Raw genomic sequence first — 222,458 nt, forward strand, 5'->3', positions numbered from 1 at the left:
CAGCAGCGGGATCGTCTCCTTGACGCCGGGCAGCGCGCTGCCCGCATAATAGGCCCAGCCCTTGGTCTCTCGCAGGTCCATGATCAGGCGGGAGGTCGAGCTGCCGCCCAGCACCTCATTGGCGGTCAGCAGCGTCACCGGATTGTCCGTGCCCGCCTTGTTGGTGAGCAGCCCGGCGAGGATCATCGACTGCGGGCTTTGCGGCTTGTCGACCAGGATGATGCGCGAAGGGCGCATCATGCGATCCATGCGGAACAGCTTGGCGCCCTTGGCCGCCTTGGGCGCCTTCCAGTCCCCGAAGCGCTTTTCCAGCAGCGGCATCACGTCGGCCAGCGTCGTGTCGCCGGTGACGAAGATCGTCGCATTGTCGGGCCGCATCCATTTGTCGTGGAAGGCGACGAGATCGGCCCGCGTCACCGCCTTGACGCCGCTTTCCGTGCCCGATCCGGTGAAGGGAATGCCATAGGGATGCGCCTGCCCATAGAGAAGCGGCGGCAGCAGGCGTTGCGCGATCGGCATGGGTTCGGTCTTTTCCGCCGCGATCCGGGTCAGCACCTGGCCGCGCAGGCGTTCGACCTCCGCCGGCGCGAAGGCCGGGTTGCGGATCACGTCCGCCAGCAGGCCCAGCGAGGCGTCCAGATTGGGCTTGAGCGCATAGAGACCGACATTGGTCGCGTCCATGCCATTGCCCGCGCTGATCGAGGCGCCCAGCCGTTCCTGCTCCTCCGCGATCTGCACGGAGCTGCGCGTCGTCGTGCCTTCGTCCAGCAGCGCCGTGGTCAGGCCCGCCGTGCCCAGCTTCGCCTTGTCGTCGGCCGCGTTGCCCGCATCGAAGGACACCGACACCCGCACCACCGGCACCGTTGCTCGGCGCGCGAAGACGATGGGAATGCCGTTCTTGAGCGTCGCATGCTCGACCGCCGGGAATTCCAGGTCCTTGACCGGCTCGATCCCCGGCTCAGCGATTTTTGTGGGCGGCGGCGGGGTCGCCGCGACCGGCGCGGGCTTCTTGGGATCGCGGAAATAGGCCGGATGATGGGTCGCGTTGCCCGCCAACGCATTGTCCTCGGCCGACCGCTCGCCCGGGGCGACGGTCAGGCGGAACACCGGCCGGGACAACCATTTGCGCGCCGCCTCGCTCACCGATTGGGGCGTCGCGGCGGCGGCAGCGGCCAGATCCTTCTTATATTTGGCCGGATCGCCCGAATAGACGGCGCCCTCGGCCAGCGTCACCGCCTTGCCGCTGAAGCCGCCGACCTTCTCCAGCCCGCCGATGGTGCCCGAAAGCTGCTGCGTCGCGGCGCGCTGCACCTCGTCCGCCGTCGGCCCCTTGGCGAGATAGTCGGCCAGAAGCTGGTCGAGCCGCTTGCCCACCGCCGCCGGGTCCTGTCCCGGCTTCACGTCCACGGTGATCTCCGCGATGGAGAGCTTCTCGAAGGGCTGGATGCTGGCCTTCACGCCCACGGCGATCTTCTCGTCCCGCACGAGGATATTGTCGAGCCGCGAGGATTTGAGGCCGCCGAACACAGCCATCGCCAGGTTGAGCGGCGTCAGATCGTCCGAATTCACCCCCGGCACGATCCAGTTGCGATAGAGCCGGGTGGCGGCGACATTGTCGTGCATCACCTTCTCGACGTCCCTGTCGAGCGTCGGGACGGCCGCATCCACATCCTTGGGCGCGGGACCGGCGGGGATATTGCCGAACCACTTCTCGACCTTGGCCTTCGCCGTCGGCACGTCGATGTCGCCCGCCAGCACCAGCACGGCGTTGTTCGGACCATAATGGGTCTTGAACCATGTCTGCACATCGGCAAGGCTGGCGGCGTTCAGGTCCGCCATCGAACCGATGGTGGAGTGGCGGTAGGGATGCCCCTCCGGCAGCATGGCGGCGAGCTGCGCATATTCGACCAGCCCATAGGGCTCATTCTCGCCCATGCGCTTTTCATTCTGCACGACGCCGCGCTGGGTATCGAGCTTGGTCTGGGTGACGGCGCCCAGCAGATGGCCCATGCGGTCGGATTCCAGGAACAGCGCCCGGTCCAGCGCGCCGGTCGGCACCGTCTCGAAATAATTGGTGCGGTCGAACCAGGTCGTGCCGTTCCAGTCGGTGGCGCCGATGTCCTCCAGCCGCCCGAAGAAAGGTCCGTCGGCATTTTCGGAACCGTAGAACATCAGATGTTCGAACAGATGGGCGAAGCCGGTCTTGCCCGCCGGTTCGAAGCGCGAGCCGACATGATACCAGATGGACACGCCCACGACCGGCGCCTTGCGGTCGGTGTGGACGATGACGCGCAGCCCGTTCTTCAGCGTGAACTGCTCATAGGGAATGTTCACCGCCGCGACCAGGCTGGAAAGCGGCGCGGGCGCGCTCGCCGCCTGGGACGCCGGAGCAGCCGCCGCCTGCATCATGGGCACGAACGCGAGCGAGGACAGGCCGAGCATCAGGGCCATCCGGCGGGAAATGGGGGAGAAGGTCATCGGCGCCTCATGATGGTCAGTGGATCGGCGGGCAGCATAGCGGGGCGTTTTAGCTGTGCAATACGCATGTGGGAGAGGCGCCTCATCCTCCGGCAAGGGCGAGAGGCCGCTGGACAGACGAAACCAGCGCGCTAGGCTTCCCTTCCAACCATAAACAGAGGTTTTCGCACCCGATGCGCCTTCGGTCCTTCGCCTTCGCTTCCACCTTCGCCCTTGCCCTCGCCACCCCCGGCCCAGCGCCCGCCGAAACCGCGCCCGCCATCAGTGCGGAGGGCATTCGGGCCGACATCGGCTTCCTGGCCGACGACCTGCTGGAGGGGCGCGACGCGGGCACGCGCGGCTATGACATCGCCGCCCGCTATGTCGCCGCGCGGTTCGAGACACTGGGCCTGCGGCAGGCGGTTGCCGACAGCTGGTATCAGCCCGTGACGCTTGCCGTGGCGCGGCTCGACAAGGGGGCCGCCCCGTCGATGGACATTGGCGGCAGGCGCTTCGCCAATGGCGACGATGTCGCTGTCGGCGCCTTCGGCCGGGAGCCGCGGCAAAGCATCGAGGCGCAGGCGGTGTTCGTCGGCTATGGCCTGAAATCCGGGCGCGAGAAGATCGACGATTATGCCGGTCTCGACCTGCGCGGCAAGTTCGCGGTGGCGCTGTCCGGCTCGCCCGTCGGCATGCCGAGCGAGATCGGCGCGCACCTGGCCGCCGAAAAGGCGCTGGCGGCGCAGCAGGCCGGGGCCATCGGCCTCATCACCATTCCCACCACCGGCTATCTGCGCCGCACCCCCTGGGAGAAGCTGCGCGACCGGGCGCAGCATCCGACGGTGAGCTGGCTGGAAAAAGACGGCCAGCCCTATGTCCGCACTCCCGGGATCCGCGGCACCGGCACAGTGACCGGCGCCGCCGCCGACGCGCTGCTCGCCGGATCGGGCAGGAGCCTGTCCGCGATCCGCGCCGAGGCGGAGAAGAAGGGCGTCCGGCCCAAGGGCTTCGCGCTGAAGCCCGGCATCCGCATCGACCGCGCCAGCACCGTCGAGACCGTGCCCAGCCGCAATGTGCTGGCGGTGCTGCCCGGTTCCGACCCGGCGCTGGCCCGGGAATATGTGCTGCTGATGGCGCATCTCGACCATCTGGGGGTCAAGGAAGACGGCAAGGGGCCGGACAGGGTCTATAATGGCGCGATGGACAATGCGTCGGGCGTGGCGACCCTGCTGGCGGTGGCCAAGGCCTTTGCGGAGAGCGGGGAGCGGCCGAAACGCTCCATCCTGTTCGCGGCGGTGACGGCGGAGGAAGACGGGCTGCTGGGGTCGCAATATCTGGCGCGGAACCCCGTCCTGCCGGCGGGGGGCAAGCTGGTCGGCGTGGTCAATCTCGACATGCCGATCCTGACCTATGATTTTCAGGACGTGATCGCCTTCGGCGCCGATCATTCGACCCTGGGACCGATTGTCGAGAAAGCGGCGAAGGCCGAGGGCGTTTCGCTCTCGCCCGATCCCCTGCCGGCCGAAGGGCTGTTCACCCGGTCCGACCATTATCGCTTCGTGCAGGAGGGGGTGCCGGCGGTGTTCCTGATGACCGGTTTCGCCGGGCCGGGGAAAGAGGCGTTCGAACATTTCCTCAAGACCGACTATCACCAGCTTTCCGACCAGATGAGCCTGCCCTTCAACTGGGGCGCGGCGGCCAAGTTCGCCAAGGTGAACTATGCCATCGCGCGGGAGATCGCGGACGAGCCGCAGACGCCGCTCTGGTACAAGGGGGATTTCTTCGGGGACGCCTTTGCGCCGGATGCGCCAAAAGCGGTGAAGCGATAGGGAACATGTGTTCCCCGCCCGAGGTTTAACGCAGCGTGCTCCCGCGACCCGAAGGTCGGCCTGAGCCAATGCAGGCGTCCAGTTTTGACGGTGGGACCGGCTTCCCGCCTTCATAAGGAACATGGTGCGCCAGGACGTAAGGATATTTGCGTAGAGCCTCTTGTGTTGCTTTTATGCAACATTACATCGTGACGAGCTTCACGAAGGGGAACATGATGAACCTCGAAAAATTCACTGACCGCGCCAAGGGCTTCCTCCAGTCGGCGCAGACCGTCGCGATCCGGATGAGCCATCAGCGCATCGGCCCGGAGCATCTGCTGAAGGCGTTGCTGGAGGACCAGCAGGGCATGGCGTCCGGCCTGATCAAGGCAGCGGGCGGCGACGCCGGCGTGGCGCTGCGCGAAACCGACGCAGCGCTGGCTAAGGTGCCTGCCGTATCCGGCAGCGGCGCGCAGCAGACCCCCGGCCTGGACAATGATGCCGTGCGCGTGCTGGACAGTGCCGAACAGATCGCGACCAAGGCGGGGGACAGCTTCGTCACCGTCGAGCGGCTGTTGCTGGCCCTCACCCTCGCCACCACCACGGCGGCCGGCAAGGCTTTGGCCGCGGCTGGCGTGAAGGCGGAGGCGCTGAATGCCGCGATCAACAATCTGCGCGGGGGGCGCACCGCCGACACGGCGGGCGCGGAGGATCGCTACGACGCGCTCAAGAAATTCGCCCGCGACCTGACCGAAGCGGCGCGCGAGGGCAAGTTGGACCCCGTGATCGGCCGCGACGAGGAAATCCGGCGGACGATCCAGATCCTGGCCCGCCGCACCAAGAACAATCCCGTCCTCATCGGTGATCCCGGCGTCGGCAAGACCGCGATTGCCGAGGGGCTGGCGCTGCGCATCGCCAATGGCGACGTGCCCGATACGCTGAAGGACCGCACGCTGATGGCGCTCGACATGGGCAGCCTGATCGCGGGCGCCAAATATCGCGGCGAGTTCGAGGAGCGGCTGAAAGGCGTGCTGGACGAGGTGAAGGGCGCGGAAGGCCAGATCGTCCTCTTCATCGACGAGATGCACACGCTGATCGGCGCGGGCAAGTCCGAGGGCGCGATGGACGCGGGCAATTTGTTGAAGCCTGCCCTGGCGCGCGGCGAACTGCACTGCATCGGCGCGACCACGCTCGACGAATATCGCAAATATGTCGAGAAGGACCCGGCGTTGCAGCGGCGGTTCCAGCCTGTCTTCGTGGGCGAGCCGACGGTGGAGGACACCATCTCCATCCTGCGCGGACTCAAGGAGAAATATGAGTTGCACCATGGCGTGCGGATCACCGACGGCGCGATCGTGTCGGCGGCGACTCTCTCCAACCGATACATCACCGACCGTTTCCTGCCGGACAAGGCCATCGACCTGATGGACGAGGCGGCGTCGCGCCTGCGCATGGAGGTGGAGAGCAAGCCGGAGGAGATCGAGACGCTCGACCGGCGGATCATCCAGCTCAAGATCGAGCGGGAGGCGCTGAAGAAGGAGACGGACAAGGCTTCGCAGGATCGCTTGGCGGCGCTGGAAGAAGACCTAGCCAATCTGGAGCAGCAGTCGGCCGAACTCACCCAGCGCTGGCAGGCGGAGAAGGACAAGATCGCGGGCGAAAGCAAGCTGAAGGAGCAGTTGGACGCTGCCCGCGTCGAACTGGACCAGGCGCAGCGCGCGGGCGACCTCGCCAAGGCGGGCGAGCTGGCCTATGGCCGCATTCCGGAGCTGGAGCGCAAGCTGGCCGAGGCCCAGAACGTCACCCAGGGCGCGATGCTGCGCGAGGAAGTGACGAGCGAGGACATCGCTTCGGTCGTCAGCCGCTGGACCGGCATCCCCGTCGACAGGATGATGGAGGGCGAGCGCGAGAAGCTGCTCGCCATGGAAGAAGAACTGGGCAAGCGCGTCATCGGCCAGGCCGATGCGGTCAAGGCCGTGTCAACCGCGGTGCGCCGTTCGCGGGCGGGTTTGCAGGACCCGAACCGGCCGCTGGGATCGTTCCTGTTCCTGGGGCCAACGGGCGTGGGCAAGACGGAGCTGACCAAGGCGCTCGCCGGATTCCTGTTCGACGACGACAGCGCGATGGTGCGCATCGACATGAGCGAGTTCATGGAGAAGCACTCGGTCGCCCGGCTGATCGGCGCGCCGCCGGGTTATGTCGGCTATGAGGAAGGCGGCGTGCTGACCGAAGCCGTGCGTCGCCGGCCCTATCAGGTCGTGCTGTTCGATGAGGTGGAGAAGGCGCATGGCGATGTGTTCAACGTGCTTCTCCAGGTGCTGGACGATGGCCGCCTGACCGATGGGCAGGGCCGGACGGTGGACTTCACCAATACGATCATCGTGCTGACGTCGAACCTTGGCAGCCAGTTCATCGCCAGCCTGGCCGATGACGAGCCGGTCGAAAAGGTCGAGGATCAGGTGATGGACATCGTCCGCGCGCATTTCCGGCCGGAATTCCTGAACCGGCTGGACGAGGTGATCCTGTTCCACCGCCTGGGCGCCGCCCATATGGCGCCGATCGTGGACATCCAGGTGGCGCGGATCGGCAAGCTGCTGAAGGACCGGAAGGTGAAACTCGACCTGACCGACGGCGCACGGGCATGGCTGGGCCGGGTGGGTTATGATCCGGTCTATGGCGCAAGGCCGCTGAAGCGCGCGGTGCAGCGCTATCTGCAGGACCCGCTGGCCGACCTGATCCTGCGCGGCGAAGTGCCGGACGGCGCGACCGTGAGGGTGGATGAAGGGGATGGGGCATTGAGGTTGAGTGTGGGCTGACGCGGGAGCCAAAGAGGGGCGTTTCCCGGACGGGAAAATCGTTATAGTCCGTCCATATGGAACGCCCTTCATTCCCCATGTTCAAGTTGAATCCGGACTTGGACGAAGCGATTTTGCGAGAGCATTTTGCATGCGAGGGCCGCGTGCAGATCGCCGATTTCCTTGAAGCCCCTCAGGCTCTGGCGTTGCGCGCCAGTCTGAGCGAACGCTCCGATTGGCGCCATGTCATCAACGGCGAAAGCCAGGTCTTCGAAATCGCTGCCGATCGGTTCGATGCTTTGCCGGACGAGACGCGCAAGACCTTGGAACAGGCCATGTTCGCCAAGGCCAGTCATGGTTTTCAGTTCCAGTTCGACACCATCCGCGTGCCGGATGAAAAATCGAAGAGGCAAGCGACCAGCGAGCATCTCGCGGCTTTTGCAACCTTCATGAGTTCTCAGGAGGTCCTGGAATTCATCGCGGCGATCACAGGAGAAAAGGGGATCGGCTTTGCCGATGCGCAGGCCACCCGCTATCGGCCGGGAGACTTCCTGACGCGGCATGATGATGCCGTCGCCGGCAAGAATAGGCGGCTGGCCTATATATTGGGTTTGACGCCGGGATGGCGACCGGATTGGGGCGGGCTATTGCTGTTCCATGGCGCGGGCGAGAATGTCACCGACATATTCGTTCCTCACTTCAACAGACTGAGCCTATTCGCCATCGGGCAACCGCACAGTGTGAGCCATGTGGCGCCCTTTGCCGGCGCCGAACGCCTTTCGGTGACAGGCTGGCTTCGGACAGGCCAGCAACCCGATTGATCCCGCATTCAGTTACCCAAAGCTTCGTTCGCCCATTGCAAGGCTGCCTCCATCCGGTCCCCGATGGCTGTTGCGGCCCGGCCGTCCGCATCCCTTTCGTCCTGCACTGAATAAGCTTGATCCGGCGCCTTGGCGTTCCGTCCGGACCAATGCGCAACGGTATCCGCCAGCATCGGCTGCGGCACCGCCAGCGTTTGCATCGCCTGACGAGCAAGATGCCGTGGGTCCGTCCGCAAACCCTCCCCATAGAGAAGGCGCATCTCCTTTTGACCAGACTGCTTCATCGCTTTTTCAAAGGCGCGCTGCTGGATCGCATGCAGCACCAGCGTTAGCGCGAGCAAGCGATCCAGATCGTCGCCTTTGCGAGCCAGAGCGCCCGACACCTGACTGGCGTCGCGCGTGCCCCTGCTGGACAGATGGACTGCCGCCCGAGCCGCAAAGGCCAGCCGATCGCTGCCGCCCCGGCACACCGCCTGAAGAAAGGCCAGGCGCGTCATGGTGAGGAAAATCGCTTTCAGCGGACCGACGGACATTATCGAGGGCAACAGATTATTGGCCCAGTTGGATGGCTTCACCACCATGATCTCGCCAGGGGACCAGGGGCGATGGAGCAGCAAACAGATATGCTGCACCAACCGGTCGCTCATTTCCGCATTGCTTTCCCTTCGGTCGAGCGCGGCGCGATAATTCGCCAGATCGGCAAATATGTTCGGCTCCCGCAGCACCCGCACATGACCAGGCGCCTCGATCAGCCGCGACAATAAAGTCGAGCCGCAAAAACCGATATGGAAGAGAAAACGGCAGGTGGGGCGGGATGGCAAAGGCTGTCGCAGCAGATCGGCAATAGGCAGGGCAAGGTAGGAGCCGACGCCGATGTCCGTACGCCCGTCAATGAAGGAGGCGGCGGCGATCCTATCGGGATCACAGCGCAGGAACAGTATCTCGCCACGATCCGGATCGATCCTGTGCGGGAGCCAGGTGGGATCGTAAAGAACCGATTCGCGGTGAGTCATTCCCCCGTCATAGCGGCAATAAACCGGGCCGGGACCGCCTTAATGATCGGCCCCGGCCCTTCAGCATCAGAACTTGATCGACGCGCCGGCGAAGAACTGCCGCCCAATCACATCATAGGTATTGGGGAAGGTGCTGCCGCCGTTGGCTGACGCGCCGACCGTGTCGCCCACGATCGGAGGCTTCTTGTCGAACAAGTTCAGCACGCCCAGGCGGAACGTCACTCCATCTTCGACATTGACGCTGAGCGTCTCATCGAAATAGGAGTATCCGCCGATCTTGGACCTCAGGATGTCGGTCGCGGCATCTTGCTTGACCGAACCCAGATAGCGCCAGCGGCTGTTCAACGTGAAGCCCTTGAAGCCGAGGTTCAGGTCCAGAACATGCTTCCATTCCGGCAGCGGCTCCATGTCGCATGCACCGCCGAAAGTACCCGCGCATTCATAAACGGGGGAAGTCGGATCGCTCTGCTTCTTGAACGAAAAGACGTAGGTGCCAGCGAAGTTGATGCTGTAATTGAAGCCTTCCGACGAACCGCCGCGATAGCTGGCGGTGATGTCCAGCCCCTCCGTCTTGATGCCGGCGACGTTGCCCAGCTGCGATGGCACGCCAATGGTCGTGTCGCCGCTGAGTCCGCCTGTTACCGGGTTGCGCACGATGCCGGCACAAGCGGCGCTGTTGGGGTCCTTATCGATATTATAGCATTGGTTCATCGTCACGAAGACGGGCGTGTCATCGACCGCATCCTTTATCTTGATGCGGTAATAATCGAGCGAGAAAGTGAAATTCCGCAGAGACGGCGGGTTTACCACCAGGCCGAGCGTGACCGTATCGGCCTTTTCCTCATGCAGATTCTGATTTCCGCCAGTGAAGATGTTGACCTGACCCGAAATCGGCTGCGCAATCGCGCCCACGGTCGGAGCCCCCTGCGCGATACAGATGGCAGCGATGTCGGCAGGCACATTGCTGCCCGCACAAGGATCGACCTGAAGACTGCCGGTGGCTGCCACGACGGGAGAGTATAGTTCATAGAGATTAGGGGCGCGAACGGCGCGCTGATAGATGCCGCGCAAACGCACGCCATTGATCGGCGCATAGTCGCCGCCGAACTTGTAGGTATGAACCGACCCGACGGTCGAGTAATCGGAATAACGGTACCCGCCCTCCACATTCAGCGCGTAGATGCCCGGCCGTTCCTGAACCAGCGGCATTTTCAGTTCCGCATAAAGTTCCTTGACGTCATATTTGCCGGAAATGTTCTGACCCTGACCATAATAGATGAGATCGCCCGACGCATAGAGCGGATCGACCTTGGTCGTGCCCTTTTCCCGGCGATATTCCGCACCGATCGAGAAAGCCGCCGGGCCGTCGGCCCAGGGGCTCTTCAGAAAACCGATGTCACCCGCCAGGCTGCCGCCCGCGATGAACTGGGTTGTCTTGGTATTTTCCGTCGCGTTACGCAGAACGAAGGCGAGCTGCTGCTGTGTCACCGGCGTCGTGGTGAAGATGTTGAGCGGCACGCAGCCATTGGACGGATCGAAGCATTGCGGGCCGTTGGGCCCCTGGACCACGTCCAGCGCTTGCTGCAGAGCCGTATAGGACAGGTCGTTACGCAGCACGGTGTCGCGCTTCGATTGCCCGTATTGCGCGAAGAGATCATAGTTCAGCCCATCGCCGATCTGCCCCCGCAGACCACCCACAAACTGAAAATTGTTCGTGGTGTAGGTGCTCAAACGGCCGCCGGTTTCGACCATGCGGCGGCGGATGCCGATGTTGGACGTTCCCGCACGCGCCGTGGGATCTTCAGCGACATCCGATCCATCGTTGATCTGCAGGAAGGGATTGGCCACCTGGTCGAAGAAGGCGGCGCGCATCGCATCCGACAGGAAGGGGTTGCTGGGATCGAGATTGAAGCCGAAACCTGCGGTCGCCGTCGGCGCCAGGTTCGTCTCGACCTTCACATGACTGTAGCTGAAACGGCCATAAGCCTCTACGCCGTCGGTCACTTCATACCGGCCGAGCGCCATCACATTATAGCGTTCGAAGGGCAACTGGGCATAGTTGACGGGATTGAAGTTGTAGAGCTCGACATCGCTGGACAGCGAGCCATCAGGTTGGACCTGTTGCAGCCCCCCAACGGTGCCGTCCTCGTCCCCGGGAATGTCGAACAGCGTTGGGACGCCATTGCTGGAGCCGCCGGAGCTGACCAGGTCACTCGAATCCAGCGCGGTTGCGTTCCGGCGGCGAGCGCCGAAATAGACGCCGTTACGCTTTGAATAGCCGCCCGACACGACCAGATTGCCCCGATCACCCAATTTGATGCCGCCAGTCAGGCTGATATTATAGAGCGCGCCGTCGCCCCGGCTGGAAATCTGGCTGCTGCCATCGGCTGCGAGCCCTTCGAACCGATCGTCCAGAACGAAGTTGACCACGCCCGCCACGGCATCCGAGCCATAAACGGCGGATGCGCCACCGGTCAGCACATCGATCCGCTTGATCAGTGCCGTGGGGATGCTGTTGACGTCGACAGCGCCCGACGTATCGTAGAAAGGCGCACGCTTGCCATCGATCAGCACCAGCGTGCGGTTTTCCCCCAGGCCGCGAAGGTCGACCGTGGCCGAACCATCGCCCGGGTTGTTGGAAGATCCGCCGAAGCCCGCCATGAATTGGGGGTTGGACGACAGGATCTGTTCGACCGTCACGGTATTGACCTGTTTGATCTGCTCAGCGGAGAGCACAGCCACAGGACTGCTCGCTTCGAGATCCGGCCGCTGGATGCGCGATCCGGTGACAATGATCGTATCTTCTGCTTCGGGAGCCGCCGCCTGGGGTTCGCTCTGAGAGAAGGCAGGCCCTGCGACCAGTGCCATGGACAGGATCATCGGTGCCGCGCCGGAACGCAACATGCTCTTCTTAATATGGATCAAAGCTCTACCCCTTGCTTCGAGTGTCTCTGCCTCTCTCCGCCCTGTCTGGCCACTTGCGTGGCGTCGAAACGGCGCGGACGAACAAAGCCTGCTCAGCCATTTAACAAAAGTAAAGCTACGGAACTAATCTGCGATAATTTTGCTCGCCGCCATGTCGCTGAAATGCAACAGCCGCGAGCCCGTCCTGGGGGGACTGTAAAGGAGGAGAAGAAGCCGCTAGGCTCAGGAGGGCTTTGTCCATTGGAAGATGCTGTTGATCCCGATCAACACAGCCGTGGATATAAGGTGAATGGTGAATATCCCAGTCACGCAGCTTTTTCGTGCCGCGTTTAGTTCGGACGCCAATTCCCCGACAATGAGCGTGTACCTGCTCGGTCCTTTTCCGCATTCGCATTCTGTTCGATCGCTTCCCACTCCGCTCGCGTATGGCAAGTGCGCTTGGGCATGAACGACCCTGTTACCGTTTCCCGGCGGCAGATTTTCTTTTCCGCGACGCTCTCCGCTGACATCGCCTGACCGGACGGTGCATCGGCTGCGAAAGTCGGCGGAGCCAGCACAGACCCGCAGATCAGAATGATGGGAAACAGCTTCATCGAAAATTCCTCCTTTACGAAAAAGGCGGCCTCGATAAGAGACCGCCTCTTCTGTTTGCATTTCGTCCGATCAGAACTTGAAGCGCGCGCCGGCCCGGAAAATCCGGCCATACACGCCTTCGCCCGCCTGAACCGAGTTGTACAGGAACGCACCATAGGTGACCGGGTCGATGTCCGGCAGGTTGTCGAACAGATTGATGACGTTCACATAGAAGTTCACCTTATCCGTGACCTTGAAGTTCGTGTTCAGGTCGAAGGTGATGTACTTGGACACATGACAGTCGCCGTAGCCAGGCGACAGACCGCAATCCTTATACTCATTCCCCTGATCCATCGCCGACAGGTCATAGCCCGACGTGTAGTTGACGGTGCCAGTCAAAGCCAGCTTGCCGAAGTCCAGCGTATTCGACCAATAGCCATGCCACTTGAACGTGCCCGAACCAGCCGTCAGGTTGAAGTTACCCAGGGTACCGACATATTTTTCGGTCGTGCCGTCGGGGAAGGTCGTGCTGAGATTGATCAGCATGGAAGCTTCCAGATTGCTCGACCACTTCACACCGCCAAAATCGTGAGTGAAGTTCGCGCCGAAGTCGATACCTTCCGACTTGATGGTGTCGGAGTTGATCAGCGTCGATTCAACGAAGGCGATACGCGGAGTCGCCGTCGGATTGTTAACGTCGGGCGCGTCGGCGATGACATTGAAGCCGGCCGGGATCGGCTGGCCGGCGTAATAAGCTGCGATAGCAGGCGCCGTCGACGGCGAGGTGATCGCCCCAGTCTTCTTGATGTTGTAATAGTCAACGGTGAATGACAGGTTGCGGATCGGCTCGAACACCGCGCCGGCCGTGAAGCTGCGCGACTTCTCTGGGTTGAGATTGGGCGAAGCCAGCGTCGTCTGGCCGATAGAGTAGTTGGTCAGATAGGTCGGGCAGGATGCCGGTGTAGTGGCACAAGCCGCACCATATTGAGCGCGGAAAGCCGCCGGGATGTTGGCGGCAACCTGCGACACATAACCGGTGGTCGGCAAAGCATTGGCTTCACCGAAGGACGGGATACGGAAGCCCTTCGAATAGGTGCCGCGCAGCAGCAACTGACGAACCGGCTTCACCTTGATGCCAAATTTGGGCGAGAAGGCGCTTTGACCCGAGCTATAGTGGTCATAACGACCCGACGCTTCCAGTTCGACTTGGTCGATGACAGGAGCGACGATTTCACCGAAGGCCGACGAAACGGTGCGGCTACCCTTGGTACCAAATGCGTTGAGAGTGAAATAACGCATGGTGGGACCATTGATGTCCGAGTTGGCGCTGGGAGCGTCGACGGCTTCATGATAGATCGATCCGCCGATCGCGACCTGCAGCGGACCGCCCGGCAAATCTGCGATCGCCTTCGACATGGTGAACTGGCCCTGGTACAGGTCCGACGAGGCATTCGAGATGTTCGTTGGCGTCAGATAATCCTGAACGTCTTGGCTGTTCGCGGCCGGATTGACGAAGTTATATGACCCGTCCTTGATCACATCCAGCAGGTGCTGGATATAGACATAGCCATCCATCTTGCGGCGCAGATCGGTGTGCATCGCCGTAAAATCGACCTTGTAGTCGACATCGTCGAATATCGTGCCCTGAATGCCAGCAGCAGCGCGATAGACGCGGCTGCGGGTTTCGTTGGACGTGATCGTCGTGGGAAGGCCGCCGATGATCAGCGCATTCTGGCCGGCCGTAGCAAACGGATTGTTTGGATTCAGCGTGCCGTTGGTCGCGGTGCACGGGCCAACGGTAGAACGAGCGCAGACATAGACGGGCAGCGACAGCACGAACGAGCCAGGCGCGCGCACGGCGGCATTGCTCGACGTCGAGAACTGCGGATAAAAAATGCCGGTCGGCGCATTTCCGCGGATCGTCGGCGGACCACCGGTATAGCTGACGGTGGACTGCTGGAAATTGACAGACAGATATGCTTCCGACGTATCGCCAACGCGAGCTGTGATGCGTGCGGAACCGCCGAAACGCTGAATTTCGGGAGCGACGACACCATATTTGTTCACGCCGTCCTCGTTGCAGACGAGGTTTGGAATATTGGCGTTGTTGCTGGGTGCGCGGTCTGCAGCCGTCGGGGTATAGGGCGTACCGTTGAGGCAACGGCCGGCCAGCAACTGATAGCGGCTGCCCGCAATTGCGGTGTTGGTGAGAGCGTCTGCTGGGCGAACATACAGGTTGCCCAGATTGTAATTACCATCGCCCTGCGCTGTCAGCGTGCCATTATTTTCCAGAACGCCGTTCGCGTCCAGACCATAGGCCTGGCCGTTATGGCCGCCGATGCCGCGCTGGTCGGAAGAATTAAAGGGTGCATCAAGCTGACGATTATAAACCGCTTCCGAATGATAGTAGAAGCCGCTGATATAAGCGTTGAAACCATTGTCATCCAGATCGCCGGTGCCGGCCATCAGCGACAGGCGTTGACTGCCCCCAGCGCCATTTTCGGCAACACCTGCCTCGACCCGACCGGCAATGCCCTTGAATTCACGCTTGGTGATAATGTTAACCACGCCGGCAATGGCATCCGCGCCGTAGCTGGAGGAAGCGCCGTCCTTCAGGACTTCGACATTTTCAACGATGTCGTCCTGAATGGTGTTGAGGTCGACGAAATTACGCGAACCGTCGTCCGCCAGCGGGTAATAAGCAGCGCGCAGGCCGTCGAACAGCACGAGCGTCGAGTTGGTCGACAGACCACGCAGCGAGACAGCGGATGCACCGCCAGCGAAAGCGCCGTTGGCAGTGAAGCCGTTGGTAAGGGCGGGGCCGTTATTGGAGGCCAGTTTCTGAATGCCGTCCTGCACGGTGTTGATGCCACGGCGGTCCAGTTCCTCAGTTGTGACCCGGGTCACTGGCGAGGGTGTTTCGGCGTCAGTGCGGCGAATAATGGAACCGGTAACGACGATCGTGTCACTAGACGGTTCGTCCGAGGAAGCTTGCGACGCTTGCGCGAATGCGGGTGCGGAGAAAGTCGTAAGGCCGGCGCTGACAAGAGTCAGCACCTGGAGAGCCGCGCCACCGCGCAGCCCAATCTTGGTTATGGTCTTCACTATCCAGTCCCTTGCTCTGGAGGTTCGCGGATTGCCCCGCGCGCTTTTTTGACGCGTGAAGAGAGCGAAAGGAGCCCGACAGCAAGCCCTCTTCACACGCACTGCGGGGCACTCTGCTCAGTCGTTTTATGAGTGTAAAGCAGGGCGGAAGCCCGGGCATCGCATTTGACCGAAACTGTAGCAAATATGCCACAAATCGAGAAAATCGGTATTGAACACCTGTTTAACAACAATGTTACAGGTCTGAGTTCCTAGAAGGAATTTTTACATTTCGACATATCATGACGAAGAATAAAATTATAGTTCCGTGAAATAATAGATCAGTTCTGCGGCATGGGTCCGGTGAGCAGAATCGGATCGATCCGGGCTTCATTCCACTTCATCCCCCAATGAAGATGCGGACCCGTGGCCCGTCCGGTGGCCCCGATTGCGCCTATGCGCTGCCCCTGAATCACATGCTGCCCGGGAATCACGTCGATCCGCGAAAGGTGAAGGAAGGCGCTGTTCAATCCATGACCATGGTCGATCATCAGCAGATTGCCCTCCAGCGTGAACGGGCGATCCGCGGCCAGGATCACCACCCCGTCGGCCGGGGCCACCACCGGCTCGCCCGTCGCGCCCGCTATATCCACGCCGCCATGATAGGCGCCCGGCTGCCCCTGATAGATGCGCTGCGCGCCGAACAAGCCGGAGACGCGACCGATGCGCGGCCAGATGAACCGCTGGCGCCAACCCTGCGCGTCAGTCACGGTTTCGCGCGCGGCGGCGATCCGTTCAAGCTCCGGCTTGCGCAGGGCAAGGAAGGCTTCCGTGCTTTTCGTCGGACGCAGCGGCGCATCGACCCGCTCGATCCGCCAGTCGCGCGGCGCGACGGTGAGGGCGCGGTCGAGAAGCGTTCCATCGGCAAGACGTCCGGTAAGCCGGGCCTGCGGCGCCGCATCGCGGTCGAAGGCGATCAGGAAACGGCCATCGGCATCGACCGGCACCAATTGCCCGTTGAAGCGCAGTTCGACCGTCCCCTTGGGCGCCGTGCCCAGCAAGGCGCCGCCCTGGACGGGCGTACCAGCCAGCACCAGTTCCACGGCAGGCGGCGCTGCCGGGGAGGTGGCCGCCACACCGGCCATCGCCAGCGCAGCGGCGGCGATCCAGCCCTTCATCTAAACCCCGGCACCTTACAGACCCCGCGCCTTCAGTTCGGCCTGGGCGGAGATTTCGGCGCTGGCATAGGGTTCCTGCCGGGCGATGCTCCAGTAGCGCAGATCCTCCAGCGGGATTTTCTGTCCGCTGACGGAGCACACCACATGGTCGCCCGCCTGCAGCACGCGGAAGCTGTAGGCCATATAGTGCAGCCGGGCCGGGCGGTCGCGGTTGGACATCAGCATGGGATCACTCGGCCTTTCCTGTGCAACGGCGTCATTGGGAAAACAGGTCCTGCTGGCCCGTCTCCTGGCCCTCGCGCGCTTTGCGCGGGGTGCGTGACGGAGTCGATATAGCCTCGGCGGCGGGCTTCTCAAGGGGCGTGCCGCCATCGATGCTCGCACCCACCGCGCCGTCGCGGAAATGCAGGCTGACCGCGCCCGCCGCCCGCGCCTCCGTCACGGATTTCACCAGCCGGTCGCCCGCCATCACCCGCGCAAAGCCGCGCTGCAAGGGCAGGTCGGGATTGACCGACGTGAAGTGACGCGAGACGCGATCGAAAGCGGTCGCCCGGTCCTTGTAAACGCGCTCCAGATAATCCGGGCGCAGCCGCAACCGGCCGACGCGCTCGGCGGCGCGGTTGACATATTGGCGCAGCAGGGCGGGCCGCAACGCCCCGCCCGCCTGCCCCAGATGCGCCCGCGCATCGGCAACGCGATGCCGCAATCCGCTGACCAGACCATCGGACAGTTGGTCCAGCCGCTGGCGCTGGGGTGCGAGCAGTATATCGGGCGTCGGCATCAGCCGCGCCTGCATCTCCAGCCGCTCGCGCGCCTGCGCCGCACCCCGCCGCACGGCCCGGCCCATGCGCAAGCCCTGCTCCGTCAGCATCGCCAGCAGCTCCGCCCGCACCGGCACCGCCATTTCCGCCGCCGCCGTGGGCGTCGGCGCGCGCATGTCGGCGGCATAGTCGCAGAGCGTCGTATCCGTTTCATGCCCCACGGCGGAGATGATCGGGATCGAACATTCCGCCACGGCGCGGACGACGATCTCCTCGTTGAAGCTCCACAAATCCTCGATCGAGCCGCCGCCACGCGCCACGATCACCAGATCGGGCCGGGGCACAGGGCCGCCCGGCTGCATCTCGCTGAACCCGCACACCGCCCGCGCCACCTGCTCGGCGGCGCCCTGCCCCTGCACCAGCACCGGCCAGAGCAGCACCTGCGTCGGGCAGCGGTCCTCCAGACGGTGGAGAATGTCCCGGATCACCGCCCCGGTGGGCGACGTCACGACGCCGATGACGCGCGGCATGAAGGGCAAACGCCGCTTGCGCTCCCGGTCGAACAGCCCCTCCGCCGCCAGCTTCTGCTTCAATTTCTCCAGCAGCGCCATCAGCGCGCCTTCGCCCGCCAGCTCCATCCGCTCGATCACGATCTGATATTTCGAGCGCCCCGGATAGGTGGTGAGCTTGCCGGTGGCGATCACCTCCACCCCGTCCTGCGGCGCGAAGGGCAGGCGCGCCGCCCCGCCCTTCCACATCACGCCGTCGATCACGGCATTGTCGTCCTTCAGGCACAGATAGATGTGCCCAGACCCCGCCCGCTTGAAGCCGGAAATCTCTCCGCGCAGGCGGACATGACCGAAACGGTCCTCGACCGCGCGCTTCAGCAGGGCCGACAATTCGCTCACCGACAGCGGCGGCGCGTTGTCCCCTGAGCGTTCCTCGGCTAACAGGCGCCCCGAGACATCGAAACCAGCTTCATATTCCGGGGACATGGGCGAAATGAACATCCTTCTGTTGGGCGGCGGCGGCCGCGAACATGCTCTGGCCTGGAAGCTGGCGCAATCGCCCGCTCTCAGCACCCTTTATGCCGCGCCGGGCAACCCCGGCATAGCCCAGCATGCGACATTGGTCGACCTTGATGCCACGGATCATCGCGCCGTCGTGGATTTCTGCCTGCGCCACAGCATCGGCCTGGTGGTGATCGGCCCGGAAGCGCCGCTGGTCGACGGGCTGGCCGACAATCTGCGGGTCAAGGGCTATCCGGTCTTCGGTCCGGGCAAGAAGGCGGCCCAGCTTGAGGGGTCCAAGGGGTTCACCAAGGACCTGTGCAAGCGCGCCAACATCCCCACCGCCGCCTATGAGCGCGTCCACAGCAAGGATGGCGCCATTGCCGCGCTCGACGATTTCGCGCTGCCGGTCGTGATCAAGGCGGACGGTCTGGCGGCGGGCAAGGGCGTGATCATCGCGGAAACGCGGGAAGAGGCGCTGGAGGCGCTCGATTCCATGTTCTCCGGCGCGTTCGGCGCGGCGGGCGAGGAAGTGGTGCTGGAGGAGTTCATGGTGGGAGAGGAAGCCAGCTTCTTCGCCCTCACCGACGGGAGCGCCATCCTGCCCTTCGGATCGGCGCAGGATCACAAGCGCGTGGGCGACGGCGACACCGGCCCCAATACCGGCGGCATGGGCGCCTACAGCCCGGCCCGCGTGCTGACCCCGGAACTGGAAGCGGAAGTGATCGAGAAGATCGTCCGTCCCACCGTCGACACGCTCGCCGCCGAAGGGATGCCCTATAGCGGCGTGCTCTATGCCGGGCTGATGCTGACCGCCGAAGGGCCGAAGCTGATCGAATATAATGCCCGCTTCGGTGATCCCGAATGCCAGGTGCTGATGATGCGCTTCGACGGCGATCTGGTGGCGCTGCTGCTCGCGGTGGCGGAGGGCAGGCTGGCCGAGCAGGGGCCGGTGCAACTGGCGGACCGCGCCGCGCTCACCATCGTCATGGCCGCGAACGGCTATCCCGGCACCCCGGAAAAGGGCGGCGCGATCACCGGAATCGACGCGGCGGAAGCCACGGGAGCGCGGGTTTTCCATGCGGGCACGGCGGACAGGGACGGCACGATCGTCGCCCATGGCGGCCGCGTGCTGAACGTCACCGCGACCGGCGACACGGTGAAGGCGGCGCAGCAGGCGGCCTATAAGGCGGTCGACGCCATCGGCTTCCCGACCGGCTTCTGCCGCCGCGATATTGGGTGGCGGGAGGTCGCGAGGGAGGGAAGCGCACGCTGATCCCCTTGCGGCGTGCCCTCAACCATCCTTAAATAGGCCAAATTCGGACAGGGAGGGACGAGCGATGCAAGAATTTTTCATGGACTATGGCCTGTGGCTGCTGATCGCGCTGTTGGTCATCATCGGCATCGTCTTCCTGCTGTCAGGGCGCAACCGGCCGAGCGAACCTTCCGTCCCGGTGGAGGTCAAGAAGTCCACCACCCCCGTTTCCGCGCCGCCCGCTTCCGCCCCGCCCCTTTCCATGCCGGCGGAGCCGGTCGTGCCGGAACCCGTCGCCGCTGCCCCGGCTCCGGTCGACGCTGCGGCGCCCATCGCGGTCCCGGCGTCGCCGGCGGTCACCGCAGCGTCCGGCGATGCCGACGACCTGCTGAGGTTGAAGGGTGTCGGCCCCAAGCTCAACACGCTGCTGATCGAACTGGGCGTAACGCGCTATGCCCAGATCGCCGGCTGGAGCGATACCGACATTGCCGCCATCGATGCGAAGCTGGGCAATTTCAAGGGCCGCCCGGTGCGCGATCAGTGGATCGACCAGGCGAAATATCTCGCCGCCGGAGACGTTGCCGGTTTCGAAGCCAAATATGGCAAGATCTGAACGGTCAGGCCGGTAGGGGCGCTTTCGCCAGGGGCGGGACCGTCCCGCTCCCTTGCGGCAGGCTGCCGAACAGCAGCGGCAACAGCGTGCCGCGCGCCGTCAGGCGACATGCCAGCGCAAGCAGCAGGAGCGACAACGCCAGCGTCGCTGCCGGGCCCACATCCGTCATGACGAGCACGCCCATGACCAGCGGGTGCCACAGGTAGAAGAACAGGCTGTCGCGCCCGATCGCATTGACCGGCGCGAAATCCAGCCGCAGGGCGGACAGCATCGGCAGCAGCGCGATCAGGCCAAGGCACATCAAAAGCCGCGCAGGCACGAAGGCCAGGACATTGTCGGCATCATAGAGGCCGGACCACCAGAGAAGGCCCAGCAGCGCGACCGCCCCGGCGATCGGCAGATAGCGTCGCGAAACCCGCCGCTCCGCCATCAGCATGCCGAAGAAGAAATAGACCAGATAGCGCAGGAAGCGGCTGTCGGGCGAAAACAGACTGTCCCCCACCGGTCCATGATGGAGGCCGAAGCCATACATGATCGCCAGGCTGACCGGCGTGCCGACCGCCAGCAGCGCCAGCGGGGAGAAGGGCAGCAGCCGCGTCAGCATGATCAGGAAGAACAATGTCGGCACATACCAGAGGTGAAAGGGCGGCCGGAACAACAGGTCGAACGGCAGGGTCCAGCGGAGCGCGGCGCCGCTCGCGATCAGGTACACCATGCCGGCAAAAAGCCAGGGCAGCAGCATCCGCCGGCCATAGCGGGACATCAGACGCTGGATACTGTCGGTGCGGATGCGGGTGACGTTGAGCAGATAGCCGGAGATGCCGACCATCAACGGCATGCGAAAACCCGACCCGACCCACAGCGCCAGATCGTGGCCGCCGGTCAGTTCCATCACGTGCCCGCCCATGACGAGCAGGATCAGCACGCCTTTCAGCAGGTCGATCGACGGATTCTTGCCCACAAAAATTGCCCCGGTGCAGGAATCGGAACGATATCGTTACATTCTTGCCGGATCGTTAAGGCGCAGTAGGGAATTTCGGCTTTGCGCCGTAGAAAAAGACGCTACTTATATCCTTCGATGAAGACGCCGCTGCTGCAACGCCTCGACGCCTCGCCTTTCGCCAAATGGGGACTGGCGGCCCTCATCTTCTGCCTGATCGTCGGTAGCTGGCTGGCGGTGGGCCGATACCGTGCGGCGCATGTGACGCTGCCGGACGACGGACCCGGGCAAAGCGCCTGTTCGCTCTGGTTCGTAGGCAGTTCTTCCATGCGCCGCTGGACCAGCCTCAACCACGACATGGCGCCGTGGAAAGCGCATAACCGCGGTATCGATGATGCCACCTTTGCCGAGATCCTGCCGCGCTTCGCCAATGCGGCGCAGGACAGCAAACCCGTGGCGATCATCCTCTACGCCGGGGAGAACGACATCGCCAACGGCATTGAGGTTCGCGCCGTCCTCCGCAACCTTGGGCGATTTGTGGACCTGCGCAACCGGATGATGGGTGACGTGCCGGTCGTGATATTGTCGATGAAGCCCAGTCCGGCGCGGCGGTCGATCTTCAAGAGCCAGATGCTGTTCAACGCGGCGGCGCAAGGGCTGATCGAGCGCATGCCCCTGACCTATTATGCCGACATCACGACGCCGCTGCTGAAGGATGGAAAGCTGGGCGACAATTATCGAACGGACGGCGTCCATATGAATCCCGCCGGATATGGCATCTGGGCCGGGGTGGTGCGCCAGCGACTGAACGATGTCCTGCCGGCCGAGACTGTCCGTCGCTGCGTGGCTTGATATGTGGAAGAGGGGCTGCCTCTCTGTTTTCCCCAAGCCGCCCATGCCAATGGCGGCGATTGGCCACCATCATGGTATCTCAAGCCCGGCGACGCCTTACCCGCGTCCCAATATTTCCCGTGCGCGCGGCGCCAGCCGCTCCGCTGCGGCGGCATGGATTCCTGGCGCGGCGCACAGCAAGCCGAAGGCGGTCGGCTGCGGCCGGTTGAAGGAAAAGGGATTGCTGAGCGCATCGGTGACGATCGCCCCCGCCTCCTCCGCGATCAGCGCGGCGGCGGCGACGTCCCATTCATTGCCCCATCGCACCGTGGCGACCAGATCGGCCTCGTCCGCCGCCACCATCGCCATGCGCAGCGCGATGCTGTTGGGCTTGTCGACGGTGACGAGATCGCGGTCATGGCGGGGCAACTGATCCGCCGGCACTCGTGAACCCGGCAGGACAGCCCGCGATCCGGCCTGCAAGGTCCGGCCGTTGCGGGTCGCCCCCGCGCCTGCCTGCGCTATCCACAATTCGTTGCGCGCAGGCGCCGCCAATATGCCGAAGCGTACCGCGCCATGCTCCACCAGCGCCACCGACACCGCCCAGCCGGGCCGCCCGCGCAGATAATCCCGCGTCCCGTCGATCGGATCGACCACCCAGACCCGCGGCAGGTTCAGACGGTGCACGGTGTCCGCCGTCTCCTCCGACAGCCAGCCGGCCGACGGATCGATGGCGTAGAGCCGCTCGCGCAGCATCGCGTCCAGTTCCAGATCGGCCTCGCACACCGGATGGCCGGGAACCTTCTCCCACTGGCGCACGCGCGTCTCCCCGCCCGCCCAGAGCGTCAGGGCCCGGTCAGCCGCGTCCGACACGACCGCCACCACCTCGCGCAAGGAGATGTCAGCCGCCTGCAACGGTCATCCCGTCGATACGGAGGGTCGGCACGTTCATGCCATAGCGGAAGGCGAGGTCGTTGGCCGGCACCAGCGCCCGGAACATGTCCTTCAAATTGCTGGCGATGGTGATTTCCGACACGGCCTGTCCCACGGCGCCATTTTCGATCAGGAAACCCGCAGCACCCCGGCTGTAATCCCCGGTCACGCCGTTGACGCCCATGCCGATCAGTTCGGTGACATAGAGGCCGCGCTTCACGTCCGCCATCAGTTCGCCCGGCGACAGCGTGCCCGGCTCCATATGGACATTGGTGACGCCCGCACCCGGCGCGCCGCTGCCGCCCCGGCTGGCATGGCCGGTCGGCTCCAGCCCCAATTGCCGCGCCGAAGCGCTGTCCATCAGCCAGCCGGTCAGCACGCCCCTGTCGATCAATGCGCGGCGTTCGACCGGAAGCCCCTCGCCGTCGAAGGGCCGCGAACGCAGGCCGCGCAACCGCAGCGGATCGTCGATGATCGTGATGGCCGCATCGAACAGCGCCTCGCCCAATGACTCCAGCAGGAAACTCGACCGCCGCGCGATCGCAGGGCCTACCATGCCGCCGATCAGATGCCCGACCAGGCTGGAACCGATGCGCGGGTCGAAGATCACCGGCATCACGCCGCTGCCCACCTTCACCGGATTGAGCCGCGCCACCGCCCGATGCCCGGCGCGGGTGCCGACCGTTTCGGCATCGTCCAGATCCTCGATATGTCGGACGCTGTGGCTGGCATGGTCGCGCTGCATGTCGGCGCCGGCCCCGGCCAGCACGCTCGCCCAGGTCGAATGGCTCGTCCCCGCATAGGCCCCGGCAAAGCCATGGCTGGTCGCCAGCGCCATCTGGCTCCGCCCGGTCGCCGCGCCGCCGCCTTCGCTGTTGGTGACGCCCGGCACGGCCCGCGCCGCTTCCTCGGCTATCATGGCGCGCTCTCTGAGCTGCGCCGGTTCCGGCTCAAACGGATCGGTCAGGTCCAGCGCGGGCAGCTTCTTCCTGAGCAGCCGGTCTTCAGGCGCAAGGCCCGCATAGGGGTCTTCCGGCGCCTGCCCCGCCATGGCGATGCAGCGGTCGACCAAGGTCGCCAAGGTCGCCGGATTCATGTCCGACGCCGAAATGCTGGCGGACCGGCGGCCGATGAACACGCGCAGGCCGATTTCCTCGCCTTCCGACCGCTCCACATCCTCCAACGCGCCCAGCCGCACGGATACATTGGTCGAGGCGTTGCAGGCATAGATGGCGTCGGCCGCATCCGCCCCCGCCCGGCGCGCCGCCGTCACCAGATCCTGCGCGCGGGACTGGGCTTCTTCTAGGCTGAGCATGGACTGTGTCGATTCCTGAAAGGGGATATGCAGGGCGAAGGGGCGGCCTTACGCGCTTGGGTCATGGTCGGCAACCTGCCCTTCCGGTCGCTCATCCAGCCAGTGCCGCAGCAGATGCCAGGCGACCGCCATCGGCGGCGGCGCGATGAAGGGCGCGTCCTCTTCGCCAGCCATCGCGGCGCGAACGCCAGCCTCGTCGCACCAGAAGGCATGTTCGATCTCATTTTCATCGATCTTCAGCGCGTCGTCATCGGCCTGCGCCGTGCAGGCGATCATGAGCGAGGAGGGGAAGGGCCAGGGCTGGCTCGTCACATAGCGGACTGAGTGAGTGGCGACGCCCGCTTCCTCCTTGATCTCGCGGATGACGGCTTCCTCCAGCGTTTCGCCCGGCTCGACGAAGCCGGCCAGCGCCGAATAGCGCCCCGCCGGCCAGCTATGCTGCCGCCCCAGCAACACCCGCCCGCGATGTTCGGCCAGCATGATCACCACCGGATCGACGCGGGGGAAATGCTCGGCCCGGCATGACCCGCATTGCCGCGACCAGCCCGCCTTGACCAGCGCCGTGCGCTGCCCGCACACCGAACAGAAGCGATGCCGCGCATGCCAGGCCAGCAGGCTGCGCGCCACGCCGTAGAGGGCAACCTCATGCCCCGGCACCTCGTCCGCCAGCGCACGGCTGCGCGGCGTGGCCAAGACGCTGTCCGGCGCATCCGCCAGCAGTTCCGCGAAGATCGGCCGCTGCTGCTCATCCACGCCCAGCAGCGCATGATGCTCGACCCAGGCATCGTCCGGCAGCGGCTCCATGACCAGATGCCCGCCCTCGACCACCGGCTCCAGCCCTTCCAGCACGACGCGGCGCGCCAGCGGCGAGGCAAAGGCCTCCGCCAGCAAAGCGGGATTGGTGCGGACATGGTCGACCCGGTCCAGCCGTCCCCCGCCAAAGGCCACGAGCCGCGAATAGGGGGCGCTAGAGCCGTGCATCGTCCATTCTCTCCTTCATCGCTGCCTCGGCGGCGCGAGCGAACAGGGTCGGCAGGCCCGCCTTCCCGATGTCCGCCACGGGCCACCATTCGCCCTCGCCGGGCGGCGTCACGTCCGGCCCCACATGGGCATGGTGCACCGTCAATGCGAGGGAGAAATGGGTAAAAACATGCGCGACCGGCTCGGCCACCCGCCGCCATGGCGCGGCAACCGGCGGCGTCGCGTCGGGCGCGTCGTTCCAATCCGACGAAGGCAGCGCCCGCATGCCCCCCAGCATGCCCTTGTCGGGCCGCCGCACCAGCCAAACATGTCCGTCGGGCCGCTCGATCCACCAGCCATGGCCCAGCCGGTGCGGCTTGGCCTTCTTCGCCGTCTTGACAGGAAAGGCGGCGGGATCGGCGGTGCGGAAAGCCGCGCAATCCTCCCGCAAGGGGCAAATGCCGCAGGCGGGGTTGCGCGCCGTGCAGATGGTCGCGCCCAGGTCCATCATCGCCTGCGCGAAATCCCCGGCGCGGGCATCGGGCGTGATCGCGTCGGTCGCGGCGCGAATCTCCGGGCGCGCCGCAGGCAAGGGCGTGGCGATGGCGAAAAGCCGCGCCACCACCCGCTCGACATTGGCGTCGACCACCACGGCGCGCCGCCCGAAGGCGATCGCCGCCACCGCCGCCGCCGTATAGGCGCCGACCCCGGGCAGGGCGCGCAGGCCCTCTTCGGTATCGGGAAACACCCCGCCATGGTCGTTCGCCACCGCCCGGGCGCTGGCCAGCAGATTGCGGGCGCGGGCATAATAGCCCAGCCCTGCCCAGGCGGCCATGACCTCGGCATCCTGTTCCGCCGCCAAAGCCGCCACATCGGGCCAGCGCTGCGTGAATTTCGCGAAATAGGGCCCGACCGCCGCCACCGTGGTCTGCTGGAGCATCACCTCCGACAGCCAGACGCGATAGGGATCGGCAGCATTGGCCCCCGGCGGGGCGCGCCAGGGCAGTCTGCGCGCATGCACATCGTAATGAGCGAGCAGATCGGATGCTATTTTCTGGATGTTACCCTCGACGCGCATGCCGCCCCTATGCCATTAAGCGAGGCATGACGGAACGCCCCCCGACTCCCAAAATGAAAAGCCGCAAGTCGGATGCGGAAGACCGCCCGCGCATCGGCGCGCCGCGCCGGATCGCGGACCTGATGCCCGCCATCGGCGCGGCCGCCTTCCGCAAGTTCGGCTTCGTCCAGTCCAGCATCGTCACCCGCTGGGCGGAGATCGTCGGCCCGCATTATGCGGCGATCAGCGAACCCGAATCGATCCGCTTCCCGGCCGGCAAGAAGGCGGGCGGCACATTGCAGCTCACCGTCATGAGCGGCCATGCGCCGATGATCCAGCATGTGCTGCCCGATATTGTCGAACGGGTGAACCGCTTCTTCGGCTATGCCGCCGTCGCCCGGGTGGCGATGAAGCAGGGGATGGTCCAGGCAAGGGAACCGGAACGCCGCCCCCCGCCGGTCAACCTCAAACCCATTCCGGTCGAGCTGGGCGATTCCCTGCGCGACATTGGCGATCCGGAACTGCGCGCGGTGCTGGAATCCCTGGCGCAAGGGCTGGCCAACAGCAGCGGTTTGCCCAAGATCAGCTAGTATCGCAGTTGAGCAGTTCAAACATGACAACCTCAGCCGTGACAGGGGCGGCGCATCACTGGACCACCGCATGACGAAAATCCGTTTGGCTTTCCTCGCCCTGCTCGCCATTTCCGCAAGCGCATCCCTGTCCGCTTGGGCCGCCCCGGCCGCCGACTGGCTGGGCCGGATCGCCCTCTCTCCCATGGGCGGCCATGTGCTGGGCAATCCCGCCGCGCCGACGAAGCTGGTCGAATATGTCAGCTACACCTGCTCGCACTGCGCCCATTTCGTGGGAGAGGCCAGCGAGCCGCTTCGCGCCCGTTATGTGAAGGGCGGCACGCTGAGCGTCGAAGTGCGCAACGCGGTGCGCGACCGATATGACCTGACCGCCGCGCTGCTTGCCCGCTGCGGCGGGCCACGGCGCTTCTTCGGCAATCATGAAGCGCTGTTCGCCAATCAGGATGCCTGGATGGAGAAGCTCCAGGCCTATGAGAAAGACGCCGCCAAGCCCGCCGACCAGAAGGCCGCCCTGCGCGACATCGGGCAGAAGACCGGCCTCTACGCCCTGATGGCGAAGCGCGGCTACAAGCCCGCCCAGCTCGACGCCTGCATCAACGATCCCGCATCGATGAAGCAGATCCTCGCCATGACGGACGAAGCCTGGAACAAGCTGCGGATCGGCGGCACGCCTGCCTTCACGCTGAACGGCACGCTGGTTCATGGATCGGACTGGACGCGGTTGCAGGCTGCATTGCCCTGATCTAAACCCTTCGACGACAACGCCCGACGATACGGAGCCTAGAACAACGTGAAAGCCCTTTCCGGACTTGCCCTGATCGCCCTCAGCCTGACCGTCGCCGCCTGCGGCAAGAAGGAAGGAGGCAGCGCCACCTCCGCCGAACCGGTCGCCGCCGTCGCCGCGCCGGCCGGCACCAAATGGTCGGAGACGATCGCCACGACGCCCGACGGCCATTTCGTCATGGGCAATCCCAATGCGAAGGTGAAGCTGGTCGAATATGGCTCCTACACCTGTTCGCACTGCCGCGACTTCGCCGCCGAATCGGCCGAGGAGATCAGGCAGATCGTCGATTCCGGCAAGATGAGCTTCGAATTCCGCAACTATGTGCGCGATCCGATCGACATTTCGACGGCGCTGCTGGCCCGTTGCGGCGGCAAGGACATCTTCTATCCGCTGTCCGACCAGTTCTTCGCCAACCAGAACGCCATGTTCGAAAAGGCGCAGGCGCTGGGCGACGAAAGGTACAAGGCGCTGATGAGCGCGCCCCCGGCCCAGCGCTTCGGCCAACTGGCGGCCGCCGTCGGCCTGGTCGACTTCGCCAAGCAGCGCGGCATATCGGAAGATCAGGCGAAGCAATGCCTGGCCGACACCGCCGCCGCCGAAAAGCTGGCCAAGGGCGTAGAGGACGCCAATCAGCAATATAAGATCGAGGGCACGCCGACCTTCATCCTGAACGGCGTGACGGTGGAGAACACCGCCGCCTGGCCCGCGCTGCGCACGAAGCTCAAGGAAGCGGGGATCTGATTGGACAAGGGGGGGCTGACATCGTCGGTCCGGCTTCCTGCTGATGGCGGGGCGGCTCCGCGCTGCCCCGATCTTGCACGATGCAGATAAAGCGCCTCAAGCTATCCGGCTTCAAGAGCTTCGTCGACCCGACGGAGCTGCGCATCGAACCCGGCCTGACCGGCATTGTCGGGCCCAATGGCTGCGGCAAGTCGAACCTGCTGGAGGCGATCCGCTGGGTCATGGGCGAATCCAGCGCCAAGTCGATGCGCGGCGGCGGCATGGAGGATGTGATCTTCGCGGGCACCTCCACCCGCCCGCAGCGCGATTTCGCGGAAGTCTCGCTGCTCACCATCCAGGAACAGGGCGAGCTGTTCAATGCGGTGGAAGTCGGTACGGACGGGGAACTGGAAGTCACCCGCCGGATCGAGCGCGGGGCGGGCAGCGCCTATCGCGCCAATGGCCGCGACGTCCGGGCGAAGGACGTGTCGCTGATCTTCGCGGACGCCGCCACCGGCCCGCATAGCCCCGCTCTGGTCAGCCAGGGGCGCATCGCCGCCGTGATCGCCGCCCGCCCGCAGGAACGCCGCGCCATGCTGGAGGAAGCGGCGGGCATTTCCGGCCTGCACGTCCGGCGCAAGGACGCCGAACAGAAGCTGCGCGCCGCCGAAGCGAATCTGATGCGGCTGGACGAAATCCTGTCCGACATGGACGCCCGCGCCAACAGCCTGCGGCGTCAGGCCAAGGCGGCGGAGCGCTATATCCGCCTGTCGGAGCAGATCCGCATTGCCGAGGCGCGGGTGATCTTCGCCCGCTGGCGCGAGGCCGCCGCCAGCGCGGATGCCGCCCGTGCCGAAGCCAAGCAGGCCGAAAGCGCCGTCGCCGCCGCGCAGGAGGCGCAGCAGGCCGCAGCCGTCCATGCCAATGCCGCCGTCGAAACGCTTGCGCAAAGACGCGCCGCCGCCCAGGCCGCCCGCGACGCCTCGAGCGAAGCAGGCCACAAGCTCGCCGCGCTGCGCACCGAGCGCGACGGCGTGGTCCGCCGCCTCCACGACCTCGCCCAGCAGGCCGCACGGCTGGAAGAGGACAGGGAGCGGGAAGGCACGCTCGCCAACGACGCGGCGGAGGCCATTGCCCGCCTTGCTGGCGAGATCGCCGCGCTCAAGGCGCGCATCGCCGAAACCGAAGCGATGCGTCCGGATTTCGCCGGGCGCATCGCCCGCGCGGAGGATACCGCCCGCGACGCCGAACTCGATCTTGCCAAGGCGATGGCGAAGCAGGCGGGCGAGCAGGCGGAACTGCGCGTGGCAGAGGCTGCGCTGGCCGCTGCGCGCACCCGCCTCGACCGCGCCTCCCGCGAGGCGCAGCGGCTGGAAGCCGAAGCCGCCGCGCTGCCCGACCCAGCGCCGCTGGAAGGCAAAAGGGCCGAAGCGATCGCGGCCCAGCAGCAGGCCGGCACGGACCGCGACGCCGCCGACGCCGCGATCCGCTCCGCCGAGACCAGCCGTGCCGAAGCGGCCGAGGCACGTGCCGCCGCCGAAGCCGCCCTGTCCTCCGCCCGCGCCACCCTTGCCGCGCTCGACAGCGAAGCCGCTGCGCTCCAGCGCGCCGTCGACAGCGGCACAGGCAACCGCAGCCGCGCGCTCGACCGGCTGAAGGCGGCGCCCGGCTATGAACGCGCGCTCGCGGCGGCGCTGGGGGACGATCTGGAAGCGCCCATCGCGACCGAAGGCAAGCGGCGCTGGGCCGGCGCCGCCGCGCTCGCCGGCGACCCGCCCTTGCCCGAAGGCTGCGCCGCCCTCTCCGCCCATGTCACCGCCCCGCCCGAACTCGCCCGCCGTCTGGCGCAGGTCGCGGTCGCGGACGGCGACGAAGGCCAGGTCCTTGCGGTCGGCCAGCGTCTCGTCACCAGGGACGGACAGCTTCGCCGCTGGGACGGCTATGTCGCCATCGAGGGTGGCGCCGCCGCCGCCGAACGGCTGATCCGGCTCAACCGCCTCGAAGCCATTGCCGCCGCCCGGCCTGCCGCCGAAGCCGAGGTCGAGACGGCCCGCGCCGCGCAGGACGCCGCCTCGATGCGCGAGCGGGATGCGGCCCAGACGCTGGCCGCCGGCCGCACCCAGCTTGCGGATGCGGACCAGCGGCTGCGCACCGCCCTGCGGGCCGCCGATGAAGCCGCCACCGCGCTCGAACGGCTGATCGGGCGCCGCGAGGCGATAGAGGAGCGGTTGAGCGAAGCCCGCAGCGACCTAGCCGCAGCGCAGGCCGAGCATGACAAGGCGCAGGCCGGCCGCGCCGCCATGCCCGATGGGGAGGAGACCCGCGCCCAGGTCGCCACGCTGCAACAGGCGAGCGAGAAGGCACGGCTCGCCGTCAGCCAGCTGCAGGCCGATCAGGCGCTGGCCGATCGCGCGCTCGCCAGCGACCGCGAACGCATGGCCGCCGCCGATGCGGAGGCCAGGGGGTGGCGCGCCCGTGCCGGCGAAGCGGCCAAGCGCATCGCCGCCATGGTCGAGCGGGGCGAGGGCATAGCGAAGGAACGGGCCGAGATCGCGGACCAGCCGGACGGTCTGGCCGCCGCCATCGCCATGTTGAGCGAGCAGGGCGACACATTGACGCAGGCCGCGGACGCCGCCCGCCGCGAGGAAAGCGAAGCCGAAGCCGCGCTCCGCGCCGCCGAACAGCGCGCGGCGCAGGCGGGCGAAGCGCTCGCCAACGCCCGCGAAGCCCGCGCCACCGCCGCCGCGCGTGCCGAGGCGGCGGATGAGAAGCGGGTCGAAACCAACCGCCTCTCCGGTGAACGCTTCGAGTGCCCGCCGCCGGTCCTGCCGGAGAAACTGGGTTTCGCCAGCGCCGACATCCGCATCGCCCAGAGCGAGCAGGCTGAGCATGACCGGCTCGTCACCGAACGCGAGCGCATCGGCCCGGTCAACCTCGTCGCCGCGCAGGAACTGGAGGAGCTGGAGGCCACGCAGGCCAACAGCCGCGCCGAAAGCGAGGAACTGACCCAGGCGATCAACCGCCTGCGCGGCTCCATCGGCAGTTTGAACAGGGAGGGGCGGCAGCGCCTGCTCGCCGCGTTCGAGGCGGTGGACGGCCATTTCCGCCGCCTGTTCACCACCCTGTTCAACGGCGGCCAGGCGCATCTGGAACTGATCGACAGCGACGATCCGCTGGAAGCGGGGCTGGAGATCATGGCCCAGCCGCCGGGCAAGAAGCTCGCCGCCTTGACGCTCCTTTCCGGCGGCGAGCAGGCGCTGACCGCCGTCGCCCTGATCTTCGGGCTGTTCCTGACGAACCCCGCGCCGATCTGCGTCCTGGATGAAGTCGACGCGCCGCTGGACGACGCCAATGTCGAGCGTTTCTGCGACCTGCTCGACGCCATGGTGGGGCAGACCGACACGCGATACCTGATCGTCAGCCATAATGCGGTGACGATGGCGCGCATGCACCGGCTGTTCGGCGTAACGATGGTGGAACGGGGCGTCAGTCGGCTGGTTTCGGTCAATCTGGGCGGCGCGGAGGCGCTTCTGGCGGCGGAATAGCTGATCCTATTTTCGTAACCGTCATTCCCGCGGAATCGGAAATGACGGAAAAGAGAGCTACCCCCCCTCCATCCATCCCCGCATCCGGCGGAAAAGTCCGCGCTCCGTGATCGGCTCCAGCATCTCGCCCGGTCCTTCCGGATCGAGCACCTCATGATCCGCCAGCCAGGCCTGCACGTCGTTCAGGTCAGGCGTCACATAGGGCCGCAAGGTCCGTCCCGGCCTGTCGCGCAGCTGTTCGATGGCCGCGATCAGCCCACGCTCGGCAATCACCGCCGCCACGCGCTCGACCGGCAGGTCGAGATGCTCCGCGACCAGATCGTCGCGAATGCCCCGGATCGCATCCTCGCGCCCCGCATTGGCGGGCAGCGCGGAATCGATCGTCACGTCGCATTCGGTGTCCAGCCGCATCGACCGGTTGTTCATGTTGGACGACCCGACGCGCAGCACCCGGTCGTCGACGATCAGTATCTTGGCATGGACATAGATCGGCTCCCCCCGCGCGGTGAAGGGATGATAGAGCCGGAACCGGCCATGGACATCCCGAGCCTTCAGCGCCTCGAATAGCCGCGCGCGGGCCGTGTCCATCGCCTGCTGCTCCAGCCAGCCATCGGCCTGTTCCGGGTTGACGATGACGATTTCCGGCCCGTTATCCTCCGCCAGCCGCGCCGCAATCGCCTCGGCAATGCGGCGGGAGGCGAAATATTGACTCTCCGCGTAGATATACCGCCGCGCCGACGCGATCTGGTTCACATAGAGCCGCTCGATCTCGATCAGCGGCTCCTGATCCTCCATCTCCGGCGCAGAGCGGGATATGGCGATGTCGACATCCTCGAACTGCACCGGCAACGCATCGGGCCAGCAATCCTGCTCGCCCTCGACCGGCGCCAGTTCCCCGCCGCCCGCACCCGTCCACCGCGCCCGCGCATGCTGGCCCAGCGCCGCGGCCACGGGTCCCTGCAAGGCGGTCGTCGCGTCATGCCAGGGGCCATAGGGCGAGCCGTCCGGGTGCCGCCGCCATGGCTCCTCATCACGGTGATGCCGCGTGTCCCAGCGGTCGGCCGTCATGTCGATCCCGCCGCAAAAGGCGAAGCAATCGTCGATCACCACGATCTTCTGATGGTGGGAGGCGGCGGTCGGATGATGGCTGTCCAGCTTCACGGTGATGCGCGAATTGGCCATCCAGCGGACCGTGGTGAACAGGTTGGACGGACGCACCATGGACTTCATCGCCCCGACATCCCAGCGCAGCAGGAATATCTCCAGTTCCGGGGTCCGCTCCACCAGCCAGCTTATGAAATCCCCGATCACCGTGGGCGCGCCGTCGCTCGCCTCATCCTCCCGGATCAGCGTGATCGCGGCATCGAAGTCCCAGCCGATCAGCATGATCCGCTGCTTCGCCTTCATCATCGCGGCGCGGGCATGGCGGAAATAGGCATCCGCATCGATGATCACGCTGGCCTTCAGCGCCCGCGCGATCCGCCAGCAATCCTCTCCCTCGCGCGGACCGTTCATGCGCTTCCCACCACCAGACAGCCCAGGAACATCAACAGCCCCGCAAAGCGATTGGAGCGGAATTTGGCCAAGGGATCGATGCCGTCCTCCTTCAACGTCGCGACCTGCCATCCCAGATGCGCCGCCATCGGCAGCAACGCCGCCAAAGCCAGACCCTGCGGCCGGACCTGCCAGATCGCGCCGCCCCACAGCGCCAGCGCGAGCGCATAGCACAGCGCCACGCCCGCCCGCACATGCCTGCCCATGGACAGGGCGCTCGACCCGATGCCGATCAGCGCGTCGTCCTCCCGATCCTGCAAGGCGTAGATGGTGTCATAGCCCACCACCCAGACGATGCAGCCGCCATAGAGCAACAATCCCGGCAGGGCGAGGGTTCCCGCCACCTCGCTCCACCCGACCAGCGCGGCCCAGGAAAAGACCAGCCCCAGCCAGATTTGCGGCCAGCCGGTGATCCGCTTCATGAAGGGATAGGCCGCCACCAGCGCCAGCGAGCCCAAGGCGACGATCTGCGCATATGGATGCAGTTGGAGCAGCACCGCCAGCCCGACCAGGCAGAGGGACAGCAGCCATATCCACGCCGTCCCCAGCGACACCGCTCCACTCGCGAGCGGGCGCGACGCGGTGCGCGCCACCTGCCGGTCGAGGTCGCGGTCGACGATGTCGTTGAACACGCATCCCGCGCCCCGCATGGCGATGCTGCCCAGCAACAGCCAGAGGATCAGCGGCCAGTGCGCCCACGCGCCCCCCGCCAGCGCCACCGCCCAGGCCCCCGGCCAGAACAGCAGCCACCAGCCGATCGGCCTGTCGAACCGCGCCAGCAAGGCAAGCGCGCGGGGAATGTCCGGCAATCGCGCCACCAATCCGCGCGCTTCGCTGTCGGGAACGATGCTACTTGCCACACTCACTCCGTTCGCCCTGTTTGACCGAGTCCCTTGCCTCGTTCAAATGTCGAAGGGCTCACTTGCTCTTTAGAGAAGAAAAGGGCTTCGACAAGCTCAGCCCGAACGGAGTTCGAACCGAATGACCGCAACCCCCGCCTGGCCGCCGCAAAGCGCCCCGCGCCTCCATGTCGAAACCCCGCTTGGCGAGGGCGTTTCCGTGCCCGTCGACGGCAACCCGGCCCATTACCTCATCAGCGTCATGCGGGTGAAGCCGGACGACATCGTCCTGCTGTTCGACGGCCGCTCGGGCGAATGGGCGGCCCGGGCCCGCGACATCCGCCGGCGCGCCCTGGTGCTGGAGGTCGTCAGCCAGACCAGGCCGCCGGAGGACGTCCCCGATTTCTGGCTCTGCTGCGCGCCGATCAGGAAGGGCCGCATCGACCTGATCGCGGAAAAGGCCTGCGAACTGGGGGTGGCGCGGCTGCAACCCGTGCTTACCCGCCGCGCCGTGGTGGACCGGCTCAATCTGGATCGCCTGCACGCCCATCTGGTGGAGGCGGCCGAACAATGCGGCCGCACCGCGCTTCCCGACCTTGGGGAGATGGTGAAGCTCGACGCGCTGCTTCGGGATTGGCGCGACGATCGCTGGCTTTTCTTCGCGGACGAGACCGGCGGCGAACCGCTGGCCGATACGCTCAAGGCCCATCCCGGCCCCGCGGCCTTCCTGATCGGCCCCGAGGGCGGCTTCGACCCCGCCGAACGCGAAGCGATCCGCGCGCACCGCCAATCCGTGGCCGTCTCGCTCGGCCCCCGCATCCTGCGCGCCGAAACCGCCGCCATCGCCGCGACGACTGCATGGATGACGATCAACGGGGACTGGCGATAAGGGTGTCCCAACATCGTTTTCTTCCGCAACCGGATTGAAGCCGTCATCAACGCAGCTTATTTGAGCGCCGAACGTTGCGGCTTTGACGCAACCGGGGGAAAGATTAAGGCGGGGCATGAGCACCAGAACCGACTCAGGGGGGACCGATCCCATCATCGAGAGCCGCGACCAGTTGATCGCGGCCTTCGCCAAGGGCGCCAAGCCCAAGGATCGCTGGCGCATCGGCACGGAGCATGAGAAATTCGTCTATGCCAAGGCGGATTTCCATGCGCCCAGCTATGATGAGCGCGGCGGCATCCACACGTTGCTGATCGGCCTTACCCGCTATGGCTGGAACCCGGTGTTCGAGGGGGAGAATATCATCGCCCTCTCCGGCACCGACGGCACCATCAGCCTGGAACCGGCGGGGCAGCTCGAACTGTCGGGCGCGCCGCTGGAAAATCTGCACCAGACCTGCGCGGAGACCAGCCGGCACCTGGAACAGGTCAAATATGTCGGCGACATGCTGGGCCTGGGTTTCCTGGGCCTGGGCATGTGGCCGGACAAGACGCGCGAAGAACTACCCATCATGCCCAAGGGCCGCTACGACATCATGCTGCGCCACATGCCGCGCGTCGGCACGATGGGCCTGGACATGATGCTGCGCACCTGCACCATCCAGACCAACCTCGACTATGGCAGCGAGGCGGACATGGTGAAGAAGTTCCGCGTCTCGCTGGCCCTGCAACCTCTGGCGACCGCCTTGTTCGCCAATTCGCCCTTCACCGAAGGCAAGCCCAACGGCTTCCTCTCCTATCGCAGCCATATCTGGTCGGACACCGACCCCGGCCGCACCGGCATGCTGCCCTTCGTGTTCGAGGACGGCTTCGGCTATGAACGCTATGCCGACTATGCGCTCGATGTGCCGATGTATTTCGTCTATCGCGACGGCCGCTATATCGACGCGGCGGGCCAGAGCTTCCGCGACTTCCTGAACGGCGAACTGCCCGCCCTGCCCGGCGAGAAGCCGACCGAGAAGGACTGGGAGGATCATCTTTCCACCGCCTTCCCGGAGGTGCGAATGAAGAGCTTCCTCGAAATGCGCGGCGCGGACGGCGGGCCGTGGAACCGCATCTGCGCGCTGCCGGCGCTGTGGGTCGGGCTGCTCTATGACGAGGGCGCGCTGGACGCCGCCTGGGATCTGGTCAAGGACTGGAGCATGGAGGAACGGCAGGTTCTGCGCGATTCCGTGCCGAAACTGGCGCTGGATGCACCCATCGGCGGCAAGCGCAAGCTGCGCGACATAGCGGGCGAAGTGCTCGACATCGCCCGCAGCGGCCTTTCCGCCCGCGCCCGGCTCAATGCGTCGGGCGACAATGAAAGCGGCTTCCTCGCCCCGCTGGACGAGATCGTGGCGTCGGGCCGGACCCATGCCGAACGCCTCCTCGCCCGCTATCATGAGGAATGGAAGGGCGACCTCAGCCAAATCTACGCTGAAGAAAGCTTCTAGGTGGGATCGACGGGATGCTGGAGGGCGACGGCATCCCCCATTCGTCATGCTGAATTCGTTCAGCATGACGGGCCTTCGAATGCAGGAAACGAACAGCTATTCGGCAGGCTGAACCGCGCTCAAAGGCTTCCGCCCCGCTGCCCACGCAAAAAAGCGCGGCACTACACCATTGCGCGCCATCCACTCGCTATAGGCCCGATATTCCGGATCGGCGCCCAAATGCGCTTCCTCGGTCTTCGCGCGCCAATAATAGACCGCGTTGGTCACGCCCAGCAGCGCGCAGTTCCGCACCGCATCGGTCAAACTCCCTGACAGGCTCAAAAAAGGCAGGGCTGAAAACCACCAGAACAGATTCTTCGACAGATAGGCCGGATGCCGCGTCCAGCGATAGGGGCCATGCGTCAGAATGCCCCGATGCGTCAGGTTGGAAAAGCGCAGCCCGAATGCCACCGTCGCCCAGGCGTAGATGGCCGTCAGCAATACCAGCCATCCGCCCAGCAGCCATTGCAGGACGCCATGCCCCCGCGTCCAGACATCCCATTCCGCCCCGCCCGCATGATAATCGAGCGGGCCGCCATTGCCCATCAGCACGAAGGGTGGATAGCAGATCAGCGCCGCCACCCACCCGGCCAGCAGCGGATTGGCGGTGCGGATATGCGAATCCAGCGGCTTGCAGGTCAGCATATAGCCGACCGTCGCCATGCAGACGTCGATCATGAACATGACCGCGATCAGGAAGCTTGCCAGAGCCACCGGATGGCTGACCGCATCCTCGATCCGCCATTCGACCACGCTGGCGAAATTGCCGGGCACGATCGACAGCATGAAGGCAAGGAAGAAGCCCTTCACCGCCCAGGCCCGGGCATGATGGGCGACTTCGGCCCTGTCCGCAGCGCCGGCGGCCCCGCCGATCACCCATTGACCGAAGGCATAGCCTGCGTCCCTGGGCTCGACCAGCCGCCGGTCCAGCCAGATCACATAGGGCACCGATGCCGCCAGCAGCCAGGGCGCCGCGCCCATCAGCACATTCATGGAAAGGCGATAATCCCCGCTCCAGTACCAGCGGGCGATGCAATAGAAGACCGCTATGGCAAGCCATGTCGCCCACAGGCCGGCGATCTTGACGATGCTGACATCCAGCACCGCCCGCCACGGCCGCGCAGGCGCGGTCCAGTCGATCCCCGTCGATGCGCGGCGATGCACCTTGTCGACCAGCAGCGACCACGACACCATCGGCAGGCCGCAGGCGACGACCGCGGCAAAACCCGCGTTCGGCCCGTTCATCCCATAATGGCGCGCGACCAGCGTCCAAAGCCCCAGCCCGACCAGCCCGGCCACGCCAACACCGTGGCTGACGGCGGACTTCGGACAGGGATCGGCTTTGTCGCTCATGCCGCGGACCTAGCGGAAATTGGTAAACAACCCCCGAAGGTCGGAAGGGGGGAATGTCCGCATCTGGCCACATCCCGAACGCCCGCTTTAAAACCCGTCGGTTCAGATGCCGCCCAGCACATTGATGGTGAACGCCAATATGCCCAGGTTGAACAGGAATGCCGCGAGGCAATGGAACAGCGCCGCCTGCCGCATGCCCCGGCTGGTCACCGACACGTCGGATGTCTGGAAAGTCATCCCCAAGGTGAAGGCGAAATAGAGGAAATCCCAATAGCCCGGCTCCTGCATGTCGGGAAAATCAAGCCCGCCGCTGTCGCCGCCCCTGCCATCGCCCAGATAGAAGATATGCGCATAGTGCATCGCATAGACGAGATTGGAAAACAGCCAGGCCAGCGCCAATGTCGCCAGCAGCAGCGCGACCGCCGCCTTGCTCGGCCCGCCATGCTGGCTGACCGCCACGCCGACGGCGACCAGGATCACCACCGACACGATCCCGGTCAGCAGCAGCATCAACTGCCGGTTCGCGTCATTATCCGCCGCCTTGCGCCGCATCGCGTCCGCATCGGAATCCAGCAGCGGCCAGACCGACAGGATGAACGCCAGCGCCGCCAGGTCGAACCCTGCCATCACCGCCTCATGCCAGCGCAGCACCAGGCCGAACGGCGCCATGCTGGCCAGCAGGGCCAGGAACATGCCATAACGCCAGGGAAATATCCGGGATCGGTTCATGGGCGCATCAAAGGCATAATCCGCGCCCTGCACAAGACGCTTTATATCACCGCCGCGATCAGCCCCAGCGCCTGCGCTTCGTTCGCCTCCAGATACCAGTTTTCCGGCGCGCGGTTCAGCAGTTCCTCCATGGAAACCTGCGATCCCAGGATCAGGTTCGCAAAGCCCTCATTCTGGATCGCGATCGACGCCTCTATCTCATGCAGCGTCGCCTTGAGCGAGGCGATGCAGGTCGACAGCGGCCCTTCCAGATGGATGTCCCGGGTAATGATCCGCTCATGGATCATCAGCCGCGTGCCCCGCGCCAGATAGCGGTTTTCCGCCGCGAAGAAGCTCATGAAGGTCACGCCCGCCGAATAGACCGCCGTCTTGCCCAGGAAAACCAGCCGCCGGTCAGGATAGAGATCGGAATGGAAGCGTATATCCTCCCCCATCATCCGGGCGATTTCCGGGTCGCCGCCCAGGGTGGCGATCTCCACCACCACCAGCCCCTGCTGCGGCGCGGACGAAAGGCAATTGCGGAAATGCAGATACATGCCATGGTCGACATAGCCCGACAGCATGATCGCGGGAAATTCGAAATCCTTGGGGCCCAGCAATGGCGCCTGAATCGACATGAAAAACGGCTCCTTCCTTCGCCCCTCGCCGGCTGCTCTACGCGCGGGCCGGCAAATGGTGCCTTTGCTCCGTCGGTTTTTAGCTGGCGCCCTGCCGGAGACGCCCCTAAAGAACAGACCATGACCAAAGGGCGGGGCGCATGATCGCGAAACTGAAAGGGCGGCTGGACAGCACGGGCCTGGACCATGCCATCATCGATGTGGGCGGCGTCGGCTATCTGGTCGGCGCCTCCTCCCGCACCCTGTCGGCGCTGGGGCCGGTGGGGGAAGCGGTGACGGTCCATACCGAAATGCTGGTGTCGGACGATGCGATCCGCCTGGTCGGCTTCGCCCGGGCGGAGGAGCGCGACTGGTTCCGCCTGCTGACCGGTGTGCAGGGCGTGGGTTCCCGCGTGGCGCTGGCCATACTTTCAGCGCTGGAACCGGCGGAACTGCACCGCGCCGTCGCGACCGGCGACAAGGCGATGATCGCCCGCGCCAACGGCGTCGGCCCCAAGCTGGCCCAGCGCATCGCCAATGAGCTGAAGGACAAGATCGGCGCCGTGCCCACGCCGGCCGGCGGGATCGGCGGCGGGTTCGCCCCGCTGCCGACCGGCGGCCACAGCGCCGATGCGATCTCCGCGCTGCAGAATCTGGGCTTCAAGCCCGCCGAAGCCAGCACCGCCGTCGCTGCGGCGGAAGAGGAACTGGGCGAGGGCGCGTCGCTGGACGCGCTGGTCCGCCTGGCGCTCAGGAAAGCGGCGAAATGATGCGCCTCCCCCTCCCCACCCGTCATGCTGAACTCGTTTGGCTTGCGCCGACCTTCGGTTCAGCATCCATCAGGCCTCTCGCACCGAAGGGAGGAGACGATGAAAGAACCGTGCGTCTATATCCTGGCCCGTCAGCCTTATGGCACGCTGTATATCGGGGTGACGTCGAATCTGCCTGGGCGGCTGCATCAACACCGCACGAACGGCATCCCGGGTTTCACCGGGAGATATGCCGTCCACAGTCTCGTCCGTTTCGAAATGTGCGAAACGATGGAACAAGCTATCAACCGGGAAAAGCAGCTCAAGCGCTGGCATCGGCAGTGGAAGATCAATCTGATCGAGTCCGAAAATCCGCGGTGGATCGACCTGGCTCCGGGCCTTGGTTTATCGCCTCTCCATCCGAACCAGCGGCACGATGGATGCTGAACCGAAGGTCGGCGCAAGTCAAACAAGTTCAGCATGACGGTTGGGGTGAGTGTCGCGCATGAGCGAGGATCGCCTGATCTCCTCCACCCGCCGGGTCGAGGATGCCGACGCCGCGCTGCGGCCCAAATCGCTTGCCGAATTCATCGGCCAGCAGGGGGCGCGGGAAAATCTGCGTATCTTCATCGAGGCCGCCCGGGGCCGCGGCGAGGCGCTGGATCATGTGCTGTTCTTCGGCCCGCCCGGCCTTGGCAAGACGACGCTGGCGCAGATCGTCGCCCGCGAAATGGGCGTGGGGTTCCGCGCCACATCCGGCCCTGTGATCGCCAAGTCGGGCGATCTGGCCGCGCTGCTCACCAATCTGGATGAGGGCGACGTCCTCTTCGTGGACGAGATCCATCGGCTCAACCCCGCGGTCGAGGAAGTGCTCTACCCCGCCATGGAGGACCGGGCGCTCGACCTGATGATCGGGGAAGGCCCCTCCGCCCGGTCTGTGCGGATCGACCTGCCGCCCTTCACCCTGGTGGGCGCAACCACGCGGCAGGGCTTGCTGACGACGCCCCTGCGCGACCGCTTCGGCATTCCGGTGCGGCTGCAATTCTATACCGTCGATGAGCTGGAACTGGTGGTGCGCCGCGCGGCCCGGCTGCTGGACCTTGCCATCACTTCCGACGGCGCGGTGGAGATCGCCCGGCGTTCCCGGGGCACGCCGCGCATCGCCGGACGGCTGCTGCGGCGGGTGCGCGACTTCGCCAATGTGGCGGGCGCCCCGGCCGTGGATGCGAAGGTGGCCGATGCCGCGCTGACCCGGCTGGATGTCGACCATCTCGGCCTCGACCTGATGGACCGCCGTTACCTGACCATGATCGCTGACATCTATCGCGGCGGGCCGGTGGGAGTGGAAACGCTCGCGGCAGGCCTCTCCGAAGCGCGCGATACGATCGAGGAAGTGATCGAGCCTTATCTGATCCAGCTCGGCCTGATCGCCCGCACTGCGCGGGGACGCTGCCTCAACGGGCCGGGCTGGAAGCATCTGGGACTCAATCCGCCCTCCAATGTCCAGGATGGCTTGTTCGATTAGGATCGGCAGGTTCCTTCGACTGCCTGCAAGACAGGCGCTCAGGACAGGCTCAGGGTGAACGGGAAGAAAAAAGCGCGCGGGCTGCGTCCGATTTAACGCAGCGCGCTCTAGAAGAAACTGCTCGAATCCACCCCGGCCAGGCTGTTGACCCCGACAAGCTGGACGCTCTGTTCGAATGCGCCGTCGCCATTGGCGTCGTAGAATATCCAGCCGTCCGTCGACCCGGCGACGAAAGCCACATGATTGACCCCGGCGGTCATATTGGCGGCAGCCAGCGCGTCGGAGAAGCTGTTGGTGGCAATGGTCCGTTCGGCATAGTCGACGGCGGGCAGGGAGCCGTTCAGGAAGTCCAGGTCGATGCGGTCGCCCTCGCCCGCCTTGAAGTCGGTGATCCGGTCATAGCTCGCCGTGTTGAGCGTCGTGTCGCCGCGGTTGAACAGGAAGACATCCGCCTCCGTCCCGCCGGTCAGCGTGTCCTTGCCTGCGCCGCCGATCAGCGTGTCGCTGCCCGCGCCGCCCTTCAGCGTATCGCCGGCCGCCCCGCCGTCCAGCAGGTCGTTGCCCGCGCCGCCGTCCAGGCTGTCCTGCCCGTCCTCGCCATAGAGCCGGTCGTCGCCGCCATTGCCCAGCAGGGTGTCGTTGCCCAGGCCGCCCCAGAGGCCATTATTGCCGCCATTGCCCGTCATGCTGTTGGCGATGTCGTTGCCGATGCCGTCGATCGGGTCCGTGCCGGTCAGAATCAGCTTCTCGATCTCGGCCGCCATTTTGTAGCTGACGGAGGCGCTCACCTGATCGGTCCCCTCGCCCGCCAGTTCGACAATCAGGTCGTCATTGGCGCTGTTGCCGTCGTCGGACCAGCTGTCGACGATATAGCTGTCATTGCCCAGCCCACCGGCCATGTTGTCGGCGGCCGTGCCGCCGTCCAGATAGTCGTCGCCCAGCCCGCCGATCAGCATGTCGCTGCCGTCGCCGCCGAAGAGGGTGTCGTTATCGTCACCGCCATCCAGCGTGTCGCCGCCGCCCATGCCATAGAGAATGTCCGCGCCCGTCCCGCCCGACAGAATGTTGGCCGCGTCATTGCCGGTGATCGTGTTGGCCAGATCATTGCCCATGCCGTTGATCGCCGCCGCGCCGGTCAGCGTCAGCTTTTCGACATTGGCGGCAAGGCGATAGCTGACGGAGGCATAGACAAGATCGCTGCCGCCCCCCGCCAGTTCGATCACCTGATCGTCATTGCCGGCAAAGCCGTCGTCCGACCAGGTGTCGACATAGAAGATGTCGTTGCCTGCGCCGCCATCCATATAGTCGGCGCCCGCCCCGCCATCGATGACGTCATTGCCGGCAAGGGCGTAGATGGTGTCGTTGAGGGCAGTCGTCTGATAGGCGAGCACGGTGGTCGTCGGGCCGATCATGTTGTTGCCCGATGATCCGGTGATCGTCCTCCCGTTTTCCGCGACATCGGTGATGGCGATGGACAAAAGCTGATCATCGACGTTGCTGCCGTCGGTTGCGCGCACCGTCACCTGATAGACGCCGTCGCCATCGGCATCGAGCCGGTTCTCATAATCGGGCGGGTTGATGAAGGACAGTGCGCCGGTCACCGGATCGATGGTGAAAAGCGCGGCGTCCGCTCCCCCTGAAATGGCGAAACCGGGGACGGAGCCGTCCGCATCGGTGGCCGTCACCACGGTCACGGCGCTGGCATTTTCCGCCATGCTGATCGACGCCGAGGCGCCGCCGCCATTGGAGGTTATGACCGGCGCATTGTCGTTCAGATTGGTAATGCCGATGGCCAGGGTCTGCGAGACGCTGTTGCTGCCGTCGCTCGCGCTGACGATCACATGGTAGAGGCGGTCGCCATTGCTGTCGTCCGGCGCTTCATAGTCCGGAGCCGTCCTGAAACTCAGCGCGCCGGTCTGCGGGTCGATGGTGAACAACGCCGCGTCAGCGCCGCCGCTGATGCTGTAGCTGAGCGCAGCGCCATCCGCGTCGCTGGCCTGCACGATGGCGGCAAGCAGGCTGTTTTCCGCGACGGAGAAGGCGACCGAAGCCGCCCCGCCATAAGAGGTCAGCACCGGCGCATTGTCGTTGAGATTGGCGACCGCGACTGCCAGCGCCTGGCTGTCGCTGTTGGTGCCGTCGCTGGCCTGCACCACGACATTGTAGATATTGTCGTGATCGGCGTCGGCGGCGGCTTCATAATCGGGTGCGGTCTTGAAGCGGAGGACGCCGGTTGCCGCATCGATTTCGAAGAGCGCGGCGTCCGCTCCGCCTATGATGGCGAAGCTGATCGACGGGCTGTCGGCATCGGTGGCGGTCACGCCGGTCACCGCCGTCGCATTCTCGTTGACGGTGATCGCCGCGCTTGCGCCGCCGCCATTGGAGGTGATGACCGGCGCAAAACCGTCCGGCACATCGTTCACGGTCACGGAGAGCGTCTGCGTGTCAACGCCGCCATTGCCGTCATTGGCGGCAACGATCAGTTGATAGACATTATCGCGGTCCGCATCGGCCGGGCTTTCGAAATTGGGCGCTGTGAGGAAACGCAATTCGCCCGTCATCGCGTCGATCGCGAACAGCGCCGCGTCCGCGCCTCCCACGATGGAGAAGGAGACCGTCTGTCCCATGTCGGGGTCCGTCGCGGTGACGGTGGTCACGGCGGTGCCGTTCTCATCGACCGCCAGCGCCGCGCTGGAGCCGCCGCCGTTCGAGGTGATGACCGGCGGGGCGTTCAGCGCGGTGGAAGGCGTCGTCATGTCCGCGAACTGGAAAAATTCCACGTTGCGGACTGTCTTGCTGCCCTCCGGAGAGCCTGCACGCTGGTCGACCGCGACATAGCTGCCGTCGGTCTGGAGCGTGAAGACATAATCCATCCGGTTGCCCGAGAAGACGAGCGTGTCGACGTCCGCGCTGCCGTCGATCACGTCATTGCCCGCGCCGGCGAGGATCGTGTCGTTGCCTGCGCCGCCATGCATATAATCGTTGCCGCTGCCGCCATCCAACATGTCGTCGCCGGTGCCGCCATACAGCTCGTCGCTGCCCGCGCCGCCATAGAGCTGGTCGTTCCCGGCATCGCCGTTCAGCGTGTCGTTGCTGTTGGTGTCGGCATCGTCGCCATGGAGAATGTCATTGCCCGAGCCGCCCGACATATTGTCGCCGCCGGCCTGGCCATAGAGGATGTCGTCATCGTCGCCGCCGGTCATCCTGTCGCTGCCGCGCCCGCCATAGAGGATGTCGTTGCCCGTGCCGCCGTCGATGGTGTCGTCGCCCGAAATGTTGTTGAAGCCCAGATCGTCGCCATAGAGCAGGTCGTCGCCCGCTCCGCCGGAAATGGTGTCGCTGCCGCGCCAGCCGAAGATGATGTCGTTGCCGCCGTCGCCCTGAAGATTATCCTTGCCCGCGCCGCCGATGATGACATCATTGCCGAGGCCCGCCTGGACCAGCACGTCCTTGGCATAGTCGATCCCGCCCGCCCCATGCGCCGTCAGGTCGATGATGTCGTCGCCGTCGCCCAGCCAGAACTGCTCGATATTGTCGAAGCTGCCGAAGCCGCCTGCGATCACGCCATTATTGTAGAAGATCGCGTCGGACAGGTTGGACCCGTAGATGACGTCCGTGCCGGTGCCCCCCATCAGCAGGTCCATGGAAATCTGGATGTTGCTCGCCGTCAGTTGATAGGCGGCGCCGCTGCCGGTGAGAATCGCGGAGTTCCAGACGAGTTGCGCCAGCACCGCATCGGGGCGCACCGTATCGAGATTGGCGAGCCGGGTGAAGGCGAAGAACTGGTCCTTCTCACTCCCTGCCGTGATGGTCTGGCTTCCCACCACGTTGAAGAAATTCGCCATGCTCGCCCCCTGTCCAGCGTCCTTGTGAAAGGTCCGGAATCCTTAGCGGCAAATCGGGCGGAAGCGGTGGGGTCTTAGGGATAGCGCCTACACCTTCGGGAGTGCGCCTATGGGTGTAGGAACAACGTCTACTGCTCGCGGAAGGAGCGCCACATCGTATCGGCAAGGGGATCGATCATATATTGCAGCGCCGTCCGCCGCCGCAGCGGCACGACCACCTCCACCGGCATGCCCGGCTTCATCGCGAAATCGCCTTCCCGATATTGCCGGATCAGCGCGATCTGATCGGGGGCGATGGTCACTTCTCCCGCGAAATAGGCGATGCCCGTCTTCTCCTCGACGAAGCTGTCCGCCGATATGCGCGTCACCTTGCCCTCTATGATCGGCAGGCTGCGTCCCGGAAAGCCGGCGAAGCGTATCTCCGCCTTCTGCCCCACCGCCAGATCGTCCACATCGGCGGGGGAGAAGCGCGCCTCGATCACGACGGCGGAATCGCGCGGCACGATGTCCATCAGCGTCTGTCCCGCCGCGATCACCCCGCCCACCGTATGCACGCTGAGGCCCACCACCGTCCCGCTCACCGGCGCGCGCACCTGCGTCCGGGCGAGTTCGTCCCGCGCCGCGCTCCATTTGGGCAGCACGTCGCCCAGCAGCGCTTCGGCATCGCGCAGGTCGGAGGTCACCTTTTCCTGCAGATTCTGCTTCGCCTCCAGCGCCTTCAGCCGCGCTTCGCCCACCATATTGGCCGCACTGTCGCGCGCCGCGCTCAGGCGACCGCGCTGGCCGATCAGGTCCGCCCTGGCCCGCTCCAGCGCGCGGATGCGCGTCTTGCTGACGAAGCCCTTCTCCGCCACGGTGCGCAGGCTCTCCAGTTCGTCGGTGATGAGCCGCTCCTGCTCGATCACGGAGGCGACCTGCTCGCGATAGCCCACGGCCTGAGACCCGGCCTGGCTCCCCTCATGCATCGCCACGCCCTGTTGCGTGCCGAGCAGCGCCGACCGCGCCGCCATCTGCGCCTGCTGCGCGCGCGTCGCCGCCTGCGCATCGGCGCGGTCGTCCCCGGTCAGCGTGCGGAACTCCACCGGCGCCTCCATCCCCGTCCCGGCCTGTTCGGCGCGCAAACGGGCGCGCTGGGCGATCAGCCAGATCGCCTGAGACGCCAGCACCCGTTCCTGCGCGGCCACGGCAGGCGCGGCGAGCCGGATCAGAACTTCGCCCTGCCGGACGCGCTGCCCCTCCTTCACCAGGATCGCCGCGACGATGCCGCCGTCGCGATGCTGCACGCTCTGCCTTTGCCCGGCCACGGTCGTCCGGCCCGGCGCCAGCGCCGCCGCGTCCAGCCGGGCAAAGGCCGCCCAGCCGAGGAACAGCAGGAAAAACGCCGCCGCCACCAGCAGCCCGCCGCGCACCTCCGGCCTGGGGTCAACCGCCACCGGCGGCGGCGGGCCGGGCGGCGGCAACAGCAGGGGCCGCGTGGTCCGCATCAGCATCAGGCCGCTCCCGCCACGGGCGCGGGACGGGGACGGGTCAGCGCGCCCAGCACCTGATCGCGCGGCCCGCTCATCCGCATGCGGCCATTGTCCAGCGCGAGTATGCGGTCCGCCGGTCCCAGCAGGCCGGTCCGGTGCGCCGTCACCATGATCGCTGCGCCGCGCGCCTTGGCCCTGGCCAATGCCGCGATCAGTTGCGCCTCCCCATCGGAATCGAGATGCGCATTGGGTTCGTCCAGGATCAGCACCGCCGGGTCGCGGAACAGGGCGCGGGCCAGCGCGATCCGCTGCGTCTGGCCCATGGACAGCCCCATGCCGCCCCAGCCCAGCACGGTGTCATAGCCCTGCGGCAGGCGCAGGATCATCTCATGCACGCCGCACGCCTGTGCCGCCGCAATGACGTCGGCGTCTATCCGCGCGTCGGCGTCCGGATCGGCAAAGCGGGCGATATTGTCGCGGATCGACCCGGCGAAGAGGGAAAGTTGCTGCGGCATATAGCCGACATGCACCGCCAGCGCATCGCCGTCCCATTGCGACCGTTCCGCCCCGTCGATGCGGATTTCGCCCCGGTCGCAGGCGATGGCGCCCGCCACCAGCCGCGCCAGCGTGGACTTGCCCGCGCCGCTCGCGCCGATCACCGCCACCATCTCCCCCGGTCCGACCGTGAAGGAGAGGTTGTTGAGGATCAGCCGTTGGGAATGCGGGTCCTCGATGGTCACGCGCTCCACATCCACCTGGCCTTTCGGGCGAGGCAGGCTGGTCTGGGGCATGTCGTCCGCCGCGCCGTGGAGCCAGGCCATGACCTCCCCATGGGAGGCCCTCGCCGCGACGAAGCTGCGCCAGCTTCCCACAAGCTGGTCGACCGGCGCCACCGCCCGCCCCAGCAGGAAGGAGGAGGCGAAGATCGCGCCGCCGGAAATCTGCCCGTCTATCGCCAGCAACGCCCCCAGTCCCAGCGCGCCGGATTGCAGCATGTTGCGCAGGAAGCGGCTCACCGCCATGCGGCTGCCAGCGGCGAAGCTGGCCTCCGCCTGCCAGCCGAGCATGTCCTCCCGCTCCGCAAGGTGCCGTCGGACCATCGCGCCCTGCATGCCCAGCGCCCGCACCGCTTCGGCCCCCTGCATCGTCTGTTCCTGGCTGCTGTAGGACAGGTTCGCGGCGGCATTGGCCTGCAAAAGGGGCCGGCGCGTCGCCCGGTCGCTGGCCCAGGCGATGGCGACCAGCGTCAGGCTGCCTGCCAGCGCCATCAGCCCGATCAGCGGGTGAATCAGCGCGCAGACGAGGATGTAGATCGGCGTCCACGGCGCGTCGAACAGCGCGAACATGGCCGGACCGGTCAGCGTCTGGCGGAGTTGGTCGCATTCGCGGATCGGCTGGCGGCTCCTGCGCACGATCCCCTCCCCCGCCTGCTGGCGCAGCGTGGCGGCGATCAGCGTCCGCGCCAGCCGCCGGTCCAGCCCGATGCTCGCCCGCACCAATATGCGCGAGCGGATATATTCCAGCAGGGAGAGGGTGGCATAGGCCAGCAGCAGCGCCACCGTCAGGAAGGCGAGCGTGGTCCCGCCCCGCGTCGGCACGACCCGGTCATAGATTTGCAGCATGTAGAGCGTCGGCGCGAGGAACAGCAGATTGGCGAGCGCACTGAACAGCGCCGCCCAGAGGAAATGCCGCTTCACCACGCCCATCATGGCCGCAACGCTTCGTAGATGGCGCAGACCTTGGCGCAATGCGCGGCCTCGCTGAAGCGGGCGCGGGCATCGGCACGGGCGCGCAGGGCCATGGCGCGGACGTCGCCCGGATCGGCGCAGGCCCGGGCCAGCGCCCCGGCGTCGTCCGGCTCGACCAGCAGGCCGATGCCGCCCTCCAGCGCCTCGACATTGCCGCCGGACCGGGCGGCGACGATGGGCGTGCCGACCAGCATCGCCTCCACCAGTGTCCGCCCGAACGGCTCGCCCACGGCGGGCACGACCAGCCGGTCGCAGGCGGCGATCCAGAAGGGGCCGGGCGTGCGATAGCCCATCACCCTCACCCGATCCTCCACGCCCTTTTCCGCGATCCGCCTGCGCAGGGCGATGTCCATGGCGGGCACGCGCGCCTCCCCGAACATCAGGCCCATGACCGGCCCTCCCGTCGCGTCCGTCAGCCGGGCGATCATGTCGACGAACAGCAGGGGCCGCTTCCTCGGCACGAAAGCGCCGAAATAGCCCAGCAGCAACGTATCGGGCGATACGCCCAGCTCGCGGATCAGCGCGTCCCGCGCTCTGGTCCGGTCCACTTCCAGCGTCGTGTCGAAGGGACTGTGGATCACCGAGGCCCGGTTTCGCGCCGACCAGATGCCGGCGGGCGGCAAAGCGAAGGACGAAACCGCCAGCACCCGATGCGCCAGCGCGGGCGCGAGCAGGCGCAGGCCCAGCGCGCCGGGATCGCCGCGATGGTGCCAGATCAGCTTCGCCCCGGCCAGCCGCGCCGGCAACGCCCAGTTGGCGCTGCTCCGTCCGTCATTGACATGGACGATGTCGACCCGGTTGCGCCGCAGGAACCGGGCACGCGGCAGAACGCCGCCCAGCGTCCGTCCGAATTTCCGCAGGGTGAAGGCCTCGCCCGGCACGAAGAGCCCGTGGGCGGCAGGGTCGTCCATCTGCTCATGCCCGGCGAAGAAATTGGCGATCATGCCGCCGGGCACCTCCGTCACCACCAGCGGACGGTAGAGCGCCGGGTCGAGATGCCCGATCAGCCCCCGCACCGAAATATGGCTGCCGCCGATGCTGTCTCCGGAAAAGGGGAAGCAGATGCGCAGGCGCTCGTCCGGCGCGGCATCCGCAGGCGTCAGGCGGGGCAAGGGCGCATTCATGGCGTCACCCCGTCCATCAGGTCGCGCGCCCGCTGGTCCAGAAACTGGTCGAGATTGGCCAGCCCGTCTCCGTCGGCATCGGCCCATGGATCGGCCTTGCGCGGATCGGCGCCATGCTCCGCCTCCCACCGGTCGTCCATGCCGTCTCCGTCCGCGTCGGCATAGGGCTTCCCCGGTTCCGGATCGTCGATCAGGCCGGGCTGCTTCACGATATGCCCCTTGCGCTCGCGCACCTGCTTGACGATCCGCCGGTCGAACGGGTCGCGGGGGAAGGCGCCGGCGTCGCTCAGCACCGCCTTGTAGGCCGCGTCGGCCGGTTCGGCGGCGATGGTCGGCGGGCAGGGCGGCCGGTCCACCTCCGCCGCCTTCAGCAGGGGAGAGAGATGGACGAAATCGCCGTCGAAACGATTGTCGGCCAGATAGACCTTCGCCGTCCCCTTCGACCCCATGACGTTGCGCGCCACGCCGATCGTGTCGGGCCGGGTGTTCCGCCCCGCGACGAAGCTGTTGCCGATCAGCGAGACGGGCACGCCGCCGAAGCTTTCCCATATCTCCGCAAATTCCGACTGGCCGTTATAGAGGATGTTGTTGATCACCTCCGCGCAGGAGCCGGGGGGGAAATTGAGGTCCGGATTGCGGTCGCCATTATGGGCGCAGATATTGCCGATGAAGCTTAAATGCTGCGGCCCCCTGGGATCGCTCGCCAGCAGCGCGCATTTGTCGTGCCGCGGTATCCCCTCCGCGAAGATCGAGTTGCTGATCGTGATCCAGTCATTGTCGCCATAGCCGTTGATCAGCTCGTCCCGCGCCCAGCTTGCGCTCACATGGTCGATGATGACCTGATGGCTGTTCTCTATGGTGAAACTGTCTTCCGACCCGCGATGGGCGCCGGTGCGGTCGTTGCGGACGCGGATATGGCGGATGACGATGTCGTGCGTGTTCTTGATCAGGATCGGCGTGCGCCCTTCCGCGCCGCCCGCATGGGCGATGACGATGCCGCCGCCCGGCGCCGTTTGCCCCGCTATGGAGAGATAGGGGTTGGTTATCACCGGCGGGCGCGTGGTGAAGCGGATCGTGCCGCTCACCCGGAATATGCAGACGCGCGGGCCCGTGGCTTCGATGCAGGCGCGCAGGGAGCCCGGACCGCCGTCGGCCAGCGTATCGACGGCGATGACCTGCCCGCCGCGCCCGCCCCTGGCCGCCGCGCCATAGCCGACTGCGCCGGGAAAGGCGGGTTCGCCCCTCACCGGCTGCGCCCGCGATTCGCTGCCCGCGCCCGAACAGCCCGCCATCACAATGGGCAGCAGCATGCCGATCAGCCGCCGCCTCATGATTCGTCCCCGCTGCGCAGCGCATAGCCGTAACGTCGCAGCAAGGGCGCGCACAACAGGGTGAAAAGCCGCTGCTTCCACCCCGGCATTTCGCGCTTCCACTTGTCGTCGCCCTTGATGCTGAGCGATTTCTGCATGCGGTGGCGGCTGCCCGCGACCTGGTGCTGCGGCGCGAAGGGGGTAAGGCCGGTGGCGGGCAGATGTGGCATTTCCCCCACCAGCGCGACGATCTGGCCGATAATGCCGCGTGGATCGTCGACAAAATCCTCATATCGCACCCGGATGCAGCGCCCCGGCCCGACCCGGCGGCACAGCATCTCCGCGGCGATGTTCACCATCGACCAGCGCAGGGCGGTGTAAAGCAGGGGCTTGGGCCGCAATTCGCGCTGCACCCCCTTCTCGACGCTGCGGCCATGCCCCTTCATCAGCGACCAGGCGACGCCGCGCCCGTCGCGCACCACGTGCACGACATGCAGGTCGATGCCCGGCATGGCGGCCAGCGCAAAGGCCCGGCCGGGCAGCTTCGAGGAATCGACCAGTATCGGCCGCCCCGACACCAGCGCCATGCCGCGCAGCAATTTCACGGTCCGGCGAGCATGGCCCCGCCATCCCGGCAGCCGCAGCAGCCGCGCCGGGGCCAGCAGCGCCTCCGTCCGCTCCTGTGCGCGGCGGTAACGGGCCAGAAACCCATCCGGCTCGCCCTGCGTCCAACCCGTGACGATGGCGCGCCATTGCGGACAGTGCCGCACCCGCGCTCCGCAGGCGCAATATTCACCCCGGTCCCAGACATGCCGCGCCAGCGTCGTCACCTCACCCGCGCCCATGATCGCCGGATGCTCGCCCAGCGCGATGTCGAGCAGGGTCGTCCCGCTCCGCCCATAGCCGGCCACATAGATCAGCTTGACCGGTCCCTGCCGCGCGGCACGAGTCGAAGGATCGACGGTCCGCTCCACCGTCGCCGGCGGTTCGCTGTCGCGCAGGGGCAGGATCGCATCCGTCACCAGGCTTATCCTCGTCGCACGAGACGCCTGCCGGTCCGGCGGCGCTCGGGCTGCCGTTATCCCGTCAGTCCCAAGGCCATTTCAACGGATCACAAGGCTGATCCTCCGGCAAATTCGGATAAGGCGGGCTGGCTGGAATCGCCCGATGCCCTGCCCCGAAGGGCGTTTGCGCGGAGCGGTCGCCAGGCCCAGCCTATGCCACCGTGACGACTCTCGCCAGCCCCGCCTCCCATGGTCCAGCATCCGCCGCCGCGACGGATATTTTCGCGGCGCATGAGGAAATCTGGGACAGGATCGCGCGCTGGTGCCTGATGACGGCGATCTTCCTCAGCGGTTGGGGCCTGCTGCGCGTCGGCCAGATCAATCTCACCTTTTCCGACCTCTTCTTCCTCATCAGCTTCTCCATCTCCGCGTTGCGCGGGCGGCTGAGCGTCACGCCCTTCCGCTCGCTTACGCCCTTCTGGCTTGCGGGGCTGGTGATGATGCTGGGCGGGCTGTTCATCGGATCGATCATCAACGGCGATCCGCTGCGCTGGGTGAACATCGCCCTGCAATATACAGTCGCCTTCCTCTGCATCCCGATCCTGCTGATGCAGCAGGAGGAAGGCACGATCCGCAAGGCGCCGCTGATCTTCATGCTGGGCATCGCCTGTTCCGAAGCGGTCGGCATCGCCGCCAGCGCCTTCCTGACCTATCACGACACGCTGCACTGGCTGGGCGACGGCTTCATCACCGGCAATGGGCGCCTGGGGTCCATGGCGGGCCAGCCCAATCCCAACGGCGCGGTGGTCGCCTTCTCGCTGCCGATGCTGCTCTATTCGATGCGCCATCGGCTGATCGGTGGCCTTGCCGGAGTCGCCTGCCTGATCCTGCTGCTCTGGGGCCTTATGCTGAGCGCGTCCTTCACCGGATTTTCTGCCTCGCTGCTGGCGATCTTCACCACATTGCTGCTGATGGGCGTGCGCTACATCTTCCGCCTGGGGCTGGCGGTGGCGGTGGCGGCCGGGCTGTTCTTCGCCAGCGGCGCCCCGCTGCCCAAGGCTTTCCAGGAGCGCGTCGGCAATGCCGTGGAAAGCGGCGACATCAACCAGGCGGGGACATTCCTCAACAGGTCGCAGCTCATGGAGGAAGCCTGGGGCTTTGCCGAGGACTATACCGTCATCGGCATGGGCGTGGACCGCTATCGCGAACTCAGCGCCTATGACAATCCGGTGCATAACCTGTTCCTGCTGATCTGGAACGAGGGCGGGGCGATCGCCTTTTGCGGGCTGATCGTCCTGCTGGGGCTGATCGCCCTGCTGGCGGCGAACGGACTGCGCACCAGCCGCGACAAGGGCGCAATGGCGGTGGCGGTGGTGCTGGTGTTCCTGATCTACACCCTGTCCTACCCGCACATGTATTCGCGCATGTGGGTGATGCCGGTGATGGTGGCGCTGGCGACGATCTATGTCCCCCGCAAGGCAAGGCCGGAAGCGGCGCGGCTGATCTATGCGCGGCCTGTCGGGCCGCAGCCCCTGCCTGAATTATAGGCAAGGACGGGATTCAATCGGTTTTGCCCATTGAAACGCGACATGCTCCCGCGAAGGCACTCACCCAATGGTGAAAATCCCTGTCCCCTTCATTACTGTCTCCGCTTAAGCCGACCCGATCAGCAGCGTCACATTGTCCGTCCGCGGATCGCCGCCGGTCTGGCCGGGTTTCTCCACATGCAGCACGCGGTGCAGCACGTGCCGCATGCCATAGGCCTGCGTCGCCATGCTGCCGGGGAAGACGGCCAGCGTCGCGCGGTCGATCGGCAGGTCTATCCATCGCCCGCCGGCAAAGACCTGCGTCAGCATCTGCGTCCGTTCGCCGCACAGGGCGGAAAAATAGCGATAGTCGAAATGCGCGCCCTCGATCAGCTTCTGGCCCGGCGCGATGTCCCTGCTACGGTCGCGGCGCAGCAACAGGCGGTTGATGCCCTGCAACAACCGCCCAAGGACCGGCACATCGGCCAACAGGCCATAGAGGTCGGACAGGCCGCGCGGGCTGAGCACCCCAGCCGCCTGCCACCGCCTTTCATCCAGCGCGCAGCCCGCACGGCCCCAGCGCCCCAGGGAATTGCGCGCCAGCGCGCCCAGCCGCTCGAAATCGCCCGCGCTTTCCTGATATTTCAGCCTTTGCACCACGACATGGAAATCCCCAGGCGGCGTCCCCTCCGGCGCGAGCGCCGCCATCAACCGCCAGCCGATGGCCCAGCACCGGTCCAGCAGCGCCTGACCGGGCGCATAATGCTCCCCACCCTGCACGAAATAGGCAGGACGCACGGTGGCATGATCCTCCCCCGCCTCGCGTGACAGGGCCATTTTCCGGGCGATATAGCCATGGCGTCCGGGCTGGAAGTAGAAGAGGTCGCCCAGGCTGGCGGTGATGTCGCCGCTGCCATGATAGTTGCGGGCGATGTCGACCAGCGGCGCTTCCCAGGGCATCTGCTCCGCCCTGTCCTCCAGCAGGCCGTGCCACAGCTCGGCCACGATTTCCGGACAACGCACCAGCACCGCGGCATGGCCAGCCCCGAACAGCCGGGCGAGCGATCCCGGTTCCAGTTCCTGATATGCCAGCTCCGCGATCATGGCCGGTCCCCTCGTGCGGAGCGTTCTTATCCTCGATCAACTTTCGCACAATGGCGCGGAATGGGGCGATCCGGAATAGTCAGACACGCATCAGAAATGTGAAGGCTCAGGACCCATTGCTGACGGGTTCGAGACGCCATCGATGGGTTTTCGGTCAGGACAGGACATGGGCCCCCGCCTTGATCCGAAGGGTTTAGCACCTATGCGCATCGCCGGTCCCCGATGCGCTTTTGCGCTCTTCCGCCGCAACCCGCACTATCGCTGCATTGGGACGGCCCTGACGGCGGGCGCGTCCGCGCGCCGATGCGACCGGGAGATTATCATGGCGTCTGCACAGCTCACTCTGATCGATGGCGCCGCGCCGGGCGGCGGCGCGGAAAAGCCGCGCGACCTGTCCTTCGAGTTGCAGCAGATGTCCGCGCGGCAGATCTGGTTCCTGCTCCACCGCCACATGAAGCTGGTGGCCAGCATCGTCATCGCCTGCGTCGTGGTGGTGCTGATCGTCCAGTTGCAACTGCCCAATCGCTATGAAGCGACGGCGACCGTGCAGGTGGAGCTCAACGATTCCACCGGTTCCAACCAGGCCGACGCGACCCGCAACCAGCAGCGCGTCGCCAATGAGGCGCGCATGTACCGGTCGCAGGCGCTGGCGGAGCAGGTGGTGCGCGACCTCAACCTCAATCGCAACCAGGCCTTCACCCATGGCGTGCAGATGACGGTGCAGCAGGCGGCCGTGCAGCTTACCAAGACCACCCGCGTAGTCAGTTCGACCGATTCCGACTTCATCGACATCACGGTCCAGTCGCGCAAGGCGGAACTGGCCGCGCGCATCGCCAACCGCTTCGTCGACAGCCTGCAGAAGATGCGCTCCCAGCGCCGCCAGACATGGCGCAACGGTCTCAGCACCGCGCTCGACAAGGAAACCAGGCGCCTCGCCCATGAAGTGGAGCTGGCCGAGCGCGCCGTTGCCGATTTCCGCCGCCAGCACCTGATGCCGATGGGCGCTGGCAGTGCGGAGGACTATCAGCAGATGAACCGCATCGCCGTGGAGGCGGCGTCCACCGCCGCGATGAGCAGCGCGATGCAGGCGCAGGCCGCCGGCGTCAGCCGCGCCGCCAGCATGCGGACGGTGGCGGGCGCGACCTCCCCCGCGCTCGACAATCTGCAGAAGCAATATGACGACCTGATCCGCCAGCGCTCCGAAATCTCCGTCCAGATGGGCGCCAACCATCCGCAGATGCAGGCGCTGTCGGCCCAGATCGCACAGGTGAGCAGGGCACTGGTGCAGGAGCGCGCCTCCGTCGTCGCGACCCAGCAGACCCGGAACGACACCGATGCCGGGCGCGAACGGGCGATGGCGCTTGCGGAGGCGAACGCTGCCTCTGCCCGGGCCGGCCAGTTGCAGGCTAAGCTCAACGCCATGACCGGCGCCGCCTTCCGCAACAACGCCAATCTGGTCGATCTCTCCATCCTCGACCGCCGGGCGGAGGTGGCGCGGCAGGCCTATCTCACCACGGCGCAGCGCGCCCAGACGGTGCAGTCGGAATTGCAGACCACCGGCGTCAACTCGACCATGGTCTCGGCGGCGGCGGTGCCGCTCCAGCCCGTCGCGCCCGCGCCCAAGAAGATGGCGCTGGCCGCGTTCGTCGGCTCGTCCGTCCTCGCCTTCCTGATCGTGCTGGGGATCGAGATGTTCGACAACCGGCTGCGCAGCGGGGACCAGCTCCGCCGCCTCTTCGGCCTTCGCACGCTGGCGATGCTGCCGAAGCTGGAGGAATCGATCGGCACCACGATCGAGGACAATCCGGTGACCACCCAGCCGCAGTCCCTGTTCACGGAGGTGGCCCGCAACCTGGCCAGCGAGATCGGCGAACTGCCCCATCAGGGAACCAGCCAGCGGGTGCTGGTGACATCGCCGCTGCCGGGCGACGGCAAGTCCAGCGTCGCGCTGACGCTGGCGGCCGCCGCCGCGTCCATGGGCCGCCGCGCCATCGTGGTCGACCTCGACCTGCGCCGCCCCGGCCCCAGCATCCTGCGTTCGATCCAGGACGGTTCCGACACGCCGGACCTGATCGAGGTGCTGACCCATGCAGAGGAAAGCCGCCGGCTGATCCCGCAGGCCGAACGCCATGTGGACCATGACGCCGCCGAAGGCGCGGCGCCCGTCGCGCTGATGCCGGTGGTGCTCAGCACCCGCGAACAGATCCGCAATCCGGCCGCCGTGGTGCAGGGCTGGCAGGTCGGCCGCCTGCTGGACGATCTGCGCGAGCGCTTCGACCTGGTGGTCATCAACGCGCCGGCCATCCTGGCGGTGCGCGACGCGCGGACTCTCTCCTCGCTGGCGGATTCGACGCTGATGGTCGTGCGCTGGGGGCATACGACGGTCGAACAGTTGCGCGCCTCGCTCCAGATGGTGAACAACCAGGTGGTCGGGGCCGTGTTCAACCAGGTCGATTATGAGGACCATGCCCGTCGCGGCTATGGCGACGCGGTTCAGTTCTACATGGGATCGGCCGCCTATTATTCCGACAGCTTCCCCATCCGCCAGAGCTGGACGGACCGCGTCCGGCACGTCTTCACGCGCAAGGCGGCATGAGCCGCCTGCCGCCTTTGCAGGAGGCGCCTTCGCCTTCTGTTCGTTTCGAAAGCGTAATAGTGGAAGAGGATGCCCTTCGTCTCAATCTGCTGATCCTCGACGGAAGCCCGCTTCGCCGGGCCTGCATTGCCGTGGCGCTGGAGACCGCGGGCGTTCGGATATTGCAGCAATCCAGCCTGGACCAGCCGGAAGCCGGCGAGCCGCCCGACATCATCCTGTTCCAGACCGGGGAATCCGAACTGGAAGGCGCCGCCCTGCCGCTGCAGATCGCTCAGGCGAAGCAGCTATGGCCCGCCGCTGCCATCCTGGTGATCGCGGACCATGGCAATGAAGCGCTGATGCAGGCGGCTATCGCGGCGGGGGCGCAGGCCTTGCTGCGCTCCAGCACCGGCATCGTCAGCATGCAGCGCGTGCTGTTCCTGCTGAAGGAGGGGCTGGCGGTCTATCCGGCCGCGCTTGCCGCCACCTTGCACAGGCGCCAGCCGGACGCGGTCGACGGCCTGGCCGAGCGGATCGCCCAGGCGGTGGACAGGTTCAAGCTGCTGACGAAGCGGCAGCGCGACGTGCTGCGCCTGCTCGCGCAGGGCGCATCCAACAAGGACATCGCCCAGCGGCTGAACATCAGCGAAAGCACGGTGAAGGTCCATGTGCGGGCGATCATGGCGGTGAACGGCGCATCCAACCGCACCCAGATCGTCGCGCATCTGTTGAAGGGCGGGGGCGAGGATTAGCGGAACGGGTGGGAAGCGGACACCCGCTTTGTCCCTATCCATTGAGGGAGAGGGCTGCGCAGACTTGGCAGCTTGCTGCCTAGTCGTAGCTGGGTGAGGGGGTTGCGATCCAACGGATCACGCGAGCCGCAGACCCGCTTCCTCCCTCCAAATCAACCCAGGCTCCTTCGTCGCGAAGGCTTCCTATTCTTCTCCTTCAAGGGAGAAGGAAGGTCTTGAAATAGCCACCTCCCGCCCGGCTCATCCCATGCTCGCCACGACCGGCCGGGGCTTCGCCCGCCGCAGCCAGCTCACGTCCAGCAACACGGCCGTCACCACGCCCAGCACGACATGGGCGATATTCCCGCCGATCGGTCCATAGCGGGGTACGGCATAGGCCGCGACCGCCACGAACAGCGCCGTTCCGAAGCCCGAGATCGCAAGGACCGTCCAGCTTCGGTTCATCGCCAGCATCGCTGACCGGGAAGGCGCGGCATGCAGCATCAGCATCACCGCGACCAACTGCGTCAGCAGCAGGATATAGGTTTCCGAATAGGCCACGCCCGGCCCGACCCGGATGAGCAACGGTCCCAGCAGCCAGGCCCCAGCCAACATGACGAAGCCGACCGCCGCCAACGCCATCTGCACCTGCAGCGTGGCCGCCCGGAAATTGCGGATATTGCCGTTCACCCACATCCGCGCGACATCGGGATAGACGACCGCCTGCACCTGAGCGCCGACCTGGGTCGCGACCTTGGCGATGCGCTTGGCGAGATAATAGACCGCCGCGGCCGAACTGCCCGCCACCGCGCCCACGAACAGCGAGTCCGCTTCCGTGGTGATGACGCGCAGGGTGAGCGACAGGTTGGTCGAACAGGCGAAGCCGAAGAAGCCGGGAAAATCCTTCACCAGCCCCTTCAGCCGGGCGTGCAGCGGATTGGGTATCCCCATCTGTCTCAAGGCGCGGAAGCCGACCCAGAAGACCAGCACCGAACCCAGGGCCTGCGACACCGTCCACGCGACCATGAAGCCGATCACGCCGGCATGCGTCACCATGCAGAGGAAGGCGAGCAGGATGCGCAGCACATTGCCCGCGACCTGCGCATAGGCCAGCATCTTGAACTGGCCGGAAAGGCGCAGCGCCGCGGTCGGCACGCCTGCGATGTTGAACAGGGTCGCGACCGAATAGATCGCCACCAGCTCCACATGCAGGGGTTTGAGGCCGAACAGCGGCCCGAACAGCCACGCCAGGCCAATCGCGCTGACAGCCGCCACCGCCGCTGCGCCCATGTCCAGCATCAGGCCATAGCAGTAAAGCCGCTGCATCCGGCGCGGCGAGCCCCTGGATTCTTCCTCCACGGCAAAGCGGATCAGCGGCTGCCAGGATTCGAAGCGCAATATCCGTTCGACCACGCGATTATAGGACAGCACCAGCACCATGACGCCGTAGGTGGCCGGTCCCAGCGACCGGGCCGCCATCGCCACGCTGACCAGCATGATCAGCGCGTTCAGGAAATTGCCCGACAGCAAATGCCCCACCGCGACCAGCCGGCCCCGGGTTCCCTTGACCAGGAAGCCCGAAAACCGGCCGCGCAGCATCGGCAAGGCGCGTGCGGTCAGCACGCCCTTCACATCATAGGCCATGACGATCCCCCTGGAACGCGCGGCGTCGCATCGGACGCCTGTCGCACGCTCCAGATTCTTCGTTGCATCATCGCGCCGGCGCGCGATGCCTCAGGAATGCGCGGATCACGCGCGGCTTGCGACGCCCGCCATCTCCAGCACCGGCAGTTGCGCCGGATGGGGAATGGCGACGGGCAGTTCGGGTTCGACTTCCGTCACGCGCCCGCGCATGCCGTGATTGGCCGCCCAGATCGCCGCCTGGGTCCGGTTCTTGACGCGCAGCTTGCGCAGCACGGCCTTCACATGGACCTTCACCGTCGCCTCGCTGATGTCCATCCGCTTGGAGATGACCTTGTTCGGGCATCCCATGATGAGCCAGCGCAGGATTTCCAGTTCCCTGTCGGACAGGCAGGCCGCATCCACCGGGCGTTCGACTTCCAGGGCATCGGTCAGGCTGGGCCGGGATTGCAGTTCGTCCGCCAGTTGCGGTGGAAGGACGCGCTCACCCATGGCCACCAGCCGCAGCGTCGCCACCAGCCGGTCGCAGGAGATTTCCTTGACGATATAGGCCAGAGCCCCCAGCCGGAACGCCTTCAGCATGATCTGGAAATCGAATCGGTCGGATAGAAGGACAAGGTAGGAACAGGGAAAACGTTTCTGCAGAACCGACAGCGTCTCGACATCCATCGCGTCGGTTCCGTCGTCGATCAGCAACAGGGATGGTTCGGTATCTTCTTCCGGCACCTCGACTTGCTGAAGCACCGTAGCCACGTTGGGATATTGGGTTACACGGAAATCCCGTTCCATCAGGATGCGGCTAAGCCCCTCCCGAACGATCGCATTACCGCACAACAGACGCACATTAACTGGGTAAGACATTGGGTGGTCCCCTCATGATCTCTTCTACGTCCGTAAGCAGGCCCCAAACGGAATGTAGAAGACCAGTAATCAAATGCCTGTAGTGCGACCCTTTCTTTTCGTTTCAACAACTTATCAGTAACATATTTGTGCCGTGAGAGTCCCCGAATGTACAATGGAAATTTCGGGTGCGCGCGACAAGGCGTTAACACATTGTTAAGTTGCTGAATTTTTCTGACCACTTGTGCAATATGCTGCGCCAGCGGCAGTCAAACTTACCACTTTGGTGGTATCGCAAATGGTCTAGGGGCCCGTTGCGACATCGTTTCGCAAATGAAGCGATTCGCCCGCGAAGTAACACATGTTAATTAATTTGTCGAACCAGAACAAAAGCTTCAGCGGCGGAACGATAGACGGTTGCGCCACGTAGCGTCGCGAGGGCTCGAATGGCCTCTATGGACCGCTCGTCGGGGCTGGCTTTCACCTGCGTCCGGAACGCCTGGAAGGCGGCGATCTTTCGTTCGATCGTCTCGCTGATGTCCACGAAAATGTTCGGAATGAAGGCGGGCGTGACGCCGGGGGCGAGCCAGTTGGTTTCCGATAGCGTCTCATAGGCCATAACGCAGCTCGGCCCGCCGGGCCCACGCGGCCGGGCATGGACCAGCGCTGCGTTGAAGACGATCTGATGATCGAGGTGGATGTCCCCGATGAAGGGGATCAGCAGCAGGTCGGGCTCGATCCGCGACAGCGCCTCCGACAGCGCCGCATTGAGTTCGCTTCGCCTGATCTGATCCAGCCCGGCCGCCGGGAAATCCAGGAACCGTGTGTCTGCCACGCCGATCATCCCGTGGGCGCGCAGGGTTTCGGAGCGTATCTGCCGCACCAGCTCTTCGTCGAACAGCGGCGGCTGGCCGCGGGTGACGACGACGACATGCACCTCCGCCCCAGCGGATGCCGCCCGCGCCATGGTGCCGCCGCATCCCAATATCTCATCGTCGGGATGGGGCGCGACGACCGCGATCCGGCGGGCGTTGAACGGCAGCGACATCGGCTAATCCCCCAAAATGGCGTGAAGCTTGGGCGGCTTGTCCGGGCCGCTCCATTGCGTGACGATAAGGGCGGTGGCCTGACCGCAGAGCACGGTGAAACCGTCCGCCGTCCGCGCCACGACCTGTCCGGGCAGGGCCGCGTGACGCCCGCCCATGTCCGACGGCGCCGCCGCCCAGATCCGGAGGTCCGCGCCGCCCAGCCGGGTGAAGGCGCCGGGATAGGGGCGGCCCGTTGCGCGGATCAGGCGCAATATGTCGCCGGCCGGCCGCCGCCAGTCGATCAGCCCGTCCGCCGGAGTCCGGCGCGCGGCCCAGGTGGCGCAGCTTTCGTCCTGGACCATGCGCGGCATCTCCCCAGCCGCGATCCGTTCCAGCGCACGGTCGAGCATGACGGCCAGCGCCCGCATATGCTTGGCGTAGAGGGTCGCCGCCGTTTCGTCCGGCGCGACATGGAAATATTGCTGGTCGACTATGTCGCCCGTGTCCGTCCCCGCATCGATCCAGAACAGCGTTCCCGCCGTGATCGGTTCCTGCTGCAATATCGTCCAGGGAATGGCCGCGCGGCCGCGCAACCGGGGCAGGGCGGCAGGATGATAGCCGATCACCCGGTCGCGAAAGAGCGCGCGAAAGGCGGTCCCGCAAATCTGCGACCAGCCCATGACGAAGGCGATGTCCGCGCCCGCGTCCCGGATGGCGGACAGCGATTCCTCCCGGTTGATATTGTCGACATGGATGACCGGGCAGCCCCGTTCCCGCGCCGCCGGCCGCAGGTCGACATGATCCGAATGGCGCCCGGCCAGAGCGGGATCGAGCGTGACGATGGCGGCCATGTCCCATGCCGGGTGGCGGGCGATCGCTTCGAAGGCGATCCGGGTGGTTTCAACTGCCCCGATGAGGAGGGCGCGCTTCGTCGGCATGCCAGTCGATCCTTTTTTCACCCCCGACCACCACCAGCAGCGTGCGGGCGATGATCTGCGCGTCGAGGCGGGCGCTGCGGTGGCGCACATAGCGCAGGTCGAAGCGCAGCTTTTCCTCGATGGTCAGCAATGTGTTGCCGCTGACCTGCGCCAGACCCGTCAGGCCGGGCCGCACCCTGCCGCGCTCCACGCCGTCGCGGCCCATGGCGGCGATGCTGTGGGGCAGCAGCGGCCGGGGGCCTATGAAATCCATGTCCCCCCGCGCGATGTTGATCAGTTCGGGCAGTTCGTCCAGCCGGAAGCGGCGCAGGAACTGCCCAAAGGCCGTGACCCGCCGGGCGTCGGGCAGCAAGGCCCCGTCGCTGTCGCGCAGGTCGCGCATGCTGCGGAACTTGATCATGGCGAAGGGCCGGCCGCCTAGGCCGCTTCGGACCTGACGGAACAGCACCGGCCGCCCCAGGCAGAGCAGCACCAGCAGGGACAGCAGCAGCAGAAGGGGGGCAAGCAGCGCGAAAAGGCCGATCGCCAGCAATCCTGCCGGGCGCAGACAGGCGGTCATGCGCGCTCCGGCACCAGCAGCGCGGGCGGAGGCGCTGGCATGGGCATCGCACTGGCCGCACCGCGCAATTGCATGATGTCCAGCAGCATGGCGTTCACCTTGTCCACATCATAGATGTCCACCGCCGTCCGCCGGGCTGCGGCGGCCATGGCCGCGACACGCCGTGGATGGGCGATCATCGTTTCCATGGCGGCGGCCAGCGCGGCCCCGTCGCGGGGCGGCACGAGCAGGCCGTTGACGCCATGCCGGATCGGCTCGCGGCAGCCGGGCATGTCTGTGGTGATGACGGGCCGCCCGGTCGCCAGCGCCTCCAATATCGTGCGCGGCAGGCCCTCCCGGTAGAAGGACGGCAGCACGAACGCGTGGGCGGACGCGATGAAGGGCCGCACGTCACGCGTCTCCGGCAGGAATTCGATCAGCCCCGCCGCGCGCCATTGGTCGAGATCGGCGGCGGTGTAGCCGGTCGGATTTTCCGTCTCCGGCCGGGTCAGCAGCAGGAAACGCACGTCGGGGCGCCGGGCCCGGACGATCCGTGCGGCATGGACATATTCGCCCACGCCCTTGTCGCGCATCAGGCGACCCATCATCAGGAAGGTGAAGGGCCCTTCCGGCAGCGCCTGCTCGGCAAAATGGCGCACGTCGATGCCCGAACCGGGAACCTGCATCACCCGCTGCGACGGCGAAACGATCCCGCTTTCGCGCATCAGCCGATGATCGTCGCCGTTGAAGACGAAGATGCAGCGCGCCCGGGCGACGCCGATCCGGTAGAGCCGGGACACGACGGCGCGCAGCCAGCGGCGCTCATCCGCCTCCTCGCTGAACACATAGCCAAGGCCGCTCATGATCGCGAAATAGCGCGCCCGGCTCCACAGCCGTGCCGCCAGACCGCCATAGATGATCGGCTTCTGCGTATAGGCGACCACCACATCGGGCCGCTCGGCCCGCATCAGCCGCCGGTAATGCAGCAAAGTGCGCGCATCGTGCAGCGGGTTGGTGCCCGCCCGCGCCATCGGCGTCCGGCGGAAGCGTACGCCCATCTGCGCCAGCCTTTCCAGCACCTCCGGCTCCTCGTCCGGGGCGGAGGCGACGACCTCATGCCCCTCCCCGATCATCCGGGCGATCAGCGCCCCGCGGAAATTGATCAGCGACCAGGACAGGCTGGAGAGGATCACGACTTTCACGGCGCTTATGCCCTCCGGTTTTCCATATGTTGCTGCGCACGACCCCACCGCCGCTTCAGGCGGGCGGACAGATCCAACTCTTGAAGACAGCTATCACAGCCCGCCCCGCAGCCCGGCGGTGCATCGGTAGATTACCCCTTTGAGGCAATCCGCCTCCCCTCCGCGCCCGCCCGCCCCTGCCGTCCGGCGCCATCGAGCCTGTGGCATAGCCCCAATGGGCGGAAGAGCGCGCCGGTCGGGTTGCGCATGGGATAAAGGATAGTGTCCGCTCGACCGATTACCGCGATGCACCCGTTCCGATAGCCTTGGCGCCACCGTCGGTTGCGGACGGCATGCAGGGTGGCGCCTCCAGGCAGCCCTCCGCCCCCGCAACCGGCGGACCATGGACTCGGAGACATCGGAATGCCGAACATCGCATCAGCCAGGCCGGACGGGCAGGACAGCGTTGCGCAAACGCCGCCCGCCGCCATGCTCCTGCGACTGGACGCAGCCGCGCGCGCCTTCGCCGCGCGGGGCGCCACGCGCTTCTGGGCGATCAGGCTGGCCGTCATCCTGGCGCTGGACGCGCTGATCATGCTGGGCAGCTTCGTGCTTTCCCGGCTGATCCTGTCCGACCTGCCCATGCCCCGGACACTCCTGGAACCCTGGTTCATGGCCCTGTTCGTCGGCGTGAACCTCAGCGTCCTGTTCGTCGTCGGCACCTATCGGCAAAGCTGGCGCTTCCTGTCCATCGGCGACGCGCTGTCGCTGGCGGCCAGCCTGCTCGCCAGCAGTTGGCTCATATGGATGATCACCGCGGGATTGCTGGTGCCGCAGAAAATGATGCGCGGGCCCATGACCGTCTTCCTGACCGTCGACGTGCCGCTGACCGTCGCGGCGCTGCTGGCCGTGCGCGTGCTGCGGCGGCAGTTCTTCAAGCATGTCCGCTCCGCGCGGCTCCGCCGGACAGTGCAGGCGCGCCGCCGCATCCTCCTGCTCGGCGAACTGGACTGGGCGCGGGTCATGGCGGACCTTGTCCCCACCGACGCCCATTCGGGCCTGGAGATCGTCGGCGTCATCTCCTTCGACGGGCATGAGCGGCGGCTGCATGTCGGCGGACTGCCGATATTGGGCTCGCCCGAGATGCTCCCCCGGATCGTCGCGGACCTCGACCGCGCAGGCCGGCGGCCGGTCAGCCTGGTGGTGCAGGAAAGCAGCGAGCGGCTCGACCGGCAGCAGATATTGCGCATCGCGGCGCTGGCGGAGCAGGAAAATCTGGTGGTCTCCCGCTTCCGCAATCCCTGGACCAGCGCCCAGCCGCTGAGCGGCGACCGAATGGCGATAGAGAAGATGCCGCTCGCGGAATTGCTGGGGCGGCCGGAAATCACGGTGCAGCACAGCTATCTGGAACGGGTGGTCACCGGCGCGCGGATCATGGTGACGGGCGCGGGCGGCACCATCGGCGGCGAACTGGTGCGCCAGCTTGCCTATTACGCCCCGGCGGAGATCGTGCTGCTCGATCACAGCGAATATAATCTCTACGCCATAGAGATGGAGGCGCGGGAGAAATTTCCCCATGTCCGCTTCCACGCAGAACTCTGCTCGATCCGCCAGCGCCCCGCGCTCTGGCAGGTGTTCGAGCGGCGGCGGCCGGAGATCGTCTTCCACGCCGCCGCGCTGAAGCATGTGCCGATGGTGGAGGCCAATCCCTGCGCCGGGGTGCACACCAATGTGCTGGGCACCCGCAACGTCGCGGACGCGGTCTGCGAGTTCGAGGCTCGCGCCATGATCCAGGTGTCGACCGACAAGGCTGTGAACCCGGTGGGCCTGATGGGCGCGACCAAGCGGCTGGGCGAGCTATACTGCCAGGCGCTCGACCTGATCGGCAGTTGCGATCCGGACAGTCCGCGTTTCCTGACGGTGCGTTTCGGCAATGTGCTGGGGTCCAGCGGCTCGCTGATCCCGCTGTTCCAGCAGCAGCTCGCCAGCGGCAAGCCGCTGACCGTCACCCATCCCGACATCGAACGCTTCTTCATGACGGTGCAGGAGGCGGTGCTGCTGATCCTGCAAAGCAGCGCCCGCGCATTGGAGACGGATTCGGAACGCGGCACCATCTTCGTCCTCGACATGGGCGAGCCGGTGAAGATCGTGGAGATCGCCCGCCGCGTCATCCGCATGGCCGGGCTGCGGCCGGAAATCGACGTGCCGATCAAGTTCATCGGGCTTCGTCCCGGCGAAAAGCTGTTCGAGGAGCTGTTCGACAGCAGCGAGGACAAGATCGAAAGCGCCATTCCCGGCATTTTCGAGGCCATGCCCTCCCCCATCCCGCTGGAGATGCTGGTGGAGGGCTTCGCCCAGCTTGCCCGGTTGATCGCGGCGGGCGACGCGGATGAGCTGGTGCGGCTGACGCATGAGATGGTCGCGGCCTCCGCCAGTTCGCGCTGGGCGGAGATATTGCGGCGGCTGGCGGCGGAAAGTTCCGACACGCTGCTGATGATGCCGCCGCGCCCCGCGGACATTCCAGCCGTCCTGTCCTCGCCGCTGCCGCGCGATGTCGCCTGACTTTTTGGGGGAACAATGATGCAAGCCGCGCCTGCCCAAGCCCAGATTCCGCCCCAGCTTCCGCTCCGCCTCAGTCCGCTCGATCATGCCGCGCTGCGTTGGCCGCAGCATGAGCCCGACGAGATCGCGGCGGTGACGCGGGTTCTGGAGACCGGGCGGGTCAATGCCATGGTCCATGGCGAGCAAAACCGCGCCTTCGAGGCCGAGTTCGCGGCATTTTGCGGCATGCCCCACGGCATCGCGGTCAGCAACGGCACGGTCGCGCTGGAACTGGCGCTGCGGGCCTTGGGCGTCGGCGCTGGAGACGAGGTGATCCTGCCCTCGCGCAGCTTCTTTGCCAGCGCGGCCTGCATCGTCGCGGTCGGCGCGACGCCGGTCTTTGCCGACATCGATCCGGTCAGCAACAATATCGACCCGGAATCCGCCCGCCGCATGCTGTCGCCGCGCAGCCGGGCGATAATGTGCGTGCATCTGGCGGGCTGGCCCTGCGACATGACGGCGCTGCGCGCGCTGGCCGATGAACACGGCCTGTGGCTGGTCGAGGATTGCGCGCAGGCGCATGGCGCGACCCTTCACGACCGGGCCGTGGGCAGCTTTGGGGATGCCGCCGCTTTTTCCTTCTGCACCGACAAGATCATGTCCACCGGCGGGGAAGGCGGCATGCTCCTGCTGCGGCAGGAAACGCACTGGAAACGGGCCTGGGCCTATAAGGACCATGGCAAGAATCCGGACAAATTCTTCGCGCCGGCCACGACGAACGGCTTTCGCTACCTGCACGACAGCTTCGGCAGCAACTGGCGGATGACGGAGATGCAAGCCGCCATCGGGCGGGCGCAGCTTGCCAAGCTACCCAGTTGGCTGGCCGCCCGCCGCCGCAACGCCGCGACCCTGATGCGGCTGCTGCGCGCCAATCGGGCGGTGGAGGTGCCCGAAATTCCTGCCGAGGTCGGTCACGCCTTCTACCGGCTCTATGTGACCATCGCCGCCGACCGGCTAGGGGAGACGGGAACCACGCCGATCATAGGCCGCATGGCGCAGATGGGCATGCCCGTGGGCAGCGGTTCCTGCGCCGACATGACGGGCGAAGCCGCCTTTGCGGACCGGCAGGTGCGCCGCGACGGCGCCCTGCCGGTGGCGCAGGATCTTGGCCGCCGCAGCATCGCCTTTCCGGTCGACCATCTGCTGGACGAAGGCGACATGCATCGCCTCGCCAACTGCCTGGAGATCGCCATGGCGGAATTGCCATCCGGACGAAGAGGGGAAAGAGGATGACCAACGACCGCCTGCCGCATTTCGTCATCATCGGCGCCGTCAAGGGCGCGACGACCTGGATCCACAACCAGCTTCAGGACAACCCGGCCATCTACCTGCCCGCGCCGGAGCCGCATTTCTTCAGCCAGGACCATGCGCGCGGCCTGGACCATTACCGCCGTTTCTTCGATGGCGCCCGGCCCGACCAGATGCTGGGGGAAAAGTCCGCCGATTATCTCGCCCATCAGGACGCGCCCGCCCGTCTTGCCGCCGTCCTGCCCAAGGCGCGGCTGGTGGTGCAACTCCGCAATCCGGTCGACCGCGCCTATTCGGATTACAAGATGCTGTTCCGGCGCGGCACGGTGACGAAGGGGCCGGAACATTATCTGGACGGGCGGCCAAGCGACCAGCCGCGTTTTCTGGAGGACGGGCTTTACGCCAGGCATCTGCGCCGCTGGCTCACGCATTTCGATGCCGAGCAGATCAAGGTGCTGCTGTTCGAGGACGTGAAGGCCGCGCCCGAAGCGAGCGTCGCCATCGTCAGCGACCATATCGGCGCGCCCTGCCATTATTCGACGCAGGTGGGTGCCGACCCGCGCAACGACAGCAGCGAAAGATTCCTGCCCCTGCCCGTGCGCACCGCATTGGCGCCATTGAAGGAAGCGGTGCGGCCCCTGCGCGGCAATGCGATGTTCGAAAAGGTGCGCGGCATGTTCGCGCGGCAGATCGCCTATCCGCCCCTGCCGGCGTCGCTCCGCCAGCGGATGGTCGATTATTATGCGCGGGACATCGCCGATCTGGAGGAGCTGATCGGACGGGACCTCAGCCATTGGAGGCAGGATAGGAAACTGGCTGCCTGACGGTAGCTGCTCCTGCCTTCAGGAGCACGATATGGCAGGCACGCCTCCTTCGTATCACCCCCAAAGCGCCCCGGCTCTCGCCCCTTTTTGCCCGACCGCCAGCCGTTATTGCCCGCCCCTGAATCAGCCAAAGGGCTTAAACTCCCGCCCTATCCATCCAGAGGGGACACAGATGCGCAACCGGCTTCATCATGGCCTTTTCCTTGGCCTTTTCGCCCTGACGACGGCTTGTTCGAGCGGGCTGTCGGGCCTGGCCAGCCTTCCGCCCGCGCCGACCGTGGCCTATCGCCTGGGCGCGGGGGATGAGGTGCGGGTGGCGATTCCGGGCCTCAGCGGGACCGATTCCGGCGACAGCAGCTACACGATCAACGATCGGGGACAGATTTCCCTGCCGGTGCTGGGCGATGTCGACGCGGGCGGCAAGACGGTGCCGGAATTGCAGGCCAGCATTGCCCAGCAATTGACCCAGCGCCAGTTGCTCAATGCGCCCACCGTCAGCGTGCAGCCGGTGAAGCTGCGCCCCTTCTATGTGCTGGGCGAGGTGAAGAGTCCCGGCGAATATCAGTATCGCGCGGGCATGTCGGTGCTGGCGGCGGTATCGGTTGCGGGCGGATACACCTTTCGCGCCGAACAGGGCAGCGTCGCCATCACCCGCATGGTCGACGGGCGGCAGGTGGTCGGCCGCGCGGGCGAGCGGGACATGATCCAGCCGGGCGACACGCTGCGCATCTATGAGAAGTGGTTTTGATGCGCCGCCCGGCATTTGGTCCGGCCTCGGGGGGCGCGGCCGCCTTCTTGCTGATGGCTGCCCTGCCTGACGCCCAGGCGCAGGACATGGACGCTTCCGACCCCTTGCAGGGCGAACCCGCCGCGCTGTTCGAACCGACGCCGCTGGCGCTGGGCAGCGCGACCGTCAGGATCGGCGGCAGCGCCCGGCTGGAATATGACAGCAATATCTATGCCCAGGCCTTTGGCGAGAAGGACGATTTCCGCCTTCAGGTCCGCCCCTATGTCGACCTGCTGCGCAAGGGCGGCGCACTGGAGCTGACCGCGCGGGCCGAGGGGGATTTCCGCAAATATTTCCAGTATGACAAGGAAGATGCGGTGGGCGGGCGCCTGTCGGCCGGGCTGAACTGGAACCCGTCGGCCGCCGACCGGTTGAACGTCGCCGCCGGTTGGCAGCATATCATAGAGGATCGAGGCGAGCCGGAGGGCAACACCCTGCCCGGCATCGGCCCGCGCGAACTCAATCTGGTGGAGGGCGACCTGTCCTATCTGCATCAGGGTTCGCGTATCGGATTTCTGTTCAAGGCGACCGGCGCGCGGATGCGCTACACCCGCGCCATAGACGAGGAGCGCGACCTGGATGCCGTCGGCGGCCTTGCGCGGGTGATGCTGCGCGTGTCGCCGCTGACGAGCCTCTTCGTGGAGGGCGTCGCGGCGCATCGCGATTTCCGGCTGGCCCCCGTGCCAGGCCAGTTCAACCGCGATGCGTCGACCTATGGCGGCCGGGTCGGCATCGCAATCGATCCGGGCGGCACGCTGCGCGGCGATGCCGCGGTGGGCGTCTATCGCCTCGACGCGAAGGACAGGCGGATCGAATCGCAAACCCGCATGTCGGTGCAGATCGGGCTGACCTATGCCCCTCGCCCGCGCACCACCATCACGCTGGACGGCTTCGTCGGCAATGTCGCCACCTACAGGACCGGGGTGCAATCGCGTGAGGACATGCGCTTCCGGCTCGGCATAAACCAGGAAATCCGCCACAATCTGAGGGGGCGGCTGGGGATTCTCTATCGCCGCAGCAAATATTTCGGCGTCGACGACACCGACAATCTCTATGGCGTCACCGGCGAACTGGAATATGCCGTCAACCGCCGGGTCGCCATCGCGGCGACAGCGCGCTTTTCCAAACGCGACAGCAGCGTCGCGCTGGACGAATTCGACCGCACCCGCGCCGGGCTTGAACTGCGCATCCATTATTGACGCGCAGCCGTGCCGGGGTGGGACAGGACTGATCCAAAGCGCCACCCCCTAACCCCTTCGCGCAATGGACTTGGGATCGCCCGCCAAAGACACTGGCCCCGCATAACAGCGTGATTATACAGGACCCCGCCGCCATGCTGGTAAGAGCATCCAGGCCACCCATGCTCGCCTTCGTCCTTCCGGGGCTGGGCGCCGGCGGGTCGGAACATATCGTCAGCCTGCTGTGCAACCATTTCGCGGCGCAGGGCTGGAGCATCACCCTGATCGTGTTCGAGGAGCCGTCCGCCCCCTCCTATTACGCCTATCATCCGGAGGTGCGGATCGTCAGGCTGGGCATGAAGTCCCGCCGGCGCGCCGCCGCGACCGGTGCATTGGCGATGCTGCGGCGGCAGAGGCTGCTGAGGCGGGCGTTGAAGGCGGTGCGGCCGGAACTGGTCGTGAGCTTCCTGACGCGCACCAACATCCTTTCCGTGCTGGCTGCGCGGTCGCTGCATATCCCCGTGATCGTGTCGGAACGCAACAATCCCGCGCTCCAGACCGTAGGGCCGGTCTGGAGCCGGCTGCGGCAGATGACCTATCCGCATGCCGTGGGCCTCATCACCATGACGCAAGGGGCGATGGACTGGTTCAGGGGCGCCATGGACGTGAAGGGATGGGTGATCCCCAATCCGGTGCCGCCTGCCGGCGCCGCGCCGGATCGCCGGTCGGACGGCCGCACTATCGGAGCCGTGGGGCGGCTGGTGCCGCAAAAGGGCTTCGACCTGCTGCTGGACGCCTTTGCCCATGTGGCGCAACGCATTCCCGACTGGAAGCTGGTGATCTGGGGCGAGGGGCCGGAGCGCGCGGCGCTGGAGCGGCAGCGCGACCGGCTGGGCCTGGCCGGTCGGGTCAGCCTGCCCGGCGTGACGGAAAGGCCGGGCGACTGGATTCCCCGGACCGACCTGTTCGTCCTCTCCTCCCGCTTCGAAGGCTGGGGCATCGTCGTGGGCGAGGCCATGGGCGCGGGCCTGCCGGTCGTCTCCTTCGATTGCCAATGGGGTCCGGCCGAAATGATCGGGCATGGCCGAAGCGGCCTGCTGGTGCCCAATGGCGACGGCGCGGCGCTGGGCGACGCCATCGTGGCATTGTGCGCCGACCCGGCGCGGCGCGCGGCGCTGGGACAGGCGGCGCGGGAGCGGATGGCCGATTTCGGCCATGATCGGGTGCTTGCCCGCTGGCAGTCGGTCATCACCAGCATTCTCGACCATCATCGCGTGAGGGCAGGATCATGAACATGATGTCGCTGAAGGGCTTTGCGCGGGCGATGCGTCGGCGGCTGCGGGACGAACCGCCATTGCGGCTGGCGGCGGCGCGGGCCGACGCCTTTCTCGTGTCCTACCCCAAGAGCGGGCGGACATGGCTGCGCTACCTGCTCTCCTGCTATTTCGCGGAAAGCGCGAAGCTGGGCTTCGAGCCCGATCTGACCAGCACCTTCCGCATCCTGCCCAATTTCGACCGCGATCCGGTGCGCGGCATCGACGCCTTCATCGGGCGGGCGGGAGAGGCCGAGCTGCCGCTGATCCTGGTCAGCCACCTGCCCTATCGCAAGCGGCTGTTCCTCGACCGGCCGGTCCTGTTCCTGGTCCGCGATCCGCGCGACGTGATCGTGTCCGCCTATTTCCACGCGACCCGGCACAAGCATAGCTTTTCCGGCGACATGGCGGCTTTCCTCGATGAGCCCAAATATGGGATGGCGGCGCTCACCGGCTATCTGAACGGCTGGGCGGCGGGGCTGGCGGGGCGACCGCATCACCTGATCAGCTATGAGCATATGCTGGCCGAACCGATGCCGACCGCCGCAGCCATCCTCGCCTTTCTGGGTGTCGAGCCGCAGCCCGACATGCTCGCCCGCGCCGTGGCCGCCGCGCAGTTCGACCGGATGCGCGACAAGGAGCGGGAAAGCGGCATTCCGGGCCATGATTATGACCGCAAGGACGACCAGAGCCTGCGCATGCGCAGCGGCAAGGCGGGCGCCTTCGGCGAGTGGCTGAGGCCCGACCAGGCGGATCTGGTGCTGGAACGCTGCCGCGCCGACCTGTCGCCCCGCGCCCTGGCGCTGCTGGCGGCCACCGGCGTCGATCTGGCGCGCTGATATGCGCATCTGTTCGATCATCACCAGCTTTACGTCCGGTGGGGCAGAGATGCTGGTCTGCAATCTGGCGGAGGCCTTTGCGGGGGCCGGGCATCAGCCAGCGGTCCTTTCGCTGAGCGACGCCGCGCAGGTCGGCAACGCGCCCGATACCGAGGCGGCGATGATGGCGCGGGTGCGGGCTGGCGGCGCCACCGCCCTTTCGCTGGGACTCGCCAATCGCAACAATCTGCCCGGCGGGGCGCTGGCGCTGCGCCGCGCCTTGCGGACGATCCGGCCCGATGTGATCCACGCCCATAGCGCCCGCGCGCTCCTCCCCCTCGCCCTGGCCATGCCCGGCGTGCCGGTGGTGCTGACCCATCATAACAGCCGCCTCTCCTTTCCTCCGTCGGCCTTCGCCCTCTTCAACTGCATCGTCGACGGCTATGTCGCGATCAGCGACCAGTGCGAGACGCTGCTGCGCGGCCATGCCCGCAAGCCGATCCGCATGATCCTGAACGCCGCCGGCGCCCGCTTCCGGACCGGGCAGCCGCGCGCCGCCGCCGGTCGCGATCCGATGATCCTCGCCGTAGGCACGGTGTCGGCGCAGAAGGATTATCCCACCCTGCTCCGCGCCGCCCGGCCGCTGGTGGATGCGCTGGCGGCACGGGGCCGTTCCGCCCGCATCCGCATCGCCGGGGCGGGGCCGGAGTTCGGCCGGCTTGCGGTGCAGGCGGCTGGAGAACCGGTGGAACTGCTCGGCGCCCGAAGCGACGTCGACGCGCTGATGCGGCAGGCGGACCTGTTCGTGAACTGCTCGCTGTGGGAAGGCTTTCCCATCGCGATGATAGAGGCCGCGATGAGCGGCCTGCCCATCGTCGCGACTGCGGTGGCGGGCAACCGGGAAATGGTCTCGCCCGGCGTCAACGGTCAGCTCGTCCCGCCCTCCGATCCCGCCGCGCTGGCGCTGGCCATGGCGGATGTGCTGGGCGACGACGCCCGCTACGCCGCGCTGTCGCAGGGCGCTCTGCGGGTCGCCCGGCGCTTCTCCATCGAAAACTGCGCGGCGGCGCATCTCGACCTGTACCGGGAACTGATCCAAGCCCGCCGTCTCCGCTTCGCCCCGCCCCCTTTGGCCCGGCCGGTGTCGCCATGCGAATAGCCGCGCTGACCGACATCCATGCGGCCAGCGACCCGCTGCAACTGGCCCTTACCGCCGCGCGGCGGGAGGGGTTCGACCGGATGCTGATCCTGGGCGACCTGCTGACCTATGGCGTGCAGCCGCTGGAAACGCTGGAACTGGTGCAGGGCGCGGCGGCGCGGGACGGCGCGATCCTGATCAGCGGCAATCACGACATGCTCTACAGGGGATCGCCCGCCGCAGAGAGCTATCGCGCTGCCCTGCCCGACTGGCTGCGCGAAAGCGTCGACTGGACCGCCGCCCATATCCCGCCGGGCGGCATGGCGGCCTTCGACTGGAGGGAAAGCTGGTCGCTGGGGCCACTGTTCGCCGCCCATGCCAATCCCTTCGACTATGGGGACTGGCGCTATATCCGCTCGGCGCAGGAGGCGGAGGAAGCCGCCGCCGCGCTCGCGGCGCGAGGGTTCCTTTATGGCCTGTTCGGCCATGTTCACCGGCATCGCCGCTATGATTGCGCCGCCGCCACCATCTTCACCCTCGCCTCGCTCGGCCAGCCGCGCGACGATGGGGACCGGACGCCCAAATGGGCGATGATCGAAGTCAGGGGAGATTTTGTGACCGTCGAAAGCCGCGACATCGATTTCGATCCGGAGGACCAGATGCACGCCATCCGCGCCACCACCCTGTCCCCCGCCACGCAGGAGCGGCTCTGCCGGTTCTTCGCATGAAGGTCCTCGTCACCGGAGCCGGCGCGGTGCTGGGACAGGGCATCATCAAGTCGCTGCGGCAATCGGCGCTGGGCTGCCATGTGATCGCGGCCGATCCCAATCCGCTTTCCGCGGGCCTCTACTGGGCCGAGGCCGCCTATCGCCTGCCCTTTGCCGACGATCCGGCCTTTGGCGACCGCATCCACCAGTTGCTGGACCGGGAGCGGCCGGACGTGGTGCTGGTCGGCACCGATGTGGAACTGTCCTGGTTCGCGGCGGAGCGGCGCCGGCTGGAGGCGCTGTTCGGCACGCATGTGCTGGTCAGCGATCCCCGCGTCATCGCCATAGCGGACGACAAGCTGGAAACGGCGCGCTTCTTCGAAAGCGTCGGCCTGCCCCACCCCGCGTCCGCCGCGGCGGAGGATGGGGAAGCGGTGGAGGCGCTGATCGACAAGGCGGGCTTTCCGCTGGTGGTGAAGCCCCGGATCGGTGCGCGCTCGGTCGGCGTGTCGGTTGTGCATGACCGCACCGCACTGGCGTCGGCGCTGGAGGGACGCGGCGGGCTCGTCGTGCAGCAATGCGTGGGCAGCGCCGATTGCGAATATACCGCCAGCACGCTCGTCTTCGACGGCGAGGTGCAGGCATCCATCGTGATGCGCCGCGACCTGCGCGACGGAAACACCTATCGCGCCTATATTGCCGATTATCCGGAACTGAACGCGCAGGTGCGGACGCTGGGGCGGGCGCTGCAACCCCATGGCCCCGCCAATTTCCAGTTCCGCACCGATGCCGACGGCACGCCCCGCGTGTTCGAGATCAACGCCCGATTTTCCGGCACGACGCCGCTGCGCGCCATGGCGGGCTTCAACGAGGTGGAGATGTGCGTGCGGAAACTGCTCCACGCCACCCCCATCGTGCAGCCGCCGGTGCGGCCGGGGGTGATCCTGCGCTATTGGGACGAGATGTTCGTGCCGCAGGAGCGCATCGACAGGGTGCGATGAGCGACCGTGCCCCCCTGCTGGCGCTAACCGGCGGATCGGGCTTTGTCGGCCGTGCTTTCCTGCCCGCCGCGCGCCGCGCCGGCTGGCGCGTCCGTCATCTCGGCCGCCGACCGCCGCCGGAAGCCGATCCGGCGGATGAATGGGCGTTTCTCGACCTGATGGCGGTCGAGGGGGTGGATTTCTCCGGCTGCACGGCGCTGGTCCATCTCGCCGCACATATCCCGTCCGATCATGGCGACCCGGCGGAAGCGGAGCGTTGCTGGCGGATCAACGCGCTCGGCACGCTGAAACTGGCCGACGGGGCGATCCGGGCAGGTGTGCGGCGGATCATGCAGGCGAGCAGCGCCAATGCCTATGCGCCGGCTCCCCAGCCTCCGGACGAACATGCGCCCCTCTTTCCCGGCAGCAGGGGCTATTATCTCGGTTCGAAGGTCGCGCAGGAAATCTATGCGGCGGAACGCTGCCGGGGGGAGGATGTGCTGCTCCAGACGCTGCGGCTGGCATCGGTCTATGGGCCGGGCCAGCGAAGCGGCGCGCTGGCCGCGATGGCCGGGGCAGCCGCCAGCGGTGGGCCGATCCGCGTGCATGGCGGCGGCGGGTTCGGAGCCGACCTTGTCCATGTCGACGATGTGGTGCGGGCCATGTTGCTGCTGCTCGGCAATGAGGAGGCAGGGCCTTTCAATGTCGGCAGCGGGGTCCGCACGACCATGGCGGAACTGGCGCAACTGCTGTCCAGGCAAACCGGTGCGCCGGTCGTTCATGAGGTTGAGGGAAGAGAGCAGGATTGGGGGTTTCCCGCCCTCAACATCGATCGGTTGCGGGCATTGGGCTACCGGCCGATGCGCTTGGCCGATGGTCTGCTCATGAAGGTGTAGGGTTGGAGAATGCCGCCCGCGACGGCCAGTTGCCGACCCAAGAGGACCGTTCGGGCTCAGCCAAGCCCGGCCGGAACCGGTCGTTTCCAGAGCGCGCTGCGCTAAATCGTATGCAGGCCGGGCGCCCTAAGCTTTTGTTGTCGCATCCTTTTAAGCGCAAAAACCGGTTCCCACTTTTGCGCACGATGCTTTAGCTTCCGTTCGGACCGCCGCCGGTGTTGCTGCCGCCGCCTGCACCGCCCATGCCGCCGGCGCCCACCGCGCCGATATTGCCGAAAATCTCGTCGAACAGGCTGCGATGGCGGCCCAATGTCGGCGTCTTGTCGCCGGAAGGCGAGATTTTCGCGACCTGCTCCAGTCCCATGCGATCCACCGCCACGACATTGCCCGCCGCGTCGAAACGCACATGCAGCACGGTCTGCGACACCGGCTTGGGATTGGAAAAGGCGAGCGAGCGCATGTCGCGCGACACATAATACCAGTCCTGGTCGCCGAACTGCGCGACGAAGCTCGGCCGGCCCAGCGTCCCCTCCACCGATGCGCGGTTGTCGATGCCGGGCTGGACCGAATCCACCAGCAGCTTGTCGACCTGATAGCCCTGATGGGTGCGGATGCGCGAACAGCCCGACGCGCCCAGCAGCAGCGCGCAAAGGCCTGCGCCAAGCAAAATCCGCCCGCTGCGGGATTGGCGGCTGAACTGGCGCATGAACTTCTCCTGCGGGGGCTTGCCCCGGACCTTGCCGAAAAACAAAGCCGCCATTGCATCGGGCGGCCGGGCGATCAATATGGAAATGCGCGAGCCTCGGCAAGGGGCCGCCGATCGGTCCAGCCAGGAAACAGTCAAACTCATGCCCAGCATCTTCCAGCGTCTGTTCGCGCCGAGCGATCCCAGGGACGCGATGCGCACCCTCTACAACGCCATCGTCGCGGAGGGACGCCAGCCCCATTGGTATGTCGAAGGGCAGGTTCCCGACACGATGGACGGCCGCTTCGACATGATCGTCGCCATCCTCGCCCAGGCGCTGATGCGGCTGGAGGCGCTGGGCGCCGCGCAGGAGAGCGTCTGGCTGACCGAGTTGTTCGTGGACGACATGGACGGCCAGTTGCGGCAGGAGGGGATTGGCGACGTCGTCGTCGGCAAGCATATCGGCCGCATGGTGAGCGCGCTGGGCGGGCGTCTGGCGGCCTATCGCGCGGCGCTGTCGGGCGAGGCCGACCTGAGCGAAGCGATTGCGCGCAACCTCTATCGCGGCGATGCGCCGTCGGCAGACGCGCTGGCGCATGTCGAATCGCATCTGCGCGCGCGCTGGGTGAGGCTGGGCTGCCTCAGCCGCGACGCGCTGATGGCGGGAGACCTTGGATGAGCGCTGCCCCCGAATTTTCCCGGCCCGTCCGAATCGACCAGCTGGCCCGTCATGCCCAGCCGGTGACCATCACCGCCGACGCCGCGGAGCGGGAGGCACTGGCGAAGCGCTTCAACCTGCTCGCGCTCGATAAGCTGGAGGCGGATTATGCGCTGAACGAGGACAATGGCGCGATCTATGCCAGGGGGCGGGTGCGCGCGGACCTAGCCCAGCCCTGTGTCGCGACAGGGGTCGCGGTGCCCGAAAAGCTGGACACCGATTTCCTGCTCCGCTTCGTCAGGGAGGGGGAAGAGACGCCCGAAGGCGACGAACTGGAGCTGGACGCCGAGGATTGCGACACCATCGGTTTCGACGGCCTCACCATCGACATGGGCGAGGCGGTGGCCGAAACGGTGGCGCTCGCGATGACGCCCTATCCGCGCTCTCCGGAAGCCGACGGAGTCCTGCGTGAAGCGGGCGTGCTGAGCGAGGAGCAGGCCAGCCCCTTCGCCGCGCTGCTGTCGCTCAAGGACAGGAAATGAGGCTGGCGCTGGCGGCGGCCCTGCTGTCCGGCGCCATGCCGGCTTTTGCAGCGGAAACCGCCACGCTGGTCGGGGAACGGCGAGCCCGCGCCGAATGGGCCAAGGCGGAGAACCGCCAGTCCTGCGCGCCGCTTGCGCTCGCCGCGCCCGGCGATCCGGAGGGGACGCCGCGCGCGGCCAGCTTCGGCGGCGGCTGGGGCGTTGCCTTCGACCTTCCCGGGCTGCGCAGCGCCTATGGCTTTGCCGGAACCGGCCTGCTGCCGGACGACCGGGCCGATGCGCGGATACAGCGGCGCAGGCTGACCGAACAATGGCCCTATATGCGCGAACTGGCGCGCCTGCCCGCCCCATCCTTTGCCGGCTATGGGCAGGAGGGCGCGCAGCGCTATCCCGCCGCCAATCCGGGCGGCAAAGGCCTGCATTCCCTTGCTTATCTGCGCGTCGGCGGCCAGCGCTGCACCTATAATGTATGGAGCCGGATCAGCCGCGCGCATCTGGAATGGCTGCTCGACAATCTGCGCCTGTTGCGGCGCTGAAGCGCGCCCTCCCCTTTTCCTTCCCTTCCGCCCTGTGGCATAAGCGCGGGCCATGGAGACCCCGCCGCGCAAGATCATCCATATCGACATGGATGCCTTTTACGCGTCGGTCGAGCAGCGCGACGATCCCTCGTTGCGGGGCAAGGCGCTGGCCGTTGGCGGCGGCGGTCCGCGCGGCGTGGTCGCCACGGCCAGCTATGAAGCGCGGAAATATGGCGTCCGCTCCGCCATGCCGGGCGCGCGGGCGCGGCGGCTCTGCCCCGACCTGCTGTTCGTCCGTCCCCGTTTCGAGGTCTATCGCAGCGTGTCGGCGCAGGTGCGGGAGATATTCTCGCGCTTCACCGACATCATCCAGCCGCTGTCGCTGGACGAAGCCTATCTCGACGTCACGTCGAACAAGCCGGGCATCGCCTCCGCCACGCGCATAGCGGAGGAAATCCGCCGCCTGATCCGGGAGGAAACCGGGCTCACCGCGTCGGCTGGGGTGTCGTACAACAAGCTGATCGCCAAGCTGGCGTCGGACCAGAACAAGCCCGATGGCATCTGCGTCGTACGGCCGGAGGACGGCGCGGCCTTCATCGCAAAGATGCCGGTGCGGCGCATCCATGGCGTGGGGCCGGTCACGGCGAAGCGGATGCAGGCCTTGGGCATTGAGACGGGCGCCGATCTGCGCGCCCGCGACCTTGCCTTTCTCCAGCATCATTTCGGCAGCGCGGCGCTATTCTACTATCGCGCATCGCGGGGCGAGGACGACCGCCCGGTACATGAGCGGCAGGAACGCAAATCCGTAAGCGTCGAGGATACCTTCTTCGACGATCTGGTGACGGAGGAAGCGCTGATCACGGAACTGGACCGGATCGCGGAAAATCTCTGGGGCCGCATCGAAAAGAGCGGCGCCTATGGCCGGACGGTGGTGCTCAAGGTCAAGTTCGCGGATTTCAGGATCATCACCCGGTCGAAAAGCTTCGGCGGACCGGTGCGCTCGCCCGACCTGTTGGCGCAGACGGGCCGGGCGCTGCTGCGGGCCCAGTTGCCGCTGCGCATGGGGGCCAGGCTGCTCGGGCTGGGCGTGCACAATCTGGATCATGAGGAGCCGGAAGAGGCCGGCGAGCAGCTCAACCTCTCCCTTTAGAGGGCGGCAGGAGCGAATCCCCCAAATCCTCCTTATCGAAAGATGGAGGATGGGACCGCCACCCAAGGCGGTGGTGGAGGAGAAAGGGGAGAAGGTCGCGGCTGGCTTCGTAAAAACCAGCACTTGTCCCCGGGCCGTCAGAAGGGCAGCCAGTTCCGCTTCTCGGTGAACTTCATGTAACCGGCATTGACCCCCAGCCGATAGCCCACGCCTAACCGGATCGGGATCAGCACCACGCTGCCCCAACGCAGGTAGCTGGCGGTGAAGCCGCCCACCAGATAGGCGGTGCCCTCCGCCGCCGGGAAGCGATGGTAAAGGTCCTGCGTGTCATAGAGATTATAGACGAGCACGAAGGTGTTCGCCGCGTTGCCGCCCACGTCGAAGCCGATGGACGGGCCGGTCCAATATACCTCCCGCTTGCCCTCTACCTTGTGATTGAGGGTGCCGGACCCATAGCGCAGGCCGACGACGAACGCGCCCGACGCTTCGCGCCCGGCGATATAGGCATTGGGGCGGCCCTGGTCCTTCAGGATCTTCTCGATGATCCCGGCCAGCCCTTCCGCCCCCTTGCCGAACACCCCTTCGGCCGCGCCGATCAGATCGTCTTCCTGGTAGGAATCGCTGGGGGAGATCGCCGCCGGCGGAGAATTGGCCGTCACCGGCGCGCCAGTTGCGGTCGCGCCCGAATTGACCGGCGGCGGATTATAGGGTGCGCCGCTGTCGGCGGGCGCGCTGCTCCCCGGCTGCGCATTGGGGTCCACACCGGGATCGGCGGGCGTGCTGCCGCCCTGCTGCGGCACGGGGGCCAGATCGGAATCGATGGCGCTATTGGGGTCGACGGTGCGCACCTGCGCCTGTGCGACCGGCGCCAGCGTGATGCCGCCCAGCGCGGCCGCCAAAGCGCCCGCCCGTGCAGCGCGGCCCGAAAACCGCCGCAAAATCCCGATCATGCCCGCTACTCCCCAAAGAACCCGCTCTTCAACCATATTTCAGATTATCGGGGAACAAGCTGAAACGACAATGAACGAACGGCGACCCGAGTCGATTCCGCGCCAGTCCGAATCCGCTTTTTCGGAATTCGGGTGATTTTTCTCCGCTGCGGACCGTTGCCATGCATGAAACCCGCCGCTATAGGCCGACATCTAGCCACTGCTCACCTCATCCGGTGGGCAAATTCGTGCGGAGACGTGGGTGAGTGGCTGAAACCAGCGGTTTGCTAAACCGTCGTAGCCTTAAGGGGCTACCGAGGGTTCGAATCCCTCCGTCTCCGCCACCTTTCTCTCTTGAACAGTCCAGACGACGCAAGAAACCCCGCAAATCTGGGCGTTTTCTCCGCGTAATTAGTCCACAGCGATCCCGATTTGTTCTCATGTAGCTGATCTGCCATATGGCGTGATTCATGGTATGTGAGTCGAGGAATATGGTATGGGGGCACTGACGGACGCGAAGGTGCGCAATGCGCGGGCGGCCGAGAAATCCTACAAGCTGACCGATGGCGAGCAGCTATATCTGCACGTCTCCACCGCCGGTGGTCGCACTTGGCGCATGAATTATCAATATGGCCGCAACGCTCAGGGCAAGCCGATCCAAAAGACTCTGACGATCGGCAGCTATCCGGCGATATCGCTGAAGGACGCGCGCGAGGCGCGGGACGTCGCGAAGACGCTGCTTGCCAAGGGCAATGAGCCGAAGCCCGTCGATCTGTTCCAGCGCGCCGCGCCGGTGGCCGACACCAGGCCGACCTTCGGCGCCATCGGCCGCGAATGGCATGAGTTGCAGAAGGGGCGCTGGTCCAAGGTCCACACCAAGGATGTCCTCGACAATCTGGAAACGGAGGTCTTCGCCCAGATCGGTCATTTGCCGATCGAAGACATCACCGCCCCGATGGTGCTGAAGCTGTTGCAGGGCATCGCGGGGCGCGGCGCAGTGGAGACGGCGCACAGGACGCGCCAGCGGATCAGCGCGATATTCGTTTATGCCCTGGCGACGGGGCGCGGGATCGCTGATCCGGCGGCAAGCCTGTCGATCGCGTTGCCTAAGAAGCCCAAGGCGAAACCGCAGCCAGCCATCACGAAGCTGGATGACCTGCGCCAGCTGCTAATAAATTGCGAGGCAGAGCGATGCCGCGCGCCAACAAAGCTGGCATTGCGGCTGATCGCGTTGACGGCGGTGCGGCCGAACGAACTGCATGGCGCGCGCTGGGCGGAATTCGAAGGGCTGGACGGTAAGGAGCCGCTATGGCGCATCCCCGCGCGCCGCATGAAGGGCGACAAGGATCGCAAGGCGGAAATCGAAGGGGATCATCTGGTGCCACTGTCACCGCAGGCGGTGGCGGTGATCCAGGCCATGATGCCGCTGACCGGCGATTTGGACCTAGTCTTTCCGACCGACAGACATCCGCACAAGCCGATGAGCGAAAACACCCTGCGCGCCCTGCTGATCCGCGCGGGGTATTTCCAGCGGCACGTCCCGCACGGCTTCCGTTCGGCCTTCTCGACCATCATGAATGAACGGGTGGAGCGGCAATGGCGAGAAAGCGGCCATACCGGGGCATCGCCCGATCGCGCGATCATTGACCTGATGCTGGCGCATATCCCGCAGGGAACGTCCGAGTCGGAAGGGGCATATAATCGGGCCGCCTATATGGCGAGGCGGCGGGAACTGGCCTGCGAATGGGCCAACATTCTGCTGGCAGATATGTGGCCGCCCCAGGTCCACATCGGTCAGCCGATCCGATGGGCAGCGACCGGGCCTGGTCGGCCCGGTCGATAGGGTCAGGATGCCTTGCTGATCCAGGCATCCACCTCGCTTTCGATCCATCGGGAACATTTCGCGCCCAGCTTGCGCGGGGCAGGAAACTGGTCGCGGCCGACAAGCGCATAGATATGCGATCGGGATAGGGCCGTGCGGGCGACGACATCACTGATCCGTAGGAAGCGTTCGGGTGCTTGGTCAGTCAACGGCTTTCTCCCTGCGCGCTGGCGAGGGCGCGTGCGATGATGAAGGGGATCGCCAGCAACCCGGCGACGATGAAGAGGACGCGGATCAGGCCTTTGATCATCATTCGATGCCCAAGGCGGATTTGTAGGTGTCGACGATCGACTCATGCTCCATGCGGGCATTGCGCTCGATCTTGCGGATGCGGACGATATCACGCATCGCCTTGACGTCGTAGCCATTGGCTTTGGCCTCCAGGTAGACGTCCTTGATGTCGTCCCCTATGCCCTTCTTCTCATCTTCCAGGCGCTCGATGCGCTCAATGAAGAGGCGGAGTTGTTCAGCAGCTGCATTGCCTTCGGACATGGAAATTCCCTTCAGTTGGAGATGGCGGCCGCGATCAGCGGGCCGAAGATGGAGAGGATGATGCCGACGACGATCGCGCCGGCGGCGAAGAGGGCGCGGGTACGCAGGGAGGCTTCAGCAAAGCGTTCGGCCAGCGATCGGCAGCTGTCGCAGCGACACGTCGCGGCATGGATGATGTCGCGGCGCCGCATCAGGCGATGACCTTTTTGCGTTCCAGCTGCTCGCAGCGGGTGCAAAGATCGGGATCGGTTTCCGACCAGGTGGCGTCATTGCCGTTGGTGTCGTATTGCGTCGTCCACTGGTCCCACCCGCAGGCCAGGCACAGGCGGGGGTGCTGTTCGGGCGGGGTGTCGCAAAGCTGGCGATAGACGTCGAGGTTGAAGCTATAGGCCCGCGACATATCGGCGCCGAAGAAATGCCGCTGCATCCGAAAGCCCACGGTTTCGAGTTCGCGGACATTCCGTTCAACATCGGCCTGGTGCTCGGGGCGATGCCAATAAGGGCGGGCCGCCTGTTCGATCGTCATGCCGGCGGCGGCGCGGCGCATTTTGACATATTCCCAGGGCATGACGACGGGGCGGGCCGCCGGTTCGGTTTCGCCCAGCATGGCGAGCAGAGAGGGAGCATTACGCATGGATCGTCCTTTCGCTGTCAGGAGTGCTTGGCGACCGCACGCGACGGGTCATGGAAGACCCAACAGCGGACGGCGCCGACATTATCGTTGATGGAATTGACCGTCGCCTGTTCGATGAAGCGGCGGGATTTCGAGGTTTTGAGGGCGCGGATCAGTTCGGAATGGGTGGGTAGCTGAAGCCGCTTTTCGGCGCAGCGGGCCTCCATTTCGTTCAGCCGAACCGCGATCAGCCCTTCTTCCCACCGGCGATGATGATTGATCTTGCCGGTCGCAGCGCCCTTCGTTTCGTTCTCTTCGAGGTAGTCGAACCGCTCCCAGAAAAGGCTGACGATCGGGTCTTCGCTGTTGACGGCCAACTGGCGGTCGGTCGCCATCTGGACGATGAAGCGGGCTGTTTCCGCCTGCTGATTGTCGTTGATGGGGACCAAGGCGCGGATCGCGTCGAGGAAGGCGAGCAGCTGGCCGTGGGTCTTGGCGAGGCGGTTGGTGCGGATCGCCGGCAGCGCGAGCAGTTCGCTTTCATATTGGGCGAAGGCCTGGCGGAACCGCGCCATGATGTCCTGTTCGCGGCGCGCGGCGTGGACAATAAAGCCGGAAATCTTCTCCACCGGCCATTGCTCAAGCCGTTCGGCCGCTGCCTTGGTCTCGTTAGTGAAGTTCGACATATCGAAGCCCAGCGACATGATGCGTTCCAGCACCGCGCGGCTCGCGTTGACGGGTTCGTTCTGCTCGATCACGACGGCGCCCCGGAAAGGCGGTTCGAACGTCTCCATGCCGCCGTTCTTCACGCCACGTGCGCGGACTGTGCGGCCGTTATAGGCGGTCTTCAGTTCCTCCCATTCGAACTTGCGGGCGTGGCTGGCTTCCTCGCGGCGGTCGCCCTCGATCAGCACGACGGGCAGGTTGCCGACTTTGCCCAGGTTGCGCGCCATGGCCGCCGGCGTCGCCTTGGCGGGGTCAAAGCCTTCGTAATTCTCGCGGCCCATCAGCTTCCAAAGGAATTCGATCAGGGTCGTCTTGCCGGTGCCAGGCAGGCCGTGCATTTCGAGGAAGGGAAAGGATTTCATTTCGCCGCGGACTTGCTCTGCAAAGAGCGAGGCGAAGTAGAAGGTCAGACAGGTGATGCCCTTGGCGCCATAGGCGGTCCACAGATCATCAAGCCAGCTGGTGTCCAGCTGGTCAGGATCATAGTCGATTTCCAGCAACCGTTCGGACGTGCCCAGCTTCAGTGCCTGCTTGCCGATCTGGAAAAATTCATTGTCGTTCGGCTTGTAAACCCGCCCGCCAGAGACAGCGAACTGGCCGAAGACATAGGCCTTCGCATCGCGGCAGTAGCCGGTGAAGCCCAGCGGGCGCACGTCGGGCAGGTCGGGCGTTTGCTGTTGCAGGATGCGGGTCAGCTGGTGGGCGCTGCCCGTCCAGACGCCACCGAAGGCGAACAGGCGATCTTCGAAATTCGAGGCTTTGCGTAGCTGGGCGGCGGTGAAATCGCCCTTCACGGACGGGCGTTTGCCGCTGGGGAAGGATATGTTGAGGAAGAACTTGGTTTCGTCGGTGGCGTCGTCGCGCTGGCGGTATAGGACGCGGAACGCGCAATTGGCGATTTCCTCGACCATCAGCGCCTCGCGCGAGGCCTGCATGCGAATTTCCGCCTCTACACTGGCGTCGATGTCCTTCAGTTCGCGGGTGCGGCTCTTGCGATATTCGTCAATCTTTTCCTGCACCACGGCGACGTCGATCGCGCACCAATAGGTCCGGTTGCCGAACGTGAAATGGAAGCTGGTCCAGCGGTGCTTCTCCCAGATCAGGAAAGCCTTTTCCTGGGCGTCCTTCGCCAGCAGCACCTTGCCGAACCATAGATATTCGGAGCGATGATCGGCGGTCAGCCGGTCAAGACCCAGCAGGTCGTTCCAATCCAGCACTTTGCCGGTTTCGTCTTCGCCGCAGGGCTGGGCGGCGCTCGCCTGCCATCCCTGCTCTTTCGCCAGCTTCACATGCTGGCGGCTCGCGCTGGTGCCAGCGCCGCCGGCGTCATAGGCAAAAACCAGCCTGGGCGAGCGGAGCGGCTTGTCAGACGTCGCGATATGCGCCCGAAGCTGTTTCAGGAACTCTTCGGGATAATTGTTGCACGACATGGCGGAGACGGCGCGCTGGCCGGCCTGCTCAAGCGCCCAGGCATTGAATATGCCTTCGGCAATCCAGATGCTGTCCGCATCGGCCATGTCCTCGATCGAGACGTCAGGCCGCTGCCATGCCTGCCCCTTGTAGGACTTGCCGTAGGCGAAATTGGCCTTCTTTTCGAAACGACCAGGCTGGTCGATCAGCCGTTCCCACCAACTGCCACCAGGCAGCGGAAAGCGCACGGTCGCAGAGCCGATGCCGCGCTTCTGATCCTGAAACCATTCCTGGGTATAGGCCTCGCGCATCCCCATCAGGTTCAGCTTGCGGGCGTCGGTGAGATAGGCGTCGGCCGCCGCGTGCGGGTTCTCGCGGGTCTTCTGATAGCGGTTCGACCAGGTGTCGAAGATTTCGGGATAGCGGTCGCGAACCGTTTCTTCCCACCCGCATTTTTCCTGCCGGTTGCACTTCAGCACCCAAGGGCTGTCGGCGTTCGTATAGACCTCAAAGGCGCCGCAGTCGGGGCATTTGCCACGGCGCAGCCATGATCCCTTGTCGGTCTTCCACTGGAAATCGGCTTTGAGCCTGGGCAGCAATTCGCGGCGGATATCGTCACGCATGGACATGGCGAGAATGGGGCTTTCGAAGGCAAAGGAAGGGCGTTCCCGGCGGCGGGGTCCGCCGGGTGGCTTGGGTAGCGATCAGGGCGGTGCGACCCGCTAGATCAGATGGTTATGGCGTCGGCGGCGGGTTCGCTGGGCGGCCCGCCATCATCATTGGCGGCGCGGTCGTTGTCCGCGTGGCGCCATGTCGTCATGGGCAGCACGGCCAGCGGTTGCGGCATCCGGCTAGGCACGGTCGCCCGCAGCGTCGCCATGCTGACGACGAACTGGCATCCGCAGCGCTCGACGTCCCGGCAATGATAATAGACCTCGCGGTATAGCAGCGTGGCCTTGCCAGTCGTCGACCGGGCAAAAGCCCGTTCGCCGCAGCCGGGGCATTGCACCGACGGCATGCGGGGCGCGCCCCCGCCATTGTTGAGTTTCGGCCCCCGGCCATTGGTCATCATACTTCCCCCGCTGTTCGTTGAGCGGCCCCATTGCCGTTCACGAATGACTTCAGCCGACCAAGAAGGCGGGTCGCGGCGCTGGCGACGTCCTCTGTTTCGGCAATAGCGCGATGAATGGCCGTGTCTGACACACCCGGCTGCACCACAGGGATGCTGCTGCCGATGGCGTCGGCCGTCTCTTTCGATAGATCTGTGATCGCCTGGGCGAGCGCCGCGCGACAGGCCAGCGACTGGCCCAGCGTGACGTCCAGCTGGCGGGCATAGCTTTGCAGGATCGGCGGGAAATCGCCGCCAGCCTCCATATAGGCGCGATCGAGGGCGATGGCCTGGTCGAGCGTCGGCGTCCCCTTGCGGTCGCTTTCGCTCCAGTGGCGGACGGTGCGCTTGGCGCGCCGCGTGAGCGTAGCGGCCTTGTCCCAGCCAATGAGGGCGACAGCCGTCGTGATGGCGAGGGAGAAGGACAGAGGCGCGCGGACCTTGGTCATGCTGCCATCCTCTGGCGGGTGAAGTTGGCGACCAATTTGCGCGAGAGCGCTTCGACCTCGTTCCTGCATTCCGTCTGTGTGCAGCCGTTGGCCAGATGCATCGGACCATCACGATCCGGGTTGAGGACAAAGATGCGCCAAGCGCTGCGGCGGATTTCATACTGCCCGCTTTCGCGTTCGGGCGTCAGGGTAGCCCAGACGCAATAATCCGGCGTCGTGCTGATATCGATCCAGTCGGACAGTTCAGCGCTGATCGTGAAGCCGTCGATGTCCATGTTGATCATCGGCGGAAATTGCGGCTTTGCCGATTTGGCAATCCGCCGCGCCCTGGCTTCAGCTTGCTTTGACGCGAGATCATGAACGCCGATATCGAGCATCGCGGCCAGTCCATCGGCCTGATCCGGTGCGTTGAAGTTCAGTGCATAGCGGCCTGCGAGCGCAAGCTGCTGGAGTGCGCGAGCCTCGCGCAGCGTCAACGTCACACGCAATGCGCTTGCCATGGCTTGCACCTTCATGCTCCCGGCCTCCCCATGGCAGATGCCTCTGCGGTGCAATCGCATGGCCCCGGCGAGGCCGCGAAGAAGGAAAGGCAATCGGCCCGATGGACGACGCCCGATCCGGTGGGAAATAGATCTGCAATTGCCGCTTGGTGGCCGGGATGCAGAACGGACTGGATGAAGTCGTGCAGCGTTTCGGCGGGGCTGAACCATGCCACGTCGTCGCATACCTTGCCGTCCACCACAGCGGCGTTGATACGTTCGAGCGCATCGCGGTAGCGCCGGGCAGCAGTTGCCTCGCCATCGAGCCGGTTACGAACGATCGCTTGAAGCTGAGGTTGATGGTCATCCTTGCCCTTGCGGACCATCGCCATCACCCAGGTATCGCCCGGCTCCTTGCCCGTCACACCCGATACGATGAGATAGGTCTCGCGGTCAGCCGGTGTGACCTCCAGTAGCTGTGTCATGCTCCGGGCCTTCCCACGGCGCACATGGCGAAGATCGTCGCGCCGCTGATGAGAAGAAAGACGGTGAGGCTGTACCAGCGCGGAAGCTGGGGAGACGGGGTCGGCTCGGCGCGCTGGAGCGAGGCCAATTCTTCCGGCATTGTGTAGGTGTGACGGGCGACGAACTTGCCCCGCAGGCGATATTCAGGGCGGCTCATGCTGCCACCGCCAGCGCGCCTGCATAGCGCCCCGCTGCCACGGCGAAATGGCCGGATTTGGTGAGTTCGACAGGCTGGCCCTTGCGGACGTTGCCGTGTCGATATTGGGCGGTGATGGCCCGGAAAAGATCGCGGCGGGTGCAGCGCAGCTTCGTTTCCAGGTCGCTGACGCTCAAAGGATGGCGGGCGTCAAAGAGCGCATTGAGCAGACCGATTTCCAGATGTTCGGCATGCGAGAAAGACTTGCCGCACTGACGCGCGGGCATGGTGATGGCGGGCATCATTGGATGTCCTTTCGTTGCGTTATCGGCGTCCGATCGCAAGCGACGGCAATCGGCTGAGCCGTTATTTCAACAGGGGCGGCGGCATTCGGCCGACCCAGAGGGAACACGACATGCTCAGCGGTGATGGGAAGGCCGAGCGCTTGACCAACCTCCAGCACATGAGGCTGCTTTTCGGCGGGGATGCGACCCACCCGCTTCCAAGCGGCCACTGTCGAGGGGTTTTCGCCGATGGCGCGTGCCATGGGCCGAATGCCGCCGAACAGTGTGAAAACTGAGATGTCCCGTTCCATGAGTCAGCTTGTGCAAAATATTTGTACAAGCTGCAAGCCATAATTTGAACAGACGCGTGCAAAAATTTCACACACAGTCCGACATGCCTTCTGTCGGTCCCAAACTGAAAGCGCTCCGGTCGCGCGCCCAGCCCACGCTCACCATTCGGAAAATGGCGGAAGAACTGGGCATTGGGTATTCCCGGTACGCCTATTTCGAGGATGAAAAGCGCTATAAAAAGGCGACCTTGCCCCTCGACATGACGCGCGCGATCGCGGACGTGCTCGCCCGCTATGGCGTTGATCCAGCAGAGGTTATGGCATTAGCCGGGCTGACAGACGCGGAAGTGGAACCCGAAGCCCGCGATATTGAGGCGCATCGCCCTACGCTGGTGTCCATCAATTTGCCGGTTGTGCTACCTAGTGAAGCCGCGCTCCGCGATATGTTCCGCAGCTTGCTTGTGCTGGTGCCAGAGGGGGCGACGAAGGACGAAGCCGCAGCAATTCTCGCTCGACGGCTTCCATCTGGTCTTGCAGCGATCGGACCGCTCTCGCTCGATCAAGCGTCGGTTGCATCGCTTGTAAGCGGTGAAGTTGCTCGATCTCCCGCCACAGATCGTCCCGCATCGCGGCCATCGTCGCGCACCTGACCGAGCAGGTCGGGCAGGCAAACTCGCACCCCGGCGTCAATCTGATCGTTCGCGCGCTCAACTTCACGCTCCTCTACGTGTTCCCGATTCGTTCTCATTTGAGCCAAAGGCGATGCTGTAGGAAAGGGGGAAGTGCCGTGCTGGATCAATATCTTGTGGACAGTGGGTTACCCTGCGAATTAGCCTGTTCGGAATTTCCGAACGGGGCGACAGTGGAGGGGAAATGAAATTCAGTGTTAGGCACAGGGCTCCCAACGAATCCCTGAAGGCGGTTTACGTGTCTTCCTACATGTCTTTTCCGTCCGTCACCGTGATCGAAAAACTGCTGAAGTAAGCGGGATGGCGATTCACCGTCTGGTGGGTCGCCAAATCGGCGGAAAGAGCCGTCAACAATGGGAAATCATTAACAGGGGGAAGAATGGCGATCAGGAACAGCCTTGACAGGCAGATCGTGCATTTCGTCATGACGATCGACAGTTCGCCGCCCGGTCGGCTACCGCCTATGGCAGAGCTAGGCGATTACCTAATTGAACGGGTTGACGCCGATCTTGCCCGAAAATTCGTTGAGCGTGAAAAGTTCGAGATTGCTATTGTCCGGAGCAGAAAGATCGCGTTGTCCAACGGTGATCCCGCGTTGGCACTGCTTTTCACTTTCGCCGACCCCGACGCGCCCGATCCTGCGAACATCCATCTTCCGACCAGGCGCGTTCGGCGCTTCGACAAGGAAGAAGGTGAAGCACGCGGCTATTCTGCGCATGCAATCCTGTGCCTCACCCCCACTGAGTATGGCGGCCGCAGATTCAGAGTCCTGTTGGAAAGTGCGGAGCGCCTTGGGAAAAGCCGCGTCAGTCAGATGCTCGACTATCAATTCAGGGCCATCTTCCAGTCGAAGGAAATCGTTCTTGAGAATGACAAGGGCGATGAAGTCGCTGCGAAGCCGAAGGTTCGTCTGGACACCGTGACAAATGATCGTCTTCGCGATTCTGTCAGCGGCGGCGTGATTAAAAGCCTGAAGCTCATCGACCCGATACTGGAACAATCCGGTTTTGATCCGCCAGAAGGCGTGCGGATCAGGCGTCGGGAGATGTTCCTCAAGGTTGATGTGCCACCGGGGCAGCAAGTGCAAAGTATGCTGAAGCATCTACAGCCTTGGGCACGGAGCCAGGGGTTCCGGGAAATCTACGTTGAGTGGCTACCGGAACATGAAGCTGCGGCGTCGGCGGGAAAGCTGAACGCGAGAAACGTCGAGCGAGCCAAGATCGACCTTGCCCAACGGGACATAGGCGAAACGCTTTTCGCAAAGAAGGCGTTTGTCTCAGTCACTCGTCCATTAACCGATCTTTCCACTGAATTCAGTGATGAATTGCTTGATGCGATGGCAGCGCTCATGGAGTAGAAGGGTTTACGATGTTACGATGCTGACTCTGCTCACGCCTTTCCGCTATCTGACACTCCAGCACCGATCCAAGGTGTTGTATGACGTCGTTTTGCCCGTTGCGGGGAGTGCAATCCTGACGGCCTTACTGGTGGCGCTGCCCAAGCCGGTTACGATCATCGGTGAGAAAGGCTATTTGGCCCAGCTTCAGACGCTGCTCACCATTTTGGCGGGCTTTTTCATCGCCGCCCTGACGATGATAACGACCGACAAAAGCGGACTGCTTGCGCAACCGGTTGGCGGCTTAGAGCCGCCGCGCCTGCCGGGGCATAAAGAACCATTAAGCAGACGCAGATTTTTAGCGTATCTCTTTGGCTATTTGTCATCCGCATCGATCGTTCTTGTAGTCTTTGCAGTCCTTGGAAACCTCGTCGGGGTGCAAATTTCTCAACTGCTTCGCGGCGATTTTCACGCGATAGCCAAGATTGTTTTTCTAGTCGTGTTCAACTTTTGGCTTTGCCACTTGGGCATCGCAACGCTGTTAGGCCTGTTTTATTTTACGGAGCGGCTACAAATTGGCGATCCAGAATTCCGCGTTCGGAAGCCAGGTGTCGCTCCGAGTCGAGATAAGCTAGAGCGGCTTTAAGGAGCTGTTTCCATTTTCACATCGGTGGTGAAGCCGCCCACCTTGTCGATCCGATGCGTCACTTCCGAAATCAACCATGTGGCCGCGTCGATCTCGTCCTTATAGCCGCTGACCTTCACGCGGGCTTCGGGGACGGCGTCGGCGCGGCCCAGCGCTAGCTTCATGTCAAACGTGGCCGGTGCCCGCTTGAGCCGATCCCGTTCCGCTATCGCCGCACGCTTCGCCGACGCCTCATCAGGATAGACCTTCCGCAGCTTCTTCGCCCCATCGGCCTTGCCCACGGTGAAGGTCTGCCGCTTCGCGCCCTTCTTGTCGTGCCAGCTGGCCGTCACGCCCTCCTGCCCGTCCCGCTTCTGCCGCGACCAGGTGTGGCCGTCGCCATCGCGGCGAGTGATGGTCAGGGTTGGCAAGGCCTTGCCGCTGGCCGTCGTCCCGGCGCCCTTGCGCGCGAAGATCAGATGCTTGTCCTTGATGGTGGCGACCGCATCATTTTCGCGGCCGAGGCGCTTCAGGAAGGCGATATCGCTTTCCCGGTTCTGGGTGATGGACGGCAGCGCGATCGAGGACAGGTCGGCCGCGACCTTCAGGGTCAGCCCGTTCCGGCCAGCAATGTCCTTCAGCACGGCGCCCAGCGTCGTGTTTTTCCAGCTCTGTTCGCGGCGGTTGCGGATCGCGGTGGTGAAGTCGGCGGCGCGCGCGCGTATCCTGATCTGATCGGGCGGGCCGGTGTGGCTGACATCGTCCACCTTGAAACTGCCCCTGTCGACCAGGCCCGTGGTGACGTCGCGGCCCTGTCTCCAGCCCAGCTGGATTTGCAGGGCGGCCCCTTCCTTCGGGATCGCCAGCATGCCGTCGCTGTCGTCCAGCACGATATCCAGCTGATCGGCCTCGTCTCCGCGTTTTTCAGAGAGGGTGAGTGACACAAGGCGCGGGCGCATCCTGTCGGTCAAATCCTTGCCGTCGAGCGTCACGCGCCAATCGGGAATGTTGATGATCCGGTCGGTCATGCCGAAGCCTGCGCCGTTGCCGGATCATCCACCCGCCACAGGTCAATGCCGAAATCGATCCGCAGGGCGCGGCCATCGGCCATCAGCACGGTATGGCGTTCGTCCAGCGACCGGATGATGAAATTGCCGAAGACGGTCCCGTCGCCGCCGACCAGCGGCAAGGCTTCGCCGGCGTTGCCCATCTCGCGCAGAGTGTCGAGCGAGACGCGGCCGTCGCTGATTTCGGCATAGACCGATCCCGACAGGCTGACCGTCTCGTCGCCCACGCCAAGGAACTGCGCCGCGTCGCGGGTGCCGACGCGGCTCGCCATGGCGAAGCGCCAATCCGTCTTCCGCTGAAGTTCGTCATAGGCCAGCGTCGGGATCTGAAAAAGGAACATGCCAAGGGCCATCAGGTGCATATTTCAGTCCTCAATCGTCCTCGAAGCCGCGTCCGCGCCGCTCGCGCTCGATCGCTTCGAGTACCTTGCGGACCTCCTCCGCTATATCGGTGGCCGATGCGCCGGGGCCGGCAGTGATGTTGATGTTGTAGGTCGCCGGCGCGGGCGCGGCGGCAGTCGGCGGCACGCCGGCGGCGGATTGGGCCGTGGCGGGCGAAGCCGCAGCCATGACAGGTGCGACGGCGCCAGCGGCAAGCGCGCTGGTGATCCGTCCCGCGATGTCAGTCATGCGCGCCAGCAGCCCATCGCCGCTGGCGGTCATGTTGCCGGTCATTGCATCCGACAAGCCGGAAATCCGGGCCAGCGGTCCATCTGTGTTCGCGGCAAGCCCCTGATCCAGGCCGGCCATGACGAAGCCGCCCAGCCCTTCAAAGACGCGCGAGGGTGAGTGGATGCCCAGCTTCGCCTTAAACCAATTGGCGACCGAACTGGCGGCGCCGATGATGGTCGATTTGAGCGTGCCAAGCATCCCGAGGACGCCGTTAATCAGGCCCTGGATCAGATTGCGGCCAATTTCCGTGAAGTTCAACGACCGCAAGAAAGCGAGCGCCGGCGCGAAGGCGCTGACCAGCAGGCCCAGCGGCGTGAATTTCAGGAAGGCGGCGATCAGAAAGTTGATTGCGCCGCCGACCATGGCCTTGATGTTTTCCCACAGTGCAGAGAACCAGGCCGTTATCGCCCCCCAATTGTCGTAGATCAGATAGGCCGCAGCCGCGACGGCGGCCACGGCGGCGACGATCAGCAGCAGCGGCCCCAGGGCGATGCCCAGCGGCGCGGCGGCGGCGGTCAAAGCCGCGAAGCCCAGCGCCAGGCCGCCGAGCAGGATCAACAACGCGGCGCCTGCGCCCATGAAGATCATGATGCCTTTGGCGAGCACGGGATGTTCCTGCGCCCACACACGCATCGCACTGGCCGCGCTTTTCACATAGTCGGCGACCTTGACGACGGTGGGCAGCAGGGCCTTGCCCATGGTGATATTGAGGCCGGACAGGGCATTGGTGGCGAGGCCGGTCGCGCCTTCCGTCGTCGCGATGCGGTTCAAGAATTCCGCGTGCATCGATCCCGCGACTTTGTCGGCATCGCCCACCAATTCAAGCCGGCGCTTCAGGCCGTCGAGGTTGGTCAGCATGGGCGCGATAGCCGCAACGCTTTCCGAACCGAACAGCTGGGTCAGGATGCCCGATTGCTTGTCCGCGTCCAGCTTGCCGATCCGCTCCATGACGTCGATGATCGTGCCGGCGGCGTCCGTCTGCATCCGCTTGCCGACGTCGGTCGCCTCAAGCCCCAGCTGCTTATAGGCGGCAATCTGCGATTTGGTGGCCGCGTCGCCCTTGGTGAGCGCCAGCATCGTGTTCTTGATGCCGGTGGCTGCGACCTCGCTGGGGACGCCGATGCTGTCCAGCGTGGAGCCGAGGGCGGCGATCTGCGGCGCGGCCAGGCCGGCGACCTTGCCCAAGGGGCCGATGCGCGTGATGATGTCGGTGACGTTCGCGGCCTTGCCGCCGAAGGTATTGGTCAGGGCGTTGACGCGGTCGCCGAGGGCGACGACGCCGGCCTGGGGCAGTTCGAACGCGGTGCGCCACTTCGCCATCGTCTCACCCGCGATATCGGCGGTCATGTCGAAGGCCACGCCCATTTCGGCCGCGTCATTGGTGAACTGCAACAGCTGCGCGCGCTGGTCGCGCATGGGCTTGCCGAATTTGTCCATGCCGACGCCGGCGGCGCCCGCAGCGGCGGCGATGGTGGCGAGTTCGTTCGCCGCCATGGGAATGCGCTCGCTCATGTCGAGAAAGTCGGTGGACATGCGCTCGATCGCCGGCGCTGCCATGTTCGTGACCTTGGAGACGTCCGCCATCGCGCCTTCGAGAGACATCGCCTGTTTGGTGGCCGCGACGACCGGCACGGCGGCGGCGGTGCCGGCGGCGATCATGCCGAGGCCGACGCCCGTTGCCTTGCCGCTGATGTCGTTCAGCTTGTCCGAATTGCGTTTCGCCTGCTCGACCTTTTCCAGCTGGGCGGTCTGCTGGCGCAACGCCTGGTTGGTATCATGGACGCGATTTGCCAGCCTCCCTTCATGTCCAGCCAAATCCGCAACATCGATGCCCGCGGCCGATAGTTTGGCGGACAACTCCTGAAGTTCGGCGCCGCCGGCATCGAGGTGGGCGGCCAGCTGGGCGGTGTGGCGTTCGGCTTTTTGGAATTCGGCGCGCAGCTTCTTCGTGGGGCCTTCGGTCGCGGCGATCTGGTCACGCAGGGCGGCCACGCGCTGTTGCGCCGCCTCATAGTTGCGCGTGTCTTCCGCGAACCGGCTTTCCTTCACCTTGTAGCTGCTGACCTGCTTTTGCAGAGCGTCGAGGGACTTCAGCTGCTTTTGCGTTTCGGCCAGGTCGCGGCGCGCCGCAGCGGACGCGCCGGTGATCTGCTTCAGCGGTGCCGTGACGCGGTCCAGCCCTTCAAGGATGACCTGCAATCGAAGGTTTTTATCTGCCATCAGCGCTTCTTCGTTTTCGGCGTTTCGGGGGGCTTGGAGCGTTTGGCGGCCTGGTCGCGCCAGGACATGAGTTCCGACAGGTGCATGTCGTCCATGGATTGCGGCGGCCAATGGAAGATGACCGCCACATCCGCCATCGCGTCATCTACTGATCGAGGGCATCCATGCGCTGCGACTTCTGCAACAAAAAACCCCCGATCTCCGCGCCACATGCGAGCAGGTCCGCCGGATCGAGATTGGCGGCTTCGGCTTCGGAAATGGGCGGGGTCGAAATGCGGGGCAGCAGCTTGGTCAGGGCGTCGACCTTCAGCTGGCCTAGATCGACCAAGGAGAGGCCGCGCAGTTCGCCAGACTTGGGCTTGCGCAGTTGAAGGGTGGCGATCTGCTGTTCGCCGCGCTCGATGGGCGTGTCGAGGCTGACGGTGCGAAACAAGGGGGTGGCGACGTCGCTCATGATGGATTTCCAGTGATGAAGGGGAAAGGGGTTGCCCGACGCGCCGCGTCGGGCAGGATGGATCAGAACATGCCGAGGGCGCTGCGCTGTTCCGCCAGCAGGTCGGTGCCGTTGACGATGAAGACGGCGTTCAGCGGATCATATTCGATCTCGGTGCGGCCATTCCAAACCAGCTTGAAATAGGCGAGCGTGGTCGTGACGCTGAATTCCCCGACCTCGCCCACTTCCTGGTCGCCCATGTCGATTTCGGTATGGCGGCCGCGCGCGACGACCTCGACACTATCGGTCGCGCCGGTGTCGTCCTTCTGATGGAAGCCCACCCAGCGCAAATAGACGCCGTTGACCTGAAGGACGCCGAACTGGCGCAGGATGTCGCGCATCGGGCCGGGAAAGCTGGAACCCATTTCCAGCAGCCCGTCCATTCCCATGTCGATGCCGACAGCGCCAGGCATGCCGCCGCCGCGCCATTCCTCGATCTTGCGGGTCAGCGGGGGCAGGGTCACGGTTTTGACCTCGCCCATATAGTTCTGGCCTTCGTTGAAAAGCATCATGTTCTTGAGGATGCTGGGGAGTCCCATGGCTTGCTCCTATGCGAATGTGGGGGAGAGGCGGGCCGGTCAGCTGTTGCCGGTCAGCAGGCTCGCGAAGTCCGCGAAATAGCTGTCGGTGATGCGCTGGTTGAAGCCGAGGTCTTCGAGCGGAGGCGGGACCGTATAGTCATAGTCGATCCGCAGCTTGCCGGCCTTCAGGCTGGCGGTGCTGTTGTTCGCTTCGTCATACCAGGCGTTGGCGCCCAGGACGACGCCGGCGGCCTTCAGCTGGAGGAAGAAGCCGTTGATCGTCTCAACAATGTCGCGGACCAGCGCCGGCGTGATGGGCTTGTCGATCGCCCAGAGCATGCCATTAACGACCGTGTCCGCGATCAGCTGGGCGACGCGCACGGTGCTTTCGAAAGCGAACAGGCTTCCCGCCTCCGCCGTGGTGCGGTTGCCCCAGAAACGATAACCGCTGTCGGTGCGGATCAGGGCCGTAATTTCCTTCGCGTTCAGCTGGCCCGCTTCGCTGCTCGCATCCTCGATATCCCAATAGATATCCTTGGTCAGACCGACGACGCCCTGGACCTCATAATTGGACAGCGTCTTGTGCGGCCCCACTTCCTCATCAATCCGCGCGCGGAGGCCCATGGCACGGGCGGCCGCAAAGCTGGCGATATTGGCGGCCGACGCGGTGTCGAAGGCGAGGAAATCGGGATAGAGCAGCATCAGTTCGCGGCCACTTAAATTAGCGCGGAACAGGATCGCGTCGGCCGTCGTCTCACCGACCAGACGAGCATACGCGAAGCCGCGCAGCTTCTGAGCGACGACAACCAGGGCGGCAATGACCGCCTGGGTTTCGAGGCCGGGGGCGCCGATGATCTTCGGCTTAAGGCCCAGCTGCGCCTGCGCCGCCAGCAGCGCCTGCATGCCCGTCTTCTGCCCATTGGCGTCGGTCGTGCCAATGACGTTGGCGTCGGTTTCGGCTGCGTCCGCGCCCTCCTCAACGCGGATGACCACGACGACGGGGCGTGCCTGGTCCGCAATGGCGCGCAGAGCAATGGCAAGGGTGCCATCGACGCCGGCCTTGCCGATCGCCGCTTCGATATCGGTGATGCGGACGGGACGATCCAGGGGGAAAGCGGCGGCATCGGCGTCGGCCGAAGTCGCGACCAGGCCGATGATAGCCGTCGAAACGGCGGTGAGGGTGCGCGCGCCCTCGCTGATTTCAGTAAGCGTGATCCCATGTTTGAAGGCCATGATCGGCTCCTTGGCTAGACAGAGAGGGGGATGGAGAGGCGGACGAGGGCATTGGAAGCGGCGACATCGGTGCGGGTCGCATCGATCGTGATGGTGGCAGAACCGGGGCGGTCGCCGGCGACCAGGCCGACGCGGCGCAGGCGGATACGGTTTTCCCAGCGGGACAGGGCAACAGCCGTCGCGGCGTAGAGGCGCAGGATGTTCGCTGGCGTCATGGGCTGGTCGATCAGTTCGAGCAGCAGGGAGCCATATTCGCGGCGGCCGACGCGCGATCCCATGGGCGTGCCGAGAATGTCGGCCACCGATTGCCTGATATGATCGAGGCCATCGAGAACCGCCCCGCTGATCCGCGCCATACCGGCCATCAGACGGGCGCCCCCGTCTGCGCGCCGCCAGCCTGCACTCCGCTATGCTTGTGGTTCTTAAGGCTCTTGCCGCCGCCCAGGACGTCTTCTGAAGCGGTCACGGTGCCGGTGACATTGACGTTGCCATTGATCGTCACATCGGCATTGATGGTTGCGCCGCCAGGTGCATCGATCGTCGCGACGCCCCCGGCGGGCAGCGTGACAGCAAGGCTGTGCGCGGCCTGGTCATAGGCGATGACCGCGCCATCAGCGAATTCCAGATGGACGATGTCGGGATTGGTGGAGGGCGGCGGGCAGGCGTCGGAATAGAGGCCCAGCACGACAAAGGCGCTTTCCATATCGCCTTCGGGGGAAAGGATGACGCACTGTTCCCCGACAGTTGGGGGCGACCAGGTGCGGACGCCGCCGGCGCGTTGGGCGATCCATGGCAGGTCACCGGTGGTGATGTCGCCGCTTTCGACGGTGCAGGTGGCGTTGGCGTGATCGACCGACGCGATGGTGCCTAGCTGGATGACCTGCCCGGTCAGTTGTTCGTGATCTTGGGATTGCGCCATGGGCGGACCATGGCGCGCACCTTCATGCGTTTCGCGGGCGCGCATTTGTAGAGGCCGCCTCTACAAATGCAGAGCGTTGGCCCTCCATTTTCGTGGAACGCCTGTTGTCGCGCAGCATTATGGTTTTTAACCTAGGTATGTCTAAAACGGAGAAGGCGATGACCAGCACCGATAGTCCGGTTACCTCGCTCGTGGGCAAGCTCCGGCGCCTAGCTCCACTCGACATGGAGGACGAACAAGCCCTTTCATCATTGTCCTTTAGGATAGGTCATGTGAGGGCGCGTACTTGTCTGGTGCGAGAAGGAACCATGCCATACGACTGCTGCCTTTTAGTCGAAGGGTTTGCATCTCGGAGCAAAGTAGCATCGGATGGCGGACGGCAGATCGTCTCATTTCATGTTCCGGGTGATGTCCTAGATATCCAGCATCTCTTTCTCGAGCGTGCAGATCACGATGTCCATGCGATCTCTGATGCGACAATCGCCTGGACTCCAATGTCACAGCTTCGCGCGTTGATCATGGAGCGTCCAGCGATCGGGATGGCATTCTGGCGCGACGCGTTGATCGATGCATCGATTTCTCGTGAATGGGTGTTAAACGTCGGACGCCGGAATGCGAAAAGTCGCGTCGCTCATATGCTTTGTGAGTTCGTTGCCCGGTGCAACGCTGCGGGTGTTGGCACGCCCGAACGGATGAAATTGCCCTTCACCCAAGAAGAGATAGGTGATGCGACAGGCATCACGACCGTGCACGTTAACCGTATGTTGAGAGCGCTGACGGAAGATGGTCTAATTAGGCGAGATGGCCGATTCCTTGAAATCGAGGATTGGGACGGCTTTCAGAAGCTCGCTGGATTCGACAAAGGGTATCTCCATGCAGCAGCTTGATATCGGATGTCGACGTCAAGAAAGTCAGTGATGTGGCGCATTACTATCTACATCTTCATGAGAATGGCTCCGTGTTGGAGGATCCTGATGGCAGAGACTTCGTTTCACTAGACGCTGCGATCAATTTAGCCGTTTTAAGCGCGAGAGATGTGATGGCGGGAGACTTGCTCACCGGTAAGTTGTGCCTAAGCCATTCTATATCCATCGTAAACATAGCCCACACGGAGGTCGCGCGGGTGAAATTTCGAGATGCCGTAGTGCTGACCGAGTAAATAGCCGTTTGCAGCGATCTGATCGTCCCGGCGAGCGTAACCTGCGGGTGCAACGGTGGCAATATGAAGCCTTCAGCCGAAGCGGGGCAGCGGCGTTCATAGCCGCCGCCCGTCTTTAGTCGGCTGTCGGTTCGACAGCGGGCATTTCCGGTTCCGGCGGCGGCACGGTGATGACGCCAAGGCCAATCTTATGAGCGACGCCGCGCGCCACTTCCTCGACGCGGGCCTTGGTGCCGGCGCGATCATAGCTGCCGTCAGCCTTGAGCACCGCGTTGACGGTTCGTTCATGGGTGATGTCGCCGCTGGTGAAGGTGACGGGCACAGTCCGGTTTTCGCTGTTGAACGCGCCGATCTTGTATTTCAGGTCAGTCATGGATGGTCCTTTCAGGCGGGAGGCACCGGCCATTCGATGGCCGTAAGGTCACTGGTCGTTTCGGGCAGATCGCGAAGAGCCTGCCGGTACTCGCGCCAAGCTTCGCGCTGAGCTTCCGACAGAGTCATGTCGGGCATCTGCGTATGGTCACATTCGGCCAAGAGGCGATTGCGCCGCCTGCGCATCCACGCCAGCACCTGGGCATCCGATGGAGCGGGCGGATCGAGCGTGATCGGAAAGCCGTCGGCTCCGGCGGCGATGACGCGGCCTGTGCCCTGCTCTTCCATCAATTCGGCATGGCGCGCTTGGCTGATCTCCAGAGCGTCAGCCGGAATGATCGAATGAAAACCATCGTCGTAGAAGGCGGCATTGGCTGGGCTGAAATAGAGCGGCATGATGTCTTCCTTATCGACCAAGCGCAAAGATGCGGCAGTAGGAGGGGCGGTCTGCGTCGTTGTCCGATCGCGCGCGCATGACGGTGCAGCCGCTCAATGAAGGGTCGCCCACCAGCTGATACCAAGTGTCTGCTTCGACGCTGGCGATATCGACGCGGGTAGTCAGCTGGACGTCCAGCACGGCGTTGGGGAACTGGATCGGGAAAGTCGCGGTCGTCGTCGTTTCGACATTCTGCTGCGTTGCGGTGGTACACCATTGCAGGATCAGCCCGCTCGGGAGCCTCTGATAACCAGCAGCGGACAGGTTGTTGGCAAAGTCGCTATATTTGGCCAAGTCGCTGGCCTGATAGCCGTCCAGCAGGTCAGCATCGAGGCCAGAGCCGGAACCGTCATTGCCGATGTTCCAGATCAGTTTATTGTTGATGAAAACAGAACCCGTGGACGCGTAGAGGTCGAGGTTGCCATCCAGCGGAGAAACGATGCGCTCCGCCCCCCCGATGTATAGACGAAATATATTGTTAGCTCGATCATAATTAATGTAATCGAAACTATCGAAATTCAGAATTGGGGTATTGCCGGGGAGGTCAAGATAAAAACCATAATCCCTTTTGATCGCACCATTACTTATAAGTTCGCCGGAGAACTCCTGCCCGTTATCGGAAAATATCTTTCCTGTAGCAAGGTCAATGCGGAGCGGACGGAAGGCGTTCCATGTGGAGTTCAACCCCGCTGCCGCATTGCTGAGCAGGAACCAGTAATTGGTGGCATCGACGCGATGGATGACAGTCGGAGTTACGCCCGATGTGGCTTTGAAGAGCGCCTGATTGTCAGCCGTTACATTGATTGATCCGGTGTAGGTTGTCGAACCATCCGAACGACCGAACGCACTGGCGTGCAAGCCATCCAGCATGTCGGAATCGCAGCCTGAACCCGCGCCATCATTGCCAGCGTGCCAGATGATGTTGCCGTTATAGATCAGGTGCCCGGTGCCGATCCGGCCAAGCGATGCGGTGTCGCTATTGCCGAAGTTGATGAAACCTCGCGTCGGGTCTTGAATGCCCGTCACGCGAAAACCGTTGGGAATATTTACATCGCCGATGAATGCGTCATCGCCAATCTTAACCGCCTGCCCGTCGCCGTTCGCTCTGCAAAGAACACGCGTGGTATCAACCTGTCCGTTCAGAAACAGATTGCCAGCCTCGTCTATCGATCCAACATCATTGTTGGACGAATTTTGCCAGCGAAAAGAGTTCTTTACCCGCGCGTAGGTGTCGGCGTTGGCGCTGAAGAAAAACCGTGCGGCACCCTCTTCAGAGGCGACCCATGTTCCATTGGCATTGCGCATGAACTGCGAGGCTTGCAGGCCGTCGAGCAGGTCCGCGTCAAGGCCCGACCCCGCGCCATCGTTGCCGGGATGCCACGGCGTATAACCGAGGCGCTGCGTGATGTTCGCATAGTAGCTGCCGTCCTGCCCGTCCAGCAGATCGGCGTCGAGGCCCGAACCCGCGCCATCGTTGTTCGGTCCCCAGAAGACGCCCTGCCCCTGAGACGACGCCATGCCAGCAGTGGTCAGCATCAATCCGCTGACGAACGAAGAGCCGAAATTGTCAGTCGTGTATTGGAGGTGGAAATTGCCGCCACTTCCAGCGAGATTGGTCCCGATGGCGCGCCACTTATAGTTGCCGGTACCCGAAAAATGCAGTTCCTGACTGCCGGTTTTGGAGATCGCCAAGTTGCCGGTGAAGGTGTCGCCCGCCCGATTTGCGGGCGCGTAGCCGAGGCGCTGCGGGATGTTCGCGTAGTAGCTGCCGTCCTGCCCGTCGAGCAGATCGGCGTCGAGGCCGCTGCCGGAACCATCCTGCGCCAGCAGCCAGCCAAGAATAGCAGCCTTGGCAGCAGCAGGAGTAAGCGCACGTAGCGCGTCAATGCCTGCCTGTGCTTCCCCAACAGTTGCCAGTTCCACGACGCCCTGCATTTCTGTGGTCGCGGGCGGATTGAGAAAATTGGCGTCACCGAACGTCAGCATCGCGGCGGCCACGTCGGCAAACTGCACGTCGATCGCCAGCAGCATCATGGCCTGCGCCGACTTTTCCAAGATGACACCAGCTTGCCCGTAAATGGCAAACAGGGTGCCGTCGGCCAGATAGAGCGCGAAGCTGCGAACCGTAAAAACGTCCGTGCTTTCGTCGCGGACGATCAGGTGGATGGTGTCGTCGGCCACAACATCACCGGAGATCGTGGCGACGCGCTTATATTCACCGGGCAGGGCCGTGATGCCTACGCCGGGAACAACGGCGGTGGCGGTAAGGCCGACCTGCGCGATGGTGACGGGCGCCGTGCCAGTGTTGCTGGCATTTACAAGCGCGGCGCGGCCCGCATTGGTGACGATTGCGGTAAGGGCCATGGTTCCTCCGGTCAGGCCGCCGGCGCCGTGCAGGACAGGCGGGCATAGATGGTCGGGCGCACCGCTGCGATCAGGCCGACGCTGGCCTGGGCGGTAATGCCCTGGGTGAAAGTGAAATGGCTGCGCACCGGCTTGGCGCGGCCGACTTCGGCAATGACCTGGTCGACGAAGGCGGCCGATGCCGGCGCGCCGTTCTGATCGAGGTTCAGGACCAGGTTGAAGGTGTGCGGATCGCCCTTCGGCTCCATCTGCCACCACTCGCGGATTGCGACCGATCCGCCGAAACTCTGCACGACGGCGCGGACAGACGCGGCGGTGCCCTTCTGTCGCGCGATCGGGATCGCCTTGCGCACGCGCTCGCGCTTGATGCCTTCGGGCCAGTCGGACGACCAGTTATCGAGCGACAGCCCCCAGGCAAGCCAGGGCAGCAGGCCGGTGGGGCAGTTGTCGGGCGACCAGACAGAGCGGATGGGCGTCGGAATATCGAGCAGACCAGCTGCGACTTGTTCCAGCGCCTTTTCCAGCGCGGTCGAGCCGGGAGGCAGCAGCGACGGATAGGTCATTCGCCCGTCCCCGCATAGTTGACGGTCGTGCCGGTGCAGTAGGGCGCCTGGGTGCGCGAAATAACGATGTCGGCCGCCGGCGAGGTCAGGACGACATTCTGGACGCCCTCGACATGAAGAGCCGCGAACAGGGCCGAGCGGGTGATGTCACGGCCGAGGCGGTGGCTGGACTCGACATAGGCATCAAGGCTTGCTTGGGCGGCGGCCAGCACCACGCCGCCATCGGGGCCGCTGAAGGTGGTCAGCGTGGCGATGACCGCATAGTTCACGATTTCAGCGGATTGGACGGTGACGAAGTCGGTCAGGGGGCGCCGCGTTTCGTCCGACACATAGGCCGAAATCGTCGCGATCAGTTCCGGCGAGGCGGCGCCTGAGCCGGTGCGGGAGAGGATCGAAATCAGCACTTCGCCGGGGTCGGGGCTGGTGGCGCTGGCGTCCAGCACATCAGCATCGGCCGACAGGGCATGGAAGATATAGGCGCCCTCCGGTCCCGCGACCGAATAGCCTTCGGGGGCAAGCACCATGCGCCGGCGGAAATCGGTGTCGCTTTCCATCACTGCTGGGATGCCCAGCACGGTATCCGCCGGCGTGATCGTCAGGCGGGTGATGCCGAACAGCGCCGCGATATTGTCGAGGTCGGCGCCCACAGCATAGGCCGGCATGACGGCGCGACAGGCATCGTTTACGCGCTGGCGGACCAGCTGGACGATGTAGGAAACGACCTGCAACAGCTTCGTCGCCGGATCACTGTCGCGGGTCTCGAACTCAGGCATGAGCGCGACCATGCGCGCGACTGCATCGGCCTGGATCGTTTCGAAATCCAATGCCTCGATAATGTCCGGCGCGGGAAGGCGCGACAGATCAACGGCGGTATAGGTTGCATCGGCCATGGCGCCCATGTCGGGCGGGGGTCATAGGGCACGCTACCGCCTGCATTTGTAGAGGCCGCCTCTACAAATGGATGCCGGTCTGTTCAGTTATATTAGACGGCGGTAATGCGTGAGACGATCGGCAAGTGGATGGGCAGGTGGCGAGTGACGAAAGGCAGCTGGGAAGACTTCATCATTTTGATGAGCGAGAAAAATGCAGGGTTTGAGATTATCAGCAAGTGCGTCCTCGCAACTGCCGGTTGCTACACTCCAAATGTCATTTTTCGCGGGCAAGCGAATGTTAATTGGGATATCCGGCCTACCGTATACCGGGGCAATGCTTCCGGCATCAGCGATCGTGACAGGCTGCGTCGATGGATATCAGAAGCACGGCGGCTAGGCTCCCCTCCCGCTCGTAACTATGTCGAATGGCTTGTGTTGGCGAGGCATTATGGGATCGCAACCCCACTCCTGGACTGGACGTCCAATCCATTGGTCGCCCTATTCTTCGCATGCACTAGCACCGGTCGCGCCGAGGACGATAAAGCGGACGCGGTCATATATTATTGCTTCCGTTCACGCTTCGACGAATTCTGGAATAACGATACGATCGAGGTCTTCAAGAACAGAGAAAAGCCAGCACTTTTCGACGCCACAGGAATGAACGCCCGGTCAACCGCTCAAGATAGTCTGATGACCCTGCACTCTGAAGCGTGCCAAGCAATCGAAGGATGTCAGGAGTTAATTAGGATACCAGCCGAAATAAAGGGCGCGGTTCTATATGCACTGCCTGCGTTTGGTATAATCGACAGCAAGATTTTTTCAGATATGAACCTTGCGGCACGTCGCTTCAATGCGACGGCTATGATGGATGACCTAATAGCGCTAGGCGGTCAGCAGAATTTTAACGACATTGCGGATGAACCCGCTCCGGATGAGACTTAGACCTACTGCTAGCGCAAAATGCAGCTATTTTTGCTCAAGTGTCGACCATATGTCTGTATAGCAAATCTAGCAGTCGTTCCCGATCCGCCGGAGTGGCGCCCAGCAATTCGCGCTGGGGATAGGGAACGGCCTTCGTTCGCAGCGATGGCTTGTCGCGCAAGCCGTATTGGTGGACGCCGGCGATCTGAGAGACCTTACCGGAAAAGCCGACCCAGAAGCCCTGGTCGTCCGTGCCCGTCTTCATGAACCGCGAACTGGCTAGGCGGCGGAACATGGCCTTGCGCCTCAGGCCGCCACGCCGGCGCAGCTTGCCGCCGCCGACGTTCCGATATTCTTCCGGCACCGGGAGCCACTTGACGACCTTGGCGAATTCGAAGGAGCGGATCGCACCGGCCTCGATATCGAAGCCCGTCATCATCTGGCCATTGCCCCACGTGAAACTTTTCATGATGACGCGGCGCGGCGCACCGCCGCCGCCTGCGGGATAGAGGAAACAGGCCGCGCCCCGGCCCGACACCGGCGGTTCCTTCTTCTTGCGTGCTTCAAAGGGCGAGCCGTCGGGTTGCCGCTGGGCGGTGATGCGCTCGCGCTGGCTGATCGCCAGTTCGCGGGCCATGCGGCGCATGAGGGTGCGGCGCTGGCCCGACGATAGGCCCCGCAACAGGCTTCCCGCGATCCGTTCGATTTCGGCCAGGTCGTCGCTCATGCCGCCGGCGGCAGCGCCGGGGTCAGCACGGCGTCGGGATCATCCGTCTGCACGAGCAGTTCGACATTTCCGAAGCCCTGAAGGAAGGACGACGTCACGCCGGCGAACTGGTCGTAATTCGGTTCTTCCGGGTGCGTGATGTCATAGCCGCTGCCATCCGCGCGCGGGATGACCAGGACGGTTTCGGTCAGGTCGATCGACAATTCGACGTCGGACAGATCGCCGTCGAGCAATTCGGCTTCGAAGGAAAAGGGCTGGCTGTCGCTGCTCATGAGCAAGCTGGGCTGTTCCTTTTCGATCCAGGCCAGCAGCGGCACCATCAGGCGGTCGCTGTCGCCGGCGAAATCGGTGAAGAGGGCCTTCAGCGTGTAGCCATAGACGAATGACAGCGTCGCGGACTTGCGCGTCATGATCTGTCCGCCCTCGATATAGATCTGAAGGCGGTCAGCATGAGTTGCCAATTCGGGCAGGAAAGCGGTCAGCCAGCGCCGCAGGCTATCGGCCTTGCGCATCAGCCAGCATCCTCGCATGCGCCGGGGCTATGCCAGCGCACCAGGCGCACCAGCTGGTCGCGCGTCGAGGCAAGCGCCTTGGCGATGTCGATGATGACGGCGCGGACAGCGGGCGGGATTTCGGCCTGGGCGTCCTTGGGGAAGCCCGCCGGCGCGACTGGGCAGGTCAGCAGGTCCGCCGGCGGCGTGTCCTTGACCTCGATCGCGACGACGGGCGGCGCGGGGCGCTCAACGGCCTGGTGGGCGCAGCCCTGCAACGCGATTGAGGCTATCGAACCAATCAGGCCCAACGCGATCATCCGGGGCAATCTGGGCATCGGCTTTCTCCATCTGCGCGGCGGCATCGGTGCGGCGCGCGGCTTGGGTTCGGGAAAGGGCGGTGTCGGCGGTCGATTTCGTGGCCTGGCGTTCGACGGCGCCCGCAAGAATGGTGTTGGTCGCGGCTTGCGTCTGTCGTTCGAAGGCGACCAGGTCGGCAATGCGCTGGACGCAGGGATCGACCTTCTTGCCGGCGCCGGGGAAGGTGGCACCGGCGGAGAGGCAGGCCTTTTTCGCCCAGGCCTGAAGCTGATCGCGATCCTTCCGCGCGGTGGCGCCCCAGGCATAGAGCGCCGCCGCCGCGCCCGCGATGGCGATCAGCAGGACGGTTTCGCGGGAGCCGGTCAGCAGCCCCCACGCGGTTTTCAGGATCGCGGTCAGCTTGCCCATGGGATCAGCCCCCGTTCAGCCAGCCCGCGACTTCGGGCTGGACGTCGAAGCATGGGCATTGCTTGGTCCATTCGAACGGATCGACCCTGCCATTGCCGTTCTTGTCGGGCGACAGGTCGCGGTGGCCCAGGATGCGCGAGGGCGGCACCTTATAGCGACCAGCGACATCGCGGACCAGCGCGGCCAGAGCGGCCTTCTGCGCCGGGGTGCGGGTGTCCAGCGGCTTGCCGGCGGCGTCCAGGCCGCCGACATAGACGATGCCGATCGAGTTGCTGTTATAGCCGGCGGCATTGGCGCCGATTTCGTCTTCGCGGCGGCCCTTATGCACGCTGCCATCGGCATAGATGACATAGTGGTAGCCGCAGGGGCGCGACGCGCCGGCGCCGAAGCCCCGCGCCTTATGGTCGCGGTCGATATCCTCGACGGTATAGGCACGGCCCGCGCGGCTCGCGGTGCAATGGATGTTGATGCGGTTGATGATGCGCATGGGTCTTAGGGCCTCTTTTTGGTGAAGCGGTCAGCCAGGTCGGCGGGGATGCGGGCAAGGGCGTCGGACGTCGCGGCGATCAGGCGGGGCGTGGCGTCGAACGCGATCAGGGCGATGCCGAAGCCGATCGACTGCGCGATGAATTCATTCCAGCCGGTGAATTCGATGATGGCCTGGGTCGCGTAGAAGCTGACCGTTGACCCGACGATCCACTGGACGAAGCGCTGGCGCCAGGACAGGCCCGGTTTCCAGACCTGGGCGACGCCCGATCCGATCAGCGAGGGCGCCAGCGATCCAATGAAATCAGGGGCCGATTGAAGAAGGGTGCGCAGGTCCATGGATCAGTCCCAGAGTTGAACGAGGGGCCGCACGCGGGTCGCGCTGGCTTCGGTGGTGGCGGTGGCCGGCACGATGACGACGGTGCCGAGCGGGAGGATGGAGCCGAGGTCGGCAAGGCCCGGATTGGCGTCGAGGACGCGGGTGAGTTCGTTCGGGCCAAGGCCCGCGTCGCGGAACAGCAGCTGGTCCAGCTTGTCGCCCTGACGAGCAACGAGGCGCAGCGCAGCGGCCATCAGATCAGCCAAACGCCGGTGCGCAGCTGACCCAGCATGTCGCGGATCGCGTGGATGGCATCGCGGCGCAGTTCATCGATCGACGGGGTGAGTTCGTCGGCCTGGTTGCCGCCGGCGGACGTCGTGTCGAAATCGCGGTGGCGCTCGATCAGTTCGGCCTTGGCGAACAGGGCGACGGCGCGCTGATAGCGGATCAGCTGCACGCTCTGCCCGTCCAGCTGGGGCGCGGGAACATCGGCCAGCTTGGCATAGCCGGCGGCGCGACAATCCGCGGCGAATTGGCGCAGGTCGATTTCCGCCGACATGATGCCGCCCAGGATCGCGGCGCGCAGACGGGCGGGCGTGATGCTGGTCGGGATGCGCGCGACGTCCCGCACCGACGCCGGATCGACGTCGGGAAAGAAGCCGTCATTCACGACGACCGTTTCCGGCGCCGGCGGCTGCTCAATTTGCGAAGCGGGAGGACGCGCGACGAAGCTCATGCGAAGACGACCAGCTTCGCGAGGCCGCCCATGGAGACGATACAGGCGCCCGTCATCAGCAGCGCGACGGTCAGGAGGATCGGGCAGAGCCAGCGAGGCGCATCGTCATCGGAGGCGAGAACCCCGCCGATGCAGCTGCCCAGCGCCATCGCGGCAAAGAACAGCGCGGCGACGACAAGAAGGATCGATTTGAAAATGAGCCAAAGGGCTACGGCGATGGTCATGGTGCCTCCGATTTCCGGCCCGCCGGCATACGGGGGTGGGGATCGGGACAGAGAGCGGCCCTATGGTTCGAAAACCTCCCGCCTCGCGCGATCCGCCCCCGAGCGCCGGGGGCGAGCCTGTCAGGCGGCCTGCTGGCCGCCCTGTTCGTTGTTCTGATCGGTGCTGGGCGGCAGCGCCTTCAGCAGCTTTTCCGCGCGCTTGACGCGATCGAGGACGCCCACGCGGTTCCAGAGGCGATGGGCTTCCTTCAGCGTCGCCAGCGCGGTTTCGAGCGGGGCGCGGCTTTCGTTCGCATCCATGTCCTCCGCTGCGCGCAGCTGCTCGATGCCGATGGCCTTCAGCAGCTTGGCGCGGACCTCATTGTGCATGTCGACGCCGTCGACCAGGTCCGCGACGCGGGCGAGGATGTCCGCCGGGAAGGCTTCGCCCAGCGCCTGGACAGTCTGCGCGGCGGCGGTGATTTCATCGACAACGACTGTCGCCACGTCGCGCTTGTAGCGCGCCGGCATGGCGACCTTGTGTTTGAGCAGGAACGGCACCAGGTCGAGCGCGGCGGCAAAGTCGCCGGTGTCAATCAGCCAGACCATGCAGGTCGGTACGACCTCACCGATGAGGCCGTCGCCCGCGCCGGCATCCGCCGCCACTATGGCATCGATCCATGCCTGATATTCGGGCAGCATCCGGCGCTTGGCGGCCACCTTGGCATCGACGCCCTTGATTTCCTTCAGATCGCGAAGGTCATGGGTCAGTCGCAGCACGATCTGGGCCGCGATGCGGTCTTCGGCCGACGTGGCGGTTTCGGGAGCGGTGACGATCGCCGTCGCGGCGATCTGCTCGCGGTGGATCATGGCCGGGGTGCGGTCCACGATCAACGGGGCAGGTTGCCCGCCCCCATCGGAGGAGACAACCTGTTTCGGGTCAACGGCGGCGGCAGCGAGGGCGGCCATGCGTTCCCGATGGGCACGTGCTGGTGTCATGATGTCGTTCCTGCTCGATGGTGGCGGGCGGGAGCCGAAGGATTAAACCTTCGGCCCAAGCTGGATGTTTTCGAGCAGGGCGGCCTTGCCATAATCTTCGACCATGAAAGCGTCGTTGATGCTTTCGAAGTTATCGATCTGGTCCAGCGACGGATTGTCCTGGATGGCGCGACGGGCGGTGCCGATCTGCCAGTAATAGGACAGGTTCTTGAAGCTGGTGATGAGGATGCTGCCCGCCGGGAAGAAGGGCACCTGGACGGTCGGCTTTCCGCCCAGCTGGCGGCTCGACAGGATCACGTCGCGCGCGACCTGTTCGGTCGCCTTGTCGCCGGCTTCCGAGACGATCTTGAAATATTTCTCATGGACCAGGTCGCTGCCCACCATGACGACCAGGTCGGTCGCGGTGCGATAGCGTTCGTGAATGAGGTTCTGGATCGCGTCGAAGACCAGGGCGTCGAGGTTCACATAGTCCGCCGTGCCGGTGTCGGAGACATAGATTTTCAGGGCATCCTTGGTGCCGTGCGCCATGACGCGCCCCGGCGCATAGGTGCGGATTTTGTGCAGCCAGCCGAAGTTGACGTCCTGCAACAGCGGGAATTCCTCGCGGTCGGTTTCGACCGCCGCCGCCACGCCGTTGAAGCCGATGCACATGACGTCTTCGGCCTTCTGCGCCAGTACCGCGTCGCGGCACAGCTGCTGGAATTCCGGCTGATGTGACCAGGCATCGAGCAGTTCATACGACCAGGCATAGTCATAGTCGGTCTTCTTGCAGAGATACTGGTCGATCTGATCCGACCCGGTGATATCCTGCGGGCTGCGTTTGTTGCCGGCGGCGCGGTTGGTACGGCTCGCCAGCGACCGATTGACGCCCACGCCGACGCGGCTGCCCTGCTGGTTGACGACAGGCATGACGTTGATGCGCGACATGAAGTCGCTGATTTCGCGCAGCTTGGCCTGAAGCTTCTGCTCGATCGCGGGCGCGACGTTGAATTCGGCCAGCTGGCCGGGGGTCGCGGTGAGGCCGGCGGGAAGCCCGTTCAGCTTCGCCACCTGGGCGACGAACGCATGAACGAGCAGGCGAGTAGAGGTGAGCATGTCCGGTGTCTCCGAAAAGGGGAGGGATCAGGAGGGAGGGCGCGGGAGGGAGGATCAGCAGTCGGTCAGGAAGGAGGCGTTGCCGCCGCCGCCGCTCGCCGGCTGACGGGAAAAGCCCTGCTGCTGGGTGTTTTCCAGCTTGGCGGTAAGGTCCGCGACGGCGGCGTTGGCAGCGTTCGCCGCGTCCAGGGCGGGCTTGACGGCGGCGGCCACCTGTTCGCCCAAGGCGGTGCTGAAGGCGGCGACATCGAAGCCGTTGTCATTCGCGGGCTTGGGCTTGGGTTCTTCCTTCGGCTTTTCGGTTTCCGAGCGGCTGAACATGGTGGCAATGCTGGCGAAGCCGGCCTTGATGGCATCGGCCACGCTGCCATTGTCCGCGCCTTCCGACTCCATGACGATCGTCGTTTCGATCGAGGCGGAGAACAGATTGTCGGGATGCACCTTGCGGGCGTCGAACATGGGCTTGAGGCCAGAGAAGGACAGGGCTTCGGTGCCGAGCGAAGCGGGATTGTCCGTTACGGCCAGGCCGACCAGGCCGACCTTGCCGGTGCCGGCGAAATCGGGGCTAATCTCGACCGACGTGAAGATTTTCTGGCCGGCCTTGTTGATCTTCAGCAGCTGGTCGTTCGGCTCGACCTGCGCATAAAGGGCGCGGCAGCGGACCTTCTCCCCGTCGATTTCCAGTTCGTCGGTCTGGGCCTTGACCGCCGTCACGCTGCCATAGGCGTTGAAGGGCGGTTCCGGGCTGAAGCCCTTGATATGCTCGCAATTGATGCGCGGCGTATAGGTGGCGGCGTTGAAGGTGGCGACGATATCGTCAATCCACGCGGCCTCGATCTTGCGGCCATCGCTGGCGGTGAAGCCCTCGACGAAGACGCGGAAAAATTTGCTCTTTGCCATGTTCGGTTCCGGTTCCTTGCTTGCGTGGCGGCGCGCTGGTGCGTTTGCTGGCAGCAGAAAGGGCGTTCCGGGGCCTGATCCTCAAGACTGAGCATTTGTAGAGGCCGCCTCTACAAATGGACGGGCATGATCAGTGGCTTAGCGGCGCGGCATGGTCCGCCGCGATGAGCGATCAGAAACCTTCTGGGCAATCCCCCCATCCCGGCGCACCGTCTGCCTTTTGGCAGTTCGATCCGCGTCGGCATGCGCGCAGCCTGTATTGGAAGGGCTGGGGCGTGACGCAGATCGCGGATGAATTCGCGCTGCATGGCATCGTCAACGACCAGGGCAAGGCGATCCCGCGCGCGACAATCGAGGCGTGGAAGCAACGCGATCGCTGGGATGATGCGCCGTCGATCCGCAAGATAGAGGACTGCCTCGAACTTCGGCTGATGACGCTGATTTCGAAGGAGAAGAAGACCCCCGGCGACCTGGTCGAAATGGACGCGCTGACCAGGCAGGTTGAAGCGCTCGCCCGCGTCCGCCGCTATGAGGCCCCCGGCGGCCATGCCGGCGATCTGAACGACAAGGTCGGCAATCGGAACGCGGGACCGCGCAAGAAGCCGAAGAAGAACCATTTCACCGCCGATCAGGCGGCTGAACTGAAGCGCATCTTTCTCGACGGCCTTTATGATTATCAGCATCGCTGGTGGCAGGCGAAGGATCAGCGCACCCGCATGATCCTGAAGTCGCGCCAGATCGGCGCGACCTATTATTTCGCGTTCGAAGCCCTGATCGACGCGATCGAGACGGGACGGAACCAGGTTTTCCTATCCGCGTCGAAGGCGCAGGCGCACCAGTTCCGGTCCTATATCGTCAGCTTCGCGAAACTGGTCGGCGTCGTGCTAACCGGCGACCCGATGCTGATCACGTCGGACCTGCGCCCAGCGGAGGAAGCGGCGGCCGAACTGCACTTCCTGGGCACCAATTTCCGCACCGCCCAGGGCCGCCACGGCAATTTCTATTTTGACGAATTCTTTTGGGTCCATTCATTCGAAGAATTGAACAAGGTCGCTTCGGGCATGGCGACCCATAAGAAGTGGCGGAAGACTTACTTTTCGACGCCATCGACCGTCGCGCATCCGGCCTATCCCTATTGGACCGGCGACCGCCGCAACCGGCGGCGCAAGAAGTCCGAGCAGATCAAGATTGACGTCAGCCATGCCGCGCTGGCGCTGGGCAGCGTCGGGCCGGATCGCATCTGGCGGCACATCGTCAACATCCGCGATGCCGAGGCGGGCGGGTGCGACCTGTTCGATATCGAGGAACTGGAAGATGAATATGCGCCCGACGAATTCGCCAACCTGTTCCTTTGCGACTTCGTGGATGATAGCCAGTCCGCCTTCAAATTCAACGATCTGATCCGCTGCGGCTGCGATAGCCTGGTCGACTGGACCGACTTCAACCCGGAAAGCGCCCGCCCATTCGGCAATCGGCCTGTGTGGGCAGGCTATGACCCGCAAGAGAGCGAGGACGGCGACAACGCCGCCCTGGTCATTGCGGCGCCGCCGGCGGTCGAGGGCGGGTCATTCCGCATCCTTGAGCGCCACCAGCTGCGCGGCCTCGATTTCGAGCAGCAGGCCGATTTCATCAAGGCGATGCTGAAGCGCTACAACTGCACCTATCTGGGCATCGACGCGCGGGGCGTGGGCGCCGGCGTCTATCAGATCATGGCGAAGCCGGATGCGCTGCCTGGCGGCGTCGTCGCGAAGATCGAATATTCGCTGGAACTGAAACAGCACATGATCATGAAGGCGCAGAATGTCGTGCGCCGTGGCCGCATCGCGTTCGATGCCGGCATGCTCGACATCGTGTCGGCCTTCGTCTCGATCAAGAAGACCCTGACGACCAGCGGGCGCAACATCACCTTCAAGGCAGGGCGCGGCGGCGATGACGGCCATGCCGATCTGGCCTGGGCGACCATGCACATCCTCATGAACGAACCGCTGGACGGCAAGGAAATGCCGACAGCCAGATTGGAGCTATTCGAATGAGCAAGCGCGCGCGCCGCATGAACCGCAGGGAAGTGGCCGAGGCGTCGAAGGGCGCGATCGTCGCGACCAATGGCAACAGCCCGACGATCGAGGCCTTCACCTTCGGGGAGCCGGAGCCGGTCAACCGGGCGACCCTGCTCGATCTGCTGGAATGCTGGCACAATGGCCGCTGGTATGAGCCGCCGATTTCCATGGACGGGCTGTCGCGAACGTTGCGCGCGTCGCCGCATCATAGCAGCGCGATCATGCTGAAAAAGAACATGCTGGCGGCCAGCTTCATCCCCACGCCGTTTCTGTCACGCCGCGATTTCCGCGCCCTGGCGCAAGACTATCTGGTGCTGGGCAACGGCTATGTGCAGGAAATCCCGAACCGGCTTGGGCGCACGATGCGCCTCGACCATTGCCTGGCGAAATATACCCGGCGCGGTGTCGAGCAAGGCCGCTTCTATTGGGTGCCGGGGCATCAGCCGGAAAGCGAGTTCGCGCCGGGGACCGTGCATCAGCTGATGGCCGAAGACGTCAACCAGGAACTCTATGGGGTGCCGGAATATGTGCCGGCGATCCAATCGGCTTTGCTGAACGAAAACGCCACCCTGTTCCGGCGCCGCTATTACGAGAATGGGAGCCACGCGGGCTATATCCTCTATCTGATGGGGCAGTTTGCCGACGGCGACGTGGGCGCCATGCGCAAGGCGTTGGAGCGGTCGAAGGGACCGGGCAATTTCCGCAATCTGTTGCTGCATGCGCCCGCCGGCAAGGAAAACGGCGTCAAGTTGTTGCCGATAGCGGAGGCCGGCGCGAAGGACGAATTTCTGGGGATCAAGAACACGACGCGCGACGACATCCTGGCCGCGCATCGGGTGCCGCCCCAGCTGCTGGGCATCGTGCCCGCGAACGCAGGGGGCTTCGGGGACGTGTCGAAGGCGACCGACGCCTTCTTTGAACTGGAAATCCAGCCGTTGCAGTCGGTCTTCCTCGAATTGAACGAGATGATCGGTGTCGAGGCCGTGCGGTTCGCGGAGCGGGCGCAGGTGGCTTGAGTTAGATGTCTGTTAGGGGTGGAAAGGAGATGGTCCGCTGTTGAGCGAGGCATGGTGGTAAGCTGACGCAATTCTCTGTAGGCCGGACCTATGACGAAGCCATGGATCATCGCGCTTTGGGTTTTCATGCTCGCATTGGCAGGTTGGTTGTTGTTTGATGGCCAACGCCTTGCGGCAGCGGGAGTAATGGGCACGGCGTTATTCTGGGAAGCGATCCACCGCGTATTCGGCAGCAAGGACACCGAATAAACCCGTCAAGGGCGTTCAGGGTGGATTGCGGCACGTCCGCTCTTGCAGGAGGTTGGCAAACCGTGCTTCAGGCTACCCAAAATTGCGCTGGACTTCCTGACGATGGAATTTGTTTTCGAGCTTCTTTTTCAGTTCTTGGGAGAGTTGCTGCTTCAGGCGATCTTCGAAGCGCTGTTTGAGCTTGGACTTCATAGCCTTGCGGACACTCTGAAGAGGCCCAAAAACCCCGTGCTTTCGACCTTCGGATTCATTTTGTGGGGAGGAATCGCCGGAGGCATTTCTCTTCTGATTTTCCCAACCTCGCCGATCGTCAATCCGTTGCTTCGTAAGATTAACCTTATCGCCACGCCAATCTGCGCGGGCGCGCTGATGGCAATGGTCGGTCGAACGCGTTCAAAGAGAGGGCAGAGTTTAGTTCGGGTCGATCGGTTCGGATACGCTTTCATCTTCGCATTCGCCATGGCGCTCGTTAGGTTCATCTGGGCAGCTTGAACGACTGCAATTGGTCGACTGCCGCTAGGCGGCCATCTGCCGCGCCATTCTGCAAGAAAGAGATCCATTTTTGGTATGGATCGGGTGGGTGGCGGAATGGCAGGTAGCGGTCAAAATCTGTATCTAGGTGCCATTCGCACCAAAGCTCATCTGACCTATTGCGCCTTCAGCTTCCTCAATGATCTGCTCAACTAATTCTTCGGTATTCGTACCGATATACGCATCCATACGCCAGCGTCCTTCTAGGAAATGCTGGCCGACTGGCGCTTCAAGGAAGGCAACGACCTGCTCCAGTTCGCTTTCTGTAAACTCCCAATTGACGTGATTCTCATACTCTTCTTGCCAGATGTGACGGTGCTTTTCATATGCTGACCTAAGCACTACAAGACTTGTATCCACAGCGCCGCCGAATGTGGCACCTCGCTCTGCCGCGCACTTATATATGTGGCCGCCGGGGATACCGAACCGTTCTACGAATTTCCCTCTGTCGATCTGCTGCTGAATGCCAGATGCAACTAGGAAGCGGCGGATTAGGTCAAGTTTATGGCTGCTGGGTGGTTCTTCAATCTGAGCGGAAGTCATCTCAATTCTCCGGCGAATAATTTCTGCTTATCATATCAAAGGGATGCCTGCGAACTTGCGCTTGATGCCAGCGGCAGGAGATGTCCGCTATGGAGAAAGCCCGGGCCCGCCGACAATGGCAAGCTCTGGTCGTCAGCGGACTTTCGTCCGCAATGGCTACGGTCGGTATTCACTACTGTGCACCGACAAGCGCGTTATAGGAGTGAAGGCCAAATACGGTAGCCGTGAGAATGACCGGCTGCTACTTGCTGCAAGGTTGTTTGCCCTCCGCGAAGTTTTGACACAGCTCTTATCCTGATCTATCGGCCGTGGGCGAATGACTGGACCCTGCGAGCCGCGCTAGGGCATCGACCCTGCCTCAAGTCTTATGGCCAGTCATTCGTTGCTCTACTTCAACAAATCTGTCGTTCAGGGATGCCGTTTGACTTCATGGAAGTTTGCGAACGACTGGACAAATTTGAAGAGCCTGCAGATGGCTTATACCAACCTGCATTGATCACGACCCACTTGCCCATTTGCGGCGTCCGATCGTCATGATACGCCAGGGCTGATCGATGAGCCTGTTCCAAGCTTCGCAGCAAAGGTCGATGATGTTGTCGTGGGAGGTGAAGATCCGGTTGGACAGCCAGTTGTCGCGTAGGAACTGCCAGATATTTTCCACCGGGTTAAGCTCGGGGCATTTCGGCGGCAGCGGAACGATGCTGATATTCTCGGGCACTTCCAGCTTTCCGGTCACGTGCCATCCCGCTTGATCCATCAGCAGCACACCGTGGGCACCTGGTTCAATGGCCAGCGATATCTCCGCCAAGTGCAGCGACATGGTCTGGATATTGCAGAAGGGCAGGACCAGGCCAGCGCCCTTGCCAAGCTCAGGGCAGATGGCGCCAAAGATGTAGGCCGATTTGGTCCTCTGGTCCTTGGGCGCTGAAGGCCGGGTGCCTCGCTTGGCCCAGCGGCGGGTAATCTTGTTTTTCTGCCCGATGCGGGCCTCATCCTGGAACCACACCTCTATAGGCGTGTCGCGCGGGAGAGAGGCTTTGATCTTTGCCAGCTCGGCTGCGAAGCCCCTTTTTTGAAGTCCTCCATCGCATATTCGTTCTGAGCATGGTGACGTGGGCGCGCGGTCAGTTTGACATAGCCCAGCTTCTTCAGCTCCCGTCCCACTGTCGTTTCCGTCAGGGACACGCCGAACTCGTCATGGAGCCAACGCGCCAGGTCAATCAGCCGCCAGCGCACAACCCCATGAATGGCCGGGATCGGGCCGCTCTCAACAACCTCCGCGAGAGCCTGGCGCTGGGCATCATTCAACAAGGAGGGCTTGCCCGGTGCCTTACCGTCGAGGAGCCCGTCTGGACCTCGAGCATTGAACCGCACGACCCAGTCCCGCACGATCTGCAGTGTCACTCCGCCGATCCGCGCCGCATCGCTGCGGCTCCTGCCATCATATATTTCCGCTAAGGCTAGGAGCCGACGCCCCTGATTTGCGCTTTTCGTCGTCCGTGCCAGTCTCCTCAGACCCGCCGCGTCAAAGTCATCCCGCAATCCAATCGCTGCACCCATGGCCATGCCCTCCAACCAGCAGCCATAGAGTCAGAGTTTCGTCGCTTTGGGAATCCCCCTCGTGAGTCAGCATCATGGGAGGTTGGTATTAGTGGGCGATTTGCAACGCTTGTTTTTTGCCAAAACAATTGATCACGCAGCGGTATGAGCGTCCTATGCGGGAGAACAGTCGAATATTGACCCCCCCCCCGTTTAAAGCCCTGTGGTGATATTTTTATCTCGGTACGGTTTCGAAACGATTTTTTAATTTAGACAGGCGATGGAGCGCGGCCGTTGGGCACGGGGAACGAACACCGTCCATTTTACTAAGGCGCTCAGCGACCTTGCTTCAGGTCTTGGTGTCGTTCCTTCGATGAGAATGAATTAGGGAAACCGCGTTTTGAAGCAGTGGGTGGGATTGGACATAGGCGCGGATACTGTATCCGCCTGCATCAAAGATGATGCAGGCTGCGTTCTTGCAAAAGCGGAATTGATGGCTTCCGACGAAGATATCACGAAATTCTTGCTTCGCTATGGCTCATCTGAGTCGATGGTTGTCGGACTTGAGGCTGGTTCAACAGGCATTCATCTCACGAGAAAACTTCGTCATCGGGGATACCAGGTTCACGTATTTGAAACGCGCCAGACGAGTAAGTTCCTTTCGATTCGACAGAATAAGACCGATGGCAATGATGCCGAAGGACTGGCTGATCTAGTCAGACTAGGGCGAGGAGTGGTGGCAGAGGTCTCTGTAAAAAGCGTCGAATGTCAGCTTCTACGTTCCAAGCTTGTAGTGCGGCAGAAACTGGTCAGCCACCGGATGGCAGGCGAAGGAGCGATCAGGTCTGCATTCCGCCTAAACGGCGTTAGCGTCCGCGCTCGTGGTGTAATTTCTGGTGTAGATTGAGATGATCGCATGGGGTGGGGCATGCCCCACCCCATGCGATTTCGATCTCGGTGGCCACCGGGCTCATCGGTAAGGTGGAGTTACCACACTTCACACGCCCACCGAGGAGTTGATCCCGATGACCGACGACAGACTACCGCTTGCCGAGCTGATGGCGAAGACTGGAGATGGAGATTTCCTGCGCACGATCGCCGAGAGCGTATTACAGATCATCATGGAGGCCGACGTCGATGGCCTGGTCGGCGCTAGCCGACACGAGCGCTCCGGCGACCGGACGACCTGGCGGAACGGCTACCGCGACCGCAGCCTCGATACCCGGCTCGGCACGCTCAACCTGAGGATTCCCAAGCTACGGACCGGCGCCTACTTCCCTGGCTTCCTGGAACCCAGGAAGACCGTCGAGAAGGCGCTGGTCGCGGTGATCCAGGAGGCGTGGATCGCCGGCGTCAGCACCCGGCGTGTCGACGAGCTGGTGCAGGCCATGGGCATGACCGGCATCTCCAAATCCTCGGTGTCCAAGCTGTGCAAGGATATCGACGAACGTGTCCATGCCTTCCTTAAGCGGCCGCTCACCGGCGACTGGCCCTACCTCTGGCTCGATGCTACCTACCTCAAGGTGCGCGAGGGCGGGCGGATCGTCAGTGTCGCCGCGATAATAGCCGTTGCCGTCAACACCGAGGGCAAGCGCGAAATCGTTGGCCTTCACATTGGACCCTCCGAAGCCGAGCCATTCTGGTCGAGCTTCCTCAAGGACCTCGCACGCCGCGGACTGACCGGCGTGAAGCTGGTCATCTCCGATGCCCACGAGGGCCTCAAGGCAGCGATCACTCGCGTGCTCAGCGCCACCTGGCAGCGGTGCCGCGTCCACTTCATGCGCAATGCCCTGGCCTACGTGCCCAAGGGCCAGAACACCGTCGTCGCCGCTGCCATCCGCCAGGTCTTCCTCCAGCCCGACCATGCCGCCGCGACACAGGTCTGGCGCCAGGTCGCCGACCAGTTGCGTACCCGCTGGCCAAAGCTCGGCGCCTGCATGGACGATGCCGAGCACGACGTGCTGGCCTACATGACCTTCCCCGAGCAGCACCGCGTCAAATTACATTCCACCAATCCACTGGAACGCCTGAACAAGGAAGTGAAGCGCCGCGCCGATGTCGTCGGCATCTTCCCGAACGAGGATAGCATCATCCGCCTCGTCGGCGCCGTCCTGCTGGAGCAGAATGACGAATACCAGCTCCAGCACCGCTACATGCAGATCGAGGGCATGGCCGCCCTTGCTACACCAATGATCGAGGAGGCACAGCCGCTACAGATTACACCCAAGGCCGCCTGAAAATGCAGCCCGCTGGCCACACCCAATTCTACACCACATTGACGGACGCGACCTAAACGGCGGGAAATTGGAGCGATCATATTCAGCGGTTGGTCTGCGTCGAAACGTGTTGTCCGAGGTGAAGAAGATCAAGGACCGGGAAGGAGTTGATCTCACTGAAGATGTTTTGCCTGTCTTAGAAATCTGTGAGGCAACTCGACGGCACTTGGAAAGAGTAGATCGTAACCTCATGAAGCTGGCAGAAAATCATCCGATCTGCTCGCGCTTCCTCGCCATTCCCGGCGTTGGCCCAATTACGGCATTATCCTTTTATAGCGCGATTGGCGATCCAGCCCGCTTCAAACGATCCGCTGATGTTGGCGCATATTTTGGCCTTGTTCCACGGCTCAAGCAATCGGGGGGCACCTCCGTACGCTGCGGCATTAGCAAAATGGGAAATGCGATGACCCGCACGCACCTAGTAGGTGCGGCAGCTGCAATAATGCGTCAGAAATCCGAGGTGGGCGTGCTCCGTGTTTGGGCTGACAATCTCCGCGAGCGCAGCAACTATAGACGGGTCACCACGGCTTTGGCGCGGAAGTTGGCAGTAGTGATGCTGTCCATTTGGAAAAGCGGGCAGACCTTCGATCCCAATCCGCGAGATTTGGATACCATCGGGAAAGAGCTGCGGTCGTAGCCGGTGGTCCGGTGGTGTTGCAGGGGACTTCACCGGCTTTCATCGGGACTAAGCGGCAGCCTCGATTCGCATGCGTAGGCCGAGCGCGGGCAGCACCTTGAGCATGGTTTCCAGCGTAGGGTTTCCGTCCGGGCCGAGGGCACGGTAAAGCTGCTGACGCTTGATGCCGGTCTCCTTCGACAGTTCCGTCATGCCATGAGCGCGGGCCACGATACCGATGGCTTTTGCGATGACATGGACATCGCCGGTTGTGAGGGCGTCTGCCAGCAGTTCGGCCTGATCCTCCGGTTCGGTCAGATATTCCGCCGCGTCAAAGCGGGTGAGTTTGATGGCCATCGTTTCGTTTCCTTTCGGGCCTGCGAAGCGGGTCAGGATATCTGAGCCGCCATTTCCTTTGCCTTTGCGATGTCCCGCTGCTGGCTTGACTTGTCGCCGCCCACCAGCAGGATAATCAACTGCTCGCCCCGGCGGGTGAAATAGAGGCGGTATCCGGGGCCGAAGTCGATACGCGCCTCCGAAACGCCGTCGCCAACCGACTTCACATCGCCCATCAGGCCGAGTTCGATGCGGGCGATCCTGCCCGCGATCTTCGACTTCGCCTTGCGATCGCGAAGGCTTTCGAACCAATCAGCGAAGGCCGGGGTCTGTTGCGTTTCCATGCTGTCTCTTATATGTGACAAGGAGGGTTTGTCAACATATAAGAGACATGGCGGCCCGGCATGGGCCATCGGCGCGCAACAGTCTTACGCACCTCGTCATATCGGATCAGCCCTCCACCGGCGTCAGCGGAGGGCGAGGTGCCGCCGGACCGGCGCGCGGGCGACTCGGCGGGGTCGAGGGGGGTGGCGCCCATGAAAACGCGCTTTTCCCCCCACCTCGCCCGCGCACTTTTCATGTCCCTATTGATGCAGTCACCATCTTCCCTTTCCGGCGGCCCAGATGCTGGGCGGGATTGGTGCCGAACGGGGCCGTCGAAAGATGCGATTTGATGCAGCTAGACGACCATTTGGCGGCGGCGATGGGATCGGGAAATTTTCGCGTCCGGGGCGTGCGCCACAGAGGGAGGGGGCGGGAAAGCGCAACATCCATAACCCGCGCCCCTCCGTTCAAATTAAGGCACTGAAAACACGTAATTTTATTGGTTGCCTCAAAGGTGCAATCGAACGTCACCTTGGCGAGTGAAAAACGCAACGCCCGCAGAAAACCTAGCTTTTTCAGATACTAAATGTTGCAGTTTCAAAATGTAATCTGGTTGCACAGAGGTTGCGTCAAAGGTTGCGCCAAAAATGGCGAATTTCCGTCGATGTTGCGGATGTTGCGTTTTTTCCGATACCCGCCACATAATAGGGGAAAGCGCGGCCTATATCCCTAGCCCTTGCCTCCGCCGTATCGATACCGAATCGAGAGAAGAAAAATCTTCTATGGTAGATGATATGGTATCAACTGGCCCCGACCGCTCATGACCTATGAGAAATCAATCGCTTAGGGTGAATGTGTGACGTCCTCCGTCTCCGCCACCTTTTCCTCACATTGACGGTATCAAGACGAGGTGCGTCACCGGGCAGCCTGGTCATTCCCGGCGACATTCGTCCCAGCGGAGTGCAAATCGGTGTTTCCAAAAGATAAAATCCTGACTGCAAGATTTAGCCTTTGAACTCAGTCCAGATTTCGGTTTGGCCGAACGTCTATTGATGAAGAACTGAACTCAGCACTCTATTCCCTATATCTACTTCAGCAATGCTCTCCCGCGCGGCATCCATTGATTTCGGTTCGTCGCAGGATGCGCTCCAATTGCCTCTTCAACTGGCTGACCGATCCAGCCTGTTCATGTACCAGAAAGGTCATTCTCAACAGGCAGAAGCTGCGCGGCGTCATGCCGCACATCTTAGGAAGGACAATGGAGGGGGTTCTGACAGCCGAATACGCCATCACGCAGACGGCAGTCGGACGAAAAGCTGCGGCATTGCAGGCCCGACTATCGAAGCTTGGAGGAGTAGCGTGATGAGTGTGATTTCCAGAAGCCCCAAATGTCTCTTGTTGCTTGCCCTGCTGTCCGGGGCATCGGCCAGCCTGGCTGCGCAGACGCAGGACCCACCGTCGGCCGATGTCTCTGCGACCGCCTATCTGCCCGCCGAAAAGTCGGAAGGCCCGGAGATAAAGGGCATCATTTCCGCGCGCAGCGGCGACAAGATGCAGGTCACGGCGGCGGACGGCACCAAATCCGTCATCGCCATCGACGATGCCACCCGGATTACCGCCAGCAAGGGCTTTTTCGGCCTTAACCGCAGCAAGCTTGCCGCAACCTCGCTGCTGAACGGCCTGCCGGTCACCGTCAAGACGTTGCAGTCGGGCGGCGGGCTCGTGGCCAGCCATATCAATCTCCAGAACAAGGATCTGAAGACCGCGTCCATGATCCACAATGGCACGGCCCAGCGCTTCGACGAACAGACTGCCGCGACCGAGGCGCTGCGCGGCCGCATGGGTGAGATCGACCAATATAATGTGAAAAGCACGACCAACGTGAATTTCGATACCGGCAAGGCGGTGCTGTCGTCTCAGGCGAAGAACGATCTCTGTGCCACGGCGGCGACTGCCGAGGGAATGAGCAACGCCCTGCTGCTCGTGGTCGGTTACACCGATTCCACGGGAGACGAGGATTTCAACCAGGAGCTTAGCGAGAAGCGGGCCGGCCGCGTCGTCAATTATCTTCAGCAGGCGTGCGGGTGGAAGCCCTATCGCATGCTGACGCCCACTGGCATGTCCGAAGCGGACCCTGTGGCGAGCAACGACACCATCGAAGGCAAGGCGCAGAACCGCCGGGTCGCGGTGAATATCCTGGTCAGCAAGGGCCTTGACGGACTGTGAGATGCGCGGGGTGGGTTCCGCCCACCCCGGATTTTCGAATGTGGCCATGTCTCTCGCGAAGCGAAGATTTAAATCCGGACGATCAGCGTTCCGGCGTTGCGCCCGTTGAAAATGTCGACAAAGGCGTCGGGTATGCGCTCGAACCCGTCGCGCACATCATAGCGATTGCGCAGCCGCCCTTCAGCTTCCCACTGTCGTATCGATGCGATCGCGGACGCATAATCGTCGGCATAGTCCCCGACGACAAAGCCCTGCATCCGGATCCGTCCATAGACCAGCTTCATCATATCCCGCGGGCCGGCGGCCGGGCTATTCGAATCATAGGCTGCCAACTGTCCGCAAAGCACGATGCGGCCATGGGGCGCCATCCGGTCGACGGCCGCCTGCAATATGTCCCCGCCCACATTGTCGAAAAAGATGTTGATGCCGTCGGGACTGGCCTCCTTCAAAGCCGCAGGAAGGTCGGCCGAGCGATAGTCGATCGCCACATCCGCACCGCCTTCTTCCTTCAGCCAACGACATTTGTCGGGACCGCCCGCCACCGCAATGACCCGGCAGCCAGCGATGCGGGCCATCTGGCACACCATCGCACCGACCGATCCCGCCGCACCGGACACGAGTACGGTCATGCCGGGTTTCGGCTCCCCCACCGCGAAGAGGCCGAAATAGGCGGTCAGGCTGTTGGGCGAGTACAGCGTCATGGCGTCGACCGGATCGATGCCGGTCTCTAGGGTGGTGACGGGCACGGCCGCCTTATCCGGCTGCAGAACAGCATAGTCCTGCCAGGGCGCCACAGCCGTAGCCCATTGCCCGGGTTCAAACCGTGCATGACGAGACGCCAATATTTCGACCGCCGCCATGCCCCGGACAGGGTCGCCGATGCCGATCGCGCCGCGATAGCTGCGTTCGGGCGGGTTCAGCCAATTGCGGATCGTCGGCGCGCAGGAGATGATCCGGGTGCGGACGAGAATGTCGCCCTCCTGCAGCGCGGGCGTATCGAACGTCTCCTCCCGATAGGCGAAGTCGCTGGCGCGCACCGCGCCTTCGGGCCTGTGCGCAAGCACCCAGGAGCGGTTGAGGGTCACGACCCGTCGCCGAACCGCCGCCCCGTCTCTGCCAGCCGCACGAGCAGCGGCGCGGGGCGGAAGGTTTCGCCATGCACCGCCGCCAGCCGGCGCATGTCCGCGACGATCCTGTCCAATCCGACCTGATCGGCCCAGAACAGCGGTCCGCCGCGATAGACTGGCCAGTTATAGCCCAGCACGGCGGCTATATCGATGTCGGAGGCGCGCAGCGCGATGCCTTCCTCCAGGATCTTCGCCCCTTCGTTGACGACCGGATAGAGCAGCCGCGCAAGCAGCGCCTCGTCGCCCGATTTGGGCGCATGGGCGACGCCTCGCGCCGCGGCCACCTCGCTTATCAGGTTGCCGGTCACGTCCGACGGACGCGAGCGCCGCTTCTCATCATAGTCATAATAGCCCGCGCCGCGCTTCTGGCCCAGCCGTCCGGCGGCGACAAGATCGCCCATCACGGTGCGTTCCGTCGCGTTCCGGCCGATGACGTCCAGGCCGACCAGATCCATCATCTGGAAATGGCCCATAGCAAAGCCGTAGTCGACAAGCACGCGGTCGATCTCCGCGATCGGCGTGCCTTCCAGCATCATCGCTTCGGCCTGCGCGCCACGCGGAGCCAGCAGCCTGTTGGCGATGAAGCCGTCGCACACGCCGCTCAGCACCGCCACCTTGCCGATCCGCTTGGCCAGCCGCATCGCCGTGGCGACCACCGGTTTCGCCGTCTCCGCCCCTCGCACCACCTCCAGCAGGCGCATGACGTTGGCCGGCGAGAAGAAGTGGAGGCCGATGACCCATTCGGGCCGGCTGGTCGCCGCCGCGATGCGATCAAGGTCGAGGAAAGAGGTATTGGACGCCAGGATCGCCCCCTGTCTGGCGATCCGGTCAAGCCGGGCGAAAATGTCCGTCTTGACGTCCATGCTCTCATAGACGGCTTCGATGATGAGATCGGCGTCGGCGAGCGCGGCGAGGTCGAGGCTGGGCGAAATCAGGCCCATGCGCTGCTCCACCTGCGCCGCCGTCATCCTTCCCTTGGCGCACGTAGCCTCATAGTTGCGGCGGATGGTGGCGATGCCGCGATCCAACGCCTCCTGGTTCGTCTCCACCAGCGTAACGGAGATACCGGCATTCAGGAAGTTCATCGTGATGCCGCCGCCCATCGTGCCCGCGCCGATGACGCCCACCGACCGGATGTCGATCGCGGATATGTCGGGGCCGATGTCGGGAACGCGGGCCGCCTCCCGCTCCGCGAAGAAGACATGGCGCTGGGCGGCGGACTCCGGGCTGGCGACCAGCCGCTCGAACAGGGCGGTTTCCTTTGCCAGCCCCTCATCGAATGGAAGGTTCACTGCTGCCTCGACAGCCTCGATGATGGCGGCGGGCGCGACGAACCCCTTGAACCGGCGTGCGTTTGCGGCGGCAAAGGCGGTGAACAGCTCCGGGCGATCCCGGTCGCGCTGGAGCGCGTCGGCCCGATCGCATATTCGCGGCTTCGCACCGCCATCGGCCACGATGCGGCGCGCGAAGGCCAGCGCCTCGTCCTGCAAGGCCGCATCATCGACCACGGCGTCGACCAGCCCGAGCGAAAGGGCTTCGGCAGCCTTGATCTGCCGCCCGGACGTGATGATTTCGAGCGCCGCCTCCGCACCGACGATCCGGGGCAGGCGCTGGGTGCCGCCCGCGCCGGGAAGCAGGCCCAGATGCACCTCCGGCAGGCCGACCTTCGCGCTCCGCGCCGCCACCCGATAGTGGCAGGAGAGCGCCAGTTCGAACCCGCCCCCAAGCGCCGTGCCATGAATAGCGGCGATGACGGGCTTGGGCGCGTCGTCCAGCATGGCGCAAAGGTCGGGCAAGGACGGCGGCTGCCAGGGCTGGCCGAATTCGGTGATGTCCGCGCCGGCGATGAAGGTCCGTCCGGCGCAGAGCAACAGGATGGCGCCAACCGCCCCATCGCTGAACGCCTGCTCCAGTTTGGCCTGCAATCCCTGACGGAGGGACGCCGAGAGCGCGTTAACCGGCGGATTGTCGAGCGTGATCAGGGCGACGCCGTCGGTGACGACGCTGGTTGCGGTCTGCTTCATGTCATGCGTCCTGTCTGGTGGGCGGCGCCGCGCGCCTGCGGGCGACCTCCTCCACGGCGATGGCGGCCATCGCCTTCTTGTCGAGCTTGCCGGTGGCGGTGACGGCCATCGCCTCGACCAGCACCAGATGCTCTGGCCATTTCTTGCGGGACAGGCCCTGCTGGGAGAGGTGGTCGAGCAGGGCGGACAGGTCGATGCTCCCATCGTCCGTGCGCAGCCGGCAGACGGCGCAGGCCTGTTCGCCCAGCTTGCGTTCGGGCACGGCCACCACCGCCACCTCCGCAACGGCGGGATGACGCAGCAGGGCTGCCTCCACCTCGGCCGGGTCGATGTTGAATCCGCCGCGAATGATCTGGTCCTTGATGCGGCCGACCACGCGCACGAAGCCGTCCTGATCGCGGACGATCTCGTCGCCAGTCAGGTAGAAGCCGTCGGGCGTCATGCGCTCCTGCCCCGCCCCCATGCCCTGCGCATAGCCCAGGAACAGCGACGGGCCGCGCACGCCTGCCTGCCCCCGGCTGCCGCGCGGCAGGGGACGCAGATCAGCGTCGAACGCCTCCTCCTGCGTGCCGGGAAAGGGGATGCCGTCGAACAGCTGGCGGCGTTCCAGCGAATGGGCGGGATGGGTGGAGGCATGGCCCATGCATTCGGACATGCCGAACATGCGCAGCGCCTTGAGACCGAGCAGCCGGTCGGCGTCCTCGATCAGTTCCGGCGTCATCGCGCTGCCGCCCACCGCCATGGCGCGGAGCGGCAGGCGGCCGCTCCATTCGCCGAGCCGGGCGGCCTCGACCATCGTGAACAGGTGCGTGGGCACCGCGATCGCCCAGCCGCATCCATAGCGTTCGGCCCGCCGCAGCGCTTCGGCCGGCACCCAAGGGTCGACCAGCACCAGCGGATGCCCCAATGACAGCGCGAAATGCGCCGTGAAGGTGAAGCCGGGCGCACTGTCGAGCGGGACGATGCCCAGGATCGCGTCATCCGGTTGCAGACCCGCAATGGCCGCGCAGGCGCGGGTCGCGTAGTTCAGGGCTTCGGGGCCATGCATCACCCCCTTGGGCACGCCGGTGCTGCCGGAGGTGAAGCCGATGAGCGCGGTATCGCGATCGCGCGGATCGACCGACCGTTCGCCGGCGGCTGCGGCCACCTCGGGCAGGGCGCTGCCGGCGCCGCTCACCTTGGCGGCATGGCCGAGCAAGGATTCGAGCGAGGCAAGGTCGCCCGCTCCGAGCTTTGGCGATACGGGGCAGAAGGTCGCCTGCAGCGATGATATGGCAAGCGCCGTCGCGATCGTCGCGGGGCTTTTATGCGCGGTGACGAGGACGCGGTCGCCCGGCTCGACCCCTACCGCCTTCAGCAGAGCCGCGATCTCCACCGCCTGCCCTCGCAGCTCTTCCCGGCTCCACAGGCGATCATCGCAATCCGCCAGGGCAAGCGCATCCGGTTCAGCGTCGGCAAGGCGGACGAATTGCGGCCAGAGCCGCTCGGCGTCCCATTCGAACGCCGGATGGCTTTGCTCTTCAGGCAAGGGATTGCCCTCCATCGACCAGGAAGGTCTGACCGGTGATGAAACTGCCTGCGTCCGACGCCAGCAGGGCCAGCGTGCCTGCCACTTCGTCCGGGCGGCCGAAGCGGCGCATCAATATGCCCGCCCGCGTCTTTTCCTGAATGGCGGGATCGAGCGTTTCGGTCATCCCCGTCTCGATCGATCCGGGCGCGATGGCGTTGACGCGGATATTATGCCCGGCCCATTGGGCGGCGAGATCGCTGGTCAGGTGAACGATTGCCGCCTTGCTGGTGGTATAGGGAACGACCTGCCCGGCGTCCGGCTGATAGGACAGGAATGCGCCCACCGACGCGATATTGACGATGGCGCCGCCGCCCGCCGGGATCATGTGGCGCGCGGCGTGGCGGCAGGCGAGGAAGGTGCCGGTCACATTGACGTCCATCACCTTCTGCCAGCCCTTGAGCGGGATGTCCTGCGGCAGACCCCACCAGGAGGCGCCTGCATTGTTGATGAGGATGTCGAGCCCGCCCAGCCGGTCGACCGTGCCCGCGACCGCCGCCTCCACCGACGCCTCGTCGGCGATGTTGCAGGAAAGGCCGACAGCCGGAACCCGGAACCGCTCGGCTATGCCCGCCGCCAGATCGGCGCAGTCGGCCTCCGTGCGGGACGCAAGGGCGACGGCGCAACCAAGGTCCGCCAGCGTTGCGGCCATGGCTTCGGCCAAGGCGCCGCGTCCGCCGGTTATGAGCGCGCGCCTGCCATCCAGACGGAATTGCGCGGCGGTGAAACCGGGGTTCCAGTCAGCCATGATCGTCTCCGGCAAGCAGATCGACCTCATCGGTGATGAGGATGATGCGCCGACCGCCCATGCCCTTCGTCTGGGCGGTCGCCGCCTTCCATTCGGGCGAGGCGAAGGCGGCGTCGAGCGCCGCCTGGTCGGCGAAGGTCAGCACGGCGTGGCCGTCCCAGCCCGGCGCTTCCGGATTGTCATAATCCTTCGTCACCGCGCCGTGCCGATAGGCCAGAAGGCCCGGCAGCACCCTGGCGGCGTCGGCATGCGGCCCGCGCCACCAACTGGTGAACTGCTCATGCGTCCAGTCCTGCGGCCGGCTGGCCAGGACGACCATGCTGACCGCCATGGCTTACTTGCCCGTCCAGACCGGCTGGCGCTTTTCGAGGAAGGCCGCGACGCCTTCCTTCGCATCGGCGGAGTGATGCACCACGTTGCAGGTCATCGTTTCCAGCGTGATGAGCGAGTTGGTGTCGGCGTCCATGCCGCGATTGACCGCCATCTTGGTCATCCACATGCAGAAGGGGCTCTTGTCGATCAGCGGCGCGCAGAAATCCTGGATCAACTGCTCGAGCTGATCGCTGGGCGCCGAGGCGTTGCACAGGCCCCATTCGACGCATTCCTTGCCGGACAAGAGCTTGCCGGTCAGCATCAGCTCCTTCGACTTGCGCATGCCGATATAGCGCGGCAGGCGATAGATCGGACCAGCGCCGCCGAACAAGGCGCGGCGGATGTGGAAGTCGCCGATCTTGGCGTCGTCGGCGGCAATGCCGAAATCGCAGGAGATGAAAAGCTCGAACCCGCCGGCGACGGCATAGCCCTCGACGCAGGCGATGGTCGGCTTTTTCATGTTGTAGATCTTGTCATAGGTGCGCGCGGAGTCGATCGCGAGCTGAAGCGAGGTGCTGGTCTCGTGCAGCACCGGACCCACCAGTTGCCCGAGATCCGCACCGGCGCAGAAGGTGTGGCCGCGACCGCGGAACACGACGGCCAGCACCGAATCGTCCTCGGCCGCCTTGTCCACCGCCACCTCAAGGTCGCGCAGGAGCTGGGGGCTCACGCAATTCTTCACATGGGGACGGTTGAGCCAGATCGTGCAGATGCCGTTATCGGCCACTTCATATTGGATGACGTCCTTTTCCGGTTCCATGTAACTCTCTCCTTGGCAAAGATGTGAAAAGATCGGTCGTTTCAGCGGGCGATGCCGCCTTCTTCAGGCGGGGCGAGCATGCCGCCCACCGCCATCCAGGCGGCGATCCCCGCCGATGGAACGGCGCAGAGCACCGCTTCGGCAATTTCCTCGTCGCTCGCGCCGGCATTGCGCGCGCCGCGCACATGGGTCGCCGCCATGGGGCTGTATCCCGCCGCCAATATGGCGAGCAGAAGCAGTTCGCCATATTTGGCGGATAGCGGATTGGCGTCGATGCTGCCCCGCCGCATGAGGTAGTAGGCGTCCGCCGCCTGGGGCACGAGGCGCATCAACGCGCCGAGCGGCGCGGGGATGCTCCCCGCCCAATAGGCCCGGAAATTGGCCTCCGCCTCTCCCTCCGCGGCCATGGGCAGGGGTTGCGGCTCCGGCGCCTGGGCGTCGCCAAAACTGCCCTCGATGAGCTGCGCGAAATCGAGCGCCGCCGCCTCGCCGCGAAGGCTGGACAGCACGATAAGGCCTGCGGTCGCCTCTTTCGAGGTCAGGCCAAGCTTCACGCCGCGTTCCAGTTCCCGGTGCGCAAGGGGCAGATGGCGGCGATCGACGGCAGCCACCGCCGCGAACAGCGCTTTCAGGCGAGCCGGCACCGCGCCGTCCGACTCGATCACGGATCGGAAAATGTCATATCCTGCAAGCGTGTACGGCGCATAGCCCCGCAACAGGGCGACATCCATGATTGGGCTATTCGTCATCGCTTGCTCTCCTGCGATCCAGATGATCGACCGACTGGTCGGGCGTCAACCAAAAATTTCTTCCCTGACCAGTTTGACAGCCGACCAGTCGGTCGACTAGTTATCGCTCGACCGATCGGTCGGGTGAGTATTAGAACGGAAGCAGGCCGGCTCGAATCCGGCGGCGTAATTGGAGCGGATGCGTGGATTTCGAACAGTCGGCCAAATCCAGGGAATGGATGGAGCGCGTAAGGGCGTTCATGGAGGAGCACATCGTTCCTGCCGTTCCGGTCTATCACCAACAGTCCGCCGCGATCGATCGCTGGACCGAAATCCCGCCCGTGTTCGACGAACTCAAGGACAAGGCGCGGGAGGCGGGGCTGTGGAACATCTTCATGCCGCCATCTGAGCATGACGATGAATTTTTCACCAGCGTGGGCCTCACCAATGTCGAATATGCGCCGATCGCCGAACTGATGGGCCGGATTTCCTTCGCCAGCGAGGTGTTCAACTGCATGGCGCCGGACACCGGCAATTTCGAGGTGCTGCATCGCTATGGCACGGCCGAGCAGAAGCAGCGCTTCATGGTGCCGCTGCGCGACGGCCAGACCCGGTCCGCCTTCCTGATGACCGAACCGGCCGTCGCTTCCTCCGACGCGCGGAACATCCAGACCGACATTCGCCGCGACGGAAGCGACTATGTCATCAACGGCCGGAAATGGTGGTCGTCGGGCGCTGGTCATCCGCGCTGCGACTTCTTCATCGTCATGGGCAAGACCGACCCGGACGCCGCGCCCTACCGGCAGCAATCGATGATCCTGGTGCCGCGCGACACGCCGGGCGTGACGCTTGTGCGGCACCTCCCCGTCTTCGGTTACGATCATGCGCCGCACGGCCATTTCGAGGTGGCGCTGGAGAATGTGCGCGTGCCGGCGGAGAATATGCTGCTGGGCGAAGGGTGCGGCTTCGAGATCGCGCAGGGCCGCCTTGGTCCCGGGCGCATCCACCACACGATGCGCAACATCGCGACGATGGAAGTCGCGCTGGAAAAGATGTGCCGGCGCCTCCTTTCGCGACGGGCCTTCGGCAAGGTCATCGCCGAACATTCGGTCTGGGAGGAACGGATCGCCCGCGCCCGTTGCGAGATCGAGATGGCGCGCCTGCTGTGCCTGAAGGCGGCACATATGATGGACACGGTCGGCAACAAGGCCGCCCGTGCCGAAATCGCGATGATCAAGATCGCCGCGCCGAAAATGGCGCAGCAGATCGTCGACGACGCGATACAGGCGCATGGCGGCGGCGGCGTCAGCGACGATTTCGGCCTGGCGGAGCTTTGGGCGAACACCCGCATCGTGCGGCTGACCGATGGGCCCGACGAGGTTCATGAACGCCAGCTCGCCCGGATGGAACTCGCCAAATATGCGGAAGGCGCAGCGTCGTGAGCGCCGCGCAGCCTGCCGCGACGATCGGCTCGACGGTCGATGTCGCCGTCAACAGTGCGTTCGACGAAGCCCGACTTGCCGCTTATCTGGCGGGCCGGATCGCGGATTTTTCCGGACCCATGCGCGTCCAGCGGTTCGAGGGCGGACAGTCCAACCCGACCTTCCTTCTGTCGACGCAGGACCAAAGCTATGTCCTGCGGCGCAAGCCGGCGGGCGTTTTGCTGAAATCCGCCCATGCGGTGGATCGCGAATATCGCATCACCATGGCCCTGCACGAAGCCGGCCTGCCCGTCGCCGAACCGCTGCTGCTTTGCGAGGACGAGGATGTCATCGGCAGCATCTTCTATGTGATGCGCTACGTTCCGGGACGCAGCTTCTGGGACCCGCTTATGCCGGGCCTAGACCGTGCGGAGCGCGCCGCGATCTATGACTCCGCCAATGAAACGCTTGCCCGCCTGCATCTGGTCGACTTCGCGGCGCTAGGGCTCTCCGACTATGGCAAGCCGGGCAATTATTTCGCGCGGCAGATTTCCCGCTGGTCGCGGCAATATGATGCGTCGCGCACCGGTGACATCCCGGAGATGGACCGGCTGATAGACTGGCTGCCCGGCGCGATCCCGCCCACGGAAGAGCGCACCACGATCATCCATGGCGACTATTCCTTCCACAACCTGCTGGTCCATCCGACCGAGCCGCGCGTATCCGCCGTCATAGACTGGGAGTTGTCGACCCTGGGCGATCCGCTCGGCGACCTCACCTACCATATGATGGAGTGGTTCAGGCCGGAGGGCGTGGACGTGCGCGGAACCCTGCGCGGCGCCGATCTTGCCGCGCTCGGCATTCCCACGGCCGAAGACTACGCCCGCCGCTATTGCGAGCGGACCGGCCTTCGCGGCGATCCGACGCATCCCTTCTACCGCGCCTTCAACCTGTTCCGGGTGGCCGCCATTCTGCAGGGCATCGCCGGCCGGGCGCGCGACGGCGTGCAGACCGCAAGCAATGCCGCCGACATCGTCACACGGATCGAACCACTCGCCAAGGCCGCCTGGCTGGCGGCGCGGGAGGCCGGCGCAGTCTGATCTTCTGACAGGATGAAACGAGATTTCAGGGCGAAAGACAAAATGGCCCTAATCAGAGGGAGAGAGATGATGACAAGGTTCAAGATTGGCCGATTGGCGCTCCTTTCGGGATGCGCGTTTGCCGGGATCATCGTGCCGGCCCATGCGCAAACGGCGGCGACGGCGACGACCGAACCGCAGTCGGCGGAGGATGCCGCCGCGCCTTCCACGCGAGACATCATCGTTACCGGAACGCGCGTCGTGCGCGACGGCTACAACCAGCCGACGCCCGTCACCGTCGCGCCCACCACGGAGCTGGAGAAGGCGACCCCCACCAACCTTGCCGATGCGATCAACAAGCTGCCGCAATTCGCCAACTCGGTCAGCCCGCAGTCGAACAGCCAGTTGCAGGGCAATAGCGGCGAGCATGGCAATCTGCTCAACCTGCGCGGCGTCGGACCGACGCGGGCGCTGATCCTGCTCGACGGCATCCGCGTGCCGCCCACGACATTCCGCGGCGCGGTGGACGTCAACACGATTCCGCAACTGCTGATCCAGCGCGTCGACGTCGTGACCGGCGGCGCATCGGCGGTCTACGGCTCCGACGCTGTCAGCGGCGCGGTCAACTTCGTCCTCGACAAGAAGTTCGAGGGGGTGAAGGGCGTCGCGCAGCGCGGCGTATCGACCCGCGGCGACCTCGGCAACTATCGCATCGGCATTGCGGGGGGCCTCAGCTTTGCGGGCGATCGCGGCCATATCCTCGCCTCGGTCGAGCGTTTTCACAGCGATGGCATCAAGCGCAGAGCGCGCATCTATGGTGACGACGCCTATGCGGCCGTGGGTTCGGTCCCCGGGTCGACCGCCGCACCGGGCCGCGAGGCAAACCCGTTCATCTTCCTGCCGAACCTGCGTTTCACGACCAACGACTATAATAACGGCATCATCCTGACGAGCACCGTGCCCTCGCTCACCAATAATATCTTCCTGCCGGGCGGCGCGGTGCGGCCCATCCAGCGCGGCACAGCCACTGGTACGCCGGGCACCAATGTGGGCGGCGACGGCCTTTATATTCCCGGCTTCAACCAGTTGATCGCGCCGCTGACGACGACACAGGGCTTTGGCCGCCTGGCCTACGACCTGACGGACGGGCTGACGGCGCATGTCCAGGGCAGCTACTCGCGCAGCGTCACCAGCTACGATACGCAGGCCCAGTCCGTACTCGGCTTCCGCTTCTTCAGCGGCAACGCCTTCCTGAACCCGGCGGTCCAGGCGCAAATGGGGCCGAATGACAGCTTCACCGTCTTCCGCTTCATCGGCGAGCAGGGGCCGATCCCGACGCGGGAGGCGACCAATGCCTATCTCATCAACGGCGGCCTTGAATGGAACCTTGGCGGATGGAACGTCACCGCCGACTACACCCATGGCAAGTCCGTCACCAAATTCGCCCAGACGCAGGTCGAGATTCCCAAGCTGGCAGCGGCGCTGGACGCGGTTCGCGGTCCGAACAATTCGATCGTCTGCCGCGTCACGCTGACCAATCCCGGCCTCTATCCGGGGTGCACGCCGCTCAATGTCTTCGGCGCGGGAACGCCCACGACCGCCGATCTGCAAACCGTCCTTGGCGTATCCCGTTACCGCGCCATGAACACGACCGACGACTTCGTCCTGTCGGCGCGCGGGGATCTTTTCGAGCTTCCGGCAGGCCCGGTCACGGTCGCCATCGGCGGGCAATATCGCAAGCAGAAGCTGGACCTGACGTCCAATTCCGATCCCGCCGTGCCGGTGGACTTCACCGGGCTGCGGGGCATTCCGGCCAATCGCATGACCCGCTTCAACAACACCAATGTCGGCTCGGCCTTCGGCAAGCTGAACGTGAAGGAAGTGTTTGCCGAAGCGCAGGTTCCGGTATTCAAGGGCCAACCCTTCGCCGAGGAGCTGAGCCTCAACGGCGCTTTCCGCCTGACCGACTACAGCACCAGCGGAAGCGTCAAGACCTGGAAGGTCGGCGCGGTCTACAAGCCGATCCAGGACGTGATGTTCCGCGTCACGCGCTCGCGCGATATTCGCGCGCCCTCGCTGTTCGAACTGTTCGCGGGCGTTCAGACTGCGCCGGTGAACTTCAACGACCCTCACACCGGCCAGCCGGGTTCGATCCGTCAATTCAGCGGCGGCAACCCCGACCTCGATCCCGAAACCGGCGACACGTTCGCGGCGGGCGTGGTCCTCAGCCCCAGTTTCCTGCCCGGCTTCGACGTTTCGGTCGATTATTACGACCTCAAGATCAAGGGCGCCATCGCCACGCAAGGGCTGAACGATGTCGTTAACGAGTGCGAAACGTCGAACGGCACGTCGCCGACCTGCGCCCTTATCGAAAGGCCGCTGCCGTTCAGCGACCGGTCGGCCGCCAACTATCCGATTTCGGTGAGCCTCATCACGCAGAATATCAGCTTCCTGCGCACCAGCGGCCTCGACATCACCATGTCGTACCGGACCAAGCTGGGCGATGGCGAACTCACCCTGCGCGCCTTCGCCAACTATCTGGACCGGTACAAGACGCAGACCAATTCCATCGCGCCGGTGATCGATTATGCCGGCCATGGCGTCAACAGCCAGACCGGCTATGCCTATCCCAAGTTCAGGGGCACGCTCAGCGCCAATTACACCAATGGGGGCCTCACCCTGTTCGTGCAGGAATCTATGATCGGCAAGGTGACCATCGGCAACCTCAAGAACGATCCGACGTCCTTTTATGCGGTCCCGGCGATCAAGCCGGTCTTCTACACCGACGCCACGGCATCCTATAAGTTCGACGTGCGCGGGGAGCCGGAACTGTTCGTGACGGCCACGAACCTGTTCGACCGCAAGCCGCCGCTGGTCGCCGCAGCCGCCGCGCCGGGCCTTCTCTATCCGACCCTGTTCACGCTCTACAACGTCGCCGGGCGCACGCTCACGGCGGGGGTCCGTTTCAAGTTCTGATGGATTGCCGAACGGACTGCCCGCAAGGGAAGTTCGATAGTCCGGGGAGGCTCGCCCAAAGCGGGCCTCCCTTCAATCCCGGAGCCATTCAAGAGGTAAACGCATGAACAGCCCTCCCATCGGACTCACCGCTCCGCCGACGACCTCCGCCGCCGGGTTGCGCCGTACGATGCTGGTCATGCTGGGCCTGGTTTCGATGTTCAACTATATCGATCGCACGGTCCTGTCGGTGCTTCAGGAACCGATCAAGCGCGAACTGGGGCTAAGCGACGGCCAGCTCGGACTGCTGACCGGCCTTGCCTTCGCGCTGTTCTACGCGACGCTGTCCCTTCCGATCGCGCGTCTGGCGGATCGCTTCAATCGTCGCAACATCATCGCCGCCTCGCTCGCCACCTGGAGCGGCATGACGGCGCTTTCGGGCCTCGCGACCGGCTTTGGTTCCCTGGTAGCCTTCCGCATCGGCGTCGCGCTGGGAGAAGCGGGTTCCGTGCCGGCTTCCCATTCCATCATCGCCGATTACTATCCGCCCGAAAAGCGGGTGACGGCGCTTGCCCTGTGGGGACTGGCGCTCCCGGCCGGGATCATGCTCGGCTATGCGTCGGGCGGCTGGATCGCCTCGGCGCTGGGATGGCGTCTTGCCTTCGGGGTGATCGGCGTCGCGGGGCTGGCGCTGGCGCCGCTCGTCCTGCTGCTCGTGCGGGAGCCTGCGCGGACGGGATCAGGCCCTTCGATCCCAACGGAAAAAGCGCCGCCCCTCGGTGAAGCCATGCGCTTCCTGTGGCGGTTGCGGACCTATCGTTACATGCTGATCGGCACGACCCTTCACGCCTTCGCCCAATATGCGATGATGAGCTGGTCCGCGCCCTTCTACATGCGCGTCCACCACATGCCGCTTGCCGACGTCGCCTCCTGGCTGGCGCTGATGAACGGGCTGGGCGGCGGCATCGGCATCTATCTGGGCGGCCGCCTGTCGGACGCGGCGGGATCGCGCGATCCGGCGGGCCGCGTCTGGGTGAGCGCCGCCGCGATGCTTCTGATGGTGCCCGCCGCGCTGGTCCAGTTCCTGATTCCTTCGCTGACCGCGTCGCTGGCGTTCGGCTTCCTGGCGACCATGCTGATGTTCTTCTATTACGGTCCGATCATAGGCGTCCCACAGTCCGTCGTTCCGCCGCGCATCCGGGCACTTACGTCGGCCGTGACCCTGCTGGTCTTCAACCTGTTCGGGCTCGGTCTGGGGCCGGCGGTGACGGGGTTCCTCAGCGATTATCTGGCGGCGGCGGATGGGATGCACGACACATCGCTGCGTTACGCGCTTTCGGCTGTGGTGCTGTTCTCGCTCGCGGGCGCCGGCAGCATCGCCTGGGCATCCCGCTTCTACGCGGACGATCTCAAACGGCAGTGAGTCTCACGCCACCGTCCGGCCATTGTCGATCACGATTTCCGTCCCGTTCAGCCGGACGGACTCGTCCGACACCAGGAACAGGACCAGGTCGGCGACATGCTCCGGCTGCCCCTCATGCCTTTGGGCGGCTTCGCGCAATTCGGGCGCGGCGAAGCGATAGGCTTCGCGCACCATCTGCGTATCGTGCGAGCCGGGGAGAACCACATTGGCGCGAACGGGATAGCCCTGCTGCTGGCAATGCACGATCAGGCTGCGCGTCATGGAGAGTACGGCGCCCTTGGCCGCGCTATAGGCGAACACCGCCGGATTGCCCCGGATCGCGGCCACGGACGCGATGTTGACGATCGATCCCGCCCCGCTGGCCGCCAGCGCCGGCAGGCAGGTCTTGCATCCCAGAAACGTCCCTTCCGCCGAAACGGCCATCACGCGGCGGAATGCCTCCAGCGACGACTGCTCGACCGTTTCGAAGGCGGCAATGCCCGCATTGTTGACCAGCGCATCGAGCCGGCCATGCGCCCGCATGATCTTTGTCAACGCGGCCTGCCATTGCGCTTCGCTGGTCACGTCCAGGCGAAGCGCCATCGCTGCCGGAAGCGTCTCGACGACCCGTTGCGCCTCCTCCTCGTCGACATCGGCGACGACCACCCGCGCGCCCTCGCGCGCCAGCGCTTCGGCGTCGGCCTTGCCCAGCCCTTGCGCCGCGCCGGTCACGAGGACGACCTTCCCCTCAACCCTGCCCTTCTTCGCCATGGCCGATCCTTTCAGGCCGCCAGGGCGGCACGGGCGGCGGTTCCACCGCCATGGAGGCGCGACAGCAGCAGCACGCGCCGCAGCCCGCGCCCGACCACAAGTTCATCGGTCACACCCATGCCGCCATGCAACTGCACCGCCTCCTCCGCGAGCTTCAAGGCAGCGTCGCCAATATAGGCCCTTGCTGCCGTCACGGCCCGGACCCGTTCTTCCTCCTCGACCAGGGCCGATTTCAAAAGCAAAGATCGGGATTGCTCCAGCCAGGTGTACATCCGGGCGCAGCGATGCTGCACGACCTGAAAGCTCGCGATCGGCTTGCCGAACTGGTGGCGCTGCCCGACATAATCGACGGTCAGGTCAAGCAAGGTCGCCATCGCGCCGACCAGTTCGGCGACGATCGACAGGCCGGCCAGGGCTTGAGCCTCTGCCCACGCGCTCCCCGGAATCGTGAGCGGCACGGCATGCACCGCATCGAATCGCACATGGGCTGCCATGCTGCCGTCGACCAGACGAACCGGCATCCTGCGGAGGCCGCTGTCCTGCCCATCGACCAACAGAAGCGCGCCCGCTTCCGTCTCCACGACAAAGGCGTCGGCATCCATGCCGTCCCGGACGATGCCCGCCGATCCGCAGAGCCTTCCGTCCGCCATCGTACCTCCCGGCGCAAATGCGAGCAGAGCCTCCCCTTGCATCAGCCTGTCGCCCCAGCGCCGGGCCACAGTATCACCAGCGATTGCCCGGCCGCAGAGCAGAACGGCTTCGGTCAGTGGCGTGATCGCAAGGGCGCGCCCCATCTCTTCGGAGACGATCATCACCTCCACCGCGCCGCCACCCAGGCCGCCTGCCTGCTCCGGCGTCAGCAGGGCGAAAAGACCGAGTTCCCCCAATGCGCGCCAGTCGTCGGGAGACATCGGCCCTTTCGCCATGGTCGCCGCGTCATAGCGGTCCGCCAGAAAGCGGCGGACCATGTCGCGGACCATCACCTGCTCATCGCTGAGCGCGAGGTTCATGGCTCAGAGCACCTCAATGATCGAGGCGTTGGCGATGCCGCCGCCCTCGCACATGGTCTGAAGGCCGTAGCGCTGGCCCCGCGCCTTGAGCGCATGGATGAGCGTCGCCATCAGCTTCGTGCCGGTCGCGCCGAGCGGATGGCCAAGCGCAATCGCGCCCCCGTTGACGTTCAACCTCGCCGGGTCCGCGTCGAGCGCCTTCATCCATGCCATGGCGATCGACGCGAAGGCTTCGTTCACTTCGAACAGGTCGATGTCCTTCATCGACATGCCGGCCCGATCGAGAACCCGCCGCGTCGCCGGGATCGGCTCTTCCAGCATGATGACCGGATCGCCCGCCGTGACCGCCAGGTTGACGATGCGGGCGATGGGCGTCAGGCCATGCGCCCTGACGGCCGCTTCGGAAGCAACGAGTACGCCGCTCGCGCCGTCGCAGATCTGGCTTGCGGTCGCCGCGGACAGCGTGCCGCCCTCGCTCAGCAGCTTGACCGAACCGATCGACTCCATCGACGCATCGGCGCGGACCCCTTCGTCGCGGTCGTGGATGGCCTGCTCCCCTTCCGCCGTGACGATGGGCACCGGCACGATCTCCCTGTCAAAGGCGCCCGCATCCATGGCCGCCGCCGCCTTCCGGTGGCTGGCGAGCGCGAACCGGTCATGATCGTCGCGGGTGAAGCCATATTTGTCGGCGATCATCTGCGCGCCCTGAAACTGGCTGAACATCTCCACGCCGTAGCGCTTCTGGATCGCCTCGGAGAAAGGATTGGCGCCGATGCCGCCCGCTTTCGCCAATGTGATGGGGGAGCCCATCGGCACGCGCGTCATGCTTTCGACGCCCCCGGCGATCACGATGTCCTGAAGGCCCGACATGACCGCCTGCGCGGCGAAATGCACCGCCTGCTGGGAAGAACCGCACTGCCGGTCGATCGTCACCGCCGGTACGCTGTCGGGCAGGCTGGACGCGAGCACGATGTTGCGGCCGAAGGCGAAGGTCTGCTCGCCCACCTGGCTGACGCAACCGATGATCACATCGTCGATCGCGGCCGGATCGACACCTGCGTCGGCGACCAGCGCGTCCAGCACCAGAGCACCGAGATCGGCGGGGTGCCACCCGGCAAGCCGGCCATTGCGGCGGCCACCGGCGGTGCGGCGTGCGGAAACGATATAGGCTTCAGGCATGATGCATCCTTCTTGTGTCTAAAGGCCGAGCGCGGCCTTCGCGATCAGGGTGAGCTGGATTTCGCTGGTGCCGCCGAAGATCGACCAGGCGCGGGCGTTGAGGTAGCGGGCAGCCGCGACCTGCGCTTGCGCCGAACCGACCGGAGCGGGCATGTCGTCGCCGTAGAAGGGACGCTCGACCGGCAGTTGAAGACCGGCGAGGCCGAAGACGTCCACCGCCAGCGCCTCAACGCCCTGCCGGATTTCGGACGCCAGCAGCTTGGTGGTCAGGCTGCGCGGGTCGGGCGCGGCGCCATGCTCGATCTCGATCAGCGTCCGAAGCTCTGTCATCTCCAGCGCTTCCGCCTCCAGTTGGAGCCGGATAGCGCGATCCGCCAGTTCGCCGGTCAGCGGACCCGCCGATGTCCGCAACCGGGCAAGATCAGCCAGGATCGCCGGGGCGAAGCTGGACCCGCCCCGCTCATTCTCCAGCAGGAACTTGGCGATCGACCAGCCTTGCCCTTCGTCGCCGACGCGCTCCGAGACCGGCACCCGTACTTCATCGAGGAAGACCTCGTTCAGTTCGTGATCGCCCGATGCGCTGAGGATCGGCTTCACCGTCACGCCGGGCAGCGTCATGTCGATCAGCAGGAAGCTGATGCCCTGCTGCGGCTTCACATGCGGGTCGGTCCGGACCAGGGCGAAGAGCCGGTTCGCATATTGCGCCTGCGTGGTCCAGATCTTGTGGCCCGACACGACATAATGATCGCCATCGCGCACAGCGCGGGTGCGCAGGCTTGCAAGGTCGGAGCCGGAGCCGGGTTCCGAAAACCCCTGCGCCCATATATGCTCGCCCGTGCGCAGGCGGGGGAGATAATGATCCTTCTGCGCAGGTGTGCCATAGGTGTACAATACCGGGCCCACCAGCTTCAGGCCCATGCCGGGAAGGACCGGAGCGCCTGCCTCCGCACATTCCTTCTCGAAAATCCAGCGCTGGACCGGCGTCCATCCCGGCCCGCCCGCATGGTCCGGCCAGTGATAGACGAGCCATCCCTTCGCTTCCAATATCGCCTGCCATGCGCGCGCGATGTCGGGTTCGGCGAAGACGCCGGATGTCAGCGCGGCACCGCGCCGCAATTCGGGCGAAAGCGACGCGGCGAGGAAAGCGCGCACCTCCTCGCGGAACGCATGCTGTTCTGGGCCAAGCGCCAGGTCCATGGCGTCAGCGCTCCACGATGGCGACGGCGGAGACGCCCGGTGCGCCATAAACGTGGCTGTAACCGAGGCGCAGCCTGCCCGGCGCCTGTCGTGCGCCCGCCTGCCCGATCAACTGCACATAATTCTCATAGACCTGACGAAGCCCCGATGCGCCGATCGGCTCCCCGCAGGCAAGGCACCCGCCATCTGTGTTGACCGGCAGGCTGCCGTCGATCCGCGTGCGGCCCTCAGCGATCCATGCGGTCTGCTCACCATCGGCGCAAAAGCCATTCTCCGCCATGTGCATGATCTCGGCTCCCGCCTCCGTGTCCTGAAGCTGTGCTATGTCGATGTCCTCGGGGCCGACGCCCGCCATGTCGTAGGCCGCCTGAGACGCGACGCTGGTGGGCGAGCCGCCACGCTCCAGATCAAGCGCTGGCGAAAAGACCTCGAACGAACCGGGGGGCCGGGTGCGGACGGCCGCGGCACGCAATCTTACCGCAGGCAGTCCAAGTTCGCGCGCCTTCCTGCCGCTCGCCAGCAACAGTGCGACCGCGCCTTCGCCCGGCGAGCAGAACATGAATTTGGTGAGCGGGTCGCTGACCATCTGCGAATGGAGGATGGTGTCCATATCGACCGCCTCGCGCCGCCAGGCATGATCGGCCAGAACGCCGTTGGCAAAGGCCTTTTCGGCGACAGCGCCCAGCGTGTGCGGGGTGATGCCGTATAGGCTCATATAGCGCTGAATCTTCATGGCGAAGAACTGGGTGGTCAGCATCAGCCCCGTCTCGCCATACCAGTCCGGCAACCCCCAATCCGCTGGAAGAGGCGAGAAAGAGCCGCGCGGGTGCTTGTCGAAACCTACCGCGAGGCCCAGATCGAACTCGCCGGACTTGATCGTGCTGTAGGCGCCGAACATGGCCGAACCGCCAGTCGCGCATCCGTTGGCGACGTTGATGAAGGGAATGCTGGTAAGCCCCAGCTCCGACACCATCGTGTCCGCATTGCCGGCGGCGTCCGACCCGCCGAAGGCGAACTGGACATCGCGCCATGCCAACCCCGCCCGTTCGAGCGCCTGGCGGACGGCGAAGACGCCCTGCTGCAGGCCCGAAAGGCCAGGGGTGCGGCCGAAGGGATGAATGCCCGCGCCGATGATGAAGACGTCTTCGCTCATGCCCCAACCCCCTTGTCCGGCGCGAAGCCGAAGCTGGTGCGCAGCGTTCCGTCCGTCATCTCGAAAGGCAGCGGCACGACGCGCATCGCCATGCCAATTGCCAGATCATCGAACGCCACATCGACCAGACGCCCCTCGACGATCAGCGCTCCATCCAGATCGACATAGCCCACGGCATAGGGCTCGAACGCTTCCGGGCCGGCATAGGGCGGCGACTTGGGGCGGAAGCGCTGGATAGTCCACGACCAGAGCCGGCCCGTGCGCGGCAGCAGGACGCGCTCGTAGCGCGGGTCGTCTTCCGGTCGCGCCGGAAAGCACAGGCGATTGGTTGCCCGCTCTCTGGAGGCAAACAGCGCATTGCCCTCTGTCTCGGGGCAGATGAGGCCGTCGGCTATCGGAACAGGCAGGGTGTCGGGCATCTCTTGTCTCCTTCCGAAGACATAGCGCCCGACCGTTCGGTCGGCTTCTGACCAATGCGACAGGGGTTAGTTTATCATGCCCAGAAAGCCGAGCTGCGCCGCCTTGAACATCGTCTGGTCGCGGTTGACCGCGTCCAGCTTCACGGATGCCGATCGGATGTGGAATCGCACCGTGGTGCGTTGCAGGCCCAGGATGATGCCGATTTCCTCGTTCGTCTTTCCGGCAGCCGCCCAGCGCAGGCATTCCACTTCGCGCTTGGTCAAGGATATGCTCCCCAGCCCGGGCCGCGCCCGCGCCGTAACCTTGACATAGCTTTGCACGAAGGCCCGCGCGAGCACAGCCAGAGCGTCCGCGGCACAGGCATAGGCATCGGACAGGTCGTTGGCCTCGGGCTCGGGCGAGAGGAAACTGGCCGCGCCGATCTGCCCGAACGGCAGGTGGATCGGAACCACGATCGCGGCCGCCGTCATCGCCCGGATGCGGAAATCATGGAGGTCGATCACGTCGAGCAGCGGGTTGGGCAGGCGGGTGAAAAAGCCATGCGCGTTGCACCAGAACGGCTCCGCCTCCACCCGGCAGGCGTGAACGATGGGCGAGGAAAGGGCAAGCTGAGGCACCTCCCACCAGCGCGACTCCTCGCCGCGAAAACCAAAAACCTCGCTTGCCAGCACGGCGCCATTCCCGTCGCGCATCGGTTCGCGGGAGGCCACATTATGCGTGACCGCCGTGCGCAACCCGCAAAGGTCCATCACCGCATCGCGCAGCCGCTCCGCCGCCGGTCCTATCCCCCCCGGCTCCGAAAAGCGGACCGCGTCGATCAGGGCGGCGGACGGCATCGTGCAGGAGGGGCCGGCAGCGGACATGATCAGCGGCCTTTCAGGCTCAGCCCCTCGAAAAAGGGCTGGCAGATCGCGTCGGCGACGTCCTCGGGCGGTCTGCGCTTGGCCAGGGGAGGATACCATTTATAGGCCCAGTTGCACATGCCGAGGAAGCCAAGGGTGGTGAGCCCCGGGTCGCACGGGCGGAAATGGCCGTTCGCGATCCCCTGTTCGATGATGCCGCGCACCCGCTGCAGATAGGCGTTGCGCTGCGCCCGGATATGGTCGCGCATCTTGCCTTCCAGATCTTCATAATGGTCCATGAACGCCCGGACATAACCCGGATGCTCCGCAATCTGCCGCAGGATGTCGATGCATGCCGCGCGCAGGCGGCCGAGCGGATCGTCCGATCCGCCTTCCTCGTCGAGGCCTGCCAGCAGCGCGCTCATATGGGCGTCGTGCATCGCGAAGAGGATGGCGTTCTTGCTGGGGAAATAATGGTAGAGCGTCGGCTTGCCGAGGCCCACCTCATCGGCCAGCATCTGCATCGACGCCTTGTGATATCCCACCCGGTCGAACAGCGTCGCGCAATGCCTCAATATCTCGTTGCGCTTCTCGTCATGCGCCTCGGTCGTCTGCCGTTTCTTTGTTGCTTCTCGCGCCATCGCCGGCTCTGTTCCCTGTTCTGCGTCCTACCTCTCACAAAGGTAAGTCGACCGTCTGGTCGGTTCCTCCTAGGGATGGCGGCTGGATGAAAAGAATGCAAGCGCGAGGGAGCGGACAATGCAAGTTGAGGGCAAGACAGCGCTGATCACCGGAGCGAGTTCGGGTTTGGGCCGGCATTTCGCTCGCCTGCTGGCGCGGGAAGGGGCGACGGTCGTGATAGCGGCGCGCCGAGTCGACGCGCTCTCGGCGCTCTCCGATGAGATTGGGCGACAAGGCGGCACATGCATTCCCGTCGCCATGGATGTGACCGATCCGGACGCGGTCGCGGCGGCCTTCCGGCAAATCGAGCGCGACCTTGCGGCGCCTCTCTCCATCCTCGTCAACAATGCAGGCGTAGCCCACATGCGTGCGGCGCTCGATCTCAGCGCAACCGAGTGGTCGCAGGTGCTCCAGCCCAATCTGACCGGCGCCTTCCTCGTGGCCCAGCAGGCGGCGCGCATGATGCGGGGCGAAGGCGGGACGATCGTCAACGTCGCCTCGATCCTGGGGGAACGCGTGTCCAAGGGGCTGGCCGCCTATGCCGCCAGCAAGGCCGGCCTCATCCAGTTGACGAAGGCGCTTGCGCTGGAATGGGCGGCGTTCGACATCCGGGTCAACGCGCTCGCGCCCGGCTATATCGAGACGGACCTCAACCGCGACTTCTTCGCATCCGACGCAGGTCAGCGGCTCATCTCGCGCATCCCGCAGAAGCGACTGGGCCAGATGCAGGATCTGGACGGGCCGCTCCTGCTGCTATGTTCCGATCAGTCGCGCTACATGACGGGCGCGGTCATCGCGGTGGATGGCGGGCACCTCGTCAGCGGTCTTTAAGGACGGACGACCCTCACGCATCCATCGCGGTCGCGCCGATGACCCAGGCGGACAGGCCGGCGGTCGGCACGGCGCAGATCACCGCTTCGGCCACTGCTTCCTCGCTGGCGCCGGCGGTGCGCGCGCCCTTCATGTGAACGGACGCCCATGAACTATAATCGGCGACGAGGACGGTGACGAGCAGCAGTTCCGCATGGACAGGCCCCAGCGCCGTCCCCGACAAAGTCCCCTCGCGCATGAGATAATAGGCGTCGGCGCCAAGGGGCTTGACCTCGAACAGCTTGCCCAGCGAAGGGGGCATGGTGCCGAAATATTGAAGGAAATTGGCCTGCGCCGCGCCATCTTCCACCACCATGTCGTCGTCGGGCCAATCGGGATCGACGGCTTCGGGGTAGATTTCCCGGAAAAGATCATGGAAGCGCAGCGACGCCCCCTCGCCGCGCACGCTTGCCAGGATTGCGATCGCCGCGCCGGCCTCCGCCTCGGTGAGACCGGCCGCCCGGGCTTCGGCCAGTTCCCGCGTCGCAAGTTCCCGATAGCCCTTCATCGTGGCGGCGCAGGCGACGAACAATCGCTTCATCCGGGCGGGGACAGCGCCATCGGTATCGATGATCGCGCGCCAGCGGCGAAATCCCGCGACGGTCTTCGGGGCGTCGCGACGCAGGCGGCCAAGGCTGGCGAGCGGGGGCAGAAGATCAGTCATCGTCTCTCCGATAATGCATGGACCGTCCGGTCGGTTGAACATGGCTATGCCGCTTCGCGATCGCGGTCAACTTCTGATAAGGAGTTGACGTCCGACCGGACGGTCGACTACATCGCACGCTTATACAGGGCCGATCCCGGTTCGGCCGATGCGAGAGGAGCACGCCCGGATGAGGGACTTCAAGGGCAGGACGGCAGTCATTACGGGGGCCGGCAGCGGCATCGGCGCGGCGCTCGCGCATCTTGCCGCGCGGGAGGGGATGAAGCTGGTCCTCGCCGACATCAATCTTGCCGACCTTGAAGCAGTGGCCGGCACCATCGACAGCGCGGCCATCGCGCTCCACAGAACCGACGTGGCCGATCCGGAGGCGGTACAGGCTCTGGCCGACCTCGCATGGTCGCGCTTCGGCGAGGTATCCCTGCTGTGCAACAATGCCGGCGTCGTCCCCGGCGGCCGCCACCGGCTCGTCTGGGAATATGGGCTGGAGGACTGGCGCTGGGCCTTCGGGGTCAACATGGAGGGCGTGGTCAACGGCATCCGCAGCTTCGTGCCCCGGATGCTGGCCGAGGGACGGCCGGGACATATTCTCAACACCGCGTCCGTGGCCGGCTTCGTGAGCGGCGAAGGCTCCGCCGTCTATGGCGCGTCCAAACATGCCGTCGTCCGCATCACCGAAGCGCTCTATGCCGGCCTGCGTGAGCGGAACGCCCCGATTGGCGTCACGATGCTGTGTCCCGGCCTGGTCGCAACCCGCATTTACGAGGCCGAACGATCCCGCCCTGCCCATCTGCGATCCAGTGATGGGCAGCCGGCGGAAGCCGCCGAGTTCCAGTCGATTTCGGACAATCTGTTCCAGAATGCCCCATCGCCTGAGGAAGTCGCCGCGCAGGCGTTCGACGGCATCCGGAATGACCGGTTCTACGTCTTTACCACGACCCGTTACGATCCGGTGATCGCGCAGCGGACGCAATCGATCCTTGCGCGGGAAAATCCGCTATTCGACAGCCTGATTTCGCTCAGCAAGGGCAAGGCTGACGCAGAAGAGGAAAGATCGTGAGCAGGCTTCAGGCGCGGATCGCGCTCATCACCGGCGCCGCTTCGGGCATCGGGCTCGCCACCGCACGGCGCTTCGCGACGGAGAGCGCGACACTCATCCTGGCGGACCGCAATGGAGATGCCCTGTCGGATGCGGCCAAGTCCCTGCCGGGCGACGGCCATGAGGTCGCCGTCATGGACGTCACCGATGAACAGGCATGGGTCGCGCTGGCGGATCGGATACGAACACGGTTCGGCACGCTCGACATCCTCGTGAACAATGCCGGGTTCGGCAAGTTCGCGTCGATTGCGGACACGACATTGGCGCAATGGCGCTCGATCATCGCCGTCAATCTCGACAGTGTTTTCCTGGGCACCAAATATATGATGCCGCTGCTCGCCGCCTCGGGCCGGGGCGCGATCGTCAACATGTCCTCCATTCGGGGCATCGTGGCCGGGGCGGGCACCGGCTCCTACAGCGCGGCTAAGGGGGGTGTCCGGATGTTCACCAAGGCGACCGCCCTCGAATGCGCTGCCGCCGGCAATGGCGTGCGGGCGAACTCCATTCACCCCGGTCACATCGCGACGCCGCTGACCGCGCCTGCCTATGCCGATGCGGAAACAGCCAGGAGCCTGCTGGCGGATGTCCCGCTCGGCCGGATCGGGGAAGCGGAGGAGATAGCGGATGGAATCCTGTTCCTGGCAAGCGACGAGTCCCGCTACATGACGGGCGCCGAACTTGTGATCGATGGGGGGAGCACTGCGCAATGACCGAGCGAGCGAACGCCATCGCGTCGAAAGTGGAAGCCTTCGTCCGGACCGTGATCATTCCCTATGAAAAGGACAGTCGCCTCGGCTTCCATGGCCCGGAAGACGCGCTCGTCGCGGAGCTGCGCGCAAAAGCACGCGAAGCAGGCGTGCTTACCCCGCATATCCTGCCTGACGGATCGCATCTGACGCAGCGGGAAACGGCCATCGTCCTCATCAAGACCGGCCTGTCGCCGCTCGGCCCCCTCGCCTGCAACACCGCCGCGCCTGACGAAGGCAATATGTATCTGCTCGGAAAGGTCGGCAGCGCCGAACAGAAGACGCGATTTCTCGACCCGCTGGTGAGGGGCGAAGCGCGCTCCGCCTTCTTCATGACCGAGCCTGCCGAAACCGGCGGCGCGGGGTCCGATCCGTCGATGATGCAGACGACCTGCCGGCTCGACGGCAATCATTGGGTCATCAACGGCCGCAAGAAGTTCATCACCGGGGCGGAAGGGGCGCGCGTGGGCATCGTCATGGCCCGGTCGGACGAGGGCGCCTGCATGTTCCTTGTCGACCTGCCCGACCCGGCGATCCGGACGGTGCGCGTGATCGACACGATCGACAGTTCGATGCCCGGCGGGCATGCGGAGGTCGACATCGTCGATCTGCGCGTTCCGGCGGACCAGATGCTGGGCGCGAGCGGAGAAGGCTTCGCCTATGCGCAGATACGCCTCAGCCCTGCCCGCCTGTCCCACTGCATGCGCTGGCTCGGCCTTGCGACGCGCGCGCAGGAAATCGCCACCGACTATGCCTGCCGCCGCCACGCCTTCGGCAAGCCGCTGGTCGATCATGAAGGCGTCGGCTTCATGCTGGCGGACAACCTCATCGACCTGAAGCAGGCCGAACGCATGATCGACTGGTGCGCGGGCGTTCTCGACACGGGTTCGCTCGGCACGGCGGAAAGCTCCATGGCGAAGGTCGCGGTGTCGGACGCGCTGTTCCGCGTCGCCGACCGCTGCGTTCAGGTGATGGGCGGGACGGGCGTGTCCGGCGACACCATCGTCGAGCAGGCGTTCCGGGAAATCCGCGCCTTCCGCATCTACGACGGCCCGACCGAGGTTCATAAGTGGAGCCTGGCCAAGAAGATCAAGCGCGACTGGAAGGCGGCGCAGGGATGAACGCTGGACGATGGATGCCGGCCATGCGGCCGATGCTGGTCCTCCTGCCGATCCTTATGTCGACCGCTGGGCATGCCGAGCCAGCGAACTTCGCCGCGCCGGAAGCGCCCACTTCGCAAGCCGGATATGGCGAGGACCTGCTGCCCAGGGACGAGAAGGACCGCGCCACCCTGCTCCGGACCGTCGCATTCGATGCGACCGTCTATGGCATGGCTGCCTATCTGCATTATGAGCAACTCTATCGGCAGGTGTTCGATCGAAGTTCGAGCAATTATACCGGATTCAACCGCTTCGCGCATGAGAGGAACCTGGCGGGGCCGGACTATGCCACCTTCAAGGTGCCCAATACGGACACGCTTTACTCCACCGCCTGGATCGACCTGAGCAAGGGGCCGGTCGAAATCGACATCCCGGCCACGCAGCTCAAATATTTCACGCTCAACATCTTCGACATTTTCGGCAATCCCAGCAATCTCAGCAATCGCACGATAGGCGTCAAAGGCAGCCGCTTCCTGCTGGTGCCGCGCGGCTGGCGCGGCATCCCGCCCGCCGGGGTCACGGTCTATCCAGCCGCCACCACCCAGCTATGGATCCTGATGCGCGCCTTCGCCCAGTCCGACGCCGAAGTCCGGACTGCGCGTGCTTTTCAGGATGCGGTCCGGATCATCGTTCCGGAAGGCGAAGGGACGGCGGACTCTGATGGCGAAACATCGCCACCACCACCCGCCTCTGGCGCTATCGGCTATTTCCGGGCGCTCGACTATCTGCTTCGGGCCAATGGCTGGCAGCCGGGCGAGGAGGCGCTTGTGTCGCGATTCCGGCTGCTCAGCATAGGCGGCGACCGCCCGTTCAACACTGACAGGCTGACCCCGGCCACGCGAGCCGCCATCGAAAGCGGTTACGCGGAGGCGCTGGACATGCTCACACGCGCCAAGTCGCAATTGGGCGAACCCACCGGCACGGGCTGGATGAAGGTCAACAAGGGCGTTTACGGTTTCAATTATCTGCGCCGGTCCGTCATCAACATGGCCGGCCTCGGCGCGAATGTGCGGGAGGAAAATGCGTCCTACACCACGTTCGCAGACGGCGATGGATCGGCGCTGGACGGCGCGTCGTCGCGCTACATGCTGCGGCTGCAAAGGCCTCCGCCCGTCAACAGCTTCTGGTCCGTCACCCTCTACGACGCGAAGACCTTCGCCCTTCATCCCAATCCGCTGCGCCGCTATCTGGTAAGCGACCGGACAAAGGGCCTGAAGGTGCAGAAGGATGGGTCGATCGAAATCCGCATCCAACACGCCGCATCCTCCGATGGAAACTGGCTTCCCGCACCGGCTGGCCCATTTTTCGTGGTGATCCGCGCCTACGGACCGAAGCCCGACATGCTGAACGGCCAATGGCTGCCCCCGCCCATTTCAAGGGAAGGCGACGCACGATGAATGCCCTGGTCGAAGACAATAGCGGCACCGCCGCCGTCCGCCCCGGCTATGAGCTGGATCTGGGAGCGCTGGACGCCTGGATGCGCGCCAATGTCGTCGATTATGGCGGGCCGCTCAGGGTCGAGCAGTTCAAGGGCGGGCAGTCCAATCCGACCTACAAGCTGATCACGCCGGGCAAGAGCTACGTCCTGCGCAAGCAACCGCCCGGCCCCCTGCTCAAAGGGGCCCATGCGCTCGACCGGGAGGCGAGAGTGCTCGCCGGCCTCTCCCGGGCAGGATTCCCGGTCGCCGCCGTCCATGGCCTGTGCACCGATCCCGCGGTCATCGGCACGATCTTCTACGTCATGGACATGGTGGAGGGCCGCATCTTCTGGGATGCCGCGATCCCCGACCTGTCCCCTGCAGAAAGAGCCGCGCTCTTCGATGCGATGAACGCCACGATCGCCGACCTCCACAGCATCGATCATGTGGCCGCCGGCCTTGCGGACTATGGCCGACCCGGAAACTATTTTGAACGGCAGATCGCGCGCTGGTCCCGCCAATATCTTGAGGACGCGGAGGCAGGGCGCGATCCCTATATGGACAGGCTGGTGGAATGGCTCCCCGCCCACATCCCGCCGGGCGAGGAAACGAGCATCGTCCATGGCGATTTCCGCATCGACAATCTGATCTTCCACCCGACGCAGCCGCGCGTGTTGGCCGTGCTCGACTGGGAGCTTTCGACGCTCGGCCATCCGGGCGCCGACTTCGCCTATCACGCGATGATGTATCGGATGCCGCCGCATATCGTCGCCGGCCTGGGCGGGAGCGACCCCGCCGCGCTCGGCATAGCCGATGAAGAGGCCTATCTCGCCGCCTATTGTCGGCGCAGGGGGCTGGCGGACATGCCGGGTTACGACTTCTATATCGCCTTCAACTTCTTTCGCCTCGCCGCCATCTTCCATGGCATCAAGGGCCGGGTCATTCGCGGCAATGCGTCCTCCGCGCAGGCGCGCGAGCGCGTCGCGGTGCTGCCGGAACTCATGCGTCTGGCGTGGCGGCAGGCGGAAAGGGCTGGCGCCCGATGAACAGCCCGGCCATCACGCTCGACATCGAGGACGGCGTCGCCTGGCTGACGCTGGCGCGCCCCGAAAAGCGCAACGCCGTCGATCCTGAATTCGCACTCCGCCTGCATGAACTGGCGGAGCACTGCGCGGCGGACCAGCAAATACGCTGCGTCGTCCTGACCGGAAGCGGCAAATTCTTCTGCGTCGGCGGCGACATCGATGCCTTCTCCGCGGCCGGGGAAGATGCCGAAGCGGCGGTCGGTGCCCTCGCGCACAGTTTCCATGCCGGCATTCATCGGCTTGCCACGATGGAAAAGCCTCTGGTCACCGCAATCAACGGCCCCGCGGCCGGCGCGGGGCTCAGCCTTGCGATATTGGGAGATATTGCGCTCGCAGCCGCCTCCGCGCATTTCACCTCGGCCTACAGCGCCGTCGGGCTGACGCCGGATGGCGGCGCATCATGGTGGTTGCCGCGCCTGATCGGGATGCGCCGGGCGCTGGAGATGCTGTTCACCAATCGACGGATCGGGGCGGATGAAGCGGCGCAATTCGGCCTTGTGACGCGCGTGGTCACCGACGATGCGCTCCGCGCCGAGGCGTCGACCGTCGCGTCGGCGCTCGCGAAGGGGCCGATCCGCGCACTCGCCAGATGTCGCGCCTTGTTGATGGAATCGGCAACCGCCGACCTTTCCGCCCAGCTGGAGCGCGAAGCCGCCTCGATTGCCGAATCGGCCGGTGCGGCGGAGGGGCGGGAAGGAGTCGCCGCCTTCCTGGCGAAGCGACCGCCGCGTTTCATGTAACCCAGGGCGATGGACAAAGCGCGCTGCAAGCCGCATGAACGTCGCAACCATGTCGGCAGGTTCGCGCCCTTGTCATGAGACCTAAGCAACTCAACTTTCCACTCAATCCCGATTACGGGACCGGCGCCACCATTCGCCGCGTATCCCTGCGCGCGCAATCCAATCGGGTCAACGCCCATCTCCTCGACAATTTTCACGAGATGCGCTGTTCCATCGTGCACGACTGCTCGATCGTGACCGCCATTACCGGCGAAAGCGTCCGCATTCCCACCACGGCATGCCCTGCCGCAGTCCACCAGCTTCAGTCCTTGGTGGGCCTGCCGATCAGCACGCGAACCCGCGACTTTTACGCCGGGGGGATTGCACGCCATCATTGCACCCACCTTCTGGACCTGGCTGTCATGGCCATTGGCCATGCTCAAAGACCATCGACGGAGATACTCTATGAAGCGGAGGTCCCGGACGAAGTCGAATTGCCTGTCCCCATGACGATCTGGCGAAATGGTCGGCTGGTCTGTCGCTGGCTGGTCCGGCAGGGCGCGATCCTGGAGCCGCTGGAGCTTCGGGGAAGGCCATTGGGAACAGGCTTTGCCGCATGGGCCAGTCTGGTTTTCGAGCAGGATCAACTTGAAGCCGCCACCATCTTGGCGCGTACTTGGCTCATAGCCATCGGTCGGCGCTACCGCCCCTCACAAGCTGCCGGTCGCCCTGCCCGCGACAATCCGGAGATGCTTGGACGATGTTACGCCTACAGCACCGGACCAGTGGAAACCGCGGTCATGACCGGAGAGAAGGAGGCTCATCTGCACCGTCTCCAGCGTGAAGCATAGGCACTTTTGACATTCAGCAACCATGGTCGCGACGGCGTAGCGGAAGATGCGCCCAAGGAGGGTCCGCATAGGACGTGCCTTCGTAGCGGCCTGTCTCATCGATGAAGCGCAGGACGGCCACAATCTCCTGCGCCGTGATTTTGGAGACGGGTCTGTTGCCGATCTTGGGATAGGTCTTGTCCAGCAGCCAAGGAATCTTGCTCGATGCGATCTCGGCCATGCCCCGAAAGCGAGCGACCGACCCTTTGCGAGATAGCGATAATTGAGGCGCCAAAGCTCCGCGCCGTTGGTCCGCACGAGAAGATAGAGACCACCGCCGCCCGACAGCTTTAAGTCCTTGGCTTGCGGTTTGGCGTTGGCTAGTTGGTCGCGAACAGGGTGCTCATCGGGGGTATCGTCCTTGCAAAGGACGGAAAACGATACCCTCGGATATACCACCCCTCGTGCCCAATTGGTGCCGTATCTGCCCGGATTTCACCGGACGGTTATAGCTCAAGGAACAACATATTTCAGCCGTTTCCGGGACGTCTTCGGACGGGAAAATGGTGCCAGAAGAGCTTTATCGCGGGGCACCTAAACGATTGATTTCGCAGTCAAATCATAGACTTGCGAAGTCGCCAGAGGGATCATTAGCACGATCTGAATTCGTGGAAAAGGCTGGACGTGAACGGACGGAGCGGTTCGAGCCCCGCTGGCAGCGGCTGGGGTCTGTCCGAAATACGCCTACAATTTTCGGACAGACCGTGGTTGCGACAAAGCTGAGCGATAAAAAGCGTTTATATAAATCAGATTGCGCGATATGGTGATCGATATAAAGGAGTGCTATCGATCATGCGTTGGAATTGGCAACAACCCGACTGGTCTAACTTCGCCTATGACGCGACGCGTCTGAGAGGCCGTGAGGACCAGTTTCTGAAGGGTGCCGGTATTCTGGTCGGTGTCATGGCCCACCTCCATGCCGACGATCGTCAGAACCTTTCCATCGAACTCATGGCACAAGAAGCTGTCGATAGCTCTGCAATTGAGGGAGAGATCCTCGATCGCGCGAGCGTGCAGTCGTCGGTCGCGAAGCATTTGGGGATCAAGGCCGACCACCGCCGAGCCAATGCCGCCGAGGCGGGCGCTGCAGAACTCATGGCGAATCTCTTCCGCAGCTATGGCGAGCCGGTCAGCGATGCCATGCTGTTCCATTGGCACGCCTTGCTCATGAACGGTAGGCGGGACCTCGCCGACATAGGCCGATATCGATCACATGCCGATCCCATGCAGATCGTATCGGGAGCCGTGCACGCGCCGAAGGTGCATTTCGAGGCGCCGCCATCGCAAGCGGTGCCAGGCGAGATGGACGCATTCATTGCCTGGTTCAACGATACCGGGCCGACGGGCCCTTCACCGGTGAGCGCGCTGACGCGAGCGGGTATTGCTCATCTATGGTTCGAGTCCATCCATCCCTTCGAAGATGGCAACGGGCGCCTCGGCCGCGCGATTGCGGAAAAGGCCCTGGCCCAAGGGCTTGACGCGCCCGCAATCACGGCTCTTGCAGAGATGGTCCAGCGCCATCGCAAGGACTATTACGCCCAGCTTCAGCGTGCGAGTATATCCAACCGGATCGACGATTGGCTCGAATGGTTCTCGGATATCGTGCTCGCCGCCCAACAGCGCACGCTTGATCGGGTTCATTTCCTCTTGGCTAAGGCAAAGCTGCTCGACCGTCTCCGCAGTCGGATCAACGCACGGCAGGAGAAGGCCCTGATCCGGATGTTCGCCGAAGGACCGGACGGCTTCAGGGGTGGCCTGAGCGCGGCAAACTACCGGACCATCACCGACGCAGCCCCCGCGACAGCCACTCGCGATCTCGCAGAACTGGTGGAGTTAGGAGCCCTTCGCAAGGAAGGAGAACTGAAGCACACAAGATACTATTTAAACCTCAGCGAATGACCAACCGCCCCGCACGTCAGATATTCTCTGTGCCGTGCGCGGTCAGGCTCGTTCGAGAACAGGCGGGAGCAAGCGTCCGAAAGCGTGATCAGCGGAGGGAAGGCTAACGTCGAGCTGGCGCCGCTAGTTCGCCGATCACTTGCCCGACAAGTCCACGCAACCAGCGGTGCGCCGGGTCGTGACGGTAGCGGACATGCCATGCCATCTCGACGGGGAAGGTGCCGAGATCGACCGGCGCGGGCAGAATATGCAAGCGAGGATCATGCGCTAACCGCCGGCAGATCAACCGTGGTAGGGTCGCAACGTAGTCGGTCACCCCGATCATCTCCGCCACAGCAAAGAAATTGGTGACCGACAGCGCGACCTCTCGCTTCAGGTTCTGCTGTGCCAGCGCCTGGAACAGCCCGGCGCGCATGCGGCCGGGCGGCACCACGTTGACGTGGCGCATGCCCTCGAACTGCTCGCGCGTGATCGCGTCGCCGATGTCCGGATGCCCGGCACGCACGACGCAGTCCAGCGCCTCGTCCATCAGATGCTGAACCACGAGATTGTCGGGCGGATCGATGATGCGGCCGAGCACCATCGCCGTGGTGCCGGAGACGACGCCGGTCTCGGTCAGGTCGTTGCCGTAAGGCGTGAGCCGCAGCTTGATGCGGGGCGCGACTTCAGCAAGCTTCGCTACCAGGACTGGCACGATCACGAACTCGACATAACCATTGGGCGCGATGGTGAAGAGTTGCTCGGCACTGGCGGGGTCGAAGTCCTGCTGCCCGAGCACGGCGTCATCCAGGCTGGCGAGTGCGTCCGCAATTTGCGGCGCCAGCTCCAAGGCGATCGGGGTCGGCTGGATGCCGTAGCGCTCACGGATGAACAGCTGGTCCTTCAGCATCAACCGCAGCCGGGCCAGCGCATTGGACAGCGCTGGTTGCGTCATGCCCAGACGCTCAGCGGCACGGGTGACGCTGCGCTCCTCCATCAGCGCGATGAAGATCGGCAGCAGATTGAGGTCGTAGCGCATGAGTTATGCTCTCACACATATATCTAAAATCCAAGAAATAAACTTCTGCAATGAGTGCGAAAGGCGCATCTCCTGGTCGTCCGGAATGCGGACGAGATCGAAGACAGGAGGTTTCCATGAGCAAGGGTAAGGTTCTGCTGATCGGCTCCAACGCCACCCGCATCGAGGTGCAGGGCAACAAATGGGGCGCTACGGGTCAGTATCTCAACGAGACGGTCGTCCCGGCGATGGCGCTCGAAGCTGCCGGTTATAAGGTCGTGCTCGCCACCCCGAACGGCAGCAAGCCGATCATCGATGCCGCGTCGGACGCGCCGGCGCATTTCGAGAATGACGAAGTGGCCTACCGCGCCGCTCGCGATTATTACGACAACAGCCCCGCCATGAACGCGCCGGTGACGCTACGCTCAGTCATCGATGGCGGGCTCGACCAGTATGCCGGTGTCTTCTTCCCCGGCGGCCAGGCCCCGGTGGTCGACCTGATGCAGGACGCCGAAGTGGGCGAGATCCTGCGTCACTTCCACGAAACGGCCAAGCCGACGGCGCTGCTTTGCCACGGCCCGATCGCGCTCGCCGCGGCGATGGATGATCCGCGTGCGTTCCGCGCCGCGCTGATCGCCGGCGCCGACGACAAGGCGCGCGAATGGGCGAAGAACTGGCCCTATGCCGGCTATCGCATGACGATCTTCTCAGGCAGTGAGGAGAAGGTGGTCGAGGATCACATCCTGCATGCCAAGATGTATTTCGACATGCCGCAGGCGCTGACCGCCGCCGGCGGCAAGGTGGAGACGACCGCCGTGGACTTCGAGCCGAACGTCGTCATCGACCGCGAGTTGATCACCGGTCAGAACCCGCGTTCGGACCACCCCATCGCCAAGGCGCTGGTCAAGGCACTCGACGCGCGGCAGACCGCGTGAGAACTCGGATGACCGGTGGGGCGCTGCGAACGCGCCCCGCCTCGTCCCTCCATCCATTCCAGGCAGGAGCAACCGCCATGACCAGCCATATCAAGATCGTCGCCGTGCTGACCGCTCGCACCGGCAAGGCCGACGCGTTGCGCCATCTGCTCGACGGCATGATCGCGCCTTCGCGATCCGAGCCCGGCAATCTGCGCTACGATCTCTGGACCGATCAGGCGGAGCCGGACCGGTTCGTGCTCGACGAGCTTTATGAAGACGCCGACGCGGTGGCAGCGCATCGTGCATCCCCGCACTTTCAAACCTATCTCGCCGCCATCAACGACCTCGCGGAGCGAAGCGCCTTCACGCTCGCGCCGGCGGCGGTCGCCTGAACGAGATCACAGAAACAGGGATCAACATCATGGCCCTCAAGGACATCCTTCCTCCAAACTCGGCTTCGGTGCCGCGCCGCTCGGTAATATGTTTCGCGCGATTCCCGATGCGGAAGCGCTCGCCACCGTCGAAGCAGCGTGGGACGACGGCATCCGCTATTTCGACAATGCGCCTTTCTACGGCGGTCTCGCTGAGATCCGCATGGGCGAGGCGCTCAGGGACAAGCCGCGCGATCAATATGTGATCAGCACCAAGGCCGGCCGGATCGTGCTCGACGAGGTGGATGATGCGCCGCGCGACAATGGCGAGAAGGGCGCCGTGTTCGCCAATGGGCGACCCAACAACGTGATCAACGACTATTCGCACGACGCGACGCTGCGCTCGATCGAGGACAGCCTGAAGCGCCTGCAGACCGACCATATCGACATCTTCTGGGTCCATGACGTGGCGCAGGACTTCTATGGCGACGAATGGCTGGCGAAGTTTGAGGAAGCCCGCACCGGCGCGTTCAAGGCGCTCGACCGGCTGCGCGACGAGGGCACGATCAAGGCCTGGGGCCTCGGCGTCAACCGGGTCGAGGCGGTCGAGCTGCTGCTCGATCTCGATGGCCCGCGCCCCGATGGTTCGCTGCTCGCTGGACGTTACACGCTGCTCGACCACGACCGTGCGCTCGAACGCCTCATGCCGAAGGTCGCTGAGCGCGGCTTGGGCATCGTTGTCGGCGGCCCCTATAGCTCGGGCGCGCTCGTTGGGGGGCCGAATTGCGTATTTCGCAAAAGTCGGACAGGAGCTTCGCTAAATCCCGGACAAGCGCTTCAGTAAATCCGGGACAGCAGGTGTAGGCAGTGGATGCCTGGTTTCTGTCAGGGTTGAGTGATTTCGATATTTGCGTCCTGGGTCAAGCCATGGGGAGCTTTTTGTCGCCGCATGCTGTCTCCTTTGAGCGTGATGCGATGGGCGTTGTGGACGATGCGGTCGAGGATGGCATCGGCGATTGTGGGCTCGCCGATCATTTTGTGCCAGGCCGCCACCGGGAGCTGTGCGGTGATGAGCGTGGATCTTCGGCGATACCGTTCCTCGAAGATCTCGAGCAGATCAAGGCGTTGCTGATCATTGAGACTATGGGTTCCCCAGTCGTCCAGAATAAGCAGCTGAACGCGGGCAAGCTTGTCGACGACGCGTGGGAACCGGCCATCGAGACGCGCAAGAGCAAGATCCTCGAACAGGCGCGGCATGCGCAGATAGAGGACGGAGTGATCCTGGCGCGCCGCCTGTCGCCCGAACGCACATCCCAGCCACGTTTTTCCCGTGCCGGTTTGGCCGGTGATGATAAGATTCTCATTTGCCTTGAGCCAGGCGCCCTGTGCGAGCGAGAGGATATTGCGGCGATCCAGTCCGCGGTGTGCCCCGAAGTCGATATTTTCGACACAGGCGTCGACAAAGCGCAGTTTCGCGCTGGCAAGACGATTGGTCAGCCGTCGATCAGCGCGGGTGGCGATCTCGCGGTCCAACATGAGCCCGAGCCATTCGTCTCGGGTCAGATCGCCAGCGGTGTCCTGCTCGGCAATGTCGCGCCATGCGGCCGCCATGCCCGCTAGCCCCAGGCTATGCATTTGATCAAGGGTAGGATGCGTCAGCACAAGATCGTCCTTTCTTCATTGATAATAGGACCCGCCACGGATGTTGCCGTGCGCCGGTGTTGGTTTGAGCGGCCCCGTTACCGGCTGGATCTTGTCGAACCCGGCCTTGAGGATGGCGTTGACGGATGAGTAGGTGACAGCGCCGATCACCAGCGCCCGATCGCAGGCGGCTTCAAGCCGATCGCGCTCGTAGCGCCGGGCCAGTGAGAGGACGCCCATGGCGGAGCGATAGCCCTGCTCGGGATGCGGCTTGTCGACCATCAGCCTTTCCACGAACGTCGCCGTATTCGGGCCCGTTTTCCTGGCGCGCTCGATCAGGCTCGCTGGCGATATATTCGCGTAGCGCTGATGCGCCTTGGGCATGTGCTCATTCACGGTAACGTGCCCACGGCGCTGCGATGTCCGCATATGGCTGGCAACCCGCGCATGATCGTAGAAGATTTCGACCACCCGATGCGTCAGGCGGATATCGACCTGCCGGCCGATCAGTCCGTGCGGCACGGAGTAAAAGGTCTTGTCGACCTCGACATGATAATCAGGATGGACCTTGGCGCGTTTCCACTCGGCATATTCGAACACCAACGTGGGTAACGCCGCCAATGCTGTCCGTTCGATCTCGTCAAAGATTGCGCGACGGGATTTTCCGATATGGCGCATGGGCCGATCATTGAGATCAACCAGCAAGTCCGCGATCGCAACATTGAGATCCGCCAGACTGAAGAAGCGCCGATTGCGCAGACGCGCCAGGATCCAGCGCTCCACGATCAACACTGCGCCCTCGACCTTTCCCTTGTCGCGCGGCCGCCGGCTCCGGGTAGGCAGGATCGTCGTATCGTAATGCTCCGCCATCGCCGCAAAGGTGGCGCTGAGCGTGGGCTCGAACCAAAGCGCCTTGGCAACGCCCGCTTTCAGATTGTCGCACACGATCGCGCGCGGTACCCCGCCGATAAAGCTCAGCGCACGGCACTGCGCGTCGATCCAGTCCGGCAGCTGCTGGCTCAGGCTCGCCATTGCGAAAGTGAAGGATGAAGCGCCCAGTACAGCTACGAAGATCTGCGCCTGGGTGATGACGCCGGTTACAGGATCGATCAGCGGCACAGTCTGCCCGGCATAATCGGTTTGCAGGACGGCACCCGCCTCATGGCGATTGCGGAAGCTGACATGGGTCCGCCGCTGGAAGGACAGGAACCGATCGCAAAACCATGTATAGCCATAGCCATTGGGATGGGCAGCTCGATATTCCTGCCACAGCAAAACCAGCGTCACTCCTTTGCGCTTGATCTCCCGCGCAACCACTGGCCAGTCCGGCTCATCCAGATCCTGAGGAGGACGGCCGACACGGCGAAATACCAGTCGTTCGATCGCTGCGTCATCGTCGTAACCAGCCGGCAACGGCCAGCCTGTCAGCCCTGCCTCGCGCGCCCGCAGCAAATAGGTCGACACCGTCGTCTTGCTCAGCTTCAGCCGCTCTGACACAGCCCGTACCGACAAACCCTGATCATAGGTCAGCCGGAGGATCGATCGCATGTCCTTCACGTCGGTTCGTCTCGCTTGCTTCCGCCTTGGCATCACCCCTCCCATCGCAACGATGAGGAGCAACAATGCCAGAGCGGCGCATCTCAAAACCTAACCTCGATCCCGTCCCAAACCCTGTCCGGGATTTAGCGGAATCGCTGTCCCATATTTACTGAAATGCCTGTCCGCGATTTAGTGAAATCACTGTCCGGGCTTTTCCGAAACACGCAGCCGAATTTCGAATATGCACCTGCCACGCCGGAAATTCTCGCCAAAGTTGCTGCGATCAAGGCAATTGCGGACCGCTACAGCATCAGCATGAAGGCGGCGGGGCTGCAGCCAATCCGGCGGTGGCAGCCGTCATCCCTGGAGCCAGCCGCCCGCAGCGCATCGCTGAGGACACAGCAGCGTTGAACCAGACGATCTCGGCCGACTTCTGGCGCGAGCTGCGCGATGCAGGTCTCGTCAATCCGGCCGCGCCATTGCCGCTCTGATCCTGATCCGGCGCGGTCTCGGAACCGCACGGTTTGCTAACGTGCGTCCCTGCGGAGGCAGCCTTGTTCATGGTCGTTGACGATGCCGACCGCCTGCCTCCAGGCATAGACGATCGTCGGCCCGACAAATTTTAAGCCGCGTTTTTTCATGTCCTTGGAGATCGACTCCGAGAACGGCGAGGTAGCGATCCACGCGCCGCCGGCGTTCTTGATCGGCTTGCCGTCGGTGAAGGCCCAGCAATAGTCGGTGAAGCTTTCGCCGCGCTCGGACATCTCGCAATAAATCTGCGCGCCGCGAATGGTGGCGCGGATTTTGGCTTGGGCGCGAACGATGCCGGAATCAGCCATCAAACGCGCGAATCGTCCTCGTCGAACCGGGAGACGGTCTACGGGTCGAATCCGGCAAAGGCCTTTCGAAGCCTTTTGGATGTCCTCGAGCGCCGGCCTGATCTGTGCGACGAAGATCCGCCCCGCATGGGTGAGCGAGACGCTGCGCGTGGTACGGTTGAACAGCCGCACCGCAAGCTGTCGCTCGAGCTTGCCAACCGCATTGCTTATGGCCGTTGTCGATATGCCAAGGTCCAGCGCCGCCGCGCGAAACGAGCCGCACCGCACGATGGCAAGAACGGACTCTAGGCCGTAGTGACGATTTAATCATTTGAGCCATAGCATGATGCTGGCGAGTTTGACGAAGCCGAGGAAGTTTGCGGCGAGTTTGTCATAGCGTGTTGCGATACGGCGCCACTGCTTGAGCTTGGCGAAGAAGCCCTCGATGCCCCAACGCTGTTTGTAGGCGATGCGATCATAGTGGTGCTGATATTTGCGATGGCGGCGAGGTGGGATGACCGGCTCGCCGCCTTGCTCGTAGATGAGATCGTGCAAACTGTCGGCGTCATAGGCCCGATCAGCCAGAACCTTGCCAGCCGGGATGCCGCGGATCAGATCGCAGGCGGGCGCCATGTCGTTTTGCTGTCCGGGGCCGAGGATGAAGCGGATCGGCAAGCCCAAGGCATCGACTACGGCATGGATCTTGGTGCCGAACCCGCCTCGCGAGCGCCCGAGAGCCTGGGCTTGAGCGCCCCCCTTTTTACCCGTGCCCCAGCCGCCTGGGCCTGGGCGCGGATCACCGTCGCATCGATCGCCAGCCATTCGATGTCGGGATCATCCGACACAGCCTCGAAGATCCGGTCGATCACGCCTTGCTCGACCCAGCGATAATAACGCCGCTTGGCGGTCTGATAGGGACCGAACTTCTCCGGTAGATCGCGCCAGCGTCCCCCTGAACGCGCCAGCCAGAGCAAGGCGTCAAGAAACAACCGTCCGTCACTGCGAGGACCGCGCTTGCCCTTGCGCCCGCCCGGAACGAACTCCCGCAGCCGCTCCCACTGATCATCCCGCAGCACTTCGCCTTCCACGCCAGCCTCCAAAAGCCAGCCTTGAATCACAAATCCAAACCGTCGTGAATCCCTAAAATGTCACTACTGCCTAGCTCGATCAATGAATGACGACTCATTATCCTGTTTTTCGTGACACGCTATGGCGATTTGTCTCGATTATCAGGCGAAAAGTCCATCGCTAAATCATCGTCATCACCATTGAGGAGATGACCATGACAATTGATCTACCCACGCCGATCGCCGCCTTTGTCGAGGCAAATGCGCGTCTCGATCTCGACGGCCTGATGAAGCCATTTCTGCGCGACGCTGTCTTCATCGACAATGGCAAGCGCTTCGAGGGACAGGCGGCAATCCGCCAGCTGTTCGAGGAAGAAGTTATCCCGGTGAAAGCGATCTTCGAGCCCGACACCGTTCGGGAAGAAGGCGGCGATGTCATCGTCGAAGGTCCCGCTCATGGCGACTTCCCGGGCAGTCCGCTGCGTTTCACCTATCGTTTCACGCTGGCGCACGGCGCCATCAGGACGCTGGAGACCACGGTATGAGCATCAAGGCAGATCCCGGCGAGTTCACCGGCAAGCGCGTGCTGGTCAGCGGCGGCACCAAGGGCCTCGGCCGCGCCACGGTCGAGCGCTTCCTAGCCGGCGGAGCGTGTGTCATCACAGCCGCCCGGGCAATCAAGGATACCATCGAGGGCGTCGAATATGTTCAGGCTGATCTGACCACGCGCGAGGGCGGCGAAGCGTTCGCCAAGGCGGCGCTCGACCGGCTTGGCAGCATCGACATCCTCGCGCACGTCGTCGGTGGATCGGCGTCGCCGGCCGGTGGCTTCGTTGCGCTGACCGACGAGCACTGGCTTGCCGAGCTGAACCTCAACCTCCTGACGACCGTCCGCCTTGATCGCCTGCTGATCCCACAGATGATCGAGCGCGGCGCAGGCACCGTAGTGCACGTCACTTCGATCCAGTCCGTCCTGCCGCTTCCCGAATCCACGACTGCCTACGCCGCCGCTAAGGCGGCGCTCAGGACCTACAGCAAGTCGATTTCGAAGGAACTCGGTCCAAAGGGTGTGCGGGTCAACGCCGTTTCACCCGGCTGGATCATGACCGAGGCGACCGGCGACTTTCTCGAAATGCTTCGAGCCGCCAATGGCGGCACGGTTGAGGATGCACGCCAGTCCGTGCTCGATGCCCTTGGCGGTATCTCGATCGGGCGTGGAGCCGAGCCTGAGGAGGTGGCGGACCTCATCGCATACCTCGCCTCGAACCGCGCCGCCGCGATCCATGGCACTGAGTTCGTCATCGACGGCGGGACCATCCGCACCGTTTGAGAGCGCCGACCTGGTGATCGGCAAACCGTGGCGATCCTGCGCTCCGAATATGCGAGGCCTCTGCCGGTCGATCGGCTGGCAGCGGCGGCGGGGATGAGTCAGTCCGCCTTCCACCAACATTTTCACGCTGTGACGTCGCTCTCGCCGCTGCAGTTCCAGAAAGCACCTGCGGCTGCTTGAAGCGCGCCGACTGATGCTGTCGGAAGGGCGCAATGCCAGCAACGCCGCCTTCGACGTGGGGTACGAAAGCGTATCCCAGTTCAACCGCGAATATAGCCGGATGTTCGGTCGGCCGCCGGTTAGAGACGTCAGGTCGGCACGAGGCAGGGCTATTGCCGCATAATTACATGAGGCGGCAAATCGACGATCAAGGCATTGGTGGCGCCACTCTGCTGCGACCATCGACGGCTTGCCCCGCAAAAGGTTACCGCCGACCCACACGCAATCTGAAATAATTGCAAAGAGAGGTGACCGGGGCGGCGTGGCGGTCGAATAAGAGATCATGCGCTCGGACTTCCTCACGAGATTGATCTCAAAGCCTGCGTCGGACAAGGCGCCGGCCAGCCGTGAGCGTCCGTCCCGAACTGCGCCGGACGACTGGAGCAGCCTGATGGTTGCGGCACAAAACGGCCACGGTGGCGCCTATCGTCGGCTGCTCGGCGAGATGTCCGAGTGGCTTACGCGCTACTTCCAGCGGCGGCTGCCGCCGGGCAATGTGGATGACGCCATCCAGGAGACGCTGCTTGCCGTCCATCGGCGGCGCCACACATATGATCCCCAATATCCGCTGGGACCCTGGCTGGCGGCGATTGCCAAGAACAAATGGGTTGACCAGCTGCGCAGCCTGGCGCGCCGACCCGTGGACGAGCTGCCCGACGACATGGCCGTGGGCGACCATGAGGCTTCGGTGGTCAGCAGTTCGGTTCTGGCCAGCCTGCTTGACGAACTCCGCCCCGCGCAGGCCCAGGCGATCCTGCTGGTCAAGGTGCAGGGCTACAGCATCGAGGACGCATCCGGCCAGACTGGCCTCTCCCCCTCGGCCGTGAAGATGAACATCCACCGCGGGCTCGCGCGCCTGTCGGCCATCATTGAGAAGACCCACGATGTCGAATGAATCCCTGATCGCCGACCTGTCCTCGGACCTAACGCCCGTTCAGCGCCGCAGCATGCTGCGCGAGGGCGGACTTGTCCTCGCGCTGGGTGCCGCGGAGCTCATGCTCTTCCTGGGCCTGGGCGCGATGCGGCCGGACATGAGTCACATGGCCGGCTCGCCGTTTTTGATGTGGCGGGTGGGAAGTCTCGGCCTGCTGGCGGCGATCGCCTGCGTGCTGGCGATCCGGTCCTTCTCACCAACGGCGCAGCCGCGCCGGGGGCTGATGCTCGCCTGCGCCCTCACGGTCGCGGCCATCGTCGGGGGCGTGTTCGTCACCCCCGATGGCGCGAGCGAGCGAGCGCTGCTCGATCGCATCAATCCGGCCAGCGGAATCGTGTGCGCCACCTCGATCTTCGTGCTCTCGGTACCGATCGTGGCGCTGCTTGGCGCTCTGATGCGGAAAGCCGCGCCGACCCAGCCACGGCTGAGCGGGCTTGCCTCCGGCATCGCCGCCGGCGCCTGCGGGGCTTTCGTCTTCGCCTTCTGCTGCCCTTTCAACGACCCTCTTTACGTGGTGGTCTGGTATAGCATCGGGTGCGCCGCCGTGACGGCCGTCGCACGATGGCGCCTACCGCGACGCTTCCGCCTCTAGCCAAAACCGACGCGGCAAATCGCGAGCCGCGCACCGCCTGAACCGACCATCACCGATCCACCCGGATTTCGGGACGGGAGACGTGCGCCTGCATCACAAAAAGGAACCATGCCATGAAGACCGTCACCGACACGAAGTCCCCGGACCGGGACTGGCTCAAGACCTATTATTATCTGCGCTTCGCCGTCTCCGCGATCTGGGTCGCACTCGCCTTCACGGTGGCGAAGGCCATGCCGCCGCTGGCTGCGGTGATGCTTGTCGCCTATCCCGCTTGGGACGCGCTGGCGAACTATCTCGACGCCAGCCGGAGCGGCGGCTTGGCGAGAAACAAGAGCCAGATGCTAAATTTCGTCGTCAGCATCGTGACTGCTGTCACCGTCGCCGCGACCCTGCCGCACGGGATGCATGCGGTTCTTCAGATCTTCGGCGTGTGGGCGGTGCTCTCAGGCCTGTTCCAGCTCCTGACCGGGGTACGGCGCTGGAAGTCCTATGGCGCGCAGTGGGCGATGATCCTGAGCGGCGCTCAGTCGGGGCTCGCCGGGGCGCATATGCTCAGCAAGGCCGCTGGCGCGGCACCGGTCAGCATCGCCGACATCGCACCCTACGCCGCCTTCGGCGCATTTTATTTCCTCATCTCGGCGGTCTCACTGACCATCAGCGCCGTGCGCCGACGCTCCAGGGCCGTCGCCGCTTGACACACGTCCGAACGCGGGCCGTGCATCACGCGGCCGCGTTTACGAGATGGTTCGATACCGTAGAGATGAACGCGCGAAGACGCACGAGACGCCGTAGGTCTCGGTGGTATCCCATCCAGATGTCTCGCGTCGGCGGAGGCTTCGGTAGCTCCAGTCTGCGGATGCCCGGGATCTGACTGCCGACCACGCGAGGCAGGACGGCGATGCCGACATCTTCCCGACACATGCGTCCCTGAACGTTGCGATTGTTCGATCGCAGAATTGGTCTCGCATTGGGGAAACTCTCGATCAGCCATTCGATGTCCGGGAAATGGCCCGTGGATGTGTCATGGGTGATCAGCCGGAATCCGGTCCCATCGCCATATTCGGGATCGGCCGCTTCCTCGGCGATGTAGACATCGTAATCGAGCCTGAAGAGCCGCCGCTGAACGACATCGGCCGAGTTGAACGGGACGATCCGAAAAGCGACGTCGGCCTCGCGCTGGGCAAGGTTGAAGAGGCGCGTCCCAGTCTGGATCTCCACGTCGACATTGGGGTAGGCTTTCGAGAAATCTGCCAGGATGGGAGGAAGGACATAGGCGCCGAACCAATCGGCTGACGAGATGCGCAGACTGCCTTTGAGGTTCTGCTCCTGCCCTGCGAGCCGGCGCTCCATGGCCAGCGCGCCTTCTTCCATTTGCTCGGCCAGCGCGATGATCCCGTGGCCTTCCTCGGTCAGAACAAGACCGTCTGCCGTGCGCTGGAACAGGGTATGACCGACCGCCTGTTCAAGGGCGCGAAGGCGTCTGCCCACGGTCGGATGGCTTGTCTGAAGCGACCGCGCAGCGCCGCCGAGCGAGCCGGATCGCGCAATCGCCAGGAAAATCCTCACATCACTCCATTCCATGGACCACCTGCACAAAAATGAACGACGGGAATACATTTCTGTCAGTTAAAGAACAAATCTAAACACCTACATCGCCTCTATCGTCTGGAGGTGCACAATCATGAAGACCTGGTTCATCACCGGCTGTTCGAGCGGCTTCGGTCGGCGGCTCGCGCTCGCCGCAGCAGAGCGCGGCGATCGGGTGATCGCGACCGCCCGCAATGTGAAGGCGATTGAGGAAATGGCCGCACCGTTCGGCGGTCGCATGATCACCTTGCCACTCGACGTAACCAATCCGGCCGCGGCCAAAGGGGCGGTCGCCAAGGCGGTCGAGACGTTCGGCGGGTTTGACGTGCTCGTGAACAATGCCGGCTACGCCCTGTTCGGCGCGATCGAGGAAGGCATGCCCGAGGAATATCGGCCGATGTTCGAGGTGAACGTCTTCGGCCTGATCGAGACTACCAAAGCAGCCCTGCCTGTGCTGCGGCGCTCGGGCGGAACGATCGTCAACATGTCGTCCGGCGCGGGTATCGAGGGCCGCGGCGGCGGTGGTTATTACCACGCCGCCAAGTTTGCGGTGGAAGGCATTTCCGAAGCGCTCGCCGGGGAGCTGAAGCCGTTCGGCATCCGTGTGCTGATCGTCGAGCCCGGGCCGTTTCGTACCGACTTCCTTGGCCGGTCGATCGCCATGGCCGCCAACGAGATGCCGGAATATGCCGCAACCTCACGCAAGCCCTATCGCGAGACGAACGACGGCAATCAGGCGGGCGATCCCGACAAGGCAATCGCGGTGATCCTCCAGGCGGTCGATGCCGATGATGCGCCGCTTCACCTGCCGCTCGGCCCGGCCGCGCACGCTATCGCCGAGCGAAAGCTGGCGGCCTTCCGCAGCGATATCGACGCCTGGCGCGCTGTCACGATCGCCACCGACTTCGACCCTGTTTGAACATCAACATCTGACTGGAGGGCGATCATGATCGCAGCCTTGCAAGGCTTTACCCAGCAGCTGGTGCCGGTGAACGGCATCAAGATCAACGCAGTCACAGGGGGCTCGGGCCCGCCGATCCTTCTGCTGCACGGTTGGCCGGAAACATGGTGGGAATGGCACCATGTGATGCCGCTGCTGGCCGAGCATTTCAGCGTGGTGGCCATCGACCTGCGCGGCGCCGGTTTCTCCGACTGTCCGCAGGGCGGCTATGACAAAGCGAACATGGCGCGTGACGCGCATGAGGTCATGATCGCCCTCGGCCACGAGCGCTACGCCGTGTGCGGACATGACATCGGCGGAATGGTCGCCTTGCCGCAGGCTGCTCTCTATCGGGAGGCTGTCACCCACCTCGCCGTCCTCGACGTTCCGCTTCCTGGCTGGACCGGATGGGAAGCGACGACCGCGAGGCTCTGGCACTTCGGCTTCCATATGAACCGGGACCTGCCTGAGCGCCTCATCCATGGCCGCGAATCTGACTATATCTCGGCCTTCATGGCGGAGCGGTTCTACGATCATAGCCGCTTCGATCCGGCCGATGTCGAGATCTACGCCAGGGCGATGGCACTGCCCGGCCGCTTGCGTGGCGGCATGGAATGGTATCGCACCCTCAAGGCCGATCATGCGGCAGCGCTCGAGTACAAGAAGCAACCGCTCGGGATACCGGTGTTCGGCCTAGGCGGGGACCAGCGCTTCGGTCCGCAGATGGTGCCCATGCTCGAGGAGTTCGCCACCCATGTGACGGGCGGTTCGATCGCGAGGTGCAGCCACTATGTCGCGGACGAGCGGCCGGATGAAGTCGCAGCCGCCCTGATCGCGTTCCTCAACCCAAATTGAAACCCGCTGTCCGTCCCCCTGTGAGCCGGGCAGATCGCAAACAGCAAAGGAACTGTCATGACCGTACCCGTCATTCGCGGTGTCAATCACATCGGCATCACGGTACCCGACATCGAAGCCGCAAAATCGTTCCTGGTAGAAGCGTTCGGCGGCCAGCTGATCTACCAGTCCTTCGGCCCGCAGGACCCGCCGCGGCAGGGGCCGGAGTTCGAGCGCGCCGTCGGTGCTTTCCCCGGCACAGTCGTGCGCGCGCAGGCAATGGTCAAGATCGGCACCGGGCCCGATATCGAGCTCTTCGAAATGCACGGCCCCGAACAGGCCCAGCCGATCCGTGCGAGCGACTTCGGCATCACGCACTTCGCGCTCTATACCGATGATATCGACGCATCGGTCAAGCGCTTCGAAAAGGCGGGAGGCATACCCCTAACCGCGCCGCGCGCTATTCCCTATGCGACCGAGAAGGGTCCTGGAAACAAGGTCTGCTACTGCCGCATGCCGTGGGGCACGACAATGGAATTCATCACCACGCCGGACCGCATGGCGTATCATGACCAGACGGATCTGCGCAGATGGCAGGACGAGGACTAAGCTGGACGCAGATAGGGGGGCCGCGTCATCGGCGACCGCCAACCGTCAAGCATTACAAAGACGATCGCTGCCGGGCGCGTTCCCTTATTTCACCAATCCCTGCGTGAGGCCTGATGAATAACGATATGGCCTGGCAGGGGCATAGTTTAACCACCGTTCAGTTCGGCCAGAGCTCAGCACAGGGAAGGGTGATTAGACGTTCTCGAACGTCCCCGGAAGAACAAATGGTGCCCAGAAGAGGACTCGAACCTCCACGACCTTGCGATCGCCAGCACCTGAAGCTGGTGCGTCTACCAATTCCGCCATCTGGGCACGGGGTAGGAGCGCGCAACTAGCCGCTGGCCGGGGGGCTGTCAATCACGGCAGGCGCATTATTTTTTATTTTTCTGGTTTCCAGGCCAAGAGCTTTTTACGGGCCTTTTTCAGGCCCCTGCCGTTGAACCGGAGAAATAGCATGGATCGTCCCGACGTTGCGCCGCCCGCCTTTCACCCTCGGCCGGACGGGTTGCGGCTGGCCTGTCGGCACCGGCCCGGCACCGCCCCCACGATCGTCTTCCTGCCCGGCTACATGTCCGACATGGAAGGCGGCAAGGCGGTTGCGCTGGACGGTTGGGCGCAGGATCAGGGCCGGGCGATGCTGCGGCTCGATTATGCCGGCAATGGCGCGAGCGAGGGACGGTTCGAGGATGGCACGCTGGCGAGTTGGCGCGACGATGCGCTGCTGCTGATCGATTCCCTGACCCAGGGGCCGGTGGTGCTGGTGGGATCTTCCATGGGCGGCTGGCTGGCGCTGCTGATCGCGCTGGCCCGGCCGGAGCGGGTGGCGGGGCTGGTCGGCATCGCGGCGGCGCCGGATTTCACCGAATGGGGCTTTACCGACGCGGACAAGGCCCTGCTGGCGACGGAAGGACGGATCGTCGAACCGACCCCTTATGGCGATAACCCCTATGTCACCACCTTGGCCTTCTGGGAATCGGGCCAGTCGCTGCGGCTGCTGGAGGGGGAGATCGCGATCGATTGCCCGGTGCGGCTGTTGCAGGGGCAGGCCGACCCCGACGTGCCCTGGCGAACGGCGTTGCGGATCGCGGAGCGGCTGCGTTCATCCGATGTGCAGACGCTGCTGATTAAGGATGGCGACCATCGCCTTTCCCGCGACCCGGACATCGCCCTGCTGATCCGGACCGTCTCCAGCCTGTTGGACAGCCTCTGATGCCCTTCCTCTTCCTCCCGCTGCTGCTGCTCGCCCCGCAGGCCTATGATCCGGAGGTCGAGGCGGTGATGAACCGCAAGAGGAAGGAAAAGGCGGAAGCGGCGGCTTCTGCGTCGGCCGCTCCGGCGCGGTCAGGAGCAGGAGCGAGTGAGGGCCGCATTCCGGTGCCGGACAAATATGCGGCGAAATTCCAGGCCTGCCTGGACCAGGCGGTGGAGGCGCCGGACAAGGGCGTCGCCTTCGCTCAGCAATGGCGGATCGACGGCGGCAGCTTCTATGCGCGCAACTGCATGGGCTTTGCCTATGCCCGCGCCGAACGCTGGGCGCCCGCCATCGTCGCCTTCGAACAGGGGGCGGACGAAGCCGAACGCAATGGCAAAATGGTGCAGAGCGGCCGGCTCTGGGCGCAGGCCGGCAATGCCGCGCTGGCTGGTGGCGACGCCGCCAAGGCGCGGGACGATTTCGACGCGGCGCTGGCGCGCGGGTTGCCCGACGGTCTGGAGAAGGGCGAGGTCCATCTGGACCGCGCCCGCGCGCTGGTGGCGCTGAACGATGTGAAGGGCGCCCGCGCTTCGCTCGATGCGGCGCTGGATCAGGTGCCGCGGGACCCGCTGGCCTGGCTGCTTTCGGCCACGCTGGCCCGGCGATCGGGGGAAATGAAGCTGGCGCAGGCGCATATCGCGCGGGCGGTGCAGCTTTCGCCCGACGATGCCTCCGTCGCGCTGGAGGAAGGCAATATCGCCATCCTCACCGATCATGAGGATGTGGCCCGTTCCGCCTGGCAGCGGGCGGTGAAGCTGGCGGCGGAAGCGCCGGCGGGAAAGGCGGCCGCCGACAATCTTTCCCGCCTGCCGCCAAAGCCCGCCCGCTGAAGGGCGACCAAGGAACCTCCGCCCGCCATTCTCCGTTGGCCCGCCAGGCGGGACGCGAGGGGAAAAGGAGCATGAGGATGCCGGATCGTCATGGAAGGATCGCGGCGCTGGGCCTGCTGACGGCGGGCGCGCTGGCGCTGACCGCCTGTTCGCATGGCGCGACGCGCGGCGGGCTGATCGGCGGGCGGGCGGCGCCGTGGTGGGCTCCGCCACCGGCCTTGGCACGGTGGAGGGCGCTGTGATCGGCGGCGCTGCCGGTGCGATCATCGGCGACGACAAGGATTGATGGCTATTTGAGGTAAAAGTCGACGGTCGTGACGACGCGCACCTTCTTATAGGGTGTGTCGCTCGACCCGTCGGCTTCGCCATCACGCGGTTCGATCGAGAAATAGCCTTGCGTCGCGCTCTTGATGCCGCCGACGCTCGCCCCGCTGTCGCGGGCGAACTGCTCGGCGGCGGCGCGGGCATCCCTGGTCGCGGCGGCGACCATCCGGGGCTTCACGTCGTTGAGCCTTGTGAAACTGTAGCGCATGCCCGACCCCTCCTGCAGCGTGACGCCCCGCCGGACCAGGTCGAATTGCTGCGCCACGGCGCGCTGGGCGCGGGGAATGTCGGTGGTGCGCAGCAACATCCGCTGGGTGATGGTGATCGTGTTGACGCCATTGTTGATATATTGGTTGACCCCGGCGCCGGTGGCGGTCAGCGCATCCGGCCTGAAGCCGAGGCCGGCGAAATAGGCGCGCAGTTCGCGGGTGTTATTGTCGATCTCCGCCCGGACAGCGGGCAGGTCGAAACCGGTGGCGGAATAGCTGATCGACCAGGTGGCGAGGTCCGCGGTCACATCCCTTTCCGCCAGTCCGCGCACGGTGACGGATCGGTCCGCCGCCTTCGCCCGCTTGAGCCCATCGCCCAGCAGATAGCCGCCGCCGACCATGCCGAGCGCCAGAACGGCCGCGCATCCCATGAAAAGCTTGTCATGATAAGTTAAGGCCATGCCTGCCTCCCTCTTCCGTCGAAGCCCGACGCATCTTATCTTGGAAGCGTCTTAGGTTTTCAGAGATGAACCGTTGCTTTATGGCGACGAATGGAGTGACTTCTTGCCCAAATATCTGCACACGATGATCCGCGTGACCGACATTGACCGCACCGTCGACTTCTTCCGCCTGCTTGGCCTAGAGGAGCAGAAGCGCATCGACAATGCGCAGGGGCGGTTCACGCTGGTCTTCCTCGCCGCGCCCGGCGATGAAGAGGCGCAGGTCGAACTGACCTACAACTGGCCGGCGGAGGACGGTACGCCGCCGGAGGTCTATGGCGGCGGACGCAATTTCGGGCATCTCGCCTATCGGGTCGAGAATATCTACGAGACCTGCCAGCGGCTGATGGACGCGGGCGTCACCATCAACCGGCCGCCGCGCGACGGTCACATGGCCTTCGTGCGGACGCCGGACAATATCTCCATCGAACTGTTGCAGGACGGACATCTTGATCCGGCCGAACCCTGGGCATCGATGCCCAATGTGGGAGCCTGGTAGGCCATGCTGGAGGTCGTCCGCATACCCGTTCTGAGCGACAATTACGTCTGGCTGCTGCATGACGACGCCAGCGGGGAGACTGTGGCCGTCGATCCCGCCGTGGCGGAGCCGGTGCTGGAAGCGGCCCGGCAGAGGGGTTGGACCATCGGCCAGATCTGGAACACCCACTGGCATGGCGACCATGTCGGCGGCAATGCGGCGATCAAGGCGGCGACGGGCTGCATCATCACCGGCCCGGCGGCGGAGGCGGATAAGATCGGCACGCTCGACCGCAGGGTGCGGGAGGGCGACAGCGTCCGCATCGGCGCCCATCAGGCCACCGTGCTGGAGGTGCCAGCCCATACCGCCGGGCATATCGCCTATCATCTGACCGACGACCGCCTGATCTTCGTCGGGGACACGCTGTTCGCCATGGGTTGCGGCCGGCTGTTCGAGGGAACGGCGGCGCAGATGTTCGCCAATATGCAGCGCTTCGCCGCCCTGCCCGACGATACGGCCGTCTATTGCGCGCATGAATATACGCAGTCGAACGGCCGCTTCGCCCTGACGGTGGAGCCGGACAACGCCGCCTTGCGCGCCCGCATGGGGGATGTCGACGCGGCGCGTTCGCGGGGAGAGGCCACGGTGCCGACCAGCATCGGGCAGGAACGCGCGACCAATGTCTTCATGCGCGCCCGCGATGTCGCGCAACTGGCCGAACGGCGCGCGGCGAAGGATGCGGCGTGACGGTTTTCGCGCTGCTTTGTCGTCCTGCAAGCGGGACGAATGAGGAGAGATGCCATGCGTCCATGGATGTTGCGTTCCAGCCTGTGCCTGGCCCCGCTGCTGCTGGCCGGATGTTCGGACAGCTATGAGCCGCCCAGGCTGACCGAAAAACAGACGAGCGAGCTGGAACGGGCCCTGGCGGGCAAGGTGCCGGGCGAAAGGACGAGCTGCGTCAATCGGGAATCCCAGTCCAATCTGACGGCCATCAGCAACAGCGTCCTGCTGTACCGGGTCAGCCGGCGGCTGGTCTACCGCAACGACCTGATCGGCAGCTGTTCCGGGCTGTCGCGCGGCGACACGCTGATCATCAGGACCTGGGGATCGCAATATTGCCGCGGGGACCAGCTGACCAGCGCCGACCTGATGACCGGCATGGTGACGGGAAATTGCGCGCTGGGTGACTTCATCCCCTATCGCGCGCCGTCGAAATAGGGTTGCTTCCTTATGGCGTCCTGGTCCTGCAAAGGCAGGAACAGGATCAGCCAGGCTTCACCCCTTGTACAGCGCGTCGAGCCGTTCCTGATAGCGGGCGCGGATGACGTGGCGGCGGATCTTCATCGACGGCGTCATCTCGCTATTGTCGATGGTGAAGGGCTCATCCGCCAGGATGAACCGCCGCACCCGTTCGATCACGGACAGGTCGTCATTCACCCGGTCGACCGCCGCGCGCAGCGCCGCCTGATAGGCGGGATCGGCCGCGATCCCTTCAACCTTCCGTCCCTGCGCCTGCGCCCATTCCCGCGTCCATTCGGCATCGGGCACCAGCAGACCCACCAGATGCGGGCGGCGGTCGCCATAGACCATCGCCTGCCCGATCTCCGGCTGGAGCGTCAGCATGCCCTCCACCTTCTGCGGCGAGACATTGTCGCCCTTGTCGTTGACGATCAGGTCCTTCTTGCGGTCGGTGATGCGGATGCGGCCCTTTTCATCGATCTCCCCGATGTCGCCGGTGTGGAGCCAGCCATTTTGCAGCGCCTTCTCCGTTTCCGCGGGATTGCGCCAATAGCCGTGCATCACCAGTTCGCCGCGCACGAGAATCTCGCCATCCTCCGCGATCCGCACCTCCACCCCGTCGAGCGGCGGGCCGACCGTGTCCATCGCGATCCCGGCGCGGGGGCGGTTGCAACTGATCACCGGCCCCGCCTCGGTCTGGCCATAACCCTGGAGCAGCGTCAGCCCCATCGCGTCGAAGAACAGGCCGACATCCGGATTGAGCGGCGCCCCGCCCGACACCAGCGCCTTCATCCGCCCGCCGAAGCGCGCCGCGATCTTCGGCTTCAGCGTGCGCGCCAGCAGCGCCTTCATCGGCAGGTCGAGCAGCGATTTTCGCCCGCGCTGTTCCCTGGCCGCGATGCGCAGCGCCTGGCCCAGCAGATAGGTGGGGAATTTGCCCTGCTTCTCGACCGACTTGATGATGCGGGCGCGCAGCACTTCGAACAGGCGGGGGACGACGACCATGATCGTCGGCCGCGCCTCCTCGATATTGCTGGCGAGTTTTTCCAGCCCTTCCGCATAATAGATCTGCCCCGCCGCCATGATCGGCAGGAACTGGCCGCCGCTATGTTCATAGGCGTGGGACAGCGGCAGGAAGGACAGGAACACCTCTTCGTCCCGGCCGAAATCCTCCTCCAGCAACTTGTCCGCCCCCTCGATATTGCAGAGGATGGCGCCATGATGCTGCATCACCCCACGCGGCGCGCCGCCGGTGCCGCTGGTGTAGATGATGCAGGCCAGATCGTCGCGCTTCGCCGTCTGGCCGGCGGCGCAGGCATCGATGTCGGTGGGATAATGGGCGATCAGGTCGCTCCACAAATGGCAGGCGACATGACCCTGCATGCCGCGCAACGGCTCCATGCCGATGACGAAGCTCGCCTGCGACCGCAGCACGGCTGGCATCAGGTTCTGCGCCAGCCTGGCGGTGGAGACGATGACGGCCCGGGCGCCGCTGTCGGTCAGGATATGCTGATGATCGCGCGTGGTGTTGGTGGTGTAGGTCGGCACGGTGACGCAGCCCGCGGCCATGATGGCAAGGTCCGCGATGCAGAATTCCGGCCGGTTCTCGCTCACCAGCATCACCGGATCGCCGGGCCTCAGTCCCTGCGCCTGCAATGCGCTGGCCAGTGCGGCGACGTCATGGGCGACTTCGGTCCAGCTCAGCGACTTCCATTGGCCAGCCACCTTGCGCCAGAGGAAGGGCGTGTCCCCCATCGCCTTGGCGCGGGCGAAGAACATGGTCACCAGATTGGGAAAACGCTCGATCGCGCTCAAAACGGCATCTCCTCATTCGCGGCGCGTCTTCGGCGCGCCTATCCGCCTGCCCGGCAGGCTATACCCTCGCCATGCCGTAACGGCCATGATTTTTCGCGGGTTTTCGGAGATCCCCTCCGGGTCGCGGGGAGATGCGATTCAGCGGCGGCAATGGGGGATGGAAAGCGGACATGCGCTTCCATAGGGCGGGCCATGGTCCTGCGCAGGATCATGGCGCGCCGGGGGCCGGCCCAGTGTTCACCCACACAACGCTGATCGACAGGATCAGCTCAGATGAGCGAATTCGCCATAGCCGCCCTGGAAGAAGAGCAGCGGCTTGCCCGGCGTTTCCACCTCCAGCGCGATGACCCGGCCCAGCACGATATAATGGTCGCCCGCTTCATGCACCGCTTCGAGCCGGCAGTCGATCCAGGCCACCACCCCATCCAGGATCGGGGAGCCATTGGCGGAGACGCGATGCGTCACCCCGGCGAACTTGTCGTTCGCGCCCTTGGCCGAAAATTGCTGGCAAAGCGGCTTCTGGTCGCTGGCGAGGATGTTGACGCAGAATTTCCCCGCCCTTTCGATCCGCGGCCAGCTCAGCGAATTCTTGGCAGGGAAAAAGGCGACCAGCGGCGGATCGAGCGAAACGGAGGTGAAGGAACCGACGACCATGCCCGTGGGCGCATGATCGTCCTCCACCGCCGTCACCACGCAGACCCCCGTGGGATAATGCCCCAGCACACGGCGGAAAGTGCCGCTGTCGAAGGCGATGGCCTCGCTCATGCGCGGGCGCCCTGAAGGGGAAAAATATTGTCACTGATCTTCATCGTCGCCTCTCTTCCAGACTCGGCCGGGGCATGGCAAGCGAATCCCGCTGATAAGCTCATGAGTTTCCTTTTCCGGGAAATCGCAATGCTACCTTAACCGGCAATTGCACGCTACAGCACGGCATGATCTCGATTCATCCGCTATGCGATATTCCTGAAATCCGGGCCGGCGACGATCTGGCGGCGGTGCTGCGCGACAGTCTGGCGAAGGCGGGCCTGTGGCCGCTCCAGGCCGGCGATGTGCTGGTCGTGACGCAGAAGATCCTGTCCAAGGCGGAAGGACGGATGGTCGCGCTGGACAGCGTCGAGCCGGGCGCGCAGGCGCTGGAGCTGGCCGCCACGACGCGCAAGGACCCCCGGCTGGTCGAACTGGTGCTGCGCGAAAGCAGCAGCGTGGTGCGCGCGGTGCCCCATGTGCTGATCACCCGCCACCGGCTGGGCCATGTGATGGCGAACGGCGGCATCGACCGGTCCAATATCGGGCCGGGGGATGAAGATCGCGCATTGCTGCTGCCGCTCGATCCCGACGGATCGGCGCGCGGCCTGCTGGGGGCGCTGGCGGGGCCCGAGGCGGCCCGGATCGGCATCGTCGTTTCCGACAGTTTCGGACGGCCATGGCGCCACGGCGTGGTGGGCGTCGCGATCGGCGCTGCGGGATTGCCCGCGCTGGTCGACCGCCGCGGCGAGGAGGATCGGGACGGACGGCGGCTGGAGGTGACGCAGATCGCGCTGGCCGACCAGATCGCCACCGCCGCAACGCTGGTGACGGGCGAGGGCGCGGAAAGCGTGCCCGCCGCCCTGCTGCGCGGCGTGGCCCTGCCCGAAGGAGATGCAGGCGCGGGCGCGCTGGTCCGCCCGCTGGAAGAGGATCTGTTCCGGTGAGCGGCCGCATCGTCGTTCTGACCGGGGGCGTCGGCGGCGCCAAGCTGGTGCTGGGGCTGATGCAGGTCTGCCCGCCGCAAGACATCACCGCCATCGTCAACACCGGCGACGATTTCCGTCATCTCGGGCTGGCGATCTCTCCCGACATCGACACGCTGCTCTATACCCTGTCGGGCAGGGCCAATGCCGCGCAGGGCTGGGGCCGCGAGGGTGAGACATGGAGCTTCATGGACGCGCTCAAATCGCTGGACGGCGAGGACTGGTTCCTGCTGGGCGACGGCGACATGGCGCTGCATGTGCTGCGGTCGCACATGCTGGCGTCGGGCGAAACGTTGAGCGCGGTGACGGCTCGTTTTGCGACGGCCTGGGATCTTGGCCTCAAGATATTGCCGATGAGCGACGATGCCGTGGCCACCCATGTCTCCACCGATGCGGGCGACCTCCCCTTCCAGCGCTATTTCGTCGAGCAGCGCTGCGTCCCGGCGGTCCGGGCGATCCGCTTCGAGGGCGCGGAGCAAGCGCATCCTGCCCCCGGCGCGATCGAGGCGATCAGCGATCCCGCAACCCGCGCCATAGTGATCGCGCCGTCCAATCCCTGGCTGAGCGTCGACCCGATTCTGGCGGTGCCCGGCGTCCGCGAAGCGTTGGCGGCAAGGAAGGCGCCGGTCGTCGCGGTGTCACCGATCGTCGGCGGGCAGGCGGTCAAGGGACCGACCGCCAAGCTGATGGGCGAGTTGGGACTGGGCGTCACCAACCAGGCCATTGCCGCCCATTATGAAGGCGTCATCGACGCGCTGCTGGTCGACGTGCGCGACGGGAGCGAGGGTTTGGACATTCCCCACGCCGTCACCGACACGCTGATGAAGACGCTGGACGACCGCGCCCGGGTGGCGCGGGCGGCGCTGGATCTGGCCGAACGGATCGCCGGTTGACGGGCATGAACTGCTGGATCGTCATCCCGGTCAAGGCGCCCGCCGCCTGCAAGACGCGGCTGGCGCCTGTTTTGGACGAAACCGGACGGCGCAATCTGGTTGCGGAGATGCTGCACCGCACGGTGGGGGCTGCGGCGGAAGTGGTCGGGATGGAAAGGCTGCGGCTGCTGGGGCCGTCGCGGCATGGACTGCCGGAGAGCATAGGCTTGCTTGATGATCCGGGCGGCGGCCTTAACCCTGCCGTGACGAGCGCCCGCGATGCGGCATTGGGGGCAGGAGTCGAGCGGCTGCTGTTCCTCTCGGCCGACCTGCCGCTGGTCGAGGCAGCGGATGTGGCGGCGCTGCTGGACGCCCCCGGCATTGCGGCCGCGCCCGATGTCCATGGGCGGGGAACCAATGCATTGTCCTTGCCTCTGCCACGAGCGGCGGATTTCCAGTTCCATTATGGCCAGGGCAGTTTCGCGGCGCACAGGGCGGAAGCGGAACGGCTTGGTTTGATGTTCTCGCCGGTCGTCCGGCGAGGTCTGGGCTTCGACATCGACCAGCCGGACGATCTGGCCGACTGGAAAGGGCGCGCGATCTAGGGTGGAAGGCGGACATTCCCCCTCCCGCAGGCGGGAGGGGGTTAGGGGGTGGGCTGGCGCGGCATCTGCGCTGTTTTGCAACGGCTAAGTCAGAAGCTCGCTACGCTCGCACCCACCCCTAACCCCTCCCGTTTACGGGAGGGGAAGGTCTTGGATTGACCACCTCCGGCCAGTCGCTCACACCCGCACTTCCGTCAGATCGCCACACCCGCCGAAGCCAGCACCGCCAGCGTCAGCAGTTCCGAAGCGTTGGACGCCATGGTGGCGATCTGCACCGACTTGTCCATGCCGACCAGCATCGGCCCGATCATGGTCGCGCCGCCCAGTTCGCGCAGCAGCTTGGCTGAGATATTGGCCGACTGAAGCCCCGGCATCACCAGGATATTGGCCGGGCCGGACAGACGGCTGAACGGATAATTCTTCATCACCGTGGGGTTGAGCGCCGCGTCGACGGTCATTTCGCCTTCAAATTCGAAGTCGACATTCCGTTCTTCCAGCGCCTTGATCGCATCGCGCACATTGTCGAGGAAGCTGCCCGGCGGGTTGCCGAAATTGGAATAGGACAGGAAGGCGACGCGCGGGTCGTGGCCCATGCGGCGGGCGACCGCCACCGTGCCTTCCGCGATGTCCGCCAGTTCCTGCGCCGAGGGGCGCTCATTGACCGTGGTGTCCGCCAGGAACACCGTCTTGTCCTTCGTCACCAGCACATGGATGCCGAAGGGGGTGCGGTCCGCCGCCGGGTCCATCGCCCGCTTCACTTCGCGCAGCGTCTGGGCGAAGGGCCGGGTCATGCCGGTGATCATCGCATCGGCATGGCCCATCTTCACCAGCAGCGAGCCGAAGATGTTGCGGTCGCGGTTCACCATCCGCTCGCAGTCGCGGCGCAGATAGCCGCGGCGCTGGAGCCGCTTGTAGAGCGTGTCGACCATCTCCGGCACCAGCGGCGAGTTGACGCTGTTGTGCAGTTCGAAGCTTTCCGGGTCCTGCACGCCCAGTTCCTTGAGCTTGTCATAGACATGGCCGCGCCCGACCAGCACGGGGATGCCATAGCCCAGCGTCCGGAACTGGATCGCTGCGCGCAGCACCACTTCCTCTTCCGCTTCGGCAAAGACGACGCGCTTGGGATTCGCCTTCGCCACTTCATAGGCGGTGGTCAGGACGGACGTGGTCGGATTGAGCCGGGCCTTCAACGACTGGCGATAGGCCGCCATGTCCGCAATCGGCTTCTGCGCGACGCCGGTTTCCATCGCCGCCTGCGCGACGGCGGAGGGGACGACCTCCATCAGGCGCGGATCGAAGGGCGCGGGGATGATATAGTCGGGCCCGAAGCTGTGCGAACGGCCATAGGCCTTGGCCACTTCCTCCGGCACCTGTTCGCGCGCCAGTTCCGCGATCGCCTTGGCGGCGGCGAGCTTCATCGGCTCGTTGATCCCGGTCGCCCGCACGTCCAGCGCGCCGCGGAAGATGAAGGGGAAGCCCAGCACATTGTTGACCTGATTGGGATAATCCGACCGGCCGGTGGCGACGATGGCGTCGGGGCGCACCGCCTTAGCGTCGGGCGGCGCGATTTCCGGGTCGGGGTTCGCCATGGCGAAGATGATCGGCTTGTCGGCCATCGACTTCACCATGTCCTGCGTCATCGCGCCCGCGACGGAGAGGCCCAGGAACACGTCCGCGCCCTTCACCGCTTCGGCCAGGGTGCGGGCGTCGGTCTTCACCGCATGGGCCGACTTCCACTGGTTCATGCCCTCGGTGCGGCCCTGGTAGATCACGCCCTTGCTGTCGCACATGATGACATTGTCATGCTGGACGCCCAGCGCCTTGATCAGTTCGGTGCAGGAGATGGACGCCGCGCCCGCGCCGTTCACCACCACTTTCATGTCCTTCATGTCGCGGCCGGTCAGCATCGCCGCGTTGATGACGCCCGCCGCCGCGATGATCGCGGTGCCGTGCTGGTCGTCATGGAAGACCGGAATGTTCATCCGCTCCTTCAGCGTCTGTTCGATGATGAAGCATTCCGGGGCCTTGATGTCCTCCAGGTTGATGCCGCCGAAGGTCGGCTCCATCAGCTCGACGGCGTCGATGAACTTGTCGACATCCTCGGTCTTGAGTTCGATGTCGATGGAATCGACGTCGGCGAAGCGCTTGAAGAGAACCGACTTGCCTTCCATCACCGGCTTGGACGCCAGCGCGCCCAGATTGCCCAGGCCCAGGATCGCCGTGCCGTTGGAGATCACCGCGACCAGATTGCCCTTGGCGGTGTAATCATAGGCGGTCGCCGGGTCTTCCGCGATGGCGCGCACCGGCACCGCGACGCCGGGCGAATAGGCGAGCGAAAGATCGCGCTGGGTCGCCATCGGCTTCGACGCGATGATCTCGATCTTGCCGGGGCGGCCGGTCGAGTGGAAGAACAGCGCCTCGCGCTCTGAAAATTCCACATTCGACTTGTCGGTCATGGCTGCACCCACCCCTTGTTTGAAACAATAAGCTCGCCCCATAGGGCGCTCCGGCATTCAGTTCAGGCGGAGCCGAAAAGGGTGATTTTCGAGCATCGGAGCGCAGCATACTCAAGTATGTGAGCACCGAAGCGCAGAAAATCGCGCTTTGCAGGCCCGAATGGGCTGAATGCCGGACCGCCCTAGCGGTAAGAATATCTTGTGGGCAAGTGCGAGAAGCGCAATTTTCCTGCTGTTTCTTGCAGCACTGGCATGAGGCCGGGCTTCACGCTATCCGCTGTGCCATGGCGCGAACGATCGACACATCCACGCAACAGGCGACGCCGATGATGGCGCAATATCTTGCGCTGAAGGCGGAGGCGCAGGATTGCCTGCTCTTCTACCGCATGGGCGATTTTTTCGAGCTGTTCTTCGAGGATGCGAAGGCGGCGGCGGCGACGCTGGACATCGCGCTCACCAGCCGGGGCGAGCATGGCGGCGCGCCGATCCCGATGTGCGGCGTGCCGGTGCACAGCGCGGAATCCTATCTGGCGCGGCTGATCAAGGCGGGCCATCGCGTCGCCATCGCGGAGCAGACCGAAACCCCCGCCGAAGCCAAAGCGCGGGGGTCCAAGTCCCTCGTCGCCCGCGCCATCGTCCGTTACGTGACGGCGGGCACGCTGACCGAGGAGACGCTGCTCGACAGCCGGCGCGACAATATGCTGGTGGCGCTGGCGCAGGTCGGCGGCGAGGAAGCGGGCGAATATGGGCTGGCCGCCGCCGACATTTCGACCGGGCGGTTCGAGACGCTGACCCTGCGGGCGGCCGATCTGCCCGCCGAACTGGCGCGCCTGCGACCGAGCGAGATCGTGCTGCCGGACGGGCTGGATCTGGAACTGCTGGACTCCCACCCGTTCGACCGCGCCGCCTTTTCCAGCAGCCGGGCCGAAGCAGCGCTGAAGCGCATCTTCGGCGTCGCCACGCTGGACGGATTCGGCCAGTTCGGCCGCGCCCAACTGGCGGCGATGGGCGGCCTGCTCTCCTATCTCGACCATGCGGGCAAGGGCACCCTGCCCTTCCTCGCCCCGCCCAGCGCCAAGACCAGCGGCGCCCATGTCGCCATCGACGCCGCGACGCGCGAGAGCCTGGAGATCACCGCCACCATGAGCGGTACGCGGGCGGGCAGCCTGCTGGGCGCGGTCGACCGGACCGTCACGGGCGCGGGCGCGCGCCTGTTGGCGCAGGACCTATCCGCGCCGCTGATGGACCAGGCCGGGATCGAAGCGCGGCTGGGGCTGGTGCAACTGTTCCATGACGACAGCATGCTGCGCGACCAGTTGCGCGTGGCGCTGAGGGCCTTGCCCGACATCGGCCGCGCCTTGGGCCGTCTCGCGATGGGCCGAGGAAGCCCCCGCGATCTTGGCCAATTGCGCGACGGGCTGGGCGAAGCGCGCTTGCTGCGGGAGCGGCTGGGCCGCCTGCCCGACCAGCCCCTGCTGCTGACGCAATTGCTGCCCTCCCTCGACGGCCATGGCGCGCTGGTCGACAGCCTGTCCCGCGCCCTCGTCCCCAGCCCGCCGACCGAGACCGCCAATGGCGGCTATATCGCGGACGGCTATGACGCCGCGCTGGACGAGTTGCGCCGCCTCGCCGGGGACGGCCGCCGCGCCATCGCCGCGCTGGAGGCGAAATATCGCGAGCAGACCGGCATCGCCTCGCTCAAGATCCGGCATAATGGCGTGCTCGGCTATCATGTCGAGGTGCCCGCCCGCGCCGCCGACCAGTTGATGCAGCCCGACAGCGGCTTCACCCATCGCCAGACGCTGGCCGGAGTGGTGCGCTTCAATTCGGTCGACCTGCACGAACAGGCGAGCCGCGTGGCGCAGGCCGGGGCCCATGCGCTGGTCGCGGAAGCCGCGCATCTGGAAGACCTTGTCGAAGCCACCCTCGCCCGCAAGGCGGAGATCGCCCGCGCCGCCGATGCCCTTGCCCGGCTCGACGTGGCGGCGGCGCTGGCGGAACGCGCCGCGGAGGGCGGCTGGCAACGGCCCCATTTCGTCGCGCAGGATGGCGAAGGCCCCTGCCTGGAAATCGTCGGCGGCCGTCATCCGGTGGTCGAGGACGCGCTGCGCCGCGATGGCCAGCCCTTCGTCGCCAATGATTGCCGGCTGTCGGCCGGGGACCGGCTGTGGCTCGTCACCGGACCCAATATGGGCGGTAAATCCACCTTCCTGCGGCAGAATGCGATCATCGTGATCCTTGCGCAGGCAGGCGCCTATGTGCCCGCCGCGTCCGCGACCCTGACGCTGGTCGACCGGCTGTTCAGCCGTGTCGGCGCGTCGGACAATCTGGCCAAGGGCCGCTCCACCTTCATGGTCGAGATGGTCGAAACCGCCGCCATCCTTGCCCAGGCGACCGAGCGAAGCTTCGTCATCCTCGATGAAGTCGGACGCGGCACGTCGACCTATGACGGGTTGGCGCTGGCATGGGCGGTGGTGGAGGCGGTGCATGAGGTCAATCGCTGCCGCTGCCTGTTCGCGACCCATTATCATGAGCTGACCCGGCTGGCGGAAACCCTTGCCTCGCTCTCGCTCCACCATGTCCGTGCGCGGGAATGGAAGGGCGATCTGGTCCTGCTGCACGAGGTGGCGGAGGGCCCTGCGGACCGCAGCTATGGCCTGGCGGTGGCGCGGCTGGCCGGGCTTCCACCCGCCGTCCTGAAGCGCGCCAAGGACGTCCTCGCCCGCCTCGAAGCGGGCAAGGCCAGGACCGGCGGCATCGCGGCGGGGCTGGACGACCTGCCCCTCTTCGCCGCCGCCACGGCTCAGGTGGAGGAAAAAGTCGATCCCCTGCGCGCCGCGCTGGATGGCATCGACGCCGACGCGCTCTCGCCCCGGGAGGCGCTGGACCAACTCTACCGGCTCAAGCAACTGGCAGCAGCCGGTCAGGAAGACTAGATAAGCCTTATGGTCATGCAGTTTCCGAAATTGGGGTCCAGGCGCGCGATCATCGACCGGCGCGCCATTTCCGACCGCATCGCCGCCCTGGCGCAGGAGCATCGGGGCGACCAGATCAAGCTGCGCGGAATGATCGTGAAGGAACTGAAGGACGCGCTCGACGCCGGGCGGGAGGATGTCGCCCGCCGCCTAAGCCAGAGGCCGACCCGAGGGCGGGAGGCCGTGACCGCCTTTGCCTTCCTGATCGACCAGATCCTGCGCCTGCTCTACGACGCGACAACCCATCACCTCTACCCGGCGGGCAACCGCAGCACCGGCGAGCGGATCGTGCTGATCGCGGTCGGCGGCTATGGCCGGGGCGAGATGGCGCCGCACAGCGATGTCGACATCGGCTTCATCACCCCGTGGAAGCCCACCGGCTGGACCGAGCAGGTGATCGAATCCATGCTCTATTCGCTGTGGGATCTGGGGCTGAAGGTCGGCCATAGCAGCCGTTCCATCGATGAGACGATCCGCATGGCGAAGGCGGACCTGACCGTGCGCACCGCCCTGCTGGAGGCGCGCTACATCTGGGGCGACCGCGCCCTGTATGAGGAGATCAGCGCCCGTTTCGACGCCGATGTGATGCAGGGCACAGCCCGCGCCTTCGTCACCGAAAAGCTGGAGGAACGGGACGAGCGGCACAAGCGCATGGGCGACAGCCGCTATGTCGTCGAACCCAATGTGAAGGAGGGCAAGGGCGGCCTGCGCGACCTGCACACGCTGTTCTGGATCGGCAAATATGTGAACCGGGTGAAGTCGGTGGCGGAACTGGTCGATGTCGGCCTGCTGACCGAAACCGAACTGCGCCAGTTCCAGAAGGCGGAGGATTTCCTCTGGGCGGTGCGCTGCCATTTGCACATGATCACGGGGCGGGCGGAGGACCGGCTGACCTTCGACCTGCAACTCGAAACCGCCACCCGCATGCATTTCACCGGACGCGCCGGGCGGTCGGGCGTGGAGCGCTTCATGCGCTATTATTTCCTGAACGCGAAGACGGTGGGCGACCTGACCGCCGTGTTCCTCGCCCATCTGGACGACCAGATGGCGGAGCGTGGGCGTCGCTATATCCCCAGCTTCTTCCGCCGCCCGAAGAAGCTGGACGGCTTCGTGCTGGATCGCGGGCGGCTGGCGCTGCCTAACGATCATTTCTTCCAGGACGATCCGGTCCGCTTGCTGGAAATCTTCGCGCTCGCCGACAGGCATGGCCTCGCCATCCATCCCAGCGCCATGCGCGCCGCCAGCCGCGACGCCAGCCTGATCACCGCCAAGGTGCGCCGCGATCCCCGCGCCAACGCCGCTTTCATGGAGGTGCTGACCAGCCCCCGCGACCCGGAAACCGTGCTGCGCTGGATGAACGAGTCCACGGTCTTCGGCCGCTTCATCCCCGATTTCCGCCGCGTCGTGGCGCAGATGCAGTTCGACATGTACCACCATTATACGGTGGACGAACATACGATCCGCGCCGTCGGCCTGCTGGCGCGGATCGAAAAGGGCGAACTGAGCCAGGATCATCCGCTGGCGGCGGACCTGATGGGCAAGCTGCTGTCGCGCCGCGTCCTCTATGTCGCGGTGCTGCTGCACGACATCGCCAAGGGGCGCGGCGGCGACCACAGCATATTGGGCGCGGAAGTGGCGGACCATCTCTGCCCGCGCCTGGGCCTGACACCGGCGGAGACGGAAACCGTGTCCTGGCTGGTGCTGCACCATCTGCTGATGTCGGCCACCGCCTTCAAGCGCGACCTGGCCGATTACAAGACGATCCTCGATTTCGTCGACGTGGTGCAGAGTCCGGAACGGTTGCGGCTGCTGCTGTGCCTGACCGTGGTCGACATCCGCGCCGTCGGACCCGGCGTCTGGAATAGCTGGAAACGGCAATTGCTGGGCGACCTCTATGAGGCGGCCGAAGAAGTGCTGCGCCTCGGCCACAAGCAGAAGGGCCGCAGCGAACGCGTCACCGCCAAGCAGCAGGCGCTGCGTCAGGCGCTGGGCCTGTCCGAAGCCGATTTCGAGAAGCTGCGCAAGCGGCTGCCGGAAAGCTACTGGATCGCGGAGCCGGAGGACATCCTCATCCACAATGCGCAGCATATATTGGAGGCGGGCGATTCCCCGCTCTCCATCGCCGCGCAATATTATCCGCAGCGCGGCGCGACGCTGGTGACGGTCTATGCCGCCGACCATCCGGGGCTGTTCTACCGGATCGCGGGCGCCATCCATCTGGCGGGCGGCAACATCATCGACGCGCGCATCCATACGACCCGCGACGGCGTCGCCATCGACAATTTCCTGGTGCAGGACCCGCTGGGCGGCGCCTTCCACAGCCCCGACCAATTGACGCGCATCCGCAAGGCGATCGAGGATTCGCTCGCCAACCGCCACCGCATGATCACCAAGCTGGAGGCGCGCCCCCTGCCCCGCACCCGCGCGGAGGCCTTCCGCATCGAACCCAATGTGCTGATCGACAACAAGGCGTCGAACCGCTTCACCGTGATCGAGGTGAATGCGCGGGATCGCCCGGCGCTGCTGTTCAGCCTCGCCAACGCGCTGTTCCAGTCGAAGGTGACGGTGCACAGCGCCCATGTCGCCACCTATGGCGAGCGGGCGGTGGATACCTTCTACGTCACCGACCTGCTGGCCGGGAAGATCGAGAGCAGGGCGCGGCTGCAAACGCTGGAACGGCGGCTGCTGGAAGCGGCCGGCGGTGAGGTGGCGGAACTGGAGCGGGCTTAGGAAGACCCGCCTCCCCCAACAACCTCGTCATCCCCGCCTTCGCGGAAGGACGAACCTTCAGACGATCTCCATCACATCGCCCGGCGCCAGCAACGGCAACAGGCGCAGCATATCCGCCCGCTCCACCGCCACGCACCCCGCCGTGGGACGGCCTTCGGAAAGATGGAAGAAGATCGCGCTCCCCCGCCCCGGCACCGGCGGCGAGTCATTGTGCCCCAGCACGACGATCACATCATAGGCATCATCGTCCCGCAGCAGATTTTCCGCGGAAAAGGCCCGCGGCAGATGCACGGGCCGGTTATAGGCCGGATCGGCCGGATCATCGGACCAGCCATCCCCTTCCCGCACCCAGCGCCACGGCAGGCGGATGCCCGCCGCCGCCGCCTTGCCCGGCCGCAGCAACACGCCCCGAACCGGCCAGATGCCCAACGGCGTGCAGCCATCCCCCTCCCGCTTGTCCGCCGCTGCACAGACGCCGCCGCGCCCGATGGTGCAGGGCATGTCCAAGTCACCGAAGAAAAGACGCCCCGCGCCCGCATCGACGCGGATGGCGCTCACAACTGATGCCCTGTCCGGTCCCGCTTGGTGGCGAGATAGCGCTCATTATGCGGATTGGAAGGCAGGATGATCGGCAGCCGTTCCGCCACCCTGATCCCGGCGGCTTCAAGCCCCGTCACCTTGTTCGGATTATTGGTGAGCAACCGCACCTCGTCCACGCCCAGCAGGTCCAGCATCCGCGCCGCCACGGAAAAGTCGCGCGCATCGATGGCGAAGCCCAGCCGGACATTGGCGTCGACCGTGTCGAACCCCTGATCCTGCAAGGCATAAGCGCGCAGCTTGTTGACAAGGCCGATGCCGCGCCCTTCCTGCCGCAGATAGAGCAATATGCCCCAGTTCGAATCCGCGATCTGGTGCAGCGCCTGATGCAGTTGCGGCCCGCAATCGCATTTCAGCGACCCCAGCACATCCCCGGTCAGGCATTCGCTGTGCAGCCGGATCACGGGGGGCGAGGAATCGCGCTGGCCCACGATCAGCGCGACATGCTCGCGCGGTTCGTCGGGACTGCGGAAGGCGACGATCTCCGCCGTCTCGCTGGCCGACACGGGAAGGCGGGCGCGCGTGGCGATGGCCAGATGCACGGCATCGTCATAGGCGTCGATGTCGGCGGCGCTGACCTCCGCCTCGCTGTCGCCTTCCGCCGTCACGAAATAGGCCGGCAATATGCCCGCCAGCCGCGCCAGCCGCAGCGCCGCCTTGGCCGCCGAAGGCGCCGCCAGCGGCTTCGCCATGAACGGCCCTTTGAGCGGCGAGGCAAGGTCCAGCACCGGGTCGGAAATCGCGGTCGCCACATCGACGTCGATCCACGGCGCCCGCGCCACCAGCACCGGCATGTCGGGATCGGCCGCCGCCAGCTGGTTGGCGAGCTTCAGCGTCTGCGCCCGCGCCGCGGAGATCAATATGTCAGCCCCTGCGCCCGGATCGAATCCGGCAAGCGTCACGGCATCGGCCCCCTCCACGGCCATCAGCCGCACGGCGCCGTCGGCGGCCTGCACGCGCACCGGCCAGCCCCGGCGTAGCGCGTCAATGGCGCGGGCGGCGGCGCGGGCGCTCATCAGAAGGCGAATTCCGTGATGATCGGCACATGGTCGGATGGGCGCGACCAGCCGCGGATCGGTTCCACCACGCGGTGGCTGACGGCCTTTTCCGCTACGTCCTGCGTCATCCACATATGGTCGAGCCGCCGTCCGCGATCCGATTCCGCCCAGTCGCGGGCGCGATAGCTCCACCAGGTATAGAGCCGCTGCGGCGCGGGATAGAATTTGCGGCCGATGTCGACCCAGTCGTTCGATTCCTGCAGGCGCGCCAGAATCTCGCACTCGATCGCCGTATGGCTGACGACATTGAGAAGTTGCTTATGGCTCCATACATCGCATTCCATCGGCGCGATGTTGAAATCGCCGGTCAGGATGGTCGGCTTGTCCTCCAGCGTGGAGGACCATTGGATCATGCGCTCCAGGAAATCGAGCTTCTGTCCGAATTTCGGATTGACCTCCCGATCGGGCACATCCCCGCCGGCGGGCACATAGACATTCTCGATCCGGACGCCATTGTCCAGTCGTACGCCGACATGGCGCGCCTCCCCATTGGCCTGCCAGTCGAGCCGGTCGTCCTCCCGGATCGGGATCTTCGACAGGATGGCCACGCCATGGTGCATCGGCTGTCCGTTCAGCACCTGATGATTATAGCCCCGCTGCCGGAACAGCCCCGCCGGGAAGGTGTCGTTCACCACCTTGGTTTCCTGCAGACACAATATGTCGGGCGATTCCTCCGTCAGAAAGCGCTCTACAATATCGAGCCGGGCACGAACGCTATTGATATTCCAGGAAGCGATGCTGAGTGTCTGAGGCATGGCTGATCCACTAAGACCCTCCGCCGCCCCGCGCAAGGGCGGCGAATGTCCCGGCAGACGGAACAGCGTTGGCGCCGTTCGACGTTCAGTTCAGGTGGAGCCGAAAATGGGATGTTCAAGCATCGGAGCGCAGCGCACTTCATGTCCGTAAGCACCGAAGAGCGGAAAATCGCGCTTTGCAGGCCCGCACAAGCTATAGCGCTGCGTTAAATCGGACGCAGGTCGCGCGCTCTCAGTTTTCGTTGTCGCATCGTTTGAAGCGGAAAACCGGTTCCCACTTTTCTGCGCGATGCTCTAAATGTCGGATCGCACCGAAAAGGCCCCCGCTCCGGGGGCATGGAACGGGGGCCTCGATCGCGCCCTTGAAGCGCTTTGCGGCGGGAGCGGGGTTCCGGGTAACAGGGGGGAAATCCCGGTTCCGTCTCGCGCCGTGGAGTTCCTTTTAGGGCTCGGGATATGAGCCTCAGATGAACGGTTCTGAAAAGTTTTCGGCCCGTCGCACCTGGGGCCCGCTTAACCGCCCGACGCGCGCCCCTTGGGCCGCGGGTCGGTCCAGCGGAAGGCGGAATCCGCCACGGGCACGCCATAGCGCTGGTTGCTGAGCTTCACCGCCGTCCGGTTGTTCTGCGAATCCAGCGCCACCCAACCATAGAGCTGCAAGCCCGCCGGGCTGCCCGCATCGCGTTTGAAGATCATGGTGATCGTGCCATATTCGGGCCGTTTGGGGTCGCGGGCCTGGACGGACAGCACGCTGGGATCGCCCGTCTGGATCACCTTTCCGAACTTCGACAGGTCCTTGGACGGATCGATCAACGCCCCCAGCGGCGAATTGCCGATCGGCCAGCGCTGCACCTGCCGCACCTCATAATCGATCATGGTCAACGCCTTGCCGTCGCCCACGATCAGCAAAGGCACGCCCTTCTGATACTGGAAACGGATCTTGCCCGGCTGCTTGAGGGTAAGCTGGCCGGTCAGCGTCTGGCCGTTGCGGTCCGTCTGGGCGAAATCGGCGGTCATGGTGGTGACGGCGCGGATATAGGCATTGACCTTCGACAGGTCCGACTGGTCGGCCTGCGCGGCGGCCGGCATCGCCGGCACCGCAAGGGGCGCGGCAGCGATCGCCAGGGCGGCCAGCGTCAGGCTGTGGGGCGCAAGGATGCGCTTCATGCAATCATCTCCGGTTGTTCAGGATGAGAAATGTAGGTGGCAGGGCTTGAACCCGCTGTGAACCCATTCGTTCCTGTCATGCAACGAATGGACTGTCCGCTTCAACGCTCCGCCTGAAGAATATGCGGGTGGTTGGGAATCGGACACCCACTTTATCCCTCTCCCTTGAGGGAGAGGGCTGCGCAGACTTGGCAGCTTGCTGCCTTAGTCGTAGCTGGGTGAGGGGGTTGCGATCCAACGGATCGCGCGGCACTCCCCCTCATCCCATCAGCCCCTTCGCCGCCAGGGCTTCCTATCCTTCTCCTTCAAGGGAAAAGGAAGGTCTTGAATGGGCCATTCCCCGGCCTTCGCCATCATGTCACGAAATGAAAACGGGAAGGGGGAGAGCAACATGGTCGCTCAATCCCCCTCTGCTCCCGCTTCGCCAGTGCCGGTCTTTCCGGCGGCCCCTCTCCCGATTTATTTTTTAGGCGCTGCGGTGAGCGGCCTCTGCTTAGCCGGGCGCGAAGACAAAAAAAAGGCCGATCCGAAGACCAGCCTGAAAGTTTTTAGGAGAGGATGCCTGAAAGGCAGGGCCTTCTTCGCCCAGATCGCGTTTCCCGGCAAATGCGAAGAACCGAAGGACGATTGCATGAAACGCAATCAGCCTTGGAAATCAGGGGTTTTTCCCGGCGCCACCGGGGTTTTGCCGCACGGCGATGACCCAGCAATCCACGCAAAAACCCGTTTCAGAGCGAAATGGGCAGTGGTTTTTTGGCATCAGCCCAAATGAAAATTTTTCACGCCGACCGGATCAGAGCGGATTGCCATTCTCGTCGCGCAGCACTTCGCGGCGGCCGACATGGTTGGGCGGACCCACCAGCCCCTGCTCCTCCATCTGCTCGATCAGCCGGGCGGCGCTGTTATAGCCGATGCGCAATTGCCTCTGGAGCCAGCTTGTCGACGCCTTCTGATTTTCGAAGACGAGTTGGCACGCCTTGCGGAAAAGCTGCGCATCCGGGCTGTCGTCGCCCAGGTCGACACCGTCGAGCGCGAAGCTGCCCTCCTCCGGCTCCTCGGTGACGGCGGCGATATAATCCGGCTGTCCCTGGGCGCGCCAGTGATCCGCCACCACGCGCACCTCGTCGTCCGACACGAAGGGACCGTGGACGCGCATCAGGCCCTTGCCGCCGTGCATGTAGAGCATGTCGCCCTTGCCCAATAGCTGCTCGGCGCCCTGTTCACCCAATATGGTGCGGCTGTCGATCTTCGACGTGACGAAGAAGCTGATGCGGGTCGGCAGGTTGGCCTTGATGACGCCGGTGATGACGTCGACCGACGGCCGCTGCGTCGCGAGGATCAGGTGGATGCCCGCGGCGCGGGCCTTCTGGGCAAGACGCTGGATCAGGAATTCGACTTCCTTGCCCGCCGTCATCATCAGGTCGGCCAGCTCGTCGACCACCACCACGATCTGCGGCAGCGGCTGGAAATCGAGCTGCTCCTCCTCATAGATCGGCTTGCCGGTCTCGGGATCGTAGCCGGTCTGCACGCGGCGGCCGAGCGGCTTGCCCTTGGCCTTCGCCGCGCGGACCTTCTCATTATAATTGGCGAGGTTGCGGACGGAGATCGACGCCATCATGCGATAGCGGTCCTCCATCTGCTCCACCGCCCATTTAAGCGCGCGGATCGCCTTTGCGGGCTCGGTCACGACCGGCGAGAGCAAATGCGGAATGTCGTCATAGGTCGACAGTTCCAGCATCTTCGGATCGATCATGATCAGCCGCAACTGATCCGGCGTCATGCGGTAGAGCAGCGACAGGATCATCGCGTTCAGCCCCACCGACTTGCCCGAACCCGTCGTACCCGCGATCAGCAGATGCGGCATGGGCGCAAGATCGGCGATGATCGGCTCGCCCGAGATATTCTTGCCCAGGATGATCGGCAGCGTCGCTTCCTGCCCGAACTGCTCGCTGGTGATGAGTTCGCGGAAGGACACGCCCTCCCGGTTCGCATTGGGCAGTTCGATGCCGATCACGGTGCGGCCCGGAATCGTCGCCACGCGGGCCGAAAGCGCCGACATGTTGCGCGCAATGTCGTCCGCCAGTGCGATCACGCGGCTCGCCTTGATGCCGGGCGCGGGTTCCAGTTCATACATGGTGACGACCGGACCTGGACGGACCTCCACGATATTGCCCTTCACATGGAAGTCGTCGAGCACCGATTCCAGCAGGCGCGCATTGCGTTCCAGCGCGGCCTTGTCGATCTTCTGTCCCTGGCTCGCGGGGGTTGGATTGAGCAGGTCCGGCGAAGGCAGGGAGCTGTTGCCGAACAGGTCGTCCTGGCTGACCGGCGCCATGGAGCGCTGCACGGGCGCAGGCTTGGGCGTCTGGATGTTGATCGGCGGCTTGGGCTCGTTGGTGACGGTCTTGCGCGGGGTTGCGACGCGCTCGAACGGCTCGTCATCTTCATCCGCGTCGACAACCGGCGCGGGACCGGCCAGAGCGAAAGCCGGCCGGGGCAGCGCCAGGCGCGGCAGAGAGGGCCGGCGCAACGCGATGATCGGCTTTTCCAGCGCCAGGCTGCGATACCAGAGGACAAGGCCCGCGATCAGCGTCAGGACGATCAGGATTCCGGTGATCCAGCCCTGCGCGGCGGGCGCCTGCGCCGCAAGGCTCATGACGCCCCGCGCCGTCACCAGCGCGATGATGCCGCCCCATCCGGCGGGCAGGCCGACCAGCGGACTGGTCTGGAACAGCGCCAGCGCGATGCCGAGCAGGACGATGCCGGCAAGGCACTTTCCGAACTGCGCCTTCCACCCGCTCATGTCCTGATCGCCCCACAGCCGCCGGGCGGTGATCGCCATCAGCGGCAGCACCAGCGCCACCGGCACACCCAGCAGCCAGAGCAGGAAATCCGCGACCCAGGCGCCGGGCGCCTGCATGATATTCTGCACATGGTCGCCCGCCACCGTGTTCATCGACGGGTCGCTCGGCTGATAGCTGAGCAGCGCCAGCGCGAGGAACAGGGTCGCCAGCAACAGCGCGATCGCGCCGATCAGCGCACCGCTGCGGATCAGGCTGCGTTTCAGCATTTCGCGCCATTCCGGCGTGCGTTTGGCTCCGCGGCTGACAGCCATGGCGTCAATGTCCCCCAAATGTTCCGTTCGGGGACAATGCGCCGAGCGGGGAGTCCCCGTCAAGAGTCCGGCCCATCGGCTCGTCTCTCCGACTCCGTAACAATCCTTATGTCGACGGACGGCTGACCGGCGCAAAAAGTCCCGCGAAAGGAGACTTTGTCATGATCGCCACGCTTTATCCGACCCTCGTGATCGTCGCCCTGGGGGCCTTCACCGCCGTGCTGCTGGGCGTCAGCGTGCAGGATGCGCTGAGGCGAGGGCGCTGAGCGCATCGCCGTCGACGCGCTGCACCGTCCATTCGTCCATCGGCCGCGCCCCCAGCGAGCGGTAGAAGGCGATGGACGGTTCGTTCCAGTCCAGCACCCACCATTCCAGCCGCGCGCAATCCCGCTCCAGCGCCAGTTGGGCGAGGCGGGAAAGCAGCGCCTTGCCCGCGCCCAGCCCCCGCGCTTCCGGGACGACGAACAAATCCTCCAGATAGAGGCCGGGCCGTCCTTCGAAAGTCGAGAAATTGTGGAAGAAAAGGGCGAAGCCGATCGCCCTCCCCTCATTTTCCGCGATCAGCACCTCCGCCATTGGGCGCGGCCCGAACAGATATTTGTTGAGCGAGGCGCGGTCGGCCTTCACCTCATGGGACAGTTTCTCATAGTCCGCCAGGGCGAGGATGAAGGCGTGGATCGTGCCGATGTCCGATGGCACGGCCTCGCGAATGGTGACGGACATGCTTTTCCTTTCAGGCCACGGACGGTTCGACATGGGGCGGTTCGGCCGATCCCGCGCGCGACGCGATCAGGCACCCCAGCACGATCAGCAGCGCGCCGACCACCGTGGTCAGGGTCAGCCGTTCGCCAAAGGCGAGCCAGCCGATGATCGCGGCCCAGAGGAAGGCGCTATATTCGACCGGGATCAGCACCTGCGCCTCCGCCCGCGCATAGGCCCAGGCGAGCGCCGCAAGCGAGGTGAAGGCCAGCGTCGCGGCCAGCACCACCAGCGCCCATGAGGGCGCCGCCGGCACGACCGGCATCCCCTGGACAAGCGCCGCGAACAGGACGAACACCCCCAGCATCACGACATGCTGGAAGAAAGCGACCTCGATAGGGGAGGCGAGCTGCGCCTGCTGCCGCTGGAGGATCAGGTTCCAGGCGAACAGCACCGCCGAAACAAGTACCGCACCCGCGCCCAGCAGCGCATCCGCGTCGTAATCGCCCCGCACGCGCCCCGACAGGATGACGGCAACGCCGACCAGCCCCAGCAGCGACGCACCGATGGCCTGCCGCCCGATCCGTTCCTTGAGCAGCAGCGCGGCAAGATACAGCGCGACCAGCGGCGCGATGAAGGACAGGGCGATGGCCTCGGCCAGCGGCATCCGCATGATCGCCCAGAAGAACAGGCTGGCCATCACCGCCACCACCGTCCCGCGCAGCATATGCAGCCGCAACACGGCGCGACCGGGCCAGCGCTGCCGGGTCAGCAGCATCAGCACCAGCCCCAGCACGCTGCCCGCCACGGCGCGCCAGAACAGCGCATTGAACAGGCCGATGGAAAGGCTCAGCCCCTTCATGGCGGCGTCCATCACGGAAAAGAGCGCAACCCCCACGCAGCAGACGGCGAAGGCGAGAGGAAATGCGGTCGCCGGTGCGGCGCGGTCGGTGTCGCTTCCCATCCGGTGGCCTATGGATGCGGAACGCCGTGGATCGGCCCGGTCAATCGCGCGTCTTCCGGATCACGCGGCCGACAACCAGTTCGTCGATCTGAAGGCGCACGATGCGCGCCCCGCCGATACGGAGGCGGCCGATGGCGATCGCACCGATGGCGAGGGCGCCCAACGCCAGCGCCCCCAGCGCCAGGCTGCCGATCGCCCCGGCGCCCAGGGCGGACGCACCCACGGCGGATGCACCCGTGGCTGTCGCAGGACGGAAAGCGGCCATGGCCTCCCTCCGCTCAGTCGCCGCATCATCCGGGCTGGGGACGCCGCCGGTCATTCCGCCGCTTCCGCCTTGCCGGCGTCGGTGGTTTCGTCTTCCAGCCTGGCCGCTTCGATCTCCGCCGCCTTGGCTTCGACAAGGCCGACGATATGGTCGATCATGCCTTCGTCCTGCACCGTATGATCGGTGAGGCCGGACAGATAGACCATATGCTTGCCCGCGCCGCCGCCGGTCAGGCCGATGTCGGTTTCCCGCGCCTCGCCGGGGCCGTTCACCACGCAGCCGAGCACGGAGAGCGAGAGCGGCGTGTGGATATGCTGGAGCCGTTCCTCCAGCGCCTGCACCGTGCGGATCACGTCGAAGCCCTGCCGCGCACAACTCGGGCAGGAGATGACCTTGACCCCGCGCGTGCGGATGCCAAGCGATTTCAGGATTTCATAACCCACGCGCACTTCCTCTTCCGGCTCGGCGGAAAGGGAAACGCGGATCGTGTCGCCGATCCCGGCCCACAGGAGATTGCCGATGCCGATGGCGCTCTTCACCGTGCCGCCGATCAGTCCGCCCGCCTCGGTGATGCCCAGATGCAGCGGGCAGTCCACCGCTTCGGCCAGTTGCATATAGGCTGCCACGGCCAGGAAGACGTCGCTCGCCTTCACCGCCACCTTATATTCATGGAAATCCTGGTCCTGCAGCAGCTTGATATGGTCGAGCGCGCTTTCGACCAGCGCCTCCGGGCAGGGCTCGCCATATTTTTCGAGCAGGTCCTTTTCAAGGCTGCCTGCATTGACGCCGATCCGGATCGAGCAGCCATTGGCCTTGGCTGCGTCGACCACCTCCTTCACCCGCGCTTCCGATCCGATATTGCCCGGATTGATGCGCAGGCAGGCCGCGCCCGCATCGGCGGCTTCCAGCGCGCGCTTGTAATGGAAATGGATGTCCGCGACGATCGGCACGCGGGCAGCACGGACGATCTGCTTCAGCGCGGCGGTCGACGCCTCGTCCGGGCAGGAGACGCGGATGATGTCGACGCCCACTTCCTCGCAACGGCGGATCTGGTCGACGGTCGCCCGGACGTCATGGGTGGGCGTGTTGGTCATGGTCTGCACCGTGACCGGTGCGCCGCCGCCGACGGGGACATTGCCGACCATGATCTGGCGGCATTGCCTGCGGGCGATGTCGCGCCAGGGGCGCAGGCCGGGATTATGGTCGGACATGAAAAAGGGGCTCCGTGGTGATGGAGCCCCTATAGGGATTTATTGCGTCGGTTAGAAGCGCGAGCTGTCTTGCGTTTCAGCAAAGCTGAAACGTGCGCACCGGCCCTCACCCCACCCGACCGCCCATCAGGATACGATGTCTGGGCGGTCGGGTGGGGGTGAGGGCCGGTGCCGCTCCCATCAAAAACGCGCCGTCAACGAAGCGCCGATCTGGTCCGCATTGCCGCTGGTCCGCGACAGGGTGGTCGCCGTCACCGTCGCGGGCGCGGGATAATAGCTGTCCGGACGGATGATGTTCGCCTTTTCCACGAAAGTATGGGCATAGCTGACGTTCAGTGCGAAGGCGGGCGAGATGTTGAAGGTCGCGCCAGCCGTCAGCCAGGAACGGTCGCCATCGGGCACGCGGGTCGTCAGGTGCTGCGGATTGGTCGGCGTGCGGTCGAACATCGTCCCCGCGCGCAGGGTCAATGCCGGGCTGACATCATATTCGCCGCCCAGACTGACGCTGTAGCTGTCCTTGTAATCCAGTTCCTTGTTGCTGGTGCCGGCGGCGGAGGTGATGGCAATGCCCTTGAACTTCGACCAGTTATACCAGCGGGCGCTGATCATCGCACGCAGCTTCGGCGTCAGGCGGTGCATGAAGCCCACGGTGACGATGTCGGGCAGGTCCAGCGGGGCGGACGCATCCAATTCGCCATTGGCCGTGGCGATGGGCCCCAGCAGGCCTGAAATGGTCTGCGTGCCGATCAGCTTGTGCTTGACGCCGGAACGGTAGGAAACGCCGACATTGGTGTCGCCATTGGTGTAGAACAGGCCCGCATTCCAGCCGACCGTCCAATCGTCGCCCTTCAGCCGCGCGAAGCCGTCGGCCGGGGCCAGGGGCGAAAGCTGCGGCAGGGCGTTGGTCAGCGTCGCCTTCACATATTGCACGTCGACGCCGCCGCCGATCGAGAAATTGTCATTGAGCTTATAGGCGGCGCTGGGCTGGATATTATAGGTTTTGAGGTTGGTGTAGAGCGAGTCATAGCGGCCGAAGAAGCCGTCGTCATAATCCAGCTTCAACCCGAACGGCGCGTTGACGCCCAGGCCCAGCCACAGACGGTCGGTCGCCTGCGCTGTGACGTAGAAGCTGGGGATCGGAATGACCTTGTCGAACGGATTGCCGCCGTCATTGCCCGCAACCGGCACCCGCGCGCCCGGCAGGGTTGGAACGGTGCGATAGGTGCCGCGATTGGCCTGATGCGCGGAGGCCATCAGCGCGATGCCGCCGATCGAGGTCTGGATGCCCGACAGTTCCGTCATGGCCGCAGGATTGAAATAGACGGTGGACGGATCGTCCGCCGCCGCGCCGGCGCCGGCCAGCGCGCGCCCGGTTTCCTTGGGCGCCTGTTCCTGCAGGTAGAAACCACCCGCCAGGGCCGGGACGGGTGCCGCGAATACGCCCGACAACAGGACACTGGCAATGATGGGGCGGCGCAAGGGCATGATGAATCCTCTCTTCAAACTCGTCTGTGGCAAATGGCTTTAGCCGGAAAATGATCCCCTCGAAGCCACGGCCTTATTAGCAATATGGTTAAATTATCGTTCGAAAAGCCCTAATTTGCGGGGGTTTCCGTATCCTGCGCCGCCGGAATGCGAAACGACGCTACGGCAGGAAGCAAAAGAAGGGCGCTGAGCGGATGAAAAAAAAGCCGCCCCGGAGGACGGCTTGAAAGTTTTAGGAGAGGATGCCTGAAAGGCCTTTTCCTTTTGCGGTGCAGCGATGATTTTCGCAAATGCGAAAAGCTGATGTTCGATTGCATTTCATGCAACTGTCATGCTCCAGCCTGATTTCCGTAACGGAAAGGCAGGTCCGAACGGACCGCTTTTTCTGCCCGTTCATCAGGAATCGTCCTCGGAAATCCGAATCACGCCCGAATCGGCCAGTTGCGCATCGATCTCCGCGATCAGGCGCGCCAATCCTTCCTCATCCTTCGCCTCGGCCCGGATCACGAGCGAATCCTGGGTGTTGGAGGCCCTCAGCAGCCACCATCCATCGCGCGTGCCGACTCGCAGGCCGTCGGTTTCGTCGACGCTTGCGCCCAAGGCCTGCAATCGGGCGCGGACTTCCTCCACCACGGCGAACTTGCGGCTCTCCTCCACCGGAAAGCGGATTTCCGGCGTATTGACCATGGCCGGCATCTCATCGCGCAGCGCCGTCACGCTGCGGCCAAGCCGGGTCAGCCCCCGGATAAGCCGCACCGCGGCATAGAGCCCGTCGTCGAAACCATAATAATCGTCCGCGAAGAAGAGATGCCCGGTCATCTCCCCGCCCAGCGGAGCGGCAATCTCCTTCATTTTGGACTTGATGAGGCTGTGGCCGGTCTTCCACATCAGCGGTCGCCCGCCGAGCGCGGCAATCCGATCGAACAGGGCCTGGCTGGCCTTCACATCCGCGACGATCGTGGCGTTCGGCCGGTCCTTCAGCACCAGTTCCGCGAAGATACCCAGCAACTGGTCGCCCCAGATTGCCCGGCCCCGGCCGTCGACCACGCCGATCCTGTCGCCGTCGCCGTCGAAAGCCACTCCGAAATCGAGCTTCTTCGAGCGGACAAGCGCCTTCAGGTCCGCCAGATTCGCCTCGACAGTGGGATCGGGGTGATGATGGGGAAAATGTCCGTCTATCTGGGTGAAAAGCACATGATGCTCACCTGGCAGGAGCTTGACGAGCTTGTCCACCACCGGCCCGGCGGCGCCATTGCCGGCATCCCAGCCAATGCGCCAGGCGGCGCCGTCGAACCGCTCCACCAGCCGGGCGGCATAGCGGTCCATGATGTCGACGTTCTCGACCCGGCCCCCGCCTTCGCTCCCGCCTCCGCTTCCGGCAGTGCTCCAGTCGCCCGCCGCCGCCATCGCTCCCAGCTTCGCGATGGCCGCGCCGAAAAAGGCTTCATGCTGAAGCACAAGCTTGAAGCCATTATGATCGGGGGGATTGTGGCTGCCGGTTATCTGAATGCCGCCGTCCACATCCAGGACCGCTTCGGCATAATAGAGCATGGGCGTCGGGCCCAGGCCTATGCGCACGACATCGGCGCCGGAATCCTGAAGGCCCTGGACGACCGCCTGTTCCAGCGCCGGGGAACTCAGCCGCCCGTCATAGCCGACCGCGACCCTTGATCCCCCGGCCTGCCTGACGCCCGCCTGCCTGACGATCGTGCCGAAGCTGCGGCCCACGGCATAGGCATCTCCCTCGCCCAGCGTCCGGCCCACCACGCCCCGAATGTCATATTCGCGCAGCAGCGTGGGATGAAAGCGATGGGCCATGGCATCTTCTTCCCTTGGCTTCAGTGGCGCTGCGCGGCTTCCCTGATCAGCAGGTCGCGGGCAGCGTTGATCTGGGCCGCCAGCGCTTCGGTGCCACCCTTGTCCGGATGAACGGAGGCGATGAGGCGGCGATGCGCGGCACGGATGGCGCTGGCATCGGCGTCGGGGCCCACGCCCAGCAGCTTGCGGGCGTCGATCACCGCCTGAGGGGAAACGGCCCGGGTGGCGGGCTGGTCCGACCGGGCCTTCGCCTTGCCGGGACGGCTCTTGGCGAAGAAAAACAGGGTGGCGCCCAGCAGCAGCGGCGCGCCGACCAGCGGCTTGCCCTTGGCCGCCATGACCGCGCCGACCAGAGCGGCGCCCAGCGCCATGCCATCCTTCGCGCTCATGCGTTGCAGTCGTCCCGTCCAGATAAGCCAGGCGGCAAGCCCGATCAAAGCCAAGGCAAGCAGACCCATCAGGCCGCGCCGAGCAGATCCACCGGCGCGACCTCATCGCGCGAGGGAAGGGCGAGGCCCGACACCATCTCGCGCAGTTCCTGCCGCGCGGCGATATGGCTGACGCCCAGTTCGCCCAGATGCCCCTTGTCCAGCAGCGTAAGCCCCGAAGGGAAGAGTTCGCGGAAAATCACGCGCTCCGAAAGGCCGGGAATCACGCGGAATCCGACGCGGCGGGAAAGCTCCATCAGGGCATCTCCGACGCGCTTCTTGTTGCGCGCGTCATGATGCTGGACGCGGTTGCGCAGCACCACCCAGTCGATGGTCACGCCGTCGGCCTTGGCCCGGGTCTTGCGCGCCTCGAAGATCAGTTCTGAATAGAAGGAAAGGCGCTTCACCTTGAAGGTTTCCGCATCCACCTGCCCGATCAGGTCGAAATCGACGAAGCTGTCATTCATCGGCGTCACCAGCGTATGGGCGCGGGCGGCCATGTGGCGGGCATAGTCATCGTCGCGGCCGGGCGTGTCGATGACCAGGAAATCCTTGCCCTCGGCCATGGCGGCGGCCTGTTCGTTCAGCGCCTCGACGCTGTCGCCCTGGAACACCGCGAAGTCCGGGGTAGGCAGGTCGATGCCGCGGCGGCGCGCGGTGTCGGCGCGATTCTCCATATAGCGGGTGATCGTGCGCTGGCGCGGGTCCAGGTCGATCATGCCGACCCGGTGACCCAATACCGTCAGCGCGATGGCCGTGTGCACGGCGGTGGTCGACTTGCCGGTTCCGCCCTTCTCATTGGCGAAGACGATATGGTGCGTTTGGGCGTTCGCCATCGGACCTTTATAACCCCGTTGATTGTCGCAATGATTCTTGACCGTTTCAGCCGGTCGTGCCTTAGCAGGATATACCCCTGTCGATGCCCTTATCGGAGCCGTTCCTGTCGTGCAAATCCTCCGTGACCTGCCTTCCCTGCGTGCCGCCGTCGATGCGCTGAAAAGCGACGGAAAACTGATGGCTCTGGTGCCCACCATGGGCGCGCTGCATGACGGGCATATGGCGCTGGTCGAGGAAGCGCGCCGCCATGCCGGGCATGTCGCGGTGTCGATCTTCGTCAATCCCCGCCAGTTCGGGGTGAACGAGGATCTGGACGCCTATCCCCGGCGCGAGGCGAAGGACGCGCAGATGCTGCAGGCGGCCGGAGTCGACATCCTCTGGGCGCCGAGCGTGGACGTCATGTACCCGGCGGGCTATACCACCAACATCTCCGTCTCAGGCGTGACCGAAGGTCTGGACGGCGCGGCCCGGCCCGGCCATTTCGACGGCGTGGCGACGGTTGTGGCGAAGCTGTTCAACCAGGTCCGCCCCGATGTCGCGCTGTTCGGGGAGAAGGATTATCAGCAGCTCGCCGTGATCCGGCAGATGGTCCGCGATCTGGACGTTCCCATCGAGCTTGTCGGGGTGCCGACCCAGCGGGCCGAGGACGGCTTGGCGCTGTCGTCCCGCAACGCCTATCTCAGCGAGGAGGAACGCAGGGAAGCGCTGGCTCTGCCCCGCGCCCTGGGCGAAGCGGCGCGGCAGATGGAAAAGGGCGCGACCGTCGAGGCCGCCCTTGCCAGGGCCGTTGCCCTGCTCGCGGCGCATGGTTTCGATCCGATCGACTATGTGTCGCTGTGCGATGCCGTGACGCTGGAACCGATGACGGTGCTGGACCGCCCGGCAAGGCTGCTCGGTGCGGCGAAGCTCGGCAAGACACGGCTGATCGACAATATTCCGGTCGATCCGCTTTGATTTCCGTCATCCCGGCTTTGGCTGGGATGACGGCCATGTCAAAAGGGCTTTACGATCACCGCGATCACGATCACCGCGGCGGCGATTCCCGGAATCTCGTTCACCAGCCGCAATTGCTTCTCGCTGAGCGGCCGCAGCCCCTTGGCCAGCTTCTTGGCATAGCCCGCGATCCAGCCATGATAGCCCGACAGGCCCAGCACGAAGAGCAGCTTCAGGTGGAACCAGCCGAAATGCCAGGCGCCGATCTCGACCATCAGCATAAGCCCGAAAACCCAGACCAGGATGAGGGACGGATTGAGGATGATCCTGAGCAGCCGCCTTTCCCGGTCGATCCACTTCCTGTCCTCGTCCGACCCCACCGGACATTGATGGTGATAGACGAAGAAGCGGGGCATCATGAACAGGCCCGCCATCAGGAAGATGACGAAGATGACATGCGCGGCTTTGACCCACAAATAGGCTGCTCCCAGATAAGGCATGGTTCAGTCTCCCGCTACGACCGCATCCGGCGCACATGGCTAATCAGCGCTTCGACATGATCAATGGGGGTGTCGGGGAGAATCCCGTGGCCCAGGTTGAAGATATGCGGCCGACCGGCAAAGGCGGCGCGGATATTGTCCACGGCCTCTTCCACCGCCCTGCCGCCGGCGATCAGCGCCAGCGGATCGAGATTCCCCTGCACCGGCAGGCCCTGCGGCAGCGCGCGGTCGGCCCAATGCGGGTCGACCGTTTCATCCACGCCCACCGCATCGACGCCGGTCCCCGCCGCATAATCCGCCAGTTTCGCGCCCGCGCCCTTGGGAAAGCCGATCACCGGAATCTCCGGATGGATCGCCTTCAGCTTCTCCACGATCCGCCGGTTGGGCTGGATCACCCAGCGGTCGAATTCCAGCGGGGCCAGACTGCCCGCCCAACTGTCGAACAGCTGCACGGCCTCCACGCCCGCCTCGATCTGGCCGGAGAGATAGACCACGGTGGCATCGGCAATGGCATCGATGATCGCGCCGAATTTTTCCGGCTGGCTGTAGGCAAGGCGACGGGCGGCGCCCTGGTCCTTGCTGCCCTGCCCGGCGACCATATAGGTCGCGATGGTCCAGGGACTGCCCGCAAAGCCCAGGAAGGTCACATGGCTGTCCAGCGCCGCCTTGACCTGCCGCACCGTCTCATAGACCGCCTCGAAGCGGCTGAAATCCGGTTTCAGGACCGACAGCTCCGTCTCCGCCAGGACCGGTGCGAGGCGCGGGCCTTCCCCCGCCTCGAACCAGAGATCCTGCCCCATGGCATAGGGCACGATCAATATGTCGGAAAACAGGATCGCGCCGTCGAAACCGAAGCGGCGCAGGGGCTGGAGGGTCACTTCCGCCGCCGCCGCGCTGTCATAGACCAGTTCGAGGAATCCGCCCTTTTCTGCCCGCAAGGCGCGATATTCCGGCAGGTAACGGCCTGCCTGACGCATGAGCCACATGGGCGGCACGGCAGGGCGCGCACCCTTCAGGACCGAAAGCAAGGGCTTGGCCGTCAGGTCATTCGAAAGGGCGGCATCGGGTCCCGTCATAAACTCTCTTATATTTAGATTCAAAAGGATGATGGAGATAGTGGGGCGGTTGGCAGCGGGGTTTATGCGCTGTGCCCCGATTTGCCAACAACTTGACTCCTCAAGGCCGCCGATTCCGGTCCGAGTCAGTCGGCTTATTCCCGTTATCCACAGGCTGTGGGTGGAAATTTCCTTCTGTTGGCGGGCTGTGGAGAAGATTCCCGGAATCGGGGAGGACGAAAAGCGCCTGATTTCACCCGCAAGCTATGCCTTGATTTATCCACAGCCTCCCCACAGAGATGTTCTTCATGTCGCGCATCCATCTCCACCTGCTTTCGGACTCGACCGGCGAGACGCTGGAAAACATAGCGAAGGCTGCCATCGGCGCGTTCGAGAATGTCGAGGCGGTGCGCCATTTCTGGCCGATGGTTCGGTCCGACGTCCATCTCGACCGGATCATGGAGGAGATCGCCGCCAATCCGGGGCTGGTGCTGTTCACCCTCTCCAACCATCAGCTCCGGCGTCGGCTGGAGACGCGCTGCCGGGCGCTCGGCCTGCCCCATGTGGCGGCGCTCGACAGCGTGACCGACGCCCTCTCCAACATATTGGGGCAGGAAACGCGCAACCGTCCGGGGCGCAAGCATATATTGGACGAGGCCTATTTCGCGCGGATCGAGGCGATCCAGTTCACCATCGCCCATGACGATGGCGTGGGCCATGAAAATTGGGAGGAGGCGGACATCGTGCTGGCTGGCGTTTCCCGCGCTTCCAAGACGCCGACGTCCATCTATCTCGCCAATCGCGGGTACAAGACCGCCAATATCCCGCTGGTGATCCAGTCGCCGCCGCCGCGCAGCCTGTTCTCGCTGAAGCATCCGATGGTGGTCGGCCTGACCGTCAGCCCGGAACGGCTGGTGCAGATCCGCCGCAATCGCCTGCTGTCGCTCAACCAGGCGCCGGAGACCAGCTATGTCGACATCGACCGGGTGCAGGAGGAGCTGTCTTTCGCCCGGCGCATGTTCGCGGACAATGGCTGGCCGGTGATCGACATGACCCGCCGGTCGATCGAAGAAGCCGCCGCCGCCATCATCAACCTGTTCAACGACCGCGTGCTGGCGGAAGGAGCATGAGACCATGATCGTGCTGGCATCGCAAAGCGCGAGCCGCCGCGCCCTGCTGGAAGCGGCGCAGGTGCCGTTCGAGGCGCTGTCCCCCGGCGTGGACGAGGAAGCGGCGAAGGAAGCGCTGCGCGCCGACGGCCTGGATGCGCGGCAACTGGCCGATGCGCTGGCGGAACTGAAGGCGCTTCGCGTCTCGCGCCGGGTGCCGGGCGGGCTGGTGCTGGGCTGCGACCAGACCCTCAGTCTGGATGACGGCGCGATGATCGACAAGGCGGTCGACCGCGCCGATGCGGAGCGCATAGTGAAGCTGCTTTCCGGGCGGGTGCATCATCTCCACAGCGCGGCGGTGATCGCGCTCAACGGCGAACCGATCTGGCGGCATGTCGAGCGCGTGCGGATGACGGTGCGGCCTCTGTCGGACGCTTTCATCACATCCTATCTGGACGGCGATTGGGAAAATTGCCGCTGGTGCGTCGGCTGCTACCGGATCGAGGGGCCGGGCGCGCAGCTTTTCAGCCGGGTCGAAGGCAGCCAGTTCGCGATTCAGGGCCTGCCGCTGCTGCCTTTGCTTGACTTTCTGCGCGTCCGGGGCGTTCTGGCGACATGACCGACAAGCTCCCCTATGCCGAAGTGATCGGTGATCCGATCGAACACAGCAAGTCGCCGCTGATCCACAATTTCTGGCTCGATGCGCTGGGGATCGAGGCGGAATACAGGAAGACCCATGTCACCGGCGATGGCCTGTCCGCCTATTTCCTGGCGCGGCGCGCCGATCCGGACTGGCTTGGCTGCAACGTCACCATTCCGCACAAGATCGCGGTGATGGACTATACCGACGATCCGGGCGGCGTCCGGGAACGGATCGGGGCGATGAACACCATCGCCAGCGAGACGGGCGGACCGCTGATCGGCACGAATACGGATGCGGGCGGATTCCTCCAGCCATTGCTGCGCGACAGGTGGAAGGGGCAGAGCGCCGTTCTGGTGGGGGCGGGCGGCGCGGCGCGGGCGATCCTGTTCGCCCTCACCAGCCTGGGCGTGCCGGACATCACCGTCATGGTGCGCGATGCGGCCAAGGGTCAGGCGCTGCTCGACCGTGCAGGGGTCAGGGGCCGCGTGATCGGCATGACCGATGCGCTCCCCCGGGCGGACCTGCTCGTCAACACCAGCTCGCTCGGCATGGTGGGCCAGCCGGTGCTGGACCTGGACCTTTCGCCGCTGGGCCCGGAAGCGACGGTCTATGACATCGTCTATGCGCCGCTGGAGACGGAGTTGCTCAAGGCGGCGCGCATCCGGGGCCTGAAGACCCTAGACGGGCTGGAGATGCTGATCGGGCAGGCGGCGCTGGCCTTCGACATCTTCTTCGATGCGGAGGCGCCGCGCGAACGGGACGAGGAATTGCGCGCCCTGCTGCTCGCCGCCTGAGATTCATGAAGATGATGGGATGAAGATCTACGGTCTCACCGGCTCCATCGGCATGGGGAAGTCCGCCGTCGCGGGGATGTTGCGGCGGGAAGGCGTTCCCCTGTTCGACGCCGATGCGGAGGTGCATCGCCTGCAGGGGCCGGGCGGCGCGCTGCTGCCGGCGATAGAGGCGCGCTTTCCCGGCACGACCGGTCCCAAGGGCGTCGACCGGGCGAAGCTGGGCGCGGCGGTCTTCGGTCATCCCCAGGAATTGAAGGCGCTGGAAGCCATCGTCCATCCCGCCGTGCAGCAGAGCCGCAAGGCCTTTCTGCAACGGAACCGATCGCGCCGGTTCGTCGTGCTGGACATTCCGCTGCTGTTCGAAACCCATGGCCATCGTCGGCTGGCCGGCGTCATCGTGGTCACCGCCCCTGCCTGGAAGCAGCGCAAGCGGGTTCTGGCCCGGCCCGGCATGACCGCTGCAAAATTTCGCCGGATTGTCCATCTGCAAACACCCGATGCTGAAAAGCGGCGGCGGGCCGACTATATCATCCATACGGGCACGACCTTCGCTGAGACCCGCTTCCAGGTTCGCCGCTTGGTCGCTTGCCTTGGTGCGAAGACAGGCCGATAAGAGGGGGCCGGCGAGGTTGGCCGGCAAGAGTCGTTGTAGAGGGCGATGCGCGAGATCATTTTCGACACCGAAACGACGGGATTCGACCCAGCCTCCGGCGATCGCCTGGTCGAGATCGGATGCATCGAACTCCTCAACCGGGTTCCCACGGGCCGCACCTTCCACGCTTATTACAATCCGCAGCGGTCGATGCCGGCCGCGGCCGAGGCGGTGCACGGCCTGTCCGACGCTTTTCTGAAGGACAAGCCGCTATTTTCCCATGGGGTGGAGGAACTGCTCGCCTTTCTGGAGGACAGCCATCTGGTCGCCCATAATGCGCGCTTCGACTTCGGCTTCCTCAATCACGAACTGAAGCTGTGCAAGCTGCCTGAAGTGTCGATGGAGCGGATGATCGACACCGTCGCCATCGCCCGGCAGCTTCACCCCGGCGCCAAGCACAGCCTCGACGCGCTCTGCACCCGCTACGGCATCGACCGCAGCCATCGCATCAAGCATGGCGCGCTGCTCGACGCCGAATTGCTGGCCCAGCTTTACATCGAACTGACCGGCGGCCGTCAGATCGGCCTCGGTCTTGCACAGGAGGAAGAGAAACTCGTTGTAAATATGGAACTTGCGGCGGAAGTCGCGGTTCGCCCTGTTCGTCCCGCGCGTGTCTTTGCGGCAGGCGCGGAGGAGCTGGAGCGGCATGCAGCGTTCGTCGCGACGCTGGACAAGCCGCTCTGGCTTGAGGAGGCCTGATTACGGCTGTCCCTTCGGGATGGGCTGCCTTCACGGCCTCCACGCCAACCGGGTCGCCAATCCCGGGCGGTCCGGCAAGAATAAGGAGAAGGCATATGGATATTCGTGTTTCCGGGCATCAGGTCGATACGGGTGACGCGCTCAAGCAGCATGTCTGGACCCGTCTGGAGGCCATGGCCGAGAAATATTTCTCCCGCGCGCTTTCCGCCCAGGTCACATTCCGGCCGGCCCCGCACGGCGCCTTCCATTGCGACATCGTCTGCCATGTCATGACCGGACTGATCCTGAAGGGCGCCGGAGAGGCGCAGGAGGCGCATCCTGCCTTCGATCAGGCGGCCGAACGGATCGAGAAGCAGTTGCGCCGCTATCTGCGCCGCCTGAAGGACCGCAGCGCGCAGGCCGCGGCGGCGGAGGCCAGCCGGGCCAATGGATATGGCGCCGATGAACTGGACGGCGCCGGCTACACGATTTTCGCGTCCCCGGCCGATGAAGAGGACCCGGCCGAAGCGCCGCTGATCGTGGCGGAAACCCGGGTCGACATTCCCGAAGCCAGCGTGTCGGACGCGGTGATGATGCTCGACCTGCGCAACACCAATGCGCTGCTGTTCGTCAATGCCGGAACGGCGGCGTACAACATGGTCTATCGGCGGCAGGACGGGACCATCGGCTGGGTAGAGCCCCGCCTGGGCTGATCGCCTTCCGCCGGCCGCCGGTTGACCTCGATCCGCTGGCGGCCTATGGGGCCGGACTTTAAAGATCCGGGCATTGCGTCATTTTTCCGAAGCTGGGCGCGGCTCGGCTGGGATTCGGCATGGTTCATTTCAACGATATCGTCGCACCGGATGCATTGGGCACCGCCCTTTCGGTGAACGGCAAGAAGCAGTTGTTTCAGAAGGTTGCGGCCTTGGCTGCGCAGGCCTACGGTCTGGCTGCCGATCCGGTGGCGGAGGCGCTGCTGGAGCGTGAGAAACTGGGCTCGACCGGCTTTGGGGGCGGAGTCGCGATTCCCCATGCGAAGATTCCCGGCCTTCAGAAAATGTGCGGGGTGGTGGTGCTGCTCGATCCGGCGGTTCCTTTCGACGCTGTGGACGAAGCGCCGGTGGACATCGTCTTCGCGCTGCTCTCTCCGGTGGATTCGGGCGCCGAACATCTGAAGACCCTGGCCCGCGTTTCGCGCTACCTGCGTGACGAGGGGCAGATCGCCCGGCTGCGCGGCGCCAAGTCGACGGCGGCGCTCCATGCCCTGCTCGCCGGTGGCGAGGCGCGTGACGCTGCCTGATCCGGGTTCCGCCGCCAGCGCCTTGCCCAGCGGGGAGCAGGCGCATTTCCGGGCGCTGGAGTCCCTCTACCGTTCCGCACCGATCAACCGGCTGTTCCGGTCGGAACTGACGATTCCGGAAGAAGGCCGGTCGATCATCCATTTCGACGTGGACGAGACGCAGTTCCATGCGGCCGGCGCGGTGCACGGCACGGTCTATTTCAAGATGCTGGACGATGCGGCCTTCTACGCGGCCAACAGCCTGGTCAGCGATCGCTTCCTGCTGACCACCAGCTTCAACCTGTTGTTCACCCGCCCGATCGGGCCGGGCCGGATTCGGGCCGAAGGGCGCTGGATCAGCGGAAAGCGGCGCGTCTATGTGGCGGAGGCCAGCCTGATCGACGCCGACGGCGAGGAGGTCGGGCGCGGCACCGGCACCTTCATGCGGTCGCAATTCCCCCTCTCCTCCCTGCCGGGCTATGCCGGCTGACCCATCCGACGCGCGGCTGACCAGCGCCATGCTGGTCGGTGTCCTGATGCGCCGCTGCGCCGCGGCGGGCGGCTTTGCCACGGTGCTGGTGAAGGGCGATGCCGTCAGCGGCGTGATCCTGCTCCAGGCGCTGGAAAATGGCCGGGAACAGGGGCTGTTCGAACGCGTTCCTGATTATGCGGGCGGCTATCGCCTCACCCGCTGCGGCCCGGACCCGGAAAAGGGGGCCGAGGCCATGGCTCAATATCTTGCGCGCCGGCGCGGATCGGACCCCGATCTGTGGGTCGTTGAACTCGACATCGCGGATGCGGAACGGTTCGCCGCTGAAACGATCTGTTGATCGTTGACTCATTTTCCTCGCGCGGGCACAGGCCTCCGACGCTTTCAACGCGCAGGTTGCCGGTTTTCGTCCATGGGGGGCGGATGCGGTAAACACGCAGACGGGGGGCGGCCGAACGTCGTGTTTTAGGGGTTTTTTGACGTTCCCGGCCAAGAACCGCACGATTTTGAGCTGTAATGAGTTTTCGTCTGAAGGCTGCGATCTTCGCGGCATTTTCCCTTTCCGCCACAGCGGCGGTTACCGCGGCCGACATGTCGAGCGCTTCCGAGGCGGCTCCGTCGGTCCTTTCCCTTCCGGGAAGCAATGAGCTGAATGCAGCTCCGGCCGGCGCCACGCCCGCCGTCACTTTCGCCGCGCCGCGCGAAGTCGTGCAGCCGCTGGCTCCCCTTTCCGACAGCGCCGATGTGAAGGCCGACAATCTCGCCGCCCTCGTGGACGCGCAGGGCGCGGCCGAGGATGTTTCCGGCGACATGAAGTGCCTGGCCGGCGCCGTCTATTTCGAATCCAAGGGCGAAAGCCTGGAAGGCCAGTTGGCCGTTGCCCGCGTCATCATCAATCGCGCCCGGTCCGGCCGCTTTGCCGACAGCCTGTGCGGCGTCGTCTATCAGCCCGGCCAGTTCAGCTTCGTGCGCGGCAATGGCATGCCGTCGATCCGCCTGGGCAGCGAAAGCTGGCGCGAGGCCGTCGCCATCGCCCAGATCGCGATGGACGATAGCTGGGACAGCAAGGCAGAGGGTGCGCTCTATTTCCACGCCCGTCGGGTTTCGCCCGGCTGGGGCAAGCGCCAGCTCGCCGCGATAGACAATCACGTCTTCTATCGCTGACCGTTTCGCGCCCGGCGCGCAGGGGGTGAAGAAGGGCCGGTTCGGGCGATCCTGAATCGGCCCTTTCCTTTTGTTCCCTTCCTGTTCTAAGAACCGGACATGGAATCCGATCTTTCCGACAGTTGTTCGCCCCTCACGGACGGCACGGCTCTGGCCGTGGCGCGGGGCACGCTGCGCCTGTTCTTCCGGCATGACATGAGCGGGATATTGGAAGTGCCGCTGCCCAATGGCCGGCGCGCCGACATCATGGCGCTGGACGGGTCGGGTCGGATCACCATCGTGGAGATCAAGTGCAGCCGCGCCGACCTGTTGGGCGACATGAAATGGCCCGACTATTTCGATTATTGCGACCGCTATTTCTGGGCCGTGCCGTCAGGCTTCGACCTGTCGCTGTTCGAGAGCGAGGCGCTATGGCCGGGACGGACGGGATTGATCGTCGCGGACCAATATGACGCCGAACTGGTGCGCCCCGCACCCATGGAGCCGCTGGCGGCCGCGCGGCGCAAGGCGGAAACGCTGCGCTTTGCTAGGCGGGCAGCCAGGCGGCTGACGGCGCTGGCGGACCCGGATCATGCCGCGGAACTGGGGTGGTAGTCTGATCTGCGTGGAGATCGACGAGGGGACGGATCGTCTCCCGCGACATTCCCCTTAAGCGATACGTGCTCCTGCGCAGGAACACGCATCGTCTGATGTTCGCTTCAGGAAAAAAATCAGAACACCGGCCCCTGCACCGGTCCCTTGGGCGCTGTCTTCGTCTTCGCAGCGCTCAGCGCTTCCACCAGCCCCGGCGTCCTGGCGTCGCGCTCCGCATAGTCCCGCGCCGACATGCCGGCGATCGTGTCGCGCTTGTCGGGATTGGCGCCTTGCGCGACCAGCAGCCGGACCAGCGCCACGTCGCGAAGCTGCACCGCCCGGATCAGCGGCGTCTCGCCGCTGCCATTCGCCTTGTCCACCTGCGCATTATAGGTCAGCAGGCTGCGCACGCCTTCCTCGAACCGGGCCTGCACCGCGTCCATCAGCGGCGTGTTGCCGTTATTGTCGGTCAGGTTCGGGTTCGCGCCCTTGGCGAGCAGAAAGGTCAGCCATGTATTGTCCCGCCGGGCGACGACCAGATGCAGCGCGGTATCGCCCGTCGTCACGTCGCGGCTGTTGATGACGGTCGATCCCGGCTTCTGGATCAGGTCGGTCACCTTCTGCCCGTCGGCGTCCTTGACCGCCTTCAGAAAATTGTAATTGTCGGAAAACTGCGCCTGCGCCGCGACCGGCGACAGCAGCGCCAGGGCCAGAGCGGCGGCACGGCCAAGGCCCATCCAAGCCGGAAAACGTCCTGTCATTATGTCCATAGCCCCGTTGGGATTTGCAAATCGGGCCATAGCAGGGCATGGCTGGCGGCGCCATGAACAAAGCGCTGATTTCGCTCGCCCTGCCGCTGACCGCCCTGCTGGCAGCCTGTAATATGGGGGCCGGGGGCAATGCATCAAGCGGCGATGAAAGCGCCCAGGGCGATCTGCACGGTGCGAGCATCGGCGCGCCCTTCACCCTGACCGATCAGGACGGGAAGAAGGTCCGCTGGGAGGATTTCAAGGGCAAGTATCGGCTGGTCTATTTCGGCTACACCTATTGCCCCGATGTCTGCCCGATCGACCTGCAACGGATCATGCAGGGCTTTTCGAAGTTCGAGAAGGATAAACCGGCGCTCGCCGCAAAGGTCCAGCCGATCTTCATCAGCGTCGATCCGGATCGGGACACGCCCGCCATCCTCAAAACCTATGTCGCGGCCTTCCATCCGCGCCTGATCGGCCTGACCGGCACCCCTGACGAGATCGCCAGGGTGGCGAAGGATTTCGTCGTGCTCTACAATAAGGAAGAGGCGAAGGGCGCGAGCGGCTATCTGGTCAGCCACAGCCGCACGCCCTATCTCTTCGGGGGCGACGGCGCGCCGGTCGCGCTGGTGCCGGTGGACGATCCGGGAACGCCGGATGTGGATGAGGGCGATCCCGCCAGGGTGACGGCCTTCCTCGAAAAATGGGTGAAGTGACGGTTGGACTTCTGGGAAAAGCCCCTCGACAGACTGGACCGCGCGGAGTGGGAAGCGCTGTGCGACGGCTGCGGCAAATGCTGCCTGCACAAGGCGGAGGATGAGGATACGGGGCACATCTACCCCACCAATGTCGCCTGCCGCCTGCTGGACCGGCATAGCGGGCAGTGCACCAACTATAAGGAACGCCGCCGCTTCGTGCCCGATTGCGTGCGGCTGACCCCTGCCAAGGTGAAGACGATAAGCTGGCTGCCGCGCACCTGCGCCTATCGGCTGCGGGGCGAGGGCAAGCCATTGCCCGAATGGCACTATCTGATCTGCGGCGACCGCGAGGCGGTGCACCGGGCCCAGGAGTCCGTGCGCGGCTGGACCATTGCGGAAGCCGACGCCGGCGATTGGGAAAACCATCTTGTCGACAGAGAACTCTGACGCCGAAATCCTGATCGACGGCATCGCCGTTCCGGTGCGGGTCCGCCGGTCGGCGCGGGCCAAGGCCTATCGATTGTCGCTGGACCAAGCGCGGGGGGAGTTGCGGCTCTCGCTGCCGACCCGCGCCAATCTTAAGCGCGCGCTCGGCTGGGCGCAGGAACATGAGGGCTGGGTCCGGTCGCAAATGGCGCGGCAACCCGCGTTTGTCACGCTGGGCGATGGCGCCGTCTTCCCGCTGGAGGGGCGGGAGGTGCGCATCTGCTGGGTCGAAGGCGCTTCCCGCACGATCCGGCTGGAGGGCGACCGGCTGCTGCTGGGCGGCGCGGCGGAATCAGTCGGGTCGCGGGTGCTGCGCTGGCTCAAGATGCGGGCGAAGGCCGTGCTGGAGACCGAAAGCCATGAAATGGCGCGGGACAATGGGCTGATCGTGGCGTCGGTCGGCATTGGCGATCCGCGCAGCCGCTGGGCGAGCTGCGCCTCCAGCGGGGCGATCCGCTATAGCTGGCGGCTGATCCTCTGCCCGCCGGAGGTGCGCCGGGCGACCGTGGCGCATGAGCTGGCGCATCTGCTGCACATGGATCACAGCCCTGCCTTTCACGCGGCCCACAAGCGGATATTGGGCGAAGACCCCCGGCCTGCGCGGGCCTGGCTGCGCGCCCATGGGACCGCGCTGCACCGCTTCGTCGGGTGACAGGCCCATGGGCAGGAAGAAGCGCTATCTGACGGCGACGATGCCGGACGGCTATGTGAAGACCATCGGGCCCACGGCGGACGCCTTCACCCATTATTGGCGCATCATCGCGATACTGGAGAATGGCAGGACGGAGGTTTTCTGGGGCCACAGCCGCTCGCTGGCCGAGGCGAAGAGGAAGCGGACGGCGGCGGAAGAAGGCGCGCGGATGCGCGGCTGGAAACGCTATGCGTTCGAGATAGCGGAACTGGTCGAAACGCCGGCCCGGTGAAGTGCAAGCTGCTCCTGCGAAGGCGGGATCACGCTATGCCCTGGTCCTTCAGCCCTGGTTCCTGTGCGGCCAGACGCCCGACCCGTCCGCCGCGCAATCATGCGCGGCATCCCGCACATGCGGCAAGCCGCAGGCCCGGCAGGTGACATAATCGCCCGCCTTCAGCCCATGGCCCACCGCCACGCGCTCGTCGAACACATAGCAGTTGCCCTGCCAAAGGCTGTCCTTTTCGGGCATTTCCTCCAGATAGCGCAGGATGCCGCCGCGCAGATGATAGACCTCCTCAAAACCGCGGGCCCTGACCAGCGCGGTCGATTTCTCGCATCTTATGCCGCCGGTGCAGAACATGGCGATGCGCGGCGTGCAGCCCTCCTCGCGCAGCTTTTCGGCAAAATCGTCGAACCAGGCCGGGAAATCGCGGAAGGAGCGGGTGCCGGGATCTATCGCCCCTTCGAAGCTGCCCACCGACACTTCATAGGCATTGCGCGTATCGATCACGACCGTGTCCGGATCGGCTATCAGGGCGTTCCATTCCACCGGATCGAGATGCGTGCCCGCCTGATGCGCCGGGTCGAGATCGCCCGCGCCCAGCGTCACGATCTCCGCCTTCACCTTCACCTTCATCCGGGCGAAGGGCGGGCTGTCGCCATGGGCATATTTGACGTCGAGATCTGCGCAGCCCGGATATGCCCGGATATGCGCGACCAGCGCCGCAATCGCCCTCTCGCTCCCCGCGACCGTGCCGTTGATCCCCTCCCCAGCGACGATCAGCGTGCCGCAGGTGCCAAGGTCGGCGCAGAGCAGGCGCAAATCGCGGGCAATCGCCTCCGGATCGGCGAAGCTCGCGAAACGGTAAAGCGCGGCAATGGTGAAAGCGGATTCCATGGCAGCGCCCATAGCCGCTTCGCTGCCCTCTTGAAAGCGGCGGGGCAAGGGGGCATAGGCAGGCCATGGTTCCCCTTTCGTTCGCGGGTCATGATTTTCTGGCGTTGGCGGAGGCTGCGCTGTTCTGGCCGGCGCGCTCCGCCCTGCTGGTGGCCGACCTGCATTTCGAAAAGGCAAGCTGGTTCGCCCGATCCGGGCAGTTCCTGCCGCCCCATGACAGCCTGGCGACGCTGGACATGATCGAGATGCTGGTGGAACGGACGGGCGCGCGGGCCGTCTGGTCGCTGGGCGACAGTTTTCACGATGCCGATGGCGCGGCCCGGCTCGATCCGGCGGCGCGGGCAAGACTGGCCGTGTTGACGGACAGGCTCGACTGGGTCTGGATCACCGGCAATCACGATGCCGGCATGGCGCGGACGCCCGGCGGCACGCGTCGCACGGACATGCAGGTGGACGGCATCTGGCTGCGGCATGAGGCGGACCCTGCCGACCCCCGGCCGGAAATATCAGGGCATTTCCACCCCAAGTTCCGCCTGTCCGTGCGCGGACGCCACGTGTCGCGGCGCTGCTTCGTCGGATCGCGGACCAAATTGATTCTGCCTGCCCTTGGCGCCCTGACGGGCGGCCTCGATGCCGGTCATGGCGAGATTCGCCGGGTGATGGGATCGGGTGCGGCCGCCCTGGTGCCGGTCGCCGGCCGTCTGCTGCGTTTTCCCATTGCTTAGGCGGACGTAACGGAAACCGGAATTTAAGCTGTCTCCTTTAGGTGACAGTGCATGAGAATCCGGTCACCATGGGGGATCAAAGCCTCTGAAAAGCAGGCATATCTTGCCTTCATCCTGCTGTGGCAGCATAGTTCGACAATAATTCGACGCGACGCAAAGCCGCGCGGATAAGGAGAGGGAGCATCATCATGAAGAAGAGCCTTTGGCTGATTTCTGCCGGTGCCGTTGCATTGGGCAGCAGCGTTCCGGTCGCATGGGCGCAGGACGGTGGAACCGCGGTCGATCCGGAAAGCGTCAACATCATCGTCACCGCCACCCGACGCGCCAGCCCGCTGTCGGACGTGCCGATCGCCGTGTCCGCCGTGACGGCGCAGGCGATGCAGAATAGCGGCGCGACGGATATTCGCGCGCTCAACCAGCTCGCCCCTTCGCTGCTGCTGTCCTCCACGGGGACAGAGGCCAATGCCTCTGCCCGCATCCGCGGCATCGGCACGGTGGGCGACAATCCGGGGCTGGAAAGCTCGGTCGCGGTGTTCATCGACGGCGTCTATCGCTCGCGCACCGGCGCCGGCCTCAACGAACTGGGTGAGATCGAGCGGGTCGAGGTGCTGCGCGGTCCCCAGGGCACGCTGTTCGGGCGCAACGCCTCCGCCGGCCTCATCAACATCATCAGCAAGGCGCCGGAGTTCAAGCTCGCGGGCAAGGCGGAGATCACTTACGGCAACTATGATTATTGGCGCCTTGCCGGCCGCATCACCGGGCCGATCAGCGATCAGCTGGCGCTGAGCCTGGATGGCGTCTGGTCCAGGCGCGACGGCTTCTACGATCTGGTGAATGCCAGCGGCGCCAAGGTCGGGGAAACCAATGACCGCGACCGCTATTTCCTGCGCGGGCAGGCGTTGTTCGAGCCGAATGACGCGCTCTCCATCCGCCTCATCGGGGATTATACCCATCGCGACGAAAGCTGCTGCGGCGCCGCCTATATGGAGACGCGGGAACGCCGTCCGGTCGCCGGCGGGGGCTACAGCACGGCGCCCTTCAACCGGATCGCCGCCATTCTGGCGGGGCAGGGCAGCGTCTTTGCCGCCGATCCCTATGACCGCGACCTCACCATCACGGCGGGCCGGAATTATGTGAGCAAGCTCAAGGATTGGGGCGTTTCGGGCGAGATCAATTATGATCTGGGCGGCGCCAAGCTGACCAGCATAACCGCCTATCGCGATTACAAGAGCCAGGACTATGGCGATTACGACTATAGCGGGGCCGACCTGCTCTACCGCGATCCCAACACCTATCGCCAGTTCAGGACCTTCACCCAGGAACTCAGAGCGCAGGGATCGGCCTTCAACGATGTGCTCGACTGGCTGGTCGGCGGCTATTATGCGCATGAAAAGCTGACGCTGGAGGATAATATCGTCTTCGGCGCGGACTATGGCCGCTTTGCCGCTTGCCGCCTGATGGCGGGGGCAGGCGCCAACAGCAATTTGACGGCGGCGCAGCTTGCCGCTTGCGGCAGCGGGCTTGCGACGCAGGCGCTGATCGCCGGCACGCAGGCGCAGCTCAACGGCGGTCTCGTCCTTGCCGGCGTTCCAGCCTTGCAGGCCGGGGCGATTTCGACCGGCCTGGGCAATGGTCTCCGCGCGCTGGCGGCGATCCCTTCGGGCACCGGCGACATTGCCTCGCTCTACCATCAGAAGAGCGAGAATTGGGCGTTGTTCACCCATAATATCATCCATATCGCAAAGCAGCTCGATCTGACGCTGGGTCTTCGCTACACCCATGAGAGCAAGCGTTTCTCGGCGGACCTCAACAATAACAACGCCACCTGCGCGGCCTTGCAGGCCTCCAGCCTTCCCGCCATCGCGACCAATGCGCAGCTCGGCAGCGCGGCGGCCCTGGCGGGCGGCATCCTGACCCTGGGCTGTCTCGGCAACGGATCGACCGGGCTGAACGCGCTCGACCTCAATGACAAGATCAGCGATGGGGAGTTTTCCGGCACCGCCGTCCTGTCATGGAAGCCGATCGACGAACTGCTGGTCTATGGCAGCTATTCGAAGGGCTATAAGGCGGGCGGCTACAATCTCGACCGCTTCCAGCTCGGATCGACGGGCCTGAACGCGGTGCCGGCCGTATTCGCGCCGCGCACCAATGCCGACGTCACCAGTCTGCGCTTCGCCGCTGAAAAGGTCGATGCGTTCGAAGTGGGCCTGAAATATACCCAGCCCAAATGGAGCGCCAACATCGCCGCCTTCCGGCAGGAGTTCAAGAATTTCCAGTTGAACACCTTCAACGGCACCAGCTTCGTCGTCCAGAACATCAATGGCTGCGACGGCGCGCTGACGGCGGCGCGGACCTGCGCGGGCGGCGATGTGGGACCCGGCCTGATCAGCCAGGGCGTGGAACTGGAACTGTCGGCAACCCCGGTGCGGAACGTGCGCGTCGCGGGGGGCTTCACCTATGCCCGCGCCAAATTCGCCAACCGCCTGGTCGGCAGCGGCGACGGAACGGTGCCGCTCGATCCGGCGCTGTTCCTGCTGCCGGGTTCGATCAACTCCCAGGCGCCGGAAGTCGTGACAACGGTCAGCGCGTCGTGGACGCCTTCGCTCGGCTCCAACGGCCTGTCGGCGCTTTTCTATATCGACGGGCGCATGAGCAGCGACTTCAACACCGGTTCGGACCTGTTCCCCGAAAAGCGGCAGGACGGCTATGCGGTGTTCAATGCCCGTGTCGGCATTCGCGGGCCGCAGCAGCGTTGGGCGGTTGAATTCTGGGGCCAGAACATCTTCAACCAGGACTATAGCCAGGTCGCCTTCAGCAGCCCGCTACAGTCGAGCAGCCCGTCCACCTCGACCACCGGCCAGTTCGCCCTGGGCGCACCGATGGCGAACCAGTTGATCTCCGCCTATCTGGGCGATCCCCGCACCTACGGCATCACCCTTCGCGGGAGTTTCTGATCATGCCCCTGCCGCTCCCCGGTGCCGGGCGAGCGGCAGGGCGTTCCCCGAACAGGGCCGTGCCGACGCGGATGTGCGTGGCGCCCAGCATGATCGCGGTTTCATAATCCCCCGACATGCCCATGGAGAGCTGTTCCATCCCCTCCTCCCGCGCCATCTTGGCGAGAAGCGCGAAGAAGGGCGCGGGTTCGATGTCGGCCGGCGGCACGCACATCAGGCCCAGCAGCGGAATATCCGCGTCCCGGGCCGATCGGATCAACGCGGGCACGTCGGCAATCGGACAACCGCCTTTTTGCGCTTCCGCACCGATATTGACCTGCACGAAGCAGGGCACCCGCCTGTCCGCCGCGTCCATGGCCTTGGCCAGCGCCGTCAGCATCGACGGCCGGTCGAGCGAATGGATGACATCGAACAGGGCGACCGCGTCGGCCGCCTTGTTCGACTGGAGCTGGCCGACGAGGTGCAGTTGAAGGCCCTCATGCTCCTCCCGCAGGGCAGGCCATTTGCTTTCCGCTTCCTGCACGCGATTTTCCCCGAAGACCCGCTGGCCTGCCGCGATCAACGGGCGGATGGCGTCCGCCGCCTGCGTCTTCGACACGGCGATCAGGGTGATGTCGTCGGCGGTGCGGCCGGTAAGGCGGGCGGCGCGGCCCATGGCGTCGCGTATCTCGGCCAATCGGTTCGCGGCCAGCCGGTCTGCGGCTTCGATGCTGTCGGTCGTCATGGCGGCTGCTATAGGCGATGGCCATGCAACGCCGCCACCGCAAAAAATTGCCGACAATCTGGTTGATGACCGACGAACGCATCGGGGAGCCTGCCCTGCTGGCTGCTGTCGCCCGTCTGCCCAAGGGGAAGGCGGGAGTCATATTCCGGCACTATCGCACGGCCGCGGCGGAGCGGCACGCCCTGTTCGATCGGATCGCCCGGATTGCCCGAAGGCGGCGGCTGGTGCTGATGCTGGGCGGCACGGCGGCACAGGCGCAGGCCTGGCGTGCCGATGGCTGGCACGGACGTGACCGGCGGCGGGCAGGAAAGGCGCTGCTCCACAGCAGGCCGGTGCATGATGGGCGGGAGATGGCGGAAGCCGTGCGCTGGGGGGCAAATATCGTCCTGCTCTCGCCACTCTTCCCGACGCGCTCGCATCCCGGTTCACCCCTATTGGGGCGAGCGGGCTTCGCCGCCCTGGCCCGGCTTGCTCCTATGCCGGTAATCGCCCTGGGCGGGGTGAACGCGGCGCATCGGCATATGCTGAAGGCAATCGGCGCTTCCGGCTGGGCCGCCATCGATGGCCTGTCGGGCTGGTGACGGCGGTAAGAGGCGGTGGTCGGCGGGCGACCATCCAAAGGCCGCACCTTACTCTCGCGAGCTGTTTGTCTCCTGCGGATTCCTCCGCAGGGGCATGCCGCGCCGATGGCAGTTCATGACCGATATCCGCCAGCGCTCAGATCAGCCGATCCGCCTCCAACGCCGCCGCCAGGGAATCGCGGCCGCGCGGCATGCGGGCGTGAAGCCGCGCATCGGCTTCCGCCAACCGCTCGACGCCAGCGGTCAGTTGCTCCTCCGATAAGGTGAAGGGCAGGCGGAGGAAGCGCTCGAATGCCCCGCTCACGCCGAAGCGCGGCCCAGGCGCGACACGCACGCCATGACTCTCGGCAATGGCGGCCAGCGCCGTCGCCTCGCCGCGCGGCAGTTCCGCCCAGAGCGACAGGCCGCCGGCAGGGGATTCGGCACGCCAGTGCGGCAGGTGTCGTTCGATCAGCCCCAGCAGATGATCGCGACGCCCCCGCAGGATCCCCGCCCGCGGGCCAAGCCCTTCAT

The 222,458-nt window shown here is 64.8% G+C and carries 227 protein-coding genes, 2 tRNA genes and 2 pseudogenes (2 of these 231 only partly in view); 107 read left to right on the plus strand and 124 right to left on the minus strand.

The features are described 5' to 3' along the window. A protein-coding gene (locus EGM87_RS13390) for a M16 family metallopeptidase (RefSeq protein WP_137710172.1) crosses the window boundary here: on the minus strand, positions 1-2,478 show its 5' portion. It extends 393 nt beyond the left edge of the window; 2,478 of the gene's 2,871 nt are visible here — the first part of the coding sequence; its start codon is at positions 2,476-2,478; its stop codon lies beyond the left edge, outside the window. A 173-nt stretch (positions 2,479-2,651) separates the two neighbouring features. Between EGM87_RS13390 and EGM87_RS13395 the strand changes: the two genes are divergently transcribed. The 3 genes from EGM87_RS13395 to EGM87_RS13405 all read left to right on the plus strand — a co-directional run bounded on the left by EGM87_RS13395 (position 2,652) and on the right by EGM87_RS13405 (position 7,881). Next, the gene (locus tag EGM87_RS13395; RefSeq protein ID WP_137710171.1) at positions 2,652-4,286 is read left to right on the plus strand and encodes a M28 family metallopeptidase; all 1,635 of its coding nucleotides are present in this window, start codon (positions 2,652-2,654) and stop codon (positions 4,284-4,286) included. Between the two features lie 215 nt (positions 4,287-4,501). Beyond that, complete coding sequence (clpB, locus tag EGM87_RS13400; RefSeq protein ID WP_044662829.1) at positions 4,502-7,081, plus strand: ATP-dependent chaperone ClpB; 2,580 nt, start codon at positions 4,502-4,504, stop codon at positions 7,079-7,081. Between the two features lie 77 nt (positions 7,082-7,158). After that, positions 7,159-7,881: a 2OG-Fe(II) oxygenase gene (locus EGM87_RS13405; protein WP_044660429.1), complete on the plus strand. Its 723-nt coding sequence runs from the start codon at positions 7,159-7,161 to the stop codon at positions 7,879-7,881. 8 nt (positions 7,882-7,889) lie between these two features. Here EGM87_RS13405 and EGM87_RS13410 read toward each other — a convergent pair whose 3' ends face one another. The 7 genes from EGM87_RS13410 to xseA all read right to left on the minus strand — a co-directional run bounded on the left by EGM87_RS13410 (position 7,890) and on the right by xseA (position 18,410). Beyond that, positions 7,890-8,894: a hypothetical protein gene (locus EGM87_RS13410; protein ID WP_044660430.1), complete on the minus strand. Its 1,005-nt coding sequence runs from the start codon at positions 8,892-8,894 to the stop codon at positions 7,890-7,892. A gap of 66 nt (positions 8,895-8,960) precedes the next feature. Further along, a complete protein-coding gene (locus EGM87_RS13415; protein WP_025549425.1) occupies positions 8,961-11,819 on the minus strand; it encodes a TonB-dependent receptor plug domain-containing protein in 2,859 nt (952 codons plus the stop codon). A gap of 329 nt (positions 11,820-12,148) precedes the next feature. Then, positions 12,149-12,412: a hypothetical protein gene (locus EGM87_RS13420; RefSeq protein ID WP_052628080.1), complete on the minus strand. Its 264-nt coding sequence runs from the start codon at positions 12,410-12,412 to the stop codon at positions 12,149-12,151. 70 nt (positions 12,413-12,482) lie between these two features. After that, on the minus strand, positions 12,483-15,497 hold the full coding sequence (locus tag EGM87_RS13425) for a TonB-dependent receptor domain-containing protein (RefSeq protein ID WP_052628081.1): 3,015 nt from the start codon (positions 15,495-15,497) through the stop codon (positions 12,483-12,485). Between the two features lie 320 nt (positions 15,498-15,817). Continuing rightward, the gene (locus EGM87_RS13430; RefSeq protein ID WP_137710170.1) at positions 15,818-16,654 is read right to left on the minus strand and encodes a M23 family metallopeptidase; all 837 of its coding nucleotides are present in this window, start codon (positions 16,652-16,654) and stop codon (positions 15,818-15,820) included. A gap of 15 nt (positions 16,655-16,669) precedes the next feature. Next, positions 16,670-16,879 carry a DUF2093 domain-containing protein gene (locus EGM87_RS13435; protein ID WP_061934876.1) on the minus strand — a complete coding sequence of 70 codons (210 nt, stop codon included), beginning with the start codon at positions 16,877-16,879 and terminating at the stop codon, positions 16,670-16,672. A gap of 31 nt (positions 16,880-16,910) precedes the next feature. Next, on the minus strand, positions 16,911-18,410 hold the full coding sequence (xseA, locus tag EGM87_RS13440) for an exodeoxyribonuclease VII large subunit (RefSeq protein ID WP_137710169.1): 1,500 nt from the start codon (positions 18,408-18,410) through the stop codon (positions 16,911-16,913). 7 nt (positions 18,411-18,417) lie between these two features. Here xseA and purD point away from each other — a divergent pair, with 7 nt between their 5' ends. Continuing rightward, a complete protein-coding gene (gene purD, locus EGM87_RS13445) occupies positions 18,418-19,701 on the plus strand; it encodes a phosphoribosylamine--glycine ligase (RefSeq protein ID WP_137710168.1) in 1,284 nt (427 codons plus the stop codon). A gap of 64 nt (positions 19,702-19,765) precedes the next feature. Further along, a complete protein-coding gene (locus tag EGM87_RS13450) occupies positions 19,766-20,293 on the plus strand; it encodes a helix-hairpin-helix domain-containing protein (RefSeq protein ID WP_137710167.1) in 528 nt (175 codons plus the stop codon). Positions 20,294-20,297: 4 nt separating this feature from the next. Here EGM87_RS13450 and EGM87_RS13455 read toward each other — a convergent pair whose 3' ends face one another. Then, positions 20,298-21,254 (minus strand): acyltransferase family protein, encoded by a 957-nt coding sequence (locus EGM87_RS13455; protein ID WP_025549420.1) that lies wholly within the window; start codon positions 21,252-21,254, stop codon positions 20,298-20,300. Between the two features lie 117 nt (positions 21,255-21,371). Between EGM87_RS13455 and EGM87_RS13460 the strand changes: the two genes are divergently transcribed. Beyond that, entirely contained in the window at positions 21,372-22,085 is a 714-nt protein-coding gene (locus tag EGM87_RS13460; RefSeq protein WP_137710166.1) for a GDSL-type esterase/lipase family protein, read from the plus strand. A 96-nt stretch (positions 22,086-22,181) separates the two neighbouring features. On the opposite strand, the gene EGM87_RS13465 is transcribed toward EGM87_RS13460, so the two are convergent. From EGM87_RS13465 to EGM87_RS13480, 4 genes are read right to left on the minus strand one after another with little or no spacing between them, the layout of a single operon-like run. Continuing rightward, positions 22,182-22,979, minus strand: a complete 798-nt coding sequence (locus EGM87_RS13465) for an inositol monophosphatase family protein (RefSeq protein ID WP_048576920.1) — start codon at positions 22,977-22,979, stop codon at positions 22,182-22,184. Beyond that, on the minus strand, positions 22,966-24,312 hold the full coding sequence (locus tag EGM87_RS13470; RefSeq protein ID WP_137710165.1) for a TldD/PmbA family protein: 1,347 nt from the start codon (positions 24,310-24,312) through the stop codon (positions 22,966-22,968). Before EGM87_RS13470 ends, EGM87_RS13465 begins: the two co-directional genes overlap by 14 nt. A 48-nt stretch (positions 24,313-24,360) precedes the next feature. Continuing rightward, positions 24,361-25,293, minus strand: coding sequence for an NAD(+) diphosphatase (gene nudC, locus EGM87_RS13475; protein WP_137710164.1), 933 nt, complete (start codon positions 25,291-25,293; stop codon positions 24,361-24,363). Further along, entirely contained in the window at positions 25,280-26,350 is a 1,071-nt protein-coding gene (locus EGM87_RS13480) for an A/G-specific adenine glycosylase (protein WP_137710163.1), read from the minus strand. Before EGM87_RS13480 ends, nudC begins: the two co-directional genes overlap by 14 nt. 26 nt (positions 26,351-26,376) lie before the next feature. Here EGM87_RS13480 and EGM87_RS13485 point away from each other — a divergent pair, with 26 nt between their 5' ends. The 4 genes from EGM87_RS13485 to smc all read left to right on the plus strand — a co-directional run bounded on the left by EGM87_RS13485 (position 26,377) and on the right by smc (position 31,968). Next, positions 26,377-26,919 (plus strand): DUF721 domain-containing protein, encoded by a 543-nt coding sequence (locus EGM87_RS13485; RefSeq protein ID WP_048577243.1) that lies wholly within the window; start codon positions 26,377-26,379, stop codon positions 26,917-26,919. Between the two features lie 70 nt (positions 26,920-26,989). Beyond that, positions 26,990-27,661, plus strand: coding sequence for a DsbA family protein (locus tag EGM87_RS13490; protein WP_044660441.1), 672 nt, complete (start codon positions 26,990-26,992; stop codon positions 27,659-27,661). A 48-nt stretch (positions 27,662-27,709) separates the two neighbouring features. Then, entirely contained in the window at positions 27,710-28,444 is a 735-nt protein-coding gene (locus EGM87_RS13495; RefSeq protein WP_044660442.1) for a thioredoxin domain-containing protein, read from the plus strand. Positions 28,445-28,524: 80 nt separating this feature from the next. Further along, entirely contained in the window at positions 28,525-31,968 is a 3,444-nt protein-coding gene (smc, locus tag EGM87_RS13500; protein ID WP_137710162.1) for a chromosome segregation protein SMC, read from the plus strand. Positions 31,969-32,025: 57 nt separating this feature from the next. Here smc and EGM87_RS13505 read toward each other — a convergent pair whose 3' ends face one another. Together EGM87_RS13505 and ubiA are read right to left on the minus strand one after the other, a co-directional pair. Next, entirely contained in the window at positions 32,026-33,483 is a 1,458-nt protein-coding gene (locus tag EGM87_RS13505; RefSeq protein ID WP_137710161.1) for a phospholipase D-like domain-containing protein, read from the minus strand. Further along, entirely contained in the window at positions 33,480-34,382 is a 903-nt protein-coding gene (gene ubiA / locus EGM87_RS13510) for a 4-hydroxybenzoate octaprenyltransferase (RefSeq protein ID WP_137710457.1), read from the minus strand. The genes EGM87_RS13505 and ubiA overlap by 4 nt, the downstream gene beginning before the upstream one ends. A gap of 121 nt (positions 34,383-34,503) precedes the next feature. On the opposite strand from ubiA, the gene EGM87_RS13515 reads away from it, so the two are divergent. Next, positions 34,504-35,250, plus strand: a complete 747-nt coding sequence (locus EGM87_RS13515; protein ID WP_137710160.1) for a 16S rRNA (uracil(1498)-N(3))-methyltransferase — start codon at positions 34,504-34,506, stop codon at positions 35,248-35,250. Between the two features lie 115 nt (positions 35,251-35,365). After that, a complete protein-coding gene (locus tag EGM87_RS13520; RefSeq protein ID WP_103000972.1) occupies positions 35,366-36,739 on the plus strand; it encodes a glutamate--cysteine ligase in 1,374 nt (457 codons plus the stop codon). A 96-nt stretch (positions 36,740-36,835) separates the two neighbouring features. On the opposite strand, the gene EGM87_RS13525 is transcribed toward EGM87_RS13520, so the two are convergent. From EGM87_RS13525 to EGM87_RS13535, 3 genes are all read right to left on the minus strand, one after another. Then, positions 36,836-38,131: a methyltransferase family protein gene (locus EGM87_RS13525; RefSeq protein ID WP_137710159.1), complete on the minus strand. Its 1,296-nt coding sequence runs from the start codon at positions 38,129-38,131 to the stop codon at positions 36,836-36,838. Between the two features lie 102 nt (positions 38,132-38,233). Then, positions 38,234-38,860: a DUF1345 domain-containing protein gene (locus tag EGM87_RS13530; RefSeq protein ID WP_137710158.1), complete on the minus strand. Its 627-nt coding sequence runs from the start codon at positions 38,858-38,860 to the stop codon at positions 38,234-38,236. A 41-nt stretch (positions 38,861-38,901) separates the two neighbouring features. After that, complete coding sequence (locus EGM87_RS13535; RefSeq protein WP_025550553.1) at positions 38,902-39,477, minus strand: peptidase S14; 576 nt, start codon at positions 39,475-39,477, stop codon at positions 38,902-38,904. 140 nt (positions 39,478-39,617) lie between these two features. Here EGM87_RS13535 and ruvA point away from each other — a divergent pair, with 140 nt between their 5' ends. The 3 genes from ruvA (at position 39,618) to ruvB (ending at position 41,730) form a co-directional block, all read left to right on the plus strand. Then, on the plus strand, positions 39,618-40,226 hold the full coding sequence (ruvA, locus tag EGM87_RS13540) for a Holliday junction branch migration protein RuvA (RefSeq protein ID WP_044660449.1): 609 nt from the start codon (positions 39,618-39,620) through the stop codon (positions 40,224-40,226). A gap of 99 nt (positions 40,227-40,325) precedes the next feature. After that, positions 40,326-40,652 carry a GIY-YIG nuclease family protein gene (locus EGM87_RS13545; RefSeq protein WP_137710456.1) on the plus strand — a complete coding sequence of 109 codons (327 nt, stop codon included), beginning with the start codon at positions 40,326-40,328 and terminating at the stop codon, positions 40,650-40,652. 58 nt (positions 40,653-40,710) lie between these two features. Further along, positions 40,711-41,730, plus strand: coding sequence for a Holliday junction branch migration DNA helicase RuvB (ruvB, locus tag EGM87_RS13550; RefSeq protein WP_044660451.1), 1,020 nt, complete (start codon positions 40,711-40,713; stop codon positions 41,728-41,730). A 107-nt stretch (positions 41,731-41,837) separates the two neighbouring features. Here ruvB and EGM87_RS13555 read toward each other — a convergent pair whose 3' ends face one another. From EGM87_RS13555 to EGM87_RS13580, 6 genes are all read right to left on the minus strand, one after another. Beyond that, positions 41,838-45,575, minus strand: a complete 3,738-nt coding sequence (locus EGM87_RS13555) for a calcium-binding protein (RefSeq protein ID WP_137710157.1) — start codon at positions 45,573-45,575, stop codon at positions 41,838-41,840. A gap of 128 nt (positions 45,576-45,703) precedes the next feature. Continuing rightward, positions 45,704-47,065 carry an HlyD family type I secretion periplasmic adaptor subunit gene (locus EGM87_RS13560; RefSeq protein WP_137710156.1) on the minus strand — a complete coding sequence of 454 codons (1,362 nt, stop codon included), beginning with the start codon at positions 47,063-47,065 and terminating at the stop codon, positions 45,704-45,706. Beyond that, a complete protein-coding gene (locus tag EGM87_RS13565) occupies positions 47,065-48,753 on the minus strand; it encodes a type I secretion system permease/ATPase (protein ID WP_137710155.1) in 1,689 nt (562 codons plus the stop codon). Before EGM87_RS13565 ends, EGM87_RS13560 begins: the two co-directional genes overlap by 1 nt. Further along, positions 48,750-49,916: a glycosyltransferase family 4 protein gene (locus tag EGM87_RS13570; RefSeq protein ID WP_137710154.1), complete on the minus strand. Its 1,167-nt coding sequence runs from the start codon at positions 49,914-49,916 to the stop codon at positions 48,750-48,752. Before EGM87_RS13570 ends, EGM87_RS13565 begins: the two co-directional genes overlap by 4 nt. Then, a complete protein-coding gene (locus EGM87_RS13575; RefSeq protein WP_137710153.1) occupies positions 49,913-51,247 on the minus strand; it encodes a pectate lyase family protein in 1,335 nt (444 codons plus the stop codon). The genes EGM87_RS13570 and EGM87_RS13575 overlap by 4 nt, the downstream gene beginning before the upstream one ends. Then, on the minus strand, positions 51,244-52,248 hold the full coding sequence (locus EGM87_RS13580) for a sulfotransferase family protein (protein ID WP_137710152.1): 1,005 nt from the start codon (positions 52,246-52,248) through the stop codon (positions 51,244-51,246). Before EGM87_RS13580 ends, EGM87_RS13575 begins: the two co-directional genes overlap by 4 nt. Before the next feature lie 203 nt (positions 52,249-52,451). Here EGM87_RS13580 and EGM87_RS13585 point away from each other — a divergent pair, with 203 nt between their 5' ends. Then, the gene (locus tag EGM87_RS13585) at positions 52,452-53,777 is read left to right on the plus strand and encodes an O-antigen ligase family protein (protein WP_044660458.1); all 1,326 of its coding nucleotides are present in this window, start codon (positions 52,452-52,454) and stop codon (positions 53,775-53,777) included. Between the two features lie 105 nt (positions 53,778-53,882). Here EGM87_RS13585 and EGM87_RS13590 read toward each other — a convergent pair whose 3' ends face one another. Next, positions 53,883-54,860, minus strand: coding sequence for a 2OG-Fe(II) oxygenase family protein (locus tag EGM87_RS13590; protein WP_044660459.1), 978 nt, complete (start codon positions 54,858-54,860; stop codon positions 53,883-53,885). 322 nt (positions 54,861-55,182) lie between these two features. On the opposite strand from EGM87_RS13590, the gene EGM87_RS13595 reads away from it, so the two are divergent. Continuing rightward, a complete protein-coding gene (locus EGM87_RS13595; protein WP_025550571.1) occupies positions 55,183-57,456 on the plus strand; it encodes a GumC family protein in 2,274 nt (757 codons plus the stop codon). Continuing rightward, positions 57,453-58,187, plus strand: a complete 735-nt coding sequence (locus EGM87_RS13600) for a helix-turn-helix transcriptional regulator (protein WP_137710151.1) — start codon at positions 57,453-57,455, stop codon at positions 58,185-58,187. Before EGM87_RS13595 ends, EGM87_RS13600 begins: the two co-directional genes overlap by 4 nt. Before the next feature lie 240 nt (positions 58,188-58,427). Here EGM87_RS13600 and EGM87_RS13605 read toward each other — a convergent pair whose 3' ends face one another. The 6 genes from EGM87_RS13605 to EGM87_RS13630 form a co-directional block, all read right to left on the minus strand. Then, positions 58,428-59,810, minus strand: a complete 1,383-nt coding sequence (locus EGM87_RS13605) for a lipopolysaccharide biosynthesis protein (RefSeq protein ID WP_137710150.1) — start codon at positions 59,808-59,810, stop codon at positions 58,428-58,430. A 105-nt stretch (positions 59,811-59,915) separates the two neighbouring features. Next, positions 59,916-60,668 (minus strand): LuxR C-terminal-related transcriptional regulator, encoded by a 753-nt coding sequence (locus tag EGM87_RS13610; protein WP_025550792.1) that lies wholly within the window; start codon positions 60,666-60,668, stop codon positions 59,916-59,918. 343 nt (positions 60,669-61,011) lie between these two features. Next, entirely contained in the window at positions 61,012-61,695 is a 684-nt protein-coding gene (locus EGM87_RS13615; protein ID WP_061934912.1) for a PIG-L deacetylase family protein, read from the minus strand. Positions 61,696-61,698: 3 nt separating this feature from the next. Further along, positions 61,699-62,613, minus strand: coding sequence for a formyltransferase family protein (locus EGM87_RS13620; protein WP_048577224.1), 915 nt, complete (start codon positions 62,611-62,613; stop codon positions 61,699-61,701). Then, the gene (locus tag EGM87_RS13625) at positions 62,576-63,172 is read right to left on the minus strand and encodes a sugar transferase (protein ID WP_137710149.1); all 597 of its coding nucleotides are present in this window, start codon (positions 63,170-63,172) and stop codon (positions 62,576-62,578) included. Before EGM87_RS13625 ends, EGM87_RS13620 begins: the two co-directional genes overlap by 38 nt. Then, positions 63,169-64,353, minus strand: a complete 1,185-nt coding sequence (locus tag EGM87_RS13630; RefSeq protein WP_137710148.1) for a glycosyltransferase family 4 protein — start codon at positions 64,351-64,353, stop codon at positions 63,169-63,171. Before EGM87_RS13630 ends, EGM87_RS13625 begins: the two co-directional genes overlap by 4 nt. A gap of 402 nt (positions 64,354-64,755) precedes the next feature. Between EGM87_RS13630 and EGM87_RS13635 the strand changes: the two genes are divergently transcribed. From EGM87_RS13635 to EGM87_RS13685, 11 genes are all read left to right on the plus strand, one after another. Further along, a complete protein-coding gene (locus tag EGM87_RS13635; protein ID WP_025550782.1) occupies positions 64,756-66,894 on the plus strand; it encodes a polysaccharide biosynthesis protein in 2,139 nt (712 codons plus the stop codon). Between the two features lie 15 nt (positions 66,895-66,909). Beyond that, entirely contained in the window at positions 66,910-68,166 is a 1,257-nt protein-coding gene (locus tag EGM87_RS13640) for a DegT/DnrJ/EryC1/StrS family aminotransferase (protein ID WP_137710147.1), read from the plus strand. Continuing rightward, positions 68,163-69,005 carry a sulfotransferase family protein gene (locus tag EGM87_RS13645; RefSeq protein WP_137710146.1) on the plus strand — a complete coding sequence of 281 codons (843 nt, stop codon included), beginning with the start codon at positions 68,163-68,165 and terminating at the stop codon, positions 69,003-69,005. The genes EGM87_RS13640 and EGM87_RS13645 overlap by 4 nt, the downstream gene beginning before the upstream one ends. A 172-nt stretch (positions 69,006-69,177) precedes the next feature. Further along, positions 69,178-69,753: a polysaccharide biosynthesis/export family protein gene (locus EGM87_RS13650; protein ID WP_025550778.1), complete on the plus strand. Its 576-nt coding sequence runs from the start codon at positions 69,178-69,180 to the stop codon at positions 69,751-69,753. Positions 69,754-69,839: 86 nt separating this feature from the next. Then, the gene (locus EGM87_RS13655) at positions 69,840-70,991 is read left to right on the plus strand and encodes an outer membrane beta-barrel protein (protein WP_235600810.1); all 1,152 of its coding nucleotides are present in this window, start codon (positions 69,840-69,842) and stop codon (positions 70,989-70,991) included. 134 nt (positions 70,992-71,125) lie between these two features. After that, positions 71,126-72,262: a glycosyltransferase family 4 protein gene (locus EGM87_RS13660; RefSeq protein WP_048577220.1), complete on the plus strand. Its 1,137-nt coding sequence runs from the start codon at positions 71,126-71,128 to the stop codon at positions 72,260-72,262. Then, positions 72,259-73,122: a sulfotransferase domain-containing protein gene (locus tag EGM87_RS13665; protein WP_137710144.1), complete on the plus strand. Its 864-nt coding sequence runs from the start codon at positions 72,259-72,261 to the stop codon at positions 73,120-73,122. Before EGM87_RS13660 ends, EGM87_RS13665 begins: the two co-directional genes overlap by 4 nt. 1 nt (position 73,123) lies before the next feature. Continuing rightward, a complete protein-coding gene (locus tag EGM87_RS13670) occupies positions 73,124-74,260 on the plus strand; it encodes a glycosyltransferase family 4 protein (RefSeq protein WP_137710143.1) in 1,137 nt (378 codons plus the stop codon). Further along, positions 74,251-74,967, plus strand: a complete 717-nt coding sequence (locus tag EGM87_RS13675; protein ID WP_137710142.1) for a metallophosphoesterase family protein — start codon at positions 74,251-74,253, stop codon at positions 74,965-74,967. Before EGM87_RS13670 ends, EGM87_RS13675 begins: the two co-directional genes overlap by 10 nt. Next, entirely contained in the window at positions 74,964-75,947 is a 984-nt protein-coding gene (locus tag EGM87_RS13680) for an ATP-grasp domain-containing protein (RefSeq protein ID WP_137710141.1), read from the plus strand. Before EGM87_RS13675 ends, EGM87_RS13680 begins: the two co-directional genes overlap by 4 nt. Then, positions 75,944-76,822, plus strand: a complete 879-nt coding sequence (locus EGM87_RS13685) for an NAD-dependent epimerase/dehydratase family protein (RefSeq protein WP_137710140.1) — start codon at positions 75,944-75,946, stop codon at positions 76,820-76,822. The genes EGM87_RS13680 and EGM87_RS13685 overlap by 4 nt, the downstream gene beginning before the upstream one ends. Positions 76,823-77,012: 190 nt before the next feature. Here the strand turns inward: EGM87_RS13685 and EGM87_RS13690 are convergent, their stop codons facing one another. Next, entirely contained in the window at positions 77,013-77,582 is a 570-nt protein-coding gene (locus tag EGM87_RS13690) for an outer membrane protein assembly factor BamE (protein WP_037481813.1), read from the minus strand. 88 nt (positions 77,583-77,670) lie between these two features. Between EGM87_RS13690 and EGM87_RS13695 the strand changes: the two genes are divergently transcribed. The 4 genes from EGM87_RS13695 to dinB are packed head-to-tail and all read left to right on the plus strand — an operon-like array spanning position 77,671 to position 80,375. Continuing rightward, positions 77,671-78,186: a ubiquinol-cytochrome C chaperone family protein gene (locus EGM87_RS13695; protein ID WP_044662835.1), complete on the plus strand. Its 516-nt coding sequence runs from the start codon at positions 77,671-77,673 to the stop codon at positions 78,184-78,186. Beyond that, the gene (locus EGM87_RS13700; protein WP_137710139.1) at positions 78,183-78,707 is read left to right on the plus strand and encodes a YceD family protein; all 525 of its coding nucleotides are present in this window, start codon (positions 78,183-78,185) and stop codon (positions 78,705-78,707) included. The genes EGM87_RS13695 and EGM87_RS13700 overlap by 4 nt, the downstream gene beginning before the upstream one ends. Then, entirely contained in the window at positions 78,704-79,243 is a 540-nt protein-coding gene (locus tag EGM87_RS13705) for a hypothetical protein (RefSeq protein ID WP_048578234.1), read from the plus strand. The genes EGM87_RS13700 and EGM87_RS13705 overlap by 4 nt, the downstream gene beginning before the upstream one ends. A gap of 52 nt (positions 79,244-79,295) precedes the next feature. Further along, entirely contained in the window at positions 79,296-80,375 is a 1,080-nt protein-coding gene (dinB, locus tag EGM87_RS13710; RefSeq protein ID WP_025547895.1) for a DNA polymerase IV, read from the plus strand. Between the two features lie 137 nt (positions 80,376-80,512). On the opposite strand, the gene EGM87_RS13715 is transcribed toward dinB, so the two are convergent. After that, the gene (locus EGM87_RS13715; RefSeq protein ID WP_137710138.1) at positions 80,513-81,325 is read right to left on the minus strand and encodes a DUF1134 domain-containing protein; all 813 of its coding nucleotides are present in this window, start codon (positions 81,323-81,325) and stop codon (positions 80,513-80,515) included. 231 nt (positions 81,326-81,556) lie between these two features. On the opposite strand from EGM87_RS13715, the gene EGM87_RS13720 reads away from it, so the two are divergent. Both EGM87_RS13720 and EGM87_RS13725 read left to right on the plus strand, forming a co-directional pair. Then, positions 81,557-81,648 (plus strand) — tRNA-Ser (locus EGM87_RS13720). A gap of 152 nt (positions 81,649-81,800) precedes the next feature. Then, positions 81,801-83,147 (plus strand): tyrosine-type recombinase/integrase, encoded by a 1,347-nt coding sequence (locus EGM87_RS13725; RefSeq protein WP_137710137.1) that lies wholly within the window; start codon positions 81,801-81,803, stop codon positions 83,145-83,147. A gap of 2 nt (positions 83,148-83,149) precedes the next feature. On the opposite strand, the gene EGM87_RS13730 is transcribed toward EGM87_RS13725, so the two are convergent. The 12 genes from EGM87_RS13730 to EGM87_RS13785 all read right to left on the minus strand — a co-directional run bounded on the left by EGM87_RS13730 (position 83,150) and on the right by EGM87_RS13785 (position 89,719). Continuing rightward, positions 83,150-83,335, minus strand: a complete 186-nt coding sequence (locus tag EGM87_RS13730) for a helix-turn-helix transcriptional regulator (protein ID WP_253719081.1) — start codon at positions 83,333-83,335, stop codon at positions 83,150-83,152. 100 nt (positions 83,336-83,435) lie between these two features. Next, complete coding sequence (locus EGM87_RS13735; protein WP_137710135.1) at positions 83,436-83,678, minus strand: DUF2312 domain-containing protein; 243 nt, start codon at positions 83,676-83,678, stop codon at positions 83,436-83,438. 11 nt (positions 83,679-83,689) lie between these two features. After that, entirely contained in the window at positions 83,690-83,869 is a 180-nt protein-coding gene (locus EGM87_RS13740) for a hypothetical protein (RefSeq protein WP_137710134.1), read from the minus strand. Continuing rightward, positions 83,869-84,312 carry a hypothetical protein gene (locus tag EGM87_RS13745; RefSeq protein WP_137710133.1) on the minus strand — a complete coding sequence of 148 codons (444 nt, stop codon included), beginning with the start codon at positions 84,310-84,312 and terminating at the stop codon, positions 83,869-83,871. The genes EGM87_RS13740 and EGM87_RS13745 overlap by 1 nt, the downstream gene beginning before the upstream one ends. A 17-nt stretch (positions 84,313-84,329) precedes the next feature. Next, the gene (locus EGM87_RS13750) at positions 84,330-87,050 is read right to left on the minus strand and encodes a toprim domain-containing protein (protein WP_171010061.1); all 2,721 of its coding nucleotides are present in this window, start codon (positions 87,048-87,050) and stop codon (positions 84,330-84,332) included. A gap of 104 nt (positions 87,051-87,154) precedes the next feature. Continuing rightward, on the minus strand, positions 87,155-87,496 hold the full coding sequence (locus EGM87_RS13755; RefSeq protein ID WP_171010060.1) for an ogr/Delta-like zinc finger family protein: 342 nt from the start codon (positions 87,494-87,496) through the stop codon (positions 87,155-87,157). Continuing rightward, positions 87,496-87,984, minus strand: coding sequence for a hypothetical protein (locus EGM87_RS13760; protein WP_137710130.1), 489 nt, complete (start codon positions 87,982-87,984; stop codon positions 87,496-87,498). The genes EGM87_RS13755 and EGM87_RS13760 overlap by 1 nt, the downstream gene beginning before the upstream one ends. Next, entirely contained in the window at positions 87,981-88,499 is a 519-nt protein-coding gene (locus EGM87_RS13765; RefSeq protein WP_137710129.1) for a hypothetical protein, read from the minus strand. The genes EGM87_RS13760 and EGM87_RS13765 overlap by 4 nt, the downstream gene beginning before the upstream one ends. Continuing rightward, on the minus strand, positions 88,496-88,948 hold the full coding sequence (locus EGM87_RS13770; protein WP_137710128.1) for a hypothetical protein: 453 nt from the start codon (positions 88,946-88,948) through the stop codon (positions 88,496-88,498). Before EGM87_RS13770 ends, EGM87_RS13765 begins: the two co-directional genes overlap by 4 nt. Beyond that, the gene (locus EGM87_RS13775; RefSeq protein WP_137710127.1) at positions 88,945-89,145 is read right to left on the minus strand and encodes a hypothetical protein; all 201 of its coding nucleotides are present in this window, start codon (positions 89,143-89,145) and stop codon (positions 88,945-88,947) included. The genes EGM87_RS13770 and EGM87_RS13775 overlap by 4 nt, the downstream gene beginning before the upstream one ends. Next, positions 89,142-89,426: a hypothetical protein gene (locus EGM87_RS13780; RefSeq protein ID WP_137710126.1), complete on the minus strand. Its 285-nt coding sequence runs from the start codon at positions 89,424-89,426 to the stop codon at positions 89,142-89,144. Before EGM87_RS13780 ends, EGM87_RS13775 begins: the two co-directional genes overlap by 4 nt. Beyond that, a complete protein-coding gene (locus tag EGM87_RS13785) occupies positions 89,426-89,719 on the minus strand; it encodes a carph-isopro domain-containing protein (RefSeq protein WP_137710125.1) in 294 nt (97 codons plus the stop codon). Before EGM87_RS13785 ends, EGM87_RS13780 begins: the two co-directional genes overlap by 1 nt. 44 nt (positions 89,720-89,763) lie before the next feature. Here EGM87_RS13785 and EGM87_RS13790 point away from each other — a divergent pair, with 44 nt between their 5' ends. The 3 genes from EGM87_RS13790 to EGM87_RS13800 all read left to right on the plus strand — a co-directional run bounded on the left by EGM87_RS13790 (position 89,764) and on the right by EGM87_RS13800 (position 92,369). After that, entirely contained in the window at positions 89,764-90,348 is a 585-nt protein-coding gene (locus EGM87_RS13790; RefSeq protein WP_171010059.1) for a helix-turn-helix domain-containing protein, read from the plus strand. Between the two features lie 418 nt (positions 90,349-90,766). Next, a complete protein-coding gene (locus EGM87_RS13795; protein WP_171010058.1) occupies positions 90,767-91,744 on the plus strand; it encodes a hypothetical protein in 978 nt (325 codons plus the stop codon). 19 nt (positions 91,745-91,763) lie between these two features. Further along, a complete protein-coding gene (locus tag EGM87_RS13800) occupies positions 91,764-92,369 on the plus strand; it encodes a hypothetical protein (protein ID WP_137710121.1) in 606 nt (201 codons plus the stop codon). On the opposite strand, the gene EGM87_RS13805 is transcribed toward EGM87_RS13800, so the two are convergent. The 9 genes from EGM87_RS13805 to EGM87_RS13845 form a co-directional block, all read right to left on the minus strand. Beyond that, positions 92,366-93,376: a contractile injection system protein, VgrG/Pvc8 family gene (locus EGM87_RS13805; protein ID WP_137710120.1), complete on the minus strand. Its 1,011-nt coding sequence runs from the start codon at positions 93,374-93,376 to the stop codon at positions 92,366-92,368. The genes EGM87_RS13800 and EGM87_RS13805 overlap by 4 nt on opposite strands. Further along, a complete protein-coding gene (locus EGM87_RS13810; RefSeq protein WP_253719082.1) occupies positions 93,373-93,777 on the minus strand; it encodes a phage tail protein in 405 nt (134 codons plus the stop codon). The genes EGM87_RS13805 and EGM87_RS13810 overlap by 4 nt, the downstream gene beginning before the upstream one ends. Before the next feature lie 10 nt (positions 93,778-93,787). Continuing rightward, on the minus strand, positions 93,788-96,307 hold the full coding sequence (locus EGM87_RS13815; RefSeq protein ID WP_137710119.1) for a phage tail tape measure protein: 2,520 nt from the start codon (positions 96,305-96,307) through the stop codon (positions 93,788-93,790). Beyond that, a complete protein-coding gene (locus EGM87_RS13820; RefSeq protein WP_137710118.1) occupies positions 96,307-96,444 on the minus strand; it encodes a GpE family phage tail protein in 138 nt (45 codons plus the stop codon). The genes EGM87_RS13815 and EGM87_RS13820 overlap by 1 nt, the downstream gene beginning before the upstream one ends. An 8-nt stretch (positions 96,445-96,452) precedes the next feature. After that, entirely contained in the window at positions 96,453-96,761 is a 309-nt protein-coding gene (locus EGM87_RS13825) for a phage tail assembly protein (protein WP_137710117.1), read from the minus strand. Positions 96,762-96,823: 62 nt separating this feature from the next. After that, positions 96,824-97,339 (minus strand): phage major tail tube protein, encoded by a 516-nt coding sequence (locus EGM87_RS13830; RefSeq protein WP_137710116.1) that lies wholly within the window; start codon positions 97,337-97,339, stop codon positions 96,824-96,826. Positions 97,340-97,378: 39 nt separating this feature from the next. Continuing rightward, positions 97,379-98,554 (minus strand): phage tail sheath subtilisin-like domain-containing protein, encoded by a 1,176-nt coding sequence (locus EGM87_RS13835; protein WP_137710115.1) that lies wholly within the window; start codon positions 98,552-98,554, stop codon positions 97,379-97,381. A gap of 14 nt (positions 98,555-98,568) precedes the next feature. Next, the gene (locus EGM87_RS13840; RefSeq protein WP_137710114.1) at positions 98,569-98,919 is read right to left on the minus strand and encodes a GPW/gp25 family protein; all 351 of its coding nucleotides are present in this window, start codon (positions 98,917-98,919) and stop codon (positions 98,569-98,571) included. Next, positions 98,919-99,473, minus strand: coding sequence for a phage baseplate assembly protein V (locus EGM87_RS13845; RefSeq protein ID WP_137710113.1), 555 nt, complete (start codon positions 99,471-99,473; stop codon positions 98,919-98,921). The genes EGM87_RS13840 and EGM87_RS13845 overlap by 1 nt, the downstream gene beginning before the upstream one ends. Positions 99,474-99,631: 158 nt before the next feature. On the opposite strand from EGM87_RS13845, the gene EGM87_RS13850 reads away from it, so the two are divergent. Beyond that, positions 99,632-100,360 (plus strand): Crp/Fnr family transcriptional regulator, encoded by a 729-nt coding sequence (locus EGM87_RS13850; protein WP_137710454.1) that lies wholly within the window; start codon positions 99,632-99,634, stop codon positions 100,358-100,360. A gap of 32 nt (positions 100,361-100,392) precedes the next feature. Then, the gene (locus EGM87_RS13855; RefSeq protein WP_410483114.1) at positions 100,393-100,632 is read left to right on the plus strand and encodes a DUF6894 family protein; all 240 of its coding nucleotides are present in this window, start codon (positions 100,393-100,395) and stop codon (positions 100,630-100,632) included. Positions 100,633-100,747: 115 nt separating this feature from the next. Here EGM87_RS13855 and EGM87_RS13860 read toward each other — a convergent pair whose 3' ends face one another. From EGM87_RS13860 to EGM87_RS13880, 5 genes are read right to left on the minus strand one after another with little or no spacing between them, the layout of a single operon-like run. Further along, positions 100,748-101,005 (minus strand): hypothetical protein, encoded by a 258-nt coding sequence (locus tag EGM87_RS13860; protein ID WP_137710112.1) that lies wholly within the window; start codon positions 101,003-101,005, stop codon positions 100,748-100,750. A gap of 11 nt (positions 101,006-101,016) precedes the next feature. Continuing rightward, positions 101,017-101,400: a tail fiber assembly protein gene (locus EGM87_RS13865; RefSeq protein ID WP_137710111.1), complete on the minus strand. Its 384-nt coding sequence runs from the start codon at positions 101,398-101,400 to the stop codon at positions 101,017-101,019. A gap of 10 nt (positions 101,401-101,410) precedes the next feature. Next, positions 101,411-103,804, minus strand: a complete 2,394-nt coding sequence (locus EGM87_RS13870) for a gp53-like domain-containing protein (RefSeq protein ID WP_137710110.1) — start codon at positions 103,802-103,804, stop codon at positions 101,411-101,413. A gap of 11 nt (positions 103,805-103,815) precedes the next feature. Further along, positions 103,816-104,367, minus strand: coding sequence for a phage tail protein I (locus tag EGM87_RS13875; RefSeq protein ID WP_137710109.1), 552 nt, complete (start codon positions 104,365-104,367; stop codon positions 103,816-103,818). Next, entirely contained in the window at positions 104,364-105,257 is an 894-nt protein-coding gene (locus EGM87_RS13880; protein WP_137710108.1) for a baseplate assembly protein, read from the minus strand. The genes EGM87_RS13875 and EGM87_RS13880 overlap by 4 nt, the downstream gene beginning before the upstream one ends. Positions 105,258-105,362: 105 nt before the next feature. Between EGM87_RS13880 and EGM87_RS13885 the strand changes: the two genes are divergently transcribed. Then, the gene (locus tag EGM87_RS13885; protein WP_137710107.1) at positions 105,363-106,181 is read left to right on the plus strand and encodes an FRG domain-containing protein; all 819 of its coding nucleotides are present in this window, start codon (positions 105,363-105,365) and stop codon (positions 106,179-106,181) included. Positions 106,182-106,215: 34 nt separating this feature from the next. On the opposite strand, the gene EGM87_RS13890 is transcribed toward EGM87_RS13885, so the two are convergent. From EGM87_RS13890 to EGM87_RS13945, 12 genes are all read right to left on the minus strand, one after another. Continuing rightward, positions 106,216-106,887 carry a phage virion morphogenesis protein gene (locus tag EGM87_RS13890; protein WP_137710106.1) on the minus strand — a complete coding sequence of 224 codons (672 nt, stop codon included), beginning with the start codon at positions 106,885-106,887 and terminating at the stop codon, positions 106,216-106,218. Then, on the minus strand, positions 106,884-107,399 hold the full coding sequence (locus EGM87_RS13895; protein ID WP_137710105.1) for a phage tail protein: 516 nt from the start codon (positions 107,397-107,399) through the stop codon (positions 106,884-106,886). Before EGM87_RS13895 ends, EGM87_RS13890 begins: the two co-directional genes overlap by 4 nt. After that, a complete protein-coding gene (locus tag EGM87_RS13900; protein ID WP_137710104.1) occupies positions 107,399-107,656 on the minus strand; it encodes a hypothetical protein in 258 nt (85 codons plus the stop codon). The genes EGM87_RS13895 and EGM87_RS13900 overlap by 1 nt, the downstream gene beginning before the upstream one ends. Beyond that, entirely contained in the window at positions 107,628-108,107 is a 480-nt protein-coding gene (locus EGM87_RS13905; protein WP_137710103.1) for a hypothetical protein, read from the minus strand. Before EGM87_RS13905 ends, EGM87_RS13900 begins: the two co-directional genes overlap by 29 nt. A gap of 4 nt (positions 108,108-108,111) precedes the next feature. Continuing rightward, positions 108,112-108,594 (minus strand): N-acetylmuramoyl-L-alanine amidase, encoded by a 483-nt coding sequence (locus EGM87_RS13910; RefSeq protein WP_137710102.1) that lies wholly within the window; start codon positions 108,592-108,594, stop codon positions 108,112-108,114. A 5-nt stretch (positions 108,595-108,599) separates the two neighbouring features. Then, positions 108,600-108,932: a hypothetical protein gene (locus EGM87_RS13915; protein WP_137710101.1), complete on the minus strand. Its 333-nt coding sequence runs from the start codon at positions 108,930-108,932 to the stop codon at positions 108,600-108,602. 3 nt (positions 108,933-108,935) lie between these two features. Next, a complete protein-coding gene (locus EGM87_RS13920; RefSeq protein WP_316252050.1) occupies positions 108,936-109,178 on the minus strand; it encodes a tail protein X in 243 nt (80 codons plus the stop codon). Beyond that, complete coding sequence (locus tag EGM87_RS13925; protein WP_137710100.1) at positions 109,166-109,648, minus strand: head completion/stabilization protein; 483 nt, start codon at positions 109,646-109,648, stop codon at positions 109,166-109,168. The genes EGM87_RS13920 and EGM87_RS13925 overlap by 13 nt, the downstream gene beginning before the upstream one ends. Beyond that, the gene (locus EGM87_RS13930) at positions 109,645-109,872 is read right to left on the minus strand and encodes a hypothetical protein (RefSeq protein ID WP_137710099.1); all 228 of its coding nucleotides are present in this window, start codon (positions 109,870-109,872) and stop codon (positions 109,645-109,647) included. Before EGM87_RS13930 ends, EGM87_RS13925 begins: the two co-directional genes overlap by 4 nt. A gap of 120 nt (positions 109,873-109,992) precedes the next feature. Then, on the minus strand, positions 109,993-110,850 hold the full coding sequence (gene gpM, locus EGM87_RS13935) for a phage terminase small subunit (RefSeq protein ID WP_137710098.1): 858 nt from the start codon (positions 110,848-110,850) through the stop codon (positions 109,993-109,995). A 42-nt stretch (positions 110,851-110,892) separates the two neighbouring features. After that, positions 110,893-111,945 carry a phage major capsid protein, P2 family gene (locus EGM87_RS13940; protein WP_137710097.1) on the minus strand — a complete coding sequence of 351 codons (1,053 nt, stop codon included), beginning with the start codon at positions 111,943-111,945 and terminating at the stop codon, positions 110,893-110,895. A 54-nt stretch (positions 111,946-111,999) separates the two neighbouring features. Next, on the minus strand, positions 112,000-112,845 hold the full coding sequence (locus EGM87_RS13945; RefSeq protein WP_137710096.1) for a GPO family capsid scaffolding protein: 846 nt from the start codon (positions 112,843-112,845) through the stop codon (positions 112,000-112,002). Between the two features lie 164 nt (positions 112,846-113,009). Between EGM87_RS13945 and EGM87_RS13950 the strand changes: the two genes are divergently transcribed. The 4 genes from EGM87_RS13950 to EGM87_RS13965 all read left to right on the plus strand — a co-directional run bounded on the left by EGM87_RS13950 (position 113,010) and on the right by EGM87_RS13965 (position 116,659). After that, a complete protein-coding gene (locus tag EGM87_RS13950; RefSeq protein ID WP_137710095.1) occupies positions 113,010-114,878 on the plus strand; it encodes a terminase large subunit domain-containing protein in 1,869 nt (622 codons plus the stop codon). Beyond that, positions 114,875-115,918: a phage portal protein gene (locus EGM87_RS13955; RefSeq protein ID WP_137710094.1), complete on the plus strand. Its 1,044-nt coding sequence runs from the start codon at positions 114,875-114,877 to the stop codon at positions 115,916-115,918. Before EGM87_RS13950 ends, EGM87_RS13955 begins: the two co-directional genes overlap by 4 nt. Before the next feature lie 90 nt (positions 115,919-116,008). Then, positions 116,009-116,167, plus strand: coding sequence for a SpoIIIAH-like family protein (locus tag EGM87_RS13960; protein WP_137710093.1), 159 nt, complete (start codon positions 116,009-116,011; stop codon positions 116,165-116,167). 102 nt (positions 116,168-116,269) lie between these two features. Beyond that, positions 116,270-116,659, plus strand: coding sequence for a hypothetical protein (locus tag EGM87_RS13965; RefSeq protein WP_048578749.1), 390 nt, complete (start codon positions 116,270-116,272; stop codon positions 116,657-116,659). A 123-nt stretch (positions 116,660-116,782) separates the two neighbouring features. Here the strand turns inward: EGM87_RS13965 and EGM87_RS13970 are convergent, their stop codons facing one another. Further along, positions 116,783-117,241 carry a DUF2059 domain-containing protein gene (locus tag EGM87_RS13970; RefSeq protein ID WP_137710092.1) on the minus strand — a complete coding sequence of 153 codons (459 nt, stop codon included), beginning with the start codon at positions 117,239-117,241 and terminating at the stop codon, positions 116,783-116,785. A 496-nt stretch (positions 117,242-117,737) separates the two neighbouring features. Then, positions 117,738-118,801 (minus strand): IS630 family transposase gene (locus EGM87_RS13975; protein WP_137710091.1). Its coding sequence is split into 2 segments (ribosomal slippage): positions 117,738-118,307 and positions 118,310-118,801, totalling 1,062 coding nucleotides; the frame shifts between segments, so codons are not numbered across the junction. Positions 118,802-119,180: 379 nt separating this feature from the next. Here EGM87_RS13975 and EGM87_RS13980 point away from each other — a divergent pair. The 3 genes from EGM87_RS13980 to EGM87_RS13990 all read left to right on the plus strand — a co-directional run bounded on the left by EGM87_RS13980 (position 119,181) and on the right by EGM87_RS13990 (position 121,693). Further along, entirely contained in the window at positions 119,181-119,687 is a 507-nt protein-coding gene (locus EGM87_RS13980; RefSeq protein ID WP_137710090.1) for an IS110 family transposase, read from the plus strand. 118 nt (positions 119,688-119,805) lie between these two features. Then, the gene (locus EGM87_RS13985) at positions 119,806-121,017 is read left to right on the plus strand and encodes an IS256 family transposase (protein ID WP_011950834.1); all 1,212 of its coding nucleotides are present in this window, start codon (positions 119,806-119,808) and stop codon (positions 121,015-121,017) included. A 118-nt stretch (positions 121,018-121,135) separates the two neighbouring features. After that, complete coding sequence (locus EGM87_RS13990) at positions 121,136-121,693, plus strand: transposase (protein WP_137710088.1); 558 nt, start codon at positions 121,136-121,138, stop codon at positions 121,691-121,693. A gap of 48 nt (positions 121,694-121,741) precedes the next feature. On the opposite strand, the gene EGM87_RS13995 is transcribed toward EGM87_RS13990, so the two are convergent. Further along, positions 121,742-122,029 carry an addiction module antidote protein gene (locus EGM87_RS13995; protein ID WP_137710087.1) on the minus strand — a complete coding sequence of 96 codons (288 nt, stop codon included), beginning with the start codon at positions 122,027-122,029 and terminating at the stop codon, positions 121,742-121,744. 32 nt (positions 122,030-122,061) lie between these two features. Next, on the minus strand, positions 122,062-122,352 hold the full coding sequence (locus tag EGM87_RS14000; RefSeq protein WP_137710086.1) for a type II toxin-antitoxin system RelE/ParE family toxin: 291 nt from the start codon (positions 122,350-122,352) through the stop codon (positions 122,062-122,064). A gap of 1,342 nt (positions 122,353-123,694) precedes the next feature. Here EGM87_RS14000 and EGM87_RS14005 point away from each other — a divergent pair. Then, positions 123,695-124,558, plus strand: a complete 864-nt coding sequence (locus tag EGM87_RS14005) for an OmpA family protein (protein ID WP_103000632.1) — start codon at positions 123,695-123,697, stop codon at positions 124,556-124,558. 68 nt (positions 124,559-124,626) lie between these two features. Here the strand turns inward: EGM87_RS14005 and EGM87_RS14010 are convergent, their stop codons facing one another. The 7 genes from EGM87_RS14010 to EGM87_RS14040 are packed head-to-tail and all read right to left on the minus strand — an operon-like array spanning position 124,627 to position 131,905. Further along, positions 124,627-125,643, minus strand: a complete 1,017-nt coding sequence (locus EGM87_RS14010) for an NADP-dependent oxidoreductase (protein ID WP_137710085.1) — start codon at positions 125,641-125,643, stop codon at positions 124,627-124,629. Next, positions 125,640-127,709, minus strand: a complete 2,070-nt coding sequence (locus EGM87_RS14015) for a 3-hydroxyacyl-CoA dehydrogenase NAD-binding domain-containing protein (protein WP_137710084.1) — start codon at positions 127,707-127,709, stop codon at positions 125,640-125,642. Before EGM87_RS14015 ends, EGM87_RS14010 begins: the two co-directional genes overlap by 4 nt. Position 127,710: 1 nt before the next feature. Beyond that, positions 127,711-129,252 (minus strand): class I adenylate-forming enzyme family protein, encoded by a 1,542-nt coding sequence (locus EGM87_RS14020; RefSeq protein ID WP_137710083.1) that lies wholly within the window; start codon positions 129,250-129,252, stop codon positions 127,711-127,713. Beyond that, positions 129,230-130,024: an SDR family NAD(P)-dependent oxidoreductase gene (locus EGM87_RS14025; RefSeq protein ID WP_137710082.1), complete on the minus strand. Its 795-nt coding sequence runs from the start codon at positions 130,022-130,024 to the stop codon at positions 129,230-129,232. Before EGM87_RS14025 ends, EGM87_RS14020 begins: the two co-directional genes overlap by 23 nt. Continuing rightward, positions 130,017-130,355 (minus strand): EthD family reductase, encoded by a 339-nt coding sequence (locus tag EGM87_RS14030; RefSeq protein WP_137710081.1) that lies wholly within the window; start codon positions 130,353-130,355, stop codon positions 130,017-130,019. Before EGM87_RS14030 ends, EGM87_RS14025 begins: the two co-directional genes overlap by 8 nt. A gap of 3 nt (positions 130,356-130,358) precedes the next feature. Further along, positions 130,359-131,156 carry an enoyl-CoA hydratase/isomerase family protein gene (locus EGM87_RS14035; RefSeq protein ID WP_013039003.1) on the minus strand — a complete coding sequence of 266 codons (798 nt, stop codon included), beginning with the start codon at positions 131,154-131,156 and terminating at the stop codon, positions 130,359-130,361. Between the two features lie 41 nt (positions 131,157-131,197). Beyond that, positions 131,198-131,905 carry a carboxymuconolactone decarboxylase family protein gene (locus EGM87_RS14040; RefSeq protein ID WP_137710080.1) on the minus strand — a complete coding sequence of 236 codons (708 nt, stop codon included), beginning with the start codon at positions 131,903-131,905 and terminating at the stop codon, positions 131,198-131,200. 182 nt (positions 131,906-132,087) lie between these two features. Here EGM87_RS14040 and EGM87_RS14045 point away from each other — a divergent pair, with 182 nt between their 5' ends. The 4 genes from EGM87_RS14045 to EGM87_RS14060 all read left to right on the plus strand — a co-directional run bounded on the left by EGM87_RS14045 (position 132,088) and on the right by EGM87_RS14060 (position 138,762). Then, positions 132,088-133,326, plus strand: coding sequence for an acyl-CoA dehydrogenase family protein (locus tag EGM87_RS14045; RefSeq protein ID WP_262856971.1), 1,239 nt, complete (start codon positions 132,088-132,090; stop codon positions 133,324-133,326). Further along, entirely contained in the window at positions 133,323-134,405 is a 1,083-nt protein-coding gene (locus EGM87_RS14050) for a phosphotransferase family protein (protein WP_025547912.1), read from the plus strand. The genes EGM87_RS14045 and EGM87_RS14050 overlap by 4 nt, the downstream gene beginning before the upstream one ends. A 69-nt stretch (positions 134,406-134,474) precedes the next feature. After that, positions 134,475-137,360, plus strand: coding sequence for a TonB-dependent receptor plug domain-containing protein (locus tag EGM87_RS14055; protein WP_253719083.1), 2,886 nt, complete (start codon positions 134,475-134,477; stop codon positions 137,358-137,360). A 103-nt stretch (positions 137,361-137,463) separates the two neighbouring features. Beyond that, positions 137,464-138,762: a spinster family MFS transporter gene (locus EGM87_RS14060; RefSeq protein WP_137710078.1), complete on the plus strand. Its 1,299-nt coding sequence runs from the start codon at positions 137,464-137,466 to the stop codon at positions 138,760-138,762. 3 nt (positions 138,763-138,765) lie between these two features. Here EGM87_RS14060 and EGM87_RS14065 read toward each other — a convergent pair whose 3' ends face one another. From EGM87_RS14065 to EGM87_RS14100, 8 genes are all read right to left on the minus strand, one after another. Then, positions 138,766-139,512 (minus strand): SDR family oxidoreductase, encoded by a 747-nt coding sequence (locus EGM87_RS14065; protein ID WP_137710077.1) that lies wholly within the window; start codon positions 139,510-139,512, stop codon positions 138,766-138,768. Between the two features lie 11 nt (positions 139,513-139,523). Beyond that, complete coding sequence (locus EGM87_RS14070) at positions 139,524-140,522, minus strand: acyl-CoA dehydrogenase family protein (protein ID WP_137710076.1); 999 nt, start codon at positions 140,520-140,522, stop codon at positions 139,524-139,526. Positions 140,523-140,525: 3 nt separating this feature from the next. Beyond that, positions 140,526-141,701, minus strand: coding sequence for an acetyl-CoA C-acetyltransferase (locus tag EGM87_RS14075; RefSeq protein WP_137710075.1), 1,176 nt, complete (start codon positions 141,699-141,701; stop codon positions 140,526-140,528). Between the two features lie 18 nt (positions 141,702-141,719). Next, a complete protein-coding gene (locus EGM87_RS14080) occupies positions 141,720-142,898 on the minus strand; it encodes an acyl-CoA dehydrogenase family protein (protein ID WP_137710074.1) in 1,179 nt (392 codons plus the stop codon). Positions 142,899-142,902: 4 nt separating this feature from the next. Next, positions 142,903-144,051, minus strand: coding sequence for a thiolase family protein (locus EGM87_RS14085; RefSeq protein WP_044660521.1), 1,149 nt, complete (start codon positions 144,049-144,051; stop codon positions 142,903-142,905). Next, complete coding sequence (locus tag EGM87_RS14090) at positions 144,048-144,470, minus strand: Zn-ribbon domain-containing OB-fold protein (RefSeq protein WP_044660520.1); 423 nt, start codon at positions 144,468-144,470, stop codon at positions 144,048-144,050. Before EGM87_RS14090 ends, EGM87_RS14085 begins: the two co-directional genes overlap by 4 nt. A 66-nt stretch (positions 144,471-144,536) precedes the next feature. Further along, positions 144,537-145,334: a helix-turn-helix transcriptional regulator gene (locus tag EGM87_RS14095; protein WP_044660519.1), complete on the minus strand. Its 798-nt coding sequence runs from the start codon at positions 145,332-145,334 to the stop codon at positions 144,537-144,539. A gap of 2 nt (positions 145,335-145,336) precedes the next feature. Further along, the gene (locus EGM87_RS14100) at positions 145,337-145,954 is read right to left on the minus strand and encodes a TetR/AcrR family transcriptional regulator (protein WP_025547929.1); all 618 of its coding nucleotides are present in this window, start codon (positions 145,952-145,954) and stop codon (positions 145,337-145,339) included. Positions 145,955-146,072: 118 nt separating this feature from the next. Here EGM87_RS14100 and EGM87_RS14105 point away from each other — a divergent pair, with 118 nt between their 5' ends. Next, complete coding sequence (locus EGM87_RS14105) at positions 146,073-146,825, plus strand: SDR family NAD(P)-dependent oxidoreductase (RefSeq protein WP_044660518.1); 753 nt, start codon at positions 146,073-146,075, stop codon at positions 146,823-146,825. A 13-nt stretch (positions 146,826-146,838) separates the two neighbouring features. Here EGM87_RS14105 and EGM87_RS14110 read toward each other — a convergent pair whose 3' ends face one another. Beyond that, the gene (locus EGM87_RS14110; RefSeq protein ID WP_044660517.1) at positions 146,839-147,528 is read right to left on the minus strand and encodes a carboxymuconolactone decarboxylase family protein; all 690 of its coding nucleotides are present in this window, start codon (positions 147,526-147,528) and stop codon (positions 146,839-146,841) included. A gap of 169 nt (positions 147,529-147,697) precedes the next feature. Here EGM87_RS14110 and EGM87_RS14115 point away from each other — a divergent pair, with 169 nt between their 5' ends. The 7 genes from EGM87_RS14115 (at position 147,698) to EGM87_RS14145 (ending at position 154,603) form a co-directional block, all read left to right on the plus strand. After that, positions 147,698-148,585, plus strand: coding sequence for an SDR family NAD(P)-dependent oxidoreductase (locus tag EGM87_RS14115; RefSeq protein WP_044660516.1), 888 nt, complete (start codon positions 147,698-147,700; stop codon positions 148,583-148,585). Then, the gene (locus tag EGM87_RS14120; RefSeq protein WP_025547936.1) at positions 148,582-149,334 is read left to right on the plus strand and encodes an SDR family NAD(P)-dependent oxidoreductase; all 753 of its coding nucleotides are present in this window, start codon (positions 148,582-148,584) and stop codon (positions 149,332-149,334) included. Before EGM87_RS14115 ends, EGM87_RS14120 begins: the two co-directional genes overlap by 4 nt. Beyond that, positions 149,331-150,491 (plus strand): acyl-CoA dehydrogenase family protein, encoded by a 1,161-nt coding sequence (locus EGM87_RS14125; protein ID WP_044660515.1) that lies wholly within the window; start codon positions 149,331-149,333, stop codon positions 150,489-150,491. Before EGM87_RS14120 ends, EGM87_RS14125 begins: the two co-directional genes overlap by 4 nt. Beyond that, on the plus strand, positions 150,488-151,927 hold the full coding sequence (locus EGM87_RS14130; RefSeq protein WP_137710073.1) for a DUF1254 domain-containing protein: 1,440 nt from the start codon (positions 150,488-150,490) through the stop codon (positions 151,925-151,927). Before EGM87_RS14125 ends, EGM87_RS14130 begins: the two co-directional genes overlap by 4 nt. After that, the gene (locus EGM87_RS14135) at positions 151,924-152,994 is read left to right on the plus strand and encodes a phosphotransferase family protein (protein ID WP_137710072.1); all 1,071 of its coding nucleotides are present in this window, start codon (positions 151,924-151,926) and stop codon (positions 152,992-152,994) included. The genes EGM87_RS14130 and EGM87_RS14135 overlap by 4 nt, the downstream gene beginning before the upstream one ends. After that, positions 152,991-153,773, plus strand: coding sequence for an enoyl-CoA hydratase/isomerase family protein (locus EGM87_RS14140; RefSeq protein ID WP_044660512.1), 783 nt, complete (start codon positions 152,991-152,993; stop codon positions 153,771-153,773). The genes EGM87_RS14135 and EGM87_RS14140 overlap by 4 nt, the downstream gene beginning before the upstream one ends. Before the next feature lie 74 nt (positions 153,774-153,847). After that, positions 153,848-154,603 carry a DUF2889 domain-containing protein gene (locus tag EGM87_RS14145; protein ID WP_044660511.1) on the plus strand — a complete coding sequence of 252 codons (756 nt, stop codon included), beginning with the start codon at positions 153,848-153,850 and terminating at the stop codon, positions 154,601-154,603. A 13-nt stretch (positions 154,604-154,616) separates the two neighbouring features. Here the strand turns inward: EGM87_RS14145 and EGM87_RS14150 are convergent, their stop codons facing one another. Then, a complete protein-coding gene (locus tag EGM87_RS14150; protein ID WP_044660510.1) occupies positions 154,617-154,823 on the minus strand; it encodes a phage integrase central domain-containing protein in 207 nt (68 codons plus the stop codon). 50 nt (positions 154,824-154,873) lie between these two features. Continuing rightward, positions 154,874-155,041: pseudogene (locus tag EGM87_RS14155) on the minus strand (hypothetical protein); the annotation flags it as partial. Between the two features lie 393 nt (positions 155,042-155,434). Here EGM87_RS14155 and EGM87_RS14160 point away from each other — a divergent pair. Further along, positions 155,435-156,541, plus strand: a complete 1,107-nt coding sequence (locus EGM87_RS14160) for a Fic family protein (protein WP_044660509.1) — start codon at positions 155,435-155,437, stop codon at positions 156,539-156,541. A 103-nt stretch (positions 156,542-156,644) separates the two neighbouring features. Here EGM87_RS14160 and EGM87_RS14165 read toward each other — a convergent pair whose 3' ends face one another. Beyond that, positions 156,645-157,559 carry a LysR family transcriptional regulator gene (locus tag EGM87_RS14165; RefSeq protein WP_044660508.1) on the minus strand — a complete coding sequence of 305 codons (915 nt, stop codon included), beginning with the start codon at positions 157,557-157,559 and terminating at the stop codon, positions 156,645-156,647. 116 nt (positions 157,560-157,675) lie between these two features. Here EGM87_RS14165 and EGM87_RS14170 point away from each other — a divergent pair, with 116 nt between their 5' ends. The 3 genes from EGM87_RS14170 to EGM87_RS14180 all read left to right on the plus strand — a co-directional run bounded on the left by EGM87_RS14170 (position 157,676) and on the right by EGM87_RS14180 (position 159,670). Beyond that, positions 157,676-158,473 carry a type 1 glutamine amidotransferase domain-containing protein gene (locus tag EGM87_RS14170; protein WP_044660507.1) on the plus strand — a complete coding sequence of 266 codons (798 nt, stop codon included), beginning with the start codon at positions 157,676-157,678 and terminating at the stop codon, positions 158,471-158,473. A gap of 77 nt (positions 158,474-158,550) precedes the next feature. After that, positions 158,551-158,847 (plus strand): putative quinol monooxygenase, encoded by a 297-nt coding sequence (locus EGM87_RS14175; RefSeq protein ID WP_044660506.1) that lies wholly within the window; start codon positions 158,551-158,553, stop codon positions 158,845-158,847. Between the two features lie 88 nt (positions 158,848-158,935). After that, positions 158,936-159,670 (plus strand): aldo/keto reductase, encoded by a 735-nt coding sequence (locus EGM87_RS14180; protein ID WP_253719084.1) that lies wholly within the window; start codon positions 158,936-158,938, stop codon positions 159,668-159,670. 41 nt (positions 159,671-159,711) lie between these two features. Here EGM87_RS14180 and istB read toward each other — a convergent pair whose 3' ends face one another. Beyond that, positions 159,712-160,461 carry an IS21-like element helper ATPase IstB gene (gene istB / locus EGM87_RS14185; RefSeq protein WP_410483115.1) on the minus strand — a complete coding sequence of 250 codons (750 nt, stop codon included), beginning with the start codon at positions 160,459-160,461 and terminating at the stop codon, positions 159,712-159,714. 42 nt (positions 160,462-160,503) lie between these two features. Then, a complete protein-coding gene (istA, locus tag EGM87_RS14190; RefSeq protein ID WP_137710070.1) occupies positions 160,504-162,057 on the minus strand; it encodes an IS21 family transposase in 1,554 nt (517 codons plus the stop codon). Positions 162,058-162,353: 296 nt separating this feature from the next. On the opposite strand from istA, the gene EGM87_RS14195 reads away from it, so the two are divergent. Beyond that, the gene (locus EGM87_RS14195; RefSeq protein ID WP_253719085.1) at positions 162,354-162,497 is read left to right on the plus strand and encodes a hypothetical protein; all 144 of its coding nucleotides are present in this window, start codon (positions 162,354-162,356) and stop codon (positions 162,495-162,497) included. Between the two features lie 36 nt (positions 162,498-162,533). On the opposite strand, the gene EGM87_RS14200 is transcribed toward EGM87_RS14195, so the two are convergent. The 3 genes and pseudogenes from EGM87_RS14200 to EGM87_RS14210 all read right to left on the minus strand — a co-directional run bounded on the left by EGM87_RS14200 (position 162,534) and on the right by EGM87_RS14210 (position 163,912). Beyond that, positions 162,534-162,845 carry a DNA-3-methyladenine glycosylase I gene (locus tag EGM87_RS14200; protein WP_044662847.1) on the minus strand — a complete coding sequence of 104 codons (312 nt, stop codon included), beginning with the start codon at positions 162,843-162,845 and terminating at the stop codon, positions 162,534-162,536. Between the two features lie 69 nt (positions 162,846-162,914). Beyond that, positions 162,915-163,133, minus strand: a pseudogene (locus EGM87_RS14205) (LysR family transcriptional regulator); the annotation flags it as partial. Positions 163,134-163,151: 18 nt separating this feature from the next. Further along, positions 163,152-163,912 (minus strand): IS5 family transposase gene (locus EGM87_RS14210; RefSeq protein WP_099185988.1). Its coding sequence is split into 2 segments (ribosomal slippage): positions 163,152-163,588 and positions 163,588-163,912, totalling 762 coding nucleotides; the frame shifts between segments, so codons are not numbered across the junction. A gap of 194 nt (positions 163,913-164,106) precedes the next feature. Between EGM87_RS14210 and EGM87_RS14215 the strand changes: the two genes are divergently transcribed. The 7 genes from EGM87_RS14215 (at position 164,107) to EGM87_RS14245 (ending at position 167,661) form a co-directional block, all read left to right on the plus strand. Continuing rightward, positions 164,107-164,436, plus strand: a complete 330-nt coding sequence (locus EGM87_RS14215) for a nuclear transport factor 2 family protein (RefSeq protein WP_044662845.1) — start codon at positions 164,107-164,109, stop codon at positions 164,434-164,436. After that, entirely contained in the window at positions 164,433-165,221 is a 789-nt protein-coding gene (locus tag EGM87_RS14220) for an SDR family oxidoreductase (protein WP_137710069.1), read from the plus strand. The genes EGM87_RS14215 and EGM87_RS14220 overlap by 4 nt, the downstream gene beginning before the upstream one ends. 93 nt (positions 165,222-165,314) lie before the next feature. Beyond that, on the plus strand, positions 165,315-165,401 hold the full coding sequence (locus EGM87_RS14225) for a hypothetical protein (RefSeq protein ID WP_249902384.1): 87 nt from the start codon (positions 165,315-165,317) through the stop codon (positions 165,399-165,401). A 13-nt stretch (positions 165,402-165,414) separates the two neighbouring features. Beyond that, on the plus strand, positions 165,415-165,564 hold the full coding sequence (locus EGM87_RS14230) for a hypothetical protein (RefSeq protein ID WP_229742755.1): 150 nt from the start codon (positions 165,415-165,417) through the stop codon (positions 165,562-165,564). Between the two features lie 267 nt (positions 165,565-165,831). Next, complete coding sequence (locus EGM87_RS14235) at positions 165,832-166,335, plus strand: sigma-70 family RNA polymerase sigma factor (protein WP_044660503.1); 504 nt, start codon at positions 165,832-165,834, stop codon at positions 166,333-166,335. After that, positions 166,325-166,966, plus strand: a complete 642-nt coding sequence (locus EGM87_RS14240; RefSeq protein ID WP_044660502.1) for an NrsF family protein — start codon at positions 166,325-166,327, stop codon at positions 166,964-166,966. Before EGM87_RS14235 ends, EGM87_RS14240 begins: the two co-directional genes overlap by 11 nt. A gap of 113 nt (positions 166,967-167,079) precedes the next feature. Next, positions 167,080-167,661, plus strand: coding sequence for a DUF308 domain-containing protein (locus EGM87_RS14245; protein WP_044660501.1), 582 nt, complete (start codon positions 167,080-167,082; stop codon positions 167,659-167,661). 25 nt (positions 167,662-167,686) lie between these two features. Here EGM87_RS14245 and EGM87_RS14250 read toward each other — a convergent pair whose 3' ends face one another. Further along, a complete protein-coding gene (locus EGM87_RS14250) occupies positions 167,687-168,547 on the minus strand; it encodes a LysR family transcriptional regulator (RefSeq protein ID WP_137710067.1) in 861 nt (286 codons plus the stop codon). A gap of 100 nt (positions 168,548-168,647) precedes the next feature. On the opposite strand from EGM87_RS14250, the gene EGM87_RS14255 reads away from it, so the two are divergent. From EGM87_RS14255 to EGM87_RS14265, 3 genes are read left to right on the plus strand one after another with little or no spacing between them, the layout of a single operon-like run. Further along, the gene (locus tag EGM87_RS14255) at positions 168,648-169,472 is read left to right on the plus strand and encodes an oxidoreductase (RefSeq protein WP_044660499.1); all 825 of its coding nucleotides are present in this window, start codon (positions 168,648-168,650) and stop codon (positions 169,470-169,472) included. 27 nt (positions 169,473-169,499) lie between these two features. Then, the gene (locus EGM87_RS14260; RefSeq protein WP_044660498.1) at positions 169,500-170,348 is read left to right on the plus strand and encodes an alpha/beta fold hydrolase; all 849 of its coding nucleotides are present in this window, start codon (positions 169,500-169,502) and stop codon (positions 170,346-170,348) included. 57 nt (positions 170,349-170,405) lie between these two features. Continuing rightward, entirely contained in the window at positions 170,406-170,936 is a 531-nt protein-coding gene (locus tag EGM87_RS14265) for a VOC family protein (protein WP_044660497.1), read from the plus strand. A gap of 225 nt (positions 170,937-171,161) precedes the next feature. Here the strand turns inward: EGM87_RS14265 and EGM87_RS14270 are convergent. Beyond that, positions 171,162-171,248, minus strand: a tRNA-Leu gene (locus EGM87_RS14270). 142 nt (positions 171,249-171,390) lie between these two features. Between EGM87_RS14270 and EGM87_RS14275 the strand changes: the two genes are divergently transcribed. The 3 genes from EGM87_RS14275 (at position 171,391) to EGM87_RS14285 (ending at position 173,260) form a co-directional block, all read left to right on the plus strand. Next, entirely contained in the window at positions 171,391-172,146 is a 756-nt protein-coding gene (locus EGM87_RS14275; RefSeq protein WP_044660561.1) for an alpha/beta hydrolase, read from the plus strand. Then, entirely contained in the window at positions 172,146-173,018 is an 873-nt protein-coding gene (locus tag EGM87_RS14280; RefSeq protein WP_137710066.1) for a tetratricopeptide repeat protein, read from the plus strand. Before EGM87_RS14275 ends, EGM87_RS14280 begins: the two co-directional genes overlap by 1 nt. Before the next feature lie 77 nt (positions 173,019-173,095). Beyond that, positions 173,096-173,260 carry a hypothetical protein gene (locus EGM87_RS14285; RefSeq protein ID WP_229742753.1) on the plus strand — a complete coding sequence of 55 codons (165 nt, stop codon included), beginning with the start codon at positions 173,096-173,098 and terminating at the stop codon, positions 173,258-173,260. Positions 173,261-173,307: 47 nt separating this feature from the next. Here EGM87_RS14285 and EGM87_RS14290 read toward each other — a convergent pair whose 3' ends face one another. Then, complete coding sequence (locus tag EGM87_RS14290) at positions 173,308-174,012, minus strand: SIMPL domain-containing protein (RefSeq protein WP_044660563.1); 705 nt, start codon at positions 174,010-174,012, stop codon at positions 173,308-173,310. Positions 174,013-174,115: 103 nt separating this feature from the next. On the opposite strand from EGM87_RS14290, the gene EGM87_RS14295 reads away from it, so the two are divergent. Genes EGM87_RS14295 through EGM87_RS14305 form a run of 3 tightly spaced genes read left to right on the plus strand, consistent with a single transcriptional unit; the run spans position 174,116 to position 175,747 of the window. Next, positions 174,116-174,550: a VOC family protein gene (locus EGM87_RS14295; RefSeq protein ID WP_025547971.1), complete on the plus strand. Its 435-nt coding sequence runs from the start codon at positions 174,116-174,118 to the stop codon at positions 174,548-174,550. A 3-nt stretch (positions 174,551-174,553) separates the two neighbouring features. Beyond that, the gene (gene gloB, locus EGM87_RS14300; protein WP_044660564.1) at positions 174,554-175,276 is read left to right on the plus strand and encodes a hydroxyacylglutathione hydrolase; all 723 of its coding nucleotides are present in this window, start codon (positions 174,554-174,556) and stop codon (positions 175,274-175,276) included. Between the two features lie 54 nt (positions 175,277-175,330). After that, positions 175,331-175,747, plus strand: a complete 417-nt coding sequence (locus EGM87_RS14305; protein ID WP_048577989.1) for a hypothetical protein — start codon at positions 175,331-175,333, stop codon at positions 175,745-175,747. Between the two features lie 57 nt (positions 175,748-175,804). Here EGM87_RS14305 and EGM87_RS14310 read toward each other — a convergent pair whose 3' ends face one another. Together EGM87_RS14310 and EGM87_RS14315 are read right to left on the minus strand one after the other, a co-directional pair. Further along, positions 175,805-177,583 carry an AMP-dependent synthetase/ligase gene (locus EGM87_RS14310; protein ID WP_170825578.1) on the minus strand — a complete coding sequence of 593 codons (1,779 nt, stop codon included), beginning with the start codon at positions 177,581-177,583 and terminating at the stop codon, positions 175,805-175,807. Between the two features lie 264 nt (positions 177,584-177,847). After that, a complete protein-coding gene (locus tag EGM87_RS14315; protein WP_025547976.1) occupies positions 177,848-178,348 on the minus strand; it encodes a flavin reductase family protein in 501 nt (166 codons plus the stop codon). Positions 178,349-178,515: 167 nt separating this feature from the next. Between EGM87_RS14315 and cofE the strand changes: the two genes are divergently transcribed. Genes cofE through cofC form a run of 3 tightly spaced genes read left to right on the plus strand, consistent with a single transcriptional unit; the run spans position 178,516 to position 180,790 of the window. After that, positions 178,516-179,274: a coenzyme F420-0:L-glutamate ligase gene (cofE, locus tag EGM87_RS14320; protein ID WP_171407199.1), complete on the plus strand. Its 759-nt coding sequence runs from the start codon at positions 178,516-178,518 to the stop codon at positions 179,272-179,274. Next, the gene (gene cofD / locus EGM87_RS14325) at positions 179,271-180,206 is read left to right on the plus strand and encodes a 2-phospho-L-lactate transferase (RefSeq protein ID WP_137710064.1); all 936 of its coding nucleotides are present in this window, start codon (positions 179,271-179,273) and stop codon (positions 180,204-180,206) included. Before cofE ends, cofD begins: the two co-directional genes overlap by 4 nt. A gap of 5 nt (positions 180,207-180,211) precedes the next feature. Then, entirely contained in the window at positions 180,212-180,790 is a 579-nt protein-coding gene (cofC, locus tag EGM87_RS14330) for a 2-phospho-L-lactate guanylyltransferase (RefSeq protein ID WP_025547978.1), read from the plus strand. A 194-nt stretch (positions 180,791-180,984) separates the two neighbouring features. Here cofC and EGM87_RS14335 read toward each other — a convergent pair whose 3' ends face one another. After that, positions 180,985-183,246 (minus strand): NADP-dependent malic enzyme, encoded by a 2,262-nt coding sequence (locus EGM87_RS14335; protein WP_137710063.1) that lies wholly within the window; start codon positions 183,244-183,246, stop codon positions 180,985-180,987. Between the two features lie 284 nt (positions 183,247-183,530). Here EGM87_RS14335 and mutS point away from each other — a divergent pair, with 284 nt between their 5' ends. Beyond that, positions 183,531-186,182 carry a DNA mismatch repair protein MutS gene (gene mutS / locus EGM87_RS14340; protein ID WP_044660568.1) on the plus strand — a complete coding sequence of 884 codons (2,652 nt, stop codon included), beginning with the start codon at positions 183,531-183,533 and terminating at the stop codon, positions 186,180-186,182. A gap of 9 nt (positions 186,183-186,191) precedes the next feature. After that, positions 186,192-188,951 (plus strand): [protein-PII] uridylyltransferase, encoded by a 2,760-nt coding sequence (locus EGM87_RS14345; RefSeq protein WP_044660569.1) that lies wholly within the window; start codon positions 186,192-186,194, stop codon positions 188,949-188,951. A 57-nt stretch (positions 188,952-189,008) separates the two neighbouring features. Here the strand turns inward: EGM87_RS14345 and EGM87_RS14350 are convergent, their stop codons facing one another. From EGM87_RS14350 to EGM87_RS14365, 4 genes are all read right to left on the minus strand, one after another. After that, the gene (locus EGM87_RS14350; protein ID WP_044660570.1) at positions 189,009-189,509 is read right to left on the minus strand and encodes a L,D-transpeptidase family protein; all 501 of its coding nucleotides are present in this window, start codon (positions 189,507-189,509) and stop codon (positions 189,009-189,011) included. Then, positions 189,506-190,564, minus strand: coding sequence for a GTP cyclohydrolase II (gene ribA / locus EGM87_RS14355; RefSeq protein ID WP_025551736.1), 1,059 nt, complete (start codon positions 190,562-190,564; stop codon positions 189,506-189,508). Before ribA ends, EGM87_RS14350 begins: the two co-directional genes overlap by 4 nt. Next, positions 190,564-191,361, minus strand: coding sequence for an exodeoxyribonuclease III (xth, locus tag EGM87_RS14360; protein ID WP_044660572.1), 798 nt, complete (start codon positions 191,359-191,361; stop codon positions 190,564-190,566). The genes ribA and xth overlap by 1 nt, the downstream gene beginning before the upstream one ends. Positions 191,362-191,874: 513 nt before the next feature. Continuing rightward, positions 191,875-192,528, minus strand: a complete 654-nt coding sequence (locus EGM87_RS14365) for a LolA family protein (protein ID WP_048577561.1) — start codon at positions 192,526-192,528, stop codon at positions 191,875-191,877. A 328-nt stretch (positions 192,529-192,856) separates the two neighbouring features. On the opposite strand from EGM87_RS14365, the gene EGM87_RS14370 reads away from it, so the two are divergent. Further along, a complete protein-coding gene (locus EGM87_RS14370) occupies positions 192,857-193,300 on the plus strand; it encodes a hypothetical protein (protein WP_137710062.1) in 444 nt (147 codons plus the stop codon). Positions 193,301-193,321: 21 nt separating this feature from the next. Here the strand turns inward: EGM87_RS14370 and EGM87_RS14375 are convergent, their stop codons facing one another. The 9 genes from EGM87_RS14375 to EGM87_RS14415 form a co-directional block, all read right to left on the minus strand. Continuing rightward, on the minus strand, positions 193,322-195,643 hold the full coding sequence (locus EGM87_RS14375; RefSeq protein WP_137710061.1) for an FtsK/SpoIIIE family DNA translocase: 2,322 nt from the start codon (positions 195,641-195,643) through the stop codon (positions 193,322-193,324). Between the two features lie 231 nt (positions 195,644-195,874). After that, on the minus strand, positions 195,875-196,366 hold the full coding sequence (locus EGM87_RS14380; RefSeq protein WP_025549603.1) for a GNAT family N-acetyltransferase: 492 nt from the start codon (positions 196,364-196,366) through the stop codon (positions 195,875-195,877). Between the two features lie 10 nt (positions 196,367-196,376). After that, a complete protein-coding gene (locus EGM87_RS14385; protein WP_137710060.1) occupies positions 196,377-197,306 on the minus strand; it encodes a DMT family transporter in 930 nt (309 codons plus the stop codon). A gap of 40 nt (positions 197,307-197,346) precedes the next feature. Then, positions 197,347-197,571, minus strand: coding sequence for a hypothetical protein (locus EGM87_RS14390; protein ID WP_137710059.1), 225 nt, complete (start codon positions 197,569-197,571; stop codon positions 197,347-197,349). 50 nt (positions 197,572-197,621) lie between these two features. Continuing rightward, positions 197,622-198,782, minus strand: coding sequence for a flavodoxin-dependent (E)-4-hydroxy-3-methylbut-2-enyl-diphosphate synthase (gene ispG / locus EGM87_RS14395; RefSeq protein ID WP_044660577.1), 1,161 nt, complete (start codon positions 198,780-198,782; stop codon positions 197,622-197,624). A 180-nt stretch (positions 198,783-198,962) separates the two neighbouring features. Further along, complete coding sequence (locus EGM87_RS14400; protein ID WP_025549607.1) at positions 198,963-200,267, minus strand: OmpP1/FadL family transporter; 1,305 nt, start codon at positions 200,265-200,267, stop codon at positions 198,963-198,965. Positions 200,268-200,663: 396 nt separating this feature from the next. Continuing rightward, positions 200,664-202,085 carry a phosphoglucomutase/phosphomannomutase PgmG gene (pgmG, locus tag EGM87_RS14405; RefSeq protein ID WP_044660578.1) on the minus strand — a complete coding sequence of 474 codons (1,422 nt, stop codon included), beginning with the start codon at positions 202,083-202,085 and terminating at the stop codon, positions 200,664-200,666. Positions 202,086-202,105: 20 nt separating this feature from the next. After that, entirely contained in the window at positions 202,106-202,543 is a 438-nt protein-coding gene (locus EGM87_RS14410) for a J domain-containing protein (RefSeq protein WP_025549609.1), read from the minus strand. Continuing rightward, the gene (locus tag EGM87_RS14415; protein WP_044660579.1) at positions 202,543-203,349 is read right to left on the minus strand and encodes a division plane positioning ATPase MipZ; all 807 of its coding nucleotides are present in this window, start codon (positions 203,347-203,349) and stop codon (positions 202,543-202,545) included. Before EGM87_RS14415 ends, EGM87_RS14410 begins: the two co-directional genes overlap by 1 nt. A 109-nt stretch (positions 203,350-203,458) precedes the next feature. On the opposite strand from EGM87_RS14415, the gene panC reads away from it, so the two are divergent. Beyond that, on the plus strand, positions 203,459-204,304 hold the full coding sequence (panC, locus tag EGM87_RS14420) for a pantoate--beta-alanine ligase (protein ID WP_137710058.1): 846 nt from the start codon (positions 203,459-203,461) through the stop codon (positions 204,302-204,304). Positions 204,305-204,342: 38 nt separating this feature from the next. Here the strand turns inward: panC and EGM87_RS14425 are convergent, their stop codons facing one another. Together EGM87_RS14425 and hemE are read right to left on the minus strand one after the other, a co-directional pair. Further along, the gene (locus EGM87_RS14425; protein ID WP_025549611.1) at positions 204,343-204,783 is read right to left on the minus strand and encodes a CopD family protein; all 441 of its coding nucleotides are present in this window, start codon (positions 204,781-204,783) and stop codon (positions 204,343-204,345) included. 14 nt (positions 204,784-204,797) lie between these two features. After that, entirely contained in the window at positions 204,798-205,859 is a 1,062-nt protein-coding gene (gene hemE, locus EGM87_RS14430) for a uroporphyrinogen decarboxylase (protein WP_044660581.1), read from the minus strand. A gap of 287 nt (positions 205,860-206,146) precedes the next feature. On the opposite strand from hemE, the gene EGM87_RS14435 reads away from it, so the two are divergent. The 11 genes from EGM87_RS14435 (at position 206,147) to EGM87_RS14485 (ending at position 213,241) form a co-directional block, all read left to right on the plus strand. Next, complete coding sequence (locus EGM87_RS14435) at positions 206,147-206,968, plus strand: pyruvate, water dikinase regulatory protein (protein ID WP_025549613.1); 822 nt, start codon at positions 206,147-206,149, stop codon at positions 206,966-206,968. A 4-nt stretch (positions 206,969-206,972) separates the two neighbouring features. Next, positions 206,973-207,566 (plus strand): Maf family protein, encoded by a 594-nt coding sequence (locus tag EGM87_RS14440; RefSeq protein ID WP_044660582.1) that lies wholly within the window; start codon positions 206,973-206,975, stop codon positions 207,564-207,566. Then, complete coding sequence (gene aroE, locus EGM87_RS14445; protein ID WP_044660583.1) at positions 207,563-208,384, plus strand: shikimate dehydrogenase; 822 nt, start codon at positions 207,563-207,565, stop codon at positions 208,382-208,384. Before EGM87_RS14440 ends, aroE begins: the two co-directional genes overlap by 4 nt. A 19-nt stretch (positions 208,385-208,403) precedes the next feature. After that, entirely contained in the window at positions 208,404-208,997 is a 594-nt protein-coding gene (coaE, locus tag EGM87_RS14450) for a dephospho-CoA kinase (RefSeq protein ID WP_044660584.1), read from the plus strand. A gap of 45 nt (positions 208,998-209,042) precedes the next feature. Continuing rightward, positions 209,043-209,735, plus strand: a complete 693-nt coding sequence (gene dnaQ, locus EGM87_RS14455) for a DNA polymerase III subunit epsilon (RefSeq protein ID WP_044660585.1) — start codon at positions 209,043-209,045, stop codon at positions 209,733-209,735. A gap of 95 nt (positions 209,736-209,830) precedes the next feature. Continuing rightward, positions 209,831-210,427 (plus strand): ribosome hibernation-promoting factor, HPF/YfiA family, encoded by a 597-nt coding sequence (gene hpf, locus EGM87_RS14460; protein ID WP_025549618.1) that lies wholly within the window; start codon positions 209,831-209,833, stop codon positions 210,425-210,427. Positions 210,428-210,546: 119 nt separating this feature from the next. Continuing rightward, on the plus strand, positions 210,547-211,014 hold the full coding sequence (locus EGM87_RS14465; protein WP_025549619.1) for a PTS sugar transporter subunit IIA: 468 nt from the start codon (positions 210,547-210,549) through the stop codon (positions 211,012-211,014). After that, positions 210,974-211,483: a PaaI family thioesterase gene (locus EGM87_RS14470; protein ID WP_037482870.1), complete on the plus strand. Its 510-nt coding sequence runs from the start codon at positions 210,974-210,976 to the stop codon at positions 211,481-211,483. The genes EGM87_RS14465 and EGM87_RS14470 overlap by 41 nt, the downstream gene beginning before the upstream one ends. After that, the gene (locus EGM87_RS14475) at positions 211,473-211,823 is read left to right on the plus strand and encodes a DUF1491 family protein (RefSeq protein WP_171010056.1); all 351 of its coding nucleotides are present in this window, start codon (positions 211,473-211,475) and stop codon (positions 211,821-211,823) included. The genes EGM87_RS14470 and EGM87_RS14475 overlap by 11 nt, the downstream gene beginning before the upstream one ends. A gap of 176 nt (positions 211,824-211,999) precedes the next feature. After that, positions 212,000-212,647 carry a cell wall hydrolase gene (locus tag EGM87_RS14480; RefSeq protein WP_025549622.1) on the plus strand — a complete coding sequence of 216 codons (648 nt, stop codon included), beginning with the start codon at positions 212,000-212,002 and terminating at the stop codon, positions 212,645-212,647. A 99-nt stretch (positions 212,648-212,746) separates the two neighbouring features. After that, complete coding sequence (locus EGM87_RS14485) at positions 212,747-213,241, plus strand: MmcB family DNA repair protein (protein ID WP_137710057.1); 495 nt, start codon at positions 212,747-212,749, stop codon at positions 213,239-213,241. Positions 213,242-213,357: 116 nt separating this feature from the next. On the opposite strand, the gene EGM87_RS14490 is transcribed toward EGM87_RS14485, so the two are convergent. Beyond that, positions 213,358-213,981 (minus strand): ankyrin repeat domain-containing protein, encoded by a 624-nt coding sequence (locus EGM87_RS14490; protein ID WP_238320117.1) that lies wholly within the window; start codon positions 213,979-213,981, stop codon positions 213,358-213,360. A 47-nt stretch (positions 213,982-214,028) separates the two neighbouring features. Between EGM87_RS14490 and EGM87_RS14495 the strand changes: the two genes are divergently transcribed. Genes EGM87_RS14495 through EGM87_RS14510 form a run of 4 tightly spaced genes read left to right on the plus strand, consistent with a single transcriptional unit; the run spans position 214,029 to position 216,076 of the window. Beyond that, on the plus strand, positions 214,029-214,685 hold the full coding sequence (locus EGM87_RS14495) for an SCO family protein (protein WP_171010055.1): 657 nt from the start codon (positions 214,029-214,031) through the stop codon (positions 214,683-214,685). 3 nt (positions 214,686-214,688) lie between these two features. Then, complete coding sequence (locus tag EGM87_RS14500) at positions 214,689-215,114, plus strand: YcgN family cysteine cluster protein (RefSeq protein WP_048577548.1); 426 nt, start codon at positions 214,689-214,691, stop codon at positions 215,112-215,114. Further along, positions 215,095-215,805: a M48 family metallopeptidase gene (locus EGM87_RS14505; RefSeq protein ID WP_137710055.1), complete on the plus strand. Its 711-nt coding sequence runs from the start codon at positions 215,095-215,097 to the stop codon at positions 215,803-215,805. Before EGM87_RS14500 ends, EGM87_RS14505 begins: the two co-directional genes overlap by 20 nt. A 7-nt stretch (positions 215,806-215,812) precedes the next feature. After that, entirely contained in the window at positions 215,813-216,076 is a 264-nt protein-coding gene (locus EGM87_RS14510) for a hypothetical protein (RefSeq protein WP_137710054.1), read from the plus strand. A 48-nt stretch (positions 216,077-216,124) separates the two neighbouring features. Here the strand turns inward: EGM87_RS14510 and trhO are convergent, their stop codons facing one another. Next, positions 216,125-216,961, minus strand: a complete 837-nt coding sequence (gene trhO, locus EGM87_RS14515) for an oxygen-dependent tRNA uridine(34) hydroxylase TrhO (RefSeq protein ID WP_503345415.1) — start codon at positions 216,959-216,961, stop codon at positions 216,125-216,127. A 65-nt stretch (positions 216,962-217,026) separates the two neighbouring features. On the opposite strand from trhO, the gene pdeM reads away from it, so the two are divergent. Together pdeM and EGM87_RS14525 are read left to right on the plus strand one after the other, a co-directional pair. Continuing rightward, positions 217,027-217,686 (plus strand): ligase-associated DNA damage response endonuclease PdeM, encoded by a 660-nt coding sequence (gene pdeM, locus EGM87_RS14520; protein ID WP_025549630.1) that lies wholly within the window; start codon positions 217,027-217,029, stop codon positions 217,684-217,686. 188 nt (positions 217,687-217,874) lie between these two features. Then, positions 217,875-220,640: a TonB-dependent receptor gene (locus EGM87_RS14525; RefSeq protein ID WP_137710053.1), complete on the plus strand. Its 2,766-nt coding sequence runs from the start codon at positions 217,875-217,877 to the stop codon at positions 220,638-220,640. On the opposite strand, the gene EGM87_RS14530 is transcribed toward EGM87_RS14525, so the two are convergent. Next, positions 220,618-221,364: a YggS family pyridoxal phosphate-dependent enzyme gene (locus EGM87_RS14530; protein ID WP_099185546.1), complete on the minus strand. Its 747-nt coding sequence runs from the start codon at positions 221,362-221,364 to the stop codon at positions 220,618-220,620. The two genes, EGM87_RS14525 and EGM87_RS14530, sit on opposite strands and share 23 nt — an antisense overlap. Positions 221,365-221,381: 17 nt before the next feature. On the opposite strand from EGM87_RS14530, the gene EGM87_RS14535 reads away from it, so the two are divergent. Continuing rightward, positions 221,382-221,945, plus strand: a complete 564-nt coding sequence (locus tag EGM87_RS14535) for a thiamine phosphate synthase (RefSeq protein ID WP_137710052.1) — start codon at positions 221,382-221,384, stop codon at positions 221,943-221,945. A 136-nt stretch (positions 221,946-222,081) separates the two neighbouring features. Here the strand turns inward: EGM87_RS14535 and yczR are convergent, their stop codons facing one another. After that, a protein-coding gene (gene yczR, locus EGM87_RS14540; RefSeq protein WP_137710051.1) for a MocR-like transcription factor YczR crosses the window boundary here: on the minus strand, positions 222,082-222,458 show its final stretch. It continues 1,087 nt past the right edge of the window; 377 of the gene's 1,464 nt are visible here — the last part of the coding sequence; its start codon lies beyond the right edge, outside the window; it ends in the stop codon at positions 222,082-222,084.

Source organism: Sphingobium sp. RSMS, from assembly GCF_005406185.4.
GTDB classification, from domain to species: domain Bacteria; phylum Pseudomonadota; class Alphaproteobacteria; order Sphingomonadales; family Sphingomonadaceae; genus Sphingobium; species Sphingobium fuliginis.

What these genes read in the sequence shown, in the direction of transcription:
- clpB (WP_044662829.1), top strand. Translation starts at nt 4,502, where the DNA reads ATGAACCTCGAAAAATTCACTGACCGCGCCAAGGGCTTCCTCCAGTCG.
- istB (WP_410483115.1), bottom strand. Translation starts at nt 160,461, where the DNA reads ATGCATAGCCTGGGGCTAGCGGGCATGGCGGCCGCATGGCGCGACATT.
- EGM87_RS13520 (WP_103000972.1), top strand. Translation starts at nt 35,366, where the DNA reads ATGAGCACCAGAACCGACTCAGGGGGGACCGATCCCATCATCGAGAGC.
- EGM87_RS13435 (WP_061934876.1), bottom strand. Translation starts at nt 16,879, where the DNA reads ATGCTGATGTCCAACCGCGACCGCCCGGCCCGGCTGCACTATATGGCC.
- EGM87_RS13765 (WP_137710129.1), bottom strand. Translation starts at nt 88,499, where the DNA reads ATGAAGGTGCAAGCCATGGCAAGCGCATTGCGTGTGACGTTGACGCTG.
- EGM87_RS13915 (WP_137710101.1), bottom strand. Translation starts at nt 108,932, where the DNA reads ATGGACCTGCGCACCCTTCTTCAATCGGCCCCTGATTTCATTGGATCG.
- xth (WP_044660572.1), bottom strand. Translation starts at nt 191,361, where the DNA reads ATGCCTCAGACACTCAGCATCGCTTCCTGGAATATCAATAGCGTTCGT.
- EGM87_RS14180 (WP_253719084.1), top strand. Translation starts at nt 158,936, where the DNA reads ATGTTTCGCGCGATTCCCGATGCGGAAGCGCTCGCCACCGTCGAAGCA.
- EGM87_RS13970 (WP_137710092.1), bottom strand. Translation starts at nt 117,241, where the DNA reads ATGACTTCCGCTCAGATTGAAGAACCACCCAGCAGCCATAAACTTGAC.
- EGM87_RS13615 (WP_061934912.1), bottom strand. Translation starts at nt 61,695, where the DNA reads ATGTCGCTGCCGTTCAACGCCCGCCGGATCGCGGTCGTCGCGCCCCAT.
- EGM87_RS14135 (WP_137710072.1), top strand. Translation starts at nt 151,924, where the DNA reads ATGAATGCCCTGGTCGAAGACAATAGCGGCACCGCCGCCGTCCGCCCC.
- EGM87_RS13885 (WP_137710107.1), top strand. Translation starts at nt 105,363, where the DNA reads ATGCGTGAGACGATCGGCAAGTGGATGGGCAGGTGGCGAGTGACGAAA.
- EGM87_RS14000 (WP_137710086.1), bottom strand. Translation starts at nt 122,352, where the DNA reads ATGGAAACGCAACAGACCCCGGCCTTCGCTGATTGGTTCGAAAGCCTT.
- EGM87_RS13955 (WP_137710094.1), top strand. Translation starts at nt 114,875, where the DNA reads ATGAGCAAGCGCGCGCGCCGCATGAACCGCAGGGAAGTGGCCGAGGCG.
- EGM87_RS14150 (WP_044660510.1), bottom strand. Translation starts at nt 154,823, where the DNA reads ATGGCCGAGATCGCATCGAGCAAGATTCCTTGGCTGCTGGACAAGACC.
- EGM87_RS13995 (WP_137710087.1), bottom strand. Translation starts at nt 122,029, where the DNA reads ATGGCCATCAAACTCACCCGCTTTGACGCGGCGGAATATCTGACCGAA.
- EGM87_RS13420 (WP_052628080.1), bottom strand. Translation starts at nt 12,412, where the DNA reads ATGAAGCTGTTTCCCATCATTCTGATCTGCGGGTCTGTGCTGGCTCCG.
- EGM87_RS13850 (WP_137710454.1), top strand. Translation starts at nt 99,632, where the DNA reads ATGACCAGCACCGATAGTCCGGTTACCTCGCTCGTGGGCAAGCTCCGG.
- EGM87_RS13875 (WP_137710109.1), bottom strand. Translation starts at nt 104,367, where the DNA reads ATGACCTATCCGTCGCTGCTGCCTCCCGGCTCGACCGCGCTGGAAAAG.
- EGM87_RS13640 (WP_137710147.1), top strand. Translation starts at nt 66,910, where the DNA reads ATGATGCAAGCCGCGCCTGCCCAAGCCCAGATTCCGCCCCAGCTTCCG.
- EGM87_RS13985 (WP_011950834.1), top strand. Translation starts at nt 119,806, where the DNA reads ATGACCGACGACAGACTACCGCTTGCCGAGCTGATGGCGAAGACTGGA.
- EGM87_RS14165 (WP_044660508.1), bottom strand. Translation starts at nt 157,559, where the DNA reads ATGCGCTACGACCTCAATCTGCTGCCGATCTTCATCGCGCTGATGGAG.
- cofC (WP_025547978.1), top strand. Translation starts at nt 180,212, where the DNA reads ATGAACTGCTGGATCGTCATCCCGGTCAAGGCGCCCGCCGCCTGCAAG.
- EGM87_RS13485 (WP_048577243.1), top strand. Translation starts at nt 26,377, where the DNA reads ATGACGGAACGCCCCCCGACTCCCAAAATGAAAAGCCGCAAGTCGGAT.
- EGM87_RS13530 (WP_137710158.1), bottom strand. Translation starts at nt 38,860, where the DNA reads ATGAACCGATCCCGGATATTTCCCTGGCGTTATGGCATGTTCCTGGCC.
- EGM87_RS14475 (WP_171010056.1), top strand. Translation starts at nt 211,473, where the DNA reads ATGCCGGCTGACCCATCCGACGCGCGGCTGACCAGCGCCATGCTGGTC.
- EGM87_RS14220 (WP_137710069.1), top strand. Translation starts at nt 164,433, where the DNA reads ATGAGCATCAAGGCAGATCCCGGCGAGTTCACCGGCAAGCGCGTGCTG.
- EGM87_RS13715 (WP_137710138.1), bottom strand. Translation starts at nt 81,325, where the DNA reads ATGATCGGGATTTTGCGGCGGTTTTCGGGCCGCGCTGCACGGGCGGGC.
- EGM87_RS14440 (WP_044660582.1), top strand. Translation starts at nt 206,973, where the DNA reads ATGATCGTGCTGGCATCGCAAAGCGCGAGCCGCCGCGCCCTGCTGGAA.
- nudC (WP_137710164.1), bottom strand. Translation starts at nt 25,293, where the DNA reads ATGCACGGCTCTAGCGCCCCCTATTCGCGGCTCGTGGCCTTTGGCGGG.
- EGM87_RS14265 (WP_044660497.1), top strand. Translation starts at nt 170,406, where the DNA reads ATGACCGTACCCGTCATTCGCGGTGTCAATCACATCGGCATCACGGTA.
- EGM87_RS14175 (WP_044660506.1), top strand. Translation starts at nt 158,551, where the DNA reads ATGACCAGCCATATCAAGATCGTCGCCGTGCTGACCGCTCGCACCGGC.
- EGM87_RS14425 (WP_025549611.1), bottom strand. Translation starts at nt 204,783, where the DNA reads ATGCCTTATCTGGGAGCAGCCTATTTGTGGGTCAAAGCCGCGCATGTC.
- EGM87_RS14025 (WP_137710082.1), bottom strand. Translation starts at nt 130,024, where the DNA reads ATGGCTGACTGGAACCCCGGTTTCACCGCCGCGCAATTCCGTCTGGAT.
- EGM87_RS14275 (WP_044660561.1), top strand. Translation starts at nt 171,391, where the DNA reads ATGGATCGTCCCGACGTTGCGCCGCCCGCCTTTCACCCTCGGCCGGAC.
- EGM87_RS13605 (WP_137710150.1), bottom strand. Translation starts at nt 59,810, where the DNA reads ATGGCCTATGATGTGAAGGGCGTGCTGACCGCACGCGCCTTGCCGATG.
- EGM87_RS14510 (WP_137710054.1), top strand. Translation starts at nt 215,813, where the DNA reads ATGGGCAGGAAGAAGCGCTATCTGACGGCGACGATGCCGGACGGCTAT.
- EGM87_RS14345 (WP_044660569.1), top strand. Translation starts at nt 186,192, where the DNA reads ATGGTCATGCAGTTTCCGAAATTGGGGTCCAGGCGCGCGATCATCGAC.
- EGM87_RS14225 (WP_249902384.1), top strand. Translation starts at nt 165,315, where the DNA reads ATGAGTCAGTCCGCCTTCCACCAACATTTTCACGCTGTGACGTCGCTC.
- coaE (WP_044660584.1), top strand. Translation starts at nt 208,404, where the DNA reads ATGAAGATCTACGGTCTCACCGGCTCCATCGGCATGGGGAAGTCCGCC.
- EGM87_RS14030 (WP_137710081.1), bottom strand. Translation starts at nt 130,355, where the DNA reads ATGGCGGTCAGCATGGTCGTCCTGGCCAGCCGGCCGCAGGACTGGACG.
- EGM87_RS14245 (WP_044660501.1), top strand. Translation starts at nt 167,080, where the DNA reads ATGAAGACCGTCACCGACACGAAGTCCCCGGACCGGGACTGGCTCAAG.
- EGM87_RS14375 (WP_137710061.1), bottom strand. Translation starts at nt 195,643, where the DNA reads ATGGCTGTCAGCCGCGGAGCCAAACGCACGCCGGAATGGCGCGAAATG.
- EGM87_RS13695 (WP_044662835.1), top strand. Translation starts at nt 77,671, where the DNA reads ATGCCCAGCATCTTCCAGCGTCTGTTCGCGCCGAGCGATCCCAGGGAC.
- EGM87_RS14065 (WP_137710077.1), bottom strand. Translation starts at nt 139,512, where the DNA reads ATGGCGAAGAAGGGCAGGGTTGAGGGGAAGGTCGTCCTCGTGACCGGC.
- EGM87_RS13940 (WP_137710097.1), bottom strand. Translation starts at nt 111,945, where the DNA reads ATGCTCACCTCTACTCGCCTGCTCGTTCATGCGTTCGTCGCCCAGGTG.
- EGM87_RS14380 (WP_025549603.1), bottom strand. Translation starts at nt 196,366, where the DNA reads ATGTCCGTCACCATTCGCGAGGCCGTGCCATCGGACATCGGCACGATC.
- EGM87_RS13450 (WP_137710167.1), top strand. Translation starts at nt 19,766, where the DNA reads ATGCAAGAATTTTTCATGGACTATGGCCTGTGGCTGCTGATCGCGCTG.
- EGM87_RS14060 (WP_137710078.1), top strand. Translation starts at nt 137,464, where the DNA reads ATGAACAGCCCTCCCATCGGACTCACCGCTCCGCCGACGACCTCCGCC.
- EGM87_RS13670 (WP_137710143.1), top strand. Translation starts at nt 73,124, where the DNA reads ATGCGCATCTGTTCGATCATCACCAGCTTTACGTCCGGTGGGGCAGAG.
- EGM87_RS13960 (WP_137710093.1), top strand. Translation starts at nt 116,009, where the DNA reads ATGACGAAGCCATGGATCATCGCGCTTTGGGTTTTCATGCTCGCATTG.
- EGM87_RS13755 (WP_171010060.1), bottom strand. Translation starts at nt 87,496, where the DNA reads ATGACCAATGGCCGGGGGCCGAAACTCAACAATGGCGGGGGCGCGCCC.
- EGM87_RS13830 (WP_137710116.1), bottom strand. Translation starts at nt 97,339, where the DNA reads ATGGGACTCCCCAGCATCCTCAAGAACATGATGCTTTTCAACGAAGGC.
- EGM87_RS13775 (WP_137710127.1), bottom strand. Translation starts at nt 89,145, where the DNA reads ATGAGCCGCCCTGAATATCGCCTGCGGGGCAAGTTCGTCGCCCGTCAC.
- EGM87_RS14485 (WP_137710057.1), top strand. Translation starts at nt 212,747, where the DNA reads ATGGAATCCGATCTTTCCGACAGTTGTTCGCCCCTCACGGACGGCACG.
- EGM87_RS14305 (WP_048577989.1), top strand. Translation starts at nt 175,331, where the DNA reads ATGCGTCCATGGATGTTGCGTTCCAGCCTGTGCCTGGCCCCGCTGCTG.
- EGM87_RS14240 (WP_044660502.1), top strand. Translation starts at nt 166,325, where the DNA reads ATGTCGAATGAATCCCTGATCGCCGACCTGTCCTCGGACCTAACGCCC.
- EGM87_RS13785 (WP_137710125.1), bottom strand. Translation starts at nt 89,719, where the DNA reads ATGGAACGGGACATCTCAGTTTTCACACTGTTCGGCGGCATTCGGCCC.
- ruvB (WP_044660451.1), top strand. Translation starts at nt 40,711, where the DNA reads ATGAGCGAGGATCGCCTGATCTCCTCCACCCGCCGGGTCGAGGATGCC.
- EGM87_RS13590 (WP_044660459.1), bottom strand. Translation starts at nt 54,860, where the DNA reads ATGATCGCGGAGCTGGCATATCAGGAACTGGAACCGGGATCGCTCGCC.
- EGM87_RS14465 (WP_025549619.1), top strand. Translation starts at nt 210,547, where the DNA reads ATGGTTCATTTCAACGATATCGTCGCACCGGATGCATTGGGCACCGCC.
- EGM87_RS13545 (WP_137710456.1), top strand. Translation starts at nt 40,326, where the DNA reads ATGAAAGAACCGTGCGTCTATATCCTGGCCCGTCAGCCTTATGGCACG.
- EGM87_RS13635 (WP_025550782.1), top strand. Translation starts at nt 64,756, where the DNA reads ATGCCGAACATCGCATCAGCCAGGCCGGACGGGCAGGACAGCGTTGCG.
- EGM87_RS14365 (WP_048577561.1), bottom strand. Translation starts at nt 192,528, where the DNA reads ATGAAGCGCATCCTTGCGCCCCACAGCCTGACGCTGGCCGCCCTGGCG.
- xseA (WP_137710169.1), bottom strand. Translation starts at nt 18,410, where the DNA reads ATGTCCCCGGAATATGAAGCTGGTTTCGATGTCTCGGGGCGCCTGTTA.
- EGM87_RS13950 (WP_137710095.1), top strand. Translation starts at nt 113,010, where the DNA reads ATGAGCGATCAGAAACCTTCTGGGCAATCCCCCCATCCCGGCGCACCG.
- EGM87_RS13965 (WP_048578749.1), top strand. Translation starts at nt 116,270, where the DNA reads ATGGAATTTGTTTTCGAGCTTCTTTTTCAGTTCTTGGGAGAGTTGCTG.
- EGM87_RS13645 (WP_137710146.1), top strand. Translation starts at nt 68,163, where the DNA reads ATGACCAACGACCGCCTGCCGCATTTCGTCATCATCGGCGCCGTCAAG.
- EGM87_RS13405 (WP_044660429.1), top strand. Translation starts at nt 7,159, where the DNA reads ATGTTCAAGTTGAATCCGGACTTGGACGAAGCGATTTTGCGAGAGCAT.
- EGM87_RS14100 (WP_025547929.1), bottom strand. Translation starts at nt 145,954, where the DNA reads ATGGCGCGAGAAGCAACAAAGAAACGGCAGACGACCGAGGCGCATGAC.
- EGM87_RS13665 (WP_137710144.1), top strand. Translation starts at nt 72,259, where the DNA reads ATGAACATGATGTCGCTGAAGGGCTTTGCGCGGGCGATGCGTCGGCGG.
- dinB (WP_025547895.1), top strand. Translation starts at nt 79,296, where the DNA reads ATGGAGACCCCGCCGCGCAAGATCATCCATATCGACATGGATGCCTTT.
- pgmG (WP_044660578.1), bottom strand. Translation starts at nt 202,085, where the DNA reads ATGGCCCATCGCTTTCATCCCACGCTGCTGCGCGAATATGACATTCGG.
- EGM87_RS13535 (WP_025550553.1), bottom strand. Translation starts at nt 39,477, where the DNA reads ATGTCGATTCAGGCGCCATTGCTGGGCCCCAAGGATTTCGAATTTCCC.
- EGM87_RS13945 (WP_137710096.1), bottom strand. Translation starts at nt 112,845, where the DNA reads ATGGCAAAGAGCAAATTTTTCCGCGTCTTCGTCGAGGGCTTCACCGCC.
- EGM87_RS13525 (WP_137710159.1), bottom strand. Translation starts at nt 38,131, where the DNA reads ATGAGCGACAAAGCCGATCCCTGTCCGAAGTCCGCCGTCAGCCACGGT.
- EGM87_RS13560 (WP_137710156.1), bottom strand. Translation starts at nt 47,065, where the DNA reads ATGCTGATGCGGACCACGCGGCCCCTGCTGTTGCCGCCGCCCGGCCCG.
- EGM87_RS14235 (WP_044660503.1), top strand. Translation starts at nt 165,832, where the DNA reads ATGGTTGCGGCACAAAACGGCCACGGTGGCGCCTATCGTCGGCTGCTC.
- cofE (WP_171407199.1), top strand. Translation starts at nt 178,516, where the DNA reads ATGATCTCGATTCATCCGCTATGCGATATTCCTGAAATCCGGGCCGGC.
- ribA (WP_025551736.1), bottom strand. Translation starts at nt 190,564, where the DNA reads ATGAGCGCCCGCGCCGCCGCCCGCGCCATTGACGCGCTACGCCGGGGC.
- mutS (WP_044660568.1), top strand. Translation starts at nt 183,531, where the DNA reads ATGGCGCGAACGATCGACACATCCACGCAACAGGCGACGCCGATGATG.
- EGM87_RS14130 (WP_137710073.1), top strand. Translation starts at nt 150,488, where the DNA reads ATGAACGCTGGACGATGGATGCCGGCCATGCGGCCGATGCTGGTCCTC.
- EGM87_RS13610 (WP_025550792.1), bottom strand. Translation starts at nt 60,668, where the DNA reads ATGTCTTACCCAGTTAATGTGCGTCTGTTGTGCGGTAATGCGATCGTT.
- EGM87_RS14170 (WP_044660507.1), top strand. Translation starts at nt 157,676, where the DNA reads ATGAGCAAGGGTAAGGTTCTGCTGATCGGCTCCAACGCCACCCGCATC.
- EGM87_RS14335 (WP_137710063.1), bottom strand. Translation starts at nt 183,246, where the DNA reads ATGACCGACAAGTCGAATGTGGAATTTTCAGAGCGCGAGGCGCTGTTC.
- EGM87_RS13905 (WP_137710103.1), bottom strand. Translation starts at nt 108,107, where the DNA reads ATGGGCAAGCTGACCGCGATCCTGAAAACCGCGTGGGGGCTGCTGACC.
- EGM87_RS14070 (WP_137710076.1), bottom strand. Translation starts at nt 140,522, where the DNA reads ATGAACCTCGCGCTCAGCGATGAGCAGGTGATGGTCCGCGACATGGTC.
- EGM87_RS14385 (WP_137710060.1), bottom strand. Translation starts at nt 197,306, where the DNA reads ATGGGAAGCGACACCGACCGCGCCGCACCGGCGACCGCATTTCCTCTC.
- EGM87_RS13700 (WP_137710139.1), top strand. Translation starts at nt 78,183, where the DNA reads ATGAGCGCTGCCCCCGAATTTTCCCGGCCCGTCCGAATCGACCAGCTG.
- EGM87_RS14125 (WP_044660515.1), top strand. Translation starts at nt 149,331, where the DNA reads ATGACCGAGCGAGCGAACGCCATCGCGTCGAAAGTGGAAGCCTTCGTC.
- EGM87_RS14140 (WP_044660512.1), top strand. Translation starts at nt 152,991, where the DNA reads ATGAACAGCCCGGCCATCACGCTCGACATCGAGGACGGCGTCGCCTGG.
- EGM87_RS13595 (WP_025550571.1), top strand. Translation starts at nt 55,183, where the DNA reads ATGGCGTCTGCACAGCTCACTCTGATCGATGGCGCCGCGCCGGGCGGC.
- EGM87_RS13735 (WP_137710135.1), bottom strand. Translation starts at nt 83,678, where the DNA reads ATGTCCGAAGGCAATGCAGCTGCTGAACAACTCCGCCTCTTCATTGAG.
- EGM87_RS14490 (WP_238320117.1), bottom strand. Translation starts at nt 213,981, where the DNA reads ATGACAGGACGTTTTCCGGCTTGGATGGGCCTTGGCCGTGCCGCCGCT.
- EGM87_RS13925 (WP_137710100.1), bottom strand. Translation starts at nt 109,648, where the DNA reads ATGAGCTTCGTCGCGCGTCCTCCCGCTTCGCAAATTGAGCAGCCGCCG.
- EGM87_RS13395 (WP_137710171.1), top strand. Translation starts at nt 2,652, where the DNA reads ATGCGCCTTCGGTCCTTCGCCTTCGCTTCCACCTTCGCCCTTGCCCTC.
- EGM87_RS13760 (WP_137710130.1), bottom strand. Translation starts at nt 87,984, where the DNA reads ATGACCAAGGTCCGCGCGCCTCTGTCCTTCTCCCTCGCCATCACGACG.
- EGM87_RS13470 (WP_137710165.1), bottom strand. Translation starts at nt 24,312, where the DNA reads ATGCTCAGCCTAGAAGAAGCCCAGTCCCGCGCGCAGGATCTGGTGACG.
- EGM87_RS13680 (WP_137710141.1), top strand. Translation starts at nt 74,964, where the DNA reads ATGAAGGTCCTCGTCACCGGAGCCGGCGCGGTGCTGGGACAGGGCATC.
- EGM87_RS13870 (WP_137710110.1), bottom strand. Translation starts at nt 103,804, where the DNA reads ATGGCCCTTACCGCAATCGTCACCAATGCGGGCCGCGCCGCGCTTGTA.
- EGM87_RS13745 (WP_137710133.1), bottom strand. Translation starts at nt 84,312, where the DNA reads ATGCGTAATGCTCCCTCTCTGCTCGCCATGCTGGGCGAAACCGAACCG.
- EGM87_RS14015 (WP_137710084.1), bottom strand. Translation starts at nt 127,709, where the DNA reads ATGAAGCAGACCGCAACCAGCGTCGTCACCGACGGCGTCGCCCTGATC.
- EGM87_RS13820 (WP_137710118.1), bottom strand. Translation starts at nt 96,444, where the DNA reads ATGGCGGATGTGGCGGTCATCTTCCATTGGCCGCCGCAATCCATGGAC.
- EGM87_RS13740 (WP_137710134.1), bottom strand. Translation starts at nt 83,869, where the DNA reads ATGCGGCGCCGCGACATCATCCATGCCGCGACGTGTCGCTGCGACAGC.
- dnaQ (WP_044660585.1), top strand. Translation starts at nt 209,043, where the DNA reads ATGCGCGAGATCATTTTCGACACCGAAACGACGGGATTCGACCCAGCC.
- EGM87_RS14525 (WP_137710053.1), top strand. Translation starts at nt 217,875, where the DNA reads ATGAAGAAGAGCCTTTGGCTGATTTCTGCCGGTGCCGTTGCATTGGGC.
- EGM87_RS13910 (WP_137710102.1), bottom strand. Translation starts at nt 108,594, where the DNA reads ATGCGCATCATCAACCGCATCAACATCCATTGCACCGCGAGCCGCGCG.
- gpM (WP_137710098.1), bottom strand. Translation starts at nt 110,850, where the DNA reads ATGACACCAGCACGTGCCCATCGGGAACGCATGGCCGCCCTCGCTGCC.
- EGM87_RS14040 (WP_137710080.1), bottom strand. Translation starts at nt 131,905, where the DNA reads ATGACGAATAGCCCAATCATGGATGTCGCCCTGTTGCGGGGCTATGCG.
- ispG (WP_044660577.1), bottom strand. Translation starts at nt 198,782, where the DNA reads ATGTCCGACCATAATCCCGGCCTGCGCCCCTGGCGCGACATCGCCCGC.
- smc (WP_137710162.1), top strand. Translation starts at nt 28,525, where the DNA reads ATGCAGATAAAGCGCCTCAAGCTATCCGGCTTCAAGAGCTTCGTCGAC.
- EGM87_RS13685 (WP_137710140.1), top strand. Translation starts at nt 75,944, where the DNA reads ATGAGCGACCGTGCCCCCCTGCTGGCGCTAACCGGCGGATCGGGCTTT.
- EGM87_RS14145 (WP_044660511.1), top strand. Translation starts at nt 153,848, where the DNA reads ATGAGACCTAAGCAACTCAACTTTCCACTCAATCCCGATTACGGGACC.
- EGM87_RS14250 (WP_137710067.1), bottom strand. Translation starts at nt 168,547, where the DNA reads ATGGAATGGAGTGATGTGAGGATTTTCCTGGCGATTGCGCGATCCGGC.
- EGM87_RS13565 (WP_137710155.1), bottom strand. Translation starts at nt 48,753, where the DNA reads ATGATGGGCGTGGTGAAGCGGCATTTCCTCTGGGCGGCGCTGTTCAGT.
- EGM87_RS13800 (WP_137710121.1), top strand. Translation starts at nt 91,764, where the DNA reads ATGCTGACTCTGCTCACGCCTTTCCGCTATCTGACACTCCAGCACCGA.
- EGM87_RS14255 (WP_044660499.1), top strand. Translation starts at nt 168,648, where the DNA reads ATGAAGACCTGGTTCATCACCGGCTGTTCGAGCGGCTTCGGTCGGCGG.
- EGM87_RS14230 (WP_229742755.1), top strand. Translation starts at nt 165,415, where the DNA reads ATGCTGTCGGAAGGGCGCAATGCCAGCAACGCCGCCTTCGACGTGGGG.
- EGM87_RS13655 (WP_235600810.1), top strand. Translation starts at nt 69,840, where the DNA reads ATGGACGCTTCCGACCCCTTGCAGGGCGAACCCGCCGCGCTGTTCGAA.
- EGM87_RS13835 (WP_137710115.1), bottom strand. Translation starts at nt 98,554, where the DNA reads ATGGCCTTCAAACATGGGATCACGCTTACTGAAATCAGCGAGGGCGCG.
- EGM87_RS13575 (WP_137710153.1), bottom strand. Translation starts at nt 51,247, where the DNA reads ATGAGGCGGCGGCTGATCGGCATGCTGCTGCCCATTGTGATGGCGGGC.
- purD (WP_137710168.1), top strand. Translation starts at nt 18,418, where the DNA reads ATGAACATCCTTCTGTTGGGCGGCGGCGGCCGCGAACATGCTCTGGCC.
- EGM87_RS13880 (WP_137710108.1), bottom strand. Translation starts at nt 105,257, where the DNA reads ATGGCCGATGCAACCTATACCGCCGTTGATCTGTCGCGCCTTCCCGCG.
- EGM87_RS14110 (WP_044660517.1), bottom strand. Translation starts at nt 147,528, where the DNA reads ATGACTGATCTTCTGCCCCCGCTCGCCAGCCTTGGCCGCCTGCGTCGC.
- EGM87_RS14115 (WP_044660516.1), top strand. Translation starts at nt 147,698, where the DNA reads ATGAGGGACTTCAAGGGCAGGACGGCAGTCATTACGGGGGCCGGCAGC.
- EGM87_RS14415 (WP_044660579.1), bottom strand. Translation starts at nt 203,349, where the DNA reads ATGGCGAACGCCCAAACGCACCATATCGTCTTCGCCAATGAGAAGGGC.
- EGM87_RS14470 (WP_037482870.1), top strand. Translation starts at nt 210,974, where the DNA reads ATGCCCTGCTCGCCGGTGGCGAGGCGCGTGACGCTGCCTGATCCGGGT.
- gloB (WP_044660564.1), top strand. Translation starts at nt 174,554, where the DNA reads ATGCTGGAGGTCGTCCGCATACCCGTTCTGAGCGACAATTACGTCTGG.
- EGM87_RS13725 (WP_137710137.1), top strand. Translation starts at nt 81,801, where the DNA reads ATGGGGGCACTGACGGACGCGAAGGTGCGCAATGCGCGGGCGGCCGAG.
- EGM87_RS13660 (WP_048577220.1), top strand. Translation starts at nt 71,126, where the DNA reads ATGCTGGTAAGAGCATCCAGGCCACCCATGCTCGCCTTCGTCCTTCCG.
- EGM87_RS13480 (WP_137710163.1), bottom strand. Translation starts at nt 26,350, where the DNA reads ATGCGCGTCGAGGGTAACATCCAGAAAATAGCATCCGATCTGCTCGCT.
- EGM87_RS14105 (WP_044660518.1), top strand. Translation starts at nt 146,073, where the DNA reads ATGCAAGTTGAGGGCAAGACAGCGCTGATCACCGGAGCGAGTTCGGGT.
- EGM87_RS14285 (WP_229742753.1), top strand. Translation starts at nt 173,096, where the DNA reads ATGCCGGATCGTCATGGAAGGATCGCGGCGCTGGGCCTGCTGACGGCG.
- EGM87_RS13825 (WP_137710117.1), bottom strand. Translation starts at nt 96,761, where the DNA reads ATGAGCGACGTCGCCACCCCCTTGTTTCGCACCGTCAGCCTCGACACG.
- EGM87_RS14495 (WP_171010055.1), top strand. Translation starts at nt 214,029, where the DNA reads ATGGCTGGCGGCGCCATGAACAAAGCGCTGATTTCGCTCGCCCTGCCG.
- EGM87_RS13815 (WP_137710119.1), bottom strand. Translation starts at nt 96,307, where the DNA reads ATGGCAGATAAAAACCTTCGATTGCAGGTCATCCTTGAAGGGCTGGAC.
- istA (WP_137710070.1), bottom strand. Translation starts at nt 162,057, where the DNA reads ATGCCAAGGCGGAAGCAAGCGAGACGAACCGACGTGAAGGACATGCGA.
- EGM87_RS13845 (WP_137710113.1), bottom strand. Translation starts at nt 99,473, where the DNA reads ATGGCGCAATCCCAAGATCACGAACAACTGACCGGGCAGGTCATCCAG.
- EGM87_RS14215 (WP_044662845.1), top strand. Translation starts at nt 164,107, where the DNA reads ATGACAATTGATCTACCCACGCCGATCGCCGCCTTTGTCGAGGCAAAT.
- aroE (WP_044660583.1), top strand. Translation starts at nt 207,563, where the DNA reads ATGACCGACAAGCTCCCCTATGCCGAAGTGATCGGTGATCCGATCGAA.
- EGM87_RS13570 (WP_137710154.1), bottom strand. Translation starts at nt 49,916, where the DNA reads ATGAATGCGCCCTTGCCCCGCCTGACGCCTGCGGATGCCGCGCCGGAC.
- EGM87_RS13705 (WP_048578234.1), top strand. Translation starts at nt 78,704, where the DNA reads ATGAGGCTGGCGCTGGCGGCGGCCCTGCTGTCCGGCGCCATGCCGGCT.
- EGM87_RS14090 (WP_044660520.1), bottom strand. Translation starts at nt 144,470, where the DNA reads ATGCCCGACACCCTGCCTGTTCCGATAGCCGACGGCCTCATCTGCCCC.
- EGM87_RS13805 (WP_137710120.1), bottom strand. Translation starts at nt 93,376, where the DNA reads ATGACCGACCGGATCATCAACATTCCCGATTGGCGCGTGACGCTCGAC.
- hemE (WP_044660581.1), bottom strand. Translation starts at nt 205,859, where the DNA reads ATGACGGGACCCGATGCCGCCCTTTCGAATGACCTGACGGCCAAGCCC.
- EGM87_RS14075 (WP_137710075.1), bottom strand. Translation starts at nt 141,701, where the DNA reads ATGCCTGAAGCCTATATCGTTTCCGCACGCCGCACCGCCGGTGGCCGC.
- EGM87_RS14410 (WP_025549609.1), bottom strand. Translation starts at nt 202,543, where the DNA reads ATGGGTCTGCTTGCCTTGGCTTTGATCGGGCTTGCCGCCTGGCTTATC.
- EGM87_RS14390 (WP_137710059.1), bottom strand. Translation starts at nt 197,571, where the DNA reads ATGGCCGCTTTCCGTCCTGCGACAGCCACGGGTGCATCCGCCGTGGGT.
- EGM87_RS13860 (WP_137710112.1), bottom strand. Translation starts at nt 101,005, where the DNA reads ATGACTGACCTGAAATACAAGATCGGCGCGTTCAACAGCGAAAACCGG.
- EGM87_RS14370 (WP_137710062.1), top strand. Translation starts at nt 192,857, where the DNA reads ATGGGCCATTCCCCGGCCTTCGCCATCATGTCACGAAATGAAAACGGG.
- EGM87_RS14160 (WP_044660509.1), top strand. Translation starts at nt 155,435, where the DNA reads ATGCGTTGGAATTGGCAACAACCCGACTGGTCTAACTTCGCCTATGAC.
- EGM87_RS13555 (WP_137710157.1), bottom strand. Translation starts at nt 45,575, where the DNA reads ATGGCGAATTTCTTCAACGTGGTGGGAAGCCAGACCATCACGGCAGGG.
- EGM87_RS14005 (WP_103000632.1), top strand. Translation starts at nt 123,695, where the DNA reads ATGAGTGTGATTTCCAGAAGCCCCAAATGTCTCTTGTTGCTTGCCCTG.
- EGM87_RS13865 (WP_137710111.1), bottom strand. Translation starts at nt 101,400, where the DNA reads ATGCCGCTCTATTTCAGCCCAGCCAATGCCGCCTTCTACGACGATGGT.
- EGM87_RS14095 (WP_044660519.1), bottom strand. Translation starts at nt 145,334, where the DNA reads ATGTCCGCTGCCGGCCCCTCCTGCACGATGCCGTCCGCCGCCCTGATC.
- EGM87_RS14200 (WP_044662847.1), bottom strand. Translation starts at nt 162,845, where the DNA reads ATGGCTGATTCCGGCATCGTTCGCGCCCAAGCCAAAATCCGCGCCACC.
- EGM87_RS14290 (WP_044660563.1), bottom strand. Translation starts at nt 174,012, where the DNA reads ATGGCCTTAACTTATCATGACAAGCTTTTCATGGGATGCGCGGCCGTT.
- EGM87_RS13650 (WP_025550778.1), top strand. Translation starts at nt 69,178, where the DNA reads ATGCGCAACCGGCTTCATCATGGCCTTTTCCTTGGCCTTTTCGCCCTG.
- EGM87_RS14260 (WP_044660498.1), top strand. Translation starts at nt 169,500, where the DNA reads ATGATCGCAGCCTTGCAAGGCTTTACCCAGCAGCTGGTGCCGGTGAAC.
- EGM87_RS14020 (WP_137710083.1), bottom strand. Translation starts at nt 129,252, where the DNA reads ATGGAGGGCAATCCCTTGCCTGAAGAGCAAAGCCATCCGGCGTTCGAA.
- EGM87_RS13890 (WP_137710106.1), bottom strand. Translation starts at nt 106,887, where the DNA reads ATGAGCGACGACCTGGCCGAAATCGAACGGATCGCGGGAAGCCTGTTG.
- EGM87_RS13515 (WP_137710160.1), top strand. Translation starts at nt 34,504, where the DNA reads ATGACCGCAACCCCCGCCTGGCCGCCGCAAAGCGCCCCGCGCCTCCAT.
- EGM87_RS13770 (WP_137710128.1), bottom strand. Translation starts at nt 88,948, where the DNA reads ATGACACAGCTACTGGAGGTCACACCGGCTGACCGCGAGACCTATCTC.
- EGM87_RS13895 (WP_137710105.1), bottom strand. Translation starts at nt 107,399, where the DNA reads ATGCGCAAGGCCGATAGCCTGCGGCGCTGGCTGACCGCTTTCCTGCCC.
- EGM87_RS13795 (WP_171010058.1), top strand. Translation starts at nt 90,767, where the DNA reads ATGGCGATCAGGAACAGCCTTGACAGGCAGATCGTGCATTTCGTCATG.
- EGM87_RS13930 (WP_137710099.1), bottom strand. Translation starts at nt 109,872, where the DNA reads ATGACCATCGCCGTAGCCCTTTGGCTCATTTTCAAATCGATCCTTCTT.
- pdeM (WP_025549630.1), top strand. Translation starts at nt 217,027, where the DNA reads ATGGTTCCCCTTTCGTTCGCGGGTCATGATTTTCTGGCGTTGGCGGAG.
- EGM87_RS13460 (WP_137710166.1), top strand. Translation starts at nt 21,372, where the DNA reads ATGAAGACGCCGCTGCTGCAACGCCTCGACGCCTCGCCTTTCGCCAAA.
- EGM87_RS13675 (WP_137710142.1), top strand. Translation starts at nt 74,251, where the DNA reads ATGCGAATAGCCGCGCTGACCGACATCCATGCGGCCAGCGACCCGCTG.
- EGM87_RS13600 (WP_137710151.1), top strand. Translation starts at nt 57,453, where the DNA reads ATGAGCCGCCTGCCGCCTTTGCAGGAGGCGCCTTCGCCTTCTGTTCGT.
- hpf (WP_025549618.1), top strand. Translation starts at nt 209,831, where the DNA reads ATGGATATTCGTGTTTCCGGGCATCAGGTCGATACGGGTGACGCGCTC.
- EGM87_RS14535 (WP_137710052.1), top strand. Translation starts at nt 221,382, where the DNA reads ATGGCCATGCAACGCCGCCACCGCAAAAAATTGCCGACAATCTGGTTG.
- EGM87_RS14480 (WP_025549622.1), top strand. Translation starts at nt 212,000, where the DNA reads ATGAGTTTTCGTCTGAAGGCTGCGATCTTCGCGGCATTTTCCCTTTCC.
- EGM87_RS14530 (WP_099185546.1), bottom strand. Translation starts at nt 221,364, where the DNA reads ATGACGACCGACAGCATCGAAGCCGCAGACCGGCTGGCCGCGAACCGA.
- EGM87_RS14035 (WP_013039003.1), bottom strand. Translation starts at nt 131,156, where the DNA reads ATGGAACCGGAAAAGGACGTCATCCAATATGAAGTGGCCGATAACGGC.
- EGM87_RS14080 (WP_137710074.1), bottom strand. Translation starts at nt 142,898, where the DNA reads ATGGACCTGGCGCTTGGCCCAGAACAGCATGCGTTCCGCGAGGAGGTG.
- EGM87_RS13490 (WP_044660441.1), top strand. Translation starts at nt 26,990, where the DNA reads ATGACGAAAATCCGTTTGGCTTTCCTCGCCCTGCTCGCCATTTCCGCA.
- EGM87_RS13750 (WP_171010061.1), bottom strand. Translation starts at nt 87,050, where the DNA reads ATGCGTGACGATATCCGCCGCGAATTGCTGCCCAGGCTCAAAGCCGAT.
- EGM87_RS14400 (WP_025549607.1), bottom strand. Translation starts at nt 200,267, where the DNA reads ATGCCCTTGCGCCGCCCCATCATTGCCAGTGTCCTGTTGTCGGGCGTA.
- EGM87_RS13840 (WP_137710114.1), bottom strand. Translation starts at nt 98,919, where the DNA reads ATGGCCGGTATGGCGCGGATCAGCGGGGCGGTTCTCGATGGCCTCGAT.
- EGM87_RS13625 (WP_137710149.1), bottom strand. Translation starts at nt 63,172, where the DNA reads ATGACCGCCTGTCTGCGCCCGGCAGGATTGCTGGCGATCGGCCTTTTC.
- EGM87_RS14315 (WP_025547976.1), bottom strand. Translation starts at nt 178,348, where the DNA reads ATGAGCGAGGCCATCGCCTTCGACAGCGGCACTTTCCGCCGTGTGCTG.
- EGM87_RS14280 (WP_137710066.1), top strand. Translation starts at nt 172,146, where the DNA reads ATGCCCTTCCTCTTCCTCCCGCTGCTGCTGCTCGCCCCGCAGGCCTAT.
- EGM87_RS14435 (WP_025549613.1), top strand. Translation starts at nt 206,147, where the DNA reads ATGTCGCGCATCCATCTCCACCTGCTTTCGGACTCGACCGGCGAGACG.
- trhO (WP_503345415.1), bottom strand. Translation starts at nt 216,961, where the DNA reads ATGGAATCCGCTTTCACCATTGCCGCGCTTTACCGTTTCGCGAGCTTC.
- EGM87_RS13780 (WP_137710126.1), bottom strand. Translation starts at nt 89,426, where the DNA reads ATGCCCGCCATCACCATGCCCGCGCGTCAGTGCGGCAAGTCTTTCTCG.
- EGM87_RS14055 (WP_253719083.1), top strand. Translation starts at nt 134,475, where the DNA reads ATGACAAGGTTCAAGATTGGCCGATTGGCGCTCCTTTCGGGATGCGCG.
- EGM87_RS13620 (WP_048577224.1), bottom strand. Translation starts at nt 62,613, where the DNA reads ATGCCGACGAAGCGCGCCCTCCTCATCGGGGCAGTTGAAACCACCCGG.
- EGM87_RS14085 (WP_044660521.1), bottom strand. Translation starts at nt 144,051, where the DNA reads ATGAGCGAAGACGTCTTCATCATCGGCGCGGGCATTCATCCCTTCGGC.
- EGM87_RS13410 (WP_044660430.1), bottom strand. Translation starts at nt 8,894, where the DNA reads ATGACTCACCGCGAATCGGTTCTTTACGATCCCACCTGGCTCCCGCAC.
- EGM87_RS13690 (WP_037481813.1), bottom strand. Translation starts at nt 77,582, where the DNA reads ATGGCGGCTTTGTTTTTCGGCAAGGTCCGGGGCAAGCCCCCGCAGGAG.
- ruvA (WP_044660449.1), top strand. Translation starts at nt 39,618, where the DNA reads ATGATCGCGAAACTGAAAGGGCGGCTGGACAGCACGGGCCTGGACCAT.
- EGM87_RS13505 (WP_137710161.1), bottom strand. Translation starts at nt 33,483, where the DNA reads ATGAACGGTCCGCGCGAGGGAGAGGATTGCTGGCGGATCGCGCGGGCG.
- EGM87_RS13810 (WP_253719082.1), bottom strand. Translation starts at nt 93,777, where the DNA reads ATGCACCTGATGGCCCTTGGCATGTTCCTTTTTCAGATCCCGACGCTG.
- EGM87_RS13430 (WP_137710170.1), bottom strand. Translation starts at nt 16,654, where the DNA reads ATGAAGGGCTGGATCGCCGCCGCTGCGCTGGCGATGGCCGGTGTGGCG.